This is a genomic window from Pseudomonas sp. 8Z (assembly GCF_902506535.1).
Taxonomy (GTDB): Bacteria; Pseudomonadota; Gammaproteobacteria; order Pseudomonadales; family Pseudomonadaceae; genus Aquipseudomonas.
Genome location: NZ_LR733827.1, coordinates 334,158 through 564,154 on the forward strand (window position 1 = coordinate 334,158; position 229,997 = coordinate 564,154).

General features: G+C 61.0%; 182 protein-coding genes, 8 tRNA genes and 9 pseudogenes (2 of these 199 cut by a window edge). 111 read left to right on the forward strand and 88 right to left on the reverse strand.

Annotated features, from left to right (window positions below; genetic code table 11):
* A protein-coding gene (locus AERO9A_RS14315) for an ABC transporter ATP-binding protein (RefSeq protein ID WP_159972628.1) crosses the window boundary here: on the reverse strand, window positions 1-396 show its start. It extends 1,440 nt beyond the left edge of the window; only the first 396 of its 1,836 coding nucleotides appear in the window; the start codon lies at window positions 394-396; the stop codon falls past the left edge of the window.
* A 75-nt stretch (window positions 397-471) separates the two neighbouring features.
* On the reverse strand, window positions 472-1,536 hold the full coding sequence (locus AERO9A_RS14320) for a metal-dependent hydrolase (RefSeq protein ID WP_159972629.1): 1,065 nt from the start codon (window positions 1,534-1,536) through the stop codon (window positions 472-474).
* Window positions 1,537-1,651: 115 nt separating this feature from the next.
* Here AERO9A_RS14320 and arfB point away from each other — a divergent pair, with 115 nt between their 5' ends.
* A complete protein-coding gene (gene arfB / locus AERO9A_RS14325) occupies window positions 1,652-2,065 on the forward strand; it encodes an alternative ribosome rescue aminoacyl-tRNA hydrolase ArfB (protein WP_159972630.1) in 414 nt (137 codons plus the stop codon).
* 3 nt (window positions 2,066-2,068) lie between these two features.
* Here the strand turns inward: arfB and AERO9A_RS22855 are convergent, their stop codons facing one another.
* From AERO9A_RS22855 to rdgC, 3 genes and pseudogenes are all read right to left on the reverse strand, one after another.
* Window positions 2,069-3,124: a methyl-accepting chemotaxis protein gene (locus AERO9A_RS22855; protein ID WP_372239696.1), complete on the reverse strand. Its 1,056-nt coding sequence runs from the start codon at window positions 3,122-3,124 to the stop codon at window positions 2,069-2,071.
* Between the two features lie 69 nt (window positions 3,125-3,193).
* Window positions 3,194-3,703: pseudogene (locus tag AERO9A_RS22860) on the reverse strand (MCP four helix bundle domain-containing protein); the annotation flags it as partial.
* A gap of 226 nt (window positions 3,704-3,929) precedes the next feature.
* Entirely contained in the window at window positions 3,930-4,850 is a 921-nt protein-coding gene (gene rdgC / locus AERO9A_RS14335; RefSeq protein ID WP_159972632.1) for a recombination-associated protein RdgC, read from the reverse strand.
* A 254-nt stretch (window positions 4,851-5,104) separates the two neighbouring features.
* Between rdgC and AERO9A_RS14340 the strand changes: the two genes are divergently transcribed.
* The 7 genes from AERO9A_RS14340 to AERO9A_RS14370 all read left to right on the forward strand — a co-directional run bounded on the left by AERO9A_RS14340 (window position 5,105) and on the right by AERO9A_RS14370 (window position 8,213).
* Window positions 5,105-5,180, forward strand: a tRNA-Val gene (locus tag AERO9A_RS14340).
* Window positions 5,181-5,195: 15 nt separating this feature from the next.
* Window positions 5,196-5,272, forward strand: a tRNA-Asp gene (locus AERO9A_RS14345).
* 186 nt (window positions 5,273-5,458) lie between these two features.
* A complete protein-coding gene (locus AERO9A_RS14350; protein WP_159972633.1) occupies window positions 5,459-6,190 on the forward strand; it encodes an FKBP-type peptidyl-prolyl cis-trans isomerase in 732 nt (243 codons plus the stop codon).
* Between the two features lie 338 nt (window positions 6,191-6,528).
* Window positions 6,529-6,984, forward strand: coding sequence for a YkvA family protein (locus AERO9A_RS14355; protein ID WP_159974055.1), 456 nt, complete (start codon window positions 6,529-6,531; stop codon window positions 6,982-6,984).
* A gap of 77 nt (window positions 6,985-7,061) precedes the next feature.
* Window positions 7,062-7,385, forward strand: coding sequence for a helix-turn-helix transcriptional regulator (locus tag AERO9A_RS14360; RefSeq protein ID WP_159972634.1), 324 nt, complete (start codon window positions 7,062-7,064; stop codon window positions 7,383-7,385).
* A complete protein-coding gene (locus AERO9A_RS14365; RefSeq protein WP_159972635.1) occupies window positions 7,382-7,747 on the forward strand; it encodes a hypothetical protein in 366 nt (121 codons plus the stop codon). The genes AERO9A_RS14360 and AERO9A_RS14365 overlap by 4 nt, the downstream gene beginning before the upstream one ends.
* Entirely contained in the window at window positions 7,740-8,213 is a 474-nt protein-coding gene (locus AERO9A_RS14370; protein ID WP_159972636.1) for a sel1 repeat family protein, read from the forward strand. Before AERO9A_RS14365 ends, AERO9A_RS14370 begins: the two co-directional genes overlap by 8 nt.
* Here AERO9A_RS14370 and AERO9A_RS14375 read toward each other — a convergent pair.
* Entirely contained in the window at window positions 8,183-9,958 is a 1,776-nt protein-coding gene (locus AERO9A_RS14375; RefSeq protein WP_159972637.1) for a bifunctional diguanylate cyclase/phosphodiesterase, read from the reverse strand. The two genes, AERO9A_RS14370 and AERO9A_RS14375, sit on opposite strands and share 31 nt — an antisense overlap.
* Window positions 9,959-10,062: 104 nt before the next feature.
* Window positions 10,063-12,141, reverse strand: coding sequence for a carboxy terminal-processing peptidase (locus AERO9A_RS14380; RefSeq protein WP_178111144.1), 2,079 nt, complete (start codon window positions 12,139-12,141; stop codon window positions 10,063-10,065).
* A gap of 129 nt (window positions 12,142-12,270) precedes the next feature.
* Between AERO9A_RS14380 and AERO9A_RS14385 the strand changes: the two genes are divergently transcribed.
* The 3 genes from AERO9A_RS14385 (at window position 12,271) to ahpF (ending at window position 15,652) form a co-directional block, all read left to right on the forward strand.
* Window positions 12,271-13,236 carry a zinc-binding dehydrogenase gene (locus tag AERO9A_RS14385; protein ID WP_159972639.1) on the forward strand — a complete coding sequence of 322 codons (966 nt, stop codon included), beginning with the start codon at window positions 12,271-12,273 and terminating at the stop codon, window positions 13,234-13,236.
* A gap of 144 nt (window positions 13,237-13,380) precedes the next feature.
* Window positions 13,381-13,944 carry an alkyl hydroperoxide reductase subunit C gene (ahpC, locus tag AERO9A_RS14390; protein ID WP_159972640.1) on the forward strand — a complete coding sequence of 188 codons (564 nt, stop codon included), beginning with the start codon at window positions 13,381-13,383 and terminating at the stop codon, window positions 13,942-13,944.
* 151 nt (window positions 13,945-14,095) lie between these two features.
* Complete coding sequence (gene ahpF / locus AERO9A_RS14395; RefSeq protein WP_159972641.1) at window positions 14,096-15,652, forward strand: alkyl hydroperoxide reductase subunit F; 1,557 nt, start codon at window positions 14,096-14,098, stop codon at window positions 15,650-15,652.
* 151 nt (window positions 15,653-15,803) lie between these two features.
* Here ahpF and AERO9A_RS14400 read toward each other — a convergent pair whose 3' ends face one another.
* Window positions 15,804-16,646 carry a bifunctional allantoicase/(S)-ureidoglycine aminohydrolase gene (locus AERO9A_RS14400; protein ID WP_159972642.1) on the reverse strand — a complete coding sequence of 281 codons (843 nt, stop codon included), beginning with the start codon at window positions 16,644-16,646 and terminating at the stop codon, window positions 15,804-15,806.
* 141 nt (window positions 16,647-16,787) lie between these two features.
* On the opposite strand from AERO9A_RS14400, the gene AERO9A_RS14405 reads away from it, so the two are divergent.
* Complete coding sequence (locus AERO9A_RS14405; protein ID WP_159972643.1) at window positions 16,788-17,645, forward strand: LysR substrate-binding domain-containing protein; 858 nt, start codon at window positions 16,788-16,790, stop codon at window positions 17,643-17,645.
* Window positions 17,646-17,655: 10 nt separating this feature from the next.
* Here the strand turns inward: AERO9A_RS14405 and ggpS are convergent, their stop codons facing one another.
* From ggpS to AERO9A_RS14420, 3 genes are all read right to left on the reverse strand, one after another.
* Complete coding sequence (gene ggpS, locus AERO9A_RS14410; protein WP_159972644.1) at window positions 17,656-19,914, reverse strand: glucosylglycerol-phosphate synthase; 2,259 nt, start codon at window positions 19,912-19,914, stop codon at window positions 17,656-17,658.
* Between the two features lie 117 nt (window positions 19,915-20,031).
* Window positions 20,032-21,285, reverse strand: a complete 1,254-nt coding sequence (locus AERO9A_RS14415; RefSeq protein WP_159972645.1) for an MFS transporter — start codon at window positions 21,283-21,285, stop codon at window positions 20,032-20,034.
* 463 nt (window positions 21,286-21,748) lie between these two features.
* Window positions 21,749-22,420: a COG3650 family protein gene (locus AERO9A_RS14420; RefSeq protein ID WP_159972646.1), complete on the reverse strand. Its 672-nt coding sequence runs from the start codon at window positions 22,418-22,420 to the stop codon at window positions 21,749-21,751.
* A 122-nt stretch (window positions 22,421-22,542) separates the two neighbouring features.
* Between AERO9A_RS14420 and AERO9A_RS14425 the strand changes: the two genes are divergently transcribed.
* From AERO9A_RS14425 to AERO9A_RS14445, 5 genes are all read left to right on the forward strand, one after another.
* Window positions 22,543-23,424 (forward strand): pseudouridine synthase, encoded by an 882-nt coding sequence (locus AERO9A_RS14425; RefSeq protein ID WP_159972647.1) that lies wholly within the window; start codon window positions 22,543-22,545, stop codon window positions 23,422-23,424.
* Window positions 23,425-23,566: 142 nt separating this feature from the next.
* The gene (locus AERO9A_RS14430) at window positions 23,567-24,040 is read left to right on the forward strand and encodes an antitoxin Xre/MbcA/ParS toxin-binding domain-containing protein (RefSeq protein WP_159974056.1); all 474 of its coding nucleotides are present in this window, start codon (window positions 23,567-23,569) and stop codon (window positions 24,038-24,040) included.
* Window positions 24,040-24,501 carry an RES family NAD+ phosphorylase gene (locus AERO9A_RS14435; protein WP_159972648.1) on the forward strand — a complete coding sequence of 154 codons (462 nt, stop codon included), beginning with the start codon at window positions 24,040-24,042 and terminating at the stop codon, window positions 24,499-24,501. The genes AERO9A_RS14430 and AERO9A_RS14435 overlap by 1 nt, the downstream gene beginning before the upstream one ends.
* Before the next feature lie 146 nt (window positions 24,502-24,647).
* Entirely contained in the window at window positions 24,648-26,522 is a 1,875-nt protein-coding gene (locus tag AERO9A_RS14440; protein WP_159972649.1) for an MFS transporter, read from the forward strand.
* Between the two features lie 302 nt (window positions 26,523-26,824).
* The gene (locus tag AERO9A_RS14445; protein ID WP_159972650.1) at window positions 26,825-27,400 is read left to right on the forward strand and encodes a DoxX family protein; all 576 of its coding nucleotides are present in this window, start codon (window positions 26,825-26,827) and stop codon (window positions 27,398-27,400) included.
* A gap of 156 nt (window positions 27,401-27,556) precedes the next feature.
* Here AERO9A_RS14445 and AERO9A_RS14450 read toward each other — a convergent pair whose 3' ends face one another.
* On the reverse strand, window positions 27,557-28,504 hold the full coding sequence (locus AERO9A_RS14450) for a bile acid:sodium symporter family protein (RefSeq protein ID WP_159972651.1): 948 nt from the start codon (window positions 28,502-28,504) through the stop codon (window positions 27,557-27,559).
* Between the two features lie 447 nt (window positions 28,505-28,951).
* Between AERO9A_RS14450 and AERO9A_RS22865 the strand changes: the two are divergent.
* From AERO9A_RS22865 to AERO9A_RS22880, 4 genes and pseudogenes are all read left to right on the forward strand, one after another.
* Window positions 28,952-29,971: pseudogene (locus tag AERO9A_RS22865) on the forward strand (methyl-accepting chemotaxis protein); the annotation flags it as partial.
* Window positions 29,972-30,169: 198 nt separating this feature from the next.
* Window positions 30,170-30,874, forward strand: coding sequence for a methyl-accepting chemotaxis protein (locus AERO9A_RS22870; protein ID WP_372239697.1), 705 nt, complete (start codon window positions 30,170-30,172; stop codon window positions 30,872-30,874).
* 319 nt (window positions 30,875-31,193) lie between these two features.
* Window positions 31,194-32,078, forward strand: a pseudogene (locus AERO9A_RS22875) (methyl-accepting chemotaxis protein); the annotation flags it as partial.
* Window positions 32,079-32,276: 198 nt separating this feature from the next.
* Window positions 32,277-32,981, forward strand: coding sequence for a methyl-accepting chemotaxis protein (locus AERO9A_RS22880; protein WP_372239698.1), 705 nt, complete (start codon window positions 32,277-32,279; stop codon window positions 32,979-32,981).
* 44 nt (window positions 32,982-33,025) lie between these two features.
* Here AERO9A_RS22880 and AERO9A_RS14465 read toward each other — a convergent pair whose 3' ends face one another.
* From AERO9A_RS14465 to AERO9A_RS14490, 6 genes are all read right to left on the reverse strand, one after another.
* Entirely contained in the window at window positions 33,026-33,679 is a 654-nt protein-coding gene (locus tag AERO9A_RS14465) for an HAD family phosphatase (RefSeq protein WP_159972654.1), read from the reverse strand.
* Entirely contained in the window at window positions 33,679-34,665 is a 987-nt protein-coding gene (locus AERO9A_RS14470) for an ABC transporter ATP-binding protein (RefSeq protein WP_159972655.1), read from the reverse strand. The genes AERO9A_RS14465 and AERO9A_RS14470 overlap by 1 nt, the downstream gene beginning before the upstream one ends.
* Window positions 34,662-35,459: an ABC transporter permease gene (locus AERO9A_RS14475; protein ID WP_159972656.1), complete on the reverse strand. Its 798-nt coding sequence runs from the start codon at window positions 35,457-35,459 to the stop codon at window positions 34,662-34,664. The genes AERO9A_RS14470 and AERO9A_RS14475 overlap by 4 nt, the downstream gene beginning before the upstream one ends.
* The gene (locus AERO9A_RS14480; protein WP_159972657.1) at window positions 35,446-36,291 is read right to left on the reverse strand and encodes an ABC transporter permease subunit; all 846 of its coding nucleotides are present in this window, start codon (window positions 36,289-36,291) and stop codon (window positions 35,446-35,448) included. Before AERO9A_RS14480 ends, AERO9A_RS14475 begins: the two co-directional genes overlap by 14 nt.
* Window positions 36,288-37,094: an alkaline phosphatase family protein gene (locus tag AERO9A_RS14485; RefSeq protein WP_159972658.1), complete on the reverse strand. Its 807-nt coding sequence runs from the start codon at window positions 37,092-37,094 to the stop codon at window positions 36,288-36,290. The genes AERO9A_RS14480 and AERO9A_RS14485 overlap by 4 nt, the downstream gene beginning before the upstream one ends.
* Window positions 37,095-37,282: 188 nt before the next feature.
* The gene (locus tag AERO9A_RS14490; RefSeq protein WP_159972659.1) at window positions 37,283-38,341 is read right to left on the reverse strand and encodes an ABC transporter substrate-binding protein; all 1,059 of its coding nucleotides are present in this window, start codon (window positions 38,339-38,341) and stop codon (window positions 37,283-37,285) included.
* Window positions 38,342-38,648: 307 nt separating this feature from the next.
* On the opposite strand from AERO9A_RS14490, the gene AERO9A_RS14495 reads away from it, so the two are divergent.
* Window positions 38,649-39,365, forward strand: a complete 717-nt coding sequence (locus AERO9A_RS14495) for a UTRA domain-containing protein (protein ID WP_159972660.1) — start codon at window positions 38,649-38,651, stop codon at window positions 39,363-39,365.
* Between the two features lie 201 nt (window positions 39,366-39,566).
* Here the strand turns inward: AERO9A_RS14495 and AERO9A_RS14500 are convergent, their stop codons facing one another.
* The 5 genes from AERO9A_RS14500 to AERO9A_RS14520 all read right to left on the reverse strand — a co-directional run bounded on the left by AERO9A_RS14500 (window position 39,567) and on the right by AERO9A_RS14520 (window position 44,456).
* On the reverse strand, window positions 39,567-40,268 hold the full coding sequence (locus AERO9A_RS14500; RefSeq protein WP_159972661.1) for an ABC transporter ATP-binding protein: 702 nt from the start codon (window positions 40,266-40,268) through the stop codon (window positions 39,567-39,569).
* Window positions 40,269-40,271: 3 nt separating this feature from the next.
* Window positions 40,272-41,039, reverse strand: a complete 768-nt coding sequence (gene livG, locus AERO9A_RS14505) for a high-affinity branched-chain amino acid ABC transporter ATP-binding protein LivG (RefSeq protein ID WP_159972662.1) — start codon at window positions 41,037-41,039, stop codon at window positions 40,272-40,274.
* Complete coding sequence (locus AERO9A_RS14510) at window positions 41,036-42,295, reverse strand: high-affinity branched-chain amino acid ABC transporter permease LivM (protein ID WP_159972663.1); 1,260 nt, start codon at window positions 42,293-42,295, stop codon at window positions 41,036-41,038. Before AERO9A_RS14510 ends, livG begins: the two co-directional genes overlap by 4 nt.
* Window positions 42,292-43,215, reverse strand: a complete 924-nt coding sequence (gene livH, locus AERO9A_RS14515; protein WP_159972664.1) for a high-affinity branched-chain amino acid ABC transporter permease LivH — start codon at window positions 43,213-43,215, stop codon at window positions 42,292-42,294. Before livH ends, AERO9A_RS14510 begins: the two co-directional genes overlap by 4 nt.
* Window positions 43,216-43,334: 119 nt before the next feature.
* Window positions 43,335-44,456: a branched-chain amino acid ABC transporter substrate-binding protein gene (locus tag AERO9A_RS14520; protein ID WP_159972665.1), complete on the reverse strand. Its 1,122-nt coding sequence runs from the start codon at window positions 44,454-44,456 to the stop codon at window positions 43,335-43,337.
* Window positions 44,457-44,749: 293 nt separating this feature from the next.
* Here AERO9A_RS14520 and AERO9A_RS14525 point away from each other — a divergent pair, with 293 nt between their 5' ends.
* Window positions 44,750-45,067, forward strand: coding sequence for a DUF2288 domain-containing protein (locus AERO9A_RS14525; RefSeq protein WP_159972666.1), 318 nt, complete (start codon window positions 44,750-44,752; stop codon window positions 45,065-45,067).
* A gap of 79 nt (window positions 45,068-45,146) precedes the next feature.
* Window positions 45,147-45,515 (forward strand): DUF5064 family protein, encoded by a 369-nt coding sequence (locus AERO9A_RS14530; RefSeq protein ID WP_159972667.1) that lies wholly within the window; start codon window positions 45,147-45,149, stop codon window positions 45,513-45,515.
* 93 nt (window positions 45,516-45,608) lie between these two features.
* On the opposite strand, the gene AERO9A_RS14535 is transcribed toward AERO9A_RS14530, so the two are convergent.
* The 5 genes from AERO9A_RS14535 to AERO9A_RS14555 form a co-directional block, all read right to left on the reverse strand.
* Window positions 45,609-46,541 (reverse strand): diguanylate cyclase, encoded by a 933-nt coding sequence (locus tag AERO9A_RS14535; RefSeq protein WP_159972668.1) that lies wholly within the window; start codon window positions 46,539-46,541, stop codon window positions 45,609-45,611.
* Between the two features lies 1 nt (window position 46,542).
* Window positions 46,543-50,946, reverse strand: coding sequence for a CHASE domain-containing protein (locus AERO9A_RS14540; RefSeq protein ID WP_159974057.1), 4,404 nt, complete (start codon window positions 50,944-50,946; stop codon window positions 46,543-46,545).
* A gap of 54 nt (window positions 50,947-51,000) precedes the next feature.
* Window positions 51,001-52,701 carry a bifunctional diguanylate cyclase/phosphodiesterase gene (locus AERO9A_RS14545; RefSeq protein WP_159972669.1) on the reverse strand — a complete coding sequence of 567 codons (1,701 nt, stop codon included), beginning with the start codon at window positions 52,699-52,701 and terminating at the stop codon, window positions 51,001-51,003.
* Window positions 52,702-52,904: 203 nt separating this feature from the next.
* Window positions 52,905-53,078 carry a hypothetical protein gene (locus AERO9A_RS14550; RefSeq protein WP_178111145.1) on the reverse strand — a complete coding sequence of 58 codons (174 nt, stop codon included), beginning with the start codon at window positions 53,076-53,078 and terminating at the stop codon, window positions 52,905-52,907.
* A gap of 167 nt (window positions 53,079-53,245) precedes the next feature.
* Complete coding sequence (locus tag AERO9A_RS14555) at window positions 53,246-54,481, reverse strand: NADH:flavin oxidoreductase/NADH oxidase family protein (protein ID WP_159972670.1); 1,236 nt, start codon at window positions 54,479-54,481, stop codon at window positions 53,246-53,248.
* Window positions 54,482-54,647: 166 nt separating this feature from the next.
* Between AERO9A_RS14555 and AERO9A_RS14560 the strand changes: the two genes are divergently transcribed.
* Both AERO9A_RS14560 and AERO9A_RS14565 read left to right on the forward strand, forming a co-directional pair.
* Window positions 54,648-55,397, forward strand: coding sequence for an ABC transporter substrate-binding protein (locus AERO9A_RS14560; protein WP_159972671.1), 750 nt, complete (start codon window positions 54,648-54,650; stop codon window positions 55,395-55,397).
* Window positions 55,398-55,533: 136 nt separating this feature from the next.
* Window positions 55,534-56,019: a hypothetical protein gene (locus AERO9A_RS14565; RefSeq protein ID WP_159972672.1), complete on the forward strand. Its 486-nt coding sequence runs from the start codon at window positions 55,534-55,536 to the stop codon at window positions 56,017-56,019.
* A gap of 39 nt (window positions 56,020-56,058) precedes the next feature.
* Here AERO9A_RS14565 and AERO9A_RS14570 read toward each other — a convergent pair whose 3' ends face one another.
* The 7 genes from AERO9A_RS14570 to AERO9A_RS14600 all read right to left on the reverse strand — a co-directional run bounded on the left by AERO9A_RS14570 (window position 56,059) and on the right by AERO9A_RS14600 (window position 63,957).
* Complete coding sequence (locus AERO9A_RS14570) at window positions 56,059-56,217, reverse strand: YqaE/Pmp3 family membrane protein (RefSeq protein WP_003450258.1); 159 nt, start codon at window positions 56,215-56,217, stop codon at window positions 56,059-56,061.
* A gap of 119 nt (window positions 56,218-56,336) precedes the next feature.
* Window positions 56,337-56,849: a TetR/AcrR family transcriptional regulator gene (locus tag AERO9A_RS14575; protein WP_159972673.1), complete on the reverse strand. Its 513-nt coding sequence runs from the start codon at window positions 56,847-56,849 to the stop codon at window positions 56,337-56,339.
* Window positions 56,850-56,901: 52 nt separating this feature from the next.
* Window positions 56,902-58,185, reverse strand: coding sequence for a beta-ketoacyl-ACP synthase II (gene fabF, locus AERO9A_RS14580; protein WP_159972674.1), 1,284 nt, complete (start codon window positions 58,183-58,185; stop codon window positions 56,902-56,904).
* 40 nt (window positions 58,186-58,225) lie between these two features.
* Window positions 58,226-59,032, reverse strand: coding sequence for an oxidoreductase (locus AERO9A_RS14585; RefSeq protein ID WP_159972675.1), 807 nt, complete (start codon window positions 59,030-59,032; stop codon window positions 58,226-58,228).
* Window positions 59,033-59,064: 32 nt separating this feature from the next.
* On the reverse strand, window positions 59,065-62,154 hold the full coding sequence (locus AERO9A_RS14590) for an efflux RND transporter permease subunit (protein ID WP_159972676.1): 3,090 nt from the start codon (window positions 62,152-62,154) through the stop codon (window positions 59,065-59,067).
* A complete protein-coding gene (locus AERO9A_RS14595; RefSeq protein ID WP_159972677.1) occupies window positions 62,151-63,266 on the reverse strand; it encodes an efflux RND transporter periplasmic adaptor subunit in 1,116 nt (371 codons plus the stop codon). The genes AERO9A_RS14590 and AERO9A_RS14595 overlap by 4 nt, the downstream gene beginning before the upstream one ends.
* A gap of 73 nt (window positions 63,267-63,339) precedes the next feature.
* Window positions 63,340-63,957 (reverse strand): TetR/AcrR family transcriptional regulator, encoded by a 618-nt coding sequence (locus AERO9A_RS14600; protein WP_159972678.1) that lies wholly within the window; start codon window positions 63,955-63,957, stop codon window positions 63,340-63,342.
* Window positions 63,958-64,060: 103 nt separating this feature from the next.
* Between AERO9A_RS14600 and AERO9A_RS14605 the strand changes: the two genes are divergently transcribed.
* Window positions 64,061-65,515, forward strand: a complete 1,455-nt coding sequence (locus tag AERO9A_RS14605; protein WP_159972679.1) for an efflux transporter outer membrane subunit — start codon at window positions 64,061-64,063, stop codon at window positions 65,513-65,515.
* Window positions 65,516-65,538: 23 nt separating this feature from the next.
* Here AERO9A_RS14605 and phnE read toward each other — a convergent pair whose 3' ends face one another.
* The 4 genes from phnE to AERO9A_RS14625 are packed head-to-tail and all read right to left on the reverse strand — an operon-like array spanning window position 65,539 to window position 68,763.
* Window positions 65,539-66,303, reverse strand: coding sequence for a phosphonate ABC transporter, permease protein PhnE (phnE, locus tag AERO9A_RS14610; RefSeq protein ID WP_159972680.1), 765 nt, complete (start codon window positions 66,301-66,303; stop codon window positions 65,539-65,541).
* Entirely contained in the window at window positions 66,300-67,127 is an 828-nt protein-coding gene (locus AERO9A_RS14615) for an ABC transporter permease (protein WP_159972681.1), read from the reverse strand. The genes phnE and AERO9A_RS14615 overlap by 4 nt, the downstream gene beginning before the upstream one ends.
* On the reverse strand, window positions 67,121-67,915 hold the full coding sequence (locus AERO9A_RS14620; protein WP_159972682.1) for a phosphonate ABC transporter ATP-binding protein: 795 nt from the start codon (window positions 67,913-67,915) through the stop codon (window positions 67,121-67,123). Before AERO9A_RS14620 ends, AERO9A_RS14615 begins: the two co-directional genes overlap by 7 nt.
* Entirely contained in the window at window positions 67,912-68,763 is an 852-nt protein-coding gene (locus AERO9A_RS14625; RefSeq protein ID WP_159972683.1) for a putative selenate ABC transporter substrate-binding protein, read from the reverse strand. The genes AERO9A_RS14620 and AERO9A_RS14625 overlap by 4 nt, the downstream gene beginning before the upstream one ends.
* A 125-nt stretch (window positions 68,764-68,888) precedes the next feature.
* On the opposite strand from AERO9A_RS14625, the gene AERO9A_RS14630 reads away from it, so the two are divergent.
* Window positions 68,889-69,779 (forward strand): NAD(P)-dependent oxidoreductase, encoded by an 891-nt coding sequence (locus AERO9A_RS14630; protein WP_159972684.1) that lies wholly within the window; start codon window positions 68,889-68,891, stop codon window positions 69,777-69,779.
* Window positions 69,776-70,567: a hydroxypyruvate isomerase family protein gene (locus AERO9A_RS14635; protein ID WP_159972685.1), complete on the forward strand. Its 792-nt coding sequence runs from the start codon at window positions 69,776-69,778 to the stop codon at window positions 70,565-70,567. The genes AERO9A_RS14630 and AERO9A_RS14635 overlap by 4 nt, the downstream gene beginning before the upstream one ends.
* A gap of 99 nt (window positions 70,568-70,666) precedes the next feature.
* On the opposite strand, the gene AERO9A_RS14640 is transcribed toward AERO9A_RS14635, so the two are convergent.
* On the reverse strand, window positions 70,667-72,847 hold the full coding sequence (locus AERO9A_RS14640; RefSeq protein WP_159972686.1) for a bifunctional diguanylate cyclase/phosphodiesterase: 2,181 nt from the start codon (window positions 72,845-72,847) through the stop codon (window positions 70,667-70,669).
* Between the two features lie 649 nt (window positions 72,848-73,496).
* Here AERO9A_RS14640 and AERO9A_RS14645 point away from each other — a divergent pair.
* Window positions 73,497-74,846, forward strand: coding sequence for an MFS transporter (locus AERO9A_RS14645; RefSeq protein ID WP_159972687.1), 1,350 nt, complete (start codon window positions 73,497-73,499; stop codon window positions 74,844-74,846).
* A gap of 54 nt (window positions 74,847-74,900) precedes the next feature.
* On the opposite strand, the gene AERO9A_RS14650 is transcribed toward AERO9A_RS14645, so the two are convergent.
* Complete coding sequence (locus tag AERO9A_RS14650; RefSeq protein ID WP_159972688.1) at window positions 74,901-75,878, reverse strand: zinc-dependent alcohol dehydrogenase family protein; 978 nt, start codon at window positions 75,876-75,878, stop codon at window positions 74,901-74,903.
* 140 nt (window positions 75,879-76,018) lie between these two features.
* Here AERO9A_RS14650 and AERO9A_RS14655 point away from each other — a divergent pair, with 140 nt between their 5' ends.
* On the forward strand, window positions 76,019-76,744 hold the full coding sequence (locus tag AERO9A_RS14655) for an ABC transporter substrate-binding protein (protein ID WP_159972689.1): 726 nt from the start codon (window positions 76,019-76,021) through the stop codon (window positions 76,742-76,744).
* Window positions 76,745-76,830: 86 nt separating this feature from the next.
* Complete coding sequence (locus AERO9A_RS14660; RefSeq protein WP_159972690.1) at window positions 76,831-77,973, forward strand: PQQ-dependent sugar dehydrogenase; 1,143 nt, start codon at window positions 76,831-76,833, stop codon at window positions 77,971-77,973.
* 6 nt (window positions 77,974-77,979) lie between these two features.
* Here AERO9A_RS14660 and AERO9A_RS14665 read toward each other — a convergent pair whose 3' ends face one another.
* On the reverse strand, window positions 77,980-78,171 hold the full coding sequence (locus AERO9A_RS14665) for a hypothetical protein (RefSeq protein WP_159972691.1): 192 nt from the start codon (window positions 78,169-78,171) through the stop codon (window positions 77,980-77,982).
* Window positions 78,172-78,402: 231 nt separating this feature from the next.
* On the opposite strand from AERO9A_RS14665, the gene AERO9A_RS14670 reads away from it, so the two are divergent.
* Together AERO9A_RS14670 and AERO9A_RS14675 are read left to right on the forward strand one after the other, a co-directional pair.
* Window positions 78,403-79,245 carry a S1 RNA-binding domain-containing protein gene (locus tag AERO9A_RS14670; RefSeq protein WP_159972692.1) on the forward strand — a complete coding sequence of 281 codons (843 nt, stop codon included), beginning with the start codon at window positions 78,403-78,405 and terminating at the stop codon, window positions 79,243-79,245.
* Window positions 79,246-79,296: 51 nt separating this feature from the next.
* Window positions 79,297-79,372, forward strand: a tRNA-Thr gene (locus tag AERO9A_RS14675).
* 528 nt (window positions 79,373-79,900) lie between these two features.
* Here the strand turns inward: AERO9A_RS14675 and AERO9A_RS14680 are convergent.
* The 3 genes from AERO9A_RS14680 to AERO9A_RS22885 all read right to left on the reverse strand — a co-directional run bounded on the left by AERO9A_RS14680 (window position 79,901) and on the right by AERO9A_RS22885 (window position 80,943).
* Complete coding sequence (locus tag AERO9A_RS14680) at window positions 79,901-80,188, reverse strand: HigA family addiction module antitoxin (protein ID WP_159972693.1); 288 nt, start codon at window positions 80,186-80,188, stop codon at window positions 79,901-79,903.
* On the reverse strand, window positions 80,188-80,466 hold the full coding sequence (locus AERO9A_RS14685) for a type II toxin-antitoxin system RelE/ParE family toxin (protein ID WP_159972694.1): 279 nt from the start codon (window positions 80,464-80,466) through the stop codon (window positions 80,188-80,190). The genes AERO9A_RS14680 and AERO9A_RS14685 overlap by 1 nt, the downstream gene beginning before the upstream one ends.
* Window positions 80,467-80,736: 270 nt before the next feature.
* Window positions 80,737-80,943 (reverse strand): YhfG family protein, encoded by a 207-nt coding sequence (locus AERO9A_RS22885; RefSeq protein WP_372239684.1) that lies wholly within the window; start codon window positions 80,941-80,943, stop codon window positions 80,737-80,739.
* A gap of 162 nt (window positions 80,944-81,105) precedes the next feature.
* On the opposite strand from AERO9A_RS22885, the gene AERO9A_RS14690 reads away from it, so the two are divergent.
* Window positions 81,106-81,918, forward strand: a complete 813-nt coding sequence (locus AERO9A_RS14690; protein ID WP_159972695.1) for a NaeI family type II restriction endonuclease — start codon at window positions 81,106-81,108, stop codon at window positions 81,916-81,918.
* A 230-nt stretch (window positions 81,919-82,148) separates the two neighbouring features.
* Here AERO9A_RS14690 and AERO9A_RS14695 read toward each other — a convergent pair whose 3' ends face one another.
* On the reverse strand, window positions 82,149-82,451 hold the full coding sequence (locus tag AERO9A_RS14695; protein WP_159972696.1) for a hypothetical protein: 303 nt from the start codon (window positions 82,449-82,451) through the stop codon (window positions 82,149-82,151).
* A gap of 180 nt (window positions 82,452-82,631) precedes the next feature.
* Here AERO9A_RS14695 and AERO9A_RS14700 point away from each other — a divergent pair, with 180 nt between their 5' ends.
* On the forward strand, window positions 82,632-82,958 hold the full coding sequence (locus tag AERO9A_RS14700; protein ID WP_159972697.1) for a hypothetical protein: 327 nt from the start codon (window positions 82,632-82,634) through the stop codon (window positions 82,956-82,958).
* A gap of 180 nt (window positions 82,959-83,138) precedes the next feature.
* Here AERO9A_RS14700 and AERO9A_RS14705 read toward each other — a convergent pair whose 3' ends face one another.
* Both AERO9A_RS14705 and AERO9A_RS14710 read right to left on the reverse strand, forming a co-directional pair.
* Window positions 83,139-83,543, reverse strand: a complete 405-nt coding sequence (locus tag AERO9A_RS14705) for a GNAT family N-acetyltransferase (protein ID WP_159972698.1) — start codon at window positions 83,541-83,543, stop codon at window positions 83,139-83,141.
* Window positions 83,544-83,592: 49 nt separating this feature from the next.
* A complete protein-coding gene (locus AERO9A_RS14710) occupies window positions 83,593-84,489 on the reverse strand; it encodes a homocysteine S-methyltransferase family protein (RefSeq protein ID WP_159972699.1) in 897 nt (298 codons plus the stop codon).
* A gap of 103 nt (window positions 84,490-84,592) precedes the next feature.
* Between AERO9A_RS14710 and AERO9A_RS14715 the strand changes: the two genes are divergently transcribed.
* On the forward strand, window positions 84,593-85,414 hold the full coding sequence (locus AERO9A_RS14715) for an ABC transporter substrate-binding protein (protein WP_159972700.1): 822 nt from the start codon (window positions 84,593-84,595) through the stop codon (window positions 85,412-85,414).
* The gene (locus AERO9A_RS14720; protein ID WP_159972701.1) at window positions 85,411-86,232 is read left to right on the forward strand and encodes an amino acid ABC transporter permease; all 822 of its coding nucleotides are present in this window, start codon (window positions 85,411-85,413) and stop codon (window positions 86,230-86,232) included. Before AERO9A_RS14715 ends, AERO9A_RS14720 begins: the two co-directional genes overlap by 4 nt.
* Window position 86,233: 1 nt before the next feature.
* Here AERO9A_RS14720 and AERO9A_RS14725 read toward each other — a convergent pair whose 3' ends face one another.
* The 3 genes from AERO9A_RS14725 to AERO9A_RS14735 form a co-directional block, all read right to left on the reverse strand.
* Window positions 86,234-86,563 (reverse strand): DUF2025 family protein, encoded by a 330-nt coding sequence (locus AERO9A_RS14725; RefSeq protein WP_159972702.1) that lies wholly within the window; start codon window positions 86,561-86,563, stop codon window positions 86,234-86,236.
* A gap of 154 nt (window positions 86,564-86,717) precedes the next feature.
* Complete coding sequence (locus AERO9A_RS14730) at window positions 86,718-87,119, reverse strand: NUDIX domain-containing protein (protein WP_159972703.1); 402 nt, start codon at window positions 87,117-87,119, stop codon at window positions 86,718-86,720.
* A gap of 96 nt (window positions 87,120-87,215) precedes the next feature.
* Window positions 87,216-87,917 (reverse strand): YebC/PmpR family DNA-binding transcriptional regulator, encoded by a 702-nt coding sequence (locus AERO9A_RS14735; RefSeq protein ID WP_159972704.1) that lies wholly within the window; start codon window positions 87,915-87,917, stop codon window positions 87,216-87,218.
* Between the two features lie 252 nt (window positions 87,918-88,169).
* Here AERO9A_RS14735 and AERO9A_RS14740 point away from each other — a divergent pair, with 252 nt between their 5' ends.
* On the forward strand, window positions 88,170-89,207 hold the full coding sequence (locus tag AERO9A_RS14740; protein WP_159972705.1) for a DUF1176 domain-containing protein: 1,038 nt from the start codon (window positions 88,170-88,172) through the stop codon (window positions 89,205-89,207).
* Between the two features lie 27 nt (window positions 89,208-89,234).
* Here AERO9A_RS14740 and AERO9A_RS14745 read toward each other — a convergent pair whose 3' ends face one another.
* Complete coding sequence (locus AERO9A_RS14745) at window positions 89,235-89,969, reverse strand: sulfite exporter TauE/SafE family protein (protein ID WP_159972706.1); 735 nt, start codon at window positions 89,967-89,969, stop codon at window positions 89,235-89,237.
* 141 nt (window positions 89,970-90,110) lie between these two features.
* On the opposite strand from AERO9A_RS14745, the gene AERO9A_RS14750 reads away from it, so the two are divergent.
* Window positions 90,111-91,004 (forward strand): EamA family transporter, encoded by an 894-nt coding sequence (locus tag AERO9A_RS14750; protein WP_159972707.1) that lies wholly within the window; start codon window positions 90,111-90,113, stop codon window positions 91,002-91,004.
* Window positions 91,005-91,095: 91 nt separating this feature from the next.
* Here the strand turns inward: AERO9A_RS14750 and AERO9A_RS14755 are convergent, their stop codons facing one another.
* Window positions 91,096-91,377, reverse strand: coding sequence for a peptidylprolyl isomerase (locus AERO9A_RS14755; protein ID WP_159972708.1), 282 nt, complete (start codon window positions 91,375-91,377; stop codon window positions 91,096-91,098).
* Window positions 91,378-91,638: 261 nt separating this feature from the next.
* On the opposite strand from AERO9A_RS14755, the gene AERO9A_RS14760 reads away from it, so the two are divergent.
* Window positions 91,639-92,082 (forward strand): hypothetical protein, encoded by a 444-nt coding sequence (locus AERO9A_RS14760; protein ID WP_159972709.1) that lies wholly within the window; start codon window positions 91,639-91,641, stop codon window positions 92,080-92,082.
* Here the strand turns inward: AERO9A_RS14760 and AERO9A_RS14765 are convergent.
* Window positions 92,073-93,116, reverse strand: coding sequence for a GGDEF domain-containing protein (locus tag AERO9A_RS14765; RefSeq protein WP_159972710.1), 1,044 nt, complete (start codon window positions 93,114-93,116; stop codon window positions 92,073-92,075). The genes AERO9A_RS14760 and AERO9A_RS14765 overlap by 10 nt on opposite strands.
* A gap of 149 nt (window positions 93,117-93,265) precedes the next feature.
* On the opposite strand from AERO9A_RS14765, the gene AERO9A_RS14770 reads away from it, so the two are divergent.
* From AERO9A_RS14770 to AERO9A_RS22895, 3 genes and pseudogenes are all read left to right on the forward strand, one after another.
* A complete protein-coding gene (locus AERO9A_RS14770; protein WP_372239685.1) occupies window positions 93,266-94,126 on the forward strand; it encodes a CAP domain-containing protein in 861 nt (286 codons plus the stop codon).
* A 143-nt stretch (window positions 94,127-94,269) separates the two neighbouring features.
* Window positions 94,270-95,046: pseudogene (locus tag AERO9A_RS22890) on the forward strand (PAS domain-containing protein); the annotation flags it as partial.
* Window positions 95,047-95,148: 102 nt separating this feature from the next.
* A pseudogene (locus tag AERO9A_RS22895) lies at window positions 95,149-95,583 on the forward strand (methyl-accepting chemotaxis protein); the annotation flags it as partial.
* 7 nt (window positions 95,584-95,590) lie between these two features.
* Here AERO9A_RS22895 and AERO9A_RS14780 read toward each other — a convergent pair.
* Together AERO9A_RS14780 and AERO9A_RS14785 are read right to left on the reverse strand one after the other, a co-directional pair.
* Window positions 95,591-96,799 (reverse strand): hypothetical protein, encoded by a 1,209-nt coding sequence (locus AERO9A_RS14780; protein ID WP_159972712.1) that lies wholly within the window; start codon window positions 96,797-96,799, stop codon window positions 95,591-95,593.
* A gap of 74 nt (window positions 96,800-96,873) precedes the next feature.
* Window positions 96,874-98,886, reverse strand: a complete 2,013-nt coding sequence (locus AERO9A_RS14785) for a U32 family peptidase (protein WP_159972713.1) — start codon at window positions 98,884-98,886, stop codon at window positions 96,874-96,876.
* 143 nt (window positions 98,887-99,029) lie between these two features.
* On the opposite strand from AERO9A_RS14785, the gene AERO9A_RS14790 reads away from it, so the two are divergent.
* Window positions 99,030-99,674: a YecA family protein gene (locus AERO9A_RS14790; protein WP_159972714.1), complete on the forward strand. Its 645-nt coding sequence runs from the start codon at window positions 99,030-99,032 to the stop codon at window positions 99,672-99,674.
* A gap of 73 nt (window positions 99,675-99,747) precedes the next feature.
* On the opposite strand, the gene AERO9A_RS14795 is transcribed toward AERO9A_RS14790, so the two are convergent.
* From AERO9A_RS14795 to AERO9A_RS22905, 5 genes and pseudogenes are all read right to left on the reverse strand, one after another.
* Entirely contained in the window at window positions 99,748-100,569 is an 822-nt protein-coding gene (locus AERO9A_RS14795) for an HDOD domain-containing protein (RefSeq protein ID WP_159974059.1), read from the reverse strand.
* Between the two features lie 195 nt (window positions 100,570-100,764).
* Window positions 100,765-101,112, reverse strand: coding sequence for a cupin domain-containing protein (locus AERO9A_RS14800; protein ID WP_013716543.1), 348 nt, complete (start codon window positions 101,110-101,112; stop codon window positions 100,765-100,767).
* Between the two features lie 202 nt (window positions 101,113-101,314).
* Window positions 101,315-102,406 (reverse strand): SMP-30/gluconolactonase/LRE family protein, encoded by a 1,092-nt coding sequence (locus AERO9A_RS14805; protein WP_159972715.1) that lies wholly within the window; start codon window positions 102,404-102,406, stop codon window positions 101,315-101,317.
* 195 nt (window positions 102,407-102,601) lie between these two features.
* Window positions 102,602-103,039 carry a methyl-accepting chemotaxis protein gene (locus AERO9A_RS22900; protein WP_372239700.1) on the reverse strand — a complete coding sequence of 146 codons (438 nt, stop codon included), beginning with the start codon at window positions 103,037-103,039 and terminating at the stop codon, window positions 102,602-102,604.
* A gap of 96 nt (window positions 103,040-103,135) precedes the next feature.
* Window positions 103,136-103,912 (reverse strand): annotated as a pseudogene (locus AERO9A_RS22905) (PAS domain-containing protein); the annotation flags it as partial.
* Window positions 103,913-104,079: 167 nt separating this feature from the next.
* Between AERO9A_RS22905 and AERO9A_RS14815 the strand changes: the two are divergent.
* Together AERO9A_RS14815 and AERO9A_RS14820 are read left to right on the forward strand one after the other, a co-directional pair.
* The gene (locus AERO9A_RS14815) at window positions 104,080-104,823 is read left to right on the forward strand and encodes a class I SAM-dependent methyltransferase (RefSeq protein WP_159974060.1); all 744 of its coding nucleotides are present in this window, start codon (window positions 104,080-104,082) and stop codon (window positions 104,821-104,823) included.
* A gap of 395 nt (window positions 104,824-105,218) precedes the next feature.
* Entirely contained in the window at window positions 105,219-106,238 is a 1,020-nt protein-coding gene (locus AERO9A_RS14820; RefSeq protein WP_256665969.1) for a sterol desaturase family protein, read from the forward strand.
* 54 nt (window positions 106,239-106,292) lie between these two features.
* Here AERO9A_RS14820 and AERO9A_RS14825 read toward each other — a convergent pair whose 3' ends face one another.
* Window positions 106,293-106,766, reverse strand: coding sequence for a MaoC family dehydratase (locus tag AERO9A_RS14825; RefSeq protein ID WP_159972718.1), 474 nt, complete (start codon window positions 106,764-106,766; stop codon window positions 106,293-106,295).
* Window positions 106,763-107,722: an alpha/beta hydrolase gene (locus AERO9A_RS14830; RefSeq protein ID WP_159972719.1), complete on the reverse strand. Its 960-nt coding sequence runs from the start codon at window positions 107,720-107,722 to the stop codon at window positions 106,763-106,765. The genes AERO9A_RS14825 and AERO9A_RS14830 overlap by 4 nt, the downstream gene beginning before the upstream one ends.
* Window positions 107,723-107,964: 242 nt before the next feature.
* Between AERO9A_RS14830 and fadD2 the strand changes: the two genes are divergently transcribed.
* Both fadD2 and fadD1 read left to right on the forward strand, forming a co-directional pair.
* Entirely contained in the window at window positions 107,965-109,653 is a 1,689-nt protein-coding gene (gene fadD2, locus AERO9A_RS14835; RefSeq protein ID WP_159972720.1) for a long-chain-fatty-acid--CoA ligase FadD2, read from the forward strand.
* A gap of 400 nt (window positions 109,654-110,053) precedes the next feature.
* Window positions 110,054-111,742 carry a long-chain-fatty-acid--CoA ligase FadD1 gene (fadD1, locus tag AERO9A_RS14840; RefSeq protein WP_159972721.1) on the forward strand — a complete coding sequence of 563 codons (1,689 nt, stop codon included), beginning with the start codon at window positions 110,054-110,056 and terminating at the stop codon, window positions 111,740-111,742.
* Between the two features lie 195 nt (window positions 111,743-111,937).
* Here fadD1 and AERO9A_RS14845 read toward each other — a convergent pair whose 3' ends face one another.
* Window positions 111,938-113,116, reverse strand: a complete 1,179-nt coding sequence (locus AERO9A_RS14845; protein WP_159972722.1) for a cyanate transporter — start codon at window positions 113,114-113,116, stop codon at window positions 111,938-111,940.
* A complete protein-coding gene (locus AERO9A_RS14850; RefSeq protein ID WP_159972723.1) occupies window positions 113,113-114,015 on the reverse strand; it encodes a DMT family transporter in 903 nt (300 codons plus the stop codon). Before AERO9A_RS14850 ends, AERO9A_RS14845 begins: the two co-directional genes overlap by 4 nt.
* An 85-nt stretch (window positions 114,016-114,100) precedes the next feature.
* Here AERO9A_RS14850 and AERO9A_RS14855 point away from each other — a divergent pair, with 85 nt between their 5' ends.
* From AERO9A_RS14855 to AERO9A_RS14930, 16 genes are all read left to right on the forward strand, one after another.
* Window positions 114,101-114,622 carry a MarR family winged helix-turn-helix transcriptional regulator gene (locus AERO9A_RS14855; protein WP_159972724.1) on the forward strand — a complete coding sequence of 174 codons (522 nt, stop codon included), beginning with the start codon at window positions 114,101-114,103 and terminating at the stop codon, window positions 114,620-114,622.
* A 291-nt stretch (window positions 114,623-114,913) separates the two neighbouring features.
* Window positions 114,914-116,134 carry an aspartate aminotransferase family protein gene (locus AERO9A_RS14860; RefSeq protein ID WP_159972725.1) on the forward strand — a complete coding sequence of 407 codons (1,221 nt, stop codon included), beginning with the start codon at window positions 114,914-114,916 and terminating at the stop codon, window positions 116,132-116,134.
* A gap of 114 nt (window positions 116,135-116,248) precedes the next feature.
* Entirely contained in the window at window positions 116,249-117,265 is a 1,017-nt protein-coding gene (aruF, locus tag AERO9A_RS14865) for an arginine/ornithine succinyltransferase subunit alpha (RefSeq protein ID WP_159972726.1), read from the forward strand.
* Between the two features lie 96 nt (window positions 117,266-117,361).
* Window positions 117,362-118,378, forward strand: coding sequence for an arginine N-succinyltransferase (gene astA, locus AERO9A_RS14870; protein WP_159972727.1), 1,017 nt, complete (start codon window positions 117,362-117,364; stop codon window positions 118,376-118,378).
* Between the two features lie 203 nt (window positions 118,379-118,581).
* A complete protein-coding gene (gene astD, locus AERO9A_RS14875) occupies window positions 118,582-120,045 on the forward strand; it encodes a succinylglutamate-semialdehyde dehydrogenase (protein ID WP_159972728.1) in 1,464 nt (487 codons plus the stop codon).
* Entirely contained in the window at window positions 120,045-121,391 is a 1,347-nt protein-coding gene (gene astB, locus AERO9A_RS14880; protein WP_159972729.1) for an N-succinylarginine dihydrolase, read from the forward strand. The genes astD and astB overlap by 1 nt, the downstream gene beginning before the upstream one ends.
* Window positions 121,392-121,410: 19 nt before the next feature.
* Window positions 121,411-121,689 carry a topoisomerase II gene (locus AERO9A_RS14885; RefSeq protein ID WP_159972730.1) on the forward strand — a complete coding sequence of 93 codons (279 nt, stop codon included), beginning with the start codon at window positions 121,411-121,413 and terminating at the stop codon, window positions 121,687-121,689.
* 120 nt (window positions 121,690-121,809) lie between these two features.
* Window positions 121,810-122,823, forward strand: coding sequence for a succinylglutamate desuccinylase (astE, locus tag AERO9A_RS14890; RefSeq protein WP_159972731.1), 1,014 nt, complete (start codon window positions 121,810-121,812; stop codon window positions 122,821-122,823).
* 191 nt (window positions 122,824-123,014) lie between these two features.
* Window positions 123,015-124,019: a low-specificity L-threonine aldolase gene (gene ltaE, locus AERO9A_RS14895; protein ID WP_159972732.1), complete on the forward strand. Its 1,005-nt coding sequence runs from the start codon at window positions 123,015-123,017 to the stop codon at window positions 124,017-124,019.
* A 124-nt stretch (window positions 124,020-124,143) separates the two neighbouring features.
* Entirely contained in the window at window positions 124,144-126,768 is a 2,625-nt protein-coding gene (gene alaS / locus AERO9A_RS14900; protein WP_159972733.1) for an alanine--tRNA ligase, read from the forward strand.
* Window positions 126,769-126,870: 102 nt separating this feature from the next.
* On the forward strand, window positions 126,871-128,109 hold the full coding sequence (locus tag AERO9A_RS14905) for an aspartate kinase (protein WP_159972734.1): 1,239 nt from the start codon (window positions 126,871-126,873) through the stop codon (window positions 128,107-128,109).
* 188 nt (window positions 128,110-128,297) lie between these two features.
* The gene (gene csrA / locus AERO9A_RS14910) at window positions 128,298-128,483 is read left to right on the forward strand and encodes a carbon storage regulator CsrA (RefSeq protein ID WP_069517029.1); all 186 of its coding nucleotides are present in this window, start codon (window positions 128,298-128,300) and stop codon (window positions 128,481-128,483) included.
* A 61-nt stretch (window positions 128,484-128,544) separates the two neighbouring features.
* Window positions 128,545-128,635: transfer RNA gene (locus AERO9A_RS14915), tRNA-Ser, on the forward strand.
* A gap of 71 nt (window positions 128,636-128,706) precedes the next feature.
* Window positions 128,707-128,783, forward strand: a tRNA-Arg gene (locus AERO9A_RS14920).
* A gap of 213 nt (window positions 128,784-128,996) precedes the next feature.
* A tRNA-Arg gene (locus AERO9A_RS14925) sits at window positions 128,997-129,073 on the forward strand.
* 212 nt (window positions 129,074-129,285) lie between these two features.
* Window positions 129,286-129,362 (forward strand) — tRNA-Arg (locus AERO9A_RS14930).
* A 44-nt stretch (window positions 129,363-129,406) separates the two neighbouring features.
* Here AERO9A_RS14930 and AERO9A_RS14935 read toward each other — a convergent pair.
* Window positions 129,407-129,892 (reverse strand): DUF4124 domain-containing protein, encoded by a 486-nt coding sequence (locus AERO9A_RS14935; protein WP_159972735.1) that lies wholly within the window; start codon window positions 129,890-129,892, stop codon window positions 129,407-129,409.
* A gap of 321 nt (window positions 129,893-130,213) precedes the next feature.
* On the opposite strand from AERO9A_RS14935, the gene mgtE reads away from it, so the two are divergent.
* Complete coding sequence (mgtE, locus tag AERO9A_RS14940) at window positions 130,214-131,656, forward strand: magnesium transporter (RefSeq protein WP_159972736.1); 1,443 nt, start codon at window positions 130,214-130,216, stop codon at window positions 131,654-131,656.
* 287 nt (window positions 131,657-131,943) lie between these two features.
* Here mgtE and AERO9A_RS14945 read toward each other — a convergent pair whose 3' ends face one another.
* Window positions 131,944-132,270: an Arc family DNA-binding protein gene (locus tag AERO9A_RS14945; protein ID WP_159972737.1), complete on the reverse strand. Its 327-nt coding sequence runs from the start codon at window positions 132,268-132,270 to the stop codon at window positions 131,944-131,946.
* Between the two features lie 564 nt (window positions 132,271-132,834).
* Here AERO9A_RS14945 and phnN point away from each other — a divergent pair.
* Window positions 132,835-133,404 carry a phosphonate metabolism protein/1,5-bisphosphokinase (PRPP-forming) PhnN gene (gene phnN / locus AERO9A_RS14950; protein WP_159972738.1) on the forward strand — a complete coding sequence of 190 codons (570 nt, stop codon included), beginning with the start codon at window positions 132,835-132,837 and terminating at the stop codon, window positions 133,402-133,404.
* Between the two features lie 37 nt (window positions 133,405-133,441).
* On the opposite strand, the gene AERO9A_RS14955 is transcribed toward phnN, so the two are convergent.
* On the reverse strand, window positions 133,442-133,909 hold the full coding sequence (locus AERO9A_RS14955; RefSeq protein ID WP_159972739.1) for an Lrp/AsnC family transcriptional regulator: 468 nt from the start codon (window positions 133,907-133,909) through the stop codon (window positions 133,442-133,444).
* A 196-nt stretch (window positions 133,910-134,105) separates the two neighbouring features.
* Here AERO9A_RS14955 and AERO9A_RS14960 point away from each other — a divergent pair, with 196 nt between their 5' ends.
* Window positions 134,106-137,573, forward strand: coding sequence for an indolepyruvate ferredoxin oxidoreductase family protein (locus AERO9A_RS14960; protein WP_159972740.1), 3,468 nt, complete (start codon window positions 134,106-134,108; stop codon window positions 137,571-137,573).
* 88 nt (window positions 137,574-137,661) lie between these two features.
* A tRNA-Arg gene (locus AERO9A_RS14965) sits at window positions 137,662-137,736 on the forward strand.
* Between the two features lie 88 nt (window positions 137,737-137,824).
* Here the strand turns inward: AERO9A_RS14965 and AERO9A_RS14970 are convergent.
* The gene (locus AERO9A_RS14970) at window positions 137,825-140,053 is read right to left on the reverse strand and encodes a TonB-dependent siderophore receptor (protein WP_256665971.1); all 2,229 of its coding nucleotides are present in this window, start codon (window positions 140,051-140,053) and stop codon (window positions 137,825-137,827) included.
* A 336-nt stretch (window positions 140,054-140,389) separates the two neighbouring features.
* On the opposite strand from AERO9A_RS14970, the gene AERO9A_RS14975 reads away from it, so the two are divergent.
* The 10 genes from AERO9A_RS14975 to AERO9A_RS15020 all read left to right on the forward strand — a co-directional run bounded on the left by AERO9A_RS14975 (window position 140,390) and on the right by AERO9A_RS15020 (window position 174,164).
* Window positions 140,390-141,196, forward strand: a complete 807-nt coding sequence (locus tag AERO9A_RS14975; RefSeq protein WP_159972741.1) for an ABC transporter ATP-binding protein — start codon at window positions 140,390-140,392, stop codon at window positions 141,194-141,196.
* Entirely contained in the window at window positions 141,193-142,176 is a 984-nt protein-coding gene (locus AERO9A_RS14980) for an iron ABC transporter permease (protein WP_159972742.1), read from the forward strand. Before AERO9A_RS14975 ends, AERO9A_RS14980 begins: the two co-directional genes overlap by 4 nt.
* Window positions 142,173-143,216: an iron ABC transporter permease gene (locus AERO9A_RS14985; protein WP_159972743.1), complete on the forward strand. Its 1,044-nt coding sequence runs from the start codon at window positions 142,173-142,175 to the stop codon at window positions 143,214-143,216. Before AERO9A_RS14980 ends, AERO9A_RS14985 begins: the two co-directional genes overlap by 4 nt.
* A gap of 31 nt (window positions 143,217-143,247) precedes the next feature.
* Window positions 143,248-144,183 (forward strand): ABC transporter substrate-binding protein, encoded by a 936-nt coding sequence (locus AERO9A_RS14990; protein WP_159972744.1) that lies wholly within the window; start codon window positions 143,248-143,250, stop codon window positions 144,181-144,183.
* Between the two features lie 159 nt (window positions 144,184-144,342).
* Entirely contained in the window at window positions 144,343-145,329 is a 987-nt protein-coding gene (locus tag AERO9A_RS14995) for a TauD/TfdA family dioxygenase (protein WP_159972745.1), read from the forward strand.
* Window positions 145,330-145,395: 66 nt separating this feature from the next.
* On the forward strand, window positions 145,396-150,201 hold the full coding sequence (locus tag AERO9A_RS15000) for a non-ribosomal peptide synthetase (RefSeq protein ID WP_159972746.1): 4,806 nt from the start codon (window positions 145,396-145,398) through the stop codon (window positions 150,199-150,201).
* 50 nt (window positions 150,202-150,251) lie between these two features.
* On the forward strand, window positions 150,252-159,728 hold the full coding sequence (locus AERO9A_RS15005; protein ID WP_159972747.1) for a non-ribosomal peptide synthetase: 9,477 nt from the start codon (window positions 150,252-150,254) through the stop codon (window positions 159,726-159,728).
* Between the two features lie 2 nt (window positions 159,729-159,730).
* Window positions 159,731-168,742 (forward strand): non-ribosomal peptide synthetase, encoded by a 9,012-nt coding sequence (locus AERO9A_RS15010; protein ID WP_159972748.1) that lies wholly within the window; start codon window positions 159,731-159,733, stop codon window positions 168,740-168,742.
* Window positions 168,739-172,521, forward strand: coding sequence for a non-ribosomal peptide synthetase (locus AERO9A_RS15015; RefSeq protein ID WP_159972749.1), 3,783 nt, complete (start codon window positions 168,739-168,741; stop codon window positions 172,519-172,521). Before AERO9A_RS15010 ends, AERO9A_RS15015 begins: the two co-directional genes overlap by 4 nt.
* Entirely contained in the window at window positions 172,521-174,164 is a 1,644-nt protein-coding gene (locus tag AERO9A_RS15020) for a cyclic peptide export ABC transporter (protein WP_159972750.1), read from the forward strand. The genes AERO9A_RS15015 and AERO9A_RS15020 overlap by 1 nt, the downstream gene beginning before the upstream one ends.
* A 4-nt stretch (window positions 174,165-174,168) precedes the next feature.
* Here the strand turns inward: AERO9A_RS15020 and fhuF are convergent, their stop codons facing one another.
* Window positions 174,169-174,897 carry a siderophore-iron reductase FhuF gene (gene fhuF, locus AERO9A_RS15025; RefSeq protein WP_159972751.1) on the reverse strand — a complete coding sequence of 243 codons (729 nt, stop codon included), beginning with the start codon at window positions 174,895-174,897 and terminating at the stop codon, window positions 174,169-174,171.
* Between the two features lie 273 nt (window positions 174,898-175,170).
* Here fhuF and AERO9A_RS15030 point away from each other — a divergent pair, with 273 nt between their 5' ends.
* The 6 genes from AERO9A_RS15030 to recD all read left to right on the forward strand — a co-directional run bounded on the left by AERO9A_RS15030 (window position 175,171) and on the right by recD (window position 187,107).
* On the forward strand, window positions 175,171-175,386 hold the full coding sequence (locus AERO9A_RS15030; protein ID WP_159972752.1) for an MbtH family protein: 216 nt from the start codon (window positions 175,171-175,173) through the stop codon (window positions 175,384-175,386).
* Window positions 175,386-176,162: a thioesterase II family protein gene (locus AERO9A_RS15035; RefSeq protein ID WP_159972753.1), complete on the forward strand. Its 777-nt coding sequence runs from the start codon at window positions 175,386-175,388 to the stop codon at window positions 176,160-176,162. Before AERO9A_RS15030 ends, AERO9A_RS15035 begins: the two co-directional genes overlap by 1 nt.
* 248 nt (window positions 176,163-176,410) lie before the next feature.
* The gene (locus AERO9A_RS15040) at window positions 176,411-177,835 is read left to right on the forward strand and encodes a diaminobutyrate--2-oxoglutarate transaminase (protein WP_159972754.1); all 1,425 of its coding nucleotides are present in this window, start codon (window positions 176,411-176,413) and stop codon (window positions 177,833-177,835) included.
* Window positions 177,836-178,058: 223 nt separating this feature from the next.
* Window positions 178,059-181,475 carry an exodeoxyribonuclease V subunit gamma gene (gene recC, locus AERO9A_RS15045; protein ID WP_159972755.1) on the forward strand — a complete coding sequence of 1,139 codons (3,417 nt, stop codon included), beginning with the start codon at window positions 178,059-178,061 and terminating at the stop codon, window positions 181,473-181,475.
* Window positions 181,472-185,104: an exodeoxyribonuclease V subunit beta gene (gene recB / locus AERO9A_RS15050; RefSeq protein WP_159972756.1), complete on the forward strand. Its 3,633-nt coding sequence runs from the start codon at window positions 181,472-181,474 to the stop codon at window positions 185,102-185,104. Before recC ends, recB begins: the two co-directional genes overlap by 4 nt.
* Window positions 185,101-187,107: an exodeoxyribonuclease V subunit alpha gene (gene recD, locus AERO9A_RS15055; RefSeq protein WP_159972757.1), complete on the forward strand. Its 2,007-nt coding sequence runs from the start codon at window positions 185,101-185,103 to the stop codon at window positions 187,105-187,107. The genes recB and recD overlap by 4 nt, the downstream gene beginning before the upstream one ends.
* A 677-nt stretch (window positions 187,108-187,784) precedes the next feature.
* Here the strand turns inward: recD and AERO9A_RS15060 are convergent.
* A pseudogene (locus AERO9A_RS15060) lies at window positions 187,785-189,108 on the reverse strand (secretin N-terminal domain-containing protein); the annotation flags it as partial.
* Window positions 189,109-189,669: 561 nt separating this feature from the next.
* On the opposite strand from AERO9A_RS15060, the gene AERO9A_RS15065 reads away from it, so the two are divergent.
* The 10 genes from AERO9A_RS15065 to AERO9A_RS15110 all read left to right on the forward strand — a co-directional run bounded on the left by AERO9A_RS15065 (window position 189,670) and on the right by AERO9A_RS15110 (window position 198,270).
* Window positions 189,670-190,524 carry a pectate lyase gene (locus AERO9A_RS15065; RefSeq protein WP_159972758.1) on the forward strand — a complete coding sequence of 285 codons (855 nt, stop codon included), beginning with the start codon at window positions 189,670-189,672 and terminating at the stop codon, window positions 190,522-190,524.
* Window positions 190,525-190,773: 249 nt separating this feature from the next.
* Window positions 190,774-192,261, forward strand: coding sequence for a type II secretion system ATPase GspE (gene gspE / locus AERO9A_RS15070; protein ID WP_159972759.1), 1,488 nt, complete (start codon window positions 190,774-190,776; stop codon window positions 192,259-192,261).
* 123 nt (window positions 192,262-192,384) lie between these two features.
* Window positions 192,385-193,602 (forward strand): GspF family T2SS innner membrane protein variant XcpS, encoded by a 1,218-nt coding sequence (gene xcpS, locus AERO9A_RS15075; protein WP_159972760.1) that lies wholly within the window; start codon window positions 192,385-192,387, stop codon window positions 193,600-193,602.
* 4 nt (window positions 193,603-193,606) lie between these two features.
* Window positions 193,607-194,035 (forward strand): type II secretion system major pseudopilin GspG, encoded by a 429-nt coding sequence (gene gspG / locus AERO9A_RS15080; RefSeq protein WP_159972761.1) that lies wholly within the window; start codon window positions 193,607-193,609, stop codon window positions 194,033-194,035.
* A gap of 7 nt (window positions 194,036-194,042) precedes the next feature.
* Window positions 194,043-194,582: a type II secretion system minor pseudopilin GspH gene (gene gspH / locus AERO9A_RS15085; protein ID WP_159972762.1), complete on the forward strand. Its 540-nt coding sequence runs from the start codon at window positions 194,043-194,045 to the stop codon at window positions 194,580-194,582.
* A complete protein-coding gene (gene gspI / locus AERO9A_RS15090; RefSeq protein WP_159972763.1) occupies window positions 194,579-194,965 on the forward strand; it encodes a type II secretion system minor pseudopilin GspI in 387 nt (128 codons plus the stop codon). The genes gspH and gspI overlap by 4 nt, the downstream gene beginning before the upstream one ends.
* The gene (gene gspJ / locus AERO9A_RS15095; protein WP_256665972.1) at window positions 194,962-195,633 is read left to right on the forward strand and encodes a type II secretion system minor pseudopilin GspJ; all 672 of its coding nucleotides are present in this window, start codon (window positions 194,962-194,964) and stop codon (window positions 195,631-195,633) included. The genes gspI and gspJ overlap by 4 nt, the downstream gene beginning before the upstream one ends.
* On the forward strand, window positions 195,630-196,607 hold the full coding sequence (gene gspK, locus AERO9A_RS15100) for a type II secretion system minor pseudopilin GspK (RefSeq protein WP_159972764.1): 978 nt from the start codon (window positions 195,630-195,632) through the stop codon (window positions 196,605-196,607). Before gspJ ends, gspK begins: the two co-directional genes overlap by 4 nt.
* Window positions 196,604-197,743, forward strand: coding sequence for a type II secretion system protein GspL (gene gspL / locus AERO9A_RS15105; RefSeq protein WP_159972765.1), 1,140 nt, complete (start codon window positions 196,604-196,606; stop codon window positions 197,741-197,743). The genes gspK and gspL overlap by 4 nt, the downstream gene beginning before the upstream one ends.
* 2 nt (window positions 197,744-197,745) lie before the next feature.
* Window positions 197,746-198,270: a type II secretion system protein M gene (locus AERO9A_RS15110; protein WP_159972766.1), complete on the forward strand. Its 525-nt coding sequence runs from the start codon at window positions 197,746-197,748 to the stop codon at window positions 198,268-198,270.
* Between the two features lie 3 nt (window positions 198,271-198,273).
* Here AERO9A_RS15110 and AERO9A_RS15115 read toward each other — a convergent pair whose 3' ends face one another.
* From AERO9A_RS15115 to AERO9A_RS15125, 3 genes are all read right to left on the reverse strand, one after another.
* Entirely contained in the window at window positions 198,274-198,771 is a 498-nt protein-coding gene (locus AERO9A_RS15115) for a SprT family zinc-dependent metalloprotease (RefSeq protein ID WP_256666025.1), read from the reverse strand.
* A gap of 196 nt (window positions 198,772-198,967) precedes the next feature.
* Window positions 198,968-199,567, reverse strand: coding sequence for a Yip1 family protein (locus AERO9A_RS15120; protein WP_159974064.1), 600 nt, complete (start codon window positions 199,565-199,567; stop codon window positions 198,968-198,970).
* A 163-nt stretch (window positions 199,568-199,730) separates the two neighbouring features.
* Window positions 199,731-200,324 carry a DNA-J related domain-containing protein gene (locus AERO9A_RS15125; protein WP_159972768.1) on the reverse strand — a complete coding sequence of 198 codons (594 nt, stop codon included), beginning with the start codon at window positions 200,322-200,324 and terminating at the stop codon, window positions 199,731-199,733.
* 100 nt (window positions 200,325-200,424) lie between these two features.
* On the opposite strand from AERO9A_RS15125, the gene ttcA reads away from it, so the two are divergent.
* Window positions 200,425-201,249 (forward strand): tRNA 2-thiocytidine(32) synthetase TtcA, encoded by an 825-nt coding sequence (gene ttcA, locus AERO9A_RS15130; protein WP_003244364.1) that lies wholly within the window; start codon window positions 200,425-200,427, stop codon window positions 201,247-201,249.
* 74 nt (window positions 201,250-201,323) lie between these two features.
* Here the strand turns inward: ttcA and AERO9A_RS15135 are convergent, their stop codons facing one another.
* Window positions 201,324-202,217, reverse strand: a complete 894-nt coding sequence (locus AERO9A_RS15135; RefSeq protein ID WP_159972769.1) for a LysR family transcriptional regulator — start codon at window positions 202,215-202,217, stop codon at window positions 201,324-201,326.
* 94 nt (window positions 202,218-202,311) lie between these two features.
* Here AERO9A_RS15135 and AERO9A_RS15140 point away from each other — a divergent pair, with 94 nt between their 5' ends.
* On the forward strand, window positions 202,312-203,484 hold the full coding sequence (locus AERO9A_RS15140) for an MFS transporter (RefSeq protein ID WP_159972770.1): 1,173 nt from the start codon (window positions 202,312-202,314) through the stop codon (window positions 203,482-203,484).
* Between the two features lie 286 nt (window positions 203,485-203,770).
* Here AERO9A_RS15140 and AERO9A_RS15145 read toward each other — a convergent pair whose 3' ends face one another.
* From AERO9A_RS15145 to AERO9A_RS15155, 3 genes are all read right to left on the reverse strand, one after another.
* Window positions 203,771-204,076 (reverse strand): helix-turn-helix domain-containing protein, encoded by a 306-nt coding sequence (locus AERO9A_RS15145; RefSeq protein ID WP_159974065.1) that lies wholly within the window; start codon window positions 204,074-204,076, stop codon window positions 203,771-203,773.
* Between the two features lie 102 nt (window positions 204,077-204,178).
* A complete protein-coding gene (locus tag AERO9A_RS15150) occupies window positions 204,179-204,493 on the reverse strand; it encodes a type II toxin-antitoxin system RelE/ParE family toxin (RefSeq protein ID WP_159972771.1) in 315 nt (104 codons plus the stop codon).
* Between the two features lie 267 nt (window positions 204,494-204,760).
* Window positions 204,761-205,063: a LasR-specific antiactivator QslA gene (locus AERO9A_RS15155; protein WP_159974066.1), complete on the reverse strand. Its 303-nt coding sequence runs from the start codon at window positions 205,061-205,063 to the stop codon at window positions 204,761-204,763.
* Between the two features lie 361 nt (window positions 205,064-205,424).
* Here AERO9A_RS15155 and AERO9A_RS15160 point away from each other — a divergent pair, with 361 nt between their 5' ends.
* Complete coding sequence (locus AERO9A_RS15160) at window positions 205,425-206,378, forward strand: lipin/Ned1/Smp2 family protein (protein WP_159972772.1); 954 nt, start codon at window positions 205,425-205,427, stop codon at window positions 206,376-206,378.
* Between the two features lie 232 nt (window positions 206,379-206,610).
* Here AERO9A_RS15160 and AERO9A_RS15165 read toward each other — a convergent pair.
* Window positions 206,611-206,892, reverse strand: a pseudogene (locus AERO9A_RS15165) (addiction module antidote protein); the annotation flags it as partial.
* Window positions 206,893-207,875: 983 nt separating this feature from the next.
* Here AERO9A_RS15165 and AERO9A_RS15170 point away from each other — a divergent pair.
* Window positions 207,876-208,802 carry a hypothetical protein gene (locus AERO9A_RS15170; RefSeq protein WP_159972774.1) on the forward strand — a complete coding sequence of 309 codons (927 nt, stop codon included), beginning with the start codon at window positions 207,876-207,878 and terminating at the stop codon, window positions 208,800-208,802.
* Between the two features lie 231 nt (window positions 208,803-209,033).
* Here AERO9A_RS15170 and AERO9A_RS15175 read toward each other — a convergent pair whose 3' ends face one another.
* Both AERO9A_RS15175 and AERO9A_RS15180 read right to left on the reverse strand, forming a co-directional pair.
* Entirely contained in the window at window positions 209,034-209,324 is a 291-nt protein-coding gene (locus AERO9A_RS15175) for an addiction module antidote protein (protein ID WP_159972775.1), read from the reverse strand.
* Complete coding sequence (locus tag AERO9A_RS15180) at window positions 209,317-209,619, reverse strand: type II toxin-antitoxin system RelE/ParE family toxin (protein WP_159972776.1); 303 nt, start codon at window positions 209,617-209,619, stop codon at window positions 209,317-209,319. Before AERO9A_RS15180 ends, AERO9A_RS15175 begins: the two co-directional genes overlap by 8 nt.
* Before the next feature lie 282 nt (window positions 209,620-209,901).
* Here AERO9A_RS15180 and hrpA point away from each other — a divergent pair, with 282 nt between their 5' ends.
* The 8 genes from hrpA (at window position 209,902) to cyoE (ending at window position 220,204) form a co-directional block, all read left to right on the forward strand.
* Window positions 209,902-213,945 (forward strand): ATP-dependent RNA helicase HrpA, encoded by a 4,044-nt coding sequence (gene hrpA, locus AERO9A_RS15185; RefSeq protein ID WP_159972777.1) that lies wholly within the window; start codon window positions 209,902-209,904, stop codon window positions 213,943-213,945.
* Between the two features lie 68 nt (window positions 213,946-214,013).
* Complete coding sequence (locus AERO9A_RS15190; RefSeq protein WP_159972778.1) at window positions 214,014-214,277, forward strand: hypothetical protein; 264 nt, start codon at window positions 214,014-214,016, stop codon at window positions 214,275-214,277.
* Window positions 214,274-214,852, forward strand: coding sequence for a DUF6436 domain-containing protein (locus AERO9A_RS15195; protein WP_159972779.1), 579 nt, complete (start codon window positions 214,274-214,276; stop codon window positions 214,850-214,852). Before AERO9A_RS15190 ends, AERO9A_RS15195 begins: the two co-directional genes overlap by 4 nt.
* A 519-nt stretch (window positions 214,853-215,371) precedes the next feature.
* On the forward strand, window positions 215,372-216,295 hold the full coding sequence (gene cyoA, locus AERO9A_RS15200; RefSeq protein ID WP_159972780.1) for a ubiquinol oxidase subunit II: 924 nt from the start codon (window positions 215,372-215,374) through the stop codon (window positions 216,293-216,295).
* Window positions 216,296-216,297: 2 nt separating this feature from the next.
* A complete protein-coding gene (gene cyoB / locus AERO9A_RS15205) occupies window positions 216,298-218,286 on the forward strand; it encodes a cytochrome o ubiquinol oxidase subunit I (RefSeq protein WP_159972781.1) in 1,989 nt (662 codons plus the stop codon).
* Window positions 218,287-218,288: 2 nt separating this feature from the next.
* Window positions 218,289-218,915, forward strand: coding sequence for a cytochrome o ubiquinol oxidase subunit III (gene cyoC, locus AERO9A_RS15210; protein ID WP_159972782.1), 627 nt, complete (start codon window positions 218,289-218,291; stop codon window positions 218,913-218,915).
* Window positions 218,916-219,251 carry a cytochrome o ubiquinol oxidase subunit IV gene (cyoD, locus tag AERO9A_RS15215; protein ID WP_159972783.1) on the forward strand — a complete coding sequence of 112 codons (336 nt, stop codon included), beginning with the start codon at window positions 218,916-218,918 and terminating at the stop codon, window positions 219,249-219,251.
* The gene (gene cyoE / locus AERO9A_RS15220; RefSeq protein WP_159972784.1) at window positions 219,251-220,204 is read left to right on the forward strand and encodes a heme o synthase; all 954 of its coding nucleotides are present in this window, start codon (window positions 219,251-219,253) and stop codon (window positions 220,202-220,204) included. The genes cyoD and cyoE overlap by 1 nt, the downstream gene beginning before the upstream one ends.
* A gap of 231 nt (window positions 220,205-220,435) precedes the next feature.
* On the opposite strand, the gene AERO9A_RS15225 is transcribed toward cyoE, so the two are convergent.
* The 5 genes and pseudogenes from AERO9A_RS15225 to AERO9A_RS22915 all read right to left on the reverse strand — a co-directional run.
* Window positions 220,436-220,906 (reverse strand): arsenate reductase ArsC, encoded by a 471-nt coding sequence (locus AERO9A_RS15225; RefSeq protein WP_159972785.1) that lies wholly within the window; start codon window positions 220,904-220,906, stop codon window positions 220,436-220,438.
* Window positions 220,907-220,920: 14 nt separating this feature from the next.
* Window positions 220,921-222,204, reverse strand: coding sequence for an arsenic transporter (locus AERO9A_RS15230; RefSeq protein ID WP_159972786.1), 1,284 nt, complete (start codon window positions 222,202-222,204; stop codon window positions 220,921-220,923).
* Window positions 222,205-222,213: 9 nt separating this feature from the next.
* Window positions 222,214-222,570: a metalloregulator ArsR/SmtB family transcription factor gene (locus AERO9A_RS15235; RefSeq protein ID WP_159972787.1), complete on the reverse strand. Its 357-nt coding sequence runs from the start codon at window positions 222,568-222,570 to the stop codon at window positions 222,214-222,216.
* Window positions 222,571-222,747: 177 nt separating this feature from the next.
* Window positions 222,748-223,587, reverse strand: coding sequence for a methyl-accepting chemotaxis protein (locus tag AERO9A_RS22910; protein WP_372239701.1), 840 nt, complete (start codon window positions 223,585-223,587; stop codon window positions 222,748-222,750).
* Window positions 223,588-223,605: 18 nt separating this feature from the next.
* Window positions 223,606-224,394: pseudogene (locus AERO9A_RS22915) on the reverse strand (MCP four helix bundle domain-containing protein); the annotation flags it as partial.
* A gap of 392 nt (window positions 224,395-224,786) precedes the next feature.
* Between AERO9A_RS22915 and AERO9A_RS15245 the strand changes: the two are divergent.
* Entirely contained in the window at window positions 224,787-225,320 is a 534-nt protein-coding gene (locus AERO9A_RS15245; RefSeq protein ID WP_159972789.1) for a DUF3087 domain-containing protein, read from the forward strand.
* Here AERO9A_RS15245 and AERO9A_RS15250 read toward each other — a convergent pair whose 3' ends face one another.
* On the reverse strand, window positions 225,321-226,082 hold the full coding sequence (locus AERO9A_RS15250; protein WP_159972790.1) for a carbon-nitrogen hydrolase family protein: 762 nt from the start codon (window positions 226,080-226,082) through the stop codon (window positions 225,321-225,323). It lies immediately after the preceding gene.
* A 256-nt stretch (window positions 226,083-226,338) separates the two neighbouring features.
* On the opposite strand from AERO9A_RS15250, the gene AERO9A_RS15255 reads away from it, so the two are divergent.
* Window positions 226,339-227,649, forward strand: coding sequence for a CitMHS family transporter (locus AERO9A_RS15255; protein WP_159972791.1), 1,311 nt, complete (start codon window positions 226,339-226,341; stop codon window positions 227,647-227,649).
* A gap of 206 nt (window positions 227,650-227,855) precedes the next feature.
* Here the strand turns inward: AERO9A_RS15255 and AERO9A_RS15260 are convergent, their stop codons facing one another.
* Window positions 227,856-228,593, reverse strand: a complete 738-nt coding sequence (locus AERO9A_RS15260) for a GntR family transcriptional regulator (RefSeq protein ID WP_159972792.1) — start codon at window positions 228,591-228,593, stop codon at window positions 227,856-227,858.
* Window positions 228,594-228,781: 188 nt separating this feature from the next.
* On the opposite strand from AERO9A_RS15260, the gene AERO9A_RS15265 reads away from it, so the two are divergent.
* The gene (locus tag AERO9A_RS15265; RefSeq protein ID WP_159972793.1) at window positions 228,782-229,606 is read left to right on the forward strand and encodes an amidohydrolase; all 825 of its coding nucleotides are present in this window, start codon (window positions 228,782-228,784) and stop codon (window positions 229,604-229,606) included.
* 45 nt (window positions 229,607-229,651) lie between these two features.
* A protein-coding gene (locus tag AERO9A_RS15270) for an SLC13 family permease (protein WP_159972794.1) crosses the window boundary here: on the forward strand, window positions 229,652-229,997 show its start. It continues 956 nt past the right edge of the window; only the first 346 of its 1,302 coding nucleotides appear in the window; it begins with the start codon at window positions 229,652-229,654; its stop codon lies beyond the right edge, outside the window.

Sequence of the window (229,997 nt, forward strand, 5' to 3'; positions counted from 1 at the left end):
CAGGCTTTGCCTGAGCACGTAACGATGGTTTTGCCAGCGGATCAGGTTGCTCAGCCCTGGGTTGATCGCCTGGTGCGCCAGAAGGTTGTGCAGGCCGAACACCACGGGGCGGATGATCAGTGCCACCAGCAGCATCCACAGCAGTTCGCTCCGGTGCTCGCTGAAGAAACTGTCGGCGTCCTTGCTGGTTTGGGCCATATCGATCAACTGGCCGAGGAAGGCGAACAGCGCTACCTCGATCAGGGCTGCCAGGAAGCCGACGATGAGCATGGCCAACATCAGCGGCCACACCTGCTTCAGGTAGTGGGCATAGAAACGCAGCAGTCCCGAAGGCGGAGCGACATCGGGACTGGGCTTGAATACGTCGATCAGGGACTCGAAATAGCGAAACAGCATGGTGCGGCATCCTGCCTGTGAGCATGAATGCCGATCCTAGCAGGCTGCCTCGCAGGTACCTATGCCGCTGGCCGCTCAGTGCGTTGCGGTTTCGTCTGGCTGCGTGCGTTTGAGCGCGTCAGCCCACGTCAGTAATGGAACCTCGGTTTGCGGTTGCCAGATCCGGCGCAACAACAGCATCAGTTGCTCGGGCTCGCCGCGTGAGAAGCTCAGGCGGGAGATGTGTTCATGTACTTGCCATCGCCCTTCTTGCCATTGGGCAAAGTCAAAGCGGAAGGGGTGAAAGCCTGTCATGCCCAGGCGCAGGTCGGTGACGATCAGGTGATCGTCCACGCGGTCGTAGCGCAGCATGCCGCCGGTGAACCAGTCCAGGCGTTGGTGCATCGGCGTATCGGCCAGCGCGGTGCGCAATTGAGTGCCCAGCGGCAGGCGCTGTAACTGTGGCGGTGCACTGTCGAACCAGCCGGTCAGGGCTTCGTAATAATCCTCTCCATCGAGCACGATGACTCGCCACAGCAGGCTGTTGAAGGGCGTTGGGGTGGCGAAGATCCGCTCGGCACTGATGCCTTGATGCGCCAGTTCGCGCTCGACGCGCTGTTCGGCCATGTATTTGCCCGCCAGGGTAAAGCCCAGATAAAGCGTCGACAGGGCCAGCGCGATGGTGGGGATGCGTGTGCTGCGCTTGTGCAAACCGCCGATCAATCCAGCCAGTACCGCGATTATCAGCGGCAGGGTGTACAGCGGATCGATGATGAAGATGCTCGACCAGGCCGTGGGTGTTGGCATCAGCGGCCAGAACAGTTGGGTGCCATAGCTAGTGAAGGCGTCCAATAGCGGATGGGTGATCAGTACCAGCCATAACGTCAGCAGCAGGCGCTGGCTCGAATAGCCGGGGTGCGGGCGATAATGCCGCACTAGCCAGGTCAGTAGCAGGGCCAGGCCGCTGAGGACGAACAGCGAGTGGCTGAAGCCCCGATGGTAGGTCATGTCGGCAACTGCATCGCCGTAGTCGATGAAGACATCGAGGTCGGGCAGGGTGGCCAGGGCCGCGCCGTACAATAGGGCCTTGCGTCCCTGCCAGCGGCCGAGCAGTGCGCCCTGAATGGTGGCGCCGAGAACGGCCTGAGTGATTGAGTCCATGAATGGGATCCGCGAATGACGAGGGCGCTACGTTAGCCGAGCCCTGCGTGCGCCGCTGTAGCGAAATTTCAAGCAAAGGTTACAGTGGGCGCTGCTTGAGTCAGGTTGTTTTCCCATGCTGATCATTTCCAATAGCGTCCACCTCTCGTTGGACGAAATCGAGCTGACCGCCATCCGCGCCCAGGGCGCCGGTGGGCAGAACGTCAACAAGGTTTCCAGCGCCGTGCATTTGCGCTTCGACAGCCAGGCGTCGTCGTTGCCGCCGTTCTACAAGGAGCGTCTGCTGGCGGCGAGCGATTCGCGCATTACCGCCGACGGTGTGGTGATCATCAAGGCGCAGCAGTTCCGCACTCAGGAGCAAAATCGCGCCGATGCGCTGGAGCGTCTCGCGGAGTTGATCCGTAGCCTGGCCAAGGTCGAGAAAAAACGGCGTCCAACCAAACCTACCCGAGGCTCGCAAACGCGTCGTCTGGACGGCAAAAGCAAGCGCGGTGCGATCAAGGCCGGTCGGGGCCGAGTCGATTATTGAGTGTCAGAGGCTGAACACGCTGACTTTTTCCTGCAGGCGGTTAGCCAGCTCTGCCAATTCGCGGCTGGCCGCCGCGACCTGCTCGGATCCTGCTGAGGTTTCCTGAGTGGCTTGGTGGATACGCCCGATGTTGTGATTAACGTCCTCTGTCACACCGCTTTGTTGCTGCGAGGCGCTGGCAATTTGTGCGTTCATCGCATTGATGGCAGTCACTTCGCGGTGGATTGTGCCTAGTGCAGTTTCCGCTTCGCGAGTCTGCTCGACGGTCTGCTGAGCCAATTCTCGGCTGTCACGCATGACCTCAGCCGCTTTGCTCGTGCCTGCTTGCAGCGTTGCGATCATGTTACGAATTTCGCGGGTCGAGTCCTGCGTGCGGGTAGCCAGCGAGCGCACTTCATCGGCAACCACGGCAAAACCACGCCCGTGTTCACCGGCCCGCGCGGCCTCGATGGCGGCATTGAGTGCCAGCAGGTTGGTCTGTTCGGCGATGGCGGTAATCACGTCGGTGATCTTTTCGATGCTCTCGCTATCTTGTGCTACCTGTAGGACGCTCTGTGCGGCGCTTTCCAGCGTGCTGGCCAGGTTCTGGATGGCGCCGGCTGTGCTGGCCATGATCTTATTGCCTCTGGCAACTTCGACATCGGCGTTCTGTGTTGCCTCTGCTGCCGTGGTGGCATAACCCGTGACTTCGCCAACCGTAGCGCTCATCTGCTGGATCGCCGTGGCGACCTGCTCGGCTTCGCGGGCCTGCAGGCGCAGTTGCTGATTATTGCTGGCAGAGGTGGTGAGCAATTGCTCCGACGCCCTGAGCAATTCGCTGGCTGCGTTGCGTACCTGGCTGATGGTGTCGGCCAAATGGCGCGAAGTATTGTGCAGGCTGCCCATCACACTGTTCGGGTAGCGGGTGTGGATCTGCTGGTTGAGTTGTCCTTCCGCCAGGCGGCAAATGACCTGCGCCACTTCGTGAGGCTCGGCGCCCAGCGTGGATTTAAGGCGCTGGATCATGCGTAACGAAATGCCAATACCCAGGATGATGGCGATTGCCGTGACCAGCAGCATCAGCCATTGGAAACCACCGGCAGTGGCACGTACTTCGCTGAGACGTTCAGCGATGGTGCGTTCCTTGAAGTCGATGAAGGCGTTGATCTGCTTCAGCCACTCGCTGTAAGCCGGCGATACCTGTTGCAGCAGAAAGGCTCTGGCACCTTCACGGTCGCCGTTTTGGCGCAGTTTTATCAGGCTGTCGGTCAAGGCCAGCGTGCGTTGTTCGGTGGTTTGGATGGCGCTCAGGAGGTTCTGCTCTTCGGCCTCGGCGGGCTGAGTCTGCATGAGTTGCTGCAGGCGTGTGGCCGAGTCAAGGTATTCGCCTTGCAAGCGTTTGATGTTTTGCAGGTGGCCTTGCAAGGCGCTGTCATCCGCCAGAACGGCGTCACGGATGCTGATGGCGCGATCATGCACGCTGCCGCGAAAGTTGATCGCATAGCGTTGCTTCAATGCTGCACCCTCGCTGACTTCGGTGAGGGTGCTGTCGATGAGCCCGACGCGCTGCACGCCGATCAGGCTGATCAGTAGCATCAGGGACAGAACCAGGCCAAACCCCAGGCCAAGGCGTTGCGCAATGCTGAGCTGAGCGGGCATTTGGTTGGTTCCTGAGTGCGAGTGGAGAGACCACAGAGATATATAAGCTAGGCAGGCCTGATGACCAGCACAATAGTGTTATGTGGCCAATAGCTATTGTCCATAACGCCTCTGCGCTCAGCGATACTCTGGAGTGCTTTCTGACGTTTTCTTAATGTCAGGGCGCGTGCGGCGCCTGTGCTGAGAGCGTGTGGATTGTCTGGCGACGATCCACGCGCTGAGGTTCTTAGATACCTTGCGGAATCTCTTCGCCGCCTAAGGCAGTGAACAGCTCGGGCAGGAACTCCACCAGCGTCATCATCATCAGGACGAAGCTGGCATCCTGCTGTGCCAGAACGTCATCACCGCCATCCTGCTCGGCCTGCTCCTGCAGCACGTCCTCGAAACGCAGGCGCTTGATGGTCAGCTTGTCGTCCAGCACGAAGGACAGCTTGTCTTGCCAGGCCAGTGATAGCTGAGTGACCTGCTTGCCAGTGGACAGGTGTAGCTGGATTTCCTCGCTGGTCAGATCCTGGCGCTTGCAACGCACCACGCCGCCATCTTCATGGGTGTCGCGCAGCTCGCATTCATCCAAAACGAAGAAACCTTCGGCCGCGCTCTGGTTTTTCAGCCAGTCGGTGAGGGTGGCGGTTGGGGCTATCTTCACCGACAGCGGGCGTACCGGCAGCGAGCCCATGGCCTCGCGCAGGGTGGAGAGCAGGTCTTCGGCCTTCTTGGCGCTGGCACTGTCGACCAGGATCAAACCCTGCTTCGGCGCGATGGCGGCGAAGGTGCCGGACTTGCGAATGAAGGCGCGTGGCAGGAAGGCCTGGACGATCTCGTCCTTGATCTGGTCGCGCTCCTTCTTGTAGACCTTGCGCATCTGCGTGTTCTCGATCTCGTCGACCTTGTCCTTCAGCGCATCACGCACTACAGAGCCGGGCAGGATGCGTTCTTCCTTGCGTGTACCGATCAGCAGGAAGTCACCGCTGACGTGCACCAGCGGCGCATCTTCGCCCTTGCCGAAGGGGGCGACGAAGCCGTAGGTGGCCAGCTCCTGGCTGGCGCAGGGGCGGGCAAGCTTGCTCGCCAGGGCGGCCTCCAGCGTGTCAGCGTCGAAAGGGATGTCCTGAGTGAGGCGATAGACCAGCAGGTTTCGGAACCACATGTGCAGATGACTCTCCATTGGCGTAAGGGGCGCGGACCGGCGGGCGGTGCGACGTCGAACGCGGCAGCCAGGCTGCCGATGCGAAGCGCGCATTATTGTCGGCCTCGGCGTTCAGGCCAACCATTGGCAAGCAGCCGCCCGGAAAATTCCTTGGGCTGCGCTAAGTTCTTGCTAATTCGATAAATTTTTTTCACATCGGGGCTTGCCAAGGTCATAAACGCTCTCTAGAATGCGCCCCACTTCGAGAGTGAATGGGGTGGTTAGCTCAGCCGGGAGAGCATCTGCCTTACAAGCAGAGGGTCGGCGGTTCGATCCCGTCACCACCCACCAATCTCGCAGTTACGCGCAGCGGTAGTTCAGTCGGTTAGAATACCGGCCTGTCACGCCGGGGGTCGCGGGTTCGAGTCCCGTCCGCTGCGCCATTTTTATCCTCGCTTCATCCCCTCCTGTGACACATCTTCAGCGTTCGCTGAAAACTTCAAAAAATCCTTTGCCTACTTGAACTTATGCATGCTGCTCGGCTCCTATGCCGTAGCCAGTGATCATGGCGTGCTGCTAAGCTCGCGTTTTCACACGACGGCCTTCGGGCGCATCTACAAGGAACAAGCATGAAACAGCATCGTTTGGCGGCGGCGGTTGCCCTGGTGGGTCTGGTGCTCACCGGTTGTGATTCGCAGACCAGCGAAGTCGAACTCAAGTCCCCGGCGCAGAAAGCCTCCTACGGTATCGGTCTGAACATGGGCCGTAGCCTCTCCGAGGAAGGCATGGATGACCTGGATTCCAAGGCCGTCGCTCAGGGCATTGAAGATGCGCTGGCCAAGAAAGAGCCGCGTATCAAAGATGAGGAAATGGTTGAGGCTTTCACTTTCCTGCAGAACCGTGCCCAAGAGCGCATGGTTGCTCTGAGCAAGGAAACGGCTGAAGCCGGTAAGAAGTTCCTCGAAGAGAACGGCAAGCGCGAAGGTGTGGTCACCACCGCATCCGGTCTGCAGTACGAAGTGATCAAGAAGACCGACGGCGCCCAGCCCAAGGCCAGCGACGTGGTGACTGTTCACTATGAAGGCAAGCTGACCGATGGCAGTGTGTTCGACAGCTCGGTTGCTCGTGGCAGCCCTATCGATCTGCCGGTTAGTGGCGTCATTCCAGGCTGGGTTGAAGGCCTGCAACTGATGCACGTCGGTGAGAAGTACAAACTGTACATTCCTAGCGAGCTGGCTTATGGCGAGCAGAGCCCGTCTCCAGCTATTCCGGCTAACTCGGTTCTGGTTTTCGATCTTGAACTGATCGGCATTAAAGATCAGAGCAAAGAGCAAGGCCAGGATCAGAGCGCTGCTCAGTAACATCGATGAGCGCCAAGCAAACGCCCCGTTTTGACGGGGCGTTTGCGTTTTTGCCCCTTGACCTAGGCGCTCGGAGCTGATCCCGGTGTTACGCTTATGCACATTTTGGGAATCGCTCCCAAATGAATTTCGTTACATCTGGGCTTGGTCTTTGTCAACGCTCAACTGATTGATTTTATTGGATTTTATGGGTTGGGCAAAAAATGTCCGATCTAACCGAAGGCCCCATGCCATGGGGCTTTGGTAAGCTTGTCGAAGTTATTTGCACAGGTTTATCCACAGCTTCGGTGGATAAGCGGGTCAATCCCAGGCAGCAACTGGGCTGCCAAGGAGATGTGATGAAAACTCCCTGGAAACTGGCACGTTACCTCCCTCAGGCTGCGCGCTTTTTGCGTGATGGCCGCCTCCCTGAGTTGCTGCGCGCGGTAGCCGATAAGAAAACGCCGCCAGGTGCGCGATTTGCCGCGTTCAAGGATGACCTCGACTTGTTGCGAGCACTCTGTATGGCTTGGCTCAAGGGTGAGTATCGGCAGGTCAGCAAGCAGGCGCTGCTGATGGTCGTTGCGGCATTGCTGTACTTTCTTACGCCGCTCGACGCGATACCGGATTGGCTGGTTGGCTTAGGGTTTGTTGATGACCTTGCTGTGCTGGCTTGGGTCTTGAGCACTTGGAAAGCCGAGCTCCAGGCGTTTCGTACATGGCGTGAGCAACAGAGCCCGCAACGTCTTGCGGTGATTGAGTATCTGCCGACGGATGATCAGGCCAGCCCTGTATCGCCGCGGGCGAACATCTGATGTCAGACGCCTGTTAACATGGCCGCCTGTCAAGGAAAGAGCCGGGTGTCGGCTCTGTTGTTCCCGTGGAGATATCGATGACAGTGCAAATCATTGCCCGTGACGGTGAGCCGGAATATGCGGTGCTGCCCTGGGCGCAGTACCAGGCTTTGTTGCAGGCCGCAGGGCAGGTTGCTCCGCAGGCTCAACCGGCGGCTGCGGAGCCTTCTGGCTCGGTGCGCCCAGCATTTTCTGAGTTGCAGCGTCTGCGTGAGGCCAAGGGCATCGCCGCCGAGGCGTTGGCGCGTAGCGTTGGTATCAGCCCCCATTATTTGGCGATGATCGAGAGCGGTGAGCGGGTGCCCGATGCGGCTATCCAGCGTTCATTGGCCTGGCAGCTTGGCCAGGAGGGGTGGTCTTGAGTGTGCGGATCAGCCGCCACCACTGGCAGGCGTTGCTCGCCGAGTTGGATGATGCGCGCCGTCAGCACCATTTATTGACTTATCGCGCATTGATCGAGCGCTTGATGCTGCCAAGCCCAGCCATGCAGACCCTGACCGCAGCCCTTGAGCATCTGGCTGCGCTGGATGCGCGTGCCGAGCGTCCTTTGCGCAGTGCGCTGGTGGTCAGTCAGGGCGCCAGTCGTTTGCCGCGTACTGGATTCTTCGATTGTATTACCCGTTTGGGGCGTTTCTCTGGTGCTTCCGATGGTATCGCTGCTGCGTCTTGGCATGCGGCGGAAGTGGCGCGCGTTTTCGAGTGTGATTATCCCGACGATGTCTAGGTTGCTCTGGAGCATACGTGCGCGCTTGGGGTATTGGCTGGCTAGGCGTCTGTTCCATTACCCCGCGATCATGCGCCAGCCGCGTATATGGCTGTGGATGCAAGGGCAGTACGGGCGTATGGCCAATCTGGGGGATGTCGCAGCGCAGAGTTTTTATGGCCATATTCTGTTGTTCCGTGGCCAGGGACTTGGCGCGTGTGAAGAGGGCTTACGCTTGCTGCGTTTGGCGGCCCAGAGTGGCGATGGCAAGGCGGCTTATCAGTTGGGGTTGCGAGCGCTCAAGGGTGACACCCGGCAGGCACCGGATGCTCAGGAAGCTGGGCGTTGGCTGGAGTTGGCACTGCAGGCCGGGCACCCTTTGGCTGCCCGGCATCTAGCTCAGCTATATCTGCAAGGAGCTGCTGGTCTTCAGGTCGATGCGCAGCGGGCCGCCCGTTATGCTGAGTTGGAGGCGCAGGTGCGCTGAGTCGCGTCGATAATGTGCACGCTATAGCCCGGTATGGCCTTTGCGGCGCGCTTGGCGTCGGAAGCGCGTTCGGCCAGTTGGGCCGCGTCGAGGTCGCTGCAGTCTTCTTTCAGCAGGTTCACTACGCCGATCGAGAGCGAAAGCAACGGGTATTCCTGGCGCAGCCCCTGGCGATTGTGGGCAATGAAGCAGCCTGCTTGTAGATGCTCTTCACGGTAGAAACGCCTGCACTGGTTTTGGAAATCCTCCAGCAGGTGGTTGAGTTTTTGTCGCCAGTCATCGCTGCCTAACACCAGCATGAAGTCATCGCCGCCGATATGGCCGACGAAGTCCCGTGTGGGGTCTACTCGCTCGTTCAGACATTGCGCCAGGCACAGCAGCACTTCATCGCCCTTGGCGTAACCATAGAGGTCATTGAAGGGTTTGAAGCTGTCGATGTCGACATAGCAAACCGCTGCTTGGCGCTTCTGCTGCAGCAAGCGGGTCAGGCATTGCTGGATCGGTACGTTGCCCGGTAGCAGCGTCAGCGGGTTGGCATGGCGGGCCTGCTGCAGTTTCTGTTCGGTGATTAGCTTGAGGACGTCGATCACCCGACCCAGCCCGCGGTAACGGCCTTGCTGGATGATGATGAAATCTTCTTCGATGCGTTGCCGTGCGCGGCTGGTTAGCAGGCGGCTGACTTTCTGTAGTGACTGCGACAGCTCGACGGCAAGAAAGTCTTCACTCATCAGGCGGCTGATCGGTTTGCGCGCGAAAAGGTCGGTCGCAAATGGTTTTAGCAGGGCTTCCGATAGCGAGTGGCGATGAACGATACCTACTGGCTGCTGTTCGTTGTTGAGCACTGCCAGTGAATTAAGGCTGGGTTGGGCGCGGAATACATCGAGTACTTCCGCGATGGCGGTCTTCTGATCAACGGCGGGCAGTTCGTTGAGCAGAGCGCCGAGATCGTGGCTCTCTTCGCCTAACGCCTCCTGGCTGTTCAGCATCGCTGGCAGGATCTGCTGGATGTCGCGGGGTGGCTTTTCCTGCGGGCGGCCAATCAGGTAGCCCTGCACCAAGTCCACACCCATCTCGGCCAATACGGTCAGTTCTTCCGCTAGCTCGATACCTTCGGCGATGACCTGTGCGCGGGAGGCCTTGGCCATTTTCAGGATGGAGCCGACAAACTCACGCTTGACCGCGTCCTGGTGAATGCCATCAATGAAGTGGCGGTCGATCTTCACATAGTCCGGGCGTAGCTCCGACCACAGACGCAGGCTGGAATAGCCCGCGCCCAGGTCGTCCAGGGCGATAGAAAAGCCCATGGCGCGGTAGTGATGCAGGGCGTTGTCGAGCAAGCCGAAGTCTTCGGTTGGCGATTGCTCGGTCAGCTCAATCACCACCTGGCTGGGTGGAATACCGAAGGCTTGCAGCAATTGCAGTGTGCGTCCCGGTTGATGATTGGCTTCAAGCAAGGATTCAGGGGAGACGTTGAGAAACAGTTTGCCTTCGAGCCCCAGATTGCTGAAACGCTTGCAGGCGCTCTTGCGGCAGAGCACTTCCAGATCGCTGAGACGCCCCGCATGGCGTGCAACGGCAAACAGTGTGAGTGGGGAGTGTAGGGCGCTGTTGGACGGGCCGCGGGTCAGGGCTTCGTAGCCCAGAATGCGCTGCTCGGACAGGGATATGATGGGCTGGAATAGGCTGCTTAGGTCGCCGTGAGCGAGGATGGCCCCCAGTGCGCTCAACTGCTCGGTGACGGTCATGTTGGTCTCGTTATGCCAGTAAACGAAAGGGCCGATATGAGAACGGCCCTTTGCATTTCACGACAGTATGATGACGTTTTGATGACGCCTTATCTCGTGCTCGCTCAATGCAGCGCGAGAGATGGGTTCAGCCCCAGGTAGTCGATGAGAATGTGCCCGGACTCGGTCAGATAGGCGTCGTCTTCAGGCTTACTCTTGTCATCTTCGGCGGGTAGGGCGTCTTCGTCTTCCTTGGCCAATTCCTTGAGCGGCTCCTCGCCTTTGGCTTGGCGTCGGTCATTTTCCAGCTTGAGCTGCTTGGCCTCGATATCTGCCTGTTGCGCGCGGCGCTTGGTCTCGTTGAGGCTGACGGTGGTTTCGGCCATCAGTTGCTTCGACAAGTCGATGCTGGCGCGAGTGAAGAGGAAATCTGGATCATGTGCGGTACGCTGATCGTGCTTGCTCTGCAACTGCTTGAGGAAGGGTTTGATCGGATCCAGTTCCGGTTTAATGGCCGGGCGGATACTGTCCCAAGGCATGGCTGCCGGTAGGGCGCTCTCGCCGATGTCCTTGGTGTTCATTACGTCAGGGTAGGCGATGTCCGGCAGTACGCCCTGATGTTGGGTGCTCTGCCCGGAAACCCGGTAGAACTTGGCCAGGGTCAGTTTCAGCTCGCCATGGTTGAGCGGCTGGATGGTTTGTACGGTGCCCTTGCCGAAGGTCTGCCCGCCGAGAATCAGCGCGCGGTGATAGTCCTGCATAGCGCCAGCGAAAATCTCCGAGGCAGAGGCGGAAAGGCGGTTGACCAGTACGGCCAGTGGGCCTTTGTAGTAAGCCCCCTTGTTCTCATCGGCGAGCACATCGACGCGACCGTCGGAGTTGCGCACTAGCACGGTTGGGCCCTGATCGATAAACAGGCTGGTCAGTTCGGTGGCTTCCTGCAACGATCCGCCGCCGTTGTTACGCAGGTCGATGACCAGACCGTCGACCTTCTCACTCTGCAGTTCGTCGATCAGGCGCTTCACGTCACGGGTGGTGCTCTTGTAGTCGGGGTCGCCAGCGCGGAAGGCCTTGAAATCGAGGTAGAAGGCCGGCAGTTCGATCACGCCCAGCTTGTAGTCGCGGCCGTCCTGATTCAGATGCAACACTTTCTTCTGTGCGGCTTGCTCTTCAAGCTTGACCGCCTCGCGGGTGATGGTAACTACCTTGCTGGTCTGGTCGCTCGGAGGATTGCTCGCCGGGATCACTTCCAGGCGCACGGTGGAGCCTTTCGGGCCACGGATCAGCTTGACCACTTCGTCCAGGCGCCAACCGATCACGTCGACCATTTCATCGTTGCCTTGCGCGACACCGATGATCTTGTCGGCCGGGGCGATCTGCTTGCTTTTCTCCGCCGGGCCGGCCGGCACCAGGCGCACGACCTTGACGTATTCGCTGTCGTTCTGCAGGACCGCACCAATGCCTTCGAGCGACAGGCTCATGTTAATGTCGAAGTTTTCTGCGTTGTCCGGCGACAAATAGGTGGTGTGTGGATCGTAGGTGGTGGCAAAGGCGTTGATATAAGCCTGGAACACGTCTTCGCCACGCGTCTGCTGCAGACGCGAGAGCTGGTTCTTGTAACGCTTGGTGAGCAGTTCCTGGATGGCCTTGGTGTCCTTGCCGGCGATCTTCAGGCGCAGCACCTCGTCTTTCACGCGCTTGCGCCAGAGTTCGTCGAGCTCGGCACTATCCTTGGCCCAGGGGGCTTTTTCACGGTCGACTTGCAGGCTCTCGTCGACGCTGAAGTCGATCTTGTCTACACCCTTGTCGAGCATGCTCAGGGCATAGTCCAGGCGCTCCTTGAGGCGGGTCAGATGGCGCCGATAGATAGCGAAGCCGGGTTCAAGATCGCCGGTTTTCAGCAGATCGTCGAACTTGCTGCGCCACTGATTGAACTCGGCGATATCGGCAGCAGTGAAGTAGCTGCGCGTCGGATCGAGCATCTTCAGATAGTTGTCATAGACCTGGATCGAGCGTTCGTCGTTCAGCGGCGGCTTGTTGTAGTGGTGACGACGTAGAAGTTCCACTACGTTGAGGCTGGCGATCACCTGCTCGCGATCCGGTTGCAGGTATTGCCAGTCGGCGCTAGTGGTCTTGGCCGCCAGCGGTAAGGCGCTGAAACCAAGGGCGAGGGCGAGGGCGGTGCTTGCGAGAGAGCGCTTCATGCTGATTCGACGTACTGGCAGGTGATAACGCATATTAGGCCGTATTTGAGGGCGCCAGGTTCCGTTGGCGCTGGGCAGAAGCCCGGCGGTCAGCCGCTGGGCTCGGTTCACTTGCACTATGGAGGCAGCATGAAGGCATTGCAAGGCGTCGAAGGGCGCATAGAGTGGCTGGAACAACCGAGCCAGACCTGCGATGTAGGCCAGATTCGAGTAAAGGTCGCCGCCGCCGGGCTTAACCGTGCCGATCTTTTGCAGCGTGCCGGGCTTTATCCGCCGCCGCCAGGCGCCAGTCAGGCGCTTGGTCTGGAGTGCGCGGGCGTGGTGACGCAAGTGGGCGCTGGCAGCTCTTGGGTGGTGGGCGATCGTGTGTGTTGTCTGCTGGCTGGCGGAGGTATGGCCGAGGAGGTGGTGGTCGATGCCCGGCATGCTCTGCCTGTGCCTGATGGTTTGAGTTTGGCGCAGGCCGCTGCGTTGCCGGAGGTGTACGCCACGGCCTGGCTCAACCTGTTCCAGCTCGCGGGCCTCAAACCGGGTGAGAAAGTGCTACTGCATGCAGGCGCCAGTGGCGTTGGTTCCGCTGCCATACAGCTATGCAAGGCTTTTGGCAGCCCCTGCTGGGTCAGTGTCGGCTCGGCGGATCGGCTGGCCTACTGTGAGGCGCTGGGCGCGCAAGGTGGCGTTTTGCGTGGGGAGGATTTGGAGGGGCTGCGTGATTTCGGCCCATTCGATGTGATTCTCGACCCGGTTGGCGGCAATTACGCAGCGCTCAATCTCGACCTGCTTGCCCAGGATGGGCGCTGGATCAACATTGGTCTAATGGGCGGGCGAGAGGCTTCGATCGATTTGGCCAAGGTGCTGGGCAAGCGTATTCAACTGATTGGCTCGACCTTGCGCAATCGTGATGATCGCTTCAAGGGTGAGCTGCTGCGGGATCTGCAGCAGCAGGTTTGGCCGTTGTTCGGTGAAGGGCGCGTCAAACCGCAACTCGAGCGTACCTTCGCACTCAAAGATTTTGAGGCCGCTTTCGAGGCGCTGGCCAGTAATCAGGTGTCCGGCAAGGTGGTGCTGCTGATCGAACCCCAACTGGCTGAATAGAGCGTTTCGATGATGGGCCGCACTGATTGCCACATTCAATCGTTATCATGGGCGCAATCAATAAGCTTTTTTTCGATAGGAGGCTAATATACGCCCCATCGAAGCTTTTAACCCTCAGTAAAAACTCAGTTAAGGAGTTCAGAGATGTCCCTCATCAATACCCAAGTGCAACCGTTCAAGGTCAACGCTTTCCATGCTGGCGAGTTCGTCGAGCTGACCGAGGAAAGCCTGAAGGGCAAGTGGTCCGTGCTGATCTTCATGCCGGCTGCTTTCACCTTCAACTGCCCGACCGAAATCGAAGACGCCGCCAACAACTACGCCGAGTTCCAGAAGGCTGGTGCCGAGGTCTACATCGTGACCACCGACACCCACTTCTCGCACAAGGTCTGGCACGAAACTTCCCCAGCCGTCGGCAAGGCTCAGTTCCCGCTGATCGGTGACCCGACTCACCAACTGACCAACGCGTTCGGCGTGCACATCGCTGAAGAAGGTCTGGCCCTGCGTGGCACCTTCGTGATCAACCCGGAAGGCGTGATCAAGACTCTGGAAATTCACTCCAACGAAATCGCTCGTGACGTTGGCGAGACCCTGCGCAAGCTGAAAGCTGCCCAGTACACCGCCGCTCACCCAGGCGAAGTTTGCCCGGCCAAGTGGAAAGAAGGCGAAGCCACTCTGGCTCCTTCGCTGGATCTGGTTGGCAAGATCTAATATCTGCCAATGCCCTTCCCGGCCTTTCAGCCGGGGAGGCACGATTGTGCGCTGTTTGGGCTTTTACCAGCCCTTGTGGTGCCCGATGCCCGGGCGCGATCCGTCCGGGCATTTTATTGCCCGAATTTTATGTTTCTGAGGACTTTCCATCATGTTGGACGCCAATCTTAAAGCCCAGTTGAAGGCCTATCTGGAAAAGGTCACCCAGCCGTTCGAGATCGTCGCGTCCCTCGATGACAGCGCGAAATCCCAGGAACTGCTTGGCTTGCTGAACGACATTGTCAGCCTGACCGACAAGATCACTCTGAATACCGATGGTAGCGATGCCCGTCGTCCTTCGTTCGCTTTGAACCGTCCGGGAGAAAATACTGGCGTCGCCTTCGCCGGTATTCCCATGGGCCACGAGTTCACCTCGCTGGTGCTGGCGCTGCTGCAGGTAGGCGGCCACCCGTCCAAGCTCGACGCCGAGACCATCGAACAGATCAAGGGCATCGAAGGCAAGTTCGAGTTCGAGACCTATTTCTCGCTGAGCTGCCAGAACTGCCCGGATGTGGTGCAGGCATTGAACCTGATGGCGGTGCTCAACCCCAACATCCGCAACGTCTCCATCGACGGCGCGCTGTTCCAGGAAGAAGTCGAGCGTCGCCAGATCATGGCCGTGCCGAGCATCTATCTGAACGGTGAAGTGTTCGCCTCTGGTCGCATGGACGTGAAGCAGATCCTCGCCAAGATCGATACCGGCGCCTCCAGTCGCGATGCCGAGAAAATGACCGCCAAGGAAGCCTTCGACGTGCTCGTGGTCGGCGGTGGCCCGGCTGGCGCCTCGGCGGCCATCTATGCCGCCCGTAAAGGCATCCGCACCGCGATTGCCGCCGAGCGTTTCGGCGGTCAGGTGCTCGATACCATGGCTATCGAAAACTTCATTTCGGTGAAGGAAACCGAAGGCCCGAAACTAGTGCGCGCTCTGGAAGAACACGTCAAGGAATACGAAGTCGACGTGATGAATTTGCAGCTTGCCTCTGCCCTGGTTCCGGCCAGCAGCGAAGGCGGTCTGCATGAAGTGAAGTTCGAGAACGGCGCTTCGCTCAAGGCCAAAACAGTGATTCTCTCCACCGGCGCGCGCTGGCGTGAGATGGGTGTACCCGGTGAGCAGGAGTACAAGGCCAAGGGCGTGTGCTTCTGCCCGCACTGCGACGGCCCGCTGTTCAAGGGTAAGCGCGTGGCGGTGATTGGCGGCGGTAACTCCGGTGTCGAGGCTGCCATCGACCTGGCGGGTATCGTCGCCCACGTGACTCTGCTGGAGTTCGCCGATACCTTGCGAGCTGACGCCGTGCTGCAGAAGAAACTCTACAGCCTGCCGAACGTCACGGTGATCAAGAGTGCGCAGACCACCGAGGTCAAAGGCGATGGGCAGAAGGTCAATGGCCTGGTCTACAAGGATCGCACCACTGAGGAGCTGCACACCGTCGAGCTGGAAGGCATCTTCGTGCAGATCGGTCTACTGCCTAATAGCGACTGGCTCAAGGGAACTCTGGAGCTCAATCGGTTCGGCGAGATCATCGTCGATGCCAAGGGAGCGACCAACATTCCAGGTGTGTTCGCCGCCGGTGACGTGACCACCGTGCCGTACAAGCAAATCGTTATCGCCGTCGGCGAAGGTGCTAAGGCTTCGCTGTCCGCTTTCGACCACTTGATCCGCCATAGCTGATCAGTGTGCTAGAACGACAAAGGCCACCTTCGGGTGGCCTTTGTCGTTGGTGTATCTGTGGGAGGTGCTTTCGGCTCGGGCATCCTGCTTCCATGCAGTCGTAGCGGCGACAGCTTCGCGGCTGAAGCCGCTCCTACGGGCACGTGATCATTCAGCGTTTCAGACCGCCCAGGGTCAGCGGCATTTGGCGGTTCACATCCTTATACAGCAGGTAGCGGAAGCGACCTGGGCCGCCGGCGTAGCAGGCCTGCGGGCAGAAGGCGCGCAGCCACATGAAGTCCCCGGCTTCCACCTCGACCCAGTCCTGATTCAGGCGATACACCGCCTTGCCTTCTAGCACGTACAGGCCGTGTTCCATGACGTGGGTTTCGGCGAAGGGGATCACGCCGCCCGGCTCGAAGTTGACGATGTTGACGTGCATGTCATGGCGCATGTCGCTGATGTCGACGAAGCGTGTGGTGCTCCAGCGGCCTTCGGTGCCCGGCATGACGATGGGCTCGATGTCCTGCTCATGGGTGACGAAGGCTTCCGGATAGGGCACGCCGTCAACGGCCTGGTAGGCCTTGCGCAGCCAGTGGAAGCGCACCGCTTCGCTGCTCTTGTTGCGCAGCGACCAGTCGCTCTGCGGCGGGATGAAGGCATAGCTGCCTGGGCGCAGGGCGTGCTGCGTGCCGTTCAGGGTCAGCTCGCAAGTGCCTTCGACGACGAAGATCACGCCTTCGGCGCTCGGATCCAGCTCCGGCTTGTCGCTGCCGCCGTTGGGGGCGACTTCGACGATGTATTGCGAGAAGGTTTCGGCGAAGCCGGTCAGCGGGCGGGCGATGACCCACATACGCATGTTGTCCCAGAACGGCAGGTGGCTGGTGACGATGTCACGCATCACGCCTTTGGGAATCACGGCATAGGCCTCGGTGAACATGGCGCGGTCGGTCAGCAATTGCTCCTGACCAGGGTGGCCGCCATGCGGGGCGTAGTAGTAGGGTGTTTTACTCATCGAGAAAGCCTCGGCGATGGTGAAGCGTCGGGCGATCGCCCGGCGTGGAAAAGACGTGCAGGCACTATAAGCAAGCGGCCGCTGGATTCTGAAATTAAATAGTAGAATGCCTACCAGTGGCTTTCATGATGGGGTGGTGCCGTGCTCGATCCGGTTCTTCTGCGCAGTTTTCTCGCCGTGGTGCAGACCGGCGGCTTTACCCGTGCTGCTGCCAGCCTGCACCTGACCCAGTCCACCGTCAGCCAGCAGATTCGTCGCTTGGAAGAGCAGTTGGGTGTGCAATTGCTTGATCGTAGCGGGCGCTACGTGGTTACCACCACCGAGGGCGAGCGCTTGCTCGGCTATGCCCAGCGCATCGTCGCGCTAATGGATGAGGCGCAGTTGGCGCTGGGACGCAGTGCCGAGGACGGCGAAATTCGCCTCGGTGTGCCGGATGACTTCGCTGCTAACAGCCTGACCCCGTATCTGGCGGATTTTGCCGACAGGCACCGAGGTATCCGTCTGGAAATCACCAGCGGCCTGAGCCATGACGTGTGGCGCGCCTTCAACGCAGGAGAACTGGATCTGGCGCTGATCAAGCAGCGCGCAGGCAGTGCCAAGGGGGTGGCCAGTTGGGCTGAGCCGCTGGCATGGCTGGATAGTCGTGCCAGGCCGGTGCGCGCGCGTGAGCCAATACCGTTGGCGGTATTTCCGCCCAATGGCTTGTATCGTCTGGAGATGACCCATGCGTTGGATACCATGGGTAAGGCCTGGCGTATCGCCTACGTCAGCAGCAGCTTGCCGGGCGTCAGCGCGGCTGCCGAGGGCGGCCTGGGTTTAACACTCTTGCCGCGGCGGCTGATTACTTCTGAGCACTGCGAACTGACCGAGGCTGAAGGTTTTCCGCCAGTGGCGGCGGTAGAGGTCGCCCTGCATGCCCGAGCGCAGTTGCCGGGGCATGCAAGGGAGCTAGCTGCTGCGCTGATTCAGGCCTGCGAAGGCATCATGCAGCGCGGTTAGCGCAACTGGCTCAACTGGCCAGCGTCAGCGGCTGGCTCTCTTGTGGCAGCGCCACGCCTGCGAGGAAGTCCTCGCCCCAGCGGCGGATGTCGTTGTAGCTGACAATATCGAACAGCTCGCGCAGGCGTGCCTGGGCTTCGCTCTTGGGCAGGTTCAGTGCCAGATAGCAGGTGTGCACCAAGTCAGCCGGGTCATGCGGATTGGTCAGCAGCGCGCCTTTGAGTTCGGCGGCTGCGCCGGCAAATTCTGATAGCACCAGCACGCCGCGCCCGCCAAGCAGCCCTTGAGCGGCGACGAACTCTTTGGCCACCAAGTTGAGGCCGTCACGCAGCGGGGTGATCCACATGACATCGGCCATGGCGTACCAGGCGCTGACTTCCTCGAAGGGCAGGCTGCGGAAGAAGAATTGCAAAGGCGTCCAGCCGATGCGGGCGAAGCGTCCGTTGATGCGCCCGACGGCTTGTTCAATCTGCGTCTGCAGCTCGTCGTAAATGGTCATCTCACGCGCGGCCGGCACGCAGACGGTGACCAGGGTGACTTTGCCGAGTAACTCGGGGTTGTCGGCGAGCAGACGCTCATAGGCGTTGAGTTTTTCCAGAATGCCTTTGGTGTAGTCGAGGCGCTCCACCGAGAGAATCAGCTTCACGCCTTTCATCTCTTCGCGCAGTTGCGCCATCAGTTCCTTGATCTTCGGGGCTTCCAGCGCGCTGCGCACGCGGTCGATGTCCAGCCCGACCGGGTGCGCGCCAAGCTTGACTTGGCGGGTGCCGGTATCCAGCGCGGTGGTCATGCGCTCCAGACCCACCGCACAGCCGTAGGTGATAAAGCGAGGGGCGCAGCTCTGTCGCTCCGGCGTCTTGAGCGGGAACACGCCGCGAGCGACGTCGACGAAATTCTCCACTTGGCGCGGGATATGGAAACCGATGTAGTCGCACTGCAGCAGGCTGCCGACGATCTGCCGCCGCCACGGCAACACGTTGAACACATCTGCCGAGGGGAAGTAGGTGTGGTGGAAGAAGGCGATACGCAGATCCGGGCGCAGCTCGCGCAGATAGGCCGGCACCATCCACAGGTTGTAGTCGTGCAGCCAGACGATGGCGCCCTCGGCGGCCTCCAGCGCGGTGCGTTCGGCGAAGGCGCGGTTGACCTTGCAGAACACCTGCCAGTCGTCCTCGTTGAAGGTGGCGCGTTCCCAGAAGGTGTGCAGCGTGGGCCAGAAGGCTTCCTTGGAGAAGCGCTTGTAGAACACGTCCACTTCATCCTTGCTCAGTTTGACCCGCGCGGCGGTGAGCTTGGGGTAGCGCTCGGCATCCACTGTTGTGTGGCTGTCGAAAGGCTCGTCGCCGTCTTCGTGCACGGCCCAGGCGACCCAGGAGCCAGGGCGGCCATCGCCAAAGAAGCTCAGCAGAGTGGGGATGATGCCGTTGGGCGAGGTGGGGCGGCGACGCTGCAGTTTGCCTGCATCATTGCGGTATTCCTCGTATGGCAGGCGATGATAGACCATCACCAGTTCGGCCTTACCCGGTTGCGCGGCTTGGCGGCGCTCGGCAGCGATGCCGTGCTTACCCAGAAAACCGAAATGGGCGAAGGCTTCGAGAATGCCGCCGCAGCCCGGACGATTGGCGTGCAGGGTGCGCGAGTGACTGCGCGTGGCTTCCAGCAGAGCACTCTCCGATTGACCGACGCACACACCATGGAAGCTGGCGCTGAGCATCGACAGGTCATTGAGCGTATCGCCAGCGGCCAGTACCTGATCGTGGCTCAGCTCCAGCCAGTCGGCCAGGGCTTGCAGGCTGCTGCCCTTGTTCACGCCTTTGGGCAGGAAGTCCAGGTACAGCCCGGCTGAGTACAGCAGGTCACAGCCCAGCTCATCGGCGATTTCGCGCAGTGCCGGATTGGCCGCTTGCTCGGGCGTGCAGAAGTAGGAACAGCGGCGCGCCTGCGGTACGTCCTGGCGCTCCAGGCCGAACGGCTCGATAGCACTGGCCACCTGGCTTTCGCCGGGCCAGCGGGCATCGACCATGCTTTGCAGGGACTGGATGGGTTGCAGGCTGTCGCCATGCACCAAGGTCGCGCCAACGTCGGCGATGATGTAGTCCGGTTGCGGCAGCGTCGGGTCGGCCAGCAGTGGCAGCACGGCTTCCAGGCTGCGCCCGGTGACGTAGGCCAGTTTGATCTCAGGGTGAGCGGCGATGGTTTGATAGAGGCTCAGGCGATCTTCGGGGTCGCCAGCGAGAAAGGTTCCATCCAGATCGGTAGCTAATAGCATCGTTGTTTCTCCAGAAGTGACCGGTTCGGCTCGGCGCAGATGCGAGCGGCCGACAGGCCAGGGTTCTGGCTGCTTGGGGAAGGCTCGAGGCCTTGCCGAAACAGCCGGGTTACGTCTTCAGGACGCAGGGTTCGGGGCATCCTCCAGTGGCTCGTGAGGTGCATCGGGCATCAGCTCCAGCACTGTGGGGCTGGTGCGCAGCATGGGCACGAAGTGCGCGGCGTCGCCGCTGACCAGATCGCTGACATGGCGCAGCCGATAGACGGCATAAGCGGCCAGCAGGCCCAGCGTACTAGCGAAATACAGCGGCAATGCCGCTGCGCCGAGTTGTTCCATCAGCACACCGGCCAGCAACGGTCCGCAGACCGAGCCGATGCCATTGACCATCAGCAGGCTGGCGGAGCCGGAAAGGATTTCGTCACTGTGTAACTGGTCGATCAGTTGTGCTACGGCGATGGGGTAGATGGCAAAGGCCAGACCACCCCAGATGAAGATGGCGCCGAGCAGCAGCGGGCCTGCTGGCAGCAGACTCATGATCAGTGCCAGGACCACTGCCAGCACCACAACCCAGAGCAGCACCTGGCGCCGATCGTGACGATCGGAATAGATGCCGATTGGCCATTGCAGCAGCGCTCCGCCCAGAATGGTGGCGGTCATCAACAAGCCGACGCCCGATGTGTCGAAGCCCGACAAGCTGGCATACACCGGCGCCATGCCCCAGAAGGCGCCGAGCGCCAGGCCGGACAAGCCCGCCGCGACTATTGCCAGTGGGGCGATGCCCCACAGTTGGCGCAGGTTGTTTGGCGGCGTTTCCGGCAGGCCAGGTTGTGCCTGGCGGGTCAGGGTAATGGGCATCAGCGCCGCACTGATAAGGATGGCGGCAACGGCGAACAGAGTGAATTGCACCGGATCAGCCAGGTGCAGTAACTGTTGAGCCAGTGCCAGTGCGCCGAGGTTGACCGCCATATAGATAGCGAACACCTGGCCGCGTTTTTCATTCGCGGCCTGGGCGTTGAGCCAGCTCTCGATGACCATATACAGGGTCACCAACGCGAGCCCATAGAGCACGCGCAGCAGCAGCCAGACCCACGGATTGATCAGCAGCAGATGGAGCAGGGCGGCAATGGCGGCCAGCGCTGCGCAGCAGGCGAACGCACGAATGTGCCCGATGCGCCGAACCAGCGGAGTTGCCAGCCAAGTGCCGAGAAGGAACCCGACGAAGTACCCGGACATGATCAGACCGAGCATCGTTGTGGAGTAGCCTTCGGCAACACCACGCAGGGTTAGTAGAGTATTGAGCAGACCATTGCCGAGCAGGAGCAGAGCCACGCCGCTCAGCAGTGAGCTGATGGGGGCAATGAGAGACCGCATGCAAACTACCCTAGGGAACTATGCCGATGATGGCAAGCATGAAACAGGCCATAGCATGCAGGTCGGTTGCTTTAAGTCATTGATATTAAAGTATAAAAAATACTGACGAACGGTCGTGTTGGTTTTGCGGGCGTTATGGCTGCCCCATGCTTGAGCGCCCAGGCACCTTTTTTGCTCTCTCGATGTTTGCCTGTCGAGTGCTGTTTATGCGGGTAACTGCATGTTGGCGGTAGGCATTCTGGCGGTTTGCGACGCTGTATTGATGGCTGCTTTGGGGCTGCCGCGCAGTGCTGAACACCTGCGGTTGGAGGGGCACTGCGCCTTATGTTGGGGATTGACCAGCGCGCCGCAGGGTTGCCTCGGCGAGTTGCCTGTTCAACGTCCGTGCGGCTGGCATTATCGGCAGTGCTGCGGCGCGTAGGCGCTTTTGCATGGCGGCATTTAGCCGAACATGTTGGCCACGTTAGTTGCGCATGCCGCCAAATTGAGCGCAGCCACGCATGACTTTGCCATCGAGACGCAACTCAGCGGTGAGATGGCTGATTGCGCCACTCATGTCGTCAACGCAGCGTTGTGGTGCGACCCACAGCTCAAGGCGCTGGCCGTTGGCCTCGCTGCTGAAACTGATGCGCTCGTCCGGCAATTGCTCTTCCAGGTAAGGCAGTGCCAGGGGCTCGTGATCGGGGCGGTTGAGCACCAAGCCCTTGCTGCCGACCTCTACCTGCCAGAACGGTTCGTTGCCGCTGGCGCGTAAGGTCATGCGCTTGAAGTTGAGGTCTTGGCATCCCTGGCCTTCGCGTTGCAGGTGATACAGGCGGCTGACCTCGAAACGGCCATCGCTGCCTTGGCCTTGGCTGCCGCCTAGTTGTCCGGCGACGTCGGCGAACAAGTTGGTGTGCCCGCCTGCCAGCAAACTTATGGCCTCGCGCTCGATTGCGCCGCCGCCGTCGTCGATCAGGATAAAGCGGCGCTGCTCTTGGCAGGGAGTGAACAGCAGAGCGCCGTTCTGCACTTGCACTTCGCCTTGCAAGCGTGTGGCCGGAGGCGGGCCTTCGGGCTTGCCGCTGTAAACCTGGCAGGCGGTGACGAGCGGGAGCAGGGCGAGGGTAGCGAACAGGCTGCGGGTGATGGACATGAGGGCCTCCGAAGGAAGCCGCCACCATAGCCACAGCGCGTTCGCGGCTCAAGCCGTTTGCTTTGACGAGGCGCGCAGGCTGCGGCCTAATGCGCCGTTTTCCAGTTTTCGGTTGACCAATCATGTCCAGCTCCGCCATGCGCCCCAGCACCCTCCACCTGCCTCAGGGGGAGTGGGCCACGGTGCTCGACTGTCTATGTGATCACTTTCCGGCAATCGACCGTGCCACCTGGCTGGAGCGCATGGCTCGCGGGCGGGTACAGGATGCCGAGGGTGTGCCCATCGCAGCTACGCATCCTTACCGTGTAGGGCTCAAAGTGCGTTACTTCCGCGAGGTGCAGCAAGAAACGCCGATTCCCTTCGAGGAGCAGGTGTTATGGCAGGACGAGCATTTGTTGGTGGTCGACAAACCGCACTTCCTGCCGGTGATGCCGGCTGGCGAATACGTCGAGCAGACCTTATTGGCGCGCTTGGTCAGGCGAACCGGCAACCCGGATCTGGTGCCGATCCATCGTATCGACCGGCTGACCGCTGGTCTGGTGTTGTTCTCGGTTCAGCCAAGTACACGCGGTGCATACCAGGCGCTGTTCCGCCAGCGTGAGGTGCACAAACGCTACGAGGCCATCGCTCTGGCCTTGCGGCAGCTCGAATTTCCCTACGTGCACCGTTCGCGCATGGTCGAGGGCGAGCCCTTTTTCCGTATGCAGGAGGTGGCGGGGGAGGCCAATAGCGAGACCCATATAGAGGTGCTGGAGCGCCGTGGCGAGCTATGGCGCTATGGCTTGTCGCCGGTCACCGGGCGCAAGCACCAACTGCGCGTGCATCTGGCTGGCCTGGGCGCGCCGATCCAGGGTGACGACTTCTACCCGCAACTCAGCAGCGCGCGCCAGCAGCGTGATGACTACAGCAAACCGCTCAAACTGCTGGCGCGTGGCTTGCGTTTCATCGACCCGCTCAGCGCCCAGGAGCGCGAGTTCGAGAGCCGATTGCAACTGCTCTGGTAGGTGCTCGCCGCCAAGGCTGTGATGACATGGCGAGCCCGCATTGGTTCGCCCATGCACGTACGTCGCCTGGCAGTACCATTGTGCAGGCATAGCGCATACACTTCATTTGACGAATAAATCCAGTCATTTGACTGAGGTGATTATGAGCGCTCCAACCGTTATCAGTCGGCCTGGCAAAAAGAAAGACCCGCGCAGCGCTGTGACCGCCTTGTTCTGGGATTTCAGCGCACAGCGTGGCGCGCTTAACGAGTCAGAGCGGCTGCTGCAGATCAGGCAAGGCGTTCCGGCGAAGCTCTTCCAGGCTGTTCGAGTCACGTTCGATCTTCAGGAGCGCAGCGTGGCTGCATTGCTCAACGCTTCCATCTCTACGCTCGAACGACGCGTGCGTGAGAGTAAGCCGCTGGACGTTGTGGCATCTGAGCGGCTGGATCGTATCGCGGATGTTTCTCAACTGGCAGAAGAAGTATTCGAGGATCGCGAAGCCGCGGCGAGCTGGATGTCGAGGCCGAACAAGGCGCTCGGCGGTGCTGCGCCGATCATGCTGTGCGAAACGGAAATTGGTGCCAAGCAGGTGCGTCGTGTGCTTCACGCGCTGGAGTGGGGCGGCGCGGCCTGATGTTGGCTTGGAGAATCGCCAAGGCTAAGCGCGCGACCGATCTTTCCGGGCGTGGTGCGGCGATAGAAGGCGGACGCTGGAACGATCAGGATGTCCCGGCGGTTTACATGGGGCTGACCCCGGCAATTTGCTGCCTGGAGACCTTCGTGCACGCCGATGGTGAGCCGACCTTTCCACTGACGATCACCTGTTTTGAATTGCCTGATGATCACGACCTGTATCTAAAGGTCGATGCAACGAAGCTTGCGCAAGGCTGGTCGAGTCTGCCTCCTGACCGTCCTAGCATGGAGTACGGCACGCAGTGGCTTAAGGCGAAAACTCATCTGGGCCTGATAGTGCCTTCGGCAGTCCTTGCGCTGGAGCGCAACTTGTTGGTGAATCCGAGTCACCCGGCGATAGAGCGGATAAAAGTGGTGGAGGTGTACGACTTCATCTACGACCCGCGCATGTTCAAGTCGTAATTTTCGACATACTGCTACGCCAACATCGGGCTGGCTATGGCGCACGTGGCTGTCGTCAGACGGTGTTGCGCGTGTGGCTTTATGGCGCGCATTTGCAGTCAAATGCCTGTGCGGGCAAAAACTGACCCCCGCGAGGACCATGGACGATGACCCAACAATCGCAGTTCGCCCTGCTCGGCAAGAAGCGTTTTCTGCCATTTTTCGTGACGCAATTGCTTGGCGCTTTTAACGACAACATCTTCAAGCAGTCGCTGATTCTCGCCATTCTGTTCAAGCTCAACACCGACGCTGATCGTGATTTTCTGGTCAATCTCTGCGCATTGCTGTTCATCCTGCCGTTCTTCCTGTTCTCCGCACTGGGCGGTCAGTTCGGCGAAAAGTTTGCCAAGGATGCGTTGATTCGCCGGATCAAACTGGCGGAAATCTTCATCATGCTCGCTGGAGCTGCTGGTGTGCTGCTCAACAGCCTGGAGTTGATGCTGGTGGTGTTGTTCGCCATGGGCACGCAGTCGGCTTTGTTCGGTCCGGTCAAGTATTCGATTCTGCCGCAGCACCTGCAGGCAGAGGAGTTGGTCGGCGGCAATGCGCTGGTGGAGATGGGCACTTTTCTGGCCATTCTCGCCGGCACCATCGGCGCCGGCATCATGATGGCCAGCAGCGCTTATGCCTCAATCGTGGCGGCTTCTGTGGTGGGGGTGGCGGTGCTGGGGTATCTCGCCAGCCGCAGTATTCCCTCGGCTACAGCGGCGATGCCTGCCTTGAAGCTGGACTGGAACATCCTGCGCCAATCCTGGTTGACCATGAAGCTGGGCCTGGGGCAGCACAAAGCGGTATCGCGTTCGCTGGTAGGCAACTCCTGGTTTTGGTTTCTCGGGGCGATCTACCTGACGCAGATTCCGGCCTATTCCAAGGAATGGTTGCACGGTGATGAGAGCGTAGTGACGCTGATTCTTACCGTGTTCTCGTTAGGCATCGGCCTGGGCTCGATGCTCTGTGAGCGTATGAGCGGGCACAAGGTGGAGATCGGCCTGGTGCCTTTCGGCTCGATTGGCCTGACCGTCTTCGGCATTCTGCTGTGGTGGGGTTCCGGCGGTATTCCCGAGGCTGCTGTGCCCTATAGCTGGCTCGATTTGCTCGGTTATGGCCATGCCTGGTGGATCTTTGGCTGCATTCTGGGGATTGGCCTGTTCGGCGGTTTTTATATCGTGCCGCTGTACGCGCTGATTCAGTCGCGCACCGCCGAGCATGAACGGGCGCGGGTCATCGCCGCCAATAACATCCTCAATGCATTGTTCATGGTGGTCTCGGCCATCGTTGCGATTCTCTTCCTTAGCGTTGCCGGGCTGAGCATCCCGCAGTTGTTCCTGGTGGCCTCGCTGATGAACGTGGCAGTCAACAGCTACATCTTCAAGATCGTCCCCGAATTCAGCATGCGCTTTCTCATCTGGCTGCTGGGACATTCGCTGTACCGCGTCGAGCACAAGGGGCTGGATGCTATCCCCGAGCAGGGGGCGGCTGTGCTGGTGTGCAACCATGTGTCGTTCGTCGATGCATTGCTGATCGGCGGGGCGATTCGCCGACCGGTGCGCTTCGTCATGTATTACAAGATTTACGATCTGCCGGTACTCAACTTCGTCTTTCGTACCGCCGGGACCGTGCCGATTGCTGGGCGTAACGAGGATCTGCTGATCTACGATGCGGCGTTCAAGAAGATTGCTGAATACCTGCGCAATGGCGAGCTGGTATGCATCTTCCCCGAGGGTAAGCTGACCCGTGATGGTGACATTGACGAGTTCAAGTCCGGGGTGGAGCGCATCCTTGAAGAGAACCCGGTGCCAGTTATCCCGCTGGCGCTGCAAGGCTTGTGGGGCAGTTTCTTCAGTTACGCCCCGAACAAGGGGTTATTCAAGCGCTTCTGGTCGCGGGTGACGTTGGTGGCGGGTGAGCCCATGGCACCCGAGCAGGCCGGGCGTGAGGCGTTGCAGGCGCGTGTAGCGGCGTTACGGGGCGAGCGCCTGTAGGGTAAAGCTGGGCGGCTTTGGTTTGCTGCGCACGCCATCCTCTGCATTGATGCAGGTATAAGCCAGGCCTCTCTGAGACCTGGCACGTTCATGTGGCGCAGCATGCCGATATCTCGATTGCAGCGCATTTCTCGACTACAGGCCGAAGGCGGCCGATTGATCAGGCGCGCAATGCTCTGGTGTTACGCCTGTTTTTGCCGTCGCATTTATATGAATGGCAATCGTTTGATCCAGGTCAGCGCCATAAAATGGCTGGTGGTTATTCTCGTTCGCATGCAAGCCCTTGAATGCGAGAGGAAAACATGTCCAGCCTGTCTGTTTTTAAGAATGAAAAGAGTCACTTGTATTTGCCGTTTATGAGTGACTTTTACAATGGCTTCGCTCAGCCATTTGGCTGGGCACTATTTCGCATCATTATTGGCGGCATGCTTGTTGTCGAAGGTTGGCCAAAAATAGTCGCTCCACTCGCTCAGGTCGGCTTTGTGGAAAACTTGGGTTTTTATCCCGGCTGGCTTTGGTCGCCTATGCTGGCTGGCATGCAGTTTTTTGGTGGCGTGTGTATTGCGATAGGTTTGCTGACTCGTCCAATCGCTTTAGCCAATGCAGTCATGCTGGCTATCACCGTATGGTTCCATGTAGCCCATCCTTATGGCGACGCATTATTAACCCAAGCCGGCATAGACGCTCTCAAGTCTGGTAGTGAGTATTTCACTCCAGATGGCATAAAGCGCTTGGCGGATGGCGGTAGTGCTTTTCTGGCTGCGGTACAACTAAAAGCTGAACTGGCTTCTATCTTTTGGGCAGCAGGGGCTCTGTTGGTTGCCGCGTTTGGTGGCGGTTATTTTTCGCTAGATCGTATGTTCAGGAAGCAGTTCTAAGGGGCTTCAGTAAACGACGCTGGCCGCGTGGCGCAGGTAGGTGACATGACCTGCGGCAGTAACAGCCGAAGGGCGAGGGGTATGAGTTAGCGCGCTTGGGCTGCAGTCCGCTGAACACGGGGGCCTACCTGTGTTCAGCGGATGTGCGCGCCAGGCTCAGGCTTCGTTTTTCGCGCTATCGCGCCCCATGCGTCGATAGACAGTTGCCAGCAGTGGGCCGGAAAGGTTGTGCCAAACGCTGAACAGCGCACTCGGTACTGCCGCCAGCGGGCTGAAGTGGGCGCTTGCCAACGCTGCGCCGAGGCCAGAGTTCTGCATGCCGACTTCGATGGAGAGCGTCTTGCGCTGGGCCAGGGGCATGCCGAACAGGCGCCCGGCCAGGTAACCCAGAGTCAGGCCGATAGCGTTGTGCAGCACGACCACGGCCATGATCAACAGGCCAGACTCGGCGATCTTGGCCTGGCTGGCCGCGACCACGGCGGCGACGATGGCGACGATGCTCACCACCGAAATCAGTGGCAGTACATCCACCGCCGTTTTCACCCGCTCACCAAGCAGGCGCTGTGCGACCAGGCCGAGCACGATGGGCAGCAGCACCATCTTCAGGATCGAGATGAACATGGCGCTGAACGACACCGGCAGCCATTCCGAGGCCAGCAACCAGATCAGCGCGGGTGTCATCAGTGGTGCGAGTAGGGTGGTTACCGAGGTGATCGCTACCGACAGGGCCAAATCGCCGCGTGCGAACCAGGTGATGACGTTTGATGCGGTGCCACCGGGGCAGCAGCCAACCAGTATCACACCTACTGCGACTTCTGGCGGTAGGCTGAAGGCCTGGCACAGTAGCCAGGCGGCGCAGGGCATGATGATGAACTGCGCCAGTACGCCGATCAGTACCGCAATCGGGCGGCGCACCACGTCGCGAAAGTCTTCGGCTTTCAGCGTCAGGCCCATGCCGAACATGATCAGGCCGAGTAGCGGCACGATCCAGGCCGTTAGAGGTAGAAACCAGGCCGGTTGCATGAAGGCCAGGATGGCGAACAGCAAGACCCACAGGGCGAAGGTATTGCCGACGAAGCGGCTGAAGGCGATCAGGGCACGCATGGAGGTATGTCCGGGGCAGTCTTGGAAAGGGTGGCAAGCCTAGCAAATCGGGCCGCGTTAGGGCGCGGCAGGCAAGATAAAGCGATTAAGGTTGTTGTGTTTTTGGTCGATTTATTGCCTGCATGAGAATTGTTGCGGCATGTGAGCGAATGAAGGCGTGTTACCTGAAGATGCATTCGCTCATGGCGAGATACCTGTCTTGCTCGCCGTTTACTGTTACGTGCTGCCGACTCTGACGCGTGCGTTGGCTTTGGTTGCAGATGCAGGCATTGATGATATGGCGCACCTGGGTTGTCAGACATCTAGTTGAATGGATGACTTTATTATGGCGCCGTGATATCGTCGCCGGTCTCGTCATTTGGTTCAGAGTGCCGAGCAGTCCCGAGCTGGTAACAAGAACAATTCTCCAGCGGTTGCGTAAACCATGATCCCCGGATGGAGAATTACATGAGCAAATGGCTCGGCAATCTTAGTGTTACCTTCAAGCTAGCTTTAGGTTTTGGTTTTGTCCTGCTGCTGACTTTGGTGCTGGCCGCCGCCGGCTGGAATGGTATTGGCCGTCTGATCGAGCGCAATGAGCGGCTTGTCGAAGTCAGTGAGGTTAACGATATGCTCGATAACCTGCGTGTCAGCCGTCTGCACTACGTTGCCAGTAATGGTGACGAAGCCTCGGGTAAGCACATGCAGGAATTACTGGAGCAATATCGGCAGGCGCAGAAAAGCAGCAGCGAGAACTTCGCCAGCCCGATCAATACCGAGCTACTTGAGCAGCAGAGCGTGCAGATCGAGCTCTACCAGGGCTCGCTCACTACGATGCAGGCCGCTTACCGCCAAGCCAATGCCGCGCGTGGCGACATGGGGCGCCTGGCCCGTGATGCTTTCGCCCAGTTAGAGCAGGTCGAGGCGTTGGTACTGCGTATTCCTGAATATGACCCGCAGCGGCTGCCCAGCTATCGCGCCATGCGCGATGCCAAAGAGGGGCTGCAGTTGATGCGCTATGAGGTGCGCGGTTACACAGCCAATGTCAATGCTGATACCGAAGCGGCAATGACGCGGCAACTGCAGCGTACTCGCGAGACTCTCGATGAGCTCGATAGCATCCTTGGCGCGCAGGCTGGCGAGCAGGTCAAGACCATCCTGACTGCCTTCGAGGGCTGCCGTACTGCAGTGCAGGCTTTCCAGCAGGCCAATACTGCCATTATCAAGGCACGAGAGGGGTTGGATATTCAGGGCAGCGAGATCATTCGCCTGAGTAATGCGCTGATTGAGAACATCGTCAAGCAAAGTCATTCGGCAGGCTCGACGGCGAAAAGTGTGCAGCTAGTTGCCACTTTACTGGCCTTGGTGGTCGGCGTGCTCTCGGCTGTGGTCATCACACGTCAGATCACTGGGCCGTTGGCCACAACCTTGGCAACCGTGGAGCGTATTGCTGGGGGCGATTTGACGACCATCCCGCAGACCACTCGACGTGATGAAATCGGTGCACTGCAGCAAGGTGTGCAGCGTATGGGTAACGCTTTGCGCGAGTTGATCGGCGGTATTCGCGACGGCGTCAGCCAGATTGCCAGCGCTGCTGAGCAATTGTCGGCGGTGACCGAGCAGACCAGTGCCGGGGTTAACAGCCAGAAGCTCGAAACCGATCAGGTGGCAACCGCGATGCAGGAGATGGCGGCCACTGTTCACGAGGTCGCCCATAATGCCGAGCAAGCTTCGCATGCTGCCAGTGATGCCGATGCTGAGGCGCGTCAAGGAAGCGCGGTGGTAGTCGAGGCTGTTGGCCAGATCGAATCCTTGGCCGGTGAGATGGTGCGCTCCACCGAGGCCATGGACTTGCTGCAACGTGAAAGCGAGAAGATCGGCAGCGTGATGGATGTGATCAAGGCGGTGGCTGATCAAACCAACCTGCTGGCGCTCAATGCTGCCATCGAGGCGGCGCGGGCGGGTGAGGCCGGGCGCGGTTTTGCCGTGGTGGCTGACGAAGTGCGTAACCTGGCGCGGCGTACTCAGCAGTCCACCGAGGAAATCGAAACCCTGATCGGTGCCCTACAGCGTGGCACGCAGCAGGTGGCTAATGTGCTGCAGGAAAGCCGCAGTCTGACCGAGGGCAGTGTTGGTCTGGCGCGCAAGGCGGGTGAGGCACTGGTGGTGATCAACCAGAAGGTCTCCAACATCCAGTCGATGAACCAGCAGATCGCCGCCGCGGCCGAGCAGCAAGGCGCCGTAGCGGAGGAAATCGGTCGCAGTGTGGTCAGCGTGCGCGATGTCGCTGAACAGACCGCCGAGGCCAGCGAAGAAACTGCCGCCAGTTCGGTGGAGCTGGCGCGCCTGGGGGGGCATCTGCAGTCATTGGTCAATCGTTTCCGCGTCTGACCCGTTCGCCCAGGTGTGGCCAGTGCCACACCTGGGCACCGCTAAAGCCATCAGCAACCTTATTTTCTGACCGGGTCGACAAATGGCTGTGCCTCGTATGGCAAGGCTTGCGTCATCAAGTGTCCTGCTGGTTTCAAGGACGAACAACTCTCCAGCGTCCCTCATCCCTTCGTGGAGGTTGTTCATGCATTCGTGGTTCGCCAACCTTAGCGTTACCCGCAAGTTGGCCTTAGGTTTTGGACTGGTTTTGGCTTTGACTTTGGCACTTGCCTGGGTTGCCTGGAGCAGTCTCGGCAGCGTCATTACCCGCAGTACCTGGATGAGCGAAATCGCTCAGCTCAACAATACCCTCACCACCCTGCGCGTCGCGCGCCTGCAGTTCATGCTGGCCAACGGCGATGCCCCCAGCACCGAGCGCCTGCTTGGGAGCCTGGATGTTTACCTGAAACAGCAGAAGAAGTTGTTGGACACTTTTGTTAATCCGGTCAACGTCAAGTTGCTGCGTGAGCAGGACGGCTATAACCAGGCCTATCGGCAGTCCTTAGAGGGGATGCGTATGGCCTACAGCTCTGCTGAGCGGGCTCGCAGTCGCGTTGCCGGTGCAGCGCAGCAACTCGATCAAGTGCTGACCAAGATGCTGCGCGGCGTGCAGTTTTTGCCCGAGTACGATGGTCGTCGCTTCACTCAGTTGCAGGTGTTGAGCCAGGCGCAGGGCGCGCTGCTCAGCGTGCGTTACCTGCTTGAGCGTTATGACAACAACCCGGATAGCAATAACGAGCAGACACTGGTGGCCGGTCTGGCTACGGCGCGTGACTCGTTGGCACCGCTGCGTGAGGCTTTTGATGCCTCGCGTGGCAATGATGTTGCGCAGATCGAGGTGCTGCTCGGCAGCTATAGCGAAGCCCTGCAGGCACTCAAGCAGGCCACTCAGGACATTGCCCTTACGCGCCAGGAAATGACCGATCAGCAGCGCGAGATCGTGCGTATCAGTGATGCCTTGTATGCGTTCCAGACCGAGCGTATGGCCGTCGAAAGCAGTCAGGCGCGCACCTGGCAGATTATCGCCGTGCTCCTGGCGGTGCTGTTCGGTGTGTTGGCGGCGTGGTTGATCACCCGGCAGATCACTCAGCCTTTGCAGGATACTCTCGGCGCCGTGCGGCGTATCACCGATGGCGACCTGACCGATACGGCACAAGTAAATCGCCGCGACGAGTTAGGCCTGCTGCAGCAGGGCATCGCCCAGATGGCCAGTACCCTGCGCGAGCTAATTGGCGGCATTCGCGATGGCGTGGCGCAGATCGCCAGCGCTGCCGAGCAATTGTCGGCTGTTACCGAGCAGACCAGTGCTGGTGCCAACCACCAGCGTCAGGAAACCGATCAGGTGGCCACCGCCATGCATGAAATGTCGGCTACCGTGCAGGAGGTGGCGCAGAACGCCGAACAGGCCGCGCATGCCGCCACCGCTGCTGACGGCGAGGCACGCCAGGGCAACCAGGTGGTGAATCAGGTGGTTGCGCAGATCGAGCGTCTGGCCAATGAAGTGGCGCGTTCTTCCGAGGCCATGACCGGCCTGCAGAAGGAGAGCGACAAGATCGGCAGCGTGATGGACGTGATCAAGTCGGTGGCCGAGCAGACTAATCTGCTGGCGCTCAATGCCGCCATCGAAGCGGCGCGTGCCGGTGAGGCCGGCCGTGGTTTTGCCGTGGTGGCGGACGAGGTACGCGGCCTGGCGCAGCGTACGCAGAAATCCACCGAGGAAATCGAAGCACTGATCGCCGGCCTGCAGAGCGGCACGCAACAGGTTGCCGCAACTATGCGCGCCAGCCGCGACATCACCGACAGCAGCGTGGAGCTGAGTCGTCAGGCCGGTAGCTCGCTGGCCAGCATCACCCAGGCTGTGTCCAACATCCAGTCGATGAACCAGCAGATCGCTGCCGCTGCCGAGGAGCAGAGCGCGGTGGCCGAAGAGATCAGCCGCAGCGTGATCAGCGTGCGCGATATCTCCGAGCAGACCGCCGGTGCCAGCGAGGAAACCGCCGCCTCCAGCGCCGAGTTGGCGCGCCTCGGTGGGCACCTGCAGGCGTTGGTCAGTCGTTTCCGTCTGTAAGCAGAGTGGCGGGTTTCACCCGCCCTACATCTGATCGCGGCGATTCACCGCCAGCTCAGAACCGGCCAGCCGGCCTGCTCGGCGTGAGCGCGCAGCACCGGGTCGGGGTTGACCGTGAACGGCTTCTCCACCAATTGCAGCAGCGGCAGGTCGTTGCGCGAGTCGGAGTAGAAGCTGGCTCCAGCCAGGCTTTCGCCCTGCTCGGCGAGCCAGGCGTTCAGGCGTGTCACCTTACCTTCGCGGTAGGTCAACACGCCCTCGGTACGCCCGGTGTAAAAACCGTGCTGCTGCTCCAGATCGATGGCCAGTACCTCGTCGATGCCGAAGCGTTCAGCGATGGCGCTGACCAGAAAATGCGCCGAGGCGGAAATCACCAGCAGGCGGTCGCTGGCCTGACGGTGCGCGGCCAGGCAGTGGCTGGCGTCGGTGTAGAAGATCGGCTCGATCACATCCTCGACGAAGGGCTCGACCACATGGGCGACCTCTTCGGGTGTTCGGCCAACCAGCGGCGACAGGGTGAAGGCCATGTAGTCCTCCATGGCCAGGGTGCCGGCGGCGTACTGGCGCATCAGCTCCTGCTCGCGGGCGAGGAAGGACTCACCATCGGCCCAGCCGATCTTCACCATTTCCGCCGTCCACAGGCTGGCGCAGTCGCCATGGATCAGGGTTTCGTCGAGATCGAAGATCGCCAGGGCCATCACGCCACCTCCCGGATCGCGCTTGCGTCGATCTGCAGGTTGATCATCTGGCCGTTGGGGTAGAGGTCGGATGCCGAGCGGTTGAGCACGTCGACCAGCAACTGGCAGCCTTGGGCCTCGACGCGGTAGCGGATGACGTTGCCCAGCAGGCTGTGGCTGAGGATCTGCGCGGTAATACCGCTCGTGGTGAAGGCAATGGCTTCCGGGCGGATGGCCACGCGTGAGGCCACCGGCTGGCCGAGCAGGCGGCTGGCGGCGTCGGCGTCGAGCAGGTTGTAGTTGCCGATGAAGCCGGCAGCGAAGGCATCCACCGGGGCGGTGTAGAGGGTTTCGGCGTCGCCGCTCTGGACGATCTGGCCGGCATTCATCAGGAAGATACGGTCGCTCATGGTCAGCGCCTCTTCCTGATCGTGGGTGACGAAGATGGTAGTCAGGTTCAGCTCCTGCTGGATGGCGCGGATCTGTTCGCGCAGGTGCTTGCGGATGCGTGCATCGAGGGCCGACAGCGGCTCGTCGAGCAGCAGCAGGCGCGGACGGGTGACCAGCGAGCGGGCCAGGGCCACGCGCTGGCACTGGCCGCCGGAGAGCTGGTGCGGGTAGCGCGCGGCGAAGTCGCCCAGCTCGACCATCTCCAGCGCTTCCTGCACACGCTTTTCGCTCTCGGCCTTGGCCACCTTTTGCATGCGCAGACCAAAGGCGACGTTCTGCGCCACGCTCATGTTGGGGAACAGCGCATAGCTCTGGAACACCATGCCGATGCCGCGCTTTTGTGGCGTCAGCGGCACCAGATCCTGGCCGTCGAGGAGAATCTGGCCGCCGTCTACACCGGTCAGCCCGGCGATGCAGCGCAGCAGGGTGGACTTGCCGCAGCCGGAGGGGCCGAGCAGGGTGACGAACTCGCCTTGGCTGATTTCGCAGTTGATGTCGCTGAAGATACGGGTGTCGCCGTAGCTTTTATGCAGGTTCTGGATGCTCAGAAAACTCATGCCTTGTCCCTGTTCAAACGGTTGGCCGCCCAGGTGAACACCAGGACGAAGAAGAAGTAGGAAATCACCAGCGCACTGTTGAAGTGGCCGCTGCTGTTACGCATGTTGTTCAGGTACACCTGCAGCGTCTCGTAGCGGGTGCCGACCAGCATGTTGGCGAAGACGAACTCGCCGAACAGAAAACTGAACGACAAAAACAACGACACCATCAGGCCCTTGCGCAGGTTTGGCAGCACCACCAGGAAGGCCGCTTGCCAGGTGCTGGCGCCGAGCAAGTGGGCAGCATCCATCAGGTCGCGCAGGTTGATCGCCTGCAGGTTGTTGGCGATGGCGCGGTACATGAACGGCAGGGCGATGGTGAAGTAGCAGCCGAGCAGAATCCACGGCGTGCCGGTCATCGCCAGCGGGCCGGAACCATAGAGTTGCAGCAGGCCCACCGAAGACACCACCGGCGGCACGGCAAACGGTAACAGGATCAGCACGTTCATCAGCGTGTCGAGTTTGGGGAAGTGGTAATGCACCACGAACATCAGCGGCAGGATCAACACCACCGACAGCGCCAGGGCGCCGAAGCACACCAGCAGCGACTGGCCGAAGGCACGCAGGAAGCGCTCGTCACTCCACAGTGCGGCGTACCACTTGAGGGTCAGGCCGTCCGGCAGGATGGTCGCCGACCAACTGGTGGACAGCGAGTAGAGCAGGGTGCCGGCCAGGGGCAGCAGCAGGATGAGAAACAGCAGCCAGACCACGATGTGGTGGTAGAGGCTGGCGGTGGTGGTATCAGCGCGTGACATGCCGGCTCCTTTTCAGCAGCAGTTGGTGGACGACGGTGATCAGCACCATCAGCCCGACCAGGATCATCGACAGGGCGCTGGCCAGGTTCGGGTCCAGCGAAATATCACCGGAAACCATCGCCGCGATGCGGATGGGCAGCACGTTGAAGTTGCCGGTGGTCAGGTAGTACACCGTGGCGTAGGCGCCCAGGGCGTTGGCCAGCAGGATGACGAAGGTGCCGAGCAGCGCAGGCGTCAGCACCGGCAGGCCGATGTGTCGCCAGAAGTCCCAGGTGCCTGCGCCGAGCAGTGCGGCGGACTCGCGCCAGTCCTGACGCAGGGCGTCGAACGCCGGGTAGAGCAGCAGCACGCCGAGGGGAATCTGGAAGTAGGTGTAGAGCACGATCAGGCCGTTTTTCGAGTAGAGGTTGAAGCTCTCGATCAGGCCGAGTTGGATCAGCAGCAGGGTTAGCGCGCCGTTGAAGCCGAGCTGGATGATGAAGGCGAAGGCCAGCGGCACCCCGGAAAAGTTGCTGGTCATGTTGGAGAAGGCGATGACGAAATCGCGCAGCTTCGAATCCACCTGGCGCAGCGAGTAGCTACCGAGGATGGCGATGGCCATGCCGAACAGGCTCGACCAGAAGGCGATCTCCAGGCTGTGCTTGATTGCCTGCAGGTAAAACTTGGAGGCGAAGATCTTCTCGAAATTACCCAGGCCCCAGCCTGTGGGGCTGTTCAGGCTGTTGATCGCCACCCATACCAGCGGCGCCACCTGGAATACGAGAAAGAACGCAGCGAAGGGCAGCACGCATAGCAGCGGCAACCAGCGCCGCACAGAGGAGGGTGCGCTCATTTCAGCAACTCCGCGCAGTAGGGTTTGTCGTGGGGCACGCCGAGCAACTGGCAGATGCTGCCGCACAGTTCGAGCTGGCGTGGGCGCGCACTGGCATCGAGGCTGAAGGCATCGCCGATGACGAACAGTGGCACCTGGCGCTCTTCCGGCAGCAGGCCGTTGTGCGAACGGTCGACGTTCATGCCGTGGTCGGCAGTGACTAGCACCTGATAGCCGGCATCGACCCAGTTCTGCAGGTGGTCGGCCAGTAACACGTCAGCCGTGCGCGCGGCGTTGCGGTATTGGGCGCTGTCCAGGCCGTGCTTGTGGCCGGCGTCGTCGATATTCATAGGGTGCACCAGCAGCAGGTCGGGCGCGTGCTGCAGGCGCAAGCTTTCGGCGTCGACGAACAGGTGCGAGTCCGGGTAATGGTCGGCGTAATAGAAGTGGCCGTACTGGATCGGCTGCGACTCATCACAGGTGTGGCGGTCGCGCACAGCAACGAAGGGCGAGCGGTTGTACAGCTCGCTGACCCAGTGATAGGCCGCTGCCGCAGTGTTCAGCCCGGCGTCGCGGGCGTAGTGAAAAATGCTGCGCTCGCGCGACAGGCGTGAGACGTCGTTATGCACGATGCCACTGTCGATGGGGCGCACGCCCGTGAGGATGGCCTCGTAGAGCGGGCGCGACAGCGCCGGCAGTTCGCAGTCGAGGCGGTAAAAAGCCGCGCGCCCGGCGTCGCACCAGGCGTGCAGATGGCCCATGGCGTGTTGCGCGACCGAGTGGCTAAGGCCGTCGAGCACGACGAGGATGACCTTGGAAGGCATGGGATGTCCTAAAAATCGTAGGGCGGATCGCGCTTCATCGATCCGCCGCATGGGCAAGCGCCGAAATGACAAGGTGGACGGATGAAGCGTCAGCTACGCGCCCCGGTCCACCCTACGCGCTCCTACGGCTTGTGGGAGGGGCTTTAGCCGCGACTGTCGCCGCTGAAGCGCCTCCCACCGAGCGTGGGTTATTCCATATTGATGATCACGTTCTCCTGCCACAGTTGCGGCAGTGCCTTGGAAGTGGCTTCCCAGGCAGCGGCGTCCTTGATCGGCTGAACCTTGGCGTACTGCTCGTTAGGCAGCAGCTTGGCTTTGACTTCGGCTGGCAGGGTCAGGTGCTCGGCGCGGATCGGCCGGGCATTGCCCTTGGCCAGATTGATCTGGCCGGCGTCGGAGAGGATGTACTCACGCGCCAGCTTGGCCGCGTTGGGGTTCTTGGCGTACTTGTTGATGATGGTGGTGTAACCGGAAATCACCGAACCATCGGACGGGATCAGCACCTCGAAGCGGCTCGGGTCGATCTGGTCGCGGTAGGACAGGCCGTTGAAGTCCCACACCACGCCGACTTCCACTTCACCTTTTTCCAGGGTCTGGATGTTCGGGTTGGACAGCGACAGGCGGCCCTGTTCGGCGATGGCAGCGAAGAAGTCCAGACCCGGCTGGATGTTCTTCTCGTCACCACCGTTGGCGATGGCGGCGGCCAGTACACCGTTTACTGCTTGGGCGGCGGCGCTGACGTCACCGATAGCGACACGGTATTTGCCGTTCTTCAGATCAGCCCAGGAATGCGGGATGTCCTTGACCAGTTGCTTGTTGACGATAAAAGCGATGGAGCCGGTGTAGGCCAGCATCCAGTGGCCGTCCTTGTCCTTGGCCCAGCTCGGAATCTGCTCCCAGGTGCTCGGCTTGTACGGCTGGGTCACGCCCTGCTGCACGGCGATGGGGCCGAAGGCGGCGCCGACGTCGCCGATATCGGCGGTGGCGTTGTCCTTCTCGGCGGCGAACTTGGCGATCTCTTGCGCCGAGCTCATGTCGGTGTCGGTGTGCTTGAGACCGTACTTGGTGTTCAGATCGTTCCAGGTGTCCTTCCAGTTGGCCCAACTGTCGGGCATGCCCACGCTGTTCACCGTGCCTTCGGCACGAGCGGCTTTTTCCAGCGCTTGCAGGTCGGTGCCTGCAGCCATGGCGGAAGTGGCCAGAGCAATGGCCGAACCCATCAGAGAAGCCAGCAGCAGTTGTTTCATTGGAAACTCCTTTGCAGTGTGAGTGTTGGTCTAGATCAGCAATACCCGAGCCAATCTAGGCGGCTTTGATGACAGTTTTATGTCCCGATGCCTGTCTCGGGAGACAGGGCCGCCGCCTCATGCAGGGTCAAACCAGCCTAGACCAAGGGCAAAGCCGTGAAATTACGGGCCTTGAGCATGGCATGCGGCATGCTTGTCGTTGCTCTGTCATCTAATGGTCATCTCGCCTGCCTAGGCTTTTCATAAATCAGTGCTGCATATTTTTGCCCTGCTATGGGGCTGGACTAGTCCAATAGGGAAACAATTGATGCGTCTCGATGCGCCACGCGCTGTTACCACCATCTGCCGAGCGTTACAGGAGCAGATTGATCGGGGGTTGCTGCCGTCAGGGAGCAAATTGCCGGCCGAACGCAAGCTCAGTGAGTTGTTCGAAACCACGCGTATTACCCTGCGCGAGGCGCTTGGGCAGTTGGAGGCGCAAGGACGGATCTACCGCGAGGAGCGCCGGGGCTGGTTCGTGTCACCGGCTCGTATCGCCTACAACCCGCTGGTACGCACGCACTTTCATGCCATGGTGGCGGGGCAGGGGCGGGTACCTGCGACGGAAGTGCTCAGCGCGCGCTTGATTCCGGCACCGGCGCAGGTATGCCAGACCCTGGAGCTGGAGGCGCTGTCCAGCGTTTATCAGGTACGTCGGGCACGGCGCATCGATGGGCGTTTGGTGCTGTACGTCGAGCACTACCTGAACCCGGCTTACTTCCCTGGCATTCTCGACTTCGACCTGACCCGTTCGCTGACTGACCTGTATGCCAGCGAGTACGGCATTCACTATGGGCGGGTGCGTTTCGACATGGTGCCCAGTGTCTTGCATGTCGAAGCGGCGGCCAGCCTACGGGTGGCGCCGGGCAGCCCGGCCTTGCACATCACGCGGGTCAACCGCGACCAGCATGGGCGCATCATCGATTGCGATGTGGAGTTCTGGCGGCACGACGCCATTCACGTCAGCGTCGAGGTGCCGGAATAGGCTGTAGGAGCGGCTTCAGCCATGCACAGGACGCAGCAGTGGGAGGGGCTTTAGCCGCGACGTCGAGGGGCCGGAGTAGAAGGTTGTAGCCCGGATGCAATCCGGGGAAGTCGGTTGCAGGATAAATGACCGTGGGAGGCGCTTCAGCGGCGAGCTCTTGTCGCGGCTAAAGCCCCTCCCACGGTTTACTTCGGCTACGGATCAACCGCCGAGGTAGGCGTCGCGTACTTTCGGGTCGTTGAGCAGCTCTTCACCGCTGCCGCGCATGACGATATGGCCGTTTTCCAGCACATAGCCACGGTCGGCCAACTTCAGCGCCTGGTTGGCGTTTTGCTCGACCAGGAATACGGTCACGCCGTCCTGCCGCAGTTGCTCGATGATGTCGAAGATCTGCTGGATGATGATGGGCGCCAGACCCAGCGACGGCTCGTCGAGCAGCAGCAGGTTGGGCTTGCTCATCAGCGCGCGACCGATGGCGAGCATCTGCTGCTCGCCGCCGCTCATGGTGCCGGCGCGTTGGGCGAAGCGTTCCTTCAGGCGCGGGAACAGGTGCAGCACCTTGTCCAGTTGCTCCTGATTGTCCGCCTTGTTGCCGAAAAAGCCGCCCATGGCCAGGTTTTCCTCGACGGTCAGACGGGCGAACACGCGGCGGCCTTCCGGCACGATGGCGATGCTCTTGCGCATGATCTCCGGGGTTTCCATACCCACCAGCTCTTCACCCATGTAACGGATGCTGCCACTGGTGGCGCGCGGGTTGCCGCACAGGGTCATCAGCAGGGTCGACTTGCCGGCGCCGTTGGCACCGATCAGGGTGACGATCTCGCCTTTCTGCACGTCGATGCTGACATCGTGCAGCGCCTGGATCTTGCCGTAGAAGGTGGAGACGTTATTGAAGCTGAGCATGGATTACGCCTCCCCCAGATAGGCTTTGATCACGTCCGGGTTACTGCGGATCTGCTCCGGCGTACCGTCGGCCAGGGGCGTGCCCTGGTTGATCACGTAAATGTGGTCGGAAATGCTCATCACCAGCTTCATGTCGTGCTCGATCAGCAGCACGGTGACGTTGTGCTCGTTGCGCAGCACGCCGATCAGTTCTTTCAGGTCTTCGGTTTCGCGTGGGTTGAGGCCTGCGGCTGGCTCGTCGAGCATGAGGATGCTCGGCCGCGTCATCATGCAGCGGGCGATTTCCAGGCGGCGTTGCTGGCCGTAGGCCAGGGTGCCCGCCTCGCGGTTGGCGAAGTCCAGCAGATTGACCTTTTCCAGCCAGTAGGCGGCAAAATCCATCGCTTCACGTTCGCTGCGGCGAAAGCTCGGCGTCTTGAACAGGCCGGCCAGGTAGCTGGTGTTGAGGTGGCGGTGCTGGGCGATCAGCAGGTTTTCCACCGCAGTCATGTCCTTGAACAGACGCACGTTCTGGAAGGTCCGCACCACGCCCTTGCGGGCGATCTTGTGCCCCGGCAGGCCTTCGATGGCCTCGCCATTGAGGCGGATGCTGCCCGAACTCGGCTGGTAGAAACCGGTCAGGCAGTTGAACACGGTGGTCTTGCCGGCGCCGTTCGGGCCGATCATCGACACCACCTGCTTTTCCTTGACGTTCAGGCCCACCCCGTTGACGGCCAGCAGGCCGCCGAAACGCATGGTCAGGCCGCTTACTTCGAGAATCGTGCGGCTCATCGCTTCAGCTCCAGGTGGGGACGTTGCATCGGCAGCAGACCTTGCGGGCGCCAGATCATCATGAAAATCATGACCAGGCCGAAGATCAGCATGCGGTACTCGCTCAACTCACGCATCTCCTGCAGCATCACCATGACGATGGCCGCGAGGATCACGCCGAGCTGCGAGCCCATGCCGCCGAGCACGACGATGGCGAGGATCATCGCCGACTCGATGAAGGTGAACGACTCCGGCGTTACCAGGCCCTGGCGTGCGGCGAAGAAGCTGCCAGCGAAACCGGCCAGGCTGGCGCCGATGGTGAAGGCCGAGAGCTTGATCACGGTGGGGTTCAGGCCCAGCGCGCGGCAGGCGATTTCGTCTTCACGCAGTGCTTCCCAGGCGCGGCCAATCGGCATGCGCAGCAGGCGGTTGACCAGAAACAGCGTCAGCAGCACCAGCAGCAGGGCGATCAGGTAGAGGAAGACCACCTTGTACTGCGAGTTGTAGGCCATGTCGAAGAAGCCATGGAAGGTCGGCATGTCGGCCGGCACGCGACGCTCGAAGGACAAACCGAACAGGGTCGGCTTGTGTTCGTTGGCAATGCTCAGGCCGTTGGGGCCGCCGGTGAGGTCGGTGAGGTTGCGCAGCAGGATGCGGATGATCTCACCGAAGCCCAGGGTCACGATGGCTAGGTAGTCACCACGCAGGCGCAGCACCGGGAAACCGAGCAGGAAGCCGAACAGTGCGGCCATCATCCCGGCAATCGGTAGGCAGATCCAGAAGCCAAAGCCGAAGTAGTGAGAGAGGATCGCGTAGCTGTAGGCACCGACGGCGTAGAAGCCGACGTAGCCTAGGTCGAGCAGACCGGCCAGACCGACGACGATGTTCAGACCCAGGCCGAGCATCACGTAAATCAGGATTAGCGTGGCAATGTCCACCGCGCCACGACTGGCGAAGAACGGCCAGACCAGGGCGACCATCAGCATGGCGAGGATGATCCAGCGCTGAGTGGAGGGCAGGGTAAGGGCGTTACCGAGCTGGCTGGAGCCGCTCAGCAATTTGGGGCGCTTGGCCCAGGTCGGAGTGATGCGATCACGTAGCAGTTGCCAGACGAACACCAGCACGGCGGCACCAGCGATGCACCACAGCTCGAACGGCGTAGCGCCGTGTACTTCCAGGCTGATGCCTACAGTGGTCAGCTTCAGACCCAGCACCATGAAGGCCATGATCAGCACCAGCAGGGCGCCGAAAATGGCGGATTTGAGATTGCGTGTCATACCTTTTCAACCTCCGGACGACCGAGGATGCCGGTAGGACGGAACAACAGCACCAGCACCAGTAGGCTGAACGCCACCACGTCCTTGTATTGATCGCCAAAGATATCGGCGCCGAAGGCTTCGGCCACGCCCAGTACCAGGCCGCCTAGCACGGCGCCGGGGATACTGCCGATGCCGCCGAGCACGGCAGCGGTGAAGGCCTTGATGCCAGCGAGGAAACCTAGGTGCGGGTTGATCACGCCGTATTGCATGCCCAACAGCACCGAGGCGATGGCGGCCAGGGCGGCGCCGATCACGAAGGTCAGGGCGATGATGTTGTTGGTGTTGATGCCCAGCAGGTTGGCCATCTTCAGGTCTTCGGCGCAGGCGCGGCAGGCGCGGCCCAAACGCGAGCGGGAGATGAACAGGGTCAGCCCGACCATGGCGACGAAGGTGACAATGAAGATCAACACCTGCATATAGGAAATCACCACGCCATTGGCGGCGCTTTCACCGAGCACAAAGTTGCCCGGCAGCAGGTTGGGAATGGCCTTGTCCTTGGAGTCCTGAGAAAGCAGTATGGCGTTCTGCAAGAAAATCGACATGCCGATGGCGGAGATCAGCGGAATCAGACGGTTGCCGCCGCGTAGCGGGCGGTAGGCCACGCGCTCGATGCTGTAACCGTAGGCGCTGGTGACGATCATGGTGACCACGAAGGCGGCGATCATGACCACGGGTACGGCATCTATGCCGTACATGGCCAAGCCGGTTATCACGATAAAGGCGACGTACGCGCCAATCATGTAAACCTCGCCGTGGGCGAAGTTGATCATGCCGATGATGCCGTAGACCATGGTGTAGCCAATGGCGATCAGGGCATAGGTGCTACCAATGGTCAGGCCATTGAGCAACTGTTGCAGGTAATGATAAAGATCAGGCATAGCCTAACTCCTGGGCAGCGCGTAAAGCGGCGCTTGTGGCGCAGCGCGAGGCCGGAATTCTTCTAATAGACAAAGCCCACTGCGGAAGGCGCAGTGGGCTTTGGGTTCAGACAGGTAGCTTACTTGGCTTCGGACTTGGTGCCGTCCTGGTGCCACTCGTACACCACGAAGCTGAAGTCTTTCAGATCGCCCTTCTCGTCGAAGGCCAGGGTGCCAGTGGGGGTGTCGAAGCTGTTGGCGCGCAGGGCTGCGGCCACTTTAGCGGTGTCGGTGTCGCCAGCTTTCTCGATGCCTTCGGCGATGACCTGCACGGCGGCGTAGGCTGGGAACACGAACGGGCCAGTCGGGTCTTCCTTCTTGGCTTTGAAGGCCTCGACCAGTGCCTGGTTCTTCGGATCCTGGTCGAAGGATTTCGGCAGGGTCACCAGCAGGCCTTCGGAAGCAGGGCCTGCGATGGCCGAAATTTCCTTGTTACCCACGCCTTCCGGGCCCATGAACTTGACGTTCAGGCCGCGCTCTTTGGTTTGGCGCAGCAGCAGGCCCAGTTCCGGGTGGTAGCCGCCGTAGTAGACGAAGTCGACACCGGCCTGGTTGAGCTTGGCGATCAGTGCGGAGAAGTCCTTGTCGCCGGCATTGATGCCTTCGAACATGGCGACTTTCACGCCTTTGCTTTCCAGGGTCGACTTGACCGCAGTGGCGATGCCTTCACCGTACTGCTGCTTGTCGTGGATCACGGCAACGGTCTTGGGCTTGATGTGGTCGGCGATGAAGTTACCGGCGGTCGGGCCTTGCAGGCTGTCCAGGCCGATGGTGCGGAACACCAGTTCGTAGCCACGAGCGGTGATTTCCGGGCTGGTGGACGCCGCGGTGATCATCAGGATGCCTTCGTCTTCGTAGATGTCGGAGGCCGGTTGAGTGGAGCTGGAGCACAGGTGGCCAACGACGAACTTGACGCCATCGTTGACGATTTTATTGGCAACGGCTACGGCTTGTTTCGGATCGCAGGCATCGTCATAAACCACGCCTTCGAGCTGGGCACCGTTCACGCCGCCCGCCTTGTTGATCTGCTCGATGGCCATTTTGGCACCGATGAATTGCATCTCACCGTACTGGGCGACCGCGCCGGTAACCGGGCCGGCCAGAGCGATCTTGATGGTGTCTGCTGCCATCGAATAGCTGGCCGCCCCTGCCAGTGCCATTGCGGCAAACAGTTTGGAAATCTGTTTAGTAGCCTTTTTCATAGTGCTCCACTCTTTTTGTGCTTTCGTTGTTTTAGTTCTTGCGGCCATCGCTGCAGAACTGGGTTGTAACCCCGTCCATAGCGCCGACAACTGTACCGGTTCAGTTTAGAGCGCCGATTTATGCCTTGAAAAGCTAACAGTCAGAGGCGAAAGGAGGGGTGTCGCTTAATTGCAAGGAACGTATAGAAACACGGCGTGTCCCGTTACGGGCGCAGAGCGTCTCGCGGCTTGCCAGCGGGTATGTCGGCGCTATCATTGCGCGCTTCCATACGCCAACCGACACGGGGCATGCCATGACGGAACAAACAAGCACCCTCTATGCCAAGCTGCTTGGCGAAACGGCCGCCATTACTTGGCAGGAGTTACAGCCATTCTTTGCACGTGGTGCATTGCTATGGGTCGAAGGTCGTCAGGATTTGGTCGCAGTGGCCGAAGCCGTTGCCAGCGATGATCAAGCTAAAGTCGCGCAGTGGATGGCGCAGGGTGTGCTGGGCAAGCTCGAAGACAGTCAGGCTGAAAGCTTGCAGGCGCGAGAGCCTCAGCTCTGGGCCGTAGTCGTTGCGCCTTGGGTGTTGGTTCAAGAGCGGTTGTCGGCTGTTTCGTTGCACTGATAAGGTGCGCTGAGTATTGAAGAGGCTCGTTCTAGAGCGTTCGGCGCCTCTTTGTTGTGGTTCATGAGGGAGTCATGAGATGTTCCAGCCCGGCCATTTGCACCGTGACAATATCCCAGGCCTCGCTGGCCAGCCCGAGTACCGTATCGACTTCTACTACGACGTGCGCCTTGACCCTCAGGAAGGGCTGATGCTGCATGGGCGCCTGGTGGGTGAAATTGAAGGCAAGGTCTTCGAGGAAATCTTCGAGATGCACCGCGACACGGCCTTCAACTTCGCCAGTCTGATCTCGCGCTTGGTCGCCAAGCATGGCCTACATCCCAACCACAGCCCGATCATGCGCGAGCATAAGGAATACGACGCCATCTTCGAGGACATCCGCGCCAAACTGCATGCCAAGCCAGGTGACGCGGTGAATTTCGACCACCTTGAGCAAGATGGCCTTTGAACGCAGGCGCTATGGGCTAATCCGTTTCAGATGAGGCCAGTGCTGCCTAAGCGCTGGGCAGACATGGCGGTGGGGAAGAGGAGATCGAGCGCATTAGGCGCTGTAGGTATGGGTGCAGATGCGGTTACGGCCTTCGCTTTTGGCGCGATAAAGTTGTTCGTCGGCCCAACGCAGGTGCTGTTCCTGACTGGCGATTGAGGTTGGTAGCAGGGTTGCCGCACCGATCGAGAGCGTTACCCTGCGTGCTATCTCTGAGGCCTGATGCTCGACGCCAAGTTGCTCAATCGCCACCTGTAGTTGTTGCGCTACGTTCAGCGCGCCTGCTTCATCGGTATCCGGCAGCAGTACGGCGAACTCTTCACCGCCGAAGCGGCTCGCCTGGTCATGAGGTCGACGTACCGAAGCATTGAGTGCCTGAGCTATATCGCGCAGGCACTGGTCGCCACGTAGGTTGCCATAGAAGTCGTTGTACTTTTTGAAGTGGTCGACATCGATCATCAGCAATGACAGCGGGTTTTGCTCGCGCCGAGCATGGGCGTGGGCGATCTCGAAGCGTTGATCGAAGCTGCGGCGATTGGGAATACCGGTCAGCCCATCGAGCATGGCCATTTCGCGCAGTACATCGCTTTGCAGCTTCAGCTTCAGGTGATTCAGTACACGGGCGCGCACCACGACGGAGTGAAAAGGCTTGCGGATGTAATCCACTGCGCCCAGCTCGAAGCCAACAACTTCATCATCCTCGTGGCCTTTTCCGGTCACGAAAATCACCGGAATGTGGCTGGTTTCTGTAGCCGCCTTCAGGCGCCTACAGACCTCGTGCCCATCCATATCAGGCATCATCACGTCGAGTAGAATCAGATCCGGGAAAAGGTCGCGGCTCATTTTCAGCGCCTGCTCGCCACTGGTTGCCATGTAGACGTCACACTCAGCGCGGAACAGCTCATGCAGCAAACGGATATTCAGTGATTGGTCGTCGACAAGCAGCAGTTTCGGGCGGCTGTTTAGGTAAGTCTGCAGGCGCTCCAAATCAATCCCCTTTTACAGTGTTGTGTAATGCGTGAAGCAAGTGCCGCGCACGTTGGAAGTCCAATGCATTGACGGCTTGGCTGATTTCATTGAAGCGTTCGCGTTGCGCTTCAGGTATCCGTGTCGCCAGTTGTTGCACCGAATCAAGGGCGCTCAGATTGCCTTGCTCCAGTTGCACGTTAAGCGCTTGCAGTGCCTGCGTCCACTCTGTGCTTGCTGGGGATTGGATCGTTTCAGGGGCGGGTACGTCACTTGCGGCGGCAAATATCGTTTGCAGGCGCGCGCAACTGTCGGTGAGTTGCTCGCGTAGGGCGATTATCCAACTGCCATCTTCAAGCAGGACGCTGGGGTCTTCGGCGAGCTGTTTTTCCAGGGCTGCGCAGCGCACCGAGAGCTGCCGGGCTCCGATGGTTCCGGCGCTGCCTTTGAGTGTGTGTAGGCTCTTGAGCATGGCGCGGGTATCGCGTTGTTGCAGGTGCAGTTGCAACTGATCTAGCTGTTGTTTCAGGTCGGCGGGGAACAGTTCCAGCATCGAACGCAAGAGTGTCAGGTTACCGCCAAAGCGCTTGAGAATGGCTTCTTCGGCTTCGAGGCTGTCGTCCTCTTGGGTTGCGGTATTGGCTGTCGTCTGTAGACCGCACCAGTTACGGAGCACCGCGACCAGCCTTTCGATGTCGATGGGCTTGCCGATATGATCGTTCATGCCGACAGCCAGGCATTGGTCTCGGTCGGTATTGGACGCATTGGCGGTCATGGCGATGATTGGTTGCGTCTGGTGAGTGGGATGCTGGCGAATCCGGCGGGTAGCTTCCAGGCCGTCGATGTCGGGCATTTGCACATCCATGAGGATGGCGTCGAAGGCGGGGTGTGCATTGAGGGCCAGTTGCACGCCTTGCAGCCCACCTTCGGCGAGTTGCACGTCGGCGCCTTCGCCTGCCAGCAGTTCACGGGCGACCTGGCGGTTCAGTGCATTGTCTTCGACCACCAATAGCCGTAAGCCCAGTAGACGCTGGCCCAGTTTATAGCCTGGCAGCACTGGCTCGACGCTGTTGCCATGGCGAGCTTGGTGGATGCAGGCGACCAATTGGCGCGGGGTGACCGGTTTGGTGAGGAAGCCGGCAAATGGCGCATTGGCTTCGCCGTAGCGGTCAGACAGCACTTCTCGGCCATGTGCTGTGATCATGATGACCGTTGGTGGGGGCAGGCCCGGTGTGCAGCTCTCGCGTATGCGCTGTGCTACTTGCAGGCCATCCATTTCGGGCATGCGCCAGTCCAGCAGGACGATATCGAAGGCGGGCTGTGCTTGTTGTACGCACAGTAGGGCGTCATCACCACTGTCGGCGGTTTCGGCATACCAACCCAGGTCGAGGATGGTCTGCTGCAACAGTTGCCGCGCCACTGGGTTGTCGTCGACGATCAATAGGCGCAGAGGTTCGGGGGCGTTATGGCGGTGCACCAACAGATCCGCCTCTTCGCGTGCGCCCAGTTCGATGTCGAACCAGAAGCGGCTGCCTGAGCCGAGTTGGCTTTCCACGTGCAGCGTACCGCCCATCAGTTCTACCAGGCGTTTGCAGATCACCAGACCAAGCCCAGTACCACCGTAGCGGCGTGTGGTGGAGGCTTCGGCTTGGGTGAAGCCGTCGAAGATCCGCTGTAACTGCTGCTCGCTGATACCAATGCCGGTATCACTGATGGCGACACGTAATCTGATGCGCTCGGCCGTGCGCTGCAACTGGTGCAGGCTGACCACGACTTGGCCGCTGTGGGTGAATTTGAGGGCATTGCCTGCCAGGTTGATGAGCACCTGCTGCAGGCGCAGGCTGTCACCCAATAGCGCACTGGGCAGGGCCGTGTCGACGTCGAACATGACTTCGATGTCCTTGTCGCCCTGGTTGCCTGCCAGCACGACTGCCAGGTCGCGCAGCATGGGTTCCAGCTCGAACTCGTGTAGATCCAATTGCAGTTTGCCAGCTTCGATCTTCGAGTAGTCGAGAATGTCGTTGAGCAAGCCGAGCAGAGAGTGTGCTGCGCCTTGCGCCTTGAGCACGTAGTCGAGCTGCCGCGGGTTGAGCTCGGTGCCTTGCACCAGTTGCAGCATGCCCAATACCGCATTCATGGGGGTGCGAATTTCATGGCTCATGTTGGCCAGGAAGGCGCTCTTGGCTGCGCTGGCTGCGTCGGCTTGTTCTTTGGCGTGGCGCAGGCTGGCTTCGAGTTGCAGTTGCGCCGTGATGTCGCGGTTGATGCCGGTGACCTTGACGGGGTTGCCCAGATGATCGCGCTCGACATGCGCGCCAGGCTGGATGTGCAGTACCTGGCCGTCGGGCCTGATGACGCGAAACACGCGGTCGAATGTCGCCCGGCCAGCCAGTACGTCCTGCAGGTTCATCTCGGTGGCAGGTCGGTCGTCGGGGTGCAGACGCTCACGCCAGTGCCGGTAATTGATGTTGTCTTCACGTTGCTCGGGTGAGTAGCCGTAAAGCTCGAACATCCGGTCATTCCACTGCAGCCGGTTGTCCGCAGGTGTCCAAGACCAGATGCCCAGCTCAGCGACTCTGGCTGCCAGGGCGACTTGGTCGTGTGCGGCCAGCGCTTCGCGGCGTAGCCGAACTTCCTTGGATAGATCCAGAGCGATGCCCAGGTAGCCAACCAGATCCCCGCTGGCGTTGCGCATGGCGGTCACCAGCAAGGTCACCAAAAGGTGTGAGCCATCCTTGCGCACGTAGGTCCATTCGCGGTTTTCAGCGCCTTCCAGTTCCGACTTATGCACGAATGCGCGAAAACCGCTGATGGGCTCGCCGTATTCCTGGCTGAGCTCTTCGCCGCGTGCTTGAACCTCTTCGGCGAGGTGGAAGATCGCCGGTGTTTGTACGCCCAACATTTCCTCGGCGCTATAGCCCAGCAAGCGTTCGGCGCCTCGATTGAATACGCGAATCACCCCGTCTAGATCCGTGGCGATGATCGACACCTCGGAGGCTGACTGCAGTACGTTGTTGAGCAGCACATTGAGTTCGCGTAGTTCCTGGGTGCGCTCGTTGACCTGCTCCTCAAGGTTGGCATTGAGTTCGAGGATGCGCGCCTCGGCGGCTTTTTGTGCCGAGATGTCGCGTACGGTTTTCGACAGGCCGATCAGTGTGCCGCTGTCGTCGAGCAGGGGTGACACCGAAACGGATACGTCAACCAGATGGCCGTCCTTGTGCTGGCGCTGGGTATCGAAGTTGTCGACGGGGTCGCGTGCGAGGATGCGCTGTAAGATCGTGCGTTCTTGCTCGACGAGGTGCGCTGGAACAGTGAGGCCGAACAGCGTGCGGCCAATGGTTTCTGCTGCGCTGTAACCGATGATGCGTTCAGCACCAGGGTTCCAGCTCAGCACCCGGCCTTCGAGATCCAGACCGATGATGCCGTCACTGGAGCTGTCCACGATGGCGGCTGAGCGTGCCTGTTCAGCGATGATCTGCCGATGATGGTGGCGGTTGACCAGAATTGCGCTGGTTAGCGCTGCCAGCATGAGACTCAGTAGAGTGCCGATCAGGGCTGTCAGGCGTGGGGAAACGAGATTCAGCTGATTTGCGAAGGCTGGCAGGGCATGCAGCTCTATTTGCCAGAGCCTCCCATATACCTGGCGTGAGACGGCATAGCTGTCAATTTCTTCCTGAGATACCTTGCGCTGGCCGAAAAACTCTTGCGCTTGGTTGGCATCGCTGATGTCGCTCAATTGCAGGTGCAGTCCTTCGCGGTCGAGTTTCAGGCCTTGCAGCACTTCCTCGGTGAGTAGGGGCGCGTAGCTCCAGCCGATACCCTGAGCCATGCGTGCTTCTGCTGTGTCAGGCGTGACCGAGCCGCGATAGATGGGCAGCAGGATCAGAAAAGATTGCAAGGGACTACCGGTGGCTTGTACCAGCGTGATGGGCCCGGTAATACGCACTTCGCCACTGGTCATGGCAGCCATGGCGGCGCTACGGCGGTTTTGCTCGGAGGCGATGTCGAGCCCGACGGCCTGGCGGTTGTTTGCCACCGGCTCGATGTATTGGATGATGAAGCGTTCGCCGTCATGCGGGGTCAGTTGGCGAATCTGGAAGTCCGGCATGCCATCGGCGCGGGCACTGGCAAGAAAGCGCTCTTGTTGTTGCGCAGGTACTCGACGGATGAAGCCGAAGCCACGTGCGCCGGGAAACTCCTGAGTGACGTCACGCGTTTTGCTGTAGTTGATAAAACCCTCGCGGGTGATGCCGTTTTCGCCGCTGGCCAACACCGCGCCGCGCGCGCCGCGCAGGCCATACTGATAGAGTTCGATGCGTTTGGTTACGGCATCCGCCGCGCGCTCGGTGGCGTTGACCAACGCGCTGTGTATGCGCTGTTGGTTGCTTTGTTGCAGCACTCCGGTAACCAGGGCCGTAGCGGCCATACCTGCTGCGAAGGTAAGGGCAACGATCAGCCGCACCGTGGGTATTCCTTTTGCTTATTGATGTTCTCGGGCTGATGTCAGGCCAAGGCAGGCGCACAACTGCTCGAATGGCATGGGACGGCAGTAATAGAAGCCTTGCATCAGTTCACAGCCCAGAGCAAGCAGCTTTTCTGCCTGTTCCAGGTTCTCCACACCTTCTGCAACCAACTCTAGATCAAGAGCCTGGCCCATTCGCACGATAGCTTCAATGATCGCCGCATCGCTGTGGTCGGTGAGCATGTCGCGGACAAAGCTCTGATCGATCTTCAGCACATCGATGGGCAGCTTCTTGAGGTAAGAGAGACTCGAATAACCCGTGCCAAAATCATCGATGGCGATGCGTACGCCCATCTGTTTGAGAGCCTCCAGCAGGCTGCGCGCCTGATCGATGTCGCGCGCCAGTACGCCTTCGGTGATTTCCAGTTCCAGCAGTTCAGGCGGCAGTGCGGTTTCTTTGAGCACGCCTTTGACCATGTCGAGAAAGGACTCTTCGCGAAACTGCACCACCGAGATATTCACGCCTACGCACAAGCGCTGGCCCCTATCGAGCAGTGTTTTGGCGTCGCTGCAGGCTTTATGTAGCACCTGTTTGCCGATTGGGATGATCAGCCCCGTTTCTTCCGCCAGTGGGATGAAGGCGGCAGGCGAAACCAACTCGCCACTATCGCGGCGCCAACGAATCAGGGCCTCCATGCCACGGCTTTGCGCGTGGCGTACGTCGAAACGTAGCTGATAGAACACCTCGAATACGCCAGATTCCAGGGCGCTGCGCATATGGCTTTCCAACAAATGGCGAGCTCTTGCATCGCTTTCGATGCTTTGCGAGAAGAAGCGGTAGCGATTACGGCCTTCCTGCTTGGCCTGGTACATCGCTGCATCGGCTTGGCGATAGAGCGCTTCGAGGTCTTCGCCGTCGTCGGGGAAAACACTGATGCCGATGCAGGCGGAAAGATCGAAGCGATTACCGGCAATGTTCATCGGCAGGGCAATGATCTCCAGCAGGCGCTGCACATAGTCGCTGATGTTTTCGGAGCGCTGTAGGTCGGTCACCAGAATCACGAACTCATCGCCGCCCTGGCGGCTGACGGTGTCGACGCCGCGTGATGCCGTGCTCAGGCGCTGGCTGACCTCTTTTAGAATCAGGTCGCCGGTGGAGTGCCCCAGTGAGTCATTGATACCTTTGAAATTGTCCAGATCCAGCAACAGCAGGGCGAGCCGGGATTTGCTGCGGCGGGCCTTCTGCAGCATTTGCTCGACGCGGTCACGCAGCAGCATGTGGTTGGGCAGGCCGGTCAAGGCGTCGAAATAAGCCAGCCGTTTGGCCTCGGCGCGCAGATTCAGGTGTGCACGCACATGCGCGCGAGCGACCGGGATGCTCAGCGGTTTCTGGATGAAGTCGATGCCGCCTTGTTCCAGCGCCTGGATTTCGTTTTCCGTGTGTGTGTGGGCAGACACGAACAGGATCGCGGCGTCGCACAATTTGGCGTCGGCCTTGATCAGTCGACATAATTCGAAGCCGCTCATGCCAGGCATTTCGATATCCAGCAAGACCACATCAGGTCTGCAGAAGCGTGCCACCTCCAGGGCCATGCGGCCATCGTCGGCGACGTGTACTTGTGCCAGTTCGCCAACGGCTTCTTGCAGAATTCTGACGTCATTGGTTTGGTCATCAACGATCAGAATTACAGGTGTGGGATCGAATCGGTTTTCGGCCATAGCGGTGCTCCGGAAATCCTCTTTCCTTGGAGTCAGACTAGCCTAGCTTCGTTAATGCGCTTGTTGTCTGGAGGCTTGAGAGGTAAAAACCGATTGATGGCGTTGTGCCTTTCGATTCGGCTCTTTGGATGGGGGCGGCGAGGTGCTGTAGGTGGGGCGGTGCAAGCGGTTGCCGTTTCTGCTGAAACGGCAACCGCCTGAGGTCATCCTTGAGGTTGCGTTTCTTCCAGCGTCCTGCGGTAGTCATCGGCTTCTTCTTGAGTACGGAAAATGCCGACCAGCTCACCGTTTTGAATCACATCCCAGGCCTCTAGGCCCATAGCGCGGGCTTCATGGGAAATATGTTCGCTGTCACGCTCATGCACGATCACGTTCATGCTTGTCTCCTCAAATTACGGGTGCGGCAAGATGTCGCACATCGGTTATACGCCTCGTTAGCAAGCTAATTAAACCGGTCATTCGAGAAAGAACTGTTGCGCTGGTGCAACGATAGAAAATCAAACTTTGCTGTCGTTGCAATCCTGCGACAGCGCTTAGCGGCCCATCATGGTCTGGCGCGGCTAGCCATCCAGCGTCGATAGCGACGGGTGCTCAGTAGGTCGATTACCTGCTGCGTCAACAATGCCCAGACGGGTGACACTGTGGGGCAGGGCTGGCCTCCTTGGCTCAGCTTGCGCAACTGGTATTTGACGCGCGCCATATTGGCCAGCGATGCCAGAACCTTGTTGTTCCAGCTAATTGGCGGTAGCTGTGGCGCACTGCTGATGCCTTGCTGCCAGTCACGCGGCAGGTTCGGATTGATGGTCAGGGCTGTACCGATACCGACTGTCTCAATGCCACTGGCTAACACTTCTTCAGCAACCGGGGCGCGGCGTATACCGCCGGTAACCATCAAGGGCAGGCGCGTTACGTCGCGAATCTCGCGGGCGAACTCCAGAAAATAGGCCTCACGTGCCAGCGTGCGGCCATCGCGTGCCTGGCCTTGCATGGCTGGTGCCTCGTAGCTGCCGCCAGAAAGCTCGATCAGATCCACGCCCAGCCCATCGAGTAGGCGCACTACGTGTTGTGCGTCTTCGACGCTGAAACCGCCACGCTGGAAGTCCGCCGAATTGAGTTTGACTGCTACGGCGAAGTCCGCTGAGACCTCGGCGCGTACCGCCTTGACGACCTCCAGTAGCAGGCGTGCGCGATTTTCCAGTGAGCCACCCCATTGGTCGTTGCGGCGGTTGCTCAGCGGTGAGAGAAACTGGCTGAGCAAGTAACCGTGCGCGGCGTGTATCTGTACGCCAGTGAAACCGGCTTGTTCGGCCAGGCAAGCGGTGCGGGTGAAGCGTTCTATCACTTCTTGAATGACTGCAGGGGGCATTTGCTGAGCCGTGGCGAAACGCTTGGACAGATTGCCCAACTCCAGTGCCACGGCCGATGGCGCCCAGGTCGGTTGGCCCATGCCTGCTTGCATTTGTCGACCAGGGTGGTTGATTTGCAGCCAGAATTGCGCGCCATTGGCACGCCCGATACGGGCCCATTGAGCGAAGCGCGGCAGATGTGTCTCGTCTTCCAGTACAACACCACCTGGTCCTGTCATCGCGCGTCTGTCGATCATCACGTTACCGCTGATCAACAGGCCGACACCGCCTTCGGACCACGTGCGGTAAAGGCGCAGCAGACGCTCGGACGGAGCATGGTCAGCATCGGCCATGTTCTCCTCCATCGCAGCTTTGGCGATACGGTTGGGCAGAACCGAGCCATTGGGAAGGGTTAGAGGATCGAATAGAGGCATGGGTGCTTGCTCGGGCTGAGATGGCGTGACTGTAAGTAGCAGAGACGTCACTTTAATCGCCATCTCGGCTCACGCAACAGTGGCGCCGCTCGGGGCATGAGTGGTCGGGTGCTATTGGTGGCAGCGGCTATGATTGTTGGTTAGTCCAGAACTCCAGGCGTAACGCGTGAAGCCTTCGATACTCTTTCTAGCGCTGCTGTGTCTGATATCTGGCGCTCTGGTCAGGGCAGAACCCTATCAAGTCGTCACGGAAGAGTGGGCGCCTTACAACTATCAGGTCAATGGTCAGCTCACCGGCATGGCGACAGACATCGTGCGGGCGATCATGGCGCTCACCGGGGATGCCTTCGAGATCGCTCTGGTGCCGAGCATGCGCGCCTCTTATGCAGTGCAGAATCACTCCCGAACCATCATGTACTCGATGTTCCGCACGCCCGAGCGTGAGTCACTGTACAAATGGGTGGGCCCCATTGCGCAGGAGTCGATCCACCCCTACCAGTTGGCGGCTGTGGCGCGGCCAATCACTTCTCTGGAGCAGTTGCTGCATGCCCCGCGCATCACCACGCGTCATGCGGGCCTGGTGCCGAGCATGCTCGAATCACTGGGCTTTAATAACCTCGACAAAAGCGCAGGCGAGAGCCATCAGCTCTATCGCATGCTCTTGGCGGGTCGTACGGAGGTGATTATTGGCGATACCGATGCCGGGGTGGCGTATTACAGCCGCTTGCTGAACATCGCGCCGGGTACTTTGCGGCAAGTACCTATCGAGTTGTATCGCTCGTCGCTGTATATCGCCTTCAGCCAGGATAGCGACGATGCCGTGGTGGCTGCTTGGGCTGATGCCCTAGACCAGCTTCAGCGCTCGGGGGAGCTGGCGCGCATCCAGCAGCGTTACGAGCGGGGCGATGCTCAGTGATAGAGGGCAGATGCACACAAGGAGCCTGGCGGCGCGTCAATGCTCGTGATGATGAATCGTAGCGCTGCCGTGCATACAATGGGCGCCTGAATCTTCCAGGCCATGCGTATGGCTGCATCGAACGAGGAAAACGCCCATGGCCTCCCCAGACAAACAGAAGAAACGTGCCCAACGGGCCAAGACCAAGGCCAGGCAGAACCGCATGGGTAAGGCCAAACCGCAGGCCAAGGTGGTGCATCCGATCCTGGCCAATCCATTCATCGATGAGCCGTTCGATGATGTCGAGATCGATCTCTCCACCTTCGACTTCAAGGACATCGAGGAAAACGGCTTCGACCCCGCGCATTTCGATGACCTGTTCCAGGCCATGAAGGCCACTGAGGGCATCAGCCTACTTGGCCTATGCCTGGTGTTCCTGCAGTACCCGGTACTGGAACTGGTGGTGGCCGAGGAATCGCAGGAGGCCGCGATGGATTTCATGATGGGCCTCTTGATCGTCTATCGCGCGATCTTCCACGAGGAAGACGAGGACGCGGCCATGGCCTGGATCAGCAGTGATGCATTCCAGAACGCCTATAACGAAGCCTCGGACATCCTGCTGAAGAAGAACGCCCGAGGTTGAACAAAACAAGCCGCGCAGTGGTGCGCGGCTTGTTGGTATTCAGCGTTTGGCGATGATGTACACCGCATGAACGATCCCTGGGATGTAGCCCAGTAGCGTCAGCAGAATGTTCAGCCAGAACGCCCCGGCAAAGCCGACCTGCAGAAAGACGCCCAGAGGCGGCAGAAGGATGGCTATTAGAATTCGGATCAGATCCATGGGGATTCTCCCTGTCAGTGGCCTTTACGAGCCGTCCTGATAGTCGACCATGGCTGGTCCTGATGGGTTCCTCGGTGTTTGTTTCCTGTTAATGCTCACCTGCACGGGCAGCGCCACGCTTATCCGTAAGCTTGGGCGAATGTTTCGACGGCAGCCATCAGGCGCGACTCGTTGACGGGCATGGGATTTCTACAGTCGATGTTCCCCACCGCTAGCAGGAGAAACTGGCTGGCGGTTTGCTTCGGTGCTGTACAGCGTGGCGAGCACGACAGAGCCCTTTCCAGGTAGCGCTGATAGGGGAGGTAGCGTTGCTGCCAGTGTACCGACGGTGTGCGGTTGGAATGCAGCGCTATTTGGCTGAGCGCTTTAGTGGCTGGATGCTCAGTGTGCCGTAGCAGTTCATGCGCAACGCGTTCCAGGCAAACGCGTAGTTCCTCATGCACCAGAGTTGGCAGTTTCGGTACAGGCAACTGTTCCAGCCAGTAGCTATTGACCTCCTGAAAGAGCTGCTCTTTGTCTGTGAAGTGTGCGTAAAGGGTTGCCTTGGTGGTACCGGCTGAGTCGGAGATGGCTTGCATGTTGGCCAGCTCGAAGCTGCTGGTCGCGAATGCATCGCTTGCTGCGAGTAGCATTTCGCGCCGACGAATTTGTCGGCGCAGATCTTTTGCGGCAGGCCTTTGCACCTCAAGGCTCCCAGTGCCGGAACAGTAGGCTGGCATTGACGCCGCCGAAGCCAAAACCATTCGACAATGCGTAGCGTATCGGCATCTGCCGTGCGTGCTGGGCGACCAGATCAAGGCCCTCAGCCGCCTCGTCCGGGTTGCTGAGGTTCAGGGTCGCCGGGACGATTTGGTCACGCAGGGCCAGTACGGTGAAGATTGCTTCGACGCCACCGGCAGCGCCAAGCAGGTGCCCGGTACTGGATTTGGTCGAGGTGATCGCTACGCCCGAGCCTGTGCCGAATACCGAGCGAATGGCGGCCAGCTCGCCTTGATCGCCCACGGGCGTGGAGGTGGCGTGGGCGTTGATGTGCTGTACGTCGCCTGGGGCTACGCCTGCCTGGTCCAAGGCAAGCTGCATGGCACGTCGCGCGCCGTCGCCGTTCTCGGGGCCAGCGGTGAGGTGGTAGGCATCGGCGCTGGTGCCATAGCCGACCAGCTCAGCTAATGGCTGCGCGCCACGGGCCAGAGCATGCGCTAGCGATTCGATGACCAGCAGGCCAGCACCCTCGGCCATGACGAAGCCGTCGCGGTCACGGTCGAATGGGCGAGAGGCTTGCTGAGGATGCTCATTGAATGCCGTGGAAAGGGCGCGAGCGGCGGCGAAGCTGCCAAGGGTGACGCGGTGGATAGCGGCTTCTGTGCCACCGCACAGGGCGACATCCGCTTCCCCGTTGCGAATCATCCGGGCGGCATCACCAATGGCCTGTGCACCTGCTGCGCAGGCGGTGATCGGAGCGCCGAGCGGCCCTCTGAAACCATGGCGGATGGATACTTGACCGGCTGCCATGTTGGCCAGGAACGACGGTGCGGTAAACGGTGAAAGACGGCGCGGGCCGCGTTCGTCTGTGGTATGCACAGCCTCGGCAATGGCGCCGAAACCGCCGACACCAGACGCGATGACGGTGGCCGTGCGCTGACGCTGGGCCTCGTCCGTGGGGTGCCAGCCTGCTTGCTGCAGGGCTTCCTCGGCGGCCACCAAGGCGAACTCGATGAAGCGATCCATCTTCTTGCGCTCTTTAGCGGGGATGACCCGCTCCGGGTCGAAACCGCCCTGCGGATCTTCTGCTACATCGGGCACACGACCGCCAACTGCGCAGCCGGTGCCATCACTCAGCGCCTCAGGCAGCGTACGAATGCCTGATTGGCCGGCCAGCAGGCGTGACCAAACCGTTTCACTGCCACAGCCCAAGGGGCTGACCATTCCCATTCCGGTGACGACGATGCGTACACGGTGATCTTGATGCATTGTGCTGCCTCGATTTTGGAACGATGAATAAGGTGTTTGCTCAGCCGAGGCCGAAGGTCTTGCGCAGGCCCGAGTCGACAGGGCCTGCGGGCATGAAACGGCGTAGCTTTCGCAGCAGTGACGCTTCGCCCTTGGGTGTGTGGCGCATTTTCCAGGTGCCCAAGGCTGCCTCGACGATGGTGGCGGCTACACCATCAGGTGCTGGGGCTTTCTTGACATTTAGCTGGATGGCTTGGGAGACCACGTTGCGTTCGCTGTCATAGGCGGCGATAAGCGAGGCAGCCAGCGGCGCATTAACATCCAGATTGGTCTTGGTGAAGGAGGGCTCAACCAGAGCAACGCGAATGCCGAAGCGGCGTACTTCGTGGTCCAGGGTTTCGGACATCCCTTCTACGGCATGTTTGGATGCTGAGTAGAGGCCCATGTAGGGGGCGGGAAGAAACCCCAGCACTGAACTGACGTTGACGATGCGCCCGGCGCCTTGTTTACGCATATGCGGCAAGACGGCCTGAGTCACGCGGAGCATGCCCCAGAGGTTAGTGTCGAACAGTGCCTGAGCTTCGGTTATCGAGGTTTCTTCCGTTGCTCCCAGGAGGGTGCCCCCGGCACTGTTGACTAGCACATCGATGCGCTGTGCTTCGTTGATGATGCTCTGGATGGCTTGGCGCACCGAGGCATCATCGCGGATGTCCATTTCCACGAGTTCGACGCCAGTGATGGGCTGGGCCTGGGCCAGGTTGCGCACGCTGCCGAATACTCGGCAGCCGCGTTTGGCAAATTGCTCGGCAGCCATCCGGCCGATACCCGATGACACACCGGTTATGATTACAACGCTTGTGTTGGACATTGCAGTTCCTCTTGGTCGTGGGGCATGCCAGCTCAAGCGGGCTGCGCATGGCGTTGTGGTGCCGGGTTATTGGGGCGGATACCGAACCAGATGGCGTACATGGCCGGCAGGAACACCAGGGTCAGTACCGTGCCGGCGAACGTGCCGCCAATCAGGGTGTAGGCGAGCGTGCCCCAGAACACTGAGTGGGTCAGTGGGATAAAGGCCAGGATGGCTGCCAGGGCGGTGAGCAGTACCGGTCTGGTGCGTTGCACGGTGGCTTCGACCACTGCGTTGAATGGGTCGAGACCAGCCTGCTCGTTATGGCGGATCTGTCCTATCAAGATCAGCGTGTTGCGCATCAAGATCCCCGAGAGCGCGATCAGCCCTACCAGCGCGTTGATGCCGAATGGCTGCTGAAACAGGATCAGTGTCGGCACCACGCCGATCAGCCCCAGTGGGCTGGTGAGAAAGACCATGATCATCGCGGAGATGGAGCGCACCTGCAGAATAATGATGATCAGCGTGAAGGCCAGCATGATGGGGAATAACGGCAGCATGGCCTGGCTCGCCTTGCCTGATTCCTCGATGGAGCCTGCTTCGGCGATGCGGTAGCCGCTCGGCAGTTGCGCCATGAGCGGCTGCAATTGCTGGGTGATGAGCGTCGAGACATCGGGCGGCTGCAAGCCTTCAGCAATATCGCCACGCACGGTGATGGTCGGCACGCGATCACGCCAACGCATGATTGGTTCTTCCATGCGTACCTCCACCGTACCGACCTGCGACAGCGGAATGCGCTGGCCATTGGCCCCCGCCAGGGTGAAATCCATGATGCGGCTCGGGTCGAGGCGGATATCGCCGGCGGCGCGGGCCATTACCTGCACCGTGCGGATGTCCTCGCGTACGGCGGTGACGGGCACGCCGCTGAGCAGAAACTGCAGTTGCTGGGCGACAGCGCTGGAGGTCAGCCCCACCGCTTGCAGGCGATCTTGCAGCAAGTTGAAGTGCAGCGTAGGAACGCGGGTGCCCCAGTCGCTGTTGACAGTACGCATCAGTGGGCTGGCATCCATCACTTGCTGTACCTGGGCGGCGATTTCCCGCAGCTTGTCAGGATCGGGCCCACTGACCCGGTAAGCCACCGGATACGGCGAGTAAGGGCCGAACACCAGTTGGCTGACGCGCACCTGCGCTTCGCTGGCCAGCCCTTCGGCAATCGCCTGGCGCAGGCGATGTTTCAGGGCCTCGCGCTCCTCCTGATTGTCGGTGCGTACGACAATCTTGGCGAAGGACGGATCAGGCAACTCCGGGCCCATGGCCATAAAGAAACGTGGTGCACCCTGGCCGATATAGGCCGTGACGATGCGGGCTTCTTCTTGCTGGGCCAGCCACGCCTCGACTTTCTCGGTGGCCGCGCTGGTTTGGGTGATGGCGGTGCCATAGGGCATCTGCACTTCCACCAGCACCTCGGGGCGGTCGGAAATCGGGAAGAACTGCTTCTTGACCACGGCCATGCCGAGCACGGCTGTCACGAACAGCCCAACCACGGAACCGGCGACGAGCCATTTGAGGCCGATCACGCGGCTCAGCAAGCGGCGGAAGCTGTTGTAGCGCGGGGTGTCATAGATCGCCTCGTGGCCGCCTTCGACTTTTTGGATCTTGGGCAGCAGCTTGACGCCGAAGTACGGCGTGAAGATCACCGCGACCAGCCAGGAGGCGATCAGAGCAATGCCGACAATCCAGAACATATTGCTGGTGTATTCCCCCGCTGTGGAACGGGCGAAACCATTGGGCATGAAGCCGACAGCCGTGACCAGGGTGCCGGATAGCATTGGCGCGGCCGTGTGGCTCCAGGCGTAGGCAGAGGCCTGCACGCGGCTGTAGCCTTCCTCCATTTTCACCACCATCATTTCGATGGCGATGATGGCGTCGTCCACCAGCAGACCGAGCGCGAGAATCAGCGAGCCTAAGGTGATGCGGTCGAAGTTCTTGCCGCTAGCGGCCATCACCACGAAGACCATCGCCAGCGTCAGTGGCACCGCTACGGCGACCACTACGCCAACGCGCCAACCCATGCTGATGAAGCACACCAGCATGACCACCAGTAGCGCGACGAAGAACTTGATCATGAACTCGTCGACTGAGGCGCTGATGTTCACGGCCTGGTCAGTGACTTTGGACAGGCTCATGCCCAGCGGCAGCTCGGCGTTGATCGAGCCGACCTCTTCGGTCAGTGCCTTGCCCAGATCAAGCCCGTTCCAGCCTTCACGCATGATGATGCCGAGCAGCAGCGCCGGCTCGCCGCCATTGCGGATCAGAAAGGTGGCAGGATCTTCATAGCCGCGGGTAACCGTGGCGACATCCGACAGCTTCAGCGTGCGACCTTGGGCCACCACTGGCGTGTCGCGAATCTTCTGCAGCTCATCGAAGGCACCGTCCAGGCGCAGGAAGACATCCGGCCCTTGGGTTTCCACGGAGCCGGCCGGTGTCAGTACGTTTTGCTCATTGAGAGCGGCGAAAACCTCTTGCGGGCCGATGCCCAGCGTAGCCAGGCGCTCGTGAGAGAACTCGACGTAGATGCGTTCGGCCTGTTCGCCGATGATATTGACCTTCTTTACCCCCGGTACATGCAGCAGGCGCTGACGCAGCGTTTCGGCGTCGCGCACCAGCAGGCGTTGTGGCTCACCTTTGGCCTTGAGGGCGAACAGGGCAAAGGTGACATCGGAGTATTCATCATTGACCAGCGGGCCGATCACGCCTGCCGGCAGTGTCTTGGCCTCGTCACTGATCTTCTTGCGCGCCTGGTAGAACTCCTCGGGCACTTCCGCAGGTGGCGTTGTATCGAGCAGGGTCAGGGTGGTGAAGGCCAAGCCTGGTCGCGTGTAGGTCTCGCTGCGGTCGTACCAGCGCAATTCCTGCAGGCGCTTTTCGAGCTTCTCGGCGACCTGATCCTGCATCTCCTGAGCGGTGGCGCCCGGCCAGGCGGTCACGATGGTCATGACCTTGACGGTAAAGCTTGGGTCTTCGGCGCGCCCGAGTTTGAAGAAGGCGATCAACCCCGCCAACGAGATCAGGCAGACCAGAAACAGGGTAACTGAACGCTCGCGCACGGCAAGCGCGGAAAGGTTGAAACGACCTTCGCTCATGGCTGGCCTTCCTCGGTTGCCGCTACGGAGGGCTGGTCGGCCAGGCGCACCTGATCGCCTTCGTGCAATAGATGAGCGCCCAATGCGACGACTTTGTCGCCGGGCTTGATCGAACCGGTGACGCGTGCGCGCTCATCACTGAGCACGGCAATGGTTACTGGCGTCCACGCCACCTGCGCGGGCTCCCCCCGGATGATCCAGACGCCTGGGCCTTGGCCCGCGTCGTACAGGGCGGCAAGCGGCACCTGCACTTCGTTTTCCTGGGCCGTTCTCTGATCGTTTATTTGAACAGTGATTGTGGTGCCCAGCGGCGCATTGGCCAGTTCGCCTTCAAGTACATAACGAGCTTCGAAGGTGCGTGTCAGTCGGTCGGCAACGTCCGAAAGCTGGCGCAGATGGGTGGTGACGCTGATGTCGTTCCTGCCAAAGAGCTTGGCCTGAGCGCTGGAGCCAACCGCCGGGCGCAGGGTCTCCGGCAACTGCACCAATGCTTCGCGCGGGCCTGCGTGGGCGACGCGCACTACAGCCTGACCGGCGCTGACTACCTGGCCTGGCTCGGCCAGGGTTTCCATGACGATGCCGTCGGCATCGGCCTGCAACTCGGCATAGCGTGTCGCGTTGTTGGCAACCTTGGCCTGGGCTTGGGCTGCACTCAGTTGCGCACGGGCTGCATCGGCTGCGGCCTTGAACTGATCGTAAGCAGACGCCGAGATCGCACCGGTGCCACGCAGAGCGCGGTAGCGTGCTTCATCATCGATTGCCTGCCGAGCGTTTGCCTGTGCGGCGGTGACGGCTTCGTGTTGGGCGCGAGCGGCGAGTTGTAGGTCAACAGGGTCAAGGCGCAACAACACTTGACCACGCTTGACCGACTGCCCGGTGTCGACTAGGCGCTGTAGCACCTTGCCTGAAACACGGAAGCCCAGATCACTCTGAACCCTGGCGGCGACGATACCCGTGAAAGCGCGTGATGCAGGTGTTGCCGACTCAATGGTGGCGACGCGCACCAATGGTGCGCCTGTGCGCGGATCCGAAGGGGGCTGATCGCCACAGGCGACCAGCGCAAACGGCATCACGCCGACAAGGGTTAACAAAAAGAGGTTGCGCCGACGCATGAGGAACCCGTTGCGAAATCATGTAGGGGACCTCACTTTGATTCTAGTGACCAATTTAGTCAATAGTCACTTATCAAGGTGACAGGCTGCGCAACACCAGGCTGGACAGCAGGGCCGGCGCTTCATCGGTGGTTTCGAGCCCGTACTGGAGCAGCAGCGGGTTGAAATAGGGGCGCATGATCAGGTGGATCGCGCGGGTGGTTTCGTCCAGGGGCGTCTTGCGCTCGAAGTCGCCGCTCTGTCGGCCCTGCTGCAGGATCTCGCGAAGGGTCTGCTCGATGAAGTCTTCGTAGAGCAGGGTTGCCGGCCAGCGCCCGGAGGCGGCTGAGGCGGCGATTTCGTAGAGTTTGCGATCTTGGAAGAACAGCCGCAGGCAGGCTTCCACCAGCGCCTTGAGCATGCGCCGCAGCTTCTCCGGCGGGCTGTCCACTTCATCGATGGCGGCTTTTACCTCGGTCTGTATCTGCTGTAGGCAGTTCGAGCAGATCACCTCGCCGATGGCCTGTTTGGACTCGAAGAACTTGTAGATATAGGCCTTGGAGAAACCGATGCTCTTGGCCAGATCGGATACGGTGGTCTTTTCGTAGCCGTAGAGACGGAAGTGCTCGGTCGCTGCCGTTACGATCTGGTCGCGAACCTCGTGATCTACCGGGCCACGCGCTGCAACTTTGGGGGAGGGGGTCTTGTTCATGAGGCATAGCCTACAGAGCGGCAGGGTGATAGACAATTGGTGACCAAAATGTATTATGGTCACATTTTGTGCAGTCTCCTCCCTTGCCCAGGAAGAACATCCCATGCCCTCAAAGCGACTCCTCGTTGTACTGATCAGCACCGGCCTGGTGGCAGGCTGCGCGGTTGGCCCTCATTATGAGCGTCCTGAGTTTTCGCTGTCTGAAGGCTATCTAGGTCAGCCCGCTGTTGATGGCCGGTCAGCCCGCACTAAGGCGGATCTGATTGACTGGTGGGTTGGCTTTGGCGATCCGCAGTTAACCCGACTCGTGACGTTGGCTCTGGAGCAGAATCTCGATCTTGAACAGGCCGCGGCGCGTATTGAGCAAGCCCGTGCTGGTCTGGGGGCGGCCAATGCTGCATTGCTGCCCTCGGGCTCCATCAGTGGCCAGGGCGGCAGGGCCTATCAGTCGGTCGAGACGCCACTGGGACAGGTGCTCAATTCCACGCCCGGCTTCGATCGCTACGGCAATAGTTATGAAGCCAATCTCGGCGCCAGTTGGGAGTTGGATGTTTTTGGTGGTCTGCGTCGTGACCGTGAGGCCGCCATTGCGCAATACCAGGCCTCTGAGGCAGGCGCAGTGGCCACGCGGCTGGCGGTGGCGGCCCAGACCGCCGATCTGTACATCACCATCCGTGGGCTGCAAACCCGCATTGAGGTTGCACGAAAACAGGTGAAGACGCAGGAAGACCTGTTGGCGACTATCCAGTTGCTGCAGGGCCAAGGGCTGGCGGCCGAGCTTCAGGTACATCAGACCGCAGGTGCACTGGCTCTGGTGCGGGCGTCCGTGCCGGTGCTGGAAACCGGTCTGGATACGGCGTTCAATGCGCTTGATGTGATGCTGGGCGCGCAGCCCGGCACGCACCGTTCTGAGCTGGTTGAGGCTGTAGGCATTCCGCTCGCTCCGCAAATTGCCGCCACCGGCGAGCCCGGTGATCTGCTGAGGCGTCGGCCGGATTTGATCGTGGCTGAGCGCCGTTTGGCGGCCTCGAACGCACGCATCGGCGCCGCCATTGCCGAGTATTACCCCAAGTTTTCTCTCAGCGGGTTGATTGGCAGCGCCACGTCAGTGTCTGACGGCAATCTGTTCAGCAGTGGTGCTAGCCAGATGAGTGGCGTGCTTGGGCTGCGTTGGCGGTTGTTCGACTTTGGCCGTATCAATGCACAAATTGACCTGGCCAAGGGGCAGGAGGCTGAGAACCTGGCGGCCTACCGCTTGGCGGTACTGCATGCGACCGAGGATGTGGAAAACGCCTTCTCGGCGCTGGTCAAGCGTGAGGAGCAAACCTATCTGCTTGAGCAGGGTGTGGATTCGCTCAGTCGCGCGCGCCAGGCCTCGTTCGCGGCGTACCAGCAGGGCGCTGTCAGCCTGATCGAGGTCTTGCAGGCCGATGAAAACTTATTGCAGGCCTCCGATGCTAAAGCTCAGGCGCAAACCGCGTCAGCTCGTGCCGCAGTGGCGGCGTTCCGGGCGCTGGGTGGTGGTTGGAAGGCGCCCGAGGCACTTGCGGCCAAGTGATTGCAGGCGCGTCAGGGGTTCGATCAGGTGCTTACCCAGCGCTGCCGTGCCCAGCCGCTCAACGCATCGACCGCCAGCACTAACAGCAACATGGCGAGTATCACGGTCGCGGCCTGGGCTTCCTGGAACAGGCTGAGGCTCATGTAGAGCATCTGCCCGAGGCCGCCGGCACCGACGAAACCGAGCACGCTGGCCATGCGGATATTGTTCTCCCAGCGGTACAGCGTGTAAGCGACTAGCTGTGGCCAGACGCCCGGTAGGGTGCCGTAACAGAAGGCGACGATACGCCCGCCACCGTTTTCGCGGATGGCGGTGGCAGGTGCGTGCGGGGTGTTTTCCAGTGCTTCGGCGAACAGGCGGCCAAGCACGCCTGCGGTGTGCAGGGCTAGGGCCAGGGTGCCGGCATTAGGGCCGAGGCCGGCAGCCAGCACCACCAGCGCAGCCCACACCAGTTCGGGAATGGCGCGCAGGGCATTGAGCAACAGTCGCGCGGTGTGCTGCGCGAGGCCGCCGAAACGCCCAGCGGCTGGCAGCGCCAATACCAGGCCGAGCAGGGCTGCCAACAGTGTGCCAATGGCGGACATCGCCAGGGTTTCCAGCGCGCCACGGCCAATGGCCTGCAGGTGTGCTGCGGAAAAGTCCGGCTGCAGGAAGCCGCTGGCGTATTTGCCCATCTGCCCCAGGCTGTCACCGGCGACCAGCGCGCCGAGGTCGATGCCCAGGTAGAGAAACGATGCGCTCACTGCGCCGAGCATGACGCCGAGCAGGATCAGATTGCCGACTTTCATAGCAGCCTCGCGCGTAGCAGGCGGCTGAGTTGGTCGGCCAGCAGCACCAGCAAGAGGAAGGTGAGCAGCATGCTGGCCACCTCACCCCCGGCGAACATCCGCAGCGACAGGTCGATCTGCTGACCCAGGCCGCCCGCGCCGACGAAGCCCATCACCACCGAGGCGCGGATGGCGCACTCCCAGCGGTACACGGTATAGGACAGCATCTCTGTGGCGGCATTGGGCAGCACGCCATAGGCGAACGCATTCAGGCGACTGCTGCCCGCACCGAGCAGAGCGCGGGCTGGGCGGGTATCGACCGATTCGAAAATTTCTGCGTAGACCTTGCCGAGCATGCCGCCATAGGTAATGGCGATGGCCAGCACGCCGGCAGTTGGGCCAAGGCCGACGGCGCGGACGAACAGCAGCGCCCAGACGATCTCCGGCACGCTGCGCAGGACGATCAATAGGCTGCGTACTGGCCAGCGTGCCAGGCTCGCCCACCAGGCCGGTCGCCCTCCACGGTGCGCGGCTGACAGCGACAGTGCGCGGCTGGCTAGCAGCGAGGTGGGAACGGCAATTAGCAGCGCCAAGCTCATGCCTGCGGTGGCGATGGCCAGAGTTTCCAGGGTGGCGCGGCCAAGCAGGGCGAGAAATTCGCCATCATGCGCGGGCGGCCAGAAACCGGTGAGGAAGTTACCCATGGCGCGGGTGTTGTCGCCATCCACTAGTACGGCCAGATCCAGCTCGCTGAGGCTGACTCCCGGCCACAACAGCAGCAGCGCCAGTACGCTGATGAGCAGCCGTGGCAGGGCGGCGGGGTCGCGTGGGGCAGTGCTCAGCATCGCGGGATATGCACAGGCTGTGTGGGCGGGCTGGGCAAGGGCTGCAATTGCTCGTTGGCGTACAGCGCCTGCAATTGCTCGGGCTGCACCTCGTTGCTCGGCAGATCGAAGGCGATACGTCCGTCACGAAGGCCGATCACTCGGGGAAAGTGCGCCAGGGCCAGGTCAACGGCATGCAGGCTGGCGAGCAGGGTCATGTTGCGTGCGGCGGCCTCGCGGTTAAGCACGGCCAGGGTGTGTCCGGCCAGCACCGGATCCATGGCTGAGACGGGTTCGTCCGCGAGGATCAACTCCGGCGCCTGGTACAGCACGCGGGCGATGCCGACGCGCTGCAACTGGCCACCGGAAAGCTGGTCGCAGCGCTGGTAGAGCTGCTCGCTAATGTCCAGACGCGCTAGGGCCGCTTGCGCGCCGCTGGCATCCAGCGGATGCAGCAGGTTGAGCAAGCCCTTGGCCAGAGACCACTGGCCGAGTTTGCCTGCCAGCACGGCGGTGACCACGCGTTGGCGCGGCGGCAGCGGCGGCGCCTGGTGGATCAGGCCGATGCGCGCGCGCAAGCGCTGGCGCTGGCGGCTGGTTAGGTGCCAGGGGTTGTATTGCAGCAGTTCGATTGCGCCTTGCGTGGGCTGCAGGCTGGTGGCCAGCAGCCGCAGCAGAGTGGTTTTACCAGCGCCTGAAGGGCCGATGATCGCCACCCGTTCGCCAGGGGCGATGTGCAGGTCGACGTTATCGAGCGCGACTTTGCCGTTGGCGTGGGCCAGGCCCACGCCACGCAGGGTGATGCTCACTTGAGCAGGCCAGCAGCGCGAGCGGCCTCTTCTATACCGGTGTAGTTTTCCGGCTGGGTCTCGATAAAGCGGCTGGCGGCCTGCAGGTCGAGAATCGCCTTGTGCTCCGGCTTGGCCGGGTCGAGGGCGAGGAAGGCGGCCTTGATCTTCGCTTGCAGCGCCGGGTCGAGGCTACCGCGCACCGTCCAGTTGTAGTCGTAGTAGGTCGGTGTGGTGGCGAAGACCTTGACCTTGTCGGTATCGACTTTCTTGGCGTCGACCAGCTTCTGCCACACCGAAGCATTGAGTACGCCTGCGTCGGCCTTGCCGGCTTGCACCCAGGCAGCGGTGGCGTCGTGGGCGCCGGAGTAGGCTACGCGGCTGAAAAAGTCTTCCGGCTTGATGCCGTCTTGCAACATGAAGTAGCGCGGCATCAGGCTACCAGAGGTCGACGACACCGAGCCGAAGGCGAAGGTCTTGCCCTTGAGATCTTGCAGCGATTTCACCGCTGGGTCGGAGGTGATGAACTTGCTGGTGAACTCGGCATCCTGCTCGCGCTGTACCAGCGGCACGGCGTTGCCGGTTTTCAGACGCGCCTGGACGAAGGTGAAACCGCCCAGCCAGGCCATGTCGATGCGGTCAGCGGCCAGCGCTTCGACCACGGCGGCGTAGTCGGCCACCGGCACGAACTCTACCTTCATACCCAGCTCTTGCTGCAGATAGGCACCGAGTGGTTTGAACTTGCGCAGCAGCTCGGTGGGGGCTTCATCGGGGATGGCCGAAACCTTGAGCACGTCGGCGGCGTGCGTGAATGTTGCAGATACGGACAGGGCGAGGCCGGCGGCGAGCGCCAGGGTTTTCTTGAACATGTCGGATTCTCCGGTTCAATAGCGGGGAAGGCGTGCCGAGTATAGTGGCCCGTCGAGGCGCTTGCAGCCGTGCTTTGACGCTGGGGTTAAGATGCTGCACTTGACCCCGCATCTGGAGCTATTCGATGACTGCCACGTTGCCCGCCCTGGCGTTTGCCGGGATCGGCCTGATGGGCCTGCCGATGACCCGCCGCCTGCTTGCCGCAGGCTATCCGCTGAGCGTCTGGAATCGCTCACCAGACAAGTGCGCGCCGCTGCTGGCGCAGGGCGCACATCAGGTCGAGAGCCCTAGTGAGCTGTGCCGCGACGCCAGTGTGGTGATGTTGTGTTTGGCCAATACCGAGGTGGTGCGCGAGGTGGTGTTCGGCCCCGGCGGCATCGTCGAGGCCGCGCGCCCCGGCCAATTGCTGGTGGACTTCTCCAGCCTGGAGCCAGCCGCCACCCGTGCGATGGCCGCTGAGCTGGAGGCGCGTACCGGCATGCGTTGGGTCGATGCGCCGGTGTCTGGCGGCACGCCCGGCGCCGAAGCTGGCACCCTGGCGATCATGGCTGGCGGGCGTGACGAGGATGTCGAGCGTGTGCGACCGATTCTCGCGCACCTGGGCCAGCGCCTGACGCGCATGGGCGCTGTGGGCGCCGGGCAGGTGACCAAGGTGTGCAATCAGATGATCGTGGCCTGCAACGCGCTGGTGATCGCCGAAGTAGTAGCGCTGGCTGAGCGCTCTGGGGTCGATGCCCGTTTGATCGCGCCAGCCTTGGCCGGTGGTTTTGCCGATAGCAAACCGCTGCAGATTCTCGCCCCGCAGATGGCGGCCAGCCAATTCGAGCCGATCAAATGGCATGTGCGAACCTTGCTCAAGGATCTCGATACGGCGGTGAAACTGGCGCGTGAGGAGGGCGCTGCTACGCCTATGAGCGGTTTGGCTGCACAACTGATGCGCCTGCATGGTAGCCAGGGCAATCTGGAGCACGATCCTGCCACGCTGGTAGATATGCTACGCGAGCAATGCCCATGAAGATCGCCGCCAACCTGTCGATGCTGTTTACCGAGTTGCCGTTGCGCGAACGGGTGTTAGCGGCGATGCGTGCTGGATTCGAGGGTGTCGAGATCCAGTTCCCTTATGAGCTGCCAGCCATCACGTTGAAAGAAGTGCTGGCGCTGAGCGGCTTGCCGCTGGTGCTGATCAATGTGCCAGCGGGTGATCTGATGAGCGGTGGGCCAGGTCTGGCCAGTGTGCCGACGCGCCAGGCTGATTTCGACGCGGCCTTGCAGCAAGCGCTGAGCTACGCGGCCATGGTGCGCCCAGCATGCGTCAACGTGCTGCCCGGTCGTCTGGCTGAGGGCGTGAGCCGCGAGCAGGCACTGGCTTGCCTGGCCGCCAACCTGCACAAGAGCGCCGAGGCCTTCGCCGTGCTGGGCATTGGCGTGCTGGTGGAGGCAATCAACCCCATCGATATGCCGGGCTTTCTGATCAATACGCCGGAGCATCTGGATGAGCTGTTGCGGGCGGTGAATCACCCTAACCTGGCGGCGCAATACGACCTCTACCACATGGCGCGCCAGGAGCTGGACGTGGCGGCGGGAATGCGTCTGCTGGCGGGGCGCATTGGCCACGTGCAGTTCGCCGATGTGCCAGGGCGTGGCGCGCCGGGTAGCGGCGAGCTGGCCTTTGCGCCGCTGTTGATGGCGTTGCGTGATAGCGGTTACGGCGGCTGGTTGGGTGCCGAGTACAAGCCGGGAGAGCAGGGCACCCAGGCGAGCCTGGGCTGGTTGCCGTCGTTCAGGCTTGCGGCCAACGTGTGAAAAGTGTCGGTCTGGGGCGCGGCTAAAGCCCCTCCCACACTATCGATGCCGCTTTGTAGGAGCCGCTTTAGCGGCGAGCTTTTGGGTGTGGCGACGGCGCTAGAACCTTGCGGCGACACGCTCCAGTGGTCGCTCATGGGGCTGAAACTGGTTGATCAGCTCGTCCAGCGGTACCGGCTTGCTGAACAGGTAGCCCTGCACCTGATCACAGCCGTGCTCCTGCAGGAAGCTCAGTTGCTGTGTCGATTCAACACCTTCTGCGACCACCTTCAGGTGTAGGGCGTGAGCCATGGCGATGATGGCGTGGACGATTTCTCGATCCTGGCTGGAGTGAGCGATGTCTTGAATGAACGAGCGATCGATCTTCAGGGTGTTCAGCGGCAGGCGTCGCAGGTAGGCGAGGGAGGAGTAACCGGTGCCGAAGTCGTCAATCGATAAGCTCACACCGAGCGCGCGAATGCCTTCGAGCAAGTCAATGGCACGGTTGATGTTGCTCAGCAGAGCGCTTTCGGTGACTTCCAACTCCAGGCGTTGGGCTGGACAGTGTGTTTCGTTGAGAATTTGCTCAACGCGCCCGGGGAGCAGGTCGTTGCTCAGATTCAGCGCCGAGCAGTTTACGGCCACTCTGAGCTCCGCATAGCCCTTTTCCGAGAGGTAGCGCAGGTCGTAGCAGGCCTGGGTCAGCACCCAGTCGTCTAGTTGGGCAATGAATCCATTGGCCTCGGCAATGGCAATGAAGCGGTCGGGCGTCAGCAGGCCGTGATGGGGGTGCTTCCAGCGCACCAGCGCTTCCAGTTTGGCCAGCTCGCCGGTGCGCAGATCGATGATCGGCTGGTAGTAGAGCAGCAGGCCACTGCCTTGTTGCAGTGACTGGCGCAGATCTTCTTCGAGTTGTAGCTCGAAAGAGGCCTTCTGCCGCAGGTGTGGGTTGAAGAAATGCACCACGTTGCGACCGCTGCCTTTGGACTGATACAGGGCCAAGTCGGCGTGTTTGAGCAGTTCGTCGGCGCTACTACCGTCCTGGGGGAACAGGCTGATGCCTATGCTGGTGGTCATCACCATCTTGCGTCCGGCCAGCATGATGGGTTCTTTCATCTGCTCCAGCAGGCGTAGGGCCAGGAGTCGTGGGGCGGTGTGGCTGTCGAGGCTGGCCACCACACAGAACTCGTCACCGCCGAAGCGGGCAACGATGTCACGCTCGCGCAGGGCGCTACGGATACGCTGGGCGACCACGCGCAGTAGCTCGTCGCCAGCATCGTGGCCGAGGGTGTCGTTGATACGTTTGAAGTGATCCATGTCCAGAAACATTACCGCCAGGCTACGTCCGGTGATGGCGTGTTCTTCTAGGGCTGCGGCGAACACCCGGTTGAAACCGCGACGGTTGAGCAGTTCGGTGAGCGGGTCGAAATGCGCCGCCTGTTCCAGCGATGCACGGGCGTGATCGAGTTGTACCAGCAGGGCGTTGACGCGCTGCAGGTCGCGCTCCTTATCGTCCAGCTTGCGACCGATCCAGGCTGCGGCAAGGCTCAGGCTGAGGATCAGCAGCGTGGTTGTGGCGACGATCAGCACCAATTGCACGCTGTTATCAGCGCTGCGCAATTGCAGCTCGGTGCTTTCGGGCACGACCAGATACAGCGCGGCCATACCGGTGTAGTGCATGGAGGTGATGGCCGCGCCCATCACCAGTGCGGCGGAGTATTTGAGCGACTTCTGGCGGCGTAGCGAGCCATAGCGGAAGTACTGGGTTAGCAGCAGGGCGGCGAAACTGGCCGAGATGGCGATGGCGATGGAGAGCGCGAACAGCCCGCCGTGGTAGTAGGCCTGTGCTGGAGAGCGGATGGCTGCCATGCCGCTGTAGTGCATGGCGGCGATACCGCTACCGATGATGAATGCTGCCAGTAGCTGCCGCGTTAGGCTCGGTCGTGGCTGGGCCATACAGTAGAGCGCCAGCAACGCGGCGGCCAGGGCTACCAGAAGCGAGAGTAGGGTGGTGGCGAGATCGTAATGAATGGCCACGGGTGCCTGAAAGGCCAGCATGCCGATGAAGTGCATCGACCAGATACCGCCGGCCAGGCATAGCGCACCGACCAGTACCCAGGTTATACGCATGCTGTGGCGCTGTTCGTGGTCGAGCTGCTTGGCGATATTCAGCGTGCTCAGGCTGCCAGCGGTGGCAATCACGTAGGAGAGCAACACCAGCCAGGGGTCGTGGCGGCAGTCGAGCAGCAATTGGCCCTGTGCGGGCAAGCTCCCGAGAAAATGGATCGAAAATCCTTCCATCGTCACCTCGTCTTGCCGAGATTCTGGGCGTGTCAGTGCCCGAGAATATGGCCGATGCAGGCGCCGCGCGAAAAACGCAGTAGGTGACGGGGATGCCTGGGAGCTGTAGTGCGATTGCAGCCATTATGCGGATGTACGGTACTACTCACGTATCTTCAATGCTCGACCGTGAAACTCGTCTACTCCTTATATGCTGCCAGCGCAGTGGTAATTCCCGTCATGCCTTGCCGCTAAGCGATTCGCGCGGTTATCGGCCATCAACTCATCAGTTATGCGCTGCATTGGCGATGTGCCATGCGCTGCTCTATTGGTTCTAGCACGTAAATCTGCAGTCTGCTTGCTAGCCACATGTTTGGCTGTGTTGCGCCATCGCTCGACATCAGCGTAGCGAATGTTCGCAGACACGCCAGGGCAAGGGCTCTAGGCTCTGTACGCAAAGCGCTGGGTACGAAGTTGCTTGAAGCATGCATCACGTCGCAGCCGTACTGATGTGGCGTTAGTGAACATTTCGATGCGATTTCACCTTCAGGATCATCGAGCCTAGGTGCTTTCGTATACAGCCTAGATTGCAATTCCCGGTATTTCGCTGGCGCTACCGGGCGACGGCATCACGAAGCCCGGCGCAGATAACAACAAGAGATGAGTTGCCATGCAGACCAATCAGCAAGCTGCAAACGCTTGGCGCATTCTGTTTCTGCTTTTTCTCGCCAACCTGTTCAATTTCTTCGATCGCACCATCCCGGCCATCATCATCGAACCGATACGCATGGAATGGGGCCTGAGTGACCTGCAACTGGGGTTGATCGGTACCGCATTCACCATCGTGTATGCAGTCGCTGGTGTACCTCTAGGGCGTATGGCCGATACCGGTTCCAGGCGCAAGATCATGGGCTGGGGGCTGGCTGCGTGGAGTGGTTTGACCGCCCTCAATGGCCTGGCCTGGAATTACTGGAGCTTCCTGCTTATCCGCATGGGTATTGGCATCGGTGAGGCCAGTTATGCCCCAGCAGCCAATTCGCTGATCGGCGATCTCTTCCCCGCCCACAAACGGGCTCGGGCTATGGGGGTCTTCATGCTCGGGCTGCCGTTGGGTCTGTTGTTGGCCTTCTTCACCATCGGTGCCATGGTGCAGGCGTTTGACAGTTGGCGTGCGCCCTTTGTGATCGCTGCGGTGCCCGGGCTGATTCTGGCGGTGTTCCTGTTCTTTATCCGCGAACCTGCGCGTGGTGCGGCCGAGAGCCGCCCGGTCAGCGATGCACCGGTAGACAAGCCGATGCGTAAGGTGCTGGCGATTCGCACCTTCTGGTGGCTGGTGCTGGCAGGGCTGGCGTTTAACTTTGCCACCTACGCCTGTAATTCCTTCCTGGTGCCAATGCTGCAGCGGTATTACGGGCTGACACTGCACAACGCGGCGATGGCGACTGGGGTGATTGTCGGTCTGACCGGGTTGGTCGGCCTAACGCTGGGCGGTTGGGTCGCAGACAAGGTGCATCAGCGCTGGGCCAATGGGCGCTTGCTGTTCGCGGCTCTGAGCATGCTGATCGGCGGTGTTTGCACGGGTTGGGCACTGCTCGCCGGGCGGCTCGATACGGCAGTGTTCGTGGCGGTGTTCAGTGTGGGCTGGCTGTTTGCCTACAACTTCTATACCTGCGTGTATACGGCCATTCAGGACGTCATCGAACCGCGTCTGCGTGCTACGGCGATGGCGCTGTACTTTGCCGGTCTCTACCTGTTGGGCGGTGGCCTTGGCCCATTAGCTGTGGGCTGGTTGTCGGATCATTACGCCAAGGCCGCGATGCATGCCGCCGGTGCTAGCGAAATGACTGAGGCTTTCAAAGCTGTTGGCCTGCATGATGCGATGCTGTTGATCCCAGTCGCTCTGTTGCTCACTCTGCTGGCCTTGCTGCAGGCGGCGCGTTGCTTCCAGGCCGATGCTTTGCGTATGCGTGGTGAGGTTGAGCAGGCTGTACCGACTGAAGGCGCAACACTGCTCGATTGAGGCGTATGGCCTGAACGCGGGGCTGCGTTCAGGCCGCTCGGAGTCAACCGTGCTTCAGGGGACCAGCAGGATCTTGCCGTCGCGCTCGCCGCTGGCTGCAGCGGCTATGGCTTCCTTGATGTGAGCCAGATCATAAGTAGCCGCTATGCGGGTTTTGAGCTTGCCGCTGGCGATCAGTTGCACCAACTCGCCGAACACCTTCATTTGTTCAGCTTGACTGGCTTGTTGAAACCACTTAGCCAGCCAGAACCCGCGCAGCGTTATGTCGCGAAATACAAACGACGCCGGTGATACTTGGCAGGCTTGGCCGCTCATCATGCCGTAGTTGACCAATATGCCACCGTTGCTCATGGAGGCTGCCAAGTGCTCGGTGCTGACACCGCCGACAGCATCAATGCCCAGGCGCACATCGGCGCCGCCGGTGGCTTCACGCACACGTTTGGCCAGGTCCGGGCCATCAACCAGTACCACGTCGCCCCCTTCGGCTTGCACGGCAGCAATGGCTGACTCGCGGCGCACTACGTTGATAGTCTTGAATCCGCGCAGCTTGGCCAGTTGTACCAGGTAGCTGCCAACGCCCGAATTAGCGGCGTTCTGGATCACCCAGTCACCGGGCTTGAGGTCGACAAACTCGCTCAGCAGCAGCGAGGCGGTTGGCGGGTTGACGGTGAGCATCGCCAGTTGCTGCGGATCGGCGTCGGGTAATGGAATGAGCTTATCCGCCGGTGCGTTCATGGCGCTGACCCAAGTACCGCTGCCGGCCGGCAGTAGAACGGTCTGGCCGACTTTGAGATGGCTGACGCCTTCGCCCAGTGCTTCGACGCGGCCAACACCCTCATTGCCGCCAACGGCCGGCAGTGGCGGCAGAATGCCGTAGGCGCCGGTCAGGGTGAGGACATCGGAAGGGTTGATCGAGGCGGCCAGTACCTTCACACGAACCTGACCAGCAGCGGGCTCGCTGAGTGTCAGTTCGACCGCTTCGATCACGTCTTGCGGAACGGGGCCACGTTTTTGGTATTCAGCTTTGAGCATGGTGTTTTCCTGGCAGTAGCGAATGTGTCGAGCCAGTCTAGCCGCTGAGGTGCAAAGCGGAATGAATCACCTTGCATCCAATCTGGTGATTAAGGCGCAGAGCCGACTATGCTCAGTCCAAATGATGGTTCGGAGGCAACATGTATAGATGGTGGTGGGGAGTACTCCTGTCGTTGTGGGCCTTAGCGGCATCTGCGGAGCAACTGAATGTCGGCTTTGGCAGTAACAAGCCACCTTATGTGTTCGAAGGAGAGCCGCGCGGGCTAGAGTACGAGCTGGTAGGCCGGGCGGCGCAGAATGCCGGGTTCGAGGTCGTGGCTTACTACATGCCGATGGAACGGCTGCATTTGATGCTCAGGCGCGGTGAGATCGACGCCATTACCACCACCAATCAAAACAGTGGTGTCAGCGCGTACTACTCGGACGTTTATATTTATTACCGTAACTTCGCCGTGGCTTTGGCCGAGCGGGCCTATCGCATCGATACCATTGCCGATCTCGGTCGCCATTCGATCAGCACCTTCCAGAGGGCACGCCAGCTCATGGGGCCTGAGTTCGAGCGCATGGCGTCGAGTAATCCGCAATATCGAGAAGAGGCTCAGCAGATCAACCGTAACCGCTTGCTGTACAGCGGGCGTGTCGACGTGGTGGTTGGCGATGAGCGCATCATTCGCTATTTCAATAAGCTCGTGGCCGACCAGGTCGACGTGACTCAACCCTTGACGTGGTACGAGCTTTTCCCACCGACACCCTATCGCGTCGGTTTTCGCCTCGACAGCCAACGTCTGCGATTCAATGCAGGTCTTCATCAACTGCGGGAAAGTGGTGAGTACGAGCGAATCATTCAGCGTTACCTGAGCGACTGAAACCTGGCGAAACCTTTAGGCGGCTGCCTCTTCGTTTGCGTTGTAGCACCCTATGCGCCGGTTTTATCCGTGCAGGAGCCACCTAGATGCCGCGTCCCATCCCTTTCATCTGCTTGGCGCTGTTTGCTCTGTTTGGCATCTCGCCTGCTTGGGCGCAAGAGCAGCGCATGGCCACTGAACTAGGTTCATTGCAGGTACAGACCGTAGCCGAAGGGCTGGTCTACCCCTGGGCCGTGGCATTTCTACCGGATGATCAGGGATATCTGGTCAGCGAAAGGCCTGGCCAGCTACGCCGTGTGAGTGCCGAGGGTGAGCTGTCGGCGCCTCTGCCTGGCGTTCCGCAGGTCTATGCTTCGGGGCAGGGCGGGCTGCTCGATGTCGTGCTGTCTCCGTCATTTAGTGAGGATCGACTTGTCTACCTGTCGTACGCCGAGGCTGGCGATGGTGCGGCAGGCACTGCGGTTGGGCGCGGTCGTTTGTCGGCCAGTGCCGATGCACTGGAAGATTTTCAGGTGATCTTCCGTCAGCAGCCCAAGCTTTCCACTGGCGCGCATTTCGGCTCGCGTTTGGTATTTGATCGCAACGGCCATCTGTTCATTGCCCTGGGCGACAATAACCAGCGTCCTACGGCGCAGGATCTCGACAAGCTTCAGGGCAAGCTCGTGCGTATTTACCCCGATGGTCGTATCCCCGAGGACAATCCTTTCGTTGGTCAGAATGGTGCGCGTCCGGAAATCTGGTCCTACGGTCACCGTAATCAGCAGGGCGCAGCCCTAAATCCCTGGACAGGCGCGCTGTGGACGCATGAACACGGCCCACGCGGTGGTGATGAGGTCAATATTCCCCAAGCTGGCAAGAACTATGGCTGGCCGCTGGCCACGCATGGCATCAACTATTCGATGCTGCCGATTCCCGAGGCCAAAGGGGAGACCGTCGAGGGTACAGAGCCGCCATACCATGTCTGGGAGAAATCACCGGCGATCAGTGGTATGGCGTTTTACGATGCTGAGCGTTTCCCGGCTTGGCAGCGTAGCGTGTTCATTGGTGCGTTGGCTGGTCAGGCGCTGATTCGCTTGCAGCTCGACGGTGATCGCGTGGTACACGAAGAGCGCCTGCTGCAATCGCTTAGCACACGGCTGCGCGATGTACGGCAGGGGCCGGACGGCTATCTCTACGTGTTGACGGACTCGCCCAATGGACAATTACTGCGCCTAGGGCTGGCGCAGTAGAGCGTGTTACTTGCGGCTGATGGTGATTTGCCGAGTGCCGCCAGTCTGCTGACCGCTGACGCCCTTGGCGATCTGCTGAATTTCGCCGCCATCACTGATGAAGGCGGCGATCTGCGCCTCCAGCGATTCACGGGTGGCCACTGCCGGTTCGGGTTTGCTGGCTTTGCTGGAAGAGGATTTGACGCGCAGGGTAGCCATGAGCTTTCTCTTGTCTTTTCAGTGAGCGGCCGTCCATTGTGCCTGAATGGGCGCGTTTCTGCTCGCACGATTGCCTCGCTCGTGCCGTGCAGAGCCTCTATGCGGACTAGAAAAACCTGTCTGCTCAGCCAGTTGGCAGTCACCTGACCGGCTGTCGAATAACGTCCAGGGCCGCCCGATAATGGCTCAACTGGTTTAGAATGCTCGGCTGTTTTGGTGAGGTGAAACGCGATGGCCTTGATTGGGCGGATGAATTCTTTGCAGGTGGTCAAACACACCGACTTCGGGCTGTACCTCGATGGCGGCGCCGATGGCGAAATCCTCCTGCCCAAACGCTACATCCCCAAGGACACGCCCAGCGAAGTCGAAGACTGGCTCAACGTGTTCATCTACTTCGACAGCGAAGACAAGCTGATCGCTACCACGCAAAAGCCGAAGATCCAGCTCGGCGAATTCGCCAGCCTCAAGGTCGTCGACATCAACCGCATTGGCCTGTTTCTCGATTGGGGGTTGGCCAAGGATCTGTTACTGCCGCACTCCGAGGAAAAGCGTCCGCTGCAGCTTGGCGACTATTGCGTGGTCTACCTCTATCTGGACAAGCGCACCCGCCGCCTAACCGCCACCGCACGCCTGGATCGCTACCTTGATCAGACACCGGCGCCATACCAGGCCGGTCAGGAAGTCGACCTGCTGGTTGCTGAGCGTACCGACCTGGGCTTCAAGGCCATCATCAACGGCAAGCACTGGGGCCTGATCCACAAGAATGAACTGTTCAAGTTCGTGCGTAGTGGCATGCGCGAGAAGGGCTACATCAAGGAAATGCGTACCGACGGCAAGATCAGCCTCAGCCTGCAGCCTATCGGCCGCGAGGCCGCCACCGGCCTGACCGAGCAGATCCTTGAGCGCCTGCGTGAGCAGGGCGGCGTGTTGGCCCTGAGCGACAAAAGCCCGCCAGAAGCGATCACCGAGCAGTTCCGGGTCAGTAAGGGCAACTTCAAAAAAGCTATCGGCGGCCTCTATAAAGACGGGCGAATTCGTATACACGACGACCGAATCGAACTACTCGGTGACTGATCGCTCGCTTGAGTCCCGCGGTGCCAACTCGCATAATGCGCGGGTCTTCTTGCCGGTGTAGCTCAGTTGGTAGAGCAGCGCATTCGTAATGCGAAGGTCGCAGGTTCGACTCCTGTTTCCGGCACCACAAAAAATCAAAGGGTTAGCTTCGGCTAGCCCTTTGTTTTTTCAGCAGGTGTCCCACAAGTGTCCCATTCTTGTCTCAGCAGGGAGAGGGGCGAATGAGTCAGCACCGTTGAGAAGTGATCAGGCGCCAGGTGCGAATAACGCATGGTCATCTTGATGTCGCCGTGGCCGAGGCCCGTCAGCCTTGGCCAAGAGCACGGCCATCAGCGATCGTCGCCGATGGCAGACCGTGGCGACCGACACCAGAACCAAGACCAGGGTGGAAGACCTGTCCGCGCTGCTGGCGGCATACCCTGAGTACGAGCTGTACATTGTTCGAGGGGAGGTTGATCCATCCCGAGGACAGATCAGTCCGGCTTATGCCGAAGCAGACCTAAAATTGGCAGGACAAGAAGCGGGCAGCAGGTAACAACGGAAGTGGCCCGGCGATGGTTTATGCGTGGAATCTGGACTCTAAACTGGTCATAGAGGCCCTGCTAAGTGTCTAGCAAATGTTTGTTCAAGAGTGGAGGCTTCAGATTCAATATGTTCATGCAAACGCCAGCCTTCCAACCTGCTGCAGATCTACATGCTGGCGGGCATTCCATAAGTCGTAAGCATCCTGCATGGCTAGCCAGCTCTCAGGTGAGCGACCAAGTGCTACCGAGAGGCGCAGAGCCATTTCCGGCGTTACGCGGCTGGTGCCCTTGAGCACACGGCTCAGGGTCGAGGGTGCTACGCGCAGCTTTTCGGCCAGCTCACGACCGCTGATGCCGTTCGGCTCCAAGTAGATGTCGGTGATGAATTCACCGGGATGGGGCGGGTTGTGCATGTTCATCAGTGGTAATCCTCATAGTCCAGGACATAAGCGTTTCCGTCGCGAAACTCGAACGTCAGCCGCCAGTTGCCGTTCACCATGATCGACCAGCGCCCACGCATTTCTCCCTTGAGCGGGTGCAGGCGAAAGCCTGGGATATCCATGTCGTCTACCGTCATGGCCGTATCCAGGGCTGCTAGCTGCATTCGTAGCCGCTTGACATGGGTGGGTTGTACGCCTGCTGTGCTGCCCGTCTCGAAGAGCTTGCGCAGCCCTTTGTGCTGGAAAGATTTGATCATTGGCGAAGCCTAGCATGTTGCGCAACACGCAACAACTTGAGGTGTCCCTAAATGGGGCTCGGGGGCAGGTTAGTGAAGGATTATCACATCGAAGGTGCTCTAGAAGCCTCGGTTTTACTGACTTCCAGCTTATACGGAAGGAGGTGCCGTATTTTCGTAATGCGAAGGTCGCAGGTTCGGCTCCTGTTTCCGCACCACAAAAATCAAAGGGTTAGCTTCGGCTAGCCCTTTGTTGTTTCTGGCGCTTTCCCCGACGTGCCCCTATGCCAGTTAGCTGCCGCCTGGATAGCAGAGAGGGTCTTGGACGACGCCGTATTTGTCGAGCATCAAGCCTGCTGGGTGCGTAAGACGCTCAGGGCCGCTTGGCTCTGGTGTGATGTCGAAGCCTTCCAGGCGCTGGCTGGCGGGATGGTTCGACTGGAGGATCTTGGCGTAGTAGGTCTTTTGTCTTCCAGAGTCATATTGGGCATCGTGCAAACCTCGTGCGCGAGATGCCGACCGTTATAGCGGATGCGGGTTTGCTGCGTCTTGCAGGTTTTTTCGCTGGGCAAGGCCAGGGGGAGTCATTGAGCGCGGTAGCGACCTCTCACGTGGATATACTTGCGTATCCATCTGAGAGGTCGCTGAGGCTAGACAAGAATGACTCTTTTCCAACATCCGTCTGTATCTGTGGCTTCTGATGAGCCGTTGAATCAGGTCCAAGGCTTTTTGCTTAGCAAGCCTGATCTGCTCGGTGTCGTAGGGCGAGCTATTCGGAAGGCTTTCGATGAGGTTATCGACGGCCCTAGAACCGGGCGCTATTGCATTGAGCAGTTGGAAAAAACGGAAAAGACCTACATTGGCACCAAGATCGAGATTGTCTTGCGTAACGAGTTGGGGCTCGAGCGAGGCTGGGAATTGGATAACCTGATCGTCGGGCATGAGGTGGACACCAAGTTCACCATCGGCAGTACCTGGATGATTCCACGAGAGGCTGTTGGGCAGCTCTGTTTATTAGTGACCGGTGATGACAACTTAGGTCAGTGCGGCATGGGCATTCTTCGGATGGTGCCGGGGGTGCTCACCAATGGCGCAAATCAAGACGGTAAGAAGAGCGTATCGGCACTGGGCAAGGAACAAATCACCTGGCTTGCGCGAGGGCCGATGCCGCGTAACTTTATGCTTGATTTACCGGATGTTGCACGGGGCGAGATTATGTCCGCTACAAGCGGCAGGCAGGCGATCTGGGCTCTGTTTCGCAACGCAACCGGTCGGCTGATTCCTCGTGCTGTCATCGAGCAGGTCGCGCAGCAGAAGGATGCGGCCAAGCGTGCCCGAGAGGCGAAGGCTGTACTCGCGAGTGAAGGTATTCAGGTTTTGTGTGCGACGTACAGGGAGGATCGTGCCGAGATCATGCGGCATGGGTTTGCCCGTTTTAACGACGACGACTGGCTCAGCATGCCAATACGGTAGCTCCCCTTGTCGATAGACTTTGGTGCAGCGTAGAACAGAGTGGTTGCTGGGCGTTTTGCGGTGCGCTGGCCGTCTGGCGAGGCTTTGAGGTGCTTGTCAGCGGGCGTGGACTGAACTGCACTCCGGGCTGAGCACTGCTGCGAGGTGTTGTGCTTGCAGGCGAGCGCGGAGGTGTTTGTGAGTGAGTGGCGCTGCAGTGTGCAGCCCCCGCGCAAACCTTACGCGGTGGCTCAGTACATCAGGTTATAGCTGACGTAGCCCAACATGCCGAAGGCGAACAGGAATATGCCGTATACCGGCCAGAGGCTGTCTTGTCGTGAGGGTGTGCTGTGCTCGTTGAGCATGTCCTGAGCTTGGCGTTGCATATGGCTAAGGTGCTGAAGGTTCTTCGGGGGATGGATGATTTTCACCGCCGACGGGGCATTGGGTGCGAATGTTTGGGGGCGTGGCGATGTGCTGAAATTGTCCCAGGACGGCTGTTTGCCAATGCGGTTGGGTACAGCGGTGTGCCACGTTTGGGATTCCATGCCCATTTTGCCTCCTGGCTAGGTGCTATCACGGTGCCACCATGCTACAGCAGGTTGCTAAAAATGCTAGCAATATGTGATGTGGTCGTGGTTTTGCTCGGCGCCAGTCGCTGCAACCATTTAAGAAAGCCGGGTCAAAGAATTTGAGTGTGGGGGAATGTCGTTTTTCAATCATGGGAGGTATCGATGCTGTTACGTGCCTTATCAGTGGCAGCGTTATGTCTGTGCGGCGCAGTGGCGCTGGCTGCAGAGCCGCCAACTATTCGCGTTGTTCCTAAGAGTTATGTCAGCCCTGGCGCCAGTGGCAGCGTCTCCGAGTCCACGCAGTACCAACAATACGATCTGTACGGCGGTCAGCGTTTGCCGTCGGGTAGCGTTAGGCAGGAGAGCGGCTATGGCAGTTATTCCAGCGAAATGCGTGGAAATATCCGGCAGAGCACCGAATATCCCGGTGGTTTTAGGATCGAGCGACAACCGGGGATTGGGACTTATGAACAGCAACGTAGCCGTTAGAGGTGCCTTAGGTTCTGTACGAAAAGTGCCTGCGCTCGGTGATGCTTCGTTAAAAACAGGTTCGGAATGCTCATTTACAGCTCGTAAACTCCGCTTCCTCACCTGTTTTTGCCTCGCCTGACCTTCGCTCGACGACTTTTCGTACAGAACCTAGAGTGCATTCGAGGCGCGTTGTTGTGTTCAGTGCATGCGTAGGGCAATCAGCGCTTTGTTGCGTTGATAGCGAAGCAGGCGTTGTTGCAGCTCGGCAGGTAGCGCGTGGCAGAGGTTAAAGCCCAGACGCTGGTAGAACGCAAGCAAGCTGGGGTGGCAGAACAGCCAGATCGGCTCAGGGTGCATCTGCAGTGCTTGCGCCACGAGCGTTGAGGCTAGGCCCTGGCCGCGTAATGCAGGTGTGACGAATAGCCCGGTCAGCCATTGACCATCCGCTGCGCGGCGAAGGTTGAGAGCTGCGACGATTTCACTGCCATCCTGCGCGACCCAGCACTCATCCCCGCCCTGGCTGCGCATGGGCGAGCGGTGCTGGCGGTAGAACTTGTCGACCAGCGGGCGTAATGGGGTGGGTAGCAGGCGGCAGGTTGGCATGCAGATAGCGCCTGGCGGCATCGTGAGACGAAGCCAGGCGCGCAGGCGCTTATAGTTGGCGCTTGAGCTCGGCGATATGCTCCGGGCCGATACCGCAGCAACCGCCCAGCATGCTCGCGCCGCGCTGGCGCCAGTCCTTGGCCCAGACCAGGTAGCCCGGTGGGTCGAGGTCTTCGCGCAACTCGTCCAGGCCGTCATTGGCTTTGGCATCTTTGGGCTGCGGTGGGAAGGCGTTGGCGTAGGCACCGAGGGTGACGTCCACGCCCAGGCGGGCGAAGGTGTCACGGGCGACATCGATCGCCGCGCCGATCACTTCCGGCTGGCTGCAGTTGAACAGCAGGTACTGCACACCCAGGCTGGCCATGGCTTCGGCCGCTTCGCTCAGTGCCTCACCGGAGCGCAGGCGCGGCACATCATCGACACCATCGTCTTGCAGGGTAAAGGACACCCAGAACGGCTTGCCGTCTTGCGGCAGCAGCGCATGGGTGGCGCGCACTTCGGCGATCGAGCTCTGGGTCTCGGCGAGCCACAGGTCGACATGGGGCGCCAAGCCTTGTAGCAGTGGCGTGAGGATTTCACTGACGCGTTGCGCTTGGAACAGATCCGGCCGGTAGGAGCCGAACAGCGGTGGCAGCGAGCCGGCCACGCGCACCTTATGAGCGCTGGTATCTGCAGCACTGCGTGCCAGACGGCCAGCGGTGTCAGCCAGGCTCAAGCCTTCGGCAGCGAAGCGTTCCTCACCGATGTGAAACGGTACGACGGCGTAGCTGTTGCTGGTGATGACCTGCGCACCGGCGTCGATGAACGCCGTATGAGCGGCAATCACGGCCTCCGGTGCTTCGGTCAGGGCCAGGGCTGACCATTCTGGCTGGCGAAAGGGCGCGCCACGGCGCTGCAGCTCTCTGCCCATGCCGCCGTCAAGAATTACCAAAGGCTTGTCGTGCATATAAGTTCCGAATATATCAATATGAATAGAATTCACTTCTTGGATGCCGTTTATAACTATTTAATACGCCATCCTTTTGCCTATCTATTGTTCAGGTATTTCAATGCGTTTGCCAACCTTGCTCAGTGCCACCCTACTTGCCGCTACCGTCACCACTCAAGCCCTGGCTGGCGAGATTCTTGACCGTGTGCAATCAAAGCAGGAGATGGTCAACGTCCTGATGGAGAGCTATCCGCCGTTCTCCTTCCTCAATGAGCAGAATCAACTCGATGGTTTCGACGTCGACGTGGCCAAGGCCGTAGCCGAAAAACTGGGGGTCAAGGTGCGCTTCGAGACGCCGTCCTGGGATGTCATTGCTGCTGGTCGCTGGAGCGGTCGTTATGACATCTGCATTTGCTCAATGACGCCGAGCCAGGCACGCGCCGAGGTCTTCGATTTCCCGGTGAAATATTACGCCTCGCCGGCGGTGATCGTGGTCAACGCCCAGGATGAGCGTATTCAGTCAGCTAAGGACCTCAATGGCCTCAAGGTCGGTGTGATCAGCGCTTCGAGCTATGAGAGTTACCTGAACAAGGGGCTGGTGATCGAAGGGGACGAGGATCGCAAGATTGATTACCCGTTCGACTTCGTGCAGGCCGCTCCTTATGACACCGAGAACGTCGCTTTCCAGGATCTGGGCCTAGGTGCCGGTGTGCGCCTGGATGCCGTGCTGACCAACATGGTAACGGCGCAGGCGCGTCTGCAGCAGGACAACCGCTTCAAGTTGGCAGGTGCAGCGCTGTACGAGGAGCCCAACTCGGTGGCCATCGAGAAGGGCGATGCCGAATGGGACGCCAAGGTGCGTCAGGCGTTCGCCGAACTGAAGGTCGACGGCACGCTGACGCGTCTGTCGCAGAAGTGGATCGGCGCCGATATCAGTAAATGAGTGATCAGCAATCTACTCGAAGCCAGGCTCAGGATGGGGTTGGCTTCGACCTGTTCGGTTTTCGTTCGCGCCTGTACCTGACCTGGCTGGCGCTGTTCGTTCTGTTCGTCGCCTTTTTCCTCAGCTTTGATCTGAAGTTCTCCATCATTGTGGAGAAATTCCCCTATCTGGCAGGTTTCAAGCTCGGCCCGAATGGCTTCCTGCAGGGCGCAGCGCTGACGTTGTTCCTGTGCCTGTGCTCGATCGTGGTGTCCTTGTTGCTCGGCTTCGCCGCCGCACTGGCGCGGCTGTCGAGCAGTGCCGTGCTGCTTGGCGTGGCCAGTTTCTACACCTCGTTCTTCCGCGGCACGCCGTTGATGATCCAGATTCTGCTGATCTACCTCGGTCTGCCGCAGATTGGTGTGGTGCCGGGGGCGATCAGTGCCGGCATCATTGCGCTGTCGCTGAACTATGGCGCGTATCTGAGCGAGATTTTCCGCGCCGGCATCATGGCCGTACCCGCTGGCCAACGTGAAGCCGCGCTGGCGATGGGCATGCGACCGACGCAGATCTTCTGCTACATCACCTTGCCGCAGGCCATGCGTACCATCATCCCGCCGACTGCCAACCAGTTCATCTCGATGCTCAAGGACTCGTCCCTGATCTCGGTGATGGGCGTCTGGGAGGTGATGTTCCTGGCCCAGTCCTATGGCCGCTCCAGCTATCGCTATCTGGAGATGCTGACCACCGCTGCGGTGATCTACTGGGTGCTGTCGATCTTGCTGGAGCTGGTGCAGGCTCGCCTAGAGCGGCACTTCTCGCGTGGTTACCGGCGCTGATTCAGGCTGGCGTCAGCGGGCGTCGCTCGGCGCGGATTTCCGGCAGGTCGCTGCGACGCAGGTAAACGCGTAGCGGCTCGCTGAGATTGACCCGGTCGTCAATGCGCTGCTCCTGCAGCCAGGCCAGGCGCTGGCGATCCAGGCGCATCAGACCCGCATCGTCTGCCTGCCAGACATGCTCGCAAGTCGGTGTGATGGTATCGGCCGGCACATCGAGGCCGAAGCTGTCCTCGGAAAAGCGCAACAGGTACTGGCCGGTCTTGGCATTGAAACCGACGAAACCTTGCAACTGGTCGGCGGCCTGGCAGATCTGGGTGGACGTGATACTCATGGCAAACCTCGCTGACTATGGGCTTGCACGCAAAGAGAATGGTTCTGTTTATCGGCGCAGCCTAATGCTTGGTGCTGCCGCTTGCCTTGCCGTGGATCAAGAAACTGCCGGGAGCAATTTTTGACGCCGCTTGCGATGGCTCGCAGGTGCGGCCTTACATAAGGCGTTGCAAGGCTGGCAGTACGTGTTCGCGCAGTAGCGGTGCTAGGTCATTGGGTAGCGGTTGCTCGGTATCGAGCCAGCGCAGTTCTTCCAGCTCGGCGGCGGCTTGCACCGCATGGGGCAGGGCGGCGCGGTAGATATCCGCTTGCAGCCAGGTGTCGGCCTCATTGGCGGCAGGGGCTTGGAACTGGCCAAGCGGCTGCAGCGCCGTGTCGTCCAACTGCAGTTCAAGCTCTTCGTGCAATTCACGCTTGAGCGCCGACAGTGCATCCTCGCCGGGCTCGCGTTTGCCTCCGGGCAGCATGAAGAAGCGGGTATTGCGCTTGCGTACCAGCAGCAGGCGCCCCTGTTCGTCGAACAGGCAGGCAGCGGCGATATGCAGGGTGGTTTTCATAAGGCTAGGTGTCTGGGTGGTAGGAGCGGATTAATCCGCGAAATACGTTGCCATCAAGGCAGTAAGCATCGCGAATCAATTCGCTCCTACTCGGGGTCAGCCGGCGAGACCGACGTAGACGTTTTGCACGTCGTCATGACCGTCGATGGCTTCGAGGAAGGCCTCGACTTCTTCCATCTGCTCCGGGGTCAGGCTGGTAACCGGGTTCTTCGGGCGGTAGCCGAGCTTGGCCGAGTTGACGGTGAAGCCTTGCTCCGGCAGTGCTTTGCACACGGCGTCGAGGTCGGTCGGGTCGGTGATGAACAGGGTCGCGCCCTCGTCATCCGGCACGAAGTCCTGGGCGCCAGCTTCGATGGCGGCCAGTTCCGGGTCGGCATCGCTGTCGGTGCTGGCTTCGATCAGACCAACGTGGTCGAAATCCCAGCTCACCGAGCCGGAGGCGCCGAGCTGGCCCTTGCGGAACAGCACGCGAATTTCGGCGACGGTACGGTTGACGTTGTCGGTCAGGCACTCGACGATCAGTGGCACCTGATGCGGAGCGAAACCCTCGTACAGGGTGCGCTCGTAGTTGACCACCTCACCGGACAGCCCGGCGCCTTTCTTGATGGCGCGATCCAGAGTGTCCTTGGGCATCGAGGCTTTCTTGGCCTGGTGGATGGCCAGGCGCAGCTTGGGGTTCATGTCCGGGTCGGCGCCGTTACGCGCAGCGATCATGATTTCCTTCACCAGCTTGCCGAAGATCTTGCCTCGGGCATTGGCGGCGGCTTCTTTAGGTTTGGCTTTCCACTGGGCGCCCATCTGGGGTCTCCTGGCCGAGAAGTGAATCGGCGTCAGGCCTTGGTGCGCCTGACGATCGGATAGGGTGCGGATTCTAGTGCCTTGCGCGGCTGTCGGCACCTGCAATTTCCGCCAAGCGTTATCGATAGCCTCGTGTCTTGCCCGATTTATAACGAATGTGCGGGTGTTCGCTTCACGGAACGATGATGCTTGTCTGGCGTGCTCGCACGAAAGACCATGGCGACCCTGCGTAGTCGTCAAAGGGAGTTGCTTATGTCGCGCTGGATGTTGGCCTTGGGTGTATGGATTGTGGGTGTGGTTCAGGCTGCGCCCGAACAGGTGCCGCTGTACCGGGAGATCAAGGACTGGGTCGTTGCCTGCGATAACCTGCGCGGATGCCAGGCATTGAGCGCGCCGGAAAGTTTCGGTTACACGCCTTTCAGTCTCCTTCTAGAGCGTGCAGCAGGCGGCCAGGCGCCTCTACGCTTGTCACTGTACGATGCCAAACAAAGCGGCTATGCGCCGCTGCGGCTCGATGGTCGAGGCCTTTCCACTGCCGATCGCCTGCACCCGACTGAAAAGCAGGGTGAAACCACGCTGGTAGCCGAAGGTGCTGATGCCCTGGCTGTGCTGGCCGAGTTACGCAACGGTACTCACTTGAGTATGGAAGGGGTGTGCGAGTACGAGGCGGTGGTTTCGCTCAATGGCCTTTCTGCGGCCTTGCTGCTGATGGATGCCGTGCAGGGGCGGTTGGACAGCCGTAGTGCCCTATATCGCCCCGGTTCACGACCTGACAGCGAGGTGTCGGCTGCGCCACGGGCGCCGCACCTGCGCGCCTATCCCGGCGCCCCCTCTCTGAGCGAAATGGAACAGCGTGACATCGTCCAGCAGACGATGGCAGCGACTCGCAGCCAGTGGCTTGAAGAAGACATGAGCCGCGAGCCCGAGGCCCAGGCTTTTGCGCTCAACGACCATGAAGCGCTGGTCATCATTCGTACCTCGTGCGCTGCCTACAACTGCGACTTCGCTGTGTATCGCGTCGATCGTGAGCCGCCTTACGTCGAGCGTGATCTGCGTCTCGAAGCACCGCCGCTGGAGCTTGGCGTGCTGTCCGGTGCGGTGAGTTACAACCCTGATACTGGTGAGTTGGGTTATTTATACAAGGGGCGCGGCATTGCAGATTGCGGTGACTCGGGCAGTTGGCGCTTCGATGGCGAGCGCTTTCAACTGGCCTCGCTCAGTTTTCTTGGTCGCTGCGCGGGGCGTAGTCCGGGCGAATGGCCTGAGTTATGGCGCGTGGTCGAGCCTTGATCCCGCGCGGGCATCTGGCCGGACTCGCTACAGATAACGCCAGATCAACTGCACCCCAGCCAGCAGAATGCCCAGCCGCGCGATGCGGTAGAACCGCTGGTGGTTGACCCGGGCTTGCAGCCACAGGCCGCTCCACACGCCCAGCGGTACGATGGGGGCGAGCATCAGGCTGAGCAGAAGGTTTTCCTGGGTGAACTGGCCCAGCGCCACGTAGGGAAACAGCTTCGCGGCGTTGGTCAGCAGGAAGAACAGGTTGATGGTCGCGACGAAGCGCACCTTGTCCAGTTGTTGTGGCAGCAGATGCATCATCACCGGTGGCCCGCCAGCATGGGCGACGAAGCTGGTGAAACCGGCAAGGCCCGACAGCAGTACGCCGCGACCCTTCTGCAGCGGTCTTGGCGTCTGGTTGCTGGCCAGCAGGCCCAGGCCGACGAAGCTGATGGCAATGCCGCCGATCAGCAGGCCAATGGCGCGTTCATCGAAGAAACCGAAGGTCAGCGAACCGATGGCGATGCCAATTACCGCGCCGGGCAGCATCACCTTGAGGTTGGCCGTGTCCCATTTGCCCCAGTAGGCCTTCAGGCCCACCACGTCGGCCAGGCAGAGAATCGGCAGCATTACCGCGACGGCTTGTTTCGGTGAGGTGGCCAGGGCTAGCAGCGGCACGGCGATACCGCCCAAGGCGCCGCCGAAGCCGCCTTTGGACAGGCCAGTGAGAAAAATCGCCGGCAGCGCGAAGAGCAGGAAGTCGTGCAGAGTCATGGCAAACAGGGCGCAGCGCTGGGGGCGCGCAGATTAGCAGTCAGGCGTACCTGTGTGGTTTTTTTCATGACTGACTGTGTCTGTCGGCAACTGTGGCGCGGCTGCTCTAATGCGCGCTCATTCAGTGCGAGGCCGGTATTCATGTCACCCAGGGATTTGTTGTTGGCGTTGTTGGTGATCGTGGTCTGGGGGCTGAATTTCGTGGTGATCAAGGTGGGTCTGCACGATATGCCGCCGATGCTCTTGGGCGCATTGCGCTTCTTGCTCGCCGCCTTTCCTGCCGTCTTCTTCGTGCGCCGTCCGCAGGTGCCGCTGCGTTGGATGCTGGCCTACGGCCTGACCATATCGCTGGGGCAGTTCGCCTTTCTCTTCTATGCGATGCATGTCGGCATGCCGGCTGGATTGGCCTCGCTGGTGCTGCAGTCGCAGGCATTCTTCACCCTGTTCTTTGCCGCGCTCTTTCTCGGCGAGCGTTTGCGTGGGAGCAACCTGTTCGGACTGCTGGTGGCGGCAGCAGGACTGGCGCTGATCGGCCTGCAGGGTGACCGGATGATGACCCTGGCAGGGTTCGCCCTGACCATCGCGGCCGCTTCGATGTGGGCGCTGGGTAATGTGGTGACGCGCAAGTTGGGCAAGGTCAATCTGGTGGGCCTGGTGGTGTGGGGGAGTCTGATTCCGCCGCTGCCCTTCCTCGGGCTGTCGCTGTGGCTGGACGGGCCGCAGGTGATCGCGGATTCGCTGCGCCATTTCAGTCTGGATTCGGCATTGGTGCTGGCCTACCTGGCATTTGGTGCCACCATCCTGGGTTACGGGCTGTGGAGTCGGTTGCTGTCGCGTTATCCGGCCAGCCAGGTGGCGCCGTTCTCGCTGCTGGTGCCGGTGGTGGGCATCAGTTCGTCGGCGCTGTTGTTGGGGGAGCGCTTGAGCAGCCTGCAAATGCTCGGCGCGGCGCTGGTCATGGGCGGTTTGCTGATCAACGTCTGGGGTGGGCGTTTGCTCGATAGCTGGCGCCGACGTGCGCTGGACATGGCATAACAACTCCACGGAAGTTGTCTTTAGCGGGGGCACAGCAGTTTTTCAGGCGGCTTAGGCGAAAAGGGCTGCAGGGCAGCCCTTCACGAGACGATCAGTCCTGACGGCTGGTAACTTCCAGCAGGTGGTAGCCGAACTGGGTTTTCACCGGGCCCTGTACGACGCCGACCGGCGCGCTGAAGACCACGGTGTCGAATTCCTTAACCATCTGGCCGGGGCCGAACGACCCCAGGTCGCCGCCGTTACGGCTGGAGGGGCAGGAGGAGTTGTCTTTCGCGATTTGGGCGAAGTCGGCGCCGCCTTCGATAGCGCTTTTCAGTTCGTTGCACTTGTCTTCGCTGGCAACCAGGATGTGACGGGCAGTGGCGCGAGCCATGGGATACCTCCATTAGAAATGAGTGTGCGAGCCTAACGTAATCGACGTGCCAAGCAAATCGGGTCGCCTTGATCGTCGTGTTTGCACGTCTTGTGCGAGGTGACGATTACGTCGCCCAAGAAGGCCGTGGTGGGCGGCAATGTATTGCCAAATCAGGTAAGGCTATGCCGTTGGAAAATAGCTGTAACCCTTGCTAGTCATGGGCTGGAGTCGTTGGCTCGAAATCTGCTTTCTGAGTGTAGGGCGATTCAGGAGGCCTTTATGACCAGCATCAACAACAGCACTGCAGCCATGCTCAGTTATTACGGTAAGCAGGCGAGCAGTCAGGCGGCGGCAAGTACGTCGGATTCCACGAGCCAGGCCAGCAGTGATCCGTTAACGGATCTGCGGCGTTTGGCCAAGCACATGGTGGCCAGTAGCGAAGGTGGGCTGCTACGTGCGCTGAACGGCGGTACGTCCTTGTCCAGTAGCGCGCCGGTTACGCAAGCTGGCAAGCAAAGCTCGGCGGGGATACAGCTACCAGACGTTGCCAGTTTGGATCGCGATGAGGCAGCCAAATTGCTCGAGCAGTTGCAGAAGCTGGACGACTCGGGTTTGGGCCAGACGCTTGGTTTCAACGGCAGCAATGGCGAACAGAAGACAGATTCGCTGCAAACCTATCAGCAGTGGCTGCAGGCTAAGGGTGGCATCAGCGTTTATGCCTGATGCAGGGCCGGTTGCTCATCCCAGGCGACCACTTGATTGCGCCCCGCGCGTTTTGCCGCGTATGTGCGTTGATCAGCCGTTAGCAGCAACTCGTCGAGTGTTTGACCGTCCTTGCCTAGTTCGGCGATGCCAGCACTCAGGGTCATCGGTAGCACTTCATCGTTCAACCCAAGGGGCTCCTGCGCCAGCCGCTCGCGCAGGTTTTCGGCAATATTGTGTGCCAGCTGGGTCGTGCTGCTGGGCAGCAGTACCGCGAACTCCTCACCGCCCAGGCGGCATAGCAGATCATTGACTCGCAGGCGTTGTGACAAGGTCTTGGCGAAGTGTGTCAGAGCTCTGTCACCGACCTCATGGCCGAAGCGGTCGTTGATCTGCTTGAAATGATCGACATCGAGAAACACCAGCGACAGCGGGGTCGCGTTACGCAGCGCATGAGCGCGTTCGCGCTCGAATACTTCCGCTAATTTCACCCGGTTGGCCAATCCCGTCAGGGCATCGGTGGTGGCCAGTTCGGTCAGGCGTTTCTCGTTAATCAGACGGCTGCGCTCGTAGATGTGTGCCAGTGCCATGATCAACAGGCTGGCCAGGCCAAGGTTGGTGACGATTTCGAGATTCGGTAGCCAATTGCCTGCCCAATAGCGTTGGCTGAATGCCCACAGGCCGATGCTGACGAATACCACCGAACTGAGCATGCCAAGGCGCACGCCGAGCAGCATGTAGCAGATGATTGGAATGGTCTGAATCCAGGCAAATACCGCGAAGATCGTTTCGGTTTGGCCGATGGCCAAAATCATAATGCTGAAGAACGGCACCAGGTAGATGGTGGTCAATAGCTGCAGGCGATGCGTACGATCGATGATTCGCAGCATGTACGCAGAGATTGCGCCGTAGGTCAGTTCCAGTGCGGCCAACAGATTGTTGCCATTGAGTGCGTTAACGACCGAGAAAAAGAGGCCACCAATCAGTGTGATCCACAGCAGCGCTTTGAGTACCTGACTTCGGTGTCGTTCAGTGTGCATGAGTGGGTCGGTCATTGGGTTATCCATGTGAGCGTGCAGGTCGCTGGAAAGCCTGTCGACAAAACTTGGGAACATGGGGTCAGGGCCCGGCATAAGTGGCGCTGCCAGTTATGCCACGATGCCCGATCTCGTATCAGAATCACGACGTCCGCTGGAGAGATGGTATGACAGAAGCACAGAACATGAATACCTGGCGACGCTGCCTGTGGCTGGCGTTGACGCTGTTGGTTGCGCCCTGGGTGCAGGCCGCGCAGGAGCCGCAACTGATCAATGCGATCAATGGCTATCGTGGCGAGGTGCAACGCTGCGCCGGCCAGGCGTTCGAGCCTCTGCCGCCGCTCGCAGCAGACCGACGCCTGGAGTTGCCTGTAGCTGCCAGCGGCGATTTGCAGCAGGAACTGACCCGCGTCGGCTACCCCATGGTCACGGTACAGGCGATCATCCTATCCGGCCCGCGTGATGCTGCGTCGGCGCTGCAGGCCTTGAGCGAGAGCTTCTGTCAGATTCTGCTCGATCCGCAGTTCGTCGATATCGGCATCAGCCGGGAGGATCGCGACTGGCGCATAGTCCTGGCGCGCCCGCTGCTCAGTGCCAAGCTGGGGGACGTGAAGACGGAGGGACAAAAACTGCTTGAGCATATCAACCGTGCGCGCGCCCAGTCGCGTCAGTGTGGCAAGCAGTCTTTCAGTGCCACTGCGGCCCTGACCTGGAATGACAGCCTGGGCGCTGCGGCGCAAGACCATAGCCGCGCCATGGCCAATGGCAACTTCTTCTCGCACCTGGATCGTGATGGCCGTACGCCGGGTGACCGAGCCGAGTTGGCTGGCTATGAGGGCACGCATGTTGGCGAGAATATCGCGGCGGCTCAGGACTCCTCCGAGCGCGTGGTCGAAGCCTGGCTGGCCAGCCCTGATCATTGCGCCAACCTGATGAATCCGCAGTTCAGTGAGCTGGGGGCAGCCTATGGCAGCGATCCGAAAAGCGATGCTGGCATCTATTGGACGGCTTTGTTCGGCGGGCGTTGAGATCGTATTGAGCGGTTCAGCGAGTGCCTACTCGCCGGACTGCACGTTTTTTGCTGCGTTTTCTATGCTTGGAGTCGATGCGAACCTCTATAAAAACGGAGGCTTGCCGATATTCTGGATAGGATCGCTAGCGGAGAAGGCGCATGTTCGGTAACCGGTTGAAGCAGGAGCTGCAGGAGAAGAATGCTGAGCTGTCGCTGTACAAGCAGCTTTATCAGGGCATACAAGCGCAGATGATCATGCTCTCGATTGATGCTTCGCGCCGGATAATCGAGGTCAATGACAACTTTGCCCGTTTCGTCGGTCACCCGGCTGAACAGCTCAAAGGACGCCCGTTGAACGATATCGTGCCGAGTTACGTCAGGGATCTGCCGTGCTACAAGAATCTCAATGCAGTCATTGACTCGGGGCAGTCGGTCAGTGACCGCTATCGCTTCCTGCGCAATGACGGCGAACTGGTATGGATTCAGGCCTGCTGGCAAGCGGTGGTGGACGAGCGCGGCGTGGTGCGTGAAGTGCAATGCGTGGGCAGTGACGTCACCGAGAGCATGAACAAGGCGCGCGAGAACGAGGATTTCATTGGCGCGCTGCTGCGCTCCACGGCGGTGATCGAGTTCGATCTCAGCGGTCATGTGCTCAAGGCCAATGAGCAGTTTCTCAGCGCGATGGGCTACAGCCTCGATCGTATCAAGGGTAAGCACCACCGCATGTTCTGCGACCCTCAGGAGACGGCTTCGCCTGACTACGCTCGGTTTTGGGAACGGCTCAACCGTGGCGAGTTCGTTGCCGGGCGCTTCAAGCGCGTAGACAGTCATGGCTGTGTGGTTTGGCTCGAAGCCACCTACAACCCGGTGCATGACACGCAGAACCGCCTGTACAAGGTGGTCAAATTCGCCACTCTGATTACCGATCAGGTCAACCGCGAGGAAGAGGTCAACGACGCGGCGGGCACGGCCTTCAGTATTTCACAGCAGACCGATGCCACCGCTCAGCGTGGCACTCAGGTGGTCACCGAGACGGTGCAGACCATGCAGCGCATTGCCCAGGAAATGACGTTGGCCTCCGACAATGTCGAGGCGCTGGGTAAACAATCGATCCTGATTAGCACGATGGTGCAGACCATTGGCGGTATCGCCCAGCAGACCAACTTGCTCGCGCTCAATGCGGCCATCGAAGCGGCGCGGGCAGGAGAGCAGGGGCGTGGCTTTGCTGTGGTTGCCGATGAGGTCCGGCAATTGGCCAGCCGCACCAGTAAAGCTACTGAGGAAATTGTCGGAGTCGTGCAAGACAATCAGAAGCTGGTGGATGCCGCTGTAAGCAGTATGGCCAGCAGTCGCGCCCAGGCTGAGACTGGTCTGGAACTGGCCGGTCAAGCTGGAGATGCCATCGTGGAGATTCGCCAAGGCGCCAAACAGGTTTTGGGCGCCGTGGAGCGTTTCTCGCGGCAACTGCAGTGAAAACTGCTCAGCCCTCTACAGGAACGCTAAACACCACTGCCGCCAGGCCGATTAGCCCGAGCAGGGCAAAACCGGTCGCCTGCAGACTGCGCCGCAAGCCAGGCGCTTGCTGGGCGGCGCGCATGGCAGCCAGCAGCGACTGCAGGCCGTAGTACAAGGCGAAGGCGCGCGAAGCGTGGCTGATGATCTCAAATACATCGAGCAGCCAGGTCAACAGCAGGCCGGTGATGGTTAGCAGCACATAGCCGTGACGAGCGCGCAGGCGCTGGCCGCTGAGTTCGTGGATCAGCCCGCCCGAGGCACTGGTATCGGCCACCGCGGCGCTGAACTGAGCACTGAGTGCGGCGGCGATCAGCAGCGGCGGCAGCACCACGGCGACCACACCCATCAGGTCGATAATCGCTGTCTCGTCCAGGGTCATCGTCTGTTGGTGGAAACTCAGCGTCAGCAGGGCCGCATAAATCAGGTAGATAGCGCTGGCGAGCCACTGTGCGTGGCGCATCGAGCGCACGCGAGTGGCGGCGTTGTAGTGCTGGCCGAGGTAGCGCGAGGTTTCGAAGCCCTGCACGGTGACGATCAGCCCCAGCAACAGTTGCAGTGCCAGCGTACCCTGGGCCTTGGCCGGGCTGTAGGCCAGCATGCTCGGCACATCCTGTTGTGTGGTATGCACGGCCAGACCCGCGAGCAGGCTGGCGATGATCGCCAGTTTCAGGCTCACGGAGAATTTTTCCAGGCGCTCCATCACGCTGAAACCACGCAGGTAACCTGCGGCGAGAATCAGCAGGTAGATGACCGTGGTGATGACCTTGGGCAGCGTGCCGCCACGCACGTCGACGATACGCCCGGCAAAGGCACCGAACAGGTTGAGGTAATAGGCCACCGAGATGAAATAGGCGAAGGCCAGTACCCAGGATGACGTCTGCTCGCCGAGAGCCTGCAACGGTGTGCCACGGCGTTGTGGTCCGTCACCCAAGTAGTGGATGTTGAAGCGCATGGCGCTGCCGAAGGCATATCCCAGGGCGCACAGAACGAGCATCGTCAGCGGCCCCCAACTGCCGAAGTTGACCAGCATCACCGGGCCGAGGATGAGAAAGCCGCTGCCGATGATCGAGGCCAGCGGGGTCACGGTAGCGCGCCACATCGGTGCCTGCGCAACACGTGGCCAGAACAGCAAGGCGGCTACCAGCAGCAAGGTGACAACGATCGTCCCTGTCACTCCAAGACCTCCGGCGGTCAGTACGTCGAGGGCGCCCATTCAACTGCCAGACGCCCGCCGGATCAAGCCTGCGCTTAGTGGGCGTAGCCGGTGGGCTTGCTGCGAATGGTCTTGAGCAGGTCGTCCGGGCTGATCTGCCCGACCACCTGAGCGGCGGCGCTGCCTGGTTGCGGCAGGTCGAGAATGTGTCCCTTCATCTTACCCACCACGTGCATCTCGCAGGGTTTGCAGTCGAACTTCAGGGTCAGCACTTCATCGCCGTGAACCAGTTGCATCGGCGCGACCTTGGTGCGTACGCCGGTGACGCCCTTGGCCTGTTTTGGGCACAGGTTGAAGGAGAAACGCAGGCAGTGCTTGGTGATCATCACCGGCACTTCGCCTTCTTCTTCGTGCGCCTCGTAGGCCGCGTCGATCAGTTGCACGCCGTGGCGATGGTAGAAGTCGCGGGCCTTCTGGTTGTAGACGTTGGCCAGGAACGACAGGTGCGAGTCCGGGTAAACCGGCGCCGGGTCTGCTTCGGGCTTGCGGCTGCCACGCGGGTGGGCGGCGATGCGGGCTTCGGTCAGCGCTTCGATGGCCTCGCGGCGCAGGCTTTTCAGTTGCGAGTTAGGCACGAAGAACGCCTGCGGTGCATCAAGGCTGACGCCCTGAGCGTGGTAGATGGTGGTGCCGAGCTGGGTGAGCAGATCGCGCAGGCCATCGAGCGCCTGTTCCGGCTTGTTGGCGGCGCCGAACGGGCCGGGCAGGGCGACGTCAACGCTAATGCCTTCTTCGCTGGTGGCGGTGAGCGTGAGGGCGTTCTCACGCAGCACGGCCTTCCAGCTCACGCCGATACGGCGTTCGGCGCTGGTGCGTTGCAGCGCTTGCTGCCAGTTGTGGTCGAGGTTGCGCGAGAGCGGGTGATTCGGGCGTAGGCGGAACAAGCCTTCGGGCATCTCGTTGGGCTCGACGCGGTAGCGGTAGCGCTTCTCGCCGTCTTCTTCGAACTCGCCCTTGAGTTCGCAGATGTTGGCGCGAAAGCCCACCACCTCGCGTTTGACCAGCACATTGAGGCCGTCGCCGTTGGACAGCGGCTCATGGGTGACGGCGATCAGGTCGCGCTTGTTGACCTTCTCCACGTTGCCGACCAGCAGGCCAGTGAAGGTTGGCGAGTCGAAGGCGCCGATGTCCACCTTGCGCTCGGTGACGAAGTAGTCGGTGCTGCCACGGTGGAAGGTCTTGTCCGGATCGGGCACGAAGAAGTGCGCGGTGCGGCCGCTGGAGGCGCGGGCCAAGTCCGGGCGATCTTCGAGGATGGCATCGAGTTCGCGGCGGTAGTGCGCGGTGATGTTCTTCACGTAGGCCACATCCTTGTAGCGGCCCTCAATCTTGAACGAGCGCACGCCGGCCTCGACCAGGGCGCGCAGGTTGGCGCTCTGGTTGTTGTCCTTCATCGACAGCAGGTGTTTCTCGTAGGCGATCACGCCGCCTTTTTCATCCTTGAGGGTGTAAGGCAGGCGGCAGGCTTGCGAGCAGTCGCCACGGTTGGCGCTGCGCCCGGTCTGCGCGTGGGAGATGTTGCACTGGCCGGAGAAGGCCACGCACAGCGCGCCGTGGATGAAGAATTCGATGGCCGCGTCGGTGGCATCACTAATCTGACGGATTTCCTGCAGGTTCAGCTCGCGGGCCAGCACCAGTTGGGAGAAACCGGCCTGGTCGAGAAACTTGGCCCGTGCCAGGGTGCGAATGTCGGTCTGGGTGCTGGCGTGCAGCTCGATCGGCGGAATATCCAGCTCCATCACCCCCATGTCCTGCACGATCAGCGCATCCACGCCGGCGTCGTAGAGCTGGTGGATCAGCGTACGCACCTGCTCCAGCTCGTCGTCATGGAAGATGGTGTTGAGCGTGGTGAACACCCGCGCGTGGTAGCGCCGGGCAAACTCCACCAGCTTGGCGATCTCGCTCACCTCATTGCAGGCGTTGTGCCGCGCGCCGAAGCTCGGGCCGCCGATGTAGATGGCGTCGGCGCCATGCAAAATGGCCTCGCGGGCGATCTCGACATCGCGGGCAGGGCTGAGCAGTTCCAGGTGGTGTTTGGGCAGGGACATGGTTTTTTCTTTATCAGGCAGCACGGGCAAGGCGCGCATTGTAGCGGGCAGCGGCGGCGAGGGCACTCGCCAGATGCCGGACGGCGCTGGCAAGTTGGGCCGATGGCTGTACAGTAGCGGCCTTTTTTCAGGGGGCGTTTGCGATGGATAACCGAGGACTGGAGAAGCTCGATCAGTGGCTGCTCAAATACGGCAACGATGATTCGGTCCTGTCGGCCAGTGAGCTCGACGGTTTTTTCGCCGCCATCGTATCGGCGCCACGTCAGGTCGCGCCGACCGTGTGGTATTCGGCAATCTGGGCCGACCAGCCGCCGCAATGGCCGAGTGACAAGGACGGCGAGCGCTTCATGAAGCTGGCCGTCGAGCTGATGAGCGAGGCGGCCTATATGCTCGCCGAGGAGCCGGACGACTACGAGGCAATCTTCCTCGCCGACAATAACGGCAAGGGCGAGAAGCTGATCGTTTCGCAATGGTGCGCCGGTTACCTGCGCGGCGCGCAAGTGGCAGGCTGGATTGATGCCGAGTTGCCCGAGGCGCTGGATAAAGCCTTGCAGAGCATCGCCCTGCACGGCAGCGAAGAGGGCCAGGAAACGCTCAATGCCATGGCGGATGCCGAGTACGACGCCAGCGTGGCCTTGGTCGAGCCGGCGGCGGTCGAGCTGTATGCCTACTGGCAGGAGCACCTCGATCCGCTGCTGCCTGTACGCCGTGATGAAGCCAAGGTGGGGCGCAACGATCCTTGCCCCTGTGGCAGCGGCAAAAAGCACAAGCAGTGCTGCATGCGCTGAATGGAGTAATGGGCGTGATTGGGGCGAATTCTGGCGCGCTCGATTTGGCGCGCCAGAGGCGCTGTGTGGCTGCTTAGCTCAGCAATTCGGCGAAGGCTTTGTCCGCTTCCAAAACCGCAGGCAGCGCTTCGAAGAGCAGGCTCAGGTCGATTTCTTCGAACAGGGGGCTGTCGAGGCTCTGCAACGCTTGTTCACTGATGCCATTGAGTTCAACCGTTTCGCCAATCAGGATGGCTTGGGCGATCAAGCGGGCATAGCGGCCATCGTCGGGGGCGGAGTTTGGGCGGGCCTGGTAGGCGATGGCGTTCTGGATCAGCAGCGGGAGCTGCCAGCGTCGCGCCAACTCGGCACCCACTTCGGGGTAGCCGAAGCCCAGTTGCAGGGTTTCCTCGGCGGCGTGTGCGGTGGCTTCGCGGTGTGCATGGCGGTTGAGTTTACGGGCGAAGTCTGGCGCGCCAGCCTGGATCAGCAATTCACCGATGTTGTGCATCATGCCGCAGGTGAAGGCCGCGTCGGCATCGATCTTGAGCTGCTTGGCCAGGGTGCGGGCAATGCTTGCCACGCGGAAACTATGAATCCAGAAAGTCTTGAGATCGAAACCGGTGTCGACCTTGAACGCTCCGGTGACTGCCGATGCCATCACCAGGGTGCGCAGGGTGTTGAAGCCCAAGCGCATGGCCGCATCTTCGACGCTGGTGGCTTCGCGGGCGCCGCGAAAACGCGCTGAGTTGGCTAGGCGCAAGACTTTGGCGGCGATCACCGGGTCGCGCTCAATATTGCGCGCCACGCTCTCCAGGTTGGAGGTCGGGCTGTCAAATTGTTGGATCAGCTCCTGCGCTACTTTGGGGATGCTGGGCAGGCTGTGCAGTTCGGCGAATAGGCTGTCTATATCCATTGCACTCTCCGGTCGGGCTTCGGGTAGGAATGCTTTGAGCATAGTCACGCCTTGTGCGTACGTCAGGGTAAAGAGCGGTCTAGAGCGGGTATTTTTGCCGATAAGTCGAGATTTTATCGTCATTAATATGACGCTGGATTATTGCCGCCACACGCGCTGGAGGGCTGAGGCAGATGCCTCGGCCCCGCTGCGTACTCAGGCGAAGACGAAGTACTTGCGCACCGTTTCCACGACTTCCCAGGTGCCTTTCATGCCGGGCTCGACCACGAAGATGTCGCCAGCTTTGAGGTGGATCGGCTCCATGCCGTCGGGGGTGATGATGCAGTAGCCTTCTTGAAAGTGGCAGTACTCCCACTTCACGTACTCGACGCGCCATTTGCCGGGGGTGCAGATCCAGGTGCCCATGATCTTGCTGCCGTCATCGGAGGTGTAGGCGTTGAGGTTGACGGTGTGCGGGTCACCTTCGATGCGCTCCCACTTGCAGGCATCGACGACGGGCATCGGCTGGGTATCGCGCAATACGGTGATGGGCTTATTGGCCATGACTGGTTCCCGGTGTGAGTGAAAAGGGGCTCCACCATAGGCTGCGTGCGTGTGGGGAAATTGTCTGGCGTCGACATCGGGCTAGCCGTTTGCGCTGTCGAGTGCTTTAGCTCGTGTGCTGTTGGCCTGCGGATGGCCGTGTGTGATGTAGGCGGCTGGTGCTAGGCCATCGCCACGGTCAGTGACCGTGGCGATGCAGGTGTCAGCGCACGAACGTGGCGCCGCGCGTATTGACGAACAGTGAATAGATCGAGTGACTGCTGGCCATGAACAGGCGGTTGCCTTGAGCGCCGCCGAAGCACAGATTGGCGCAGCGTTCGGGCAGGTAGATGTGGCCGATGGCTTTGCCTTGCGTGTTGAACACCCGTACGCCGTCCAGCTCTTCGGGTTTGCCCTGCGGCGAGCCATTGCTGCCCCAGCCGCACCAGAGGTTGCCGGCCTCGTCGCACTTGATGCCATCGAGTGCGCCGGTGGCGCCGCCGTCTATGTGCTGGCGGCGTTCGCCCAGGCTGCCGTCGGCGTTTACCGCATAGGCCCAGACCAGGCGATTGGGTTTGGCGCGGCCTTCGACCACGTAGAGGGTCTTCTCGTCGGGAGAAAAACATAGGCCATTGGGGCCCGCGAGGTTGTCGATCACTCGACTGACCTTCAGCGTTTGCCCGTCGATGCGGTATACCCCGTGCGGCAGTTCGATCTGCACCTTGTGGCCTTCGTATTCGTTGCCAGCCTGGAAGGGCGGATCGGTGAACCATACCGAGCCATCGCGTTTGACCACGATGTCGTTCGGCGAGTTGAAGCGCTTACCTTCGAAGTTATCGGCCAGCACGGTGATACTGCCGTCGGGCTCGGTGCGTGTGATGCGGCGGCCAAGCCCCTGTGTGGTGGAGCCTTCACAGGCGATCAGACGACCTTCGTTATCGCGGGTCAGGCCGTTGGAGTAGTTCGAGGCTTCACGATAAACGCCAAGCGATTGGCTGATTTCGTCCCAGCGCATGATGCGGTTATTGGGGATGTCGCTGAGTAGCAGATAGCGCCCGTCACCCACCCATACCGGCCCCTCGGCCCAGCGCAGACCCGTGGCTAGCTTTTCGACGCTGGCATTGAACAGGCGCAGCTCCAGAAAACTGTCGTCGAGAATTTCTACCGACGGATCGGGGTAACGCTGGTTCAGCGGTTCGCCAGCCTGTGCCAGGTGTGGCAGGAGTGAGGCGGCACTGGCGGCAGCAACGGAGTAGGTGAGGGTTTGCTTGAGAAAGTGACGGCGCGAGCCGTTCGGTTGGTGTTCATCATTCATCGTGTGATTCCTTGTTGTTCTTGTGGATCGCATGGGCGACTGTGAGAACTTATACGATGTATGACGACTTGGGGAGTGTTGATGTCGGGGGGCGCGTCCATACACGGATTGTGCGTCCGTCGATTTCGCGCACAAACGAGTAAGGGCAGGGCGCGCCAATGCTGGCGCGCCTGGCCAATTGAGATGCTGCCTTGCTCAGAGCTGCGTAGCGAAACTCTCCACCGCCGCGACCACGCGGCGCGCGCCATCCTGAATCTCTTCGATCACTTGGCCCGCCTGGGTGGAAAGTTCCAGACCCAGCTCGGCCTGGCTCTTGCCTCGTCCGATGATGTCCACCGCGCGCTCGGCCAGTTGCTGGTTTTGACCGACCACTGAGGTGATTTCCACTGTCGCGGCGCTGGTGCGCGAGGCGAGTTGACGTACCTCGTCGGCGACTACAGCGAAACCGCGGCCCTGATCGCCGGCCCGCGCGGCTTCGATTGCGGCATTGAGTGCAAGCAGGTTGGTTTGGTCGGCGATACTGCTGATGTTTTTGACAATCGAGCCAATCAGTTGCGACTGCTTGTCCAAGGCCTCGATGCCCTGGGCGGCCTCTTGCATACGCTCGGCCAGTTCGGTCATGGCGTCGAGCATCTGCTGCACCACCGAGGCGCCATTGCGTGCGCTGGCGTCAGTGCCTTTGGAGGTGGCGAAGGCGATATTCGCCGCCTGTGCTACCGCCTCCTCACGCTGTACCTGCTCGGTGATTACCGTGGCGAATTTGACGATTTTATATAGCCGGTCGTGTGCGTCGGTGATTGGGTTGTAGGACGCTTCCAGCCAAACCGCATGGCCGTGGCTGTCGATGCGCTTGAAGCGGTCGACAACGAAGTCGCCCTTGCGCAGCCTCTCCCAAAACTGCTGATAGGCCGGTGAGTTGACCTCGGCGGCATCACAGAACATACGGTGATGCTTACCCTGAATCTGCTGCAGGCTGTAGCCCATGGCATCGAGGAAACGCTTATTGGCGGTAAGCACTTCGCCGTCGAGGCTGAACTCGATCACGGCGGTCGAGCGCTGCAGTGCCTTGATCAGGTTTTCGTGCTCGCGCGAGGTTTCTATGGTGCGGGTCAGATCGCTTGCATACAGCGAGAAGAAGCGAATTTTCCCCGCGCTGTCGTGTACCGGTTGCAGGATCGAGCGCAGCCAGGCTTCCCGGCCATTGCCGCGTACCAGGCGGATGACGCCAGCCAAATGCTCGCCGCGCTGTAGTGCCTGACGTACGCGATGGTGGAAGTCGAGATTGCGCACATGCTCTGGGATCAAATCCAGCAGAGAGCGATTCAGCAAGTTGGCCGCTGTGTAGTGCATTTCATTGAGGAAGTTGGCGTTGACCTCTTCGATGCGGCCTTGTGCATCGAGCCTCAGTTTCAGCATCTCCTCATCCAGGCTGGCGCGTACCTGTTCGACGGAAGAGAGGTCTTCACGCAGTTTTTCCATCTCTTGCTTCAAGCGAGTGTTGAACATATTGGAGTCCGCCAAAAGGAGTGCATATCTATATCTGCTGCCAGTCGCCGAGCTTTAGCTAGGCAGCAAGCGATTTTCAGTCTGTGGCTCCTGCCAGTTGAGGTTGCACATACCGCTGCAGGCGGGCTTGGACTATCATGCGCGACCTTCCCAATACGCAGGTCAGTATGTCCGGTAATGCCCTTTACACCGACCTGTCGGGTTACTACGACCTGATGTGCGCCGATATCGACTACCAGGCCCAGAGCCACTGCGTACAGCGCCTGCAGCAACTGTTCGGCAATGGCGGTTGTCATCATCTGGATCTAGCCTGCGGCACCGGCCCGCACGTACGCCATTTTCTCGATGCTGGTTATAGCAGCAGTGGCTTGGATATCAACCAGCCAATGCTCGACCGTGCCGCTTTACGTTGCCCAGAAGCGCGTTTTTCCTGCCAGGACATGTGCACCTTCCAGATCGAGCAGCCGGTGGATTTGATCACCTGTTTTCTCTACTCGATTCATTACAGCGCCAGCATCGAACGGCTGACCGCCTGCATTGCCAGCGTACATGCCGCGCTGGCCAGTGGTGGTGTGTTTTGTTTTAACGCCGTGGACAAGCAGCGTATCGACAATGCGTCGTTCGTCTCTCATAGCGCCCAGCATGGCGACGGACAATTTCGCTTCAGCTCTGGTTGGTACTACCGGGGTGAGGGCGAGCAGCAGGCACTGCGTTTGCGCATCGAGCGTAGCCAGGCGCAGAAAACCGAGGTATGGCACGACGAGCACCCGATGGTGGCGGTCAGCTTCAGCGAGCTGCAAGCCTTGCTGGCGCCGTACTTCGAGGTGCAGGTGTTGGAGCATGACTACCAGCGGTTACTGCCCTGGGATGGGCAATCGGGCAACGCGTTTTTTGCGTGTACCCGGCGTTGAGCTTCTTGGTGTTGAGATGATTCGGGGCGTTGGAAAGAGGGCGTATGTGTGTTGCGCTGATGATCTAATCGCTCCTGCTTGAGGAGATTCGAATGGCTCATTTTTTCTGAAGCAGAGCATCAATTTCGGCTGAGAGGTTATGCATCTGATTGAGGACCTGTTTAGGCAGGAAATCGGAGGCAACTGAGGGATATCTGCCATCTAAACCATGTCGATCAAGCAGAAGGATTTCCTAATATCGCCGGAGTTTTTTGGTGAAGTTGATGATCGGGCATGATTCTCAAGAACCGCCTGCGCAAGGGCGATTAAAAGCATTTATTCTCATTTGCTAAAACAGCCTTCTTGCTTATCATCGCGCCACTGTCGTCTGGGGAGGCTGGGGTGTGGAGGCGTTGTTGCCATTGACTGATCTGTTGGCTGTGGTCGCCCATCAGTTCCAGGGGCTGTTCGACCTCAACGGGCGTATCGGCCTGTTCTTCATTGGACTTTCCTATGCCGTGGCCTATTGGCTGTATCGCCAGCGTCGCGGGCCAGAGGGCGCCGCTTCGTTCTGGCAGTTCGTGGGCGGGCGTGAGGTCTTGCTGCATCCTTCAGCGTTGCTCGACTACCGTTACTACTTCGTGCGGGCCTTGTTACGCGTGCTGTTGATCGTGCCGGTGATCGGCCTGGTTGACCCTTACGTGTTGCGTTCGGCGGATTACCAGGCCTTCTTCAATAACCTATGGGGTGCAAGGCCGCGTCTGGGGGAAAACCTCGGGCTTAGCCTGCTATACGGTCTGGGCGTATTTTTGATCAACGACTTTGCCAGCTACTGGACGCATCGTGCCTTTCATACGCGTTGGCTGTGGGAATTCCACAAGGTGCACCATGTCGCGCCAGTGCTGGTGCCGCTTACCGCCAGCCGCGTGCACTTCGTGGAAAAACTCGCCGATAGCTTGCTGACTCTGATGTTGCTGGGCGCATACTCTGGAGCGTTCTGGTATGTGTGTGGTGGAGAGGTCAGCCGCTACACGCTGTTTGGGGTCACCTATCTGGTGTTCATCTTCAACTGTTTGGCCGCTAACTTGCGCCACACCCATATCTGGCTGTCGTTCGGGCCGTTGCTGGAGCATGTGCTCAACAGCCCGGCACAACATCAGATCCATCACAGCGATGCCCAGCATCACTTCCACAAAAACTTTGGAACCAACCTGTCGATCTGGGATTGGTTGTTCGGCACGCTCTACACCACTACGCGTACGCCTGAACGTCTGAGCTTCGGCACGGCCGAGCGCGACGCGCATCGCTACCAGAGCTTATATAGCTTGATCGTACTGCCCTTCGTTGACACCGTGCGCAAGCTGTCAGATGGCATCAAGGGGCAAGGATTGCGCCGTAGAATGCAGGGCGCACGGCGTCTGGAGCCGAAGGGTTAGTTCGCATATGAAGGGTTGCCGACATGTTGCATGTCGGCAATTGCAGACCGAGGGTTAGGCGTTTACCGTCACCTGTGGCATCGGCGGCATGGTCACGGTCTGTTCGGCGCTCGGAGCGAGCACTTCGGCTTCGCCATCTACTACTTGCTTGCCGTCCTGGTTGAACACGCGGGTAGCGATGCGAACGCGGTTTTTCGGCAGCTTTTCCAGCACTTCCAGTTTTACGGTCAGGGTGTCGCCGAGTTTCACCGGGCGGGTGAACTTGAGCTGCTGGCCGAGGTAGATGGTGCCTGGGCCGGGCAGGTTGCAGGCGATGGCGGCGCTGATCAGTGCGCCGGTGAACATGCCGTGGGCGATGCGCTCCTTGAACATCGTCTCGGCGGCGAAGGCGGCGTCCAGGTGCACCGGGTTGTTGTCACCGGAGACGGCGGCGAACAGTTGCACGTCGCGTTCTTCTACCTGTTTTTCCAAGCTGGCCTGCTGGCCGACTTCAAGGGCTTCGTAGGGGATGTTGGTTACCTGGGTCATGCATCGCTCCTTTTATCAGTAGGGCAGTGCCGACTATGGCTGAGCACCTGCTCAAGCCAGCCGACCAAATGTTCGCTGACCTCGTCGCGGTTGAGTTCGTTGAACAACTCGTGACGGGCCTCGGGGTAGATCTTCAGTTGCACGTCATGCACGCCGCCAGCGCTCAGGGCGTTGGTCAGATCCTGCAGGCGTTTGCCATCGCTGACCGGGTCACGACTGCCGCCGATTACCAGCAGCGGCAGGTCGGCATCGATTTGCGCGAGGTGCTCAATGGGGGTGATGTGCTGCATGCCGTCGAGCAGGTCGCACCACAGTTGAGTGGTGCAGACGAAACCGCACAGGGGGTCGGTCACGTATTTGTCCACTTCGGCGGCGTCGCGGCTGAGCCAGTCAAAGGGTGTGCGGTTGGGCTTGAAGGCTTTGTTGAAGGCGCCGAAGGAGAGAAAGTCGATGATCTGGCTGCGGCCTAGGGGGCCCAGGCGCCAGCGTTCGAAGCCTGCGATCAGCCGTGCTGCTTTATACAGCCTTAGTGGCTGGTAGTTCGAGCCGCTGAGGATGGCTCCTTGCAGGCTGCAGCTATGCGCCATCAGGTAGGCCATGCCTATGTAGCTGCCCATGCTGTGGCCGAGTAGGAAAATCGGCGTCTGCGGATGCTGCTGGCGGATATGGTGGTTGAGGGTGGCCAGGTCGTCGACCACCTTGTGCCAGCCGTCGTCGTCAGCGTAGTGGCCCAGGGTGCCTTGTTCGGCGCTGCGGCCATGGCCGCGCTGGTCGTGGGCGTAAAGATCAAAACCGGCTGCGATCAGGCTTTCGGCCAGACGCGCATAGCGCAGGCTGTGTTCGGCCATGCCGTGGGCAAGCATAACGATGGCGCGTGCGGGCGTGTCGCCATGCCAATGATTGACATGCAGATGCAGGCCGTCGCGGGTGGCCATTGGGAAGGCGTTGTGGCGCATGGCGAATCCTTGTGCCGGAAACTCGCGGCATTGTGCACCTTGGCCTGTTTTGCGCAAAGGGTTGCACGCTGTGCGGTGTTTTTCCGGTTGCCGTAAAGATCAGTAACGAATCGCCGTATTTGAACCGAGATTCAGGCCATCAATGAGGTGTTCAAGCTATAGGCGGAGTGCCGCTGAACTGCTACTTTCCGGGCAGTCCCGCAATGCGGGCCAGATATTTTCAGGGTTAGAGGACAACAACAATGCAACCTGATTTCTGGAACGATAAACGCGCCCCAGGCGTGCCTAGCGATATCGACCTGGCCAGCTACCAGTCGGTCATCGAGGTGTTCGAGCGTTCGTGCAAGCGTTTCGCTGATCGGCCTGCCTTCAGTAATCTGGGCGTGACGTTGACCTATGCTGAGCTGGATCGCCTTTCTGCAACCTTTGCTGCGTATTTGCAAAAGCACACCGATCTCAAGCCGGGCGAGCGCATCGCCGTGCAGATGCCCAACGTGCTGCAGTACCCGGTGGTGGTTTTCGGTGCTCTGCGCGCCGGGCTGATCGTGGTCAACACCAATCCGTTGTACACCGCCCGTGAAATGAAGCATCAGTTCAAGGATGCCGGTGTGCGTGCATTGGTGTACCTGAATATGTTCGGCAAGTTGGTGCAGGAGGTGCTGCCCGAGACCGAGATCGACTACCTGATCGAGGCGAAAATGGGCGATCTGCTGCCGAGCCTCAAGGGCTGGCTGGTCAATGCGGTGGTGAAGAAGGTCAAGAAGATGGTGCCCGACTACCATCTGCCACAGGCCATCGCCTTCAAGCAGGCGCTCAAGCAGGGCCAGAGCCAGCCGCTTGCGCCGGTCAAGGTTTGTCAGCAGGACGTCGCGGTGCTGCAGTACACCGGCGGCACCACGGGGGTGGCCAAGGGCGCGATGCTCACCCACGGTAACCTGATCGCCAACATGCTGCAGGCCGACGCCTGCCTGTCGCAGCTTGGCGATGATGGTACGCGGTTGATGAAGCTGGGCCAGGAAATCATGATCGCGCCGCTGCCGCTGTACCACATCTATGCCTTTACCGTGTGCTGCATGTGCATGATGGTCAACGGCAACCACAACATACTGATCACCAACCCGCGCGATATTCCTGGCTTCGTCAAGGAGTTGGGCAAGTGGCGCTTTTCCGCGCTGCTCGGGCTCAACACCCTGTTCGTCGCACTGATGGATCACCCCGAGTTCAAGAACCTCGACTTCTCCAACCTCAAGGTCACCAACTCCGGTGGCACGGCGCTGGTCAAAGCCACAGCCGAGCGTTGGCAGGCCATGACCGGCTGCTCGGTGGTCGAGGGCTATGGCCTGACCGAAACGTCTCCAGTCGCCAGCGCCAATGCCTATGGCCATTTGGCGCGCCTGGGAACCGTTGGCATTCCAGTGCCGGGCACCACCTTCAAGGTGATCAATGATGAAGGTGAGGAGCTGCCACTGGGCGAGCGCGGCGAGCTGTGCATCAAAGGCCCGCAGGTGATGAAGGGCTACTGGCAGCGCCCCGAAGCCACCGATGAAGTGCTCGATGCCGAGGGCTGGTTCAAGACCGGTGATATCGCCGTGATCGACCCGGACGGCTACGTGCGTATCGTCGACCGCAAGAAGGACATGATCATCGTCTCTGGCTTCAACGTGTATCCCAACGAGATTGAGGATGTGGTCATGGCGCATCCGAAAGTGGCCAACTGTGCCGCCATCGGTGTGCCGGACGAAAAATCCGGCGAGGTGGTCAAGCTGTTCGTGGTGCCGCGTGACACCGATGTCACCGTGGAAGAGCTCAAGGCCTACTGCAAGGAAAACTTCACCGGCTACAAGGTGCCCAAGCACATCGTCTTCAGAGATGCTCTGCCAATGACGCCTGTGGGCAAGATTCTGCGTCGCGAGCTGCGCGACATCGCCTGACATCCAGCCCCACCTTCTGCCAGGAGGGTGGGGCTGCCCCGCCTTATCGGCCGCAACGGCCAATTGTTGTGATTTGGTAACTGTACGCCCGATCCTTGCGGCGTATCGTCGATACTCGACAGTGCCCCCCGATTCGATTAAATCTAGGCGTCGTCCGCTGTAACTGGCGCGATAGAGGCCTTTAATCGGGCTGTGCGGTGATCAAATGGTTGTGACTGATTGGTTGGTTTTGGTCACTTTTGTTACTGTGCGGTTGGGTTCTGGTGCTGGTTAGCCTCTGGCAAAGCTGCTACTCTCGGCGCGCTTGCGGGCCTTGGGTCAGCGGGAAAGCGAGCTAAATACACAACAAACAACCGCCTTCGCGCGGTGAAGATCAGCTGTAGTTTAGGAGTGGGCTTCCATGACCGAAAATTTCTGGAAGGACAAGTATCCAGTCGGGGTCGCTGCTGAAATCGATCCTGATCAGTACCCGAACATTCTCGCGGTGCTGAAAGAGTCCTGCCAACGCTTCGCCGACAAGCCTGCTTTCAGCAATCTGGGTAAGACGCTCACTTACGGTGAAATTTACGCGCTCTCTGGCGATTTCGCCGCCTACCTGCAGCAACACACCGATCTCAAGCCCGGCGACCGCATCGCCGTGCAACTGCCCAACGTCCTGCAATACCCCGTGGTGGTCTTCGGTGCCTTGCGTGCCGGGCTGATCGTGGTCAACACCAACCCGCTGTACACCGCGCGGGAAATGGAGCACCAGTTCAACGACTCCGGCGCCAAAGCGCTGATCTGCCTGGCCAATATGGCTCACCTGGCGCAGCAGGTTGTGCCCAAGACCGGGGTGAAGACGGTGATCGTCACCGAAGTTGGCGACATGCTGCCGACCTTCAAGCGCCTGCTGGTCAACTTCGTGATCAAGCACGTGAAGAAGATGGTGCCGGCTTACAACCTACCGCAGGCGGTCAGGCTCAAGGATGCACTGGCCAAGGGGCGTGGCCAGCGTGTTAGCGAGGCTAACCCGAGCAACGCGGATGTCGCTGTACTGCAGTACACCGGCGGCACCACCGGCGTGGCCAAGGGCGCCATGCTTACCCACCGCAACCTCGTGGCCAACATGCTGCAGGTCAAGGCGCTGATGGGCGCCAACCTCGATGAAGGTTGCGAGGTGCTAATCGCACCGCTGCCGCTGTATCACATCTATGCCTTCACCTTTCACTGCATGGCGATGATGCTGATTGGCGGCCACAACGTCCTGATTACCAATCCGCGCGACCTGCCAGCGATGGTCAAGGATCTGACCAAATACCGCTTCACCGGCTTTGCTGGCCTCAACACGCTCTTTGTGGCGCTGTGCAACAACGAAGACTTCCGCAAGCTGGATTTCTCTCGGCTGAAACTCACCGTCTCCGGCGGCATGGCCCTGCAATTGGCCACTGCCGAGCGCTGGAAGGACGTCACAGGTTGTGCCATTTGCGAAGGCTTCGGCATGACCGAAACCAGCCCGGTGGCCACGGTCAATCCATTCAATGCCATCCAGCTTGGCACCATCGGCATTCCGGTGCCTTCGACCCTGTGCCGCATCATCAACGATGACGGCCAGGAACTGGCTATCGGCGAGATCGGTGAGCTATGCGTGAAAGGCCCGCAGGTGATGAAGGGCTACTGGAAGCGTCAGGATGCTACCGACGAAATCCTCGACGTTGATGGCTGGCTGAAAACCGGCGATATCGGCCTGATCCAGGAAGATGGCTACCTGCGTATCGTCGACCGCAAGAAGGACATGATTCTGGTATCCGGTTTCAACGTCTACCCGAATGAACTGGAAGACGTGCTGGCGACTCTGCCGGGTGTGCTGCAGTGCGCCGCCATCGGTGTGCCGGACGAAAAATCCGGTGAGGCGATTAAGGTCTTCGTGGTGGTCAAACCCGGCGAAAGTCTGACCAAAGAGCAGGTGATGGAGCACATGCGCGCCAACCTCACCGGCTACAAGGTGCCCAAGGCCGTCGAGTTCCGTGATGTGCTGCCGACCACCAACGTCGGCAAGATCCTACGCCGCGAACTGCGCGACGAAGAGCTGAAGAAACTGGGCAAGAAGTGATTCGAGCCTGCTGAAACGAAAACCCGCTACGGCGGGTTTTTTGTTGCCTGGCGATCTGGACGGTAGGTCGTATTTGGCTTTGGCTTCCTGCATCCATGCCGTTGTCGCGAAGCGGTGCGCTGTCTGGGTTTCGCTGGCTCGTTGGGGAGCCTGGCATGGCCTGGCGGGCTACTCGCTGGCGCTCGTGAGGCCGCTCTACGCGCTGGGTTCGGTGGGCCGTGTATGGAAGCGTCCGCTGCCCGGCTTGAACTGTGTTGCCATGGCCATCAGTGCCAGGGTGGCCACGGCCATCGCCAGCCAGCTCAGGCGCAGGTCGGCGGTGTACTGGCGCAGCAGGCCAGCCAGCAATGGCGCCGTAGCGGCGATCAGGTAGCCGCCGCCCTGCACGAAGGCCAGCAGGTCGCTGGTCTGGCGCGGATCGTCCCGATGATCCTGGGCCACCACCAGCGACAGCGGGAACAGTGCGCCGATGCCGATGCCCAGCAGAATGCAGATCGGCACCACCAGTTGCAGCGGTGCGAAGATCAGGCCGAGCAGGCCAGCCAGCAGCGATAGCAGTACCATCGCCAGCAACACACGCCGATCCGGGTAGCGTGGCAGCAGGCTCGATGCCAGCAGGCCTGCGACCACTTCGCATAGCGTCAATGTCGCCAGCAGCAAACCGCTTGCCTGCGCGCTCCAGCCCAGCGCGGTGTAGTAGGGCGGCAACCAGGCCAGCACCAGCGTGTAGCCGGCGGTACCGACACCGAAGAAGCTCATCAGCAGCCAGGCTCTGGGTGAACGCCAGACGTTCAACTGAGGCGCAATGGCCGATGCCGCCAGCGCTTGCTCGGGGGTAGCGCGTTGCCATAGCGCGGCGGCCAGCAGGGCCGGCAGCGTCCAGCTCGCCAGTGCCCATGACCAGCCTACCGATTGCGCCAGCCAGGGCGTCAGCGCGGCGCCGAAGGCTGCGCCACCCATGATCGCGCAACTGTAGAAGCCGATCAGGCGCCCGCTGTCAGCAGCAAAGCGTGACTTGATCAGGCCAGGCAGTAGTGCCTGGATGAAGGCGATCCCGGCACCGGCCAGCAAGGCCGTCGTGATCAAGGTGGTGGCGTCGGGCCGTACGCCACGCAGCAGGCAGGCGACGGCGATCAGCAGCACGCCGAGCAGTATCCCGTTGCCTTCTCCCAGGCGTTCGCGCAATACCGCGGCGGTCAGGGCGCCGAGCCCCATGATTACCACTGGCAGGCTGGTCAGCAGGCTGGCGCCGATATGATCCAGGCCTGTATCGAGCTGGATGCGGTCGAGCAGCGGGCCGATGGCCGCCAGTACCGGACGCAGGTTCAGACCAAGCAGAACGATGGCGAGCAGTAGCAGGCTCTGACGCCTCATACCTGAGCCTCCTTCGCGTTGCGCCAGGCTACTAGCAGCACGCCGCTGACGATGCACAACGCTGCCAGCAGCATGCTCAGGCTGCCTTCTTCGCCGAACAGGCCGGTAGCCATTGCCGCCCCGATGATTGCCGCCACCGAGCCGATCTGGCTGAGATAAACCGTACCGGCCAGGTTCTGCAGGATGAAAAACAGGGCGTAGGTCGCGGCGAATAGCAGTATCTGGACGAGCAACAAGGCAATGGTCGAAATATGCTTCAGGTTTGGTGTGAGGTCGACGCCCAATGCAGTTGTGGCGCTCAGTAATACGGCGCCGCCCAGCAACATGCCAGGCGCCAGCGACAGGGGCGTGGCGCCGCTCGGCCAGTAACGGGCGCGATAGATGTTGCCCAGCGCCAGAAACACCGGCACGCAGAGCGCCGCTATTACCCAGAGCGCTGGACTACTGCCACCGTACAGCTTGCCCAGTGCCAGGATCAGGCTGCCGGCGAGGCCCACACAGATACCCAGCAGGCGGATGCGGCTCAGCCCCTCCATGCGTAGCGCCAGGGCCAACAGGTAGGTGAACAAGGGCGGGAAGGCCAGGCACATCGAGGCGAAGCCCGCGCCGACATGGCTGATGGAGCTGAACAACAGAGCGTTCGGCACCGCGATGCTGAGCAAGCCGGACGCCAGGTAGTAGCGCTGTGCCGACAGGCTCATGCCGGGCCGCTCACCGCGCCACCAGGCGAACAGCAACAGCAGCACACCGCCACCGAGCAGACTCCACAGCAGATAAGCCATCGGCTGCCAGCCGGCGCTGCCGGCCAGTTTGACCAGATTGCTGGTCAGCCCCATCAGCGTGCCGATCACCAGCAGCAATGAGAGGGCCAGAAGAGGGCGAAAATTGGAGCCTGGCATGCGGATGCCTCCTTGGCATGAATACGTTACGATGGCGACATTCTTTTTGAAAAGTATCTTGATGGCAAGATATATCGAGGGCGACATGCAAGACCGTGCACAACTGGCTGCCGAGCAGTGGCAGCAGCAGCGACCTGATCTCGATGGTTTCGTCATGGCGATCATGGGGCGGTTGGGGGAGTTGAGTCAGGTGATTAGCCGCGATCACCTGCTGCCATTTTTCGCTGAACATGGGCTGCAAGCTGGTGAGTTCGACCTGCTTGCAACGCTGCGCCGTAGCGGTGAGCCCTATGCACTGATGCCGACGGCCTTGTACGAGAGCGCGATGATTTCCTCGGGCGGCATGACCAGCCGTATCGACAGATTGGAACGGGCTGGGCTGATCGAACGGCGCAAGCATCCCAGTGACCGCCGTGGCGTCTTGGTGGCATTGACGCCTGCCGGCTTCGAACTGATCGATGGCATGCTCAAGGCTCATGTGGCCAACCTGCAGCGCGTGCTTGCAGGGTTGAGCCGTGATGAACAGCGGATGCTGCATGCGCTAAATGGCAAGTTGCTTGAAGGGTTGAGTCTGCGTGCTGATGAGTCTTCATCAGCACCTCGCTAATGCGCCTCACGCTATCTGTGCTGAAGTTGTGCCTGCATGGCGCACGGGGCTGTGCGCAGATTTTTTTTCGGCCTGTGCGCTGTCGTGATGATCTGCGTTTACACTGCGCCTTTACGACGCTTTCTGTCGCTCTGACGAAAACCCGTGAAAACCTGGGGTTGCGTTGTAAGAAGTTGTCGCATGACGACAAGGTCGACCCCGAATCAATCCCTACAATCCTTGGCATTCCCTGTCGTTTCGGGCGTTTTGGCTGCCCGTTCACGGCTGGTATTTCTCATCAGGAGAGCTTCGATGTCCGTTCAGCACGATGCGGTGCAACGCGCCGACTACGACCAGTTCATGGTTCCCAACTACGCCCCAGCAGCCTTCGTCCCCGTGCGCGGCCTGGGTTCGCGAGTATGGGATCAGAGCGGTCGCGAGCTGATCGACTTCGCCGGCGGTATTGCCGTCAACGTGCTTGGCCACTGCCACCCGGCGCTGGTCGCAGCGCTGACCGAGCAGGCCAATACCCTGTGGCACATCTCCAACGTGTTCACCAACGAGCCGACCCTGCGCCTGGGCAAGAAGCTGGTCGAGGCGACCTTCGCCGAGCGCGTGTTCTTCTGCAACTCTGGCGCCGAGGCCAATGAGGCCGCGTTCAAGCTGGCCCGGCGTGTCGCCCATGACCGCTTCGGCGCGGAAAAGCACGAGATCATCGCTGCCACCAACAGCTTCCACGGCCGCACCCTGTTCACCGTCAGCGTGGGCGGTCAGCCCAAGTATTCCGATGGTTTCGGGCCGAAGATCCAGGGCATCACCCATGTGCCTTATAACGACCTGGAGGCACTGAAAGCGGCCATCAGCGACAAGACCTGCGCCGTGGTGCTGGAGCCCATTCAGGGCGAAGGCGGTGTCTTGCCGGCTGACAAAGCCTATCTGGAAGGCGCGCGTGCACTGTGTGATGCACACAATGCGCTGCTGGTGTTCGATGAAGTGCAGAGTGGCATGGGCCGTAGTGGCGAGCTGTTCGCCTACATGCACTACGGCGTGGTGCCGGACATCCTCTCCAGCGCCAAGAGTCTGGGCGGCGGCTTCCCGATTGCGGCGATGCTCACTACCACCGAGCTGGCCAAGCATTTCTCCCCTGGCACTCACGGCACCACTTACGGCGGCAACCCGCTGGCCTGTGCGGTCGGTGAGGCGGTGCTGGATATCGTCAACACTGCCGAGACGCTCAATGGTGTGAAGGCCAAGAGCGAGCAGTTCAAGAACCGTCTGCAGGCGCTGGGCGAGCAGTACGGTCTGTTCGAACAGGTGCGTGGCATGGGTCTGCTGCTCGGCTGCGTACTCAATGACAAGTGGAAAGGCCAGGCCAAGCAGGTGCTCGACGCCGCGTCTGCCGAAGACCTGCTGGTGCTGCAAGCCGGCCCGGATGTAGTGCGTTTCGCGCCGAGCCTGGTGGTCTCCGATGCGGACATCGAAGAGGGTTTGCAGCGCTTCGAGCGTGCGCTGAGCAAACTGACAGCGGCCTGAGTCCTTGTTGATGACCTGCTGTGGGAGGGGCTTTAGCCGCGACAGTCGCTGCTCAAAGTGCCTTCCACGCGGGTTAAAGATCTCGCAACTTCCGTGTTTAGAAGGAGTGCTTCCATGCTGGTGATGCGTCCCGCGCAAATGGCAGATTTGGCCGATGTGCAGCGCCTGGCAGCGGACAGCCCGGTGGGCGTCACCTCGCTGCCCGATGATGCCGGTCGGCTGGGTGACAAGATCGGCGCGTCGGAGTCGTCCTTCTCCGCGGAGGTCAGCTTCAATGGCGAGGAGACCTACTTCTTCGTTCTTGAGGATACCGTCAGTGGGCGCCTGGTCGGTTGCTCCGGCATCGTCGCCTCGGCTGGGTATTCCGAGCCGTTTTACAGCTTTCGCAACGAAACCTTCGTGCACCATTCGCGTGAGCTGAAGATCCATAACAAGATCCATGTGCTCTCGCTGTGCCATGACCTGACGGGTAACAGCCTGCTGACCAGCTTTTATGTCGAGCGCCCATTGGTGGCGACGGTTTTTGCCGAGCTCAATTCCCGTGGTCGTCTGTTGTTCATGGCCGCTCACCCCGAGCGTTTCGCCGATGCAGTGGTGGTGGAGATCGTCGGTCACAGTGATGAGCACGGTGATTCGCCTTTCTGGGATGCTGTGGGGCGCAACTTCTTCGACATGAGTTACGCCGAGGCCGAGCGGTTGTGCGGGCTCAAGAGCCGCACCTTTCTGGCCGAGCTGATGCCCAATTACCCCATCTACGTGCCGCTGCTGACGGATGAGGCCCAGGAGGCCATGGGGCAAGTGCATCCGCGTGCGCAAATCACGTTCGACATCCTCATGCGCGAGGGCTTCGAGACTGACCACTACATCGATATCTTCGATGGCGGCCCGACGCTGCATGCGCGCACCTCGGGCATCCGCTCGATTGCCCAGAGTCGGCTGGTGCCGGTACGCCTCGGTGAGGGCGAGCAGGGCGGTCGTCAGTATTTGGTGAGCAGTGGCCAGTTGCAGGACTTTCGCGCCATCGTCGTGGAGTTGGACTGGGTGCCGGGCAAGCCTGTGACTCTGAGCAGCGAGGCTGCCGAGGTACTGAGTGTGGGCGAGGGCGGCAGCGTGCGTCTGGTGGCGGTTTGAATCGAAGCGTCAAGCTACAAGTCTCAAGCGGCGAGCCAGCCTGGCTGCCGACTTGGGGCTTGCTGCTTGACGCTAATAGTTGATCCGGAGGATCCAATGATTGTTCGTCCCGTGCGCAGTGCGGATTTGTCGGCCCTGATCGAGCTGGCGCGCAGTACCGGCGCCGGCTTGACCACCTTGCCGGCCAATGAGGCACGCCTGGCGCAGCGTGTCGGCTGTGCGGAGAAGACATTTCGCGGTGAAGTCGAGCGCGCCGATGCCGACTACCTGTTCGTGCTGGAGGACGATGACGGCCGAGTGCTTGGCATCTCTGCCGTGGCAGGGGCGGTTGGTCTGCGCGAGCCCTGGTACAACTACCGGGTCGGCCTGACCGTCACCGCTTCGCAGGAGTTGGATATTCACCGGCAGATTCCGACCCTGTTCATGGCCAACGATCTGACTGGTAATTCCGAGCTGTGCTCACTGTTTCTGCACGCCGATCATCGCACTGGGTTCAATGGGCGCCTGCTCTCCAAAGCGCGTTTTTTGTTCATTGCCGAGTTCCGCGAGCTGTTCGGCAGCAAGGTGATTGCCGAGATGCGTGGCATGTCCGACGAGCGCGGTCGTTCGCCATTCTGGGAAAGCCTCGGGCGGCACTTCTTCAAGATGGAGTTTTCTCAGGCCGATTACCTGACTGGGGTTGGTAACAAGGCTTTTATTGCTGAGTTGATGCCCAAGTTTCCGCTCTACACCTGCTTTCTCTCTGAAGATGCGCGTACGGTGATTGGGCGTGTGCACCCGGATACCGAGCCTGCGCTGACCATGCTCAAGGCCGAGGGCTTCAGCTATCAGGGCTATGTCGATATCTTCGATGCCGGGCCGGCCATCGAGGCGGAAACTGCAAAGATTCGCGCGGTGCGCGACAGCCAGCAACTGGTGTTGGCCATCGGCACGCCCGGCGACGATGCCGTGCCCTATCTGGTGCACAACCGCAAGCGTTATGACTGCCGCATTACTGCCGCGCCGGCGCGCGTGGCGGCCGGGACCTTGGTGGTGGCGCCGCAGACGGCCAAACGCCTGCGCCTGTCCGCCGGTGACGTGGTGCGTGCCGTGCCGCTGGCTGCCGGTAGCTGACAAATCTGTACCGGGCCGGTCAGCCTGCCGGTCGTGAAACAGGCTGTTGAAAAACGTAGGCGAGGCAGGCAAGACAAGGCAAAAACAGCCAAAAAAGCGGAGTTTACGTGCTGTAAATGAGCATTTTGAGGCTGTTTTTAACGCAGTATTGCCAACGCAGGTAGTTTTTCAAAAGCCTGGTAATGCGTGGAGTGAAAAATACAATGAGCACTCACTATATCGCTGGCCAATGGTTGGCAGGCCTTGGCGAGCCGTTGCAATCGCTCGATCCAGTCAGCCAGGTATTGGTTTGGGAAGGGCGCGGTGCTGATGCCGCACAGATCGATGCTGCCGTAACGGCTGCACGTCAGGCGTTTCCCGCCTGGGCCGGGCAGTCTTTGGAGGCGCGCATTGCAGTGCTTGAGCGCTTTGCCGTGCATCTGCGCGACCACGCCGAGCAACTGGCGCAGGTCATTGGCGAGGAAACTGGCAAGCCGCTGTGGGAAGCGGCTACCGAAGTGACCAGCATGGTGGGCAAGGTCGCTATCTCCATCCAGAGCTATCGTGAACGCAGTGGTGAGAAGCGCGGCCAGGTCGTGGATGCCAGTAGCGTGCTGCGGCACAAACCGCATGGTGTCGTGGCCGTGTTCGGCCCCTACAACTTCCCCGGTCACTTGCCCAACGGCCATATCGTGCCGGCCTTGCTGGCGGGTAACTGTGTGCTGTTCAAACCCAGCGAGCTGACGCCCAAGGTAGCCGAGCTGACGGTCAAATGCTGGATCGAGGCCGGGCTGCCCGCAGGCGTACTCAACCTGCTGCAAGGTGGGCGTGAAACGGGTGTCGCCCTGGCTGCTCATCCTGCTATCGATGGACTGTTCTTTACCGGCTCCAGTCGCACCGGCAATCTGCTGCATACGCAGTTCGCTGGCCGTCCGGAAAAAATCCTGGCGCTGGAGATGGGCGGCAATAACCCGCTGATCGTAGATCAGGTCGCTGATGTCGATGCTGCGCTCTACACCATCATCCAGTCCGCTTTCATTAGCGCCGGTCAGCGCTGCACCTGTGCGCGGCGTTTGTTGCTGCCGCAAGGCGCCTGGGGTGACGCTCTGCTGGCGCGCCTGGTGGAGGTCGTCGGGCGGATCAAAGTGGGGCGTTATGACGCGCAGCCTGCGCCGTTCATGGGCTCGGTGATTTCTCTGCAAGCCGCCAGGCAACTGCTGCAAACGCAGGATGAACTGCTGGCCAGAGGCGCTACGGCGTTGCTGGCGATGACCCAGCCGCAGGCCAATGCCGCACTGCTCACGCCCGGCATCCTTGATGTCACGGCCGTGAGCGCGCGTCCTGACGAAGAGTTCTTCGGCCCGTTGCTGCAGGTACTTCGTTACGACAGTTTCGAGTCCGCCATTGCCGAAGCCAATGCCACGGCCTATGGACTGGCCGCCGGCCTGTTGTCCGATTCGCGGGCACACTATGAGCAGTTTTGGCTGCATAGCCGTGCCGGCATCGTCAACTGGAACAAACCACTCACTGGGGCTGCCAGCAGTGCACCGTTCGGTGGCGTCGGCGCCTCGGGTAATCATCGTGCCAGCGCCTATTACGCGGCTGATTATTGCGCGTACCCGGTGGCCTCGCTGGAGAGCGAGCGCTTGGCCTTGCCCGCAAATCTGGCGCCGGGGGTGACGCTTTGATGCCAGCGTATGAAATGAATTTCGACGGACTGGTCGGCCCGACGCACAACTACGGCGGGTTGTCCTACGGCAACGTGGCCTCGCAGAGCAACAGCAACGCTGTGTCGAATCCACAGGAGGCCGCCAAGCAGGGCCTGGCAAAGATGAAGGCGCTGATGGACATGGGCTTCAAGCAGGGCGTGCTGGCCCCACAGGAGCGCCCGGATGTCGCTGCACTGCGCCGCCTGGGCTTTACCGGTAGCGATGTCGAAGTGATCCAGCGCGCCGCACGTGAAGCCATGCCGCTATTGGTTGCAAGCTGTTCGGCGTCGAGCATGTGGACGGCCAACGCCTGCACCGTCAGCCCCAGCGCCGATACAGCAGACGGGCGCGTGCATTTCACCGCCGCCAACCTCAACTGCAAGTTCCACCGTAGCATCGAGCACCCGACCACCAGTCGCGTGCTGCAAGCGATGTTTGCCAGCGACGCTCACTTCGCTCATCACCCGGCATTGCCAGCCGTGGCGCAGTTCGGTGATGAGGGTGCAGCCAACCACACGCGCTTTTGCAAGGGCTATGGCGATGCCGGTGTGGAATTCTTCGTCTATGGGCGCAGTGCCTTCGACAGTCGCTACCCGGAACCGATGCGTTACCCGGCACGGCAGACACTGGAGGCTAGCCAGGCGGTGGCTCGCCTGCATGGGCTAAGCGAGGCGGGTGTGGTCTACGCCCAGCAGAATCCGGCAGTTATCGATCAGGGCGTGTTCCATAACGATGTCATCGCTGTGGGTAATGGCGAGGTGCTGTTTCATCATCAGGACGCCTTTCTTGAGGCGGACAAGGTGCTGGCTGAGCTGCGTGAGAAGCTGGCGCGATGCGGTGGGCATTTTCAGGCCGTCTGTGTGCCGAGTTCTGCGGTGAGCGTGCAGGATGCGGTGAAATCCTATCTGTTCAACAGCCAACTGCTGACCCGCGCCGATGGCCGTATGCTGCTGGTGGTGCCGGATGAGTGCAAAGGCAACCCGCGTGTTTGGCGTTATTTGCAGCAGCTTACGGCCAGCGGCGGGCCGATTGCCGAGGTGCGCGTGTTCGACCTCAAGCAAAGTATGCAAAACGGTGGTGGCCCGGCATGCCTGCGTTTACGTGTGGCACTCAATGAACGGGAGCTGGCCGCCGTGAATCCGGGCGTGGTGATGAGTCATGAACTGCACGACACTTTGGTGGCCTGGGTCGACAAGCACTACCGCGATCGCCTGAGCGAAGCCGACCTGGCTGACCCGCAGCTACTGAGCGAATGCCGCACGGCATTGGATGAACTGACGCAGATCCTTAAACTGGGTTCGGTCTATCCTTTTCAATTGAACTGACCCCTATCTCGGAGATTTTATGAGCGACGCTCTGCAACTGGTACTTGAAGACACTGACGGCACCCAACTGGAAACATCCTGCACCCGTTTCGCCGTGGTCTGGCAGGGCAAGGAAGTGTGGATTCAGGCCGTTGGTGATCAACTGTTGATCGGCGTCGACGTGGAGGAGGGCGACACCGAGTACGCCAACCTGCTGCTGCGTCCGCAGGCCACCAACCTGGTCAGTCTGCAACTGGAGATGGAGCCGGTTGGCGCAGATGACGACGATCACGTGCATGGCCCGGACTGCAATCACTGATCGAATCCTGTAGGGTGGGCCGGGCGGCGCTCCGCTTCAGCCCAGCACGGCTGGCCGCTGTTAGTGGGCTTCAGCCCTCCCTGCTCGCTCCACCAACATGCTGCGAACCAAGGAGCCGCCATGCTCGCTCTCGGTAAACTGCTTGAACTGACCCTGGCCGGCCATGAGCCGTCGGCGAAGATTCAACTGACGCCTGATGGCACGCGTTTGCGCTGGCTCGACGAGGGCGTGCTGGAGGTGACGCCGCCTGCGGCGCGGGACAATGGGCTCGACCTGTTGCTATCGGCGGGTATCCACGGCAACGAGACCGCGCCAATCGAGTTGCTCGACCGTTTGTTGCGCGGTATCGCGCGCAAGGAATTGCTACCGGCAGCCCGTATTCTCTTTCTGTTTGGCAACCCTGAAGCCATGCGCCGTGGCGAGCGTTATGTCGAGCAGGATCTCAACCGTCTGTTCAGTGGGCGCCATGCCCAGACCAGTGGTTTCGAAGCGATTCGGGCCTGCGATCTGGAGCATCTGGCCGCCACCTTCTTCGGCAAGAACAGTCCGCGTACCCGTCTGCATTACGATCTGCACACCGCCATGCGTGGCTCGAAGATCGAGCAGTTTGCTCTGTACCCGTGGCGCGAGGGGCGCGCGCATTCACGGCGCGAACTGGAGCGTCTGCGTGCCGCAGGCATCGGCGCTGTGTTGTTACAGAACAAGCCCTCTATTACCTTCAGCGCCTATACCTATGCCCAGCTCGGGGCGGAGGCTTTTACCCTGGAACTGGGCAAGGCGCGTGCCTTTGGGCAAAACGAGCCAGCCAATCTGGATCTGATGGAGAACGCCTTGTGCGCGTTGATCGAGGGGCGTGAAGTCATTAGCGGTGAGCCGACGCTCGATGGCATGCAACTGTTCTCGGTGTCGTGTGAGGTCATCAAGCACAGCGACAGCTTCCAGTTGCATGTGCCTGGCGATATCGAAAATTTCACCGAGCTGGAGCCGGGCTATTTGCTCGCCGAGGACATCGCTGGCACCCGCTGGCTGGTGGAAGAGCAGGGTACACGGATCATCTTTCCCAATCCCAAGGTCAAGAACGGCTTACGCGCCGCCATTTTGATCGTCCCCGACGACGGCGCCGGCTTGGTGTAGTTGCTGGTGCGTAACTTACCGTAGGAGTGGTCTCGATCGGTTCTGATCCCTTCACGGGCTAAAACAGATGCAACCCAGCCCCCCTGCAGTTCCGCTGCCCGTGTCGCTTGATTTCACTCCAACTGTATCTTGTGGGGTTATTCACGAGCTCTTTAGCATGGCCCTTTCGCCAAAAAACGGGAAAGCCTGTCATGCCCCTGATCGACCTGCGTAGCGACACTGTCACCCAACCCACTGCGGCCATGCGCGAGGCCATGATGGCTGCCGAGCTGGGGGATGACGTGTACGCTGAAGACCCGACCGTCAATCGCCTGGAAGCCTGGCTGGCTCAGGAGCTGGGCTTCGAGGCAGCGCTGTTCGTACCGACTGGCACCATGAGTAACCTGCTGGGCCTGATGGCGCACTGTGAACGTGGTGATGAATACATCGTTGGCCAGCAAGCACATACCTACAAGTACGAAGGTGGTGGCGCCGCCGTGCTCGGCTCCATCCAGCCTCAGCCCATCGAGGGTGAGGTCGATGGTTCGCTGGATCTGGCCAAGGTCGAGGCGGCGATCAAGCAAGATGACTTCCACTTCGCCCGTACCCGCTTGCTGGCCCTGGAAAACACCATGCAGGGCAAGGTGCTGCCGCTTGACTACCTGTCTGCTGCTCGCGAGTTAACCCGTCGTCATGGCCTGAGCCTGCATCTGGACGGTGCGCGGTTGTACAACGCCGCCGTCAAATTGCAGGTGCCCGCGCGTGAGATTACCCAGCATTTCGACTCGGTGTCGGTGTGCCTGTCCAAGGGGCTTGGTGCGCCGGTCGGTTCGGTGCTCTGTGGTAGCGCCGCGCTGATCGCCAAGGCGCGGCGTCTACGCAAGATGGTTGGTGGCGGCATGCGTCAGGCTGGGGTGCTGGCTGCAGCAGGGCTGTACGCGTTGCAGCATCAGGTCGAGCGCCTGGCTGAGGATCATGCCAAAGCCGCGCATTTGGGCGAGGCATTGCTGCGTCTGGGCTACGACGTCGAGCCGGTACAGACCAATATGGTCTACGTGCAACTGGGTGCGCGTGCCGAGCGGATCAAGGCATTTATGGCTGAGCGTGGCATTGTTGTCAGCGCAGCGCCCAGGCTGCGGTTGATCACCCATCTTGATGTCGGCTCAGAAGGTGTCGAGCGGGTGATCGAGGCGTTCGCCGCGTTTCGCGATCATTGATCTGCTTGTCGGCCGCTCATAGTTCTCGGCTATCAACAAGGCACTAGCCGCGGGCGAAAGGGCCGATATAATGCGTCCTTTTGCCGGCTTTGCCGTGGCCGCCTGATTCCGTGGATATCCTTCTATGAAAAGCGCAGAAATCCGTGAAGCCTTCCTGAGCTTCTTCGAAGAAAAAGGGCACACCCGTGTCGCTTCCAGCTCGCTGATCCCGGCGAATGACCCGACCCTGCTGTTCACCAACGCAGGCATGAACCAGTTCAAGGACTGCTTCCTGGGCCTGGAAAAGCGCGCCTACACCCGCGCTACCACCAGTCAGAAGTGCGTGCGTGCCGGCGGTAAGCACAACGATCTGGAAAACGTCGGCTATACCGCGCGCCACCACACCTTCTTCGAAATGCTGGGCAACTTCAGCTTCGGCGACTATTTCAAGCGTGATGCCATTACCTATGCCTGGGAGTTCCTGACCTCCGACAAGTGGCTGAACCTGCCCAAGGAAAAACTCTGGGTCACCGTCTACGCCACCGATGACGAGGCCTACGACATTTGGACGAAGGAAGTCGGCATCCCCACCGAGCGCATGATCCGCATTGGTGACAACAAGGGCGCGCCGTATGCTTCCGATAACTTCTGGGCGATGGGCGATACCGGCCCGTGCGGCCCGTGCACCGAGATCTTCTTCGACCACGGCGAGCACATCTGGGGCGGCCCGCCCGGCAGCCCGGAAGAAGACGGTGACCGCTACATCGAGATCTGGAACAACGTCTTTATGCAGTTCAACCGCACCGCGGATGGCGTGCTGCACCCGCTGCCGGCGCCTAGCGTGGACACCGGCATGGGCCTGGAACGCATCAGCGCCGTGCTGCAGCACGTCAACTCGAACTACGAGATCGACCTGTTCCAGAACCTGTTGGCCGCTTCGGCTAAAGCCATTGGCTGCGCCAACGAAGGTCAGGCTTCGCTGAAGGTGGTGGCCGACCATATCCGCTCCTGCAGCTTCCTGATTGCCGATGGCGTGACCCCGTCCAACGAAGGCCGTGGCTACGTGCTGCGCCGCATCGTGCGCCGCGCCTGCCGTCACGGCAACAAGCTGGGTGCCAAGGGCAGCTTCTTCTACCAGATCGTCGCCGCCCTGGTGGCTGAGATGGGCGAAGCCTTCCCCGAACTCAAGCAACAGCAGGCACATATCGAGCGCGTGCTGAAAACCGAAGAAGAACAGTTCGCCAAGACCCTGGAGCAGGGCCTGAAGATCCTCGAACAGGATCTGGCTGATCTACAGGGCTCGGTCATTCCAGGCGATGTGGTGTTCAAGCTGTACGACACTTACGGTTTTCCGGTCGACCTGACTGCTGACATTGCCCGCGAGCGCGAACTGTCGGTGGACGAGGAGGGCTTCGAGCGTGAAATGGAAGCGCAGCGCGAACGCGCCCGTTCTGCCAGCTCCTTCGGTATGGATTACAACGCGCTGGTGAAAGTCGATACTGACACCAACTTCCTCGGTTACGAAGGCACCAGCGGCAGCGGCAAGATCATCGCCCTGTTCAAGGCCGGCGCCGCAGTCGACAGTCTCGCCGAAGGCGAGGAGGGCGTGGTGGTGCTGGACCAGACCCCGTTCTACGCCGAGTCCGGCGGTCAGATCGGTGACTGCGGTTATCTGGAGGGCGTCGGCGTGCGCTTCGACGTGCGTGACACCACCAAGGCGGGCGGCGCTTTCCTGCACCACGGCGTAGTCGCCAAGGGCGGCCTGAGCGTCGGCACCAGCGTCAAGGCCGAGGTCGAGGCCGATGTGCGTCAGGCTACCGCGCTGAACCACTCGGCGACCCACCTGCTGCATGAAGCCCTGCGTATCGTGCTCGGCGACCATGTGCAGCAGAAGGGCTCGCTAGTCAACAGCCAGCGCCTGCGCTTCGACTTCAGCCACTTCGAGGCGATCAAGCCGGAGCAGCTCAAGCAGATCGAAGACATCGTCAATCGTGTGGTGCGCGAGAACACGGCGGTGGAAACCGAAATCACCGATATCGAAACCGCCAAGGCCAAAGGTGCTATGGCGCTGTTCGGTGAGAAATATGGTGATCAGGTGCGCGTGCTGAGCATGGGCGGCGACTTCTCCGTCGAGCTGTGCGGTGGCACCCACGTGGCCCGCACTGGCGACATTGGCCTGTTCAAGATCGTCGGCGAGGGCGGTGTGGCAGCAGGTGTGCGCCGTATCGAGGCGGTTACCGGTGGGCAAGCGTTGGCTTGGCTCAATGGCGCCGAGGAGCAGCTCAAAGAAGCCGCTTCGCTGGTCAAGGGCAATCGCGACAACGTGTTGGACAAGCTCTCGGCGCTGATCGAGCGCAACCGCCAGTTGGAAAAGGAGCTGGAACAGCTCAAGGCCAAGGCCGCCAGCGCTGCGGGTAACGATCTGGCTGGTTCTGCTGTGGACGTGAAGGGTACCAAGGTGCTGGCTGCGCGTCTCGATGGTTTGGACGGCAAGGCATTGCTGGCGCTGGTCGATCAGCTCAAGAACAAGCTGGGTAGCGCGGTGATTTTGCTCGGCGGCGTGTTCGAGGAAAAGGTCGTACTGGTCGCGGGTGTCACCCAGGATCTGACCGCCAAGCTCAAGGCTGGTGACCTGATGCGTCAGGCCGCGGCAGCCGTTGGTGGCAAGGGTGGCGGTCGCCCGGATATGGCTCAGGGGGGCGGTGTCGATGCAGCCAAGCTGGATGACGCCCTGGCGCTTGCAGCGGCCTTGGTCGAACAAGCTTCGTAATTAGTATGAAAACGGGGCCCGCAGTGCGTCCGGCGGGCCTTGGCAGTATGGCCCGATGCGGGTTTAATGGGCGCCCTTCGAGGATTCAGGCGGCTTTTTGAAATGGCTTTGATCGTACAGAAGTTTGGGGGCACCTCCGTCGGCACCGTCGAGCGTATCCAGCAGGTGGCCGAGAAGGTGAAGAAATTCCGCGAGAACGGTGACGACATCGTCGTCGTGGTTTCCGCCATGAGTGGCGAGACCAACCGCCTGATCGATCTGGCCAAACAGATCACCGAGGGCGAGCCGGTGCCGCGTGAGCTGGATGTGATGGTCTCCACGGGGGAGCAGGTGACCATCGCGCTGCTGGCCATGGCGCTGATCAAGCGTGGCGTGCCAGCGGTGTCCTATACCGGCAACCAGGTTCGCATCCTCACCGATAGCGCCTACAACAAGGCGCGCATTCTGCAGATCGATGATCAGAAGATTCGTGCTGATCTCAAGGCGGGTCGCGTCGTCGTTGTTGCTGGCTTCCAGGGCGTCGATGAGCAGGGCAGCATCACCACGCTAGGTCGTGGTGGCTCCGACACCACAGGTGTAGCGCTGGCTGCAGCGCTGAAAGCCGATGAGTGCCAGATCTATACCGATGTCGATGGTGTTTACACCACCGATCCACGTGTGGTGCCTAAGGCTCAGCGTCTGGAAAAGATCACCTTCGAAGAGATGCTGGAAATGGCCAGTCTCGGCTCCAAGGTGCTGCAGATCCGCTCGGTGGAGTTTGCCGGCAAGTACAACGTCCCGCTGCGCGTTCTGCACAGCTTTCAGGAGGGGCCGGGCACCCTCATTACCCTTGATGAAGAGGAATCCATGGAACAGCCGATCATTTCCGGCATCGCTTTCAATCGCGACGAAGCCAAGCTGACCATCCGTGGCGTGCCGGATTTGCCGGGCGTGGCCTTCAAAATTCTTGGCCCGATCAGCGCTGCCAATATCGAAGTGGACATGATCGTGCAAAACGTGGCGCACGATAACACCACCGATTTCACCTTCACCGTGCATCGCAACGACTACAACAACGCTCTCAGTGTGCTGCAGAAGACGGCTGATGAGCTGGGTGCCCGTGAAGTTGTCGGTGACACCAACATTGCCAAGGTTTCCATTGTTGGTGTTGGTATGCGCTCCCATGCAGGCGTTGCCAGTCGCATGTTCGAAGCTCTGGCCAAGGAAACCATCAATATCCAAATGATCTCTACCTCTGAGATCAAGGTTTCTGTGGTTATCGAGGAGAAGTATCTAGAGCTGGCTGTGCGTGCTCTGCACACCGCTTTCGAACTCGACGCCCCGGCCCGACAGAGCGAGTAATGGATCGACCCGAAAGGCGCGGCTGGTTCCGCGCCTTTCGTTTTTTTGACTGGCATGCGGGAACTTTCTTTCTGCGCGGGCTGGTCAATACTTGGGTGGAAGCTTGACGGCTCAATTGGGTTGCAGGCTGCCGCCATTTTATTTTTGCAGACTGTTGTTCTGAAAATGTAATCCGTGAGGAGAAAGGAATGCTGATTCTGACTCGCCGGGTCGGAGAGACCCTGATGGTCGGTGATGAAGTGACTGTCACCGTGTTGGGTGTGAAAGGTAACCAGGTGCGTATTGGTGTCAATGCGCCGAAAGAGGTTGCCGTGCACCGTGAAGAAATCTACCAACGCATCCAGAAAGAGAAGGGTGACGAACCAAGCCACTAATTTTTCTACAAATTTTTGTTTGCAAACGGGGAAAACATGGTTATCATGCGCCCCGTGTTGCGGAGAGGTGGCCGAGTGGCCGAAGGCGCTCCCCTGCTAAGGGAGTACACCTCAAAAGGGTGTCGGGGGTTCGAATCCCCCCTTCTCCGCCATTATTCAGCGAGTCTGGTGTAAGCCAGGCTGGCGAATCAACCAGAGGTGATCTGGTATAAAAGCACCGACCGGACTCATAGCTCAGCTGGATAGAGTACTCGGCTACGAACCGAGCGGTCGGAGGTTCGAATCCTCCTGAGTCCGCCATATTAAAATGGCTTGCATCGCTGCAAGCCATTTTGTTTCAACCAGCGGTGATCTGGTCTAAAAGCGCCATAAGGTCGTACGAAAGCGTAGCGAGCGAAGGGTAGGCGAGGCGAAAGCGAGCGAAGAAGCGCAGTTTAGTTTTCTAAATGAGCATTCTGAGTTCGCTTTCAACGAAGCATAACCAAGCGCAGTACCTTTCGAGTGATCTGTAACGGACTCATAGCTCAGCTGGATAGAGTACTCGGCTACGAACCGAGCGGTCGGAGGTTCGAATCCTCCTGAGTCCGCCATATTGAATGGCTTGCAGTGCTGCAAATCATTTTGTTTCAACCAGCGGTGATCTGGTCTAAAAGCGCCATAAGGTCGCGCGAAAGCGTAGCGAGCGAAGGGTAGGCGAGGCGAAAGCGAGCGAAGAAGCGCAGTTTAGTTTTCTAAATGAGCATTCTGAGTTCGCTTTCAACGAAGCATAACCAAGCGCAGTAGCTTTCGAGTGACCTGTAACGGACTCATAGCTCAGCTGGATAGAGTACTCGGCTACGAACCGAGCGGTCGGAGGTTCGAATCCTCCTGAGTCCGCCATACCAAAAGGGCCTGCAGTAATGCAGGCCCTTTTTATTTGTGCTTTATTTCTTTACGCAACCCGCTTCGTCGAAATTGATCTGCTGGCGCTTGCCGCGTTTGTCGTCATAGTAATAGCGCTGCCGCCCGTTCTGGCGGGTGATTCTGTCCGGTTTGCCCAGGCTGCTTTCTACATCGGCGCGGCTCATGCCGCTGCGTATTTCTTGGCGAATGATGGCCTGGCGTCTTTCGCTGCTACTGATCAGATTGCCGCAGCCATCGTCGTGCTGACCCACAATGACTAGATCCTCTTGGGAGGTTGCTGGTTTGGGGCGTTTTGGGGTGTTTGCCAGTGGAATGGCTTTGCCGCTGCTGGGGGTGTGGTTGCGTGCATCCTGCAGATGCTGTTCCTGGTCGCTTTTGCAGCCGTGGCGTGTGAAGGTGACATGGCCGTTGGCGTCAACGCAACGGAACACGCTGGTTGCTAGGCTGTCTTGAATAGGGGAGAGAAGCACGGCAGTTAACAGTGCGGCGAAGTGTGATCCTCGCATGATTCGTCCTCCTTGACGGTTTCATGACTAGGCTAGCCCATTTTTTCGTATGCGTCAGGGTGTCTTGCGGGCGATAGCTGGCGTCGCATAGCCAGGTTTTCATGCGTGATCGAAGTTTGTGATGCAAGCGCTTGTTCTTGCCGTGCTTTTGTCACGTACAAAGCGATTTGCGGTGTTATTATTCGCCGCGTCAGCCTCGCCGAGGCTTGTGGAATACCACCATGGACTTACCCAGTAGTTACTCAAAACTCCCCTCGTACAATCGTGTAAGACCTGATTGATCCCCTTTGGCGCGCCTGCCAACTGGGGGTGGAGCGCGCTATGACTGAAGTAGAAGCCAAAAAGCCGCAAGAGAGCCTGCAGGATCGCCTGGCACAGGTGGTCGAGCTGTTGCACCGGCATAAGCTGGTTGAAGACTTGACTCATCGTCAAGAGGGCCAGCATCAGGATCGGGTCGAGATCCTGGTGCATCGGCAGAATCTTGCCGAGTTGCAGCGCAAGCTCGAAGGTGTGCATCCCGCCGATATCGCTCACATTCTTGAGGCTTTACCGCTCGAAGATCGTTTGACCGTCTGGCAATTGGTCAAGGCCGAGCGCGACGGCGACATCTTGCTGGAAGTGTCCGACGCGGTACGTGAAACCCTGATCGCTGACATGGATGATCATGAGATTCTCGCCGCGGCCAAGGACCTCGATGCTGATGAGCTTGCCGACTTGGCGCCCGAATTGCCGCGCGATGTCGTTCACGAGCTTATGGAGACGCTCGACGCCCAGCAGCGTGAGCGTGTGCGTTCGGCGCTGTCCTATGAGGAGGATCAGGTCGGTGCGCTGATGGACTTCGAGATGGTGACTATCCGTGAGGATGTCAGTCTTGAGGTCGTGCTGCGCTACCTGCGTCGTCTGAAGGAGCTGCCAGGTCATACCGACAAGCTTTTCGTTGTGGATTATGACGGCGTGCTCAAGGGGGTGTTGCCGATCAAACGTCTGCTGGTCAACGACCCGGATAAACAGGTTGGCGAGGTTATGGCTGACGATCCGGTGAGCTTCCATCCTGATGAAGATGGCTACGACGCTGCTCAGGCTTTCGAGCGCTACGATTTGATTTCTGCTCCGGTCGTGGACAAAAACGGCAAGCTGATTGGTCGTCTGACCATTGATGAAATGGTTGACCTGATCCGTGAGGAAAGTGAAAGCGAAGTGCTGAATATGGCCGGTCTGCGTGAGGAAGAGGATATCTTCGCCTCAGTGTGGAAATCGGTGCGCAACCGTTGGGCCTGGTTGGCGATCAATCTGGTAACGGCCTTTTTGGCGTCGCGAGTGATTGGTCTTTTTGAAGGGTCGATCGAGAAGCTGGTCGCGTTGGCGGCGTTGATGCCCATTGTTGCAGGTATTGGCGGCAACTCGGGTAATCAGACCATCACTATGATCGTGCGTGCCATGGCGCTGGATCAGGTCAGCACGGGCAATACGGCACGCTTGGTGCGTAAGGAGCTCGGCGTTTCATTGATTAATGGCATTCTTTGGGGGGGGGTAATTGGTGGGGTTGCCTACTATCTGTACGGCAGTTGGTCGCTGGGTGTGGTGATGACTACGGCAATGACACTGAATCTCTTGCTGGCAGCGTTGATGGGGGTGTTGATTCCTATGACTCTGGCGCGCATGGGGCGTGACCCTGCCATGGGGGCTAGTGTAATGATCACCGCTATGACTGATAGTGGTGGCTTTTTCATCTTCCTTGGGCTGGCTTCAATCTTTCTGTTATAGGCCTGTCTAGCTGCTTGAGCGCTCGCATTAAGTGTGTGGGCGTTGTGCATTGCCCGATTCTGTGGGGAGGTAATGCAATTGAAAACAAAAAACCGGCTTTATCAGATTGTGTGAAAACTTCCGCTCAGTCTGATGTTCGCGTCGCCATGCGGAAAGTTCAGAAGCTTCCCGATCTGGCTTGCTCAGATCTGACAAGAGAGCGCCAAGTGTGATCGTTGATTGATCAGACCTGGCGCTCAATTCGTTTTCACACGGCCTGATAAGGCCGGTTTTGGGAAAGGGCTTGCTTAGGCTTCTTCAGTTGCCATTTCCACGTCGTGTGCAATGAGTGCGACGAGTGCGGTCTGCTGTCGGCGTGACAGTTGGCGGAAGCGTTGCAGGAGTTCGCGCTCGTGCAGCGACAGCTCAGGACTGTCCAAGCGCATGTTGAGGTCGTCGTCTAATGCACCTTCCTGCAGCATGCTCTGCTCAAGGCGGGCAATGATTTCCGAGTTCATGCTGCGGTGATGGTTGCGTGCTACGTCAGCGATACGCTCACGCATGCCATCAGGCAAGCGAACGACAAATTTGTCAGCCGTGCGGCTGGAGTAGGTAGCCTGTTTCATAGGGCGCATTCATTACCGGTTAGTTCAGGGAGCGATACTGGTAGTCAGTGTCGAGATTGTCACCGGTTTGACCGTCTTTAGCACTAGCCGTTCAACCGGTATCGCGTTCTGCGTCGTTATGACCCGGAGGTCTCTGAACAGTTCCTTGACGCCAAATACGTGGCACATTGTCATCGAAGTGTGGGCTTTATGCCAGCACCAATTGTCAGAAATGCGTAGCATTCGGCATAACGCTTCTCTTGGACGTTTCTTTGCTTAAAAGATTCAAGATTGCGCTATCTCTTGGCATGTGAGCTTCGAGGTTGTGACGGTTTCTACATATTTGGCTGCATTTTTGCCAGGGTTCGTCGATTTTACAGTCTTAATGATAGTAGACGGCCATCATTGTGTCTGCGAAGGGCTGGCGATTTTGGGCTCTCAAATGTTCTCCATACGATCGCTTGGCGTGTTTGTGCGAGAGTGCTGCAAAATGTGTATTCGCTGACGTGTGCAGTTTTGCACGGCCAATAGTCGCGTTCGCATAGATGCATTCGTCGCTTGGGGCTGGTGTGGTGTCAGGCAGGAAGTATTTCAATGCGAGGCCGGTTGATCTATCTGATGGGGCCTTCGGGGTCGGGGAAGGACAGTTTGTTGAGTGCGGCACGAGCGCCGCTCGGGGCTCATGGTTGCCGTTTTTCTCGACGGGTCATCACCCGCAGTGCCGAGTCGGTTGGTGAGGATGCAGTGGGCGTCACCTTGGCTGACTTCGAGCGGTTGGAGGGGGAGGGTGCTTTTGCTATGAGTTGGCGCGCCAATGGCCTCGCTTACGGGATACCGCGAGAAATCGACGACTGGCTCGATGCTGGGCATGATGTCCTGATCAACGGTTCGCGTGGGCATCTGACGGCAGTTCGCCAGCGTTATCCTGAGCTGCTTGCTGTGCTCCTGCAGGTTGATGAAACGATTTTGCGACAGCGGCTGCTGGCTCGCGGGCGGGAAACGCCTGAGCAGATCGAGCAGCGATTGGCTCGCAGTCGTCGTCTGGCAGTGGAAGACGATGAGTCTTTGATCATCTTAGATAACTCCGGTCCCTTATCGCAGACCGCTGCCCGTTTGCTGCAAGTGCTGACGAGGTCTACTGAAGCGCCTGGGATGCCATCTTGACTGCTGGCTGGAACGCCCTATCAGGGGCGGCGTGGCTTTATTCCAGTGGTAATTCGGTGGTGCGTTTGACCTCGCTCATGGCGATATGCGAGTGCGCTTCGTGCACGTGTGGGCGCTGTAGCAGGTGATCGCGTAGAAAACGCTCGTAGTCGGCGATGTCTTTGGCCACCACTTTAAGCAGATAGTCCGAGCCGCCGGCCATGCTGTAGCACTCCAGCACCTGCGGGTAGCCGACCACGGCTTGCTCGAACTCGTCCAGATTGCCGCGGCCATGGGCCGACAGTTTGATATCGACGAATACGGTGATGCCAAAGCCCAGGCGCTTGGGGTTGAGCAGGGCGACCTTGCGTTCGATCAGTCCTTCTTCCTGCATGCGATGAATGCGCCGCCAGCAGGGTGACTGTGATAGCTCGACCTTCTCTGCTACCTCGGCGGCGGAGAGGTCGGCATTGTGCTGCAACAGGCGAAGAATACGGCGATCGATGGGGCTGAGCTTGTCTTGCATGTCTGTTCCCCTTTTCTTGTGATTATTGGAAGCATCATGCGAAGTATTGTGGGTGCACTGCGAAAATAGAAAGAAAAAAGCCAAATTCTGCGCTCATGCTTAAAGCCAGTCTGTTGCGGCGATCCTGTGACTAGACTGATGAGGCGTACCTACCGTCGCGCCTCTCGTGCTCGCATAACAATAAAAGGAGCGCTCCATGTCACTGGCCGAAATCCGTCTGGATGACAAATACCGCCTCGCCACGGGGCAGCTCTACCTGACCGGTACTCAGGCGCTGACCCGTCTGCCCATGCTGCAGAAGCAGCGGGACGCCGCCTACGGCCTCAACACTGCCTGCTTCATTTCCGGCTATCGCGGCTCGCCCCTGGGCGGCCTGGACAAGAGCCTGTGGGACGCGCGCGAGTACCTGAAGGAAAATCACATCCACTTCCAGCCCGGTGTCAACGAGGAGCTGGGCGCCACCGCCGTGTGGGGCAGCCAGCAGGCCAACCTGTTCCCCGGCGCGCGCTACGACGGCGTGTTCGCCATGTGGTACGGCAAGGGGCCGGGCGTGGATCGCAGTGGTGATGTGTTCAAGCACGGCAACTCGGCTGGCGTTTCCAAGCATGGCGGCGTGCTGCTGCTGGCTGGAGACGACCACGGCTGTAAGTCCTCGACCATCGCTCATCAGAGCGAGCATGCCTTTATCGCAGCGTCGATTCCGGTGCTCAATCCGGCCAATGTCCAGGAAATTCTCGACTACGGCATCATCGGCTGGGCACTGTCGCGCTACAGCGGCTGTTGGGTGGCGCTCAAGACCATCGCGGAAAACGTCGATTCCTCTGCCGTGGCGGATGTCGACCCGTTGCGTATTCAGGTGGCGATTCCCACAGATTTTCAGCTCCCCGAAGACGGCGTGCATATCCGCTGGCCCGATCCGCCCCTGGCCCAGGAAAAGCGCCTCAACGTCTACAAGATCTATGCCGCGCGCGCCTTTGCCTTGGCCAACGGCCTCAATCAGGTCAAGCTCGATTCGCCCAATCCGCGTTTGGGCATCATCACCACCGGCAAGTCCTATCTGGATGTTCGCCAAGCCCTGGATGATCTCGGTCTAGACGAAGCGCTGTGTGCCCAGGTCGGCCTACGTGTGCTCAAAGTTGGCATGAGTTGGCCGCTGGAGCCGGTATCGGTGCACCGTTTTGCTGAAGGCCTGGACGAGATTCTGGTGGTGGAGGAAAAGCGCAGCGTGATCGAGGATCAGCTCACCGGCCAGCTCTATAACTGGCCGGTAGGCAAGCGCCCGCGTGTGGTCGGTGAGTTCGATGAGCAGGGTAATTCCCTGTTGCCGAATCTGGGGGAGCTGACGCCAGCAATGATCGCTCGGGTGATCGCCAAGCGCCTGGCGCCGATCTACAGCAGCCCGACCATCGAGGAGCGCCTGGCCTTCCTCGATGCCAAGGAAAAGGCCCTGGCCGCGCCCAAACACAAGACCGCGCGCACCCCGCATTTCTGCTCCGGCTGCCCGCACAACAGTTCGACCAAGGTGCCCGAGGGCAGTCGTGCCCTTGGCGGTATTGGCTGTCACTACATGACCCAGTGGATGGGGCGTAGCACTGACACCTTCACCCAGATGGGCGGTGAGGGCGCCACCTGGATTGGCCAGGCGCCCTTCACCGACACCCCGCACATTTTCCAGAACCTCGGTGACGGCACCTACTTTCACTCCGGCCACCTGGCTCTGCGCGCGGCGGTAGCCGCTGGCGTCAGCATCACCTACAAGATTCTCTACAACGACGCGGTTGCCATGACTGGCGGCCAGCCGATCGATGGCGAGCTGCGCATCGACCAGCTCAGCCAGCAAGTGCATGCCGAGGGCGTCAAGCGCATCGCCCTGGTCAGCGACGAGCCGGACAAGTACCCGAGCCGCGCCACCTTCGCGCCGGGGGTGACCTTTCATCATCGCCGCGAGCTGGACGCCGTGCAGCGCGAGTTGCGCGAGGTCAAAGGCGTATCGGTGATCCTCTACGACCAGACCTGCGCCACCGAGAAGCGTCGTCGGCGCAAGCGTGGCAAGTTGCTCGACCCGGCCAAGCGCGCCTTCATCAACCCGGCGGTTTGCGAGGGCTGCGGTGACTGCAGCGTGAAATCCAACTGCCTGTCGGTGCTGCCGCTGGAAACCGAGTTGGGGCGCAAACGAGAGATCGACCAGAGCGCCTGCAACAAGGACTTCAGTTGCCTGGAAGGCTTCTGTCCGAGCTTCGTCACTGTGCACGGTGGCAGCCTGCGCAAGCCTGAGGCCGTGGGCCAGGGCGCTTTGTTCATTGCCTTGCCGCAGCCACAACAACCGACGTTGAGCCGCCCTTGGAACATTCTTCTACCCGGTGTTGGCGGCAGTGGCGTAACCACCGTTGGCGCCTTGCTGGGCATGGCTGCGCATATAGAGGGCAAAGGCTGTACCGTGCTCGATCAGGCTGGGTTGGCGCAGAAATTCGGCCCGGTGATCAGCCACATCCGTATCGCCGAGCGGCAAAGCGACATCTTCGCGGTGCGAATCGCCGCTGGCGAGGCTGACCTGTTGCTGGGTTGTGATCTGGTCGTTGCATCGAGCGAGGATTCATTGGCCAAACTCAACGACAAGATCGCCCACGCCGTGATCAATAGCCACGAAACGCCTACCGCTGAATTTACCCGTAACCCGGATGCTCAAGTGCCCGGCGCCGCTATGCGCGAGGCGCTCAGTGAAGCGGTGGGCGAGGGCAAGATTCATTTCGTCGATGCCACGCGCCTGGCCACCCGGCTGCTTGGTGACAGCATCGCCAGCAACCTGTTCATGCTCGGTTATGCCTATCAGAAGGGATGGGTACCGGTGTCCGCTGAGGCCATCGACAAGGCCATCGAACTCAACAGCGTGGCGGTCGCCTTCAACCAGCAGGCTTTTCTTTGGGGGCGTCGTGCCGCGCATGACCTGGCCGCAGTGGAAAGGCTCACCGCGCCCACGGTGGTCGAGGCGCCGCATTGCCAGACGCTGGAGGAGATCATCGAAGATCGTGCCCAGCGCCTGAGCGCTTACCAGAACGCCGCCTATGCCGAGCGTTACCGCGAGCTGGTCGAGCGTGTGCGCAAGGCCGATACCGATGCCGAGCAGCGCTTGAGCAAAGCCGTGGCGCGTTACTACTACAAGTTGCTGGCCTACAAGGACGAGTACGAAGTGGCGCGGCTGTACAGCGAAGGCACGTTCCGCAAGCAGCTAGAGGCGCAGTTCGAAGGTAATTACCGCCTGCAGTTTCACTTGGCGCCGAGTTGGCTGAGCAAGCCGGATGCGCTTACTGGCGAGCCGCGCAAGCGCAGTTTTGGTCCCTGGATGCTCAAAGCCTTCGGCGTGCTGGCGCGTCTGCGCTTTCTGCGTGGCACGCCGCTGGATGTGTTCGGCTACAGTGCTGAGCGGCGCCTGGATCACACGCTGATCGAGTGCTATGAGGCGGATCTGGTCTACCTGCTGGATGAACTCAAGCCCGGTAACTACCAGGCCGCGCTGGCATTGGCTGAGCTGCCTGAGCACATACGGGGTTATGGTCATGTGCGTGAAGCTGCTGCACGTCAGGCGCGCGAGCAGGCCGAGCAGCTCAAAGCGCGCGTGCGCGTTAGCGAGATTGAGGCGGTGAAGCTGTTCGAGCCGACCGCTTGAGTATGAAGAAAGGTAAGCGCGACACAGCGGCATGACAAACCGCTGCAACGCCGCTAAGATGCCGCCCGGTCGTTGCAATAACGGCCGTGTCCCCTTAGTTCAACGGATAGAATAAGCCCCTCCTAAGGGCTAGATGCTGGTTCGATTCCAGCAGGGGACGCCATCGACTCAGTAACGAAAAAGCCGACTATCTCAGTCGGCTTTTTGTTTTTACAACAGTAGAAAGGCGCTCCGCCCGGAGCGCCACTGGCTTACCAGTTGAAGTTCACCGAAGTGAGCATGGTGCGCTCGTCGCCGTAGCGGCAGATGGCGAATTCGCAGTAGGTGTACTGCTTGTTGGTGAGATTGTTGGCGTTAAGCGTTACTGACCAATTTTCGTCGATCTGGTAACGGGCCATGGCATCGAACAAGGTATAGGCTGGCATGGCAGAATCTATCCCTGATGCCTGGGTCGTGCCTTTGTAGCGCGCGCCTGCGCCCACGGTCAGTTGCGGAATGCCCCAGTTGACGAAGGCGTAGCTGGCCCACAGGGCGGCCTGGTGGTAAGGCGTGTCTTCGCTGCGTTGACCGACTTCTGTGGCAATGGCGCTTTTAGTGATGCGGGCATCGGTATAAGCGTAGGACGCAATGAGGCTAAGAGCATCGGTCACATCCGCTTTGGCTTCCAGCTCCAGGCCGCGGGAGCGTACTTCACCTGTTTGTCGGTAGCTAAGATCGCTCGGATCCTGCTTCAGAACATTCTCTTGCGTCAATTCATAGATAGCAGCGCTAAGCAGCAGGTTGCTGTCCTTGGGCTGATAGCGCACACCGATTTCGTATTGCTTGCCTTCTGTGGGGTCGAAAGTCTGCCCCGTGACTTCTGCGACAGAGACGGGGAAGAACGACTCGCTATAGCTGATATAGGGCGCCAGACCATTGTCCGCCAGGTAGACCAGGCCTGCACGATAGGTGGTGGCTTCGTCATCCTGACTGGCTTTGTCATCGTTGCGATGCGCCGCTTGTTGCTGATCGGCCCAGTCGTGGCGACCGCCCAGCAGCAGGATCCATTTATCATCGAATTTGATTTGATCCTGCAGATACACGCCTTTTTGTAGCGTGTCGAGCTGCGAGCCGCGATCCGCTGCGCGGTTTCTGTTGACCACGATAGGCTGGCCATAGTTGTAACGGGTTAGATCCAGATCCATGCTGCGGTTGGTAGCGCGGAAGTTGTGCGAATCGTAGGAGGTGTCATAGCCGTCGAAACCAACCAGTACCGTGTGCTCGACGCTGCCAAGCTGCCACTTCGACTCGATATTGGTATCGCTGGCCCATGTGCGTGCGCGTTCGCGGCGGTCACTATATTGCCTTTGCAAAATACCTGTCGTGGCAGCCTGGTTGATTACTGCAGCTGTTGTAGCGGCGTTGCCGGTTCTGACCTGGAGGTAGTTCCACTTCACATCCGATTCGGAATACCGCAGCTTGTGGTTGAGCGTGAAGTTCTCGTTGAAGTGGTGTTGAAACTCGTAGCCCAGTGCCGACATCTCGCCGTTCATATCGTCGTAATCAGGCTCGCCGATGAAATCGTGGCGGCCGATCTTGAAGCCGCTGTCACCGACACCCTTGACCAACTGATAAGGCAGGGGAGCGGAGAAGCGCGTATCGGTCTTCTGGTAGAAGGACAGCAGGGTCAGCGAGGTGTCTTCGTTGGGGCGCCAGGTCAGCGCCGGTGCGATGTAGAACTTGTCGTCGTTGATGTAATCCTGCTGGGTGTCGCTGTCGCGGCTAAGCAGGGTCAGGCGATAGCTCAGGGTATCGCTGCCGGCCAACGGGCCACTGAAGTCGGCGGAGAGTTGCTTACGATCATGTGAGCCGACCTGCATGTTCAGCTCATGGAAGGGCGTTTCGGTTGGTCGCTTGCTGACACCGTTGATCATGCCGCCCGGCGAGAGCTGGCCGTAGAGCACCGAAGCAGCACCGCGAATGACCTCGACGCGCTCCAGGCCGTAAGGCTCTTGCACGCCATCGTAGGAGTTGTTCTGCAGGCGCAGGCCGTCGCGCAGCGAGCCGCCGGTGCCGGATTCGACGTCGAAGCCGCGAATGCGGAAACGGTCGGCGGTACGGTTGAAGCTAGTCGGCTGACTTGTTATGCCAGGGGTATAGCTCAGCGCCTGGGACAGGGTTTCGGCCTGACGGTCGCGCAGCTCGTCACTGGTGACGATGGACAATGACTGCGGCGTTTCGGTGATCGGCGTGTTGGTCTTGGTGGCGCTCATGTTGCGCTTGGCGACATACCCGGTCACATGCTCGGTAGGTTGCTCCACGACTTGGCCGGTGACGTTGATTTCGCCAATTTCCACAGGGTCTAGCGTATTTGCCTGGGTGGCCTCTGCGGCAGCCAGGTGGCCAGAGCTGAGGCTGGCGATGGCTAGAGTGAGAGCGGTAAGGCTGAAGGCGGGGCGGCGAAAGTCGTATTCCGGGCGTTTCTGCGTGTCATGGCGCATGGCGTGACGAGTCCTGTTGTCTTTCGATGTGTGTCTGCGCGAGGCCGAGGATATTCTGGCGATCCATCATGCCGGAGCGCTGGTGGCAGCCTACTATGGCGGAACGCACTCTACATCTAAATGAGAAAGATTTGTACTAATTCACAATTTATTGTCTTCACTAGGCTATTGCTGCAAGCTACGCGCAATAGCCTGGGGCTGGGAGGATGCTGGTTTGAGGCGTCTCCCAATGTCGATGAGCCGGGCGTGTTTGCCGTGATGAATCCGCAAGCCCATGAGCCTGCTCGGTGTTAAGCCGGACGGGCGCGGCTGTGCTTCGAATTTGAGTGTGTGTGCATGTTGAAAGCGACGCGACTTCAGCTCCAGTTTGCTGAGCTGAAGGTGCTGGATGACATCAGCCTGACGATTCCCGAGGGCTGCTTTACTGCGCTGCTTGGTGCCAATGGCTGTGGCAAGACCACCTTGCTCAATGTATTGGCGCGTATGCAGCGTCCGGCCAGTGGTGAGGTGCTGCTCGAAGGCAAAGCGCATGCGCAGTTCTCGCGGCGCGAGCTGGCCAGGCGTGTGGCGCTGTTACCCCAGCGTACTTCTTCGCCTGCGGGTATCACTGTGCGTGAGCTGGTCATGCAAGGGCGTTATCCCTGGCAGACCTGGTGGCAGCAATGGAGCGAAAAGGATCAGCAGGCTGTGGATCGCGCTGTGGAGTTGGCCGATATCACGCAGTTGCTCGATCGCACCTTGTCCACGCTTTCCGGTGGCCAGTTACAGCGTTGCTGGATCGCCATGACGCTGGCGCAGGACACGCCGGTGATTCTGCTCGATGAGCCCACCACCTTTCTCGATATCGCCCACCAGATCGCCTTGCTGGAGTTGTTGGCAGGGTTGCGTGATCAGGGCCGTACCATCGTTGCCGTGCTGCATGACCTGAATCAGGCCGCGCGTTATGCCGACAATCTGGTGATGCTGCGCCAGGGCAAGGTGCACGCACAGGGCGCGCCGACGGAGGTGTTCACGCCTGCCAACCTCAAGGCCGTATTCGATCTGGATGCTCATATCATTACCGATCCGCACTCGGGGGATCTGTTATGTGTACCGGCTTCGTCGACTCGCGCTCGCGCCGCTGACTGCCAGGTAAGCCCGTGACGCGTACGTGGAGTTGGCCTGTCTGGCTGTTGATACTGCTTGCCATTGCCCTGGCGTCGACGCTGCATTTGGCGGTCGGTGCCAAGTCGATCCCGTGGAGCGATGTCTGGCAGGCGCTGGTTGCCTATGATCCGGGCAATACCGACCACAGCGTGATTCAAGGTTCACGTCTGCCGCGTCTGTGGGTGGCCATGGTGGTGGGCGCCTGTCTGGGGTTGGCCGGTGCGGTGATGCAGGCGGTGGGCGACAACCCGCTTGCTGATCCAGGAATCTTAGGCGTCAACAGCGGTGCGGCGCTGTTCGTCGTGGTCGGGCTGTTGGTGCTGCCCGGCAATGACATGAGCATGATTCCTCTGTTCGCCTTCAGTGGTGCGTTGGTGGCGGCGCTGGGCGTCATGCTGTTGGCGGGGCGTACGCCCAACCCGGTGCGCTTGACGCTGTCCGGCGCGATGATGGCGGCGCTGTTCGGCGCAATTACGGCAATCCTGCTGCTTCTGGATCAGCAGGGACTCGACAGTCTGCGCCGCTGGCTGACCGGTTCTTTGGGCATCACGGGGGGCAACTTGCCGAGTTGGCTCTGGCCTTATGCGTTGGCCGGTGCGCTGTTTTGCCTGATCAATGTGCGGGCGCTCAATACCTATCGTCTGGGGGCGCAGGTCGCCGCGAGTATGGGCGTCAATCTGCTGCGCATGCGTTTGCTGAGCCTGGCAGCGGTGGTGCTGTTGTCCGGCTGTGCCGTTGCGCTGGCCGGGCCTATCGGCTTCGTCGGTTTGGTGGTGCCACATGCGGCGCGGCTGTTGGTGGGGCACGATTTGCGTCGTTTGCTGCTGGCTGCTCCGCTGCTGGGGGCCTTGCTGCTGATTTTGGCCGATGTGGTGGCGCGAACGCTGGTCAGCCCATACGAACTCAATACCGGCATCGTAACGGCTTTGATCGGTGGCCCGGTGTTTGTCGTTCTGGTGTTGAGGAAGGTGAAATGAGCGGCTGGCTGACGACGCCCAGGCGCTTGGCTGGGTTGCCCTGGATCGGTCGGCCGATTGATGTGTTGTCCGCATTGCTGCTGGTCGTGCTGCTATTGGCTTTGGCGCTTTATGCGGCCACCGTGGGCAGCTACTCGATGGGCATGGCTCAGCTCTGGCAGAGCCTGTTTAGTGGCGATTTGTCCGCCGTACAGGACAACGTGCTGTGGGAGTTGCGCCTGCCGCGTATTTTCCTGGCGATCCTCGGTGGCGCGGCGATGGCCTTGGCGGGCGTTCTGATGCAGTCGTTGACGCGCAATCCCCTGGCGGCGCCGGGGTTGGTCGGTGTCGAGGCGGGTGCCAGTGTGACCATGCTGCTGATTTTGGTGCTGTGGCCGTCACTACTGCCAGTGTCGCTCTATCCGCTGGCAGCGTTGCTGGGTGGCCTGGCGGTGGCGTTGTTCATCGTCGGTCTGTCCTGGCGTGGCGGTATCGCGCCGCTGCGTCTGATTCTGGTTGGCGTGGGGCTGACCGCGATGCTCGGTGCGGTTGCCGATCTGCTGATCACCTACGGCAATATCGACCGCGTCGAGTCGGCGTTGATGTGGCTGGGTGGTAGCTTGCACCGTGGTGGCTGGCCGCAGGTGCAGAGTCTGGCGTTGTGGCTGTTGCTGGCAGGCTTGCCGCTGCTGTTCTGCCATCGTCAGCTCAACCTCATGCAGTTGGGCGAGGGCGTGGCGCTCAGTCGAGGCCTCAACCTGACCTGGCTGATGCTTCTGCTGTTGCTCAGCAGTGTGATGCTGACCGCAGCGACAGTGGCCAATATCGGTGTGATGACCTTCGTTGGCCTGGTTGCGCCGCACCTGGCGCGGCAGCTCTGCGGCGACCGGCATGGCGCATTGTTGCCGCTGTGCGCGTTGTTCGGTGCCGTATTGGTCTTGCTCGGTGACACCCTGGGGCGTGCGCTGCTGCCGCCGTTGCAACTGCCTGCCGGGTTGGTTGTGGCCATTATCGGTGCTCCCTATCTGTTGATTTTGCTGGCGCGGCAACGCAGCCGTTGACGCGCCTTCACACAAGGACATGACGAAGAAAATGGTTAATCTGAGAGCGTTTTCCCTGGCGGCCTGCGCGCTGTTCGGGCTGATTTCCGTGCAGGCGTTCGCGGCTGAGACGCGAGTGTTCGAGAACCAGTTTGGCCGTGTCGAGGTGCCGGTTGCGCCGCGTTGCGTGGTGTCCTTGCACGATCTCAGCCTGACCACGCAGTTGCTCGAACTGGGCGTGACGCCGTGTGGTTCCACGGGCCGCAAGAAGCTGTTCTCCGATGCGCTGTTTCGTGGTGCGCAGCAGCGCTTCGATGTTTCCGCCATTCGCTACGTTGGCTCGCACCAGTCGCCTGACCTTGAGGCTATTGCGGCGTTGAAACCGGATCTGATCGTCGGGTTGTCCTATCACGAGGAGCTGAAAGAGCGACTCAGCAAGATCGCCCCTGTGGTTCTGCTGCCGGCGCGTGAGGCGGATATCAAGACCTACGCCAAGGAGCTGGCCGATCTGGTCGGCAAGCAGCAGCGCTATCAGGAGATGCTCAAGGAGTATCAGTGGATCGTTAGTGAGTTTCACAAGCGAGTCAAAGATCCTGCGCGCATTACCGTGACCACTCTGGAGGTCTACCCGGACGGCTTTCAGTTGATCGGCCGTTCTGGCATGGATGACGTGATTGCCGACTTCGGCCTCGGGCGTGTAGCAGCCTTCAAGGAGGCGCGGCAGAACGTGCCTTACAGCCTGGAGCGCATTGGCGACTTCGACAGCGATTTCATCATCGACACCTACGAAGAAATGCTCGACTCGGAGGCCAGTACCGAGGCGTTTCGGCAGTCGCCGCAGTGGCAGAACCTGTTTGCGGTGAAGAATCACCAATTCCTCTACTTCAACCGCAGCCGCTTCGCCGACACCATGCAGGGCATGATTGGCTCTGCCTACCTGCTGCTGTCGCACATTGGTGAACGTGCCTACAACCTACAGACGAAGTGAAGAAAACTTCAGCTCGCATTTGAGGTTGGCAACGCGAAGGTTTGTCGTGAGGGTGTGAACGGATCCGGGTCTGTTATCAATTAATATTGATTCTTGTTTGATAGTGAGTGGCTTTTGCGATAATTTGGTGCGCCTCATCAGTAGCGCCAAGGAATCCAGATGCTTACCGATTCGCTCAGCCGTGCAGGTCTCTCACAAGTTCAAGCTGATATCGAGGGGGCTCTGCCATTCGTCTTGCGTGCCCCGGTGTCGGGCGACTCCTGGCGTGATCATGCTGATCTGATCAGGCGCACTGTCGACAGCCAGTTGCAGACCACCGGTGGCATCCTGTTCCGTGATTTCGCCTTCCGTGATGCCAACGACTTCGAGGATTTCGCCCGCAGCTTCGGCCATGAGCTGCTGACCTACGATTACGCGTCCACGCCGCGCACCAAGCTCAACAGTCGCGTCTATACCTCCACCGAGTACCCCGCGCATCAGGTCATTCCGCTGCACAACGAGCAGTCCTACTCGTTGAACTGGCCAATGAAAATCTGGTTTCACTGCATTCAGGCCGCCCAGGTCGGCGGTGAAACACCCATTGCCGACAGTCGGCTGGTCTATCAGCGTATCGATCCCGCCATTCGTCAGCGTTTCGCCGACAAGCGCCTGATGTATGTGCGCAACTACGGCAATGGCCTGGATCTTACTTGGCAGCAGGCTTTCAGTACCGAGGATCGCAACGAAGTCGAGCGCTTCTGCCGCCTCAGTCATATCGACTTCGAGTGGAAGGACGACGGCGAATTGCGCACTCGCCAGGTGTGTCAGGCCGTGGCCCAGCATCCGGTTACCGGGGAGTGGGTCTGGTTCAACCAGGCGCACCTGTTCCACATCTCCAACCTGCCTGCGGCGCTGCGCGAGACGCTGGTGTCCATCGTCGGCGAGGAGGGCGTGCCGCGTAACGTCTTCTATGGCGATGGTTCGCCCATCGAGCTGGAAGCGCTGGAGCATGTGCGCGATGTGCTGCAGCGCACCCAGGTCATTTTCCCTTGGCAGACCGGCGATGCACTGATGCTCGACAACATGCTGGTTGCCCATGGGCGCTCCACCTTTCAGGGGGCGCGCAAGGTCGTGGTGGCCATGGCTGAGCCCGCGCCGGCGAACTGATGCCCCTCACTCCCGATGCCGCCGCGAAGGCGGCAGACCTCGAATCTGCAAGATGAAGGACGACACATGCTTGATCGCCTGATGCGTGACTGCTGGCTGCGCGGTATTCGCCTGTCCGCGAATGAGGGGCGTTTGATGGTTGCGGCGGCTACGCCGCAGGCCTTGAATGCCGATCTGGAACAGGAACTGCTGGCGCGCAGCGGTGAAATTCTGCTGTGGCTTGAACGTCGCCCAGACTATTTCGCGGCGCGCCCACTGAGCGATAACGAGCAGGCGCTGTGGTTTCTGCAGCGCATGGAGCCGAACAGTTGCGCGTACAACATCGCGCTGGCCGGGCGGGTCAGGCCGCAATACCTGTGGGTGGATCTGCCTGTGCGTCTGGAGCGTGCCTGGCAGGTGGTGCAGCAGCGCTACCCGCAGTTGTGCAGCGCCTATGTCGAGCGTGATGGGGAGTTGCTGCAGTGGGACTGCCGCCCGCAGCCCACAGCGCTGCAATGCGAAACCTTGCACGGCGCAGATGCGGCTAGCATTCAGCGCCGCGTGATCGAGCTGGCCGACAGGCCTTTTGACCTGGCCGCTGGTGAAGTCAGCCGCCTGGTGCTGTTGCGCAATGAGCTTGGCGACCGTACCGAACACACGGTACTGCTGGGCATTCACCATATCGCCTCCGACCTGACCACCTTCGATGTGGTGTTCAGTGAGCTGTTCGCCCTGGTCGATGAGCAAGCGCTTGCCGATGTCGACCCTCAGGCCTACCGCAACTGGTGTTGCGATCTGTACGTGCGCAGTGAGGCGATCGAGGCCGAGGAGCTGGCCTGGTGGCAAACGCAGTTGGCCGATGTGCCGAGCCTGGAGCTGCCGACCGATTTCGCCTATGGCAGCAGTCAGGGCTTCGAGGGTGGAGAGCTGTCGTTCCATTTTGGCGCGGACAATAGCGAGCGCCTGCGTGCGGTGGCCAAAAGCCTGGGCGTGACGCCCTACGTCTATTGGTTCTCGCTGTTCCAGCAATTTCTCGGCGTGCTGTCCGGGCAGGACGATTTCGTGCTCGGCACCCCGAGCGGCTGGCGCCTGAAGCGCGAGCAGGCCGAGCTGCCTGGCTATCTGGTCAACCCGTTGCCGGTGCGCTGCCGTGTGCGTCGCGACCTGTCCAGCGCTGAATGGGCCAAGGCGGTAGCGGCCAACGTCAGGCAGACCTTGCGTCACCGTCACTATCCCTTCGCGCGTTTGGCCAAGCACCTCGATCTGCCCCGGCAGATGGGCAGGGCGCCGGTGTTTCAGCACATGTTCACGCTCAATAAAGAGCGCGACGTGCCGTTCGAGCGCTACATCGAGCGCATGATCGGCGAGCAGCGCGGCGCGGCTCACGAACTGAACCTGGTGATCGTCGATGATTTGCCGGAATTCATCGGGCGCTGGCGCTACAGCAAGGCGCTGTATCGGCGCGAGAGCGTCGAGCGCTTCCAGGCGCAGTTCCTTGCCCTGGTCATGGCGGCTATGGAGCAGCCGGACGTGCCTTTCGCCGAGCTGAACTGGCTGGCTCCCGAGCACCGTTCGCAGTTGTCTGGCGAGGTGCTGCCGGTGCCGCAAGAGAGTGCCTGGCAGGCGTTCGCCAAGCAGCGCATGGCGCGTCCGCAGGCCGTCGCGCTGGAGGATGAGCAGGGCCAATTGACTTACGCCGAGCTGGCCAAGGCGGTGGTCGCCCGTGGTGAGCGCCTGCAAGGCTCGCTGAGTGCGTTGGGCGATCGGATTGCCCTGTGCCTGCCGCGCAGCCGCGAACTGGTGATGCACATGCTTGCCGCCTGGCAGTGCGGCGCTACCTATCTGGCCCTCGATCCGCAGTGGCCTGAGTCGCGTCTGCAGGATATCTGCCTGGATGGCACGCCCAGGATCTGCGTGGGTGAGGGCGAACGGCCGCACTGGTTACCGATGTCGGTGCAGTGGCTGGCTGTGCCGAGTGCGCCGCTATTTAGCGATGCCCCGCTGCGTGTCGGTCTACCTGCGGATCTGCCAGCCTACGTGGTCTACACCTCCGGCTCCAGCGGGCGCCCCAAGGGCGTGGAGGTGACCCAGAGCAACCTCATCCACTACGCCAGCGCCTGCCTGGAACGCCTCAAGTTGAGTAGCGAAGCCAGCCTGACGAGTCTGGCCAGTTGCGCCACGGATCTGGGCCACACTGCTTTGTTCGGCGCGTTGCTCAGCGGTCGCCGCTTGCGCCTGCTGGACGAAGCATTGGCCTTCGACGCCGAGGAACTGGCGGCGCTGCTCGGGCAGCAGCCCGTGGACATGCTGAAGATCGTGCCCTCGCACCTCAATGCCCTGCTGGTGGCCAGCGAGCCGCAACGCCTGTTGCCACGCCAGTGCCTGGTAGTCGGCGGTGAAGCCCTGGGCGCCGACCTGCTGGCGCGGCTACGCGCCTTGAGCCCGAATCTGCGCATCGTCAACCACTATGGGCCCAGCGAAACCACCGTGGGTGTGTTGACTCACGAGGTCGAAGGCGAGGGTGACGCACCGCTTGGTCGCCCGTTGGCCAATCTGAGCGTCAGCGTGCGTGGGCCCGATGGCGCCGTGCTGCCGGCTGGGGTCAGTGGTGAGCTGTATATCGAAGGTGCCACCGTGGCGCGTGGTTACCTGAGCGCCAGCGAGGCCGACCGGGCGCGTTTCGGTGAGTGGGGGTATCGCACGGGCGACCGGGTGCGCCTCGATCATCTGGGCCGTGTGCTGTTCCTCGGGCGTCTGGACGAGCAGGTGAAGATTCGTGGCTACCGCGTCGAGCCCTCGGAAGTGGCGACGCAATTGCTCGCGCTGCCGCAGGTCGAGGATGCACGCGTACTCAATGCGCCAACGCCGCTGACGGGCAATCGCCTGGTGGCCTTCCTGGTCGCTGCCGCCGATGCCCTGGCGGATATCCAGACCGCGTTGCAGGCACGTCTGCCTGACTATATGCAGCCGGCGCAGTGGCATTGCCTGGAGGCGATGCCGCTGTTGGCCAACGGTAAGGTCGACCGTCAGGCCCTGTTGGCGCTGACCGAGCAAGCGCTGCGCAGCGTTGAAACGCGTGCCGAGCAGCCGCTGAACGAAGTCGAACGCGCCTTGCTGGAGATTTGGCGCGAGCTGTTAGGCAACCCCAATATCGGCCCGGATGACAACTTCTTCGCGCATGGCGGCGACTCGATTCTTGGCCTGCAGATCATCGCCCGCGCACGTCAGCAGCAGATTGGCCTTACGCCCAAGCAACTGTTTGCCGAACCCAGCGTGCGAGCGCTGGCGCGGGTGGCGCAAACGCCGCAGCGGGCCAAGGTCGAGCGCCTGCTGGCGATTGCGCGGGAGATTCTGGAAAAGCCCGATCTGCAAGCCGACGACAACTTCTTCGCGGTCGGTGGCGACTCCATCCTCAGCTTGCAGATCATCGCCCGCGCCAAACAGCAGGGGTTGCAGCTCAAGCCCAAGCAGATTTTCGAGTTCCCCACGGTCAGCGGCTGGGCCGAGCAGGCGCAGCAGCTCAGCAGCGTCAAGGAAACCGGCAAGGCCGATAACGCTGAGCCGAGTGCGGCCTTCGCCCTGACACCGATCCAGGCCTGGTTCTTCGGGCAGCAGCAGAGCACGCCGCACTACTGGAATCAGTCGCTGTTGCTGGCGGTGCACGAGCCGTTGGAGCCAGTGCGCCTGGCCCAGGCGCTGGCGACCTTGCTGCAGCGCCACAGCAGCTTGCGCCTGGTCTTCGAGCAGGGCGCGCAGGGTTGGCAGCAACGCTATCAGCCGCTGTCGACGGAGATGGCCGACACGCTGCTGCGGGTGGTCGAACAACCACTGGACGACGCGCTGTTGCAGCAGTGGCAGCAGGGCTGGCAACTGGATCGAGCGCCGTTGATTCGCTGGGTCTATTTCACCGGCAGCGGGCACTTGCTGTGCACGGCGCACCATCTGCTGGTCGATGCCGTGTCCTGGCAGGTGCTGCTGGAGGAGTTGGAAAGCCTCTACCTCGATCCGCAGGCCGCACTGCCAGCCGCTTCCGCCAGCTTCCATCGCTGGAGTGAGGCTCTGCAGCAGCATCGTCAGGAGCCGGCTGTTTTGGCTCAGCGCGACTACTGGCAGGCGCAGTTGGCCGAGGAGGGCGAAGTCGCCCGCACTGTCAGCCTGTACGGCGCAAGCCGCACGCTGGAAACCAGGCTGACCGCCGAGAAAACCGAGCGGCTGCTAGGCGATTGCCATGAGGCCTACAGCACTCAGGTGCAGGATCTGCTGGTCGCCGCACTGGCTGGCGTGATCGGCCAGTGGCTGGGGCGCGAGCAGGTCACCCTGGAGATGGAAAGCCACGGCCGCAGTGGCTGGGAGCAGGGCCCGGATCTGTCGCGCTCGGTGGGCTGGCACACCAGCCGCTACCCATTGGCTGTGGCCGCCGCCGAACAGCCGGAGCAGGCGATCATCGCGGCCAAGGAAGCGCTGCGCCGCGTGCCGGAGCAAGGCGTCGGTTATGGCCTGCTGCGCCTCGATCCGCAGCATGGGCTCGGTGCCGCCTCGCTGCTCACCTTCAACTACCTGGGCCGCGTCGATCAGTGGTTGGGCAGTTCGCGTCTGTGGCGCCTGGCGCAGCCGCTGTGCCCGGCCATGCGTGCCCCCGACACCCGCCGCACTCATCTGCTGGATGTGACGGCATTGGTCGACCAGGGCCAGTTGCATATCGAATGGCGTTACGCCCCGCAGGTGCATGAACAGGCGCTGATCCGCGAGTTGGCGCAGCAATTTCAGCAGCGCCTCGAAGCCTTGCTCGAACACTGCCTGGATCCGCAAGCCGGTCGCGCTACTGCTGCCGACTTCGCCGATTCGGGGCTTTCCGACGACGAATTCCTTGGCCTGCTGGAGCAATTGCAATGACCACCCCAGGCGCCCCCACATCCCCAGTTCACGGCAAGGAGACCCTCGGCATGAACGACAAGGTCAAGGCACTTTCCCGCAATATCGAGGCCATCTACCCCCTGGCGCCCATGCAGCAGGGGCTGCTGTTCCACAGCCTGATGCATCCGGGCAAGGGCATGTACCTGCTGCAGTACCGCCATGTCATGGTGCTGCCGCAGCTCGATCTGGACGCCTTTCGCCAGGCCTGGGCACAGGTGGTGGAGCGCCACGAACTGCTGCGCACCTCCTTCGTCTGGAAGCAGCAGAAGCGTCCCATGCAGGTGGTGCACAAGCAGGTCGAACTGCCCATCACCTACGAGGACTGGTCGGCTATCGACGAGGCCGAGCAGCAGGCGCGCCTGGAGCATCTGCTGGCCGAGGAGCGCCGCGAGGGGCTGGACTTCACCCAGGCGCCGCTGATGCGCGTGCGCCTGTTCAAGCTGGCGCCGGACACCTACCAGTTCGTGCGTAGCTACCACCATATCCTGATGGATGCCTGGTGCTTCTCCATCATCATGATGGATTTTCTCGACGGCTACCGCGCCGCGCGTGAGGGGCGTCGTCTGGAGTTGCCCAAGCCGCGCCCGTACCGCGACTTCATCCGCTGGCTGGAACAGCAGAAACCCGAAGAACATCAGGCTTTCTGGCAGCAACGTCTGGCCGGTTTCGACACGCCCAATCAATTCGGCTTCGGCCACCCTGGGCGCGTGCTTGATGCGCCGGAGCCGGTGGAGGATTGTGTCGAACACCTCAGCGTCGAGCAGACCCAGGGCCTGCAACAGGCCGCCAGCCGTCTGGGCATCACCCTCAACACCCTGGTGCAGGGCGCCTGGGCCTTGCTGCTGGGGCGTTACAGCGGCAATCGCGATCTGCTGTTCGGCGTCACCGTGGCCGGGCGCCCGGTGCACATGCAGGGCATGGAAAGCATCGTCGGGCTGTTCATCAACAGCCTGCCGCTGCGCTGGAACTGGCAGTCGCAACAATCGCTCGGCACCTGGCTCAAGGCCCTGCAGGCCGAGAACCTGAGCCTGCGCGAGCACGAAAGCGTGTCGCTGGCGCAGATCCAGAGCTGGAGCGAGGTGCAACGCCAGGATCTGTTCCAGAGCCTGTTCGTCTTCGAGAACGCGCCGATTTCCGCCAGCCTGCGCCAGGGCCAGTTGGACTACCTGATCAGCGACATGGCCAACCGCACCCACACCAACTACCCGATCACCGTGGTGATTGTGCCCGGCGAGCGCCTGCACCTGCAGTTGACCTACCAGACCGACTGGTTCCTGCGTGATGAAATCGAGCAGATGCTGCGCCACTTCCGCACGCTGCTGCTGAATATGGGCGAAGCCCTGGCCAGCGACGCGGACACCCCGCTGCAACGCCTGACCATGCTCGATGCCACGGAGATTGCCCAGCAGCACGCTTGGGCCACTGGCGACGTGGCGGCGGATGAGGCGCTGTTGCAGCCGCTGTATATCGAGCGCCTGCAACGGCAAGTGCGCCTAACGCCTGAGCGAATTGCCGTGGTGCATGGCGAGCGTAGCCTGAGCTTCGATCAACTGAACCGCACGGCCAATCGCCTGGCCCGTCATCTGCGTGCCAATGGCGTGCAGGACGGCGACTTGCTGGCGCTGCTCGACGAGCGCGGCCTCGACCTGGTGGTGATGATCCTCGCCACGCTCAAGGCCGGTGCCGGCTGGTTGCCGCTGGATCCGCGCAACCCGCCACAACGCCTGGCCCAGGTGCTCACCCAGAGCCGTTCGCCGCTGTTGATTCATGGCGTCGAGCAGGGCGACCTGGCCCAGCAGGCGTTGCAGCAGATGGCCCAGCCACCGGCGGCGATCCGCTACGAGTCGGCGGCCCTGAGCGGCTATAGCGATGCCGACCTGGACATCCCCGTGCATGGCCTGTCGCTGGCCTACTGCATCTTCACCTCGGGCTCCACCGGCACGCCCAAGGGGGCGATGGTGGCTCACGCCGGCATGCTCAACAACATCCTCGGCAAGCTGCCGGGCCTGGGCCTGAGTGAGCAGGATGTGATCGCCCAGAGCGCGCCGCAGTGCTTCGACATCTCCGTCTGGCAGACTCTGGCCGGTCTGGTGCTGGGGGCGCGCACGGTGATTCTCGGCGACTGCGTGGTGCAGAACCCCGAGGCGCTGACCGAGGCCATCGCCCGGCATGGCGTGAGCATTCTCGAAGCGGTGCCGTCGCTGATGCAGAGCCTGCTCGACGCGGGCCTGGAGCACACCGCGCTGCGCTGGGTGTTGGCCACTGGCGAGGCGCTGCCACCAGCGCTGGCGCGGCGCTGGTTTGAGCGTTACCCGAGCATCCCGCTGATGAACGCCTATGGCCCGGCTGAATGCTCCGATGACGTGGCCTTCCACCCGCTCACCGAGCGTCTGGCGGATTCGCGCAGCAGCGTGCCGATTGGCCGCGCCACCCTGAACAACCGCTTGTACCTGCTGGATGCCGAATTGCAGCCGGTGCCGCGCGGCGCGGTGGGGGAAATCTTCGTCGCCGGTGTCGGTGTTGGTCGTGGCTATATGGCTGATCCGGCGCGCACTGCGGCTGTGTTTTTGCCGAACCCAATCGCCAACGACGGCAGCCGTCTGTATCGCACCGGCGATCTGGCGCGCTTTTTAGCCAATGGCGAGCTGGAGTATGTGGGGCGTACCGACCACCAGGTGAAGATTCGCGGCCACCGTATCGAGCTGGACGAGATCGAAGCCTGCCTGACCCGTTACCCTGGCGTGCGTGAAGCGGTGCTGCTGGCCCGTGACGACCAGCAGCGCGCCAAGGTGCTGGTGGCCTACGTGGTGGCCGAGCCGCAGCCCTCCATCGAGGCGCTGCGCGAGTTCGTCGCCGCCAACCTGCCGCCGTACATGCTGCCCAGCGCCTTCATGCTGCTCGAACGCATGCCGCTCAACGCCAACGGCAAGATCGACCGCAAGGCCCTGCCTGCGCCTGATTTCGCCGCACAGAGCGAGGCGCGCTACGTGGCGCCACGCAGCGAGCTGCAAGCGCAATTGGTCGAAGCCTGGCAGTCCGTCCTCGGTCTGGCGCGGGTCGGCATTGAGGATCACTTCTTCGAGCTGGGTGGGCATTCGCTGCTGGCCACGCAACTGATCGGCCAGATTGGCAAGCTCAGCGGCAAGGAACTGCCCCTGCGCGTGGTCTTCGAGCGCCCGACCATCGCTGCCATGGCCGAGTGGCTGGAGCAGCAGGAGGCCGGCGAGAGCAATACGCCGAAGCGCCTGCCGCGTCCGCAGAGCCTGCCGTTGTCGTTCGCTCAGCAGCGCCTGTGGTTCCTTCAGCAGTTGCAGCCTGAAAGCCCGGCCTACAACCTGGCCGGCGCGGTGCGCCTGAGCGGCGACCTGCACATCGTTGACCTGCAGGCAGCGCTGCAGGCCCTGGTCGATCAGCACGAAGTCCTGCGTACCCGTTTCGTCAGCGACGGCGGCGAGCCGCTGCAGGTCATCCTCGCCAGCGCCGAGCTGGCCCTGCCGCTGATCGAGGTGGCCAGCGAAGCGCAGTTGCACGAGCTGCTGCGCCAGGACGCGATGACCCCGTTCGCTCTGGACAGCGCGCCACTGCTGCGTGCCTGCCTGTATCGCCTGGGGCCGCAGGCGCATGTGCTGGCGCTGAACTGCCACCATATCGTCGCCGATGGCTGGTCGCTGCAACTGATCATCGACGGCCTCTGTGCCCATTACCGCGAGCTGCGCCAGGGAGGTAAACCGGCGTTGGTCGAGGCGCCGATGCAGTACGCCGACTATGCCCTGTGGCAACGCCAGTGGATGGCCAGCACCGCCTGTCAGCACGAGCTGGCCTACTGGCGCGAGCAGTTGTCCGGCGAGTTGCCGGTGCTCGAACTGGCGGCGGACTTCCCGCGTCCGGCGCAGGCCAGCCAGGCTGGCGGGCGCGTCGAGCAGCGCCTGCCGGATGAGCTGGCGGCGCGCCTGCGGGCCTTCAGCGCAAGCCATGGCTGGAGCAACTTCATCCCCATGCTCTGCGCCTTTCAGCTACTGTTGCGCAGTCGCAGCGGCGAGCACGACATCCTCGTCGGGGTACCGGCTGCCAACCGTCACCATGCGGCGTTGCAGCCGCTGGTGGGCTGCTTCGTCAACACCCTGGTGTACCGCCAGAAGCTCTCCGGCACGACCAGCCTGTTGCAGCACATGAACGAATTGCAGGCGCTGTCGGTGGCGGTGCAGTCGCACCAGGATCTGCCCTTCGACTACCTGATCGAACAGCTCGGCGTGGCCCGTCAGGTCAGCTACAACCCGCTGTTCCAGGCCATGTTCAACTATTTTCCGGGCCATGCCCTGGAGCGTTTCGAGCTGACCGAGCTGATCGCCGAGCCCCTCGACAATCGCCCGGACAGTGCCTTGTGCGACCTGCATCTGGACGTGCGCGACAGCGAACACGGTATCGCCCTGAGCCTGCAATACAGCAGCGAGCTGTTCCGCGAGCAGACCGCTGGCGCCATGCTCGATCAGTACCTGGCGCTGCTCGACGCCGTGCTCGAACAACCTCGGCAGGTGCTCGGTGAGCTTGCCTGGCAGCCCGAGCAGCGCGCGCTGGCGCGCTTGCACGGTGAGCCTGTGCAGGGCCGCGAAGACATCCTGCAGGCCTTCGCTCGGCAGGTCGCCGAGCAGCCCGAGGCCATCGCCGTGCAGGCCGGCCAGCAGCGCTTGAGCTATGCCCAATTGAATCAGGCGGCCGAGCGCCTGGCCGCCGCCTTGCAGGCCCGTGGTGTCGGCACCGAGGATCGTGTGGCCCTGCGCCTGCCGCGTGATGCGCGTCTGCCCATGGCCATGCTGGCCATTCTCAAAGCGGGCGCGGCTTATGTGCCGTTGGCCGAGGACACCCCAGCCGAGCGTGGCCGCTACATCCTCGCCCACGCGCAGCCACGGTTGTGCCTGAGCAATGCCGAGGCCCTGGCGGAACTGGCCGAGTGGGGCAGTGCCGTCGAGCTGCTGGATATCGATACGCTGACCAGCAGCCAGCCCTACCGCGCGCCGAGCGTACATCCCGCCCAGCTCGCTTACGTGCTCTACACCTCGGGCTCCACCGGCCAGCCCAAGGGCGTAGCCATCGCGCGCGGCAATCTGATGAACCTGGTGCTCGGCGTGCAGCAGGTGCTGCCGTTGACGGTGCAGGACAAGGTGTTGGCGCTGACCACCGCGACCTTCGACATCGCCATCGTCGAGCTGCTGCTGCCGCTCGGTCGCGGCGCCAGCATCCTGCTCGCCGACCGTGAGCAGGCGCGTGACCCGCAAGCCCTCGACCGCCTGATCGAGGCTGCCCAGCCGACGGTGATGCAGGCCACGCCGGCCACCTGGCGCATGCTGGTGGCGCATACCCAGCGCAGTTGGCAGGGCGTGCGCGCCATCTCCGGTGGCGAGGCACTGCCAACCGCGTTGGCCGAAGCCATGGAGCGCCGTGGCGCTTTGGTGATCAACGGTTACGGGCCGACCGAGGCCACCGTTTACAGCACCTTCGAGCCGCGCCAGGGCGATAGCGACGGGGTCGAGGTGCCGATTGGCCGCCCCGTGGTCAATACCGCCGCCTACGTGCTGGATGCTGACCTGCAACCCGTGGCGCCGGGCGTGTCCGGCGAGCTGTACCTGGCCGGTGCCAACCTGGGCCGTGGCTACTTCGCCGCGCCGGGGTTGAGCGCAGCGAGTTTTCTGCCTGATCCGTTCGTGCCGGGTGCGCGCATGTACCGCACCGGCGACCGCGTGCGGCGCAATGCCAATGGCAGCCTGGACTATCAGGGGCGTCTGGATTTCCAGGTCAAGCTGCGTGGTTTTCGTATCGAACTGGGCGAGATCGAAGCGCTGCTGGCGCGCGTTGCCGGGGTGCGCGAAGCGGCGGTGGTGCTGCTCGGCAGCGGCGACAGTGCGCGCCTGGTGGCCTACTACTCGGTCACCCAGGCGGCGGGCGAGCTGACTGATGCCGTGCTGCGTGAGCAACTGGCACAACACCTGCCCGACTACATGCTGCCGAGTCAGTTCGTACGCCTCGACACGCTGCCGCTGAGCCCCAGTGGTAAGGTCGAGCGCAAGGCGCTGCCAGCGCCCATCCAACATGAAGGGCAGCGCGACGGCGAGTTGAGCCAGCCCTGGGAGGCGCAACTGGCCGAACTCTGGTGCGAGCTGCTCGGTTGCAACGCGGTGGGTGCAGACGACAACTTCTTCGCCCTCGGCGGCCATTCGCTGCTGGCGGCGCGTATGGCGGCGCGCCTCGCCGAGCGCTACGGGCGGCATCTGCCGCTACGCAGCGTGTTCGAGTGCCCGACCCTGCGTGAGCTGGCGGCCAGCCTGGCCGCTGCCGAGGGGGCAGACGAAAGTATCCTGCGGCCATTTGGCGAGGTTGCGGCGCCGCTGCATTTCACCCAGCAGCGGCTGTGGTTCCTCGACCGCTTGCAGGGCGACACCCAGGCTTACCACCTGTCCCTGGCCATGCACCTGCACGGTAACCTGCAAGCCGATGTACTGGAGCGCGCACTGGAAAAACTGGTGCAGCGCCAGCACAGCCTGCGCAGCGTGTTCAGCGAGACGGACAAAGGCGCGCGGCAGCAGGTCGTGCAGTGGCACGGCCCGCTGCTCAGCGTCGCACCCTTGCAGCAGGATGTGCATGCGCCGGCCTTCGCCCGCACCTTGAGCGAGGAGGCGCAGCGCGCCTTCGACCTGAGCGCTACGCCGCTGTGGCGGGTGCGCCTGTACCAGGGCGAGGGGCAGAGTGTGTTGCAGGCCACCTTGCACCACATCATCGCTGACGCCCGTTCGCTGGAAATCTTCTTCGACGAGTTGCAACGCCTTTACCAGGCCGAGCTCAGTGGCACCCAGGCGGCGCTGGCGCCGCTGCCGCTGCAGTTCAGCGATGTCGCTGCCAGTTGGCAGAGCACTGCCGGGCAGGCGCTGATCGAGGCGCAACTGGACTACTGGCGGCAGACTCTGGCCGGCGAGCCGCCGGTGCTGGATCTGCCCACTGACCTGCCGCGTCCTGCCGAACAGGGCTACCACGGGCGGCGCCTGCGCTTCGAGCTGCCTGCCGAGTTGGTCGAGCGCCTGCGCGCCACCGCGCAGCGCCATGGCCTGACCGCCTTCGCGCCGCTGCTGGCCGCGTGGAAGGTGCTGTTGGCCCGGCATTCCGGGCAGCGTGAGCTGTGGATCGGCCTGCCGGTGGCGCAGCGTCAGCAGGCGCACACCGACAACCTCATCGGCTATTTCGCCAGCACCCAGGTGCTGCGCAGCCAGATCGATCCGCTGCAATCGGTGGCCTCGTTCTGGCAGGCCTTGCAAGCCACCCACCTGAGCGCCCAGCAGCACGGCGACGTGCCCTTCGAGCGGCTGGTGGAGGCCTTGCAGGTACGTCGTGATCTCAGCCATACGCCGCTGTTCCAGGCCCTGTTCAACCTGATCCAGCGTGACGACGTGGCGGCGGTTGGCCAGGGCTTCGCCGGGCTGGCTGCGCAGCGTCTGGATGTCGAGAGCGACAGCGCCCTGGTGGACATCGGCCTGCATATCGAGCAGCACGGCAGCGCCTGGCACTGCGTGCTGGAGTACAACACCGAGCTGTTCGTCGCCAGCACCATGCAGCGCTACGCCGACGAGTACCGTCACCTGCTCGCAGGCATGCTGGCGCGACCCGAGGCGCGGCTGTGGGACATCGACCTGGCCAATGCCGATCATGCCCTGACTCGCCGCCCGTGGAACCTGCCAGCGCACACCCTGAGCGAAACCGAGGATCTGATCGCCCGCTTCGAGCGCCAGGTCTTGCAGAGCCCAGACGCTCTGGCGGTGGATTGCCAGGAGCAGCGCTACAGCTATGCCCAGCTCAATGCCCTGAGCAACCGCCTGGCCCACTGGCTGCGCGCCCAGGGGGTCGGTTGCGACGACCTGATCGCCCTGTGCCTGACCCGTGGCCCCTGGCTGCTGCCCTGCATCCTGGCGATTCACAAGGCAGGTGCAGCCTACCTGCCGCTGGATCCACAGCAGCCGGGCGAACGCCTGCGTTTCATCATCGAGCACGCACGGCCTGCACTGGTGCTCAGCGAGCAGGCCTGTGCCGAAGTGCTGGGAGCAGTCGACAGCACGCTCGTCGAGCACCTGCCGTTGGATGCACAGCCCGCGCATGACCTGGCCTTGCCGGTGACGCAGCAGCAGCGTGCCTACGTGATCTACACCTCCGGCTCCACCGGCACGCCCAAGGGCGTGCAGGTTACCCGTGGCAACCTGAGCAATCTGCTCGCCGGTCTCGACCAGCAGTTGCCGTTGACGGTCGAGGACGTCTGGCTGGCCAGCACCACCTACGCCTTCGATATGTGCAAGCCGGAGCTGTTCCTGCCGCTGCTCAAGGGCGCGGCCATCCTCCTGGCGCGGCGCGAGCAGGTGGTCGACGGTCACCGCCTGTTCGAGCTGCTGCGCCGTGCCACGGTGTTCCAGGCCACCCCAGCCGGTTGGCAGCTCCTGCTGGAAACCGGGCGTGACGACTGGCCGGCCCTGCGCGGCCTGATCGGTGGTGAAGCGGTGCCGGCCGAGTTGGTCAAACTGCTGCAAGCCAAGGGCGTGCAACTGATCAACGCCTATGGCCCGACGGAAACCACCGTCTGGTCGACCACCCAGGCGCTGCGTGAGCTGCCTGCTGGGGTTGCCGATATTGGCATGCCGCTGCTCAACACCCGTTGCTATGTGCTTGACGAATGCCTGCGGCCCGTGCCGCTGGGCAGCACCGGCGAGCTGTATATCGCTGGCAGCGGGGTGACCCGTGGCTACCAGCGTGCGCCGACTATTACCGCAGCGGCGTACCTGCCCGATCCGTTCGCCAGCGAACCTGGCAGCCGCATGTACCGCAGCGGTGACCTGGTACGCCGACGCGGCGACGGGCGCCTGGCCTATGTCGGTCGTGCCGACTTCCAGGTCAAGGTGCGCGGCTTCCGTATCGAACCGGGGGAGATCGAATCGCTGCTGCGCCGTTACCCCGGTGTGGAAGAGGCGGTGGTGATGCTCGATGGTCGCAGTCACAGCCTGTTTGCCTGGTTGCAAAGCCCGAGCCCGGTGGACGAGGCAGCGCTGCGCCGTCATCTGGAAAGCCTGCTGCCGGCCTACATGGTGCCGACCGGCTTTATCCAGCTACCGCGTTTGGCCCTCAATGCCAACGGCAAGATTGATCGCAAGGCCCTGCCAGCGCCGCAAACGCAGGCCGAGCAGGGCGTGGCGCCACGCACGGCGCTGGAGCGTGAGCTGGCCGAGCTGTGGCAAGAACTGCTCGACCTGCCGCAGGTGGGTGTGCTCACCAGCTTCTTCGAGCTGGGCGGCCATTCGCTGCTGGCGATGCGCCTGATGACCCGCGTGGAGAGCCGCTTCGGGGTCAAGGTCGAGCTGCGCAGCCTGTTCCATAACCCGACCATTGCCGGCCTGGCCGAACAGATCGAAAACCCGCAGCGGCCTTCGACCGACCAGGCACTGGATGAGATGCAGCGTTTGCTGGCAGAGATGGAAGACTGAAGATGAATGCGACCAACCAACAGGCCTTTGTCGAAATCGCCCAGCGCCTGGCCTCGCTGCCAGCGGACAAGAAGCAACTGTTCCGTCAGCGCCTGGCCGAGAAGGGCATCGATAGCTGGCGCCTGCCTATCGTCCCGGCCACTGGCGGGGAGGGGGCCGCGGTGCCGCTGGCCCATGCGCAACTGCGTTTTCTCTCCGCTGAGGCCCTGAGCAGCCGCGCGCTGTACAACCTCTGCTCGGTGCTGCGCTTCGATGGTCGGCTGGATCTGGCCTGCCTGCAGCAGGCCATGCAGCAACTGGTGCAGCGCCACGCCATCCTGCGCACCCGCTATCTGGCCGATGCCCATGGCCGCTTGCAGGCGCATTGCGAGCCCTGGACGGCGGGCCTACCAGCGGTTGAGCCGTTGCCGCCAGAAGCTATCGCCGACCCGCAGCAATGGTGCGCCGACGAGTACGCCCGGCAACTGGCCGAGCCCTTCGACCTGAGCCGCGAGATGCCCTGGCGCTGGCGTGCGTTCAGCGATGCTGAGCAGGGCAGCACCTGGCTGTTCTTTACCATCCACCACGTTGCCTACGACGCCTGGTCGGCCCAGCAACTGACCCGCGAACTGGCCGAGGGCTACCGCGCGCTGAGCCTGGGCGAACCCGCTCAGCAGCCATCGCTCAGCATCCAGTACGCCGACTACGCAGCCTGGGAGCACGAATGGTTAGCCAGCGACGCCTGCCGCCAGCAGCTCGATTACTGGCGCAACCAGTTGGCCGATGCGCCTGGCCCGTTGGCTCTGCCATACGACCACCCGCAGCCGCCGACCAACCAGCGCCGCCACAGTGGTGCAGTGCGAGTGCGCGAGCTGCCGGCTACCTTGTCGGCGCAGGTCGATAAGGCGATTCGTGAGCAGGGCGTGACCCTGTACATCTTCGGCCTGACGGCCTTCGCCTGCCTGCTGGCGCGCTACAGCGGCGAACGCGACCTGTGCCTGGGCACCTCGGTGGCACAACGCGATCGCCCCGAGCTGGCGCCGCTGATTGGGCCGCTGCTCAACACTCTGGTGTTGCGTCAACGCCTGGAGGATGACCCGGACTTTCGCAGTGCTCTGCTGCGCACTCGCGACAGCGTGGCAGCCGCCTTCGACCAGCAGACCCTGCCTTTCGAGAAGGTGCTCGAAGCGCTCGACCGACCGCGCTCCAGCCCGTTGTTCCAGGCCATGTTCGTCCAGGTCGAATTGCCGGAAAGCCGTACCCTGAGCCTGCCGGGCGTGAGCGTCGAAGTGCTCGACCCGCCGCAGCGCCATGCCCGTTTCGACCTGACTCTGCGCTTGCTGCGCTGCGCCGATCAGCGCCTGCGCTGCGAGCTGGAATACAGCGACGAGCTGTTCGAGGCCGCCACCATCGAACAACTGCTCGACGATCTGCAGGCCATCCTGCAGGACGCATCAAGCAATCCCGAACAGCGGCTGTCGGCGCTGCGCCTGGCCTCGCCGCGCAGTGAACTGCAGGGCCCCGCGCTGGACACCAGCCCCGAACCGCTGGATCGCCAGGTGCAGCAATGGGCCGCGCGCACGCCACAAGCGCCCGCCCTGTGCGATGCCCGGCAGACGCTGGCCTATGGCGAACTGGCCAATGCCGTGCAGGCCCTGGCGCTGCGCTTGGCCGAGCAGGGCATTGGCCCTGGCCAGGTGGTGGCCCTGTGCATGCCGCGCAGCGCCGAGCAGGTGCTGGCGCTGCTGGCTTGCTGGCAACGTGGCGCTACCTGCCTGTTTCTCGATCCGGCGCAGCCCGCGCAGCGTCTTGAGCAACTGCTTGCAAGCAGCGCGGCGAGCCTGCTGCTGACCCTGACCGAGGCGCCAGCGCTGAACGGCGCGGTGGCGCGCTTGCAACTGAGCGCCGCCGATCTCGCCGCCCCCGCACCGCAGCAGCCGGCGGTCAGCCTTAGCCAGCCCGAGCAGGCCGCCTACCTGATCTATACCTCGGGCTCTACCGGCCAGCCCAAGGGCGTGCTGGTCAGCCATGCCAACCTGGCGCACTACGCCGTTGCCGTCAGCCAGCGTTTGCAGGCCAGTGCCGGCAGCCGTTGGGCGACCCTGGCCACGGTGGCCGCCGACCTCGGCCTGACCTGCGTATTTGCCGCCTTGCACTCAGGTGATCCGCTGATCCTGCCGGAGGCCGCGCTGGCTTTCGATCCACCGGGCTGGGCCGACTTCCTGGCGCAGCATCCCGTCGACTGCCTGAAGATCGCCCCCTCGCACCTGCGCGGCCTGCTGGCGCTGGACGATGCTCGGCGGGTACTGCCGCGTCGCTTGCTGATCCTCGGCGGTGAAGGTTTCGATGCGGCGTTGTTCGCGCGCATCCGCGAGCTGGCGCCGACGCTGCGTGTGTTCAACCACTATGGCCCGTCGGAAACCACCGTCGGCGTGGTCTGTGGCGAGGTGACTGAGGCCGGGCAGGGCGCTTACCTGCCGCTGGGCCAACCATTGGCCGGTGCCGAACTGCGTATCGTCGATGTCGCGGGCCAGACGGTGCCGCACGGCGTGGCCGGTGAGCTGCTGATCGGCGGCCCGCAGGTCGCACAGGGCTACCTCGGTCAGCCCGAAGCCACAGCCGCTGCCTTTATCGAGGACGCAGGGCGGCGCTTCTACCGCAGCGGCGACCGCGTGCGCCTGGATCAGCTCGGGCGCCTGCTGTTCCTCGGGCGCCAGGACGATCAGGTGAAGATTCGTGGTTTCCGCGTCGAACCCGGCGAGGTCAGCGCCTGGCTGAGCCGACAGTCGCTGGTGCGCGAAGCCGCCGTGCTGGCGCGCGAGATTCAGGGTCGTCTGCAACTGGTGGCCTATGTCGCGCCGCGCCTGACCCCGGACGAGCTGAGCGCCCTCCAGGCGCAGGCCCGTGCGCAACTGCCTGAACCTCTGCAGCCGGCGTATTGGTCGAGCCTGGACGCCCTGCCGCTGACTGCCAATGGCAAGCTGGATCGCCGTGCCTTACCCGAGCCGCAAACCAGTGTGGTCGTGGATGAGAGTGGGCAGGCGCCGCAGAGTGCCAGCGAGGTGTTGTTGGCGCGGCTGTGGTGCCAGGTGCTGGGTTGCGCCTCGGTCTGTCGCCAGGACGATTTCTTCGCCCTCGGCGGCGACTCGATCCTCAGCCTGCAACTGATCGGCCTGGCCGCGCGCGAAGGTCTGCGCCTGCAACCACGCGACGTGCTTGAACAATCAACCCTGGCGGCCATGGCGGCGAGTGCCGACTGCCGCGCGCAGCCGCGCCTGGCCAGTATTCTGGCGGCCTTCCGTGAATTGCTCGGCCAAGCGCAACTGGGCCTGGACGACGACTTCTTCGCTGCTGGCGGCGATTCGATCCTCAGCCTGCAACTGATCGCCCGGCTGCGCCAGGCCGACCTGCGCCTGATGCCGCGCCAGTTGCTGGAAAACCCCACGCCACGACAACTGGCGGCTGCGCTGGAGCCTGCGCCTGAACCCGCAGCGCCGCCGCCAGCACAGGTCAGCGCCGTGGCACGGCTGTCCCATGCTCAGGAGCGGCTGTGGTTTATGCAGCAGCTCGAACCCGAAGCCACCGCCTACAACGTCACGCAACTGCTGGCCTTGCAGGGTGAGCTGGATGTGCCACGCCTGCGCAGCGCCTGCCTGAGCCTGATCGAGCGCCACGAAGCCCTGCGCTGCCGCTTCTTCGAGGACAGCGGGCAGGTGCGTCAGCGCCTGGTTGAGGCGCCCGAGGCCAGCTTTACCCTGCATGATCTGCGCGCCTCATCGGCAGCGGAGCAGGCGGCAGCGATTGCCCAGGCCGCGCAACGGGTCTTCGACCTGGCCCAGGGGCCGCTGGTGGCCATCGACCTGTTTCAGCTTGCCGAAGACGACTATCGCCTGCTGTTCAATGCCCACCATATCGCCGTAGATGGCTGGTCGATGGGGCTGCTGGTGCAGGATCTGGCCAGCCTCTATGACGGTCGCCCGAGCGCGCCAGCAACGGGACTGCTCCAGGTGATCGAAGCGCAGCGCCAGGCGCTGGAAGGACAGGCCGGTCAGAAATTGCTCGATTACTGGCAGCAGCGCCTGCAGGGTTTGAGCGACGAGCCGCTGGTGCTCGGTGAAATGCCGCGCCCGGCATTGCAGGCGTATGCCGGTGTACGGGCGCAATTCCCGCTACCGGGCGAGTTGACCGGCGCACTCAAAGCCCGTGCCCAGCAGCTTGGTGTGACGCCTTTCGTGCTGTATTTCGCGGCGCAACAACTGCTGCTCTGGAAACATTCCGGGCGCACAGATTTCGCCATCGGCGTGCCGGTGGCCGGGCGTGAGGCGGCGGACAGCCAAGCGCTGGTGGGCCTGTTCGTCAACACCCTGGCGTACCGCGTGCAGGTCGAACCGCAGGGCAGTGTGCAGCAGTTCATTCAGGCGCTGGCGCAGCGCCTGAGCGACGATCAGGCCCATCAACAACTGCCGTTCGAGCGTCTGCTCGACGTGCTCGATGTCGAGCGCAGCCTCGACCGCACGCCGCTGTTCCAGGCCATGTTCAACTATCAGGTCGATCACCTCGGTGCGCGCAACCTGCAATTGCCGGGTGTTACGGTCGCGCCGCTGGCGTTGCCGCAAGGCGCGGTCAGCGCCAAGTTCGACCTGACCTTCAACCTGTTCAGCCAGGGCCGTGGCGAGGAGGCCAGCAGCCAACTGATCGTCGAATACGCCACCGCGCTGTTCGATGCCGAGCGCATCCAGTGCCTGGTGGATGACTACCTGGCGCTGCTCGGCAATCTGGCCCATCTGGATTTGCAGCGGCCACTGCTGGCGCTGCCACTGGCTTCGATAGAGCGTGTGCGCAGTGCCGGTGAGGTGGCTGAGCTGCACGCCGAAGACGACTTCGTGACCCGCTTCGAGGTGCAGGCCGCGTTGCACCCCGAGCGTACCGCCGTGTTCTGCCGCGACCGGCAACTGAGCTATGGGCAGTTGCAGGCGCAGGCCAACCAGCTTGCCCATTGGTTGCTGGCGCAAGGCGTAACGGCGGAGTCGACGGTGGCGTTCTGTTTGCCGCGCGATGAGCGTCTGCTGGTGTGCCTGTTGGCTATCCAGAAGGCCGGGGCGCAGTACCTGCCGCTCGACCCCAGCCATCCGCCTGCGCGCCAGGCCGCCATCTTGCAGCGAGCGCAGCCACGCCTGCTGTTGTGCGAGTGTGAGGATGAGCATTTCCCGGCCGAGCTGCGCTGTCAGCGCTGGCAGGATCTGCCGTTGTCGGCGCAGCCCGCGTACGCACCGGCGTTGCCGAGGCACCTGCAGCAACTGGCCTACACCCTCTACACCTCCGGCTCCACCGGGCAGCCCAAGGGCGTGCAGATCAGCCGGGGCAACTTCGCCAACTTCCTCCTGGCGATGGAGCGCGCCTTGCCGCTGGACGGCGTGCAGCGCTACCTGGCGCTGACCACCGTGACCTTCGATATCAGCGGCCTGGAACTGTGCCTGCCACTGGTACGCGGGGCCAGCGTGGTGCTCGCCGATGACGAGCAACGCCAGGATCCGCTGCTGTTGGCGCAACTGATCCGTGAGCAGGCGGTGGATCTGATCCAGGCCACCCCGGCGACCTGGGCCATGCTGCTGCAGGGCGATCACCAGGTGTTGGCCGGGCGTGTCGCTTTGGCCGGTGGCGAGGCACTGGCAGCGGAAATGGCCAGTGCACTGAAACCACTGGTGCGCTGCCTGATCAACGTCTACGGGCCGACCGAAACCAGCGTCTGGTCGACCCAAACGCCAGTGACTGAGCTGACTCAGCCGGTGGTGCCGATTGGCAGGCCGCTGCTCAACACGCGCTGCCATGTGCTCGACGAGTTTCTCTGCGAAGTGCCACCGGGCCGTGCCGGCGAGCTGTATATCGCAGGCGAAGGTCTGGCCCGTGGTTATGCCGAGCAACCGGCGCTGAGCGCCGAGCGCTTTATTGCCGACCCGTTCGGCACAGGCGGGCGTCTGTACCGCACCGGTGATCTGGCACGCTGGCAGGCTGATGGCCAGTTGTACTACCTGGGCCGCAGCGATGATCAGATCAAGCTGCGTGGCTTCCGTATCGAGCTGGGCGAGATCGAGGCGGCGCTGCTCGCGCATCCTGATGTTGCTCAGGCGGTAGTAGCGGTGCAGGGCGAGCACCTGGCTGCGTTCTGGGTCGCCCAGCCTGGCGCAGAGCCGAGTGCCGACGCGCTGCGTGGGCATCTGCAAGCACGCCTGCCGGTGTATATGCTGCCAACCCATGTGCAAGCGCTGGACGCCTTACCGCTCAACAGCAACGGCAAGGTGGATCGCAAGCAGTTGCCGCAGATGAGTGACGCGCCTCGCACGGCAGATAGCGCACAGCGGCCAATGAGCGCCAGCGAGGCGCTGCTGAGCGAGATCTGGGCGCAGGTGCTGCAGCTTGAGCAGGTGCCGCTCGATGGGCACTTCTTCCAGCTCGGCGGGCACTCGCTGATGGCTGCGCAGGTGCGCGCGCGGCTGCGCGAGCAGGGCTTCGAGGTGCCGCTGCGTTGGTTGTTCGAAACGCCAACGCTGACGGAGCTGGCAGCGCGCCTGGAGACCCAGGCCGCCGCTATCGACCCGGCCACATTGAGCATCGCGCGGGTCGATCAGCAGCTCGACCAGCCGCTGTCGCCGGCGCAACAGCGGGTTTGGCTGATGCAGCAACTGCAGCCCGGCGACAGCAGTTTCAACATGAGCAGTAATGTGCGCCTGCGTGGTCAGCTCGACGTCGAGGCGCTGCAGCGTGCCTTGCAGCGGGTGGTGCGGCGCCATGCGATTCTGCGCACCACCTACCATCAGCAGCAGGGGGAGGCGCGCCAGCGCATCCATGCGCAGTCGACGCTGACGTTGCAGCAGGTGAGCGTCAGCGCAGCACAGTGGACGCAGGCCGCCCATGAGCTGGCCACGCGGCCGTTCGAGCTAAGCAGCGAGGCGTCTCTGCGTGCGGTGCTGTATCGCCTGGGCGAGCAGGAGCATGTGCTGCAACTGGTGTTGCACCATATCGCCTCCGACGGCTGGTCCGGTTCGGTATTGATCGGTGAGCTGGTCGAGGGCTACGAGGCTTATAGCCAGGGTCAGGCGCCGGTCGAGCAGGAACTGGCAATCCAGTACGTCGACTATGCCGCGTGGCAGGCTTCACCCGCGCTGCGCGCGCGTCAGCGCCTGGGCCAGCAGTTCTGGCAGCAGACCTTGGCCGGTATTCCAAGCCAGGTGCCATTGCCGTTCGACTTCCCGCGCGCCGAGGCTGATGTCAGCGCTGGGGCGGCGCTGGACTTCCAGTTGCCGGCAGCGACGCTGGCGCGTCTTGAGGTCTTGCAGCGCGACAGCGGGGTTTCTCTGTTCATGCTGTTGCTGACGGTTTATGCCGCCGTGCTGCAACGGCAAACCCAGGGCCGCGATCTGGTCATCGGTACCGACGTGGCCAACCGTGAACACCCGGCCACCGAGGCGCTGATTGGCTTTTTCGTCAACCTGTTGGCGTTGCGCATCCGCGTGCAACCGGAGCTGAGTTTCCGTGAGCAGGCGGCACTGGTGCGCGATGTTTGCCTGGATGCCTTCGCCTGGCAGGACACGCCGTTCGAGCAGGTGGTCGAATGCCTCGATCTGCCGCGCGTGGCCAATCAGCATCCGCTGCTGCAGACGCTCTTCGTGCTGGACAACACACCACGTCAGGCGCGGCGTCTGGGCAGTCTCGAAGTGACGCCGCTGACGGGCGAACAACAACACTCCAAGTTCGATATGGCGCTGTTCGCCAGTGCCGACGGCGATGCCCTCAGCCTGCGCTGGGTGTATCGCACCAGCCTGTTCCGCGCGGCCACTATCGAGCGCCTGCGTGACAGCTTCCTGGCACTGCTTGAGGCCGCACTGGCCGCGCCGGACAGCCCTATCGACACCTTACCTCTGCCTTCCAAGGGAGCCGCTGCTATGTCCACCGCTACGGACAATCCGCTGCAACGCAAAATGAGCAAACTCGGCAAGATGCGCCAGAGCGGCCCGGCTGTGGCTGCCGCGCCGATCGAAACCCGGCCACTGCGCGCGGGCTCCAACTTCCCGCTGCTGGTGCAGTTACGTGATCGTGAACTGGCGCCTGCGGTTTGGGCCGAAGCCAATCGCGAGAAGGTGGAGGGTTGGTTGCGTGAGCACGGCGGGATTCTCTTCCGTGGTTTCGATCTGCCCACCCCGGCGGACTTCGAGCAGTTCTGCCAGGCCTTGTGCCCGGAGCTGTACGGCCAGTACGGCGATCTGCCGAAGAAGGAAGGCGGCAAGAAGATCTACAAGTCCACGCCGTACCCGAAAGACCGCATGATTCTGTTCCACAACGAGAGCGCCCACCAGCATCGCTGGCCGCGCCGCCAGTGGTTCTATTGCGAGACGCCGGCGGCCAGCGGCGGTGCCACGCCCATCGTCGACAGCCGTGAGGTGTACCACGAGCTGCCGAGCTGGCTGCAGGACAAGCTGCGGCGCAAGCAACTGATGTATGTGCGCAATTTCAGCGCCAGCCTGGACGTCAGTTGGCAGCATTTCTTCCAGACCGAGGAGCGTGCCGAGGCCGAGCGCATCTGCCGCGAGGGCGGTATCGAATTCGAGTGGCGCGGCGCCAATGAACTGCACACGCGCCAGGTGTGCCCGGCAGTGATTCTGCATCCGCTGACCGGCGAGGCCAGCTTCTTCAACCAGATCCAGCTCTACCACCCGGCGTTTCTCGATGCCGATATCCGTGAGCAATTCCTCAAGGGCCGCGACAGCGTGCTGCCTCGGCAGGTGTTCTACGGCGATGGCAGCGAGCTGGAAGAGGCCGCCATTGAGGCGATCAACGCCGCCTACGAGCGTTGTGCGGTGCGTTTCGACTGGCAGCGTGGCGATGTGGTGATGCTTGACAACATGCTGGCCGCCCATGCCCGCGACCCCTTCGAGGGCGAGCGGCGCATCGTCGTCGCCATGGGCGACATCTACCGCCGCGATCAGGTCGCTGCCGCACCGGCGCAGGCCGAGGAAAATGCTCTGGAGGTGACACCATGATGGATCTTGGTCTGACCCTGACTCCGGCACAGAAACAACTGGCCGAGGCCAATGCGCAGGGGTATCGCTGGGTGCGGATGGCCCTTGCAGGCACTGCGCCTGAGCGCGTCGAGCAGCGCCTGCGTGATCTGCTCAATCGCCATGCGGCGCTGCGTCTGCGCTACCAGCGCCCGCTCGGCGCCACGGGCTTGCGCCAGCGCGTGACCGAGCCGGGCGAGTTGCGTCTGGACTGGCGCCAGGCTGCGGCAGGCATGGACGCGGCCACCTGGCAGCGCGAGGCTCAGGCGCATTGCCAGGCACAGCAGCCTGATCTGTTGGCCTGGTGGTGTGATCAACAGTTATGGCTGGCGCTGCCAACCTACTCGCTGGATCTGCGCAGCTTCGAGCAACTGCGGTGCGAGCTGTTGGGGAATGGCGTTGCGGGCGATGACGAGCCGATGCAGTACAGCGATTACGCCGAGTGGATCGCCGGTCTGCAACTGGACGAGGACGCCGAGCAGGGCGCGCAGTTCTGGCGCAACCAGGCTTTGCAGGAGGTGCCGGGGCAACGCCTGATCGAGCGCTACGGCATGGCCAGTGGCGCTCGCGCCTGCGTGCAGCAGACGCTCGAACCTGCATTGCGTTCGGCCGTGCAGGCACTGGCCGAGGCTGAGGCACTGGGCGTCGAGCCGCTGGCCCTGGCGGCCTGGGGCGCGCTGCTCAGCCGACTCAATGGCCAGCGTCACGCACAAATGGGCCTGCAGCACGATCCGCGTGACGATTATCAGGAGTTGCAGGGCGCTTACGGGGTGTTCGAGCAGACTCTGCCGATGCAGGTGCATCTGTCCGAGCACGCCAGTTGGCTCAGCTTGGCGCGGCAACTGGCGCGGCAACTGGAGAACGCCGTGCTCTGGCAGGAATACCTCGGCCAGGCCGAGCTGCTGCCGGAGTGGCGCGCCAGCTATCAGGCCGGTTTGCGCATGCAGCAGGTCAGTGAGGTACAAGGGCTGCAGGCCTTGTCCTTCGACACGCCGATGGAACTGCAACTGCACTGGCTGCTGGATGAATCCGGCCAGGGCCAGTTGGCGCTGGTGTATGACAGCGGGCTGTATCGCCGTGAGCAGATGCAGCTATTGCTGCGCCGCTATGTGCACTGGCTCGGCCAACTGCTGCAGGCGCCGCAAGCGCCGCTGGACAGCCTGGATGCCTTGTTGGCCGAGGAGGCGCAGCCAGCGGCGGCGGTCGAGGGATTGCCCGCTGACGAGGATATCGTCGAGCGCTTGCGTGCCCATGCGCGCAACCAGCCAGATAGTCCGGCGCTGCGCGATGGTCAGCAGGTGTTGTCTTACGCTGAACTGGATGAGCTGAGCGATCGTGTCGCCGGTAGCTTGCAGCAGGCGGGCGTCGGCCCGGATCAGGTGGTGGCGCTGCTGCTGCCGCGCAGTGCGCAGATGCTGGTGGCCATGCTGGCCTGCTTCAAAGCCGGTGCGGCATACCTGCCGCTGGATCCAGCGCAGCCGCCGCTGCGTTTGCTCAGCATTCTCGACGATGCCAAGCCTGCGTTGTTGTTGCATCTCGATGAGCTGACGAGCACCTACGGGTTGCCCAGCCTGACCTGGGCACAGGCCATCGACGGGCCAGCGCTCAGTGCGCCTGTGGCCACCGCAGGGCAACACCTGGCTTATGTGCTCTACACCTCGGGCACCAGCGGCAAGCCAAAAGGTGTGCAGATCGAACAGGGCCAACTGCGCCACTATGCGAACCAGATCACCCGTGCCCTGGATCTGCCGGCTGGGGCTCACTACGGGCTGGTGTCGTCGCTGCTTGCCGATCTGGGTAACACCGTGCTGTACCCAGCCTGGTTGCAGGGCGGCTGCGTGCACCTGCTGAGCCAGGCCAGCGTCACCGACGCGCAGGCCTTCGCCGACGAGTTGCGCGAGCATCCGCTGGATGTACTGAAGATCGTTCCGTCGCACCTTGAGGCCTTGATCGGCGAGCATCCGCTGGAGGGTGTGCTGCCGCGTCAGGTGCTGGTGCTCGGTGGTGAAGCGGTGGGCGAGAGCTTGCTGGCGCGGCTGGCACAGGCAGGTGCTGGCTGCCGTCTATACAACCACTACGGGCCGAGCGAAACCACGGTAGGCGTGCTCTGGCGCGCCATCGACATCGAGCAGGGCGTGAGCGGCACGGCCTTGAACCAGGTGCTTGGCAACAACCGCATTTGCCTGCTCGACGAACAACAGCGCCCCGTTCCCTGTGGGCAGGCGGGCGAGTTGTGCGTGGCCGGCGCCAGTGTCGGCCGTGGCTACCTGGGTAATGTCGGCGGCGCGGCGTTCGGCGTTGACCCGCTGTCCGGTGCGCGCCTGTATCGCACCGGCGATCTGGCGCTGCGCCAGGCCGATGGCGCCTTGCGCATCCTCGGGCGCAACGATCAGCAGGTGAAGATTCGCGGTTTCCGCCTGGAGTTGGCGGAGGTCGAGCATGCCTTGCGTGGCTTGCCAGGCGTACAGCAGGCAGCGGTACTGCTCGATGGCGAACGCCTGCTGGCCTTTATCGTGGAGGATGAGGGGCAGAGCCGCGCGGCGAACCTGCTGCGTGACGACCTGGCCCGGCAACTGCCCGATTACATGCTGCCTGCCGGTATCTTCGCCCTTAAATCCCTGCCGCTGAACAGCAACGGCAAGCTGGATCGCCAGGCGCTGCTCGAACGTGCCCGGCAGCGATTGCAGGGCGCGCGCGTGGCGCCGGTCGGCGAGCTGGAAAGCGCCGTGCTGGAAATCTGGTGCCGCGTGCTCGGCGTCGAGGATCTCGGCGTGACTGACAACTTCTTCGCCATGGGCGGACACTCGCTGGCGGCGATCAAGGTGGTGGCACTGATTCGCGAGCAACTGGGGCTCAACCCGCCAACCAATCTGCTGTTCGAGCGGCAGACCGTGCGCGAGCTGGTGCAGAGCCTCGATCAGGGCGCGAGTGGCGAGGGCTGGCAGGTGCTTAATGAGGTGGCCGGTGAAACGCCTGCTGTGCTGCTGGTGCACGGTGCTCAGGGCCATCTGCAAGCCTACCGAGCGCTGATCGAACAATTGGGCGAGCAGCAGGCGGTTTATGGTCTGGCAGCATTCGCCGACGGTTGGCAGGAGGCTGATCTGGACGCGCTGCTGCAGCGCTATGTGCAGAGCATGCCCGCGTCGCTCAAACAGCGCCCGCTGGTGCTGCTTGGCTGGAGCCTGGCGTCGCGTCTGGCATTGCTGTTGACGCCGCATCTGCAAGCGGCGGGTTTCGATGTCCAGGCCCTGGCGGTGGTGGATCACGACCCGCAGCGCAGCCTGGCGGGCGAGGGCGATGAAGGCGGGCAGTTGCTCGCCGACCTGGCCTTTCAGTGCCGTAGTCAGTCGCGACCGCTTGGTAAATCGCTGCGCGAGCGTCTGGGGCGGCAACTGGCCGATTGCGATTATGCCGAGGGCGTGACGCGGCTGCTGGCTGACGCCGAGGTGCGTGAGCATCTGCAATGGGACGGCGCCGATGCCGAGCTGCAGGCCATGCTGGTGCGTTATCGAGCGATCAAGACGCGTTTGTACGAGCAAGCGTTGCCGGCGGTCGAGGTGCCCATCTGGCTGTGGCGAGGTAACGCCCACGGCGATCTGCGCGCGCAATGGCAGGCGCACACGCGTAACACGCTGCGTGATCTCAGCCTGGATGTCGGCCATCATGCGCTCCTTGCCGAGCCGCGTCTGAGTGCGGATCTGTTGTCCTTGCTGGCGCCGAGCATTGCGCCGCAACACCAAGCCGAGAAGGTGCCTAACTGATGATGTTATTGAGGGAACTGCTGATTGACGCGCGCTGGCGCATTCTCCTGGCGGTGCTGTGCAGTGCCTTGAGTGCGGCCAGCAGCATCGGTTTGATCGGCTATATCAACCGCAGCCTGGAGCAGGGCCTGGATAACCTGGGTCAGGCGCTGGCGCTGTTCGCCGGCCTGCTGTCGCTGCTGTTCGTCAGCGGCACCCTGGCCCAGTGGCTGCTGGTGCAGATCGGCCATCGCCTGGTCTATCAGTTGCGCCTGCGCCTGGTGGGTAAGGTGCTCGGCACCACACTGGAGCGCATCGAGCGACTGGGCAGCCCGCGCATCTACAACGCCCTGACCAAGGACGTAACCACCGTGGCCACGGCCTTCAAGCAATTGCCGATCTCCCTGTACAACGGCTTGCTGCTGCTGACGGGGCTGGCCTACATGGCCTGGCTGAGCCTGCCGTTCTTCGTCCTGACCCTGGTGGTGATCGCCTTCGGCGTAGCGCTCGATGTGCTGCTCGGGCGCCAGGTCAAGCGCTTGATGCAGCAGGTGCGGCAGCAGGATGACCGCTTGACCGAGCAGTTCGAGGCGACCATCAACGGCCGCTGCGAACTGGCCTTGAGCCGGGAACGTCGGCAACTGCTGTACAACCAGCGCCTGGAGCCGATCGCCCGCGATTCTCTGCAGGCCTCGGTACGCGCCGATACCCTGTGGGCGATCAACCTGAACTGGACCTCGCTGCTGGTGTTCCTGCTGATCGGTGCGCTGTTCTTCCTCGGCCAGGGCTTCGGGATGCTGAGCCAGCAGGTGGTGGTGGGTTACGTGCTGGCGATCATGTTCCTGCGTACGCCGATCTCGATGATCCTCGACGCCGTGCCAGCGGTGATTCGTGGTCATGTCGCGTTGCAGGCCATCGACGATCTGGCGCTGGGTGAGCCGGTGCAGTTCACCCAGCCTGAGCAGACCTCCGAGCCTTTCCGTGAGTTGCGCCTGAGCAATGTGCAATACCGCTACCCCGGACAGAGCGACGAGTTCGCCTTCCACCTGGGGCCCATTGATCTGCAGGTTCGCCGGGGCGAGTTGATCTTCATTGTCGGTGGTAATGGCAGTGGCAAGTCCACATTGGCCAAACTGCTGACCGGCCTTTATCAGCCGAGCGAGGGGACGGTTGCGCTCAATGGCGTGACGCTAGATGCAGCTAACAGCGAATGGCACCGCGAGCATTTCGCGGCGATCTTCGCCGACTTCTACCTATTCGCCGATGTGCTCGGCGAGAACGGTCAGCTCGATGGGCTGGAGGAGCGGGTCGATCACTACCTGCAACGCCTGGGGCTGGCGCACAAGGTGCAGTTCGTGGAGGGGCGCCTGTCCACCACGGCTCTGTCGCAGGGGCAGCGCAAGCGTCTGGCATTGTTGCTGCTGATGATGGAGGGGCGCGAGGTGCTGCTGCTCGACGAGTGGGCAGCGGATCAGGACCCGGTGTTCCGCCACGTCTTCTACCACGAGCTGCTGCCCGAGCTGCAGGCCGCCGGCAAGACGATCATCGCCATCAGCCACGATGACCGCTACTTCGACGTGGCGGATCGCATCTACCGACTCGACTACGGCCAACTGGTGGATTACGACCGTAGCAGCGAGAGTCCCTTCCAGGTGGTTAGGTAGTGGGTTACTCGGGCGTTTTGTCGTGATCGAGCGGGCAACTGCTGCAATAGCCGATGCCGGGCAGGCGGTAGCGAATGCAGCAGATACGGCGTAGCCGCTGCGCTTCGCTGGTGCCGACATCCTTGTAGTGCACTGGGGCGAACAGTGGGTTGCGTCGACCATTGGGGCGCAAGCGGCTTTCCAGTATGGCTCTGGCGGGCGCAGTGCAGCCTGGCGCCGCCAGTGGATGCAGTTCGAGCTGTGTGGTGACGAACTCGAAGGTGTTGCCGGCATTGCTCCAGAACAGTCGTGGTGATGCGCCTGAGGCACCAGCCATGATCTCGATTACCGGCTCCAGATGTCGCTCCATCAAGGTACTGAAGCGTTCGAAGGGCGAGCAGGGCGGCAGATTGTTGCCGTCATGCTGCAGGCGCAGGCCAAGGGGTTTGCCTTCTGCTGAGAGGGCCACACCAATATCGCCCAGGGCGATGGGCAGGTCGCGCTGCAGCAGCAGACTGGCGGCCAGTGTAGGGGCGAGAAAGCTGGTGAAATACCACTTCGACCAGATGGAAGTCAGTGCCAGTAGATCGTCGGTGCCATGGCGTGCAGCCAGGGTGCGGATGAACTCAGCGAAGTGTTCTGCCTGAAACAGCCTTGAAGCGGCAAGTGCCTGGTCTTGCTCTGTGGCTATCTGCAGATTTTCCCCATAGGCAGCCAATGGGCCACTGAATAGCGGGGCAAGGCTGGCGATCATCAGGAATGCTCATTACTGCCAGGCGGCAGAGGCGATGGTTTGGGGCAAGAGCAGTGAATTGTTAGGACCATGCTGAACGCTTGTTTATGAGACTCGTTATCACTTATGGCATCGGCAGTATAAACGCACCGAACCTGGCAAGCGAAGCGAGTGGGATAAAAGTCAAAGATGCTTAATGATAATTGTTATTAATTGTATTATTCTGCAGGAGCATCTCGGGCATTCTGCGATGCTCGCGAATATTGGTATCAGCTCGCTAAAACGGAGTGAAACATGAGTCTGGACAGTCCTGAAACGCGCTTCCTGGTTGTGGTCAACGCTGAAGAGCAATACTCCATTTGGCCCGAGTACAAGGAAATACCACAAGGCTGGCGCGAGGCCGGCAAGCAGGGCAGCAAGGAGGAGTGCCTGGCCTATATCGACTCGGTGTGGACCGACATGCGCCCACTCAGCCTTCGTAACGCCATGCAGGTCGCGGATCGCGGCTGATGCAGCGGCCATCCAGTCCCTGGTTTTCCGTGTTGGCAAGTGGCGCTCAGCTACCTGTGCTGCGACTGTATTGCTTTCCTTACGCTGGCGCAGGGCACACGGTTTTTCAGCATTGGCGCGCCGGATTGCCAAGTGATATCGAACTGGCTTTGGTCAAGTTGCCTGGGCGCGGTGCGCGTTTTGGCGAGCCTCGCGCCACTTCGCTGGCCGAGTTGGCCGAAGCTCTGGCCGTAGAGGTTGCCCAGGCCTACGCCGATGGCATTCCCTTCGCGTTTTTCGGCCACAGTATGGGGGCGCTCCTGGCATTCGAGACAGCGCGCCAACTGGCGCGGCAGGGGCTGTCGCCGGCTCAGTTGCTGGTTTCGGCACGTACGGCGCCGCTCGCGCATGGCTGGCGCGAGCGGTTGGCAAATCTGCCACAGGCGCAGTTTCTCGAGATCATCCGTGGCATGAATGGTTTGCCCCAGGAGTTGCTCGACAATCCTGAATGGATCGAACTGTTCCTGCCGATCATCCGCGATGACTTCGCGCTGTGTGAAGACTATTGCTACCACCCTGCGCCGTTACTGCCATGCCCGATCCAGGTGTTGGCCGGAGAAACCGACGCCAGCGTGCCACTGTCGCTGCTCGATGGCTGGGCCCAGGAAAGCCAGGCCGAGTGCCGAACATGGCTGTTTCCTGGTGGGCACTTTTACCTGTTCGAGCAGGAAGCTGAGTTGCTCGCTCTGATACAGCGCCTGCTGTTGAGCGATCCACTGCGGCAGGTCGCCAACTGAGTCCCATTTTCTCGTTCAGGCATGATGCGTTCCTGCCTCTGGATCGTCTGCATCAGAGCGGCTGCAGGCGCAAAGGGGTACGCCTTGTTCTGTGACAGCGCTCAAGTTTCGCGTTTGATTAACATAATGATATTAATTATCATTTATAAATAGCTCGCTAGAGGTGTGCAGGGTGCATTGCTGTTCTCTGCTCAATCCTGCGGTGTCTGTCAGATCACGCGCTATCTGCGCGTCACGAGGATGCACTGATGAATGCAATCGCTCCGATTACCACCACCATCGTCGATCTACAGAGTCGGCATAGCGGGCTTCGGCAGCGCTATTGTCTGGACAGCACGCCAGTGCTGGAAAGGCAAACTCAGCGCGAGTCGAATGCGCGTAGTTACCCGCGCCGCATCCCGCTTGAGCTGAAGCGGGCGCAGGGTGTTTATGTCGAGGATTCGCGCGGCCAGGTATACATCGATTGTTTGGCAGGCGCCGGTACTCTGGCGCTGGGGCATAACCATCCGGTGGTGGTCGAGGCGATTCAGCGAACGCTGGCATCGGGCATGGCGCTGCATACGCTGGATCTGAGTACGCCGATCAAGGATGCCTTCGTGCAGACCCTGTTCGACTTATTGCCTGGTGATTTCGCCAAGGACGCGCGCATCCAGTTCTGCGGTCCGACCGGAGCGGATGCGGTGGAGGCGGCGCTCAAACTGTCGCGCACGGCCACTGGGCGGCAAAGTGTTCTGGCTTTCCACGGGGCTTACCATGGTATGACTCTTGGCACGCTTTCGATCAGCGGCAATCTCGGGCCGAAGAGTGCGCTGGGCGGGTTGCTGTCCGGTGTGCAGTTTCTGCCTTATCCGCATGATTATCGCTGCCCGTTTGGTCTCTCAGGCGAGCAATCAATCGATGCCAACCTGCATTACATCCGCCACCTGCTCAGCGACCCGGAGAGCGGCGTGACGCAGCCAGCGGCGATGATTCTGGAAACGGTGCAGGGCGAGGGCGGCGTGATTCCCGCGCCTGATCGCTGGTTGCAGGGGCTGCGGGCGATTACCCGTGAGCAAGGTATTCCGTTGATTCTCGATGAAATCCAGTGCGGTATTGGCCGTACGGGCGATCTCTTCGCCTTCGAACGCAGTACGATCATTCCAGACGTGATGACACTGTCGAAGGCCATCGGTGGAGGTTTGCCGCTTTCCGTGGTGGTCTATCGTGGTGAACTCGACCAGTGGCAGCCAGGCGCCCACGCCGGAACCTTCCGTGGTAATCAGTTGGCTATGGCTGCTGGCGATGCCACTTTGCGTTTCATTCAGCGCGAAGGTATCACTGATCATGTGCGTAGCGTCGGTGCTCGTTTGCAAGGAGTGTTGCAGGGGCTGCAAACCGAGTTCGACTGGGTGGGTGATGTACGAGGTCGTGGTCTGATGCTGGGCATGGAAATCGTCGATCCGTCGCGCAATGACGGTGTCGGCCGTCCCGTGGCCGATGGCGAGCGAGCACGCAAACTGCAGCGTGCCTGCCTTGAGCGTGGCCTGATCGTGGAACTGGGCGGACGCCATGGGGCGACCGTCAGATTCCTGCCGCCGCTGATCATCACTGAGGCTGAAGTTGAGCTCGTTGGGCAGATTCTCTATCAGGCCGCTCAGTCCACTCAGGGCTTTGCCCTGGCCGCGCAGCAGTGAGCTAGGCACGGCGAGGTTGATCGAAAGATAGATAGAAGGCTTGTGCATTGCACAAGCCTTCTTGCGTTTCAGTTCTGAGGTTTTCTCCTATCCGCCACAGTCGCGTAGATGTTCTCTGAGCAAACGCATAGCCGTTCGACGAACCGACATGGCTGCAGTGGAAACGCACCTATCCGGTAAATGCTGGCAAACTTGCGCTTCGATTTTCGACAGGAGTGAGTCGATGCCCGCCAGCCCGGAACTGTCGCCCGGCCTTATCGTTATCCACGGTAACCACCTGGAAGAGCTGCGCGCGCTCTCGGTGGCCTGGATGCGGCGCTATCCCTTGCGCCCGCTGGAGAATGAGGTGCTGCTGGTGCAGAGCAACGGCATCGCCCAGTGGCTCAAGCTGGCGCTGGCCGAGCGTGATGGCTGTGGAGTCGCGGCGGCACTTGACGTCGATTTGCCCGCGCGTTTTCTCTGGCAGGCCTACCGCAGTGTGCTGGGGCGTGATGCCATCCCGCCGCAGTCGCCTTTGGACAAGGCGCCACTGACCTGGCGGCTGATGCGTTTATTGCCTGGGTTACTGAGTGAGGCGGTATTTGCGCCGTTGCAGCGTTTTCTTGCCGATGATCAGGATTTGCGCAAGCGCTACCAGTTGGCTGAGCGCCTGGCTGATCTGTTCGACCAGTATCAGGTTTACCGTGCCGACTGGTTGGAGGACTGGGCGGCTGGGCTGGATCGTTTGCGCACTTCACGCGGCGGCGAGCGCCCGCTGGATGATGCTTCGCTGTGGCAGCCCGCGCTCTGGCGCGCGCTGCTGGCGGATGTCGGCCAGGAGCACCTGGCCGAGAGCCGTGCCGGCGTGCATCCGCGCTTCGTCGCGCATCTGCGTGAGCTTAATAGTCGACCTGCCGGTCTGCCGCGGCGTATCACGGTGTTCGGTATTTCTTCGTTGCCGGCGCAGATGCTCGAAGCGCTGGCCGCCATGGCGCGTTTCAGTCAGGTGATGCTCTACGTGCACAACCCGTGTCAGCATCACTGGGGCGATATCGTCGAAGACAAGGATCTGCTGCGCCACGAGTACCGCCGCCAGCGGCGCAAGGGTAATCCCGCCGGGCAGATCGGTTTGTTCGATGAGGCCGAGATGCATCAGCACGCCCAGCCGTTACTGGCCGCTTGGGGCAAGCAGGGGCGTGACTACATCAATCTGCTCGATCAATACGACGAGCCGCAGCGCTATCGCGAGCAGTTCGAGCGTATCGACCTGTTCAGCCCGGCTGCTGCAGATAGCTTGCTGGGCCAGTTGCAGAACGACATCCTCGATTTGCGCACCCTGCAGGAAAGTCGCCAGGCCTGGCCGCCCGTACGGCCGGAGCACGATGCATCGCTGCGTTTTCACGTGGCGCACAGTGCCCAGCGCGAGGTGGAGGTGCTGCATGACCAGTTGCTGGATCGCTTCAGTGCCGACCCGAGCCTGCGCCCGCGTGATGTGATCGTCATGGTGCCGGACATCAACGCCTACGCGCCGCATATTCAGGCTGTGTTTGGGCAATACGGCAAGGATGATCCACGCTTCATTCCCTTCACCCTGGCTGACCAGGGCATGCGTGGCAAGGAGCCGCTGGTCATTGCGCTGGAGCACTTGCTGCGCTTGCCCGATAGCCGCTTCAGTGTCAGCGAGATTCTCGATCTGCTGGATGTCGAGTCGCTAAGAGCGCGCTTCGCCATCAGCGAGCAGGCGTTACCGACCTTGCGCCGTTGGCTGGAGGGCGCGGGTATTCGTTGGGGGCTCGACGCTCGCCAGCGTGAGGATCTCGGTCTTGGCCAGGGATTGGAGCAAAATACCTGGCGTTTTGGCTTGCGCCGTATGCTCCTTGGGTATGCAGTGGGGCGTGGTTCGGCTTATGCCGATATCGAGCCTTTCGACGAAATCGGCGGGCTCGATGCCGCCCTTATCGGGCCGCTCAATCGTTTGCTTGAAACGCTCGAACAGCTATTGCAAACCCTGCGTGAGCCAGCACCGCCGGCGCTCTGGGGGCAGCGTCTGCGTGATTTGCTGGCGCATTTCTTCCTAGCCCAGGACGAGCGTGACGAGGTACTGCGCAATCAGTTGCTCGAAGCCCTCGATACCTGGCTGGAATTGTGCGAGGGCGCCGCGTTGGAGGATGCCCTGCCATTGGCCGTGGTGCGTGAGGCCTGGCTCGGTGGCTTGGATCAGGGGCGCCTCAGCCAGCGCTTTCTTGCCGGTGCGGTGAACTTCTGCACCCTTATGCCCATGCGCGCCATTCCATTTCGGCACGTTTGCCTGCTCGGCATGAACGATGGCGACTATCCCCGCAGCCAGGCGCCGTTGGACTTCGACCTGATGGCGGGTGATTACCGCCCCGGTGATCGCTCCCGCCGCGAGGATGATCGCTACCTGCTGCTGGAGGCGCTGCTCGCTGCCCGCGACCACCTTTATATAAGCTGGGTAGGGCGCAGCGTGCGTGACAATAGCGAGCGCCCGCCATCGGTGTTGATTGGCCAGTTGCGTGATCATCTGGGCAATGCCTGGCGCTTGGCGCAAGACGGTGACTTGTTGCATGCGCTGACCACCGAGCACCCCTTGCAACCTTTCAGTCGCCGCTACTTCAGTGGTGAGGGGCCACTCTACAGTTATGCCCATGAATGGGCCGATGTATATGGCCAGGCGCCGCAAGGGCAACTCGTCGATAGTCTGCCGACTTGGTCGGAGGGGCATAGGCTGACGCCTGAGTTGCTGCAGAGCTTTTTGCGTGATCCGGTCAGGTGCTTCTTTACCCGTCGTCTCAAGGTGCATCTGGACGAGGATGCTCTGTATCAACTCGACAGTGAGCCTTTCGCCCTCGACGCCTTGCAGCGCTACCAGTTGCAAGAGCGTCTGCTCAAGGCGGCGTTGCTGTCCGGCGATGAATCGCCGGAGCAGGCGCTGGCCACTGCCGCTGAGCGTTTACGCCGTAGCGGTGTGCTGCCTATGGCGGGCTTCGGTGAGCAGTATCGGCAGGCCCTGCTGGCGCCCCTGCCTGCTCAGATACTGCGTTATCAGACCCTGGCACAAGCTTGGCCGCAGCGGGTCGACTCGCCGTTACCCCTGTACTTTTCTGACGCTGATCGGCAATTGGACGGGTGGCTGAGCGGCTTGCGGCGCAATGGTGATGGCGCGCTGGCCAATCTACAGGCCCTGCCAGGTGCTTTGGCCAAGGACGGTGGCTGGAAATGGCACCGCCTGTTGCGACCCTACGTGCTACATGTGGTGGCGGCGGCCTGCGGGCAGTCACTGACCACGCTGCTGGTCGGCGAGGATCGGGCGTTAGCCTTCGATCCATTGCCGGTCGAGTGTGCGCGCGAGGTACTGGTCGCCTGGCTTGATGGATGGACGGCTGGTATGTGCGCGCCGCTGCCGGTGGCGTTGAAGACATCGCTGGTCTGGCTGCAGGACGGCAATGAGGACAAGGCACGAGCGGTGTACGAAGGCAGCTTCAATCAAACCGGGGAGGTGGCCGGTAGTGCCAGCCTGGTCCGGCAGTTCCCGGATTTTTCCAGCCTGGCGGCTGATGGCGCTTTTGCTCAGTGGAGCGAGTGCCTCTATCGCCCGTTGCTCGACAGTAGCCCGCGTGCACTTGAGGAGATGCAGCCATGACTGGTACTCAGCGCCCGCTGGCCCTGAGTTTTCCCCTGCATGGCAGTCGCCTGATCGAGGCGAGTGCCGGTACGGGTAAGACCTACACCATTTCTGCCCTGTATTTGCGCTTGATCCTACAGCACGGCAGCGATGCCGCTTTCGCCGAACCGCTGCTGCCGCCACAGATTCTGGTGGTGACCTTCACCGATGCTGCCACGCGCGAACTGCGTGATCGCATTCGTGCGCGCTTGGTGGAGGCGGCGAGTGTGTTTCGCCAGGATCGTGACGGGGATGCTTTGTTGGCGACGCTGCGCGATGACTTTGCCCCAGCGCAGTGGCCTGATTGCGCGCGGCGTCTGGAACTGGCTGCGCAGTGGATGGATGAGGCAGCGGTTTCGACCATCCACGGCTGGTGCCAGCGCATGCTGCGTGAACATGCGTTCGACAGTGGCAGCCTGTTCAGTCAAACCCTGGAGACCGATCACAGCGAGTTGCTCGCCGAAGTCGTGCGTGATTATTGGCGGCAGCATTGCTATCCCTTGCAGGGCAAGGGCCTGAGCTGGGTTGCCCTGCAGTGGGGAACGCCGGATGGTTTGGGCGTACGCTTGCGGCCGTTGCTGGGCGAGGAGGGCGAAAGCCCTGCACAGTCGCTGAGCGAGTTGCTGGATCAGGCACTGGCTGAGCGTGAAGCCGAGCTGGCGGCGCTGAAAGCCCCCTGGATGAACTGGGCCGATGAGCTGCAGCTCTTGCTGGACAAGGCTGTAGCCGACAAGCAGGTGGATGCGCGCAAGATTCAGGCGCGCTACTACAACCCATGGCTGCTCAAGTTGCGCGAGTGGGCGAGCGGTGAAGAGGCCGCGCTCGATCTGGGCAGCGGTTTCAAGCGCCTGACACCCGATGGTCTGGCCGAAGCCTGGAAGGGCGAGGCGCCTGTACACCCGGCTCTGTTGGCAATGGCCGAACTAGAAGCGCGCCTGGCCGCGCTCAGTGATCCCACTGTGGCAGCTTTGCGCCATGCGGCAGCCTGGGTGCATGCGCGTTTCGATTGGGAAAAACGCCAGCGCGCTGAAATGGGCTTCGACGATATGCTCACTCGCCTCGACCGTGCGCTGCAGGGCGAGAACGGATCGCGCCTGGCTGAGGTGATCCGCCGTCAGTTCCCGGTGGCCATGATCGACGAGTTTCAAGACACCGACCCACTGCAATACCGCATTTTCGACACCCTCTATCAGGTCGAGGCCAATCGCGACGACTGTGGCCTGTTCATGATCGGTGACCCCAAGCAAGCCATCTATGCCTTCCGTGGGGCCGACATCCACACATACCTGCGCGCGCGCCGGGCGACCCTCGGGCGCCACTACAACCTGCAAACCAACTTCCGTTCCAGCCAGGCCATGGTCGATGCGGTCAATGCGGTGTTTTTGCGCGCCGAACAACGCCAGAGCAGCAGCGGTGCCTTCCTGTTGCGCGACGAGCTGCCGTTTCTCGCTGTAGGCGCGCAGGGGCGCAAGGAGTGTTGGGTGGTTGCGGGGCAAGAGCAGCCCGCGCTGACGGTTTGGCATCTGCACACTGACGAGCCACTGTCGAAAAAAGCTTATGTGCAAGCCATGGCCGCTGCGGCTGCCGGAGAGATCGTCACATTGCTCAACCACGGGCAAAACGAGCAGGCCGGTTTTCTCCGAGCAGATCGATTAAGTGCTCTGCAACCGAGTGACATCGCCGTATTGGTGCGTGACTTCAGCGAAGCTCAGGCGATCCGTGACGAGTTGAGCGCGCGTGGTGTGCGCAGTGTTTACCTGTCCGACAAGGACTCGGTGTTCGCCTCACAGGAGGCGCGTGATCTGCTGCTGTGGTTGCGTGCTTGCGCCGAGCCGGATCAGGACCGCCCGCTGCGCGCCGCTCTGGCCAGCGCCACCTTGGGGTTGCAGTTGAGCGAACTGGAGTGCCTCAATCTCGATGAGCGCACCTGGGAACAACGCGTCATGCAGTTTCGTGCCTATCGCCAGAGCTGGCAGCGACAGGGCGTGCTGCCGATGTTGCGCCAATTGTTGCAGGACTTCGCTCTGCCGCAGCGATTGATCGGGCAGGACAATGGTGAGCGGGTGCTGACCAACTTGCTGCACCTGGCAGAGCTGTTGCAGCAGGCCTCCAGCGAGCTCGATGGCGAACAGGCGTTGATTCGTCATCTCGGCGAACTGCTGGCTGGCCAAGGGCGGGGCGCCGATGAGCAAGTGTTGCGTCTGGAAAGCGACGAGGCCTTGGTGCGAGTGGTGACCATTCACAAGTCCAAAGGGTTGGAGTACCCCCTGGTGTTTCTGCCTTTCATCTGCAGCTTGCGCCCGCTGGATGAAAAGAAACCTCTGCTCGTGCAGGACGGCGAGCATCGTCGCGTGCTGTTCAACGCAGACGAGGAGGCGTTCGCACGCGCCGAGCGTGAGCGCCTGGGGGAAGATCTAAGGCTGCTTTATGTTGCGCTGACGCGTGCACGTCACGCCTGCTGGCTGGGTGTGGCCGATCTCAAAATTGGCAATGGCAAAAAATCGCGCCTGCATCAGTCTGCGCTTGGTTACTTGCTTGGTGGTGGCGAAGCGCTGACGCAAAGCGTCGATCTGGCTACCTGGCTGCAGGTTTTTGCCAATGCTCCAGGTAGCTGTCTGCTGGCGCTTCCAGATGTGGGCGAAAGTCGGTATCAGCCCAAAACGCTCGCAGCCTTTCAAGCGCGCTGGCGAACGCCGCTACGGCGGGCTGCGGAGCATTGGTGGATCGCCTCTTACAGTGCCTTGAGGATGGAGGAGGGCGAGTCAGCGAGCGTGCAGCGTCACGAGGATGCAGCGCCCGACAGTGCGGCTATCCAGAATGCAATGGATGATGAGCCAGCGATGCTGCTGGAACAGGCGATGCCGTTATCGGCGCAAGGGCTGCATCGTTTCCCTCGTGGGCCGAATCCCGGCACCTTTCTCCACGGCTTGCTGGAACTGGCGGCCAGCGAAGGCTTTGCCAGCGTGCTCGCACAACCTCAGACGCTGCGCGATCTGCTCGCCCGGCGTTGCCAGCGGCGTGGCATGCAGGCCTGGATCGAGCCGCTGCAGCAGTGGCTGCTGAGTCTGCTGCAGCAGCCGCTGAATTTGGCAGAAGGGGGCTGCGCCAGCTTGGCGCAACTGAGCGAGTATCAGGCCGAGTTGGAGTTTTGGTTCGAGGCGCGCCAGGTCGATGTTCAGCAGCTCGATATGCTGGTGCAGCGCTTCGAGCTGCCAGGCATGGCCAGGCAGCCACTGCGTGCTGACCGACTCAACGGCATGTTCAAAGGCTTCATCGACCTGACCTTCGAATGCGACGGGCGCTATTACGTGCTTGATTACAAATCCAATTGGCTGGGCGCTGACGACAGCGCATACACCCAGGCGGCAATGGCGGAGGCGATCGCCAGTCATCGCTATGACTTGCAGTACGTTCTTTATGTAGTGGCGCTGCACCGGCAACTGCAGTTGCGCCTGACGGACTATGACTACGATCGACATGTGGGCGGCGCACTTTATCTGTTTCTGCGTGCGCCGGGGCAAGGGCAGTACCTGGCCCGCCCGCCACGACAACTGATTGAGCAGCTCGACGCACTCTTTATGGGTAATGCCCAGGAGGTGCAGGCATGAGCGCTGCATTGCAAAATCGCGAGGCGCTGTTCGACCTGCTAAAGGTCTGGAGTGAGCGCGGTTGGCTACGTGAGCTGGATCGCTCACTGGCGCAGTTCTTTGCAGAGCTGGATGAGACGGCCTCACCGCTACTGCTGTTGGCAACGGCTCTGGCCAGCCACCAACTAGGGCAAGGGCACGTCTGTTTGGATCTGGCCGTAACCTTGAGCGATGCCGATTTTGCCCTGTCGCTGCCGCCGGAGGGGGAGGAGGCAGAGCAGACTGTGCTGCTGCCGTCACAGGTTTTGCAGGAGGTGACGCTTGCGCAGTGGCGCGATGCCTGTCGCGCGAGTGTATTGCTGGCTGCTGGGCACGACTCACCTTTGGTGCTGCAGGGCAACTGCCTATACCTGCGGCGCTATTGGGATTACGAGCAAGGCGTCGCAGAGCACATTCGCACACGCTTGCGAATGCCCGTGCAAGAGCCCAAGCAACTTGCTGCGCGCCTGAACCGCCTGTTTCCAGAACCTCTGCTGATAGCTGGCAAGCGTCAGACGGATTGGCAGAAATTGGCCTGCGCGCTGGCAGCTTGCGGCCGTTTTACCCTGATCACCGGCGGGCCGGGGACCGGCAAGACCACCACGGTGGTGCGTTTGCTGGCCTTGCTGCAAGAAGCTGCAATGAGTGAAGGCCCTGCATTGCGCCTAAGCTTGGCCGCCCCTACGGGCAAAGCCGCTGCGCGACTGACCGAATCGATTGGAGGACAAGTGGCGTCACTGCCACTGGATGAGTCGATCAAGCAGCAGATTCCGACAACGGTGACGACGTTGCATCGCCTGCTCGGAAGCCTGCCGGGGAGCCGTCACTTTCGCCATGACGCAGGCAATCCCTTACCGCTCGATGTGCTGGTCGTCGACGAAGCCTCGATGATTGATCTGGAAATGATGGCCAATCTGCTCGATGCTTTACCTGCACATGCGCGCTTAATCCTTTTGGGTGACAAGGATCAATTGGCTTCGGTCGAGGCCGGTGCGGTACTGGGGGATCTGTGTCGAGACGCTGAGGCTGGCGGTTACAGCTCCCAGACGCTTGCCTGGCTGCAGGCTCGCACGGGGGAGCAACTGCATGATGCCTCTCTGATCAGCAGCGAGCAGGCCCTGGCGCAGCACATCGTCATGTTGCGTCACTCTCGGCGTTTCGGCAGTGACTCCGGGATTGGTCAGCTAGCGTTGGCGGTCAACGCAGGCGAGGCCGGGCGAGCCAGAAGTGTCTTGGAGGCCGGGTATGCCGATCTGTATAGATTGAACCTAGCGGGCGAGCAGGAAGCGGCCCTGGAGCGTTTTCTACTCGACGGTATCGCTCGGCAGGCGCAGGGCTATCGACATTACTTAAATGTATTGCATGAACAGCGTCCAGGTGACGAGGCATCCTTAGCCGACTGGGACGGCTGGGCCAGACGCGTACTGTCGGCATTCGACCGCTTTCAACTGCTCTGCGCGGTACGCAAGGGAAGCTGGGGCGTCGAGGCAATGAACCTACGAATTGCTCAGTCATTAAGACTCGCAGGTCTGCTGGAGGCAGATCAAGGTTGGTACGAAGGGCGGCCTGTACTGGTGACGCGCAATGATTACAGCCTGGGGCTGATGAATGGCGATATCGGTATTGCCCTGAAACTACCGGATGATAACGACGGGCTAAGAGCGCCTGTCCTGCGAGTCGTATTTCCACGCAACGACGGCAGTGGCGAACTGCGTCATATACTGCCTAGCCGCCTGAATGTCGTGGAAACCGTATTTGCCATGACCGTGCACAAATCCCAGGGCTCGGAGTTCGAACACTGTGCACTGCTCATTCCCGACGCACTCAACCCGGTACTGACCAAGGAACTTGTATACACCGGCATTACTCGTGCCAGGCGCTGGTTTAGCTTGATCGAAAGTCGCGCAGGTGTATTCGAGCAGGCCGTACTAAGACAGGTTGTACGACGCAGTGGCCTGCGTGAGGCCATCGAGCCGCGAGAGTAATAAAACTGAAATTAAAGCTTGACGCGTATTCTGCTGGATGTAGAATGCGCGCCACTTCAGCGATGAAGCGCTTCAAAAACTTCTTGTTAATCAATAAGTTAAGTTGAATGAAGGGCTTGCAAAGCTGGATCTGGTGTGTAGAATGCGCGCCGGTCGACAGGGTGGTGGTTGAGTTCTGTTGGTGATTCGGTCAAGTGGATCGAGAGCGGTAGAAAAGAGGTGTTGACAGCGGTTTTGAACGCTGTATGATTCGCCTCCCGCTTGAGAGAAGAAGCTCTGATCGAAAGCGCAAGTGGTTGAGTAGAAAGAAGTTTCTCTGGAAACAAAATCGAAAAACAGCTTGACGGATTGAGGGGCTGCTGTACAATGCGCGGCCTCGGTTGAGACGAAAGACTTAACCAACTGTTCTTTAACAACTGAATCAAGCAATTCGTGTGGGTGCTTGTGAGGTAAGACTGAGAGTCGAAAGATTATCAGCATCACAAAGCAACACTCGTTAATTCGAGAGTTAACTCTTTAGTAATAAAGAGATTTGCGATTGCTGAGCCAAGTTTAGGGTTTTCTCAAAACCCAAGCAGTATTGAACTGAAGAGTTTGATCATGGCTCAGATTGAACGCTGGCGGCAGGCCTAACACATGCAAGTCGAGCGGATGAAGAGAGCTTGCTCTCTGATTTNGCGTGGACAGCAGATTGCTCTTGCTGTTGGCCGATAGCGCCGTGATCAGTGCGCCGAAGCGGTCGCTGCCGATGCCGACAATGGCGCCGTCGGGCAGGGTGGTGCCGTCGGGGATGGCGCCGTCCTGTATCGCCTGCAGCACGGTGCCGACAGACAGACCGGAGCCTGCGAAATTGACCCCACCGAGCCCGCCGCGATTGCCGCGGCCATCCACGGCCCACTGCACGCCAAGGGCATCGCTGATATCGCCAGAGATTTCGACGATGGCGGCTTCGACCATCACCTGGGCGCGTGGGATATCGAGCTGGCGCACGATTTCCTCAAGGCTGGCGACGATATCCGGCTCAGCCAATAACACCAGCGCGTTGAGGCTTTCATCGGCGCGAATGAGGATATTCGAGGGCTTGCCAGTGGCCTCGGCAGCTTGCTGATTGTTCATACCCTCTGTGATTTCGCCGAGGGTTTCGGCCAGGGCCTTGGCATCGTTGTGGCGCAGACGGATGACGCGGGTGTTGGCCGAGCGGCTGCTGGGGGTGTCCAGCGAACGCACCAGTTCGGCCATCTTGGCCCGCGAGTCAGGTGGGCCAAGGATGATCAGGCGGTTGCTGCGGCCATCGGCGATGATCTGCGTGCCCGATGGCCCCTGGCCGCGATCGACCGCACTGCGCAGGGCTTCTGCGGTATCCAGAGCCCAGGCGTACTGCAGGTCGATGACCATGTGATCGCCACGAATCTGCCGGTCGAGTTGCTGCAGCACCTTCTCGATGCGATCGATGTTGGCACTACGGTCGCTGATGATGATGGCATTGGCGGAAGCAACGGCTGCCAGATGGCCGTATTGGTTGATCATGGGGGTGAGCAGTTGCAGCAGCTCGCTGGCGGAGTTGTGTTGCACGGCAATCAACCGGGTTTCCAGTTGATCGGGGGCAATGGCGCCGCTGTTGGCTTCGCTCTTGCCGTTAACGCTGGGCACGATGCGTGACTGCTCGCCCTGGGTGACCAGGGTGAAACCGTGGGTGGTCAGCACGGAGAGAAATAGCTGATAGACCTCGGAAAGGTTCAGCGGCTTGCTGGCGTACACGCTGACCTGGCCGCTGACCTGCGGCGCCACGACGAAGGTTTGCCCGCTGATTTGCGCCACCGTGTCGATGAACTCGCGGATATCGACACCCTTGAGGTTGATGACCCAGGTTTCCTCTTCTTCCTGCGTGCTGCTGGCTGTTGGTCGCAGGCCAGCAGAGGCGTCGGCGGCCAGTGCAACAGGCGCGAGGGTCAGGTTCAGGCAAAGCAGAGCCAGGCTCAGGCGGCTGAAAGGGTGCTTCATCGTATGGTCTTCCATGAGTTCGGGAGGCTGGCGAGTGAACCCGGTAGGGGCATTTCTGATAACGCCCCAGGTTGCCAGCGTTGTGCGTGCAGGGGGGCAATCTCGCTCAAGTCGGAATATGATGGCATACGGCCATACTTGCAGGGGGCGCAATGCCGCTGCTGGTGACGGCGTGGCAGCCTGGAGATGCTCTGAAGGGGTGTTTCTGTAAAGGTTATCATACGACTGTGATCCGCTGCGGCATCCATCTCGCCTTGCATCTTGGCGATTTAATCAAGAATCGTTTACCACTCTGAGCGTGATCAGTTGCGGTGAAATACCTGATTTAGAGCCTTTCTGTCTTTATTTTTGGTTTTTGCGGTAGATATTTTTGCTTTGGCAGAACCGTATCATGGCTGAGGTTGGCCAAAATTTCTTGGATTTTTTCTTGTTGACAATGATTTTGTAAGTGGTAAAGCTCGAAATAGTTATATGACAACATATAACGACTCGTCGCCTCAGGGGGATGGGTGCTTCGAATATTTGTGTGTCAGTTAAAAAACTCAAAATGGAGCATCACACATGAAACTGAAAGCAACAGGAATGTTGGTAGGGCTGGCCCTGCTAGGTAGTCTGCCAACCGCGCCAGCACACGCTGATACGGCCCTCTGCAAGGCTGGGTCGATCATCAGCAACCAGACCGTCGACTGCGAAGGTGCCTATATCTCCGGCGGTTGGTGTGAAGGTGACGATGATGGCCAGGCTGCGGTCATCATCTTGCGCAATGCCACCATCAAGAACGCCAAGTTCGCTCAGGGCAAGGCGGGCAAGGGCATCTGGTGCGAGTCCGGCACTTGCAACGTGGAGAACGTGACCTTCGACGAAGTCTGTGAAGATGCCGTCAGCACCCGTAAGGATGGTGTCACCCTGAACGTCAAGGGCAGTACCTTCAACAACACGATGAGCAATGCTTTCGCCTATGGCAAAAAGCCGGACAAGTTCATCCAGGTCAACGCCAAGAACGTCAAGGTGAACGTCTCCGACTCCACTTTCCGCATGGTTCCGGGTAGCTCCTCCACTCCGGAAAAAATCAGCGGCAAGGCCGGTAAAGTGGTGCGTACCTGTGGCAACTGCAGTGGCAATGCGGGGCCGCGTGCGATTACGCTGACTAACGTGAAAGTGTATGGGCCTATCGATTCGATCGCGGGTGTCAACTCCGAGTACCGTGGTCAATCGTCGAGCATGCGTGACACGGTCACGATCAAGAATCTGAAAATCGAGAACTACAGCATCAGCGGTGACAAATCCACGCCGCCGGTATGTGTTCAGTTCGAAGGTTTGGACAAGACCAAGCACAGTGGCGACTCGCCGAAGCTTGATCAGGCCTGGGAAACCGCTAGCTGCATCGTCAAGAAATCCGACGTATCCAAGCTATGAGATAAGCGGCTCAAGTTAAGCCGCTCAGGCGCGGCTTTCTTTGAAAGTCGTGCCGTGTCGAGGCTGGGTGGCTGTGTCAGCACCCAGCCTGTCTGGATCCAAGACCGTCACTGATGGCACTAGGCGAGTGTGGCATTACCTGCTTGCTGAGTGTTTGAATAGGCTGTTGCGCGCTCTGTATCGTTGTGCCAATTCATTGATTTTCCGTGTCACGTGATTGATGACCTTCGCTGTATTTCGAGTTCGTAGATGGTCTTTATGGATATGAGCCAGGTTTCTCGTCGGTTGCCGTTCAGCTTCGCCAAACGCCACGGCGTGGCCTTTGTGATGCACGAGGGGCAGTTATCTCTGGCTCATCGCGCCGATTGCGATTTGCCCGCGCTGGCTGAGGCGCAGCGCTTCGCTGGAGGCCGCCTACCGTTGCAGTTGTTGGACGCCGCCGCCTTCGCCCAGGTGTTGGGCGCGGCCTATCAGCATGATTCAGCTTCCATGCAACTAGCCGAAGATATTGGCGGCAGCCTGGATCTGGCCTCTCTGGCCGATCAGGTGCCGGAAACCGAGGACCTGCTTGAGCAGGAAGACGACGCGCCGATCATTCGCCTGATCAACGCCATCCTTGGCGAGGCGATCAAGGAAAATGCCTCCGATATCCACCTGGAAACCTTTGAGAAGCGCCTGGTCGTACGTTTTCGCGTCGATGGCATTTTGCGCGAGGTTCTTGAGCCCAAGCGCGAGCTGGCTGCCTTGCTGGTCTCAAGGGTCAAGGTCATGGCGCGCCTGGATATCGCCGAGAAGCGCGTCCCGCAGGACGGGCGCATTTCTCTGAAAGTGGGCGGGCGCGAGGTGGACATTCGCGTCTCCACGCTGCCTTCAGCCAATGGCGAACGAGTGGTGCTGCGTTTGCTCGACAAGCAGGCCGGGCGTCTATCGCTGCAGCATCTGGGGATGCGCAGCGAGGATCGCGCCTTGATGGAAGAAACCGTGCGCAAGCCGCATGGCATCCTGCTGGTCACCGGGCCCACCGGCTCGGGCAAGACCACCACGCTATACGCCAGCCTGGTTAGCCTCAACGATCACACGCGCAACATCCTCACCGTTGAGGACCCTATCGAATATCACCTCGAAGGCATCGGCCAGACTCAGGTTAACGCCAAGGTGGACATGACCTTCGCTCGCGGCCTGCGCGCCATTTTGCGCCAGGACCCGGACGTGGTGATGGTCGGTGAGATCCGCGACAAGGAAACCGCCGAGATCGCCGTACAGGCCTCGCTCACCGGCCACCTGGTGCTCTCCACGCTGCACACCAACAGCGCCATCGGCGCCATCACTCGATTGGTGGACATGGGTGTGGAGCCCTTTCTGCTGTCTTCATCGTTACTCGGTGTGCTGGCCCAGCGCCTGGTGCGCGTGTTGTGCCCGGCGTGCAAGGAGCCTTACACGGCCGATGAGGCCGAATGTGCGTTGCTCGGAGTGCCATCGAGCCCGGCGCCAACGCTCTACCATGCGCGTGGCTGCGAGCAATGCCATCAACAAGGTTATCGCGGGCGTACCGGTATCTACGAGCTGGTGGTGTTCGACGAAACCATGCGCAGCCTGGTGCACAGTTGCGCTTCCGAGCAGGACATGACCCGCCACGCCCGCACGCTGGGGCCGAGCATCCGTGATGATGGTCGGCGCAAGGTGCTGGAGGGCGCGACCACCGTAGAGGAAGTGCTGCGTGTGACGCGGGAGGAATGATGGCCATTGCGATGTTGGCGGCGGATCTTGTGGGAGGGGCTTTAGCCGCGAGTGATTGTGAGTCGCGGTTGAAGCGGAATGCCGCCCAGCCGCTCCTACATTTACAGTCGGAGCGATTTGTCGATGGCGGCCTTTGAATACATTGCCCTGGACGGGCGCGGTCGCCAGCAAAAAGGTGTGCTGGAGGCCGACAGCGCACGCCAGGTGCGCCAGCTCCTGCGCGAACGCCAACTGGCGCCATTAGAGGTCAAGGCTACGCGCAGCCGCGAGCAGAACAGCGGCGGGGCGCGTTTGGGTTTCGCCCGTGGCCTGTCGGCGCGTGATCTGGCGCTGGTCACCCGGCAACTGGCGACACTGATTCAGGCGGCGCTGCCCATTGAAGAGGCGTTACGTGCGGCGGCGGCGCAGGCCACCAACTCGCGTATCCAGGGCATGCTGCTGGCGGTGCGTGCCCGTGTGCTGGAGGGCCATAGCCTGGCGGGTAGCCTCAAGGAATTTCCCGCCGCCTTCCCTGAGCTGTACCGTGCCACGGTGGCTGCGGGTGAGCATGCCGGGCACCTCGGCCCGGTGCTGGAACAGTTGGCCGACTACACCGAGCAACGCCAGCAGTCGCGGCAGAAGGTACAGCTTGCACTGCTGTATCCGGTGATCCTGATGTGCGCGTCGCTGTTGATCGTTGGCTTTCTGCTCGGCTATGTGGTGCCGGATGTGGTCAAGGTTTTTGTCGACTCCGGGCAGACTTTGCCAGCCCTTACGCGCGCCTTGATTGCCGCGAGCGATTGGGTCAAGGCCTGGGGGCTGGTTGCTGTCGTGCTGTTGGCGCTGGCGATCAGTGCTTTGCGCGTGGCGCTGCGCGATGACGCACACCGTCTGCGTTGGCACCGTTTTCTGCTGCGTCTGCCGCTGATTGGGCGGCTGGGGCGCGCCACCGATTGCGCGCGTTTCGCTTCGACCCTGGCCATTCTCACCCGCAGCGGCGTGCCGCTGGTGGAGGCCCTGGCGATTGCTGGTGAAGTCATCGGCAATCGGGTGATTCGTGGTGAAGTATTGGTGGCGGCGCAGAAGGTGCGCGAGGGCGGTAGCCTGACTCGCTCGCTGGAGGCCACCGGGCAATTTCCGCCGATGATGTTGCATATGATCGCCAGCGGCGAACGCTCCGGCGAGCTGGATCAGATGTTGGCGCGTACAGCGAAGAACCAGGAAAACGACCTCGGCGCACAGATCGCCTTGCTGGTCGGATTGTTCGAGCCGTTCATGCTGGTCTTTATGGGGGCTGTGGTGCTGGTGATCGTGCTGGCCATCCTGCTGCCGATTCTTTCTTTGAACCAAATGGTGGGGTAATTAGGTGATACGCAAACAAGCAGGTTTCACGCTCATCGAAATCATGGTGGTGGTGGTGATCCTCGGCATTCTGGCGGCGTTGGTGGTGCCGCAGGTGATGAGCCGACCGGATCAGGCCAAGGTAACCGCGGCGCAGAACGACATTCGCGCCATCGGTGCGGCGCTGGATATGTACAAGCTCGACAACCACAACTACCCCAGCACTCAGCAGGGCCTGGAAGCGCTGGTGAGCAAACCGAGCGGCAACCCGCAAGCGAAGAACTGGAACAAGGACGGCTACCTCAAGCGCCTGCCCATCGACCCTTGGGGCAATCCTTATCAATTCCTCGCTCCCGGCACCAAGGGCGGTGCCTACGACCTCTATTCCCTCGGCGCCGATGGCAAGCAGGGTGGCAGCGACCTGAACGCCGATATCGGCAACTGGGATCTCTGACCCGGCCATGCCGTCGTTCGCCGGTGGACGCGAGTTTGGCCAGCGTGGCTTCACTCTGATCGAACTGCTGGTGGTGCTGGTCATCCTCGGCAGCTTGATTGGTTTGGCTGTCTTCAGTGTCGGTATTGCCGGCCCTGGCCGCGAGCTGCGCAGCGAGGCCGAGCGTCTCAGTGGGTTGGTCGGCGTGCTGGTCGATGAGGCCGTGCTGGACAACCGCGAATATGGTTTGTACTTCAGCGAAAGCGGCTACCGGGTGCTGCGCTACGATCCGCGCCGTGCCCAATGGCAGGCGCTGGATGGCCAGGCGCATGAGTTGCCAGGCTGGGCGCAGATTGTCTTCGAAGTCGAGGGCGAGCCCCTACAATTACCGCGCGGCGACGAAGCCGATGAGCTGACGCCGCAGTTGCTGATTCTTTCCAGTGGCGAGCTGACGCCTTTCCGTCTGCGCTTGGCCGAGCGTGGCCGTGATGGCGTACGTCTGCAACTGTCCAGCGATGGCTTCCGACTGCCGCGTGTCGAGCAACTGGACACGGGGCGTGCCGGATGAAAGCGGCACGCGGCTTTACCCTGCTCGAAGTGTTGGTGGCCTTGGCTATCTTCGCTTTGGTTGCAGCCAGTGTATTGACCGCCAGCGCACGTAGCGTGCGTATCGCCAGCCAGTTGGAGGAGAAAACCCTGGCCATGTGGGTGGCCGACAATCACCTGACCGAACTGCAACTGGCTACGACACCGCCAGACGATGGCCGCGATGAAGGCCAGGTCGAGTTCGCCGGGCGCCTTTGGCAGTGGCAGAGCGAGATCGAAGCGACCAGCGAGCCGAGCATGCGCCGCGTAACCCTGTGGGTCGCTGCCGAAGAGCGCGGCGCCAGGGGTGCGTTACGTGAGCGCGCTGCGGTCACCCTCAGCGGCTTTCTGGGGGCGCAGCAGTGATCGGCCTCGCGCCTACTATTCGAGCGCAGCGCGGCTTCACGTTGCTGGAGTTGCTGATCGCCATAGCCATCTTCGCTCTATTGGGCCTGGCCACTTACCGCATGCTCGACAGCGTGATCAGTGCCGATGCCGTGACCCGTGAGCATGAGCAGCAATTGCGTGAGCTGACGCGCGCCTTATCTGCCTTCGAGCGAGACCTGCGCCAAGTCGCGGTACGGCCTATTCGCGATGGTTTTGGCGATCCGCAACCGGCGCTGCACAGTGACCTGACCGATGCCACGGCGCTGGAACTGACCCGTGCAGGCTGGCGCAATCCACTCGGCCAGCCGCGCGCCGAACTGCAGCGTGTGCGCTGGCAACTGAGTGGCGAGCAGTGGCAGCGCCGCTACTGGCGCGTGCTTGACCGTGCGCTGGATAGTCAACCGCAGGTGCAGCAGGCGCTCGATGGTGTGCAGAGCCTGAGCCTGCGTTACCTGGATAAGGAAGGCCAATGGTTGACCGATTGGCCGCCCGTCAATGCCACGAGCGACGTCGTACTGACAGGCTTGCCACGTGCAGTGGAACTGCGCCTGCAGCATCGCCGCTTTGGCGAGTTGCGCCGAGTGCTGCGCCTGCCGGATCTGCCTGTGCAGACGGCAGGCAGGGTGGCCGGGGAGGATCAGCCATGAGCCGTCAACGCGGCGTGGCGCTGATTACCGTATTGCTGGTGGTTGCGGTGGTTACGGTGGTGTGCGCTGGGTTGATCGCGCGTCAGCAGTTGTCGATCCGCAGCAGCGCCAACCAACTGCATGTCAATCAGGCCTGGCAGTACGCGCTGGGTGGGGAAACCCTGGCCAAGGTGATCTTGCAGCGAGATCTGCGCCAGGGCGACCCGCGCATACCGGTCGACACCCTTGGCGAGGCATGGGCGCAACCGATGACGCCTTTCCCGCTGGATGAAGGCGGTGAGCTGCGCGTGCGGATCGTCGACCCCAGTGGGCGCTTCAACCTCAACAGTCTGGTAGTGCGTGGGCGCGTCGACGAACTGGCGTTGCAGCGTCTGCGGCGTCTGTTGATACGCCTGCAGATCGCCAAACCTTATGCCGAACGCCTGGCCGACTGGCTCGATGGCAACAGTGACCCACTGGGCAGCCAGGGCGCGGAAGACAGCCAGTATCTGTTGCTGAGCCCGCCTTATCGCACGGCCAACCGGCAGATCGCCGATGTGTCCGAGTTACGCCAACTGCTGGAAATGCAAGAGGCCGACTATCAGCGCCTGCTGCCCTTTGTCAGCGCGCTGCCGAGCGAGGTCTCGCTCAACGTCAACACCGCCAGCGCGGTGGTGCTCTCCAGCCTGGCTGACAATCTGGATATCGACAGGGCCATGGCCATGGTTGCAGCGCGTGGGCTCAAGGGCTACACCACGCTGGCTGATTTCACCGCGCAGCCTTTACTGGCGGGGCTTGGCGGCCAGGTGGCGCAGGGCGTGGCGGTGGGCAGCCAATATTTCGAGGTGTTCAGCGAGGTCAGCCTCGGTGAGCGCCGTGTGGTGTTGCGCAGCCTGATGCAGCGTAGCAATGATGGCCAGGTCAAGGTGCTGGCCCGTGATTTGGGGCAGGGCGGCGCTGTGCCGACACCGCTCAGCGAGGAAGCGCAAAGATGAATCGACAATGGATCTTTCTACCGCCCCAGGCCTGCCAGGGCTTGAACGCAGAGCTGCAGGTGCACCTGTTGGCGGCTGGTCAGGTGCGCGTACTGGCACTGCATGAGGCGCTGGCGGCGCTGGATGGGGCCTGGCAGTTGGTGCTGCCGGTCGAGGCTGTAACCGCCTGCGTCGTGCAGTTGCCGACCCTGCGCACACGCTGGCTGCGCCAGGCACTGCCATTTGCGGTGGAGGAGTTGCTGGCCGATGACGTCGAGCAGATGCACCTGGCCTTGGGCGAGGTGCTCAGTGATGGGCGCCACCGCGTGTATGCCGTGCGTGCTGCCTGGCTGCGCGAGTGCCTGGCGCTGTTTGCCGCCAAGCCGCCGCAGGCCATCCGCATGGATGCCGACATGCTGCCGCGTGAGGGCAGTCAGTTGCTGTGCTTGCACGGGCGCTGGCTGCTGGGCGGTGAAGGCGCTGCACGCCTGGCCCTGCAGACCGAGGATTGGCCGCTGCTGGCTGCACGTTGTCCGGCGCCGCACAAAGTCAGTGCCCGTGCCGGACAGGCGCTACCGGAGATGATCGATGACGCGCAGGTGCTGGAGCAGGCCGAAACCTGGCTGGTGCAGCAAGGCGCAGGTGTGGATCTCGCTCAGGGCGAATTTGCCGTGCATGAAGTGGGGGCGGGCTGGCGCCGCTGGCGCTCACTGGCGGGCATCGTTGGCCTGTGTCTATTGCTGCAATGGGGCTTCAACCTGGCGCAAGGCGTGTATCTGCAACGCGAGGCCGACGATTATGCCGAGGCCAGCGCCGCGTTGTACCGCGAGCTATTCCCGCAGGACAGCAAGTTGATCAACCTGCGGGCACAACTCGACCAGCATCTGGCTGAGGTCGGCGGTGTCGATAGCCCAATGCTGAGCCTGCTGGGTGACGTGGCTGGCGCTCTGCGTGGCGACGAGGTGTTACAGGTGCAGATCAATCAACTGGATTACAGCGCTGTCCGCGAGGACTTGGCGCTGCAACTGCAAGCGCCGGATTTTGCCGAGCTGGAACGCTTGCGCGAGCGCCTGCAGCAGACCGGGCGCGCCGTGCAAATGGGCTCGGCCAGCCGTGAGGCTGAAGGCGTCAGCGCACGTTTGGTGATTGGAGGATGAGCATGACGATGTGGCGTGAATGGCAGCAGGGCCTGCACCTGCAATGGCAACGCTCGTCGCTGGCGCAACGCTGGCAGACGCTGGCGCCGCGTGACCGTCTGGCGCTGCTGGTGCTGGGCGGCTTCCTGATTCTGGCGCTGGCTTATCTGCTGCTGTGGCAGCCGGTGCAGCGTCAGGCGCAAGCGGCGCGTATGGCCTTCGAGGAGCAGCGCGCGCTGTATACCTACCTGCAAAGCCGCGCGCCCGAATTGCGTGGGCGTGATCTGCAACCGCGCAGCAGCCTCGACCCGGCGCGCCTGCAGGGGTTGGTGACGGCCTCGGCGGCGCAGCAGGGCATCACCATCGAACGGCTGGACGCCGAAGGTGACGGCGCGCTGCAGATTGGCTTGCAGCCTGTGCCGTTCGAGCAACTGCTGCGCTGGGTCGAGGCGTTGCAGGCACAGGGCGTGAGCGTGCAAGAGGCTGGTCTGGACCGCGCCGAGGGTAATCGTGTGGTGGCGCGGTTGGGGCTGCGGGCTGGCAGCTAGCGCTTATGCCACCCGCTGCTGGCCGGTGAAGTGCAGTGTGGCCTTGCAGCGCCGACAAAAGTAGCGCCGCCCTTTGGCAACCAGCGCGTGACGCTGGGCGGAGAAGGGGAACTCGCCATCCGGGCAACTGCAGCGATAGATGAAGCGGCTGACCTTGCGCCGCTCGACCTCGTAGTTATGGCAACGGTTTGGCGCTAATTCATAGACGCCACGCATGATCAGTTGCCACTCTTCGCCATGTGGCTGGATACGCAAACCGAACAATTGATGCGCGACCAGATGAGCCACCTCATGCGGCACCGTCTGGCGCAGGAAGTCCTCGCGGTTATCGCGATAGAGCTGCAGATTGAAGCGCAGCTTGTTTTCCGTCAGATGGGCAACACCCGCCTTCTGCCCACGCAGCTTGAAACTGACTTCAGGGCGAGGGAAGCGTTGTTTGAAGAAGGTCTCGGCCAGTTGGTAGCAGGCTTCGACACGGGCGTGGAGCTGGTCGGGCATGATTGCTGTCAGGGTATTACGGTTGGCCGATTATGCCGCAACCCGCACCTTGTCGCAGGGCTCATTCGTCGCTGGGCTGGCGCTTGCTCAAGCGTTTAGGCGCGCCTTTCCCGGCACCCAAGTGATTGCGCGTTATAAAGCAAGCAGCCCTGCCATAAAACGCGCAGCCATGAAAAAGGCCGGGAGTGGGCGAGCGTCATCAGTTGGTATACACCGGCCCGACCCCAAGCCCCCAGAGAATCACCGAACTGGCGATTATCGCCACCAGCACCACCAGGCCGACCGCCAGCACCGAGCTGGAGAACATAAAGCCTTCGTCTTCCGAGATGTTCATAAAAGGCGGGATGCCGACATATAGCAGGTACACCGTGTAACAGATCGCCAGCGTGCCGATGATCATGCCCAGCCACAGGTGAGGGTACAGCGCGGCCAGGCCACCAACGAACAAGGGCGTAGCGGTGTAGGCGGCGAACACGATGCATTGCGTCAGGCTGGGGCTGGCATCGTAGGTGCGTGCCATCCAGTGGATGAAGCTGCCCATCACGGCCACCCCGGCCAGCATCGCCAGGTACGCCATGATGGCCATGCTCAGTGCGCTGCCTTCGGTGAGCATGACAGGCGGGCCTTCAGCGATGGCCCAGCCGACCTGGGAGGTGCCAATAAAGGCGGAAATGGCCGGGATGGCCGCGAGTAGCAATATATGGGTCAGGTACAGGTGGCTGATGGATTCTTCCTCACCACGGATTTCCTGCCACTCTTGATCGGGATGGGTGAAGAGCCCCCAGACGTGATGAATCATGTCAGATACCTCTGTGCTCATACGGTCTTCCCCGGCTGCACCCGGCGTGCATGGTCAGCGGCGCAGGGTGCCAAGGCCGGATCTGTGCAACCTCATTGCGCAGTATAGAACGCCAGCCAAAGCCACGTGGCGCCTGGGGTTAGAGTCAATGGCTCTGTCGCTTTCAGTGGTAATAACGGGCCAGAATTTCCATGGCCTTGTTGATCGACTGCAGGCGTTGCGTGCTACCCCCTCGATCCGGGTGATGCAGGCTGACCAGTTGCCGATAGCGCAGCTTGATGCGCGCCAGATCGAGCGGCGTGTCGTCGTCGAGCTCGAACAGTTGCAGGGCTGCGAGTTTCTCTTCGCCGCCTTGCATGCGCGTCCAGAAACTCGTTAGCAGACGCTCGACATCCCGCTCGTCGGTGCCCTGCAATTGGCTCATATCCAGGTAGTAGTCGCGCAGCTCATCGCGCTCGCTCAAGGCTTCGCTGCCCGCTTGATAGGGCAGCAGGCGAATGCACAGTGGGCTGATTTCAAGCAGGTGCGTACCCTGCTGCCAGAGCGTATCGCGCAGGCGATAGAGGGCGTTGAACAACAGAAAGTGGGTGCGAAACAGCACCAGCTTGTCGGTCAGCGGCAGGTCGGGCAGATGGCCGCTGTGACGCTCCTTGAGTTGCTGGATCAGGGCATATTCGGAGAGGCCGTCGGGTGAGGATTGCAGTAGCTGCAGCACCTGTTCGGCAAGATCCTGGCTGGGGTTTAGATCGTCGTTCATCGGCAGAGCCTAGCATTTAACCGTCGACGGGGTGGGGCGCGGGCGCCTTTGTGCGTAAAATGTCGCGCTTTCGTTCCCACCCCTCGGATCTCGACGCACCATGGGCACCCTTTCGGTCAACCAGAACAAACTGCAGAAGCGCATCCGCCGCCTGGCCGGCGAAGCCATCACCGACTTCAACATGATCGAGGATGGCGACAAGGTGATGGTCTGCCTGTCCGGCGGCAAGGACAGCTACACCATGCTCGATGTGCTGCTGTACCTGCAGAAGGTGGCACCGATCAAATTCGAGATCGTCGCGGTGAACATGGATCAGAAGCAGCCCGGCTTCCCCGAACATGTGCTGCCGGCCTACCTCGAATCCATCGGTGTGGCGTACCACATCATCGAGAAGGACACCTACTCGGTGGTCAAGGAGAAGATCCCGGAAGGCAAAACCACCTGCTCGCTGTGCTCGCGCCTGCGGCGCGGCACGCTGTACACCTACGCCGACGAAATCGGCGCGACCAAGATGGCCCTGGGGCACCACCGCGACGACATCCTGGAAACTTTCTTCCTCAACATGTTCTACGGTGGCACGCTCAAGGCCATGCCGCCCAAGCTGCTCTCCGACGACGGCCGCAATGTGGTGATCCGCCCGCTGGCCTACTGCGCCGAGGCCGATATCGAAGCCTACAGCCAGCTCAAGGAATTCCCCATCATCCCGTGCAACCTCTGCGGCTCGCAGGAGAACCTGCAGCGCCAGGTGGTCAAGGAGATGCTGCAGGAGTGGGAGCGCAAGAGTCCGGGCCGGGTCGAGATCATGTTCCGCGCCCTGCAGAACGTGCACCCCTCGCAACTGGCTGACCGCAACCTGTTCGACTTCAAGAGCCTGAAGATCGACGACAGCGCTACGCCGCGCTTTCTCGATGTGATGAGCCTGTAACGCCCGACGCGGCTAAAGCCTCGCTCACCGGCAGCCCTGTGGCCTGGTGGGCGGTGCATCCTGCGCCATCGCCACTACATCCGGTGATGCTCCAGCAGAAAATCCACGAACACCCGCACCCGCGCCGGCATCGCCGAGCCGCCGACGAACACTGCATGAATCGGCTCCCGGTCGCCGGGGTTGAAGGCTTGCAGCAGCGGCACCAGCGCGCCGCGTTGCAGGTCTTCAGTGACGCTGAACTCGCCGATACGCGCGATCCCCGCACCCGCCCGCGCCAATTGCGCCAGCGCTTCGCCACTGCTGCATTCGATATTGCCGCAAACCTTGAGTGAGAACGCCTGGCCATCGCGGATAAACGGCCAGTTCGGCTCGGCGCGGCGAAAGTTGAAACGCAGGCAGTTGTGTCGCAGCAGGTCTTCCGGCTGCTGCGGCGTGCCGTGGCGCTGCAGAAAGTCGGGGGAGGCCACCACCACTTGACCGGTCTCGCCGATACGGCGTGCGGTCAGCGGGCTATCGGGCAGATGGCCGAAGCGCACCGCCACGTCGGCCTGACCGCCAAGAATGTCGACCACCTCATCGCCCAGCGACAGATCGACAGTGATATTCGGATAACGCGCGCTGAAGGCCGCCACCAGCGGCACGATGGCCAGCCGACCATGACCCAGCGCCGCACTGACACGCAAGCGGCCCTTTGGCACGCCCTGATCAGCGATGGCTTCCTCGACTTCGGCTAGGTCAGCGAGGATACGCCGGGCACCGCGCAGATAAGCCTCGCCCTCGGCGGTGAAGTTGAGCGCGCGGGTGGTACGCAGCAACAAGCGCGTGCCTAAGCGCTGCTCGGTCCGCGCAATGATGCGGCTGACTGCCGAGGGCGTCAGCCCCAGCGCACGAGCCGCCGCCGATAGACTGCCTTGCTCCGCAACCGTCGCGAACACCGCCATTTCACCTGACCGGCCGTTGAAATCCATTTGTGCTCCATAAGCAAAGGTGTTTGCCAGAAATGCCATCTAGCGCTGTCAAGGTTTGGATCCTAGCATTCGCAGCATAGATGAGGAGGCTTCCATGCGTATCAATCCACCACTCGTTGCACTCGCCATCGGCGCCTTCGGTATCGGTGTCACCGAGTTCGCCCCCATGGGCATGTTGCCGGGCATCGCCAGCGATCTTGGCGTCTCCATCCCGGCGGCCGGCCTGCTGGTCAGTGCCTATGCATTGGGCGTGCTGCTCGGCGCGCCACTGATGACCCTGACCACCGGCAAGATTCCCCGGCGCTACCTGCTGATCGGCCTGATGGCCATTTTCACCCTCGGCAACCTGATGTCGGCCCTGGCCACTGACTACACCAGCCTGCTGATCGCCCGTGTGGTGACCTCGCTGAACCACGGCGCCTTTTTCGGCGTTGGCTCCATCGTCGCCGCCAGCGTGGTCGCACCGGACAAACGCGCCGGGGCGGTGGCCGCCATGTTCATGGGCTTGACCCTGGCGACCATCGGCGGCGTACCGTTGGCTGCCTGGTTCGGTGAAACCTTTGGTTGGCGCACGGCGTTCTGGGGCATTACTGGCCTGGGCGTGCTGGCCATGACCTCGCTATGGTTCGCGCTGCCCAACGTGCCGTTGCCGAAAAGTGCCGGTGTACTGGCGGAAATCCGCGTGTTGGGCCGTGGCCCCGTGCTTGCCGCACTGGCCCTGACCGTGATCGGCTCCAGCGCCATGTTCACCGTATTCACCTACATCGCGCCGATTCTTAGCAACGAAACGCACGCCTCGACAGCCTTTATCACCGCCATGCTGGTGCTGTACGGCATCGGCCTGACGCTGGGCAATGTGTGGGGCGGCAAGGCGGCGGATCGCTCCGTCGACCGCACCCTGATCGTCTCGCTGAGCGCGCTGATCGCAGTGCTACTGGCCTTCACCGTGCTGATGCGCTGGCCGCTGCCGACCGCCGTGGCCATCCTCATCTGGGGCATCGCCAGCTTCGCCATCGTGCCGCCGCTACAGATGCGCGTGATGGAGGCGGCCAAGGCCGCACCCAACTTGGCTTCGGCGGTGAATATCGGCGCCTTCAACTTGGGCAACGCCATTGGCGCAGCGCTGGGCGGCGCGGTGATCAAGGCGGGGCTGGGCTACCCGGCGATCTCCTTGGCCGGTGCTGCGATGGCGGGGATTGGGCTGCTGATGGTGCTGGGGTTTGCCTGGCGTGCCAGGGCGGTGACGGTGCCAGCGGCATGTCAGTGACGTAAGGTCGGACGGTTGGCTACCCGCGCGTAGTGAGGTGCCCGCGAAGCCAAGCGTCATTGCTCTAGGGGGGGGGCTTCAGAGTGAAGCGAGGTGGACAAGCTGCGCGTTGTCCACCCTTGTACGCCCTGGTTTGACCGGGTGGATGACGTTTTTTCATCCACCGTTTAATTGGTTAACCGGTCTACCTGCTGGCCTGGAGTGACTCGCCCAAGTAAAAAGAAACCCCGTCGAGTGCGGGGCGTTTTAGGCGTTGAGCATTCCACAGGAGCAAGGAGAAAACTTCTCACGCGTGTGCGGGCTCTTTAACGGCTTTCTTCTGTTTAACCTTTACTTCGACGCGCATGTCCGCGTTGCTAAGCAAGTTGACCAATGCGTCCAGGGAGAATTTAGCGATTTTTCCGTTGAGCAGGTCGTTGAGTCTCGGTTGAGTAATGTGCAGCCGTTTGGCTGCATCTTTCTGTGGAATGTTCCATTTTTTCACCAGCTCGCTGCACTCCATCATTAGCTGCGAACGAAGGCGCAGGTTGAGTGCTTCTTCTGGCGAGTCGGTCAGCGCATCCCAAACATTGTGATAGCTGTTGGTTGCCATTTTCATGTGCCTCTTGGGGTGGTCAGAGCAGGACATAGCTCTGTGCAGCTCTGACGACTTTACCCTCCCATTTGTGGATGGGAGGGTAGGGTGTCGCCGATGCTACTCAAGCTGCTTGAACCTCGCTTTTGCCAGGTCAATGTCCCGCTTTTCCGTCTTCTGAGTGGTTTTGCGAAAGGCATGCAGTACTGCGACTGTATTGCCACGGTTTGCCACATAGAACACGCGAAAAGCCCCTGAATCCTCTCGTATTCGTATCTCTATAACACCGGGTCCTACGGTGTTGATCGGTTTCCAGTTTGTGGGTTCCATTCCCGATTGGACGCGGTGAAGCTGGTACCCAACTTCATGAATCACATCCTTGGGGAACGCTCTAATATCATCGAGGCTGGTGCCGCAGAATTGAATGTCTTTCACTGAGGGATCTCCGCTGCCCGTAGAGGGCGCTATGGAATTTTTTAGAAGTTTTCATCTTGGTCACCTTCGCTGGCTTCAGTTTCAGTTCAGTTTTCAATTCAGCTTTCAGTTCAATTTTCGATTACGCCAATTGACCACGGTGGAGAGCCACCGTGGGAGAAAATTTATATCAAATTGGATATAAGTCAAGCTCTGCTTGAGCCCCGTTCCCAGGCGTAGCTTGGGCGCGATCAATGAAAAGGCGAGGGCAAGCCCTCGCCTGATTCGCTACAGCCGCAACTCCGTGCGCAATGCCTGATGCTCGCCGCCTAGTGGCGAGCACAGGCGTTGGTGGATGCGACTGAGAAAGCCCAGCTCGAAGGCATGGCGCTGGGCGCCCGGCGGGTACAGTTGCCGCTCCATTAACAGATTGGCCCACAGCCAGGCGCTATTGGCGTTGTCCAGCCAGCCTTGCGCGGTTTGTACGCCATGGCCGAAGCTCGCCTGGCAATCTGCGTTCCAGCCGAACTCGGCAGGCGGTTGCCCATCATGGCCAGGCAGGTGGGTGAGATAGCGTTGCAGCTCAATCAGGCTCGGCCCTCCCGGCTGCCTGGGCGATGGCTCGGCGGTAGAGCACGATCAACTCGCTCAGCAGTGCACTGGTGCTATTGGTCAACTCCTGCTCCGGCTGACCTGCTACCACCTTCACTCGCCTCAGTCGGCCGGGAATGCTCGTTTCGCGGATGAAATAGATAGGATCCAAGGGCTGCAGGTTGAACTACGGAGCAGACCGAGGCGTAATCGCGGAAATGGTGGATGGGATTCATGGAGTGCTTGCTCTGAAACCGCCAACTTTGTAACTGACACAACACATTCATCTGGCCCGGTTAAGCTACGCCGCTTATCTATGCGTGGTTATTTCTTAACGAGAACAAATTTAAAGGACATGCTTATGAGCCGTGCTCTTGTGCTGTTTGCCCTACTGGCTGCCAGCGTTAATGCCGCTGCGCAATGCCCTGATTTCACCAGTCCAGCCAATCCGCCAGCATTTACGACGCCGACGAAGAAAAGCTTCCGGCATTTGGGAAGCAAGGTCTTGGTTGGTCTCTATAGCCCATGGCACATGGTGCACGACGAAATAGTTGCTGATGGCCAATCCGCCAGCGTGACCGCCAAGTTCGACTACAGCGCAGTGCTGCACAAAGATCTGGAAGACGAATATGTGCAGGCCTATCTCTACGGCAGCGGCATGAGCAATTGGGAATACCTGGGACGTTATCTGACCAATAGCGACGGTAAGATCTCGGTGAGTGTGGGCAATCGAGCCGTGGGCGAATATCGCCTGCGCTTCGTTGTTGAGGGCGATCTCAGCCAAGTGGATGGTTATCTCAGCGTCGTGAATCCGCAGCGCCCAGCGGTATTATTCGATGTCGACGGCACGCTGACCATCAATGATTTCGAGGCTTATGCCGATTACGTCGGAGTGAAAACCGCACAGGCCTATTACTATGCGCCTGAGACGGTTCGCGCATACCGCGATAAGGGCTACCAGTTGGTGTTTCTCACGGCGCGCCCTTACTGGGTGACCAAGGAAGCGCGCGAGTGGTTCGACTATGAGAATTTGCCGCAGTGGCATTATCGCTCCAATGCCGACAGTGATAGTGCCCAGGTGCACAAGACTAAGTACATCAAATATCTGCGCGAACAAGTCGGCCTCAATATTGTGCGTGCCTACGGGAATGCAACGACTGACATCGCCGCATACGCCGACGGCGGTATTGCTAAGGCTGATACCTGGATCATCGGACCACATGCCGGGGAAGAGGGTACCCAGGCGCTGGGTAGCGACTACAGCTACCATTTCAGCACGGTGCTCGCGAACACTGCATCGGCACGCTGCAACTGATGCCTAGCGCTTGTGCCGATGCCAAGGCGACCTGGGCGAGGGTGGATAGCCCATAACCTGGGTTGAGCGTAGCGAGGCCTCGATGGGTTTCGCTGCATTCAACGCCTTCTAGCGTCGGCCAAAATCATCGGCGCCAGTGTCCGCGTTGGGCGTACGGTGACCCGATACACCTACGCGATGCATTCCCACGCGGCGCGTAGGAACGATCAATAACCCGCCCCTCCCGCGCACCATGCGGCCGCGCAACCATTGCAACCCCCCAGTGTTTTCATCATGGCAAGCCGGGTTTCGGCGTCGGATTGCCGTATCCGCTGCAGAAGCGATAAAGCTGCTCGCGGGATAGGCCGGTTTCTCTGGCCAGTTCGGTCATGCCTTTGGCGCGTGCCACCACGCCCAGGGCTTTGGCGATATAGCCGGTATCGCCGGTTTCCAGGGCGTCGCTCATGAACTCGGCAATGGCAGCGGGGCTGGTGAGGTAGTCGGCGGGGTCGAAGTCGCTAAAGGTTTCTGTCATCTCGTTTTCTCCACGTCTACAGGATCTGCAGGGCGGCCTTGAACGTCGAGTGTGGAACGATCAATTGCTCTTGGGCTGTGTCTTCGAGTGTGAAGCGAGGTGGACAAGCTTCGCGTTGTCCACCCTACCCGAGATTTCGCCGTAGGGTGGATGACGCCTTTTTCATCCGCCGTCACTGCGGATGGCCGGGCTACTTGCTGACTACCGCAGGAGAGGTACACCTGTAATGTGAGGAATGGCCGCTACGAGGTGCTCGTGACGGCCAAAAACGAAGAGCTGAGCGGACAACCTGACCGGCTTTGACTGGTCGGTGCGTTCAAAATCGGCAGAGGTCGAAGTCGGCCGGAAATGTCGGGCTATTTCAGACCATCCCTAGAGGCTTCGATATCGTGGTCTGTACCTGATTTTTGCTTCGTTTTTGACAGGTGTAAGGAGTTGGACTAAATAAAAACGGTTTAACAACCAATGCAATAAAAGGAATCGACTATGAGTATCAAACCTGGCCCTAAAAGAAAAAACGAAGACGGCACCCCGGACAAAAGGCAGAGGGTTACGCCTGAAAAGCAAAAGGAACATCCTTACCTGAAACCTCACAGGCATAAAAAAGGGGAGTAGGCTTGAAAAGCAGCTATTAAGAGCTGCTTTTGGGGGCTGTTCGTTAGCTCTGTGGGTGGGCGGTGTTCCGAAAATAAGAGAACATGAAAATGCATCGGGATTAGGCGTGAAAGCTGGCGTATGCGAGCGAATACTTTCGGCCAGAAGCAAGCAGGGGGGCAGAGATAAACCCCTTTTCTGTCGTGAGCAGCGCAATGGTGGTGCTCGTGTCGACTATTTAGATTCACTCGAAAGCCTCTTCACCAATGTTAAGCTGTTTTCAGCCACCAAATAGATTTAGGTATGTAACTTCAGCTAAAGGGTGGAAGGCTCAAAGGTCTAGGCAACCTCGAATCAGAAGTGGAATTTTTTAAAATTGTGGAGTATTTATGGCGCTGATTCCGAGGCATGAGCTGTGGCGTAGGCAATATCGGGAAAATCCATATATAAGACATTTGTCGGCTCTTGAGCTGGAGGAGCGGTTCAAGGATATACTCAATATCCTGACGATTCTTACGCCGGATGGAAAAATTGGTGTGGGAGTGGGGAAAAATCTTAATAATGAAATGTGGGCTAAGTGCACTCACGTTCTGACTGAAATGGAAGATCGTTACGGGCCTTTTCCCAATGGTTTTACAAATGGCTTTATCAAAGATGCCAATATGGTTCATCCTACATTTCCCAATCCTCCTAAGTCGAAGTTGGCTATAGAGCTTGCTGGAGGGATCGTTTCCGGTAGAATTTATAAGTTTTCTAAGAAAAAGTATATTGATGAAATGTTTAGTTTCGGAAAGTTTCGTGTTGCGCCTGCCTCTTATTACAGCGATCCGTCATTGAATGTTGCAATACGAGATGATGAGTTGGTATTTAATGGTTCTATTTTTTCTGGGTTAAAAGGAATTGTAAAGCCTGGGGAAGCTGTTCCTTCCTACGGCAGAATAGAGTACTCGGTAAAAGCGAGAACAAACTACTACGTTACCTGCTTTGCGTCAAATTATACATACCGTGAATTTTCTGATTTTGACGCTGACTCGTGTTTGGTAATCAAAAAACCACGCGCATTTACAGACAGACTTATCCGAGTAGGTAATCAAGCTTTTTCAGGTTATGAGGGTTTTGCTGGTAGCGTAAAATATTTAGATCCTATTCTTTGTGATCCAAGAAGAATAGACGTCAATTTCGCGAAGCATTTCAAATACGCATATCAAAATGAGTACCGCATAATCTGGGCTCCTAGGGAGCCTGTGTCAGAGTTGCAGCCAATTTATCTTGAGATAGGGCCGCTCGATGATATAGCGGAAATTATTGAGATTTAATCATTGGTTTACTCCGTGTAGTGGACGACTTTGAAAGTCGTTTCAGTGTCTCTAGTGTCACTAAAACTTTTAAGGCTTGAGGCTTCGTCCCCTGCCCGAACTTTTCTGGATCTTGGAGCAACCGGGGACAGACCACGATATTGGTGTTGAGGGGCTTCGCGTCGAGCGCAGCGTTGTAGGGCGTCCCGATCCACGCGCTGCATTACATGCGCACGCTAGGTAATGACACCCTCATCGCGTATGCGGCCGTGCCGCCATTTCAATCCCCAGCGCCTTCATCACCGCAAGCATGGTTTTCAGTGTCGGGTTGCCGTGTTCGCTGAATGAGCGATAAAGCTGCTCGCGGGACAGGCCGGTTTCTCTGGCCAGTTCGGTCATGCCTTTGGCGCGAGCCACTACACCCAAGGCCTTGGCGATATAGCCGGCATCGCCGGTTTCCAGGGCGTCGCTCATGAACTCGGCAATGGCTGCGGGGCTGGTGAGGTATTCGGCGGGGTCGAAGTCGCTAAAGGTTTCAGTCATCTCGTTTTCTCCAGGTCTGCAGGATCTGTTGGGCGGCTTCGATGTCGCGGCGTTGGCTGCCCTTGTCGCCTGCGCAGAGCAGGATCACCAGCGTGTTGCCTTGCTGGTGGAAATACACCCGGTAGCCGGGGCCATAGTGAATCCGCAGTTCGCTGACGCCGTGGCCGACCGGCGCCACGTCGCCTGGCAGGCCTTCCATCAGCCGGTTGATCCGGGCCACGATGCGCGCCTTGCCGGTTTCGTCCTTGAGCTTCTTCAGCCAGTTTCTGAAGGTGGCGGATTCGATTTTTTGCATGGGCTGAATGTAGTTTATAAAGCACAAATTGCCAAGGTGGAGGATCTGGCTGCGTTGTAGGCGTTCCGTTTGCGAAGCAGTACGCCGTTGGGAGCACTGGGCGTAGGTTGTGGTGCCATTTTCAGCATGGGCCGGTGGACTGTTCGCTGGCGCTCCTGAGTTCACCCTACGCGCTGTCGCTACGAGCGGTCGGCGTTCCGATCCATCCTACGCGCGCTCCCGGCAGCGGGCAGGGCTCGAATCTGCGACAATCCCGCCTTTGCCCTGATTGCCCCGATCCAGATGACTGACCTCGCCACGCTGCAGAACAACCTCGACCACGTCATGATCGCCGAGCGCCATCGCTTGCGCCGGCAGTTGCATGAGCTGCAGAAGCACCCTGACGAGGCCAAGCTGGCGCAGTGGCTGGAGCGTTTTCAGGCGTCCAGCGACAAGGTGGCGGCGCGGCGTAGCAGCATCCCGGCGATGCGCTACGACGATGCGCTGCCGATTGCCGCCAAACGCGACGAGATCAAGGCTGCGCTGGAGAAGAGCCAGGTAGTGGTGATTGCCGGTGAGACCGGTTCGGGCAAGACCACGCAGTTGCCGAAGATCTGCCTGGAGATCGGTCGGGGCGTGCATGGGCTGATCGGCCATACCCAGCCGCGTCGCTTGGCGGCGCGCAGTGTGGCGACGCGAGTGGCCGAGGAAATCGGCACGCCGCTGGGCGAGCTGGTCGGTTATCAGGTGCGGTTCGAGGATCAGAGCAAGGACGGCACGCTGATCAAGCTGATGACCGACGGCATCCTGCTCGCCGAGACGCAGCACGACCGCTTTCTGGAGAAGTACGACACCATCATCGTCGACGAGGCGCACGAACGTAGCCTCAACATCGACTTCCTGCTTGGCTATCTGAAGACTCTGCTGCCGCGTCGCCCGGATCTGAAGCTGATCATCACCTCGGCGACCATCGATCTGGAGCGTTTCAGCAAACATTTCAACGACGCGCCAATCATCGAGGTGTCCGGTCGCACCTACCCGGTGGAAACCTGGTATCGCCCGTTGGCGGCGGAGGTGGACGAGGAGGGCGAGCGTCTGCTCGATGACCTGTCCATCGATCAGGGCATTCTTGCCGCGCTGGATGAGATCGCCGAGCACGAGCGCAGCGTCGGCCAGCGCCCCGGTGATGTGCTGGTGTTCCTGCCTGGCGAGCGCGAGATTCGCGAAGCCGCCGAGGTGCTGCGCAAGGCCAATCTGCGTTTTACCGAGGTGCTGCCGCTGTATGCGCGGCTGACGCCTGCCGAGCAGCAGAAGATTTTCGCGCCCATGGCCGGGCGCAAGATCGTGCTGGCCACCAACGTCGCCGAAACCTCGCTGACGGTGCCGGGCATTCGCTACGTGATCGACAGCGGCACCGCGCGCATCAGCCGCTACAGCTACCGCGCCAAGGTGCAGCGCTTGCCCATCGAGCCGGTGTCGCAGGCCAGCGCCAACCAGCGTAAGGGCCGTTGCGGGCGGGTCGAGCCGGGTATCTGCATTCGTCTGTACAGCGAGGAGGATTTTCTCGGGCGCCCGGAATTTACCGACCCGGAGATTCTGCGTACCAACCTGGCGGCGGTGATTCTGCAGATGCTGCACCTGCGCCTGGGCAGCATCGAGGACTTCCCCTTTATCGAGCCGCCAGATGGCAAGGCCATCAGCGACGGCTTCAATCTGTTGCAGGAGCTGTCTGCGGTCAACCGCGAAAGCCAGCTCACGCCACTTGGCCGCCAGTTGGCGCGCCTGCCCATCGACCCGCGCCTGGGGCGCATGGTGCTGGAAGGCGCCAAGCAGGGCAGCCTGGAGGAAATCCTCATCGTCGCCGCCGCGCTGTCGGTGCAGGACCCGCGTGAGCGACCGATGGATCGCCAGCAGGCCGCCGACCAGGCGCATGCGCAGTGGAAGGATGTGGATTCCGACTTCGCCGCGCTGATCAACCTGTGGCGCGGCTTCGAGGAAAAACGCCAGGAGCTGGGCAGCAACCCGCTGCGTACCTGGTGCAAGAAGAACTTCCTCAATTACATGCGCCTGCGCGAGTGGCGCGACGCACACCGGCAACTGGTGCTGATCGCCCGTGATCTGCAGTTGATGGGCAAGGGTGCAGCTAAGGTGGATAACGCGTCCGCCAAGGTGGATGGCTCCGGCCATCCACCCTACGAAAAGGCTCAAAACCCGGCGCCGACCAAGGACAACCGCGTCAACGCCATCGCCCGCCAGCAGGCCGAGGCCAGCGAGGCGGCGGTGCGGGCGAAGAACTACGCCGCCGTGCACAAGGCGATTCTCGCCGGCCTGCTCAGCCAGATCGGCCAGAAGACCGAGGAGGGCGACTACCTCGGCGCGCGTCAGCGGCGTTTCTGGATTCACCCGTCCAGCGTGATCGGGCGCAAGAAGCCCAACTGGATCATGGCCGCCGAACTGGTGGAAACCACCAAGCTGTTCGCCCGTATGGTGGCGAAGATCGAGCCGGACTGGATCGAGCCGCTGGCCGCTCATCTGGTGAAGAAGAACCATCTGGAACCGCACTGGGAGAAGAAGCGCGGCCAAGTGGTGGCGTACGAGCAGGTCACCCTGTACGGCATGATCATCGTCGGCCGCCGCCCGGTGCATTACGGCCCTATCGACCCGCCCGTGGCGCGCGAGATGTTCATTCGCGAGGGCCTGGTGCGTGGCGAGATCAACAGCCGCGTGCGCTGCCTGACCGCCAACCGACAGTTGCTGGAACGCCTCGACGAGCTGGAGGCCAAGTCGCGCCGCCGCGACATCCTCGCCGACGAGGAAACCCTGTTCGGCTACTACGACGCGCGCATCCCGCAGGACATCTACCAGGCCGCGAGTTTCGAGAGTTGGTACAAGAAGGGCAGCGCCGCCGACGCGCAACTGTTGATCATGCGCGAGGAAGACGCCCTGGCCCGCTCGGCCTCCGAAGTCACCGCCGCGCAGTACCCGGACACCTTGCGCATCGGCGAGCTGCAACTGCCGCTGAGCTATCACTTCGAGCCCAACCACCCGCGTGATGGCGTGACCCTGCGCGTGCCGGCGCCGCTGTTGCCGCAACTGCAACCCGAGCGTCTGGAATGGTTGGTGCCGGGGCCGCTGGAGGCCAAGTGCATTGCCCTGGTGCGCGGCCTGCCCAAGGCGCTGCGCAAGAACTTCGTGCCGGTGCCGGATTTCGTCGGTGCCGCGCTGGACAAACTGGTGTTTGGCCAAGGCTCGCTGCCGCAGGCACTCGGCCAGGAGCTTTTGCGCATGACCGGCGCGCGGGTATCGGATGAGGCCTGGGCGGAAGCGGCGCAAGGCTTGGAAAGCCATCTGAAAATGAATATCGAGGTGGTGGATGCGCGCGGCAAGTTCCTCGGTGAAGGCCGCGACTTGGCCGAGTTGACCGCACGTTTCGCCGAGGCCAGCCAGGCCGCATTGGCCATCCCGCAGCAGAGCGACAAACCGAAAGCGGTGGAGGCCAAGGCCTTCGCCGAGGTGGCCGAGAAGGCGCAGCAGAAGATCGCCGGGCTTTCCATGACGGTTTATCCGGCGCTGGTGGAAGAGGGCGGGGTGGTCAAGGAAGGGCGCTTCCCGACTCAGGCTGAGGCCGACTTCCAGCATCGCCGCGCGTTGCAGCGCCTGCTGTTGCAACAACTGGCCGAGCAGGCGAAGTTTCTGCGCGGCAAGCTGCCGGGGCTGACCGAGCTGGGGCTGCTGTATCGCGACATTGGCCGCGTAGAGGCGCTGGTCGAGGACATTCTGCTGGCCAGCCTGGATGCCTGCATCCTCGAAGGTGAAGCGACGCTGCCGCGCGATGGCGCGGCGCTGGCGCAACTGGCCGAGCGCAAGCGTGGCGACTGGACGGCGCATGCCGAGCGCATCGCTCGTCTGGTGCTGGAAATCCTCAAGCTCAACCATGGCTTGCAGAAGCGCTTCAAGGGCAAGATCGATCTGGCCCAGGCCATGGCGCTCAACGATATCAAGCAACAGTTGGCCAATCTGGTCTACGCCGGTTTCGTGCGTGAAACGCCGGGCGAGTGGCTCAAGGAAATCCCGCGTTACCTTAAAACCATCGAGCAGCGTCTGGACAAGGTGGGCGCGCAAGTGCAGCGTGATCGCGTGTGGATGGGTGAGCTGGCGGGGTGCTGGGAACAGTATCAGGCGCGTGCTGCCAAACACGCTCAGGAAGGCAAGCGCGACCCGCAGCTCACGTTGTATCGCTGGATGCTGGAGGAGTACCGCGTGTCGCTGTTCGCCCAGCAACTGGGCACGAAAATGGCGGTATCGGACAAGCGCCTGAACAAGCAGTGGACGCTGGTTGAAAGTTGATTTGATGAGCGGGTTCGTTAGCGAGCCCGGTGTGAGTCTGCCACTGGTGAATTTGGAACGTGAGACAAATGAGTGTGAATGATGAAAGCGTCGGGCTGGGCCGTCGTGGCTGTCTTGGGCTGTTGTTGGCGGGGGTGGCGTTCGTCGTACTGACCTTTGTTGGGCTCATCTACGTGATGACCCGCCCGCAGGACAGTGATATCGAGGCAGGCGAGCGTGCAGCCATTGAAGCCTGCTGGAAAAGCGCGCAGAGCACCGAACGTAGCTTCACCGAAGAAAGCTGCAAGGAGATGGAAAAGCAATTCGTGCGTAAGTTCGAGCGTCAGCCATGAGTGTGTTGAAGCGTCTGAGTTTCAAGCATCTGGTGGTGGGCTTCTGTGTGTTGGCGCTTGGCGCTGTGGTGCTGATCTGGTGGCTCACGGGGGCTGCGTACTTGCGGCCTTATAGCGAAAAAACGGTGATCTTCGGGCAAAACACGCTGCGTTTGCCGGCGCAGATGGCGGGCCCTGGGCCTATCCGCGTGGTGCACTTCTGGGATCCGCAATGCCCTTGCAACGAGGAAACCGACGCGCACCTGCGCTATTTGATCGGTTTGCACCGTAATTCCGATGTCGAGTTCTACAGCGTGCAGAAGCCCGGTAGCAAAGGTGAGCTGGCGTCCTTTCTGCGCGGGCGCATGAAGCCTCTGGAGTACATCGAGGGGATGGAGTCGCTGCCGGCCAGCCCGGCGCTGGCTATTTGGGACCGTGCAGGCAATCTGGCCTATGCCGGCCCTTACAGTGAAGGGTTGGTGTGTAACTCCAGCAACAGTTTCGTCGAGCCCGTGCTCGAAGCGCTCACGGAGGGGCGTGAGTTTACCCTGGCCAGTGGCCTTGCCGTCGGTTGCTACTGCGACTGGCAAGACTGATTCGGGAGCACCCCTCTTGTAGGTGCTCCGTCCTGCCCCCATCTCCTTTTCCAGTGACTGAGCCTGCTCACGTTTGCCGTGGTGCGGGCGCTCAGGCTGCGCGGCGCGCTGCGCACGCTGTTGCCTGGCCTGTCTGCGGCCTTGTCAGGGCTGAATCACGCTGTCGTCCGACTGTCATTGATTCCTGTCAATTTGCTTACAAACTGCCCTGTGGCAAGGGGTGTGATCATTTGTCGCACCCCTGTGCATTTGTCTGCTAATTGCCGTCAAATGTTGCAAATGTTTGCTTATATGCTGCGAAAAGCTCGTTTCGAGTGGCTTTGCAATGCGCGTGGATAGGCCGCTAATTAATTGTGCGGGGGCGCCATAGCCTTCAACATCGCGCTTATCCCACAGTTCTCACGCTTTGCTTGCAACGGATGCTCAAGCTTAGAGCACCCGCTGTCGGCCTTTTGCTCGATGGGCTGCATGTCGGCTGAAGCCAGAAATGTGGGACATCACTCAGCTGAAGGTCGTGATATGAAAGAAGAGAAGTACCATCGTTTTGCGCGCTGGTTGGTGATGGCGATTGCCTTCTCAGCGCTCGGTGGATGTGACTGGGCACTGTTCAACTCGAAAGGGCAAATCGGCATTGAACAGGGCAATCTCATCCTTATCTCCATTGGGCTCATGCTGATCGTGGTTCTCCCCGTGATCTTCATGACTTTCTGGTTTGGCTGGCGTTATCGCGAGTCCAACGAGAAAGCCACCTATACGCCTGACTGGGCGCATTCGCACAAGGTCGAAGTGATCGTCTGGGGCGTGCCTCTGATCATCGTGGCGATTTTGGCGGTGATCATCTGGGAAACCTCGCATTCGCTTGATCCTTACAAGCCGATCGAGTCGGACAAGCCGGCGCTGAACATCGAGGTGGTTTCGCTCGATTGGAAGTGGCTGTTCATCTACCCGGATCAGGGCGTAGCCGTGGTCAATGAGTTGGTGATTCCGGAGAACACTCCGGTGACGTTCCACATCACCTCCGATACCGTGATGAACACGCTGTCGATCCCGCAACTGGGCGGCATGATCTACGCCATGGCTGGTCAGCGTACTCAGCTGAACCTGATCGCCAATGAGCAGGGTGAGTTCTTCGGTCAGTCCGGTAACTACAGCGGCAGCGGTTTCTCGGCCATGCGTTTCACCACGCATTCGGTCAGCGACGAAGCCTTCGCGCAGTGGGTCGACAAGGTCAAGCAATCGCCTGAAGTCATGGACTTCGCTGCCTTCAAGCAAGTGGGCGAGCGCGGCGAGATGGTCAACCATCGTTACCCGATCTACCCGATTCGCTACTTCGGCCAGGTTGAACCCGACCTGTTCCGTAAGGTGATCGGTCAATACGTGACCCTGAAAGATTCTCAAAGCAAGGTTGTTGCCAAACACGGCGACGCCGACGCGGAGGAGTGAAGATGTTTGGAAAGCTGACTCTGGATGCTGTTCCTTATCACGAGCCGATCGTGATGATCACCCTCGCCATGGTGGCGCTGGGTGGTCTGGCTCTGGTAGGGGCGGTGACCTACTTCAAGAAGTGGGGTTACCTGTGGAAAGAGTGGTTCACTTCGGTGGACCACAAGAAAATCGGTGTCATGTACATCATCGTTGCGCTGGTCATGCTGGTGCGTGGCTTCGCCGATGCGATCATGATGCGTACCCATCTGGCGATGGCGCACGGTGACGGCAAGGGCTACCTGCCGCCTGAGCACTACGACCAGATCTTCACCGCGCACGGCATCATCATGCTGATCTTCGTGGCCATGCCACTGGTCACCGGCCTGATGAACATTGTCGTACCGCTGCAGATCGGCGCGCGTGACGTTGCGTTCCCCTACCTGAACTCGCTGAGCTTCTGGCTGTTCGTCGGTGGCGCACTGCTGATCAACCTGTCGTTGGGTCTGGGCGAGTTCGCCAAGACCGGCTGGGTGGCTTATCCGCCATTATCAGGAATTCAGTACAGTCCAGGCGTAGGTATGGATTACTACATCTGGAGTATGCAGCTATCGGGCTTGGGTACGACCCTGACGGGCGTTAACTTCATCGCCACCATCCTGAAGATGCGTGCACCGGGCATGAGCCTGATGAAGATGCCGATTTTCACTTGGACCATCCTCATCACCTGCATCCTGATCTGCGGCGCCTTCCCTCCGCTGACCGCGACGCTGGCGATGCTGTCGCTCGACCGCTACCTGGATTTCCACTTCTTCACCAGTGAGCTGGGCGGCAACCCGATGATGTATGCCAACCTGTTCTGGGTCTGGGGTCACCCCGAGGTGTACATCCTCATCCTGCCAGCGTTTGGTGTGTTCTCCGAAGTGGTCGCGACCTTCTCGCGCAAGACCCTGTTCGGTTATGCCTCGATGGTTTGGGCGACTGCGGCCATCGGCGTGCTGTCGTTCGTGGTGTGGCTGCACCACTTCTTCACCATGGGTTCCGGTGCCAGCGTCAACGCTTTCTTCGGCATCATGACGGCGATCATCGCGATCCCGACCGGGGTGAAGATCTTCACTTGGCTGTTCACCATCTTCCGTGGCCGTCTGCAACTCAACGCCATGACTTGGATGACCCTGGGCTTCCTCGTGACCTTCTCCATCGGTGGTATGACCGGTGTGTTGATGGCGGTACCGGCTGCTGACTTCGTGCTGCACAACAGCCTGTTCCTGATCGCTCACTTCCATAACGTGATCATCGGTGGTGCCGTGTTCGGTTACCTGGCCGGTATCATCTACTGGTTCCCGAAAGCCTTCGGCTTCAAGCTGATCGATCGCTTTGGTCGTTACTCCTTCTGGTGCTGGCTGATTGGCTTCTACTTCGCCTTCATGCCGCTGTACGTGCTGGGCTTCATGGGTATGACCCGTCGTCTGAACCACTTCGACAACCCGGCCTGGGTACCGTGGATTCAGGTGGCTGTGGTCGGTGCGGTGCTGATCGGTATTGGCATCATCTTTACCGTCGTGCAGTTCCTCACCAGCTACATCAAGCGTAAGGAAAACCGCGACGTCACTGGCGACCCGTGGGATGGCCGTACCCTGGAATGGGCGACTTCCTCGCCACCTCCGTTCTACAACTTCGCCGTCATTCCGACTGCGGACAAGATCGACGCCTTCTACGAGGCGAAGAAGAACGGTGTCGAGCTGATGCCTGTGCCGGAGCACTACGAGCCGATTCACATGCCGAAGAACACCGGCAATGGTCTGGTCGTGTCGCTGTTCGTCATCGCCTTTGGTTTCGCCATGATCTGGCATATCTGGTGGCTGGCCATCGTAGGTCTGGTCGGCGCAGTGGTCAGCTTCATCGTGCGTTCCTTCGATGAAGACATCGACTACTACGTGCAGCCCGAAGAGATCGCTCGCATCGAGCAAGCGCATCTTCAATCCAAAGCAAACGCAGTCGTACAGGCATAACCATGACCGCATACGAGTCTACTAACCACGCTCATGGTCACGATGACCATGAGCACCACCACCACGACACCAGCGGGTTGAAGCTTTTCGGTTTCTGGCTGTACCTGATGACCGACTTGCTGATCTTCGCCACCATCTTCGCCACCTTCGCGGTGCTGAGTACGTCCTTCGCCGATGGTCCAACCGCGAAGGAAATGCTCGGTGGCGGCCTGCATCTGGTGTTGGTTGAAACCTTCGCCCTGCTGTTCTCCAGTATCACCTACGGTATGGCCATGCTGGCCACCTACCGGGGTGACAAGGGCGCTGTGCTGCGCTGGCTGGGCATCACCTTCCTGTTGGGTGCGACCTTTATCAGCATCGAGCTGTATGAGTTCAATCACCTGATCCACGAAGGTGCTGGCCCGCAAACCAGTGCTTACTGGTCGGCGTTCTTCACCCTGGTCGGTACTCACGGTCTGCACGTCAGTGCTGGTCTGCTGTGGATGCTGGTGCTGATGTATCAGGTCAGCACCCGTGGCCTGACCGACACCAACAAGACCCGTGTTGGCCTGCTCAGCTTGTTCTGGCACTTCCTCGACGTGGTCTGGATCTGCGTATTTACCGTCGTCTACCTGATGGGGGTGTTGTAAATGGCTCATCAAGACAACCACGCCGCACACGCGGTGGGCTTCAAGGACTACCTGACCGGTTTCATCCTGTCGGTAATCCTGACGGTCATTCCGTTTGCTCTGGTCATGTACCCTGACGTGCTGGGCCTGAGCCGTGGCGCGACCCTGATCACCGTGGTGCTGTTCGGCCTGGTGCAGGTGCTCGTTCACCTGGTGTACTTCCTGCACATGAAGACGGACGAAGAAGGCCGCTGGAACGTGATTTCGATGATCTTCACTGTGTTGATCATTGCGTTCGTAGTGGGCCTGTCGGTCTGGATCATGTGGAGCATGCACTATCACATGATGGTCAACTGATGCTGGCGCTCCTGAAGCAATACCTCAACCTCGCCAAGCCAGGCATCGTCTTCGGAAATCTGATTTCCGTTACGGGCGGTTTCTTCCTGGCTTCGCGTGGCGATGCTGACTTGGCACTGTTCTTCGCGACAGCGCTGGGGGTTTCGCTGGTTATCGCCTCAGGCTGCGCGTTCAACAACTACATCGATAGGGACATCGACCAGAAGATGGAGCGAACCCGTAACCGGGTTCTGGTGCAGGGGCTGATTTCCCCTGCACACGCCATCATCTATGCCTGCGTGCTTGGGGTTGCGGGTGTGGCACTGCTGTATGCCGCCACCAATACCCTGGCTGTGCTGCTGGTGCTGATGGGCTTCGTGGTCTACGTCGGCTTTTACAGCCTGTGGCTCAAGCGTGGCTCGGTCTACGGCACTCTGGTGGGCAGTCTGTCAGGGGCTGCTCCGCCCGTGGTGGGCTACTGTGCGGTCAGTAACGAGTTCGATACTGGCGCCGCCATCTTGTTGTTGATCTTCAGCTTGTGGCAGATGCCGCATTCCTATGCCATCGCCATCTTCCGTTTCAATGACTACCAGGCCGCGAACATCCCGGTGCTGCCGGTCATCAAGGGGATCTCGGCTGCCAAGCGGCAGATCGTGCTGTATATCGCCGCCTTCGTGGTCGCGACCCTGATGCTGACCTTGAGCGGCTATGCCGGTTACAGCTACTTCGTGGTCGCCGCGTTGAGCGGTGCCTACTGGCTGTGGATGGGCGTGTCGGGCTACAAGGCCGCTGATGACCGAGTATGGGCGCGCAAGCTGTTCATGTTCTCGATCGTCACCATCACCATGCTCAGCGTGATGATGTCGGTGGACTTCGCAGCCACGCCGGATCAGGTGTTGATGACCTCCATCAATCACTTGTGCAGTCAGTTTGGCTCGGCGCAGGGCATCTGCGCTGTGGTCGCTGGTATCTGACCTCGGCTCTGGGGGAGGGGCTTTAGCTGCGACGGTCGCCGCTGAGGCGCCTCCCACGGGGTTGTGGATGCGCGCTTTACATCCCCCGTTTGTGCACATGTAGCCTGGGTAGAGCACCGCGAAACCCGGGTAATTCGTTTCCGGGTTTCGCTTTGTTCTACCCAGGCTACGCCAACTTCGTAGGAGGGGCTTTAGCCGCGACAGTCGCCGCTGCAGCGCCTCCCACGGGGTTCACTCCTGGCCGATACGATTGAGCGCCTGCTGCAGTTCGTCGCGGCTCATGTCCGCCAGGGGCAGGGCGAGGAAGGCGCGGCAGCGTCGCTCGATATGCGCCAGGGTGGCCTGGAACGCGGCGTCGATGGTGGCCTCGTCGCCTTCTACGTGGGACGGATCTTCCAAGCCCCAGTGGGCTTTCAGTGCTGGGCCGAAGTAAACCGGGCAAGCCTCGCCGGCCGCCTTGTCGCAGACGGTGATGACGATATCCGGCGGGCAACCTTCGAAGGCGTCGTTGCCCTTGCTGCTCAGGCCTTCGGTGGCGATGCCGACTTCACGCAGGCTGGCCAGGGTGCGCGGCAGCACCTCGCCGCGTGGGAAACTGCCAGAGCTGACAGCTTGGTGCTCGTTCGGCGCCAGGTGGTTGAACAGGGCTTCGGAGAGGATGCTGCGGCAACTGTTGGCCGTGCACATGAACAGGACTTGCATCGGAAGGCTCCAGGTCAGAGGCTCAGGCGTAGGGCCAGGGCCGATAGGGTGAGCAGCAGCACTGGCAGTGTGAGCACGATGCCGACCTTGAAGTAGTAGCCCCAGGTCACGCGGATGCCCTTGCGCGCCAGTACGTGCAGCCAGAGCAGGGTGGCCAGGCTGCCGATGGGGGTGATTTTAGGGCCCAGGTCGCATCCAATGACGTTGGCGTAGATCATCGCTTCACGCACCGCGCCGCTGGCCTGGCTGGCGTCGATGGCCAGCGCCCCGATCAGCACGCTGGGCATGTTGTTCATGATCGAGGAGAGTAGGGCGCTGAGCAGGCCGGTGCCGAGCGCGGCGGCCCACAGGCCCTGAGCGGCCAGTGCGTCGAGCAGCACGGTGAGCTGGCCGGTGAGGCCGGCGTTGCTCAGGCCGTAGACCACCAGATACATACCCAGCGAGAACACGACTACCTGCCACGGCGCACCACGCAGCACCTTGCCGGTGGCGATGTGTTGACCGCGCTGGGCGACGCCGAATAACACGGCGGCGCAGACCACGGCAATCGCACTGATTGGAATGCCCAGCGGCTCTAGCGCGAACAGGCCGATCAGCAGAGCCAGCAGGACGATCCAGCCGCCGACGAAGGTACGCGGATCGCGGATCGCCTCGCGCGGCGTTGGCAGGCTGTCGACGGCATAGCGCGCCGGGATGTCGCGGCGGAAGAACAGCCAGAGCATGCCCAGCGTGGCCGCCACGCTGACCAGATTGACCGGCACCATCACTGCGGCGTAGGCGCCGAAGCCGAGGTCGAAGTAGTCGGCCGAGACGATGTTGACCAGATTCGACACCACCAACGGCAGGCTGGCGGTGTCGGCGATGAAACCTGCAGCCATGACGAAGGCCAGGGTCGAGGCTGGCGAGAAGCGCAAGGCCAGCAGCATGGAGATGACGATGGGGGTGAGGATAAGCGCCGCACCGTCATTGGCGAACAGTGCCGAAACCCCGGCGCCGAGCAGGATGCAGAAGGCGAACAGGCTTGCGCCGCTGCCGTTGGCCCAGCGCGCCACATGCAGAGCCGCCCACTCGAAAAAGCCAGCTTCGTCGAGCAGCAGGCTGATGATGATGAGGGCGATGAATGTGGTGGTGGCATTCCACACGATATGCCACACGATCGGGATGTCACTCAGGCTGACCACGCCAGCGAGCAGGGCGAGCAGGGCGCCGAGCGAGGCGCTCCAGCCGACGCCCAGGCCGCGCGGCTGCCAGATGACCAGAATCAGAGTGAACAGAAAAATAGCGCAGGCAATCAGCATGGTGTGTTCTCAGCAACAGGTCGTGAGGCGAGTGGGGCGATCACCCATGTGAGCCAGGCGCTTGGCATCCTGCTCCAGCCAGGTGCGATTGGCGGCCAAGGTGGCGGCGATTACCTCGCGTACCCACTGCGGCAGATCTTCGCCCAGACGGTAGTAAACCCATTGTCCTTGGCGACGATCCTGCAATAGGCCGCTTGCGCGCAGTTGCGCCAAGTGGCGGGAAATCTTCGGCTGGCTGTCGCTCAGTGCGCAAACCAGCTCGCACACGCACAGCTCGCCTTGGGCGGCGATCAGCAATATGGCGCGTGCGCGTGTCTCGTCCGCCAGGGCTTTGAACAGGGCGTGCGGTCTAAGATTCTCGGGCATTGGCTGGCTCTATATATGGATTGGCGAATATACGGAAATCCATATGTGTTGGGCAAATTCAGAATCTGGCAGTTGCCCTCGCTGGGGACTGTGAGGGGGCAGCCTGTAAATGTGGGGGTATTGAGAGCAGGCGTCAGTGCAAGCCGTAGCATGACGGCTTGCACTGACGCAGGGAGGTTACAAGCGGAAGCGGCTGACCAGTCCGTCCAGTTGCGAGGAGAGGGCTTGAAGGTCACTGCTGGCCTGGTTGAGCTGGTCGGCGATGTGAGTGGTGCCAACGGTCAGCTCATTGATATCGACGATATTGCGGTTGATCTCTTCAACCACGCTGGACTGTTCCTCGGTGGCGGTGGCGACTTGGATATTCTGATCGCTGATCTGGCCGATATGGCTATTGATCTGCTCCAGTGCAGCCGATGCCTTGTTCGCGTAATCGACCACCAGAGCGCTCTGTCGTTGACCTTTGGCCATGGCCTCGACTGCCGAGCGAGACTCGTTCTGCAGGCGGTCGATAACCTGCTGAATTTCCTCGGTGGAGGCGCCGGAGCGGCTGGCCAGGGTACGCACCTCATCTGCCACCACGGCGAAACCGCGGCCTTGCTCACCGGCACGGGCTGCCTCGATAGCGGCGTTGAGAGCCAGCAGGTTGGTCTGCTCGGAGATGCTGCGGATGGTGTTGAGTGTGGTGCTGATGGCGTTGGTCTGCGAGGCCAGCGCTTCGATCACCTTGGCTGCCTGCTCCAGCTCGCCATTGAGGGCGTTGATCTGCTGCTGCGCCTGGCTGACCACTTTGCCGCCATCACCGGCATGCTGGGTCGCTTCACGCGCCACGTCGGCGGCGTTTTCGGCATTGCGTGCGATTTCGTTAACGGTCGAGCCCAGTTCATTGATAGCGGTGGCCACCTGTACCGTGCGGTCGCTCTGCGCTGCGCAGTTGCTCTGGGTCAGACGGGCACGTTCGGCCACATCGCGTGCCATGCCGGACAACTGCCGCGAGTTGTCGGCAAGTTGGCGCATGGCGCCGTGCACCTTGTCGATGAACTGGTTGAAGCTGCGAGCGATCTCGCTCAGTTCATCCTGGCCAGGCAGGTCGATGCGAGTATCGAGAGCCAGGTTGTCGGCAGCTTGGCCCAGGCTGCTCTGGAGCACGGCGACGCGGCGGCGCAATTGAATGACGATCAGCCAGGAGACGAGCAGCGATACCAGAATGCCGACAACGATAATGGCAATCTGGCGGGTCAGCCCGTCGTCATAACTTTGGGCGCTGTACAGATTTTGCTGCTCAGCCTGCTTGAGCAGGACATCGAGCAGGTCGTTGGTGCCTTGACGCATCACCCCGTAGGACTTGGCGTACTGGTCACGATAAATCTGTTGCGCACGGGCCATGTCGCCTGCCTCGAAGGCGGCGAGCATGGGGTTCAGCTCGTTGCTTACCACTGCCTCGAATTGATCGAGCAGTTGTTGAGCCTGGGCCTTACGCTCGGGATTGACTTGCGCTGACACCGCCTGGCGCATCGCCGCGCGCATGTCGGGGATGTCTTCATTGCGGGCGTCCTGCACGCGCGATTTGACCCCGCGTTCATCACGTAGCGGGGTGTCTTGCAGCAGCATCATGTCGATACCCACACGCATGCGCGGCACGCGTGAGGCGACCTCGGCCATCGCGCGCATGGGGGCTGCGGTATTGAGATAAAGAACTTCCGTGTTCTGGTGCATGCGGGACATGCTGTTCAGGCTGGCCAGGGCTACCAAGAGCAGGGCGATGCAGGGTATTGCCACCGCTATGATCAGGCGGGTTTTCAGGGACACGGCGTCGAGACGCATGGGCGAACTCCGGTTCTTGGGTGTATGTAACGCATTGGCGAGCAAGCTGCGCCAGCGCCACTGTTGTTATATCGGCGTGCTGGTAGGGAGCATGAGAGCAGTCTTGGTTAAATCTGGTGCATGGTTTGAGGGTTGTCGAACCGTCTGCATCAATCAGAGGGTGCCGTCTATCGGGTAGGCCATGTGCGCGGGCAGCTTGTTGTGTTGCATGGCGAAGAAACCTGGAGGAAATATGTAGAAGCCTATGGCGGCATGTTTGGCTTTTCACTTAAACCCCATACGGCAACCCATGGTCGGCTGTGCCAGCCATGCCAGCATCAATCAGCGGATTCGTGCCGCGTGGGCAAGCTGGCGTAACATCGCGCTTCGCCCTCGTTCAAGAGCCCGTACGCATGTTCGAAATCACCCCCATCAAGCCTGAGCACTATCGTCAGCAGACCCGCCGCATCACCGCCGTGGTCGCGGCGATTTTCGTCGTACTGGCCATGCTCTTGGCGACGCTTTGCGTGCAACTGTTCGGTGAAGCGGGGGGCGACGACAACTTTCGCTGGAACCTGCTCGGCGTCGCGCTCGGCTTCGTCCTCACCGTGGTGCTGGTGCGTCAGCAGTTCTGGCATCGCCCATGGATGGCGCCGGCTGTCTACGGTTGGCGCCTCAAACGCAGCCTGATGCGCGTCACCAATGTCATGCATCACGTCAAGGCGGGCGTGGCGCAGGGCGATGAGAGCGCGATGAAGCTGCTGCGCTTCTATCACCTTGGCGTCACCCAGATGCATCAGCTCGACGGTAATTCCAGCGAGCTGAGTCAGATGGTGGGCGAGATCAATGCCCATTGTGAGGCGATGCAGCAGCGGGAGCTGGATGTGGAGCAGACGCGGCTCGATCCGGCCTGGGTGGAGCAGGTGAAGACGTTCAAGGCGGCTTGATCAATCGCCCAGCGACAACGCCACGGTCTGACCTTGCCAGATACCTTGGCGGCGGCGCGCAATGACCAGGCAATCGCCCGTGCCGACTGCGCTCACAACCAGTTGTCCGCCGGGCGCCCAGAATGCACTGCGGCCCGCACAGGCCCAGCCACCGGAAGGGCCGCCGTGGTTGGCCATCAACACCCCGAGAGACAGTTCAGCGGCATAGCCTTGCAGCAATTCGCTGTCGCGTGGGTAGCCGCTTTCGCTGATCAGCACGCTGGTCGCGTAAATGCCCGCGCCGCTCTTGGCAGCCGCCCTGGCATGGCTGGCGTGGGTGAAGTCCGCGCAGATCGACAGGGCGATGCGTTCGTCACCGATAAGCAGCGGTGCACCGCCAGCGCCCGGGCTGAATACGCGCTCTTCCCCCGCATGCAGGTGCTGCTTGGTGTAGATCGTCTGCGTGCCATCGGCGCCGAAAAACAGGGCGCCGATCAGAATGCTATCGCGCGCATCACACCGTAGTGGCAAGCCGACCTGAGTGGTCATGCGCAACTGCTTGGCTAGCTCGCGCAGTGGCTGCAGCCTGGCTGTGTCCGGCGTTTGCACCAGTGCCAGTGCCAGCGACGGCTCGTAGCCGGTCAGCGACAGCTCGGGGAATAGCAGGAACGTGACGCCCTGTTCAGCGGCGAGTCGCATGACCTGCAGGTGGCGATCGATGTTGGCATCGAGGTCTCCGGCGACGGAGCAGTATTGGGCTGCGCAGAGATCGAGGTCGGTCATGGCATCGGCTTTCACGAAGGAGGCGACAGTAGAGCATGAATTGCACGGGCAAAGGTTCGAGCACTCTCGCTATCGCTTGGGTTGACGTGGCTTTCTCGCGCTGCGTCTTGCGTCGAACATGGGCCACATCTGCCCGCGACATATCCCCTGACATTTGCCGTCGCCGATGTCCACGGCCTAAAGGTTTTTGAAAGGTTCGCCTCTTAGTCTCCGGGCGCGCTCGTTGCGCCCCACAAGAAAAAGAGGAGAAAGCGGTTTGTTGACCCTGATCGGTCTGTTGACCATTTGCTGCCTGGTTGTGCTGTTGCTCGTCGGGCGCATGTCGCCTGTTCTGCCGTTGATCGTGGTGCCGCTTTTGGGTGCACTGGCTGCTGGTTTCGGCCCAGAGGCGATTTCCGGTTTCTTCACCGATGGCATCGGCCGCGTGACGGCGATTGCCACCATGTTCGTATTCGCCATCACCTTTTTCGGCGTGCTGCAGGACACTGGGCTGTTCCGCCCGTTGATCAGCGGCATGGTGCGCCTGACGCGTGGCAACGTGATCGCGGTGACCGTGGCCACCGCCGTGATCGGCATGCTGGCGCACCTCGATGGCGCCGGTGCGACCACCTTTCTGCTTACGGTTCCTGCTCTGTTGCCGCTGTATAAACAACTGCGCATGAGCCCCTATCTGATGCTGCTGTTACTGGCGCTCGGCGCCGGTATCTTCAACATGCTGCCTTGGGCCGGGCCTTTGGGGCGGGCGTCGGCGGTGACCGGTATCGAGGTCACCGAACTGTGGCGACCGCTAATCACCATTCAAGGCATCGGTGTGGTGCTGTTGATCGCCTTGGCGGCGCTGCTCGGCTGGCGCGAGCAACGCCGCATCGCCGCTGGCAAGACGGGCGACGAGGGTGTACTGGTGGAAACCAGCAGTGATCTGCACGAGCCGAGCGCCGATGAGCTGGCCCTAGAGCGTCCGCGCCTGCTGTGGGCCAACGCCGCGTTGTTTCTGGCGGTGCTGGTGTCGCTGTTCTCCGGTGTGTTGCCGGCCGGCTATATCTTCATGATCGGCCTGTGCCTGGCCTTGCTGATCAACTATCCGGGCGGCAAGGCGCAGATGCAGCGTATTTCGGCGCATGCGCCGGCGGCACTGAGCATGGGCATGATCATTCTGGCGGCGGGCTCGATGCTCGGCATTCTTACCGGTAGTGGCATGCTCACCTCCATCGCTAAGGATCTGGCCGGTGTGCTGCCGACATCGCTGGTAGGGCAGATGCACATTGTGCTGGGTCTGTTCGGCTTGCCGATGGAGCTGATGCTGAGCACCGATGCTTATTACTTCGGCCTGCTGCCGGTGACGTTGGAAGTGGTCAGTGGCCAGGGCGTGGCGCCGGCCAGCGTGGTCTATGCACTGACTATCGGTAACATCATCGGTACTTTCATCAGCCCGTTCTCGCCTGCGCTGTGGTTGGCTCTTGGCCTGGCCGGGCTGGATTTGGGCCGCCATATCCGCTACTCGCTGTGGTGGATGTGGGGCTTCTCGCTGGTGTTGTTCGGCGCAGCCTGGGTGCTCGGTCTGTTCTAACGAGCGGTGAGATTATCCTGGAGAACGGCGACGTAACTGTCGCCGTTCGCCGTTTCTGGATCACAGAAAACAGCAAAATTACCGAGTTTCGCTGATGGCTAGGTGCCAATGATTCATCTAACAACCCTGCCTGTTTGCGATCCACCTTGCGGCGGTTCAATCGCGTGCAGATATAAGGGCGTGCGGCCTGCAGGCTGGTCGTGCTCCTAACAGATATCCACCTGATAGCGGAAGTTTTCCGCAGCGGCGCGTGATATCCGGTATTCCAGCGGAGTGCGGTCGTAGCCTTGCGCTTTACGGGCGATCACGACCACTGGGCTGCCCACTGTCACGCCGAGGATGGCGCTGAGGCTTTCATCTGCACAAGAGATGGTCAGGGTTTCCTGTGCCGAGGCGATACGCTGGCCACATTGCTGTTCATAGAAGGGGTAGAGCAGCGGCGGGAACTCGCCGGGCTCGATGGCCTGTAGCGCGCTGAAACGTGAGGCGGGCAACCAGATGCGTTCATGGAACATGGGCTGCTCTTCGATCAGGCGTAGCCGCTCCAGATACAGGCAATGCTCGCCGGGTTGCAGATTCAAGGCCTGGCGCGCGGTTTCTTCGGCGGGTTCTAGGCGGCTGAGCAGGATGCGGCTTTGCGGAACCTGCGACTGCCCACTGGCGCTGATCTGACGAAAGAAGCGGAACAGTGAGCCGTCGAAGTTAGGCCGCCGGACGAAGGTGCCACGGCCTTGAGCACGCAGCAGCAAACCTTCGGCTACCAAGGTTTCCACGGCCTTGCGCACCGTACCGACGGCTACGCCGTACTGGCGGGTCAACTCCGCTTCGGTCGGGATGGCTTCACCCGGCAGCCACTCGCCGGCCGCAATTTTGGCCAGCATTTCATCGTGCAGTCGCTGATAAAGCGGTAACCGCTCGTCTTGTCCCAGAGGTGTGGGGCTCATAAGGCATCAATCCGAATTTAAACCGGGCGTCACTTTACCACTGCACTGCGCGTTGACAGCAGTTCATCTCTGGCGTTAGATGGCGCCAATTCATATATATGACTGTATGTATGAGGCGCTGACCCAACAGGTAGTTTTCAACGGACTGTTAACGGGTTCGAACATTCATTCGACAGAGGTACCGCTCCGTGACGTCCCTGCCTTATGCCGGTATCACCGGCATCGACACCCACGCGCACATTTTTCGTCAGGACTTGCCGATGGTGCCTGGCCGCCGCTACAGCCCCGGCTATGACGCCACGGTGGAGCAGTACCTGGCCCATCTCGATGGCTGCAACTTGTCCCATGGCGTGCTGATTCAGCCGAGCTTTCTGGGTACCGACAACCATTACATGGTCGAGGCGCTGCGCCGTTTTCCCGAGCGCCTGCGCGGCGTGGCAGTGGTCGATGCGCGGGTGAGCGATGCCGAGCTGGACGAGTTGGCGGCTGTCGGTGTGGTGGGCGTACGCCTGAATCTGATCGGCAAGGCGCTGGCGGATTACGCAGGTTCGGCTTGGGACAATCTGTTCCGTCGCCTGGCTCAGCGCGGCTGGCAGGTGGAGATCCAGCGCGGTTTCGATGATCTGGTGCTGATCGTCCCGACGATTCTTGATTCCGGCGTTAGTGTGGTGATCGACCATTTCGGCTTGCCCGATGCGGGCGTGCAACTGGACGACCCGCAGCATGACGCCTTCTTCGCGCTGCTCGGCCAGGCGCCGGTGTGGATCAAGCTGTCCGCCGCCTACCGCAGCCAGTCCGACCTGGCCCGCGCCCAAGCCATCGAAGTGCGTCTGCGTGAGGCCTGTGGTGGCGTGGATCGTTTTCTCTGGGGCAGTGATTGGCCCAATACCCAGTTCGAGTCGCAGACCCGTTACGATCAGCAATTCGCGCTGTTCGAGGCCCTGCTACCCAACCCCGAGGAGCGCCGTCGCGTTCTGGTGGATAACCCCGCAACCCTGTTCGGTTTCGCGTAAACGCAGCCGACGCTCACATCAGAACAACAAAAGGAGTCAAACATCATGATGAGCTTGCTCGTCGTCAGCGCGATTGTTCTCGCCGTCGCACTGGGTTACACCACCAAGATCAACATTGGTCTGTTCGCCATCGCCTTCGCCTATCTGCTGGGCTGCTTCGGCATGGGCCTGAGTCCGAGCGACATCATCGGCATGTGGCCGCTGAAGATTTTCTTCGTGATCTTCTCGGTTTGCCTGTTCTACAGCTTCGCTACCGTCAACGGCACCCTGGAGAAACTTGCCGGACATTTGCTGTATCGCTGCCGAGGCGTGCCGCATCTGCTGCCCTATGCCATTTTGATGACATCGGGGGTGATTGCTGCCATGGGCGCGGGTTATTACACCGTACTGG

Excerpts from the sequence above, each read along its gene's own strand:
- AERO9A_RS14320 (WP_159972629.1), bottom strand. The coding sequence starts at position 1,536 with ATGGACTCAATCACTCAGGCCGTTCTCGGCGCCACCATTCAGGGCGCA.
- arfB (WP_159972630.1), top strand. The coding sequence starts at position 1,652 with ATGCTGATCATTTCCAATAGCGTCCACCTCTCGTTGGACGAAATCGAG.
- AERO9A_RS22855 (WP_372239696.1), bottom strand. The coding sequence starts at position 3,124 with ATGCTGCTGGTCACGGCAATCGCCATCATCCTGGGTATTGGCATTTCG.
- rdgC (WP_159972632.1), bottom strand. The coding sequence starts at position 4,850 with ATGTGGTTCCGAAACCTGCTGGTCTATCGCCTCACTCAGGACATCCCT.
- AERO9A_RS14350 (WP_159972633.1), top strand. The coding sequence starts at position 5,459 with ATGAAACAGCATCGTTTGGCGGCGGCGGTTGCCCTGGTGGGTCTGGTG.
- AERO9A_RS14355 (WP_159974055.1), top strand. The coding sequence starts at position 6,529 with ATGAAAACTCCCTGGAAACTGGCACGTTACCTCCCTCAGGCTGCGCGC.
- AERO9A_RS14360 (WP_159972634.1), top strand. The coding sequence starts at position 7,062 with ATGACAGTGCAAATCATTGCCCGTGACGGTGAGCCGGAATATGCGGTG.
- AERO9A_RS14370 (WP_159972636.1), top strand. The coding sequence starts at position 7,740 with ATGTCTAGGTTGCTCTGGAGCATACGTGCGCGCTTGGGGTATTGGCTG.
- AERO9A_RS14375 (WP_159972637.1), bottom strand. The coding sequence starts at position 9,958 with ATGACCGTCACCGAGCAGTTGAGCGCACTGGGGGCCATCCTCGCTCAC.
- AERO9A_RS14380 (WP_178111144.1), bottom strand. The coding sequence starts at position 12,141 with ATGAAGCGCTCTCTCGCAAGCACCGCCCTCGCCCTCGCCCTTGGTTTC.
- AERO9A_RS14385 (WP_159972639.1), top strand. The coding sequence starts at position 12,271 with ATGAAGGCATTGCAAGGCGTCGAAGGGCGCATAGAGTGGCTGGAACAA.
- ahpC (WP_159972640.1), top strand. The coding sequence starts at position 13,381 with ATGTCCCTCATCAATACCCAAGTGCAACCGTTCAAGGTCAACGCTTTC.
- ahpF (WP_159972641.1), top strand. The coding sequence starts at position 14,096 with ATGTTGGACGCCAATCTTAAAGCCCAGTTGAAGGCCTATCTGGAAAAG.
- AERO9A_RS14400 (WP_159972642.1), bottom strand. The coding sequence starts at position 16,646 with ATGAGTAAAACACCCTACTACTACGCCCCGCATGGCGGCCACCCTGGT.
- ggpS (WP_159972644.1), bottom strand. The coding sequence starts at position 19,914 with ATGCTATTAGCTACCGATCTGGATGGAACCTTTCTCGCTGGCGACCCC.
- AERO9A_RS14415 (WP_159972645.1), bottom strand. The coding sequence starts at position 21,285 with ATGCGGTCTCTCATTGCCCCCATCAGCTCACTGCTGAGCGGCGTGGCT.
- AERO9A_RS14420 (WP_159972646.1), bottom strand. The coding sequence starts at position 22,420 with ATGTCCATCACCCGCAGCCTGTTCGCTACCCTCGCCCTGCTCCCGCTC.
- AERO9A_RS14425 (WP_159972647.1), top strand. The coding sequence starts at position 22,543 with ATGTCCAGCTCCGCCATGCGCCCCAGCACCCTCCACCTGCCTCAGGGG.
- AERO9A_RS14430 (WP_159974056.1), top strand. The coding sequence starts at position 23,567 with ATGAGCGCTCCAACCGTTATCAGTCGGCCTGGCAAAAAGAAAGACCCG.
- AERO9A_RS14435 (WP_159972648.1), top strand. The coding sequence starts at position 24,040 with ATGTTGGCTTGGAGAATCGCCAAGGCTAAGCGCGCGACCGATCTTTCC.
- AERO9A_RS14440 (WP_159972649.1), top strand. The coding sequence starts at position 24,648 with ATGACCCAACAATCGCAGTTCGCCCTGCTCGGCAAGAAGCGTTTTCTG.
- AERO9A_RS14445 (WP_159972650.1), top strand. The coding sequence starts at position 26,825 with ATGTCCAGCCTGTCTGTTTTTAAGAATGAAAAGAGTCACTTGTATTTG.
- AERO9A_RS14450 (WP_159972651.1), bottom strand. The coding sequence starts at position 28,504 with ATGCGTGCCCTGATCGCCTTCAGCCGCTTCGTCGGCAATACCTTCGCC.
- AERO9A_RS22870 (WP_372239697.1), top strand. The coding sequence starts at position 30,170 with ATGGCGGCCACTGTTCACGAGGTCGCCCATAATGCCGAGCAAGCTTCG.
- AERO9A_RS22880 (WP_372239698.1), top strand. The coding sequence starts at position 32,277 with ATGTCGGCTACCGTGCAGGAGGTGGCGCAGAACGCCGAACAGGCCGCG.
- AERO9A_RS14465 (WP_159972654.1), bottom strand. The coding sequence starts at position 33,679 with ATGGCCCTGGCGATCTTCGATCTCGACGAAACCCTGATCCATGGCGAC.
- AERO9A_RS14470 (WP_159972655.1), bottom strand. The coding sequence starts at position 34,665 with ATGAGTTTTCTGAGCATCCAGAACCTGCATAAAAGCTACGGCGACACC.
- AERO9A_RS14475 (WP_159972656.1), bottom strand. The coding sequence starts at position 35,459 with ATGTCACGCGCTGATACCACCACCGCCAGCCTCTACCACCACATCGTG.
- AERO9A_RS14480 (WP_159972657.1), bottom strand. The coding sequence starts at position 36,291 with ATGAGCGCACCCTCCTCTGTGCGGCGCTGGTTGCCGCTGCTATGCGTG.
- AERO9A_RS14485 (WP_159972658.1), bottom strand. The coding sequence starts at position 37,094 with ATGCCTTCCAAGGTCATCCTCGTCGTGCTCGACGGCCTTAGCCACTCG.
- AERO9A_RS14490 (WP_159972659.1), bottom strand. The coding sequence starts at position 38,341 with ATGAAACAACTGCTGCTGGCTTCTCTGATGGGTTCGGCCATTGCTCTG.
- AERO9A_RS14495 (WP_159972660.1), top strand. The coding sequence starts at position 38,649 with ATGCGTCTCGATGCGCCACGCGCTGTTACCACCATCTGCCGAGCGTTA.
- AERO9A_RS14500 (WP_159972661.1), bottom strand. The coding sequence starts at position 40,268 with ATGCTCAGCTTCAATAACGTCTCCACCTTCTACGGCAAGATCCAGGCG.
- livG (WP_159972662.1), bottom strand. The coding sequence starts at position 41,039 with ATGAGCCGCACGATTCTCGAAGTAAGCGGCCTGACCATGCGTTTCGGC.
- AERO9A_RS14510 (WP_159972663.1), bottom strand. The coding sequence starts at position 42,295 with ATGACACGCAATCTCAAATCCGCCATTTTCGGCGCCCTGCTGGTGCTG.
- livH (WP_159972664.1), bottom strand. The coding sequence starts at position 43,215 with ATGCCTGATCTTTATCATTACCTGCAACAGTTGCTCAATGGCCTGACC.
- AERO9A_RS14520 (WP_159972665.1), bottom strand. The coding sequence starts at position 44,456 with ATGAAAAAGGCTACTAAACAGATTTCCAAACTGTTTGCCGCAATGGCA.
- AERO9A_RS14525 (WP_159972666.1), top strand. The coding sequence starts at position 44,750 with ATGACGGAACAAACAAGCACCCTCTATGCCAAGCTGCTTGGCGAAACG.
- AERO9A_RS14530 (WP_159972667.1), top strand. The coding sequence starts at position 45,147 with ATGTTCCAGCCCGGCCATTTGCACCGTGACAATATCCCAGGCCTCGCT.
- AERO9A_RS14540 (WP_159974057.1), bottom strand. The coding sequence starts at position 50,946 with ATGGCCGCTACGGCCCTGGTTACCGGAGTGCTGCAACAAAGCAACCAA.
- AERO9A_RS14545 (WP_159972669.1), bottom strand. The coding sequence starts at position 52,701 with ATGGCCGAAAACCGATTCGATCCCACACCTGTAATTCTGATCGTTGAT.
- AERO9A_RS14550 (WP_178111145.1), bottom strand. The coding sequence starts at position 53,078 with ATGAACGTGATCGTGCATGAGCGTGACAGCGAACATATTTCCCATGAA.
- AERO9A_RS14555 (WP_159972670.1), bottom strand. The coding sequence starts at position 54,481 with ATGCCTCTATTCGATCCTCTAACCCTTCCCAATGGCTCGGTTCTGCCC.
- AERO9A_RS14565 (WP_159972672.1), top strand. The coding sequence starts at position 55,534 with ATGGCCTCCCCAGACAAACAGAAGAAACGTGCCCAACGGGCCAAGACC.
- AERO9A_RS14570 (WP_003450258.1), bottom strand. The coding sequence starts at position 56,217 with ATGGATCTGATCCGAATTCTAATAGCCATCCTTCTGCCGCCTCTGGGC.
- AERO9A_RS14575 (WP_159972673.1), bottom strand. The coding sequence starts at position 56,849 with ATGCTACTCGCAGCAAGCGATGCATTCGCGACCAGCAGCTTCGAGCTG.
- fabF (WP_159972674.1), bottom strand. The coding sequence starts at position 58,185 with ATGCATCAAGATCACCGTGTACGCATCGTCGTCACCGGAATGGGAATG.
- AERO9A_RS14585 (WP_159972675.1), bottom strand. The coding sequence starts at position 59,032 with ATGTCCAACACAAGCGTTGTAATCATAACCGGTGTGTCATCGGGTATC.
- AERO9A_RS14590 (WP_159972676.1), bottom strand. The coding sequence starts at position 62,154 with ATGAGCGAAGGTCGTTTCAACCTTTCCGCGCTTGCCGTGCGCGAGCGT.
- AERO9A_RS14595 (WP_159972677.1), bottom strand. The coding sequence starts at position 63,266 with ATGCGTCGGCGCAACCTCTTTTTGTTAACCCTTGTCGGCGTGATGCCG.
- AERO9A_RS14600 (WP_159972678.1), bottom strand. The coding sequence starts at position 63,957 with ATGAACAAGACCCCCTCCCCCAAAGTTGCAGCGCGTGGCCCGGTAGAT.
- AERO9A_RS14605 (WP_159972679.1), top strand. The coding sequence starts at position 64,061 with ATGCCCTCAAAGCGACTCCTCGTTGTACTGATCAGCACCGGCCTGGTG.
- phnE (WP_159972680.1), bottom strand. The coding sequence starts at position 66,303 with ATGAAAGTCGGCAATCTGATCCTGCTCGGCGTCATGCTCGGCGCAGTG.
- AERO9A_RS14615 (WP_159972681.1), bottom strand. The coding sequence starts at position 67,127 with ATGCTGAGCACTGCCCCACGCGACCCCGCCGCCCTGCCACGGCTGCTC.
- AERO9A_RS14625 (WP_159972683.1), bottom strand. The coding sequence starts at position 68,763 with ATGTTCAAGAAAACCCTGGCGCTCGCCGCCGGCCTCGCCCTGTCCGTA.
- AERO9A_RS14630 (WP_159972684.1), top strand. The coding sequence starts at position 68,889 with ATGACTGCCACGTTGCCCGCCCTGGCGTTTGCCGGGATCGGCCTGATG.
- AERO9A_RS14635 (WP_159972685.1), top strand. The coding sequence starts at position 69,776 with ATGAAGATCGCCGCCAACCTGTCGATGCTGTTTACCGAGTTGCCGTTG.
- AERO9A_RS14640 (WP_159972686.1), bottom strand. The coding sequence starts at position 72,847 with ATGGAAGGATTTTCGATCCATTTTCTCGGGAGCTTGCCCGCACAGGGC.
- AERO9A_RS14645 (WP_159972687.1), top strand. The coding sequence starts at position 73,497 with ATGCAGACCAATCAGCAAGCTGCAAACGCTTGGCGCATTCTGTTTCTG.
- AERO9A_RS14650 (WP_159972688.1), bottom strand. The coding sequence starts at position 75,878 with ATGCTCAAAGCTGAATACCAAAAACGTGGCCCCGTTCCGCAAGACGTG.
- AERO9A_RS14655 (WP_159972689.1), top strand. The coding sequence starts at position 76,019 with ATGTATAGATGGTGGTGGGGAGTACTCCTGTCGTTGTGGGCCTTAGCG.
- AERO9A_RS14660 (WP_159972690.1), top strand. The coding sequence starts at position 76,831 with ATGCCGCGTCCCATCCCTTTCATCTGCTTGGCGCTGTTTGCTCTGTTT.
- AERO9A_RS14665 (WP_159972691.1), bottom strand. The coding sequence starts at position 78,171 with ATGGCTACCCTGCGCGTCAAATCCTCTTCCAGCAAAGCCAGCAAACCC.
- AERO9A_RS14670 (WP_159972692.1), top strand. The coding sequence starts at position 78,403 with ATGGCCTTGATTGGGCGGATGAATTCTTTGCAGGTGGTCAAACACACC.
- AERO9A_RS14680 (WP_159972693.1), bottom strand. The coding sequence starts at position 80,188 with ATGAACATGCACAACCCGCCCCATCCCGGTGAATTCATCACCGACATC.
- AERO9A_RS14685 (WP_159972694.1), bottom strand. The coding sequence starts at position 80,466 with ATGATCAAATCTTTCCAGCACAAAGGGCTGCGCAAGCTCTTCGAGACG.
- AERO9A_RS14690 (WP_159972695.1), top strand. The coding sequence starts at position 81,106 with ATGACTCTTTTCCAACATCCGTCTGTATCTGTGGCTTCTGATGAGCCG.
- AERO9A_RS14695 (WP_159972696.1), bottom strand. The coding sequence starts at position 82,451 with ATGGGCATGGAATCCCAAACGTGGCACACCGCTGTACCCAACCGCATT.
- AERO9A_RS14700 (WP_159972697.1), top strand. The coding sequence starts at position 82,632 with ATGCTGTTACGTGCCTTATCAGTGGCAGCGTTATGTCTGTGCGGCGCA.
- AERO9A_RS14705 (WP_159972698.1), bottom strand. The coding sequence starts at position 83,543 with ATGCCAACCTGCCGCCTGCTACCCACCCCATTACGCCCGCTGGTCGAC.
- AERO9A_RS14710 (WP_159972699.1), bottom strand. The coding sequence starts at position 84,489 with ATGCACGACAAGCCTTTGGTAATTCTTGACGGCGGCATGGGCAGAGAG.
- AERO9A_RS14715 (WP_159972700.1), top strand. The coding sequence starts at position 84,593 with ATGCGTTTGCCAACCTTGCTCAGTGCCACCCTACTTGCCGCTACCGTC.
- AERO9A_RS14720 (WP_159972701.1), top strand. The coding sequence starts at position 85,411 with ATGAGTGATCAGCAATCTACTCGAAGCCAGGCTCAGGATGGGGTTGGC.
- AERO9A_RS14725 (WP_159972702.1), bottom strand. The coding sequence starts at position 86,563 with ATGAGTATCACGTCCACCCAGATCTGCCAGGCCGCCGACCAGTTGCAA.
- AERO9A_RS14730 (WP_159972703.1), bottom strand. The coding sequence starts at position 87,119 with ATGAAAACCACCCTGCATATCGCCGCTGCCTGCCTGTTCGACGAACAG.
- AERO9A_RS14735 (WP_159972704.1), bottom strand. The coding sequence starts at position 87,917 with ATGGGCGCCCAGTGGAAAGCCAAACCTAAAGAAGCCGCCGCCAATGCC.
- AERO9A_RS14740 (WP_159972705.1), top strand. The coding sequence starts at position 88,170 with ATGTCGCGCTGGATGTTGGCCTTGGGTGTATGGATTGTGGGTGTGGTT.
- AERO9A_RS14745 (WP_159972706.1), bottom strand. The coding sequence starts at position 89,969 with ATGACTCTGCACGACTTCCTGCTCTTCGCGCTGCCGGCGATTTTTCTC.
- AERO9A_RS14750 (WP_159972707.1), top strand. The coding sequence starts at position 90,111 with ATGTCACCCAGGGATTTGTTGTTGGCGTTGTTGGTGATCGTGGTCTGG.
- AERO9A_RS14755 (WP_159972708.1), bottom strand. The coding sequence starts at position 91,377 with ATGGCTCGCGCCACTGCCCGTCACATCCTGGTTGCCAGCGAAGACAAG.
- AERO9A_RS14760 (WP_159972709.1), top strand. The coding sequence starts at position 91,639 with ATGACCAGCATCAACAACAGCACTGCAGCCATGCTCAGTTATTACGGT.
- AERO9A_RS14765 (WP_159972710.1), bottom strand. The coding sequence starts at position 93,116 with ATGACCGACCCACTCATGCACACTGAACGACACCGAAGTCAGGTACTC.
- AERO9A_RS14770 (WP_372239685.1), top strand. The coding sequence starts at position 93,266 with ATGACAGAAGCACAGAACATGAATACCTGGCGACGCTGCCTGTGGCTG.
- AERO9A_RS14785 (WP_159972713.1), bottom strand. The coding sequence starts at position 98,886 with ATGTCCCTGCCCAAACACCACCTGGAACTGCTCAGCCCTGCCCGCGAT.
- AERO9A_RS14790 (WP_159972714.1), top strand. The coding sequence starts at position 99,030 with ATGGATAACCGAGGACTGGAGAAGCTCGATCAGTGGCTGCTCAAATAC.
- AERO9A_RS14795 (WP_159974059.1), bottom strand. The coding sequence starts at position 100,569 with ATGGATATAGACAGCCTATTCGCCGAACTGCACAGCCTGCCCAGCATC.
- AERO9A_RS14800 (WP_013716543.1), bottom strand. The coding sequence starts at position 101,112 with ATGGCCAATAAGCCCATCACCGTATTGCGCGATACCCAGCCGATGCCC.
- AERO9A_RS14805 (WP_159972715.1), bottom strand. The coding sequence starts at position 102,406 with ATGAATGATGAACACCAACCGAACGGCTCGCGCCGTCACTTTCTCAAG.
- AERO9A_RS22900 (WP_372239700.1), bottom strand. The coding sequence starts at position 103,039 with ATGCTCGACGCCATGACCGAACTGGCCGAGCGTATGCAAGAGGCCGCC.
- AERO9A_RS14815 (WP_159974060.1), top strand. The coding sequence starts at position 104,080 with ATGTCCGGTAATGCCCTTTACACCGACCTGTCGGGTTACTACGACCTG.
- AERO9A_RS14825 (WP_159972718.1), bottom strand. The coding sequence starts at position 106,766 with ATGACCCAGGTAACCAACATCCCCTACGAAGCCCTTGAAGTCGGCCAG.
- AERO9A_RS14830 (WP_159972719.1), bottom strand. The coding sequence starts at position 107,722 with ATGCGCCACAACGCCTTCCCAATGGCCACCCGCGACGGCCTGCATCTG.
- fadD2 (WP_159972720.1), top strand. The coding sequence starts at position 107,965 with ATGCAACCTGATTTCTGGAACGATAAACGCGCCCCAGGCGTGCCTAGC.
- fadD1 (WP_159972721.1), top strand. The coding sequence starts at position 110,054 with ATGACCGAAAATTTCTGGAAGGACAAGTATCCAGTCGGGGTCGCTGCT.
- AERO9A_RS14845 (WP_159972722.1), bottom strand. The coding sequence starts at position 113,116 with ATGAGGCGTCAGAGCCTGCTACTGCTCGCCATCGTTCTGCTTGGTCTG.
- AERO9A_RS14850 (WP_159972723.1), bottom strand. The coding sequence starts at position 114,015 with ATGCCAGGCTCCAATTTTCGCCCTCTTCTGGCCCTCTCATTGCTGCTG.
- AERO9A_RS14855 (WP_159972724.1), top strand. The coding sequence starts at position 114,101 with ATGCAAGACCGTGCACAACTGGCTGCCGAGCAGTGGCAGCAGCAGCGA.
- AERO9A_RS14860 (WP_159972725.1), top strand. The coding sequence starts at position 114,914 with ATGTCCGTTCAGCACGATGCGGTGCAACGCGCCGACTACGACCAGTTC.
- aruF (WP_159972726.1), top strand. The coding sequence starts at position 116,249 with ATGCTGGTGATGCGTCCCGCGCAAATGGCAGATTTGGCCGATGTGCAG.
- astA (WP_159972727.1), top strand. The coding sequence starts at position 117,362 with ATGATTGTTCGTCCCGTGCGCAGTGCGGATTTGTCGGCCCTGATCGAG.
- astD (WP_159972728.1), top strand. The coding sequence starts at position 118,582 with ATGAGCACTCACTATATCGCTGGCCAATGGTTGGCAGGCCTTGGCGAG.
- astB (WP_159972729.1), top strand. The coding sequence starts at position 120,045 with ATGCCAGCGTATGAAATGAATTTCGACGGACTGGTCGGCCCGACGCAC.
- AERO9A_RS14885 (WP_159972730.1), top strand. The coding sequence starts at position 121,411 with ATGAGCGACGCTCTGCAACTGGTACTTGAAGACACTGACGGCACCCAA.
- astE (WP_159972731.1), top strand. The coding sequence starts at position 121,810 with ATGCTCGCTCTCGGTAAACTGCTTGAACTGACCCTGGCCGGCCATGAG.
- ltaE (WP_159972732.1), top strand. The coding sequence starts at position 123,015 with ATGCCCCTGATCGACCTGCGTAGCGACACTGTCACCCAACCCACTGCG.
- alaS (WP_159972733.1), top strand. The coding sequence starts at position 124,144 with ATGAAAAGCGCAGAAATCCGTGAAGCCTTCCTGAGCTTCTTCGAAGAA.
- AERO9A_RS14905 (WP_159972734.1), top strand. The coding sequence starts at position 126,871 with ATGGCTTTGATCGTACAGAAGTTTGGGGGCACCTCCGTCGGCACCGTC.
- csrA (WP_069517029.1), top strand. The coding sequence starts at position 128,298 with ATGCTGATTCTGACTCGCCGGGTCGGAGAGACCCTGATGGTCGGTGAT.
- AERO9A_RS14935 (WP_159972735.1), bottom strand. The coding sequence starts at position 129,892 with ATGCGAGGATCACACTTCGCCGCACTGTTAACTGCCGTGCTTCTCTCC.
- mgtE (WP_159972736.1), top strand. The coding sequence starts at position 130,214 with ATGACTGAAGTAGAAGCCAAAAAGCCGCAAGAGAGCCTGCAGGATCGC.
- AERO9A_RS14945 (WP_159972737.1), bottom strand. The coding sequence starts at position 132,270 with ATGCGCCCTATGAAACAGGCTACCTACTCCAGCCGCACGGCTGACAAA.
- phnN (WP_159972738.1), top strand. The coding sequence starts at position 132,835 with ATGCGAGGCCGGTTGATCTATCTGATGGGGCCTTCGGGGTCGGGGAAG.
- AERO9A_RS14955 (WP_159972739.1), bottom strand. The coding sequence starts at position 133,909 with ATGCAAGACAAGCTCAGCCCCATCGATCGCCGTATTCTTCGCCTGTTG.
- AERO9A_RS14960 (WP_159972740.1), top strand. The coding sequence starts at position 134,106 with ATGTCACTGGCCGAAATCCGTCTGGATGACAAATACCGCCTCGCCACG.
- AERO9A_RS14970 (WP_256665971.1), bottom strand. The coding sequence starts at position 140,053 with ATGCGCCATGACACGCAGAAACGCCCGGAATACGACTTTCGCCGCCCC.
- AERO9A_RS14975 (WP_159972741.1), top strand. The coding sequence starts at position 140,390 with ATGTTGAAAGCGACGCGACTTCAGCTCCAGTTTGCTGAGCTGAAGGTG.
- AERO9A_RS14985 (WP_159972743.1), top strand. The coding sequence starts at position 142,173 with ATGAGCGGCTGGCTGACGACGCCCAGGCGCTTGGCTGGGTTGCCCTGG.
- AERO9A_RS14990 (WP_159972744.1), top strand. The coding sequence starts at position 143,248 with ATGGTTAATCTGAGAGCGTTTTCCCTGGCGGCCTGCGCGCTGTTCGGG.
- AERO9A_RS14995 (WP_159972745.1), top strand. The coding sequence starts at position 144,343 with ATGCTTACCGATTCGCTCAGCCGTGCAGGTCTCTCACAAGTTCAAGCT.
- AERO9A_RS15000 (WP_159972746.1), top strand. The coding sequence starts at position 145,396 with ATGCTTGATCGCCTGATGCGTGACTGCTGGCTGCGCGGTATTCGCCTG.
- AERO9A_RS15005 (WP_159972747.1), top strand. The coding sequence starts at position 150,252 with ATGAACGACAAGGTCAAGGCACTTTCCCGCAATATCGAGGCCATCTAC.
- AERO9A_RS15010 (WP_159972748.1), top strand. The coding sequence starts at position 159,731 with ATGAATGCGACCAACCAACAGGCCTTTGTCGAAATCGCCCAGCGCCTG.
- AERO9A_RS15015 (WP_159972749.1), top strand. The coding sequence starts at position 168,739 with ATGATGGATCTTGGTCTGACCCTGACTCCGGCACAGAAACAACTGGCC.
- AERO9A_RS15020 (WP_159972750.1), top strand. The coding sequence starts at position 172,521 with ATGATGTTATTGAGGGAACTGCTGATTGACGCGCGCTGGCGCATTCTC.
- fhuF (WP_159972751.1), bottom strand. The coding sequence starts at position 174,897 with ATGATCGCCAGCCTTGCCCCGCTATTCAGTGGCCCATTGGCTGCCTAT.
- AERO9A_RS15030 (WP_159972752.1), top strand. The coding sequence starts at position 175,171 with ATGAGTCTGGACAGTCCTGAAACGCGCTTCCTGGTTGTGGTCAACGCT.
- AERO9A_RS15035 (WP_159972753.1), top strand. The coding sequence starts at position 175,386 with ATGCAGCGGCCATCCAGTCCCTGGTTTTCCGTGTTGGCAAGTGGCGCT.
- AERO9A_RS15040 (WP_159972754.1), top strand. The coding sequence starts at position 176,411 with ATGAATGCAATCGCTCCGATTACCACCACCATCGTCGATCTACAGAGT.
- recC (WP_159972755.1), top strand. The coding sequence starts at position 178,059 with ATGCCCGCCAGCCCGGAACTGTCGCCCGGCCTTATCGTTATCCACGGT.
- recB (WP_159972756.1), top strand. The coding sequence starts at position 181,472 with ATGACTGGTACTCAGCGCCCGCTGGCCCTGAGTTTTCCCCTGCATGGC.
- recD (WP_159972757.1), top strand. The coding sequence starts at position 185,101 with ATGAGCGCTGCATTGCAAAATCGCGAGGCGCTGTTCGACCTGCTAAAG.
- AERO9A_RS15065 (WP_159972758.1), top strand. The coding sequence starts at position 189,670 with ATGAAACTGAAAGCAACAGGAATGTTGGTAGGGCTGGCCCTGCTAGGT.
- gspE (WP_159972759.1), top strand. The coding sequence starts at position 190,774 with ATGGTCTTTATGGATATGAGCCAGGTTTCTCGTCGGTTGCCGTTCAGC.
- xcpS (WP_159972760.1), top strand. The coding sequence starts at position 192,385 with ATGGCGGCCTTTGAATACATTGCCCTGGACGGGCGCGGTCGCCAGCAA.
- gspH (WP_159972762.1), top strand. The coding sequence starts at position 194,043 with ATGCCGTCGTTCGCCGGTGGACGCGAGTTTGGCCAGCGTGGCTTCACT.
- gspI (WP_159972763.1), top strand. The coding sequence starts at position 194,579 with ATGAAAGCGGCACGCGGCTTTACCCTGCTCGAAGTGTTGGTGGCCTTG.
- gspK (WP_159972764.1), top strand. The coding sequence starts at position 195,630 with ATGAGCCGTCAACGCGGCGTGGCGCTGATTACCGTATTGCTGGTGGTT.
- gspL (WP_159972765.1), top strand. The coding sequence starts at position 196,604 with ATGAATCGACAATGGATCTTTCTACCGCCCCAGGCCTGCCAGGGCTTG.
- AERO9A_RS15110 (WP_159972766.1), top strand. The coding sequence starts at position 197,746 with ATGACGATGTGGCGTGAATGGCAGCAGGGCCTGCACCTGCAATGGCAA.
- AERO9A_RS15120 (WP_159974064.1), bottom strand. The coding sequence starts at position 199,567 with ATGATTCATCACGTCTGGGGGCTCTTCACCCATCCCGATCAAGAGTGG.
- AERO9A_RS15125 (WP_159972768.1), bottom strand. The coding sequence starts at position 200,324 with ATGAACGACGATCTAAACCCCAGCCAGGATCTTGCCGAACAGGTGCTG.
- ttcA (WP_003244364.1), top strand. The coding sequence starts at position 200,425 with ATGGGCACCCTTTCGGTCAACCAGAACAAACTGCAGAAGCGCATCCGC.
- AERO9A_RS15135 (WP_159972769.1), bottom strand. The coding sequence starts at position 202,217 with ATGGATTTCAACGGCCGGTCAGGTGAAATGGCGGTGTTCGCGACGGTT.
- AERO9A_RS15140 (WP_159972770.1), top strand. The coding sequence starts at position 202,312 with ATGCGTATCAATCCACCACTCGTTGCACTCGCCATCGGCGCCTTCGGT.
- AERO9A_RS15145 (WP_159974065.1), bottom strand. The coding sequence starts at position 204,076 with ATGGCAACCAACAGCTATCACAATGTTTGGGATGCGCTGACCGACTCG.
- AERO9A_RS15160 (WP_159972772.1), top strand. The coding sequence starts at position 205,425 with ATGAGCCGTGCTCTTGTGCTGTTTGCCCTACTGGCTGCCAGCGTTAAT.
- AERO9A_RS15170 (WP_159972774.1), top strand. The coding sequence starts at position 207,876 with ATGGCGCTGATTCCGAGGCATGAGCTGTGGCGTAGGCAATATCGGGAA.
- AERO9A_RS15175 (WP_159972775.1), bottom strand. The coding sequence starts at position 209,324 with ATGACTGAAACCTTTAGCGACTTCGACCCCGCCGAATACCTCACCAGC.
- AERO9A_RS15180 (WP_159972776.1), bottom strand. The coding sequence starts at position 209,619 with ATGCAAAAAATCGAATCCGCCACCTTCAGAAACTGGCTGAAGAAGCTC.
- hrpA (WP_159972777.1), top strand. The coding sequence starts at position 209,902 with ATGACTGACCTCGCCACGCTGCAGAACAACCTCGACCACGTCATGATC.
- AERO9A_RS15190 (WP_159972778.1), top strand. The coding sequence starts at position 214,014 with ATGAGTGTGAATGATGAAAGCGTCGGGCTGGGCCGTCGTGGCTGTCTT.
- AERO9A_RS15195 (WP_159972779.1), top strand. The coding sequence starts at position 214,274 with ATGAGTGTGTTGAAGCGTCTGAGTTTCAAGCATCTGGTGGTGGGCTTC.
- cyoA (WP_159972780.1), top strand. The coding sequence starts at position 215,372 with ATGAAAGAAGAGAAGTACCATCGTTTTGCGCGCTGGTTGGTGATGGCG.
- cyoB (WP_159972781.1), top strand. The coding sequence starts at position 216,298 with ATGTTTGGAAAGCTGACTCTGGATGCTGTTCCTTATCACGAGCCGATC.
- cyoC (WP_159972782.1), top strand. The coding sequence starts at position 218,289 with ATGACCGCATACGAGTCTACTAACCACGCTCATGGTCACGATGACCAT.
- cyoD (WP_159972783.1), top strand. The coding sequence starts at position 218,916 with ATGGCTCATCAAGACAACCACGCCGCACACGCGGTGGGCTTCAAGGAC.
- cyoE (WP_159972784.1), top strand. The coding sequence starts at position 219,251 with ATGCTGGCGCTCCTGAAGCAATACCTCAACCTCGCCAAGCCAGGCATC.
- AERO9A_RS15225 (WP_159972785.1), bottom strand. The coding sequence starts at position 220,906 with ATGCAAGTCCTGTTCATGTGCACGGCCAACAGTTGCCGCAGCATCCTC.
- AERO9A_RS15230 (WP_159972786.1), bottom strand. The coding sequence starts at position 222,204 with ATGCTGATTGCCTGCGCTATTTTTCTGTTCACTCTGATTCTGGTCATC.
- AERO9A_RS15235 (WP_159972787.1), bottom strand. The coding sequence starts at position 222,570 with ATGCCCGAGAATCTTAGACCGCACGCCCTGTTCAAAGCCCTGGCGGAC.
- AERO9A_RS22910 (WP_372239701.1), bottom strand. The coding sequence starts at position 223,587 with ATGCGCCAACTTGCCGACAACTCGCGGCAGTTGTCCGGCATGGCACGC.
- AERO9A_RS15245 (WP_159972789.1), top strand. The coding sequence starts at position 224,787 with ATGTTCGAAATCACCCCCATCAAGCCTGAGCACTATCGTCAGCAGACC.
- AERO9A_RS15250 (WP_159972790.1), bottom strand. The coding sequence starts at position 226,082 with ATGACCGACCTCGATCTCTGCGCAGCCCAATACTGCTCCGTCGCCGGA.
- AERO9A_RS15260 (WP_159972792.1), bottom strand. The coding sequence starts at position 228,593 with ATGAGCCCCACACCTCTGGGACAAGACGAGCGGTTACCGCTTTATCAG.